This window comes from Francisella sp. AG1, from assembly GCF_057683165.1.
Genome location: NZ_CM173135.1, coordinates 288,358 through 519,043, shown reverse-complemented (window position 1 = coordinate 519,043; position 230,686 = coordinate 288,358). Strand labels below are relative to the sequence as shown.

Below are 230,686 nucleotides of genomic sequence, written 5' to 3'. Positions count from 1 at the left end.
TTGTATTAAAGATAAATTCATCTTCTTTTACATTAAAATCTGCTAAATATTTTAATATTTCTGGAATATGCTGATGTTTTCCAATCTTATATGGATAAAAATTATTAAGCATTTCTGTAAACATTAGTTCCGATTTAGGTGTCTTACCCGCTCCGGAAACTCCAGATTTTGCATCTATAATGATACTATCTGATTTAATTAAATTATTTTTTAATAATGGAATAATTGACAATAAGGCACACGTAGCGTAGCAACCCGGATTAGCTATTAGTTTATCTTTATCAGAAAAATTAACATATGGTGATAAGCCATATTTAGCACCATTATCTAAATCAGAAATAGAATGTGTTAAGCCATACCATTTAGTTAAACCTTCTTTTTTTAACCTAAAAGCTCCACTTAAATCCAAGATTTTAGTATTTATATTTTTCTCATTTATTTTATTTACTATTTCTATAGAAATATCTGCGGGTGTAGCTAATAATAAAAAATCTACATTAAACTCCTCATTACACAAATCTCCTAAAAAATATGTATATTCATCTTTTGTTTGAGATACTACACCTAAACTTCCAACCAATTCAAAATTAGGATGATTATTTATCAACGTTTTTAGGAGTTGGCCTGTATAACCATTCATTCCAGCTATGCAAATTCTTTTTTTCATACAGTTTTTTTATAATTATTTTTAAATACAATAACATAACTATTCATATTTGTGAATAATTATTCAATAATAATGCATATCTAGTATATAATAAATCATAAAATAGAATTAAGAGTCAAAAAAAATGGATGTTACAAAAGTTATAAATAAATTTAGTGCAAATATAATCAAACCTTATAATATTAATATAATTAGAGGAGATGGTAGCTATGTTTACGATAGTAATAATAAAAAATACATTGATATGGCAACAGGAATCTCCTCGACAAATTTTGGCCACAAAAATACAGAAATTATTAACACCTTAACTGAGCAGGCCCAAAAAATAGCTATTGTACCAAGACTTTTTTATAATGAACCTTTAGCTATGTTTTTAAAAAAAGCTTGTGAATTAACAAATATGGATAAAGCTATAGTGATGAATACTGGTGCTGAAGCTATTGAAACAGCTATAAAAGTTATTAGAAAATGGGCTTACCTAAAAAAACAGATACCTCAAGATAAAGCTCAAATAATAACTTTTGACAATAGTTTTCATGGCAGAACTATTACTGCGATTAGCTCCTCTTCAGAAGAAAAATACAAAGCTAATTTCGGACCTCTAACCCCAGGATTTAAATCTGTTCCTTTTAATAATATTAACGCTTTTAAAAATGCTATTACTGATAACACTGCGGCGATTATTATAGAACCGATCCAAGGTGAAGCAGGAGTAATCATTCCAGAATCTAATTATCTAATTCAATGCCAAAAAATATGTAAAGAAAAAAACATTTTATTTATATTAGACGAGATTCAGACTGGAATGGGAAGAACTGGGAAAAACTTTGCTAAAGAACATTATAACTTAGATCCTGATGGAATAACTCTAGGTAAATCTTTAGGTGGTGGCGTTTTACCAATATCATTATTTTTAGGTAAAGAAAAAGTTATGGATGTTTTGAGCCCTGGCGACCATGGTAGTACTTTTGGAGGAAATCCTTTAGCAAGTGCTGTTGGCTACAAGGCATTATGCCTCTTAGAACAACAAAACCTAGCATCTAAATCAGAGATTTTAAGCAACTTTTTTATAAGTGAGTTAAATAAAATAAATTCTAAATATATTAAAGAAATTAGAGCTAAAGGCTTATTTATAGCCTTACAAATTAAGACAAAATATTTTGAAGATTTTTATCATAACTTAATAGACTCAGGAATATTGGCTGTAAAAACCAGAAACAACTCTATCAGACTTCTTCCTCCATTGACTATAAATAAAGAGACTATTACTGAAGCTATTCAAATAATAGACAAAATAAAAATATGATAGACTACTATATACTATTTTAGTTACTGCTATCAATATTACTTATTTCAACCAAGTCTTTATTTACTAACAGGTTCTATCAGTTTGTGACAGAAGCATATTATAGTTAATCCGATAGTTATTTGACAATAATGTTATAATATTTAGAAAAAATGTCATCATATAGCCAAGATTTCAGAGATATCGTAATAACTAAATATAAAGACAGCTATTCTCAGTGAGCCCACAAAGCTATTAAACTCAATGCTTAGTTTTTAACTTTTTCGCACTAATTTTCACTAGAATATACTAAAATACTTAATATTATTAGATAATAACATACAAATATTAAAATATTTTTTATGTAATGGTCAAAACCAAAAAACATCTAAGTTTACAGCCACTTATAGATGGATTTAAGTCTAACATTAGTAATTTACCAGATAATAGACGAGCTAGTAGTGTAAATTATCAAATTAGTGATGCTGCATTATCTACCCTTGCCTGTATGTTTTACAAATCATCTAGCTTATTAAAATATCAAAGATTAATGCAGAAACGACAATATAAAAATAATCTGCAAACCCAATTTGGAGTTACAGAAATACCTAGTGATAATCAACTGAGGACTATCATATCAAATATTAAGTATGATAAGTTTCAACCAATATTCAATAACTACTTAAACCGTTTACAACGAGGTAAGCACTTATCTAATTTTAGGTTTGAAGATAAGTATCTTGTAGCATTAGATGCTACACAATACCATTCATCTGAAACTATAAAATGTGAAGAATGTTTACAAAAGAGAAAACGTAATGGTAAAGTAGAATATAGCCATCAGGCATTACAAGCAATAATATGCCATCCAAATCAAAAGCAAATATTCCCATTAATGCCTGAACCTATTAAAAACACTGATGGTGATAAGAAGCAAGACTGTGAAATTAATGCAGCTAAACGCTTATTACCAAAACTTAGATCACAACATCCAAGAATGAACTTTATATGGCTAGCAGATAGTATCTATGCTACTAAACCCTTTATAGAATCAGTAATACAAAATAGAGAAGATTATATATTTAGAATAAAACAGGGTAATCATAAACATCTATATGAGTGCTTAGATAGCTCTGAATATCAAAGTCATAAGAGTACTATGGGCAATACATCTATCGCATACAGATGGTATTATGACATACCTCTAAACAAAGACTCAAGCACGAAAGTTACTGTAGTTAAAGCTTTTACGATTAGCAAAGACAAAGATGGTAAGCAAAAATCAACGATAGCTGGTGTGTGGGCAACCAACTTGGAGGTTGATAAGAGCAATATAGCACAGATAACTAAGGCAGCAAGAGCTAGATGGCGTATAGAGAATCAGTGTTTTAATACTCTTAAAAACTTTGGATATAAACTAGCTCATAATTGGGGTCATCTGAAAGGGGAAAGCTTTAATTTTTATATTTTAATTATGCTAGCTTTTTATATTCATCAAATATTAGAATTCACAGACCAGTTATTTCAATGGTGCAGAAAAGTCTGTGTTACATATGATGATTTATGGGATGAACTATTAGGTATGTTCAAACTTTTATTATTTGAAAGTTGGGAGCATATGCTGATCCATTTATTAGATAATAATGGTATTGATCCTCCACAAATAGTGTAGGTTTATCATCCCTTCATTTAGTTGGTGGAGGATAGCTGTACTTGTTGCAAAATAAGCTATGAATTCGATTATAAAACTGATATTTTTTCATTAAAATTTCCCATTATTGTGAATTGACTATTATATTTTTCTCTAAAATTAAGTTGATGCATGCAAATATAAAAAAGTAGGTGAAATATTCAACTGACTGAGAATAACTGCCTAGAAGCACATTTTATGATTGTCTTACCAGACTTGGTTTTAGTTTTAAAAAAAGACACCTAAATATAAGCAAAGAAAAGAACAAGATAGGCAAAGTTTTATAGAGGTTGTTGAGACTATTGAACCTAACAAACTTGTATATTTAGATGAAATGGGTATGGATAATAAACAGTCTGTACTAAGAGGATGGTCTCTTGTTGGTAAACCTAGCTATGGTGAAGTTATTGCTTATCAAACTCAGAGAAAAAGTATAGTTGCTGGTTATAACTATTTAGAAAAGAAGATTATAGCACCGCTAGAGTATACTGGATATACAGATACTCAAATTCTTAATCAGTGGTTTGAAGAGCATTTATGTCCTGAGTTAATTCCAAAGACTACTGTTGTTATGGATAATGCTAGTTTTCATAAGTCTCCTAAATTGGCTAAAATAGCAGAGAAGTTTGATATACAGATACTATACCTTCCTGCTTATTCTCCTGATTTAAATCCTATAGAAAAAATTTGGGCCAATTTTAAAAGAATTTTAAGAAAAGTAAATAATTCTTTTGATAATTTATCTGATGCTATTACTCACGTCTTTAGCACAATATTATCAGATTAACTATACATATGGATGCACATTTTAGAAATATTTTAACTGATGGATCACGGTTATATTACAGTGATTTTGGTTTAGCTCTATCTTCTCAATTTCAGTTATCTATGGAGGAGAAAAAATTTTTTTACAAGAATATCACTTATGATAAATCGAGCGGAATTGTGAATTTATTAAATTGTATTATTACGTCTATCAGTAAAAATAATTTACCTCAAAGAACAAGTATTCTACAAAACATAATACTAGATGACGTTTCTTCTTTTACTAATAAACTTAATCAATATAAGCGAATGTTAAATCATGAAATTAAAGAAATTATTTCATCAGAACCAACTTCACTTGATATGATTTTAAAAGATTATATGCCTATTGCCATAAAAATGGATGAATTCTATTATTGTTTAATGAAAAAAGATAAGTCAACTCAATATCCAAATAACGTATTTGAGAAGCTCTTAAAGAATATTGGTTGGGATTAAGTAATGATAAAGTAAGCATATAATAACTATCAGTAGTTCAAAAAAGGTGTTTATTGATTAGATCAAATTGTATGAATTTAATTAAGGGTCTGAAAGCCTTAATTTATAAGGGATTATATAATCTTTGATTAGTAGTTCTAAAATCAATTTGTCAGCTGTAAGCCAGATATAACAATAGTTACAGCTATGCTCACGGAAATTCCGTACCTTCCTGAATAGAACCCCATTACATAAAAAATATTTTAATATTTGTATGTTATTATCTAATAATATTAAGTATTTTAGTATATTCTAGTGAAAATTAGTGCGAAAAAGTTAAAAACTAAGCATTGAGTTTAATAGCTTTGTGGGCTCACTGAGAATAGCTGGTGTAAATTCAATATAATTAACTGTCAATCTTTGCAACAGAACCAGTTATGCTGCTTAACTTACATAACCCTAGAACGGGAGAAGAGTCTTCTTGATGATTGGTGTACCTGACTTCTAGAAATATTCAGAGCGGTCTTGAAAGATCCTCTCTGATAAAAAGGTTTGTGATAACCATCGTATCCATGTTTTTTTATATTTTCTTGTATTATACAACGAATTGTTAATTCTGCCCACTCTGCATACTCATCTTCATTTTTATAAATTGAATATATATAGTTTATAGAATTAGCAAGGGATTGATTTATTGCTATAGTAAGAACGGGAAGCATATCTTCTAAAACATTTGTTAGATAAGCATTTATAATGGTATGCAAATTCTTTTTAACTGCTAAAATTAAAGCTTCATCTAATGGTAAAGGCTTAGATATTTTATAATTAAAATACTCTTCTATAGTCTCTAATTTCATTGAATAAGCCCCAATTTCCTTTAAAGCTTGGTCAGCATATCTTCTATGACCATAATCTCTAAGAAGCTGATAAGGGAATTGGTTATTCTTATTTCCCATATTTCCTCCTTCTACATCAGCATATTTATCTTTTAATTTAACAACTTCTTCAATTAAATTATTTAGATAAGATTTGATATCATCTATTTGGGAGTGAATGTTATAACAAATATAACATCTATTACTAAAGTCATATAATAAAATTTCCTCTGTTTCAATTGCACCAGACTCTATCAGGCATGCAGTTTTAAAATCAGCTCTACCAATTCCATTAAACACACTTGAGTCTAAGTTTTGTAAATTAATATCCAAAGGATCTGGATTATTCTTTATAACTTCTTCAATTTTTAATAAAGTGTTAAAAATAGGCATATCTAAAGAAGTGGCAATAAGATCTTCACGGTTATCGGCATCATATCCATAAATCTTATAATTTTCAAGATAATTATAGTAAGCTAGTAACGATGGATATAAGTAGTAGTATATCCCATGTAATATATAGTTTATATATTGATCAGATCCTTTGCCTATATTTAATCGAGAAAATGATATAGAAATATTACAAAATACATTATTAGTAAATGTTGAACACGGATCTACTATTTCTTCATTAAAATCTACTTCTTTTTCATCAAGATCTTCTTCTTCATAAAAGCTTGAGCCTCTAGAGGTAACAGAATAAGTAGGACTTTGTGTTCTAGATTGTTGATAAGCTGGTTTACCTCTATGATCACGAGAATATCTATCACTAACTTCTTCAGTGCTTGAAACTCCAACATCTAATTGATAATATTGAGAAAGAAGCCACCCTATATTACTAAAAAGCAGAGGGTTTTTCTCTAAAATTGCTTTAATAAAAATTTTAAAATCATTTTTTATTAAAATGTTCTTAAATTCATAAAATTCATAAAATGAATCTCTCTTTTCTTCATCATTGCCTATTTTACGTTTTCTTGAGATGGCATTTTTAAATCTTTTCATATTTGCTTATAAATAATTTTAATAAGAATATGGTATACCATATTTATTCATAATAAAGCATTTTTTACGGCACCGTCAAGTTAACTAATTAACAGCTATTCTCAGTGAGCCCACAAAGCTATTAAACTCAATGCTTAGTTTTTAACTTTTTCGCACTAATTTTCACTAGAATATACTAAAATACTTAATATTATTAGATAATAACATACAAATATTAAAATATTTTTTATGTAATGGTCAAAACCAAAAAACATCTAAGTTTACAGCCACTTATAGATGGATTTAAGTCTAACATTAGTAATTTACCAGATAATAGACGAGCTAGTAGTGTAAATTATCAAATTAGTGATGCTGCATTATCTACCCTTGCCTGTATGTTTTACAAATCATCTAGCTTATTAAAATATCAAAGATTAATGCAGAAACGACAATATAAAAATAATCTGCAAACCCAATTTGGAGTTACAGAAATACCTAGTGATAATCAACTGAGGACTATCATATCAAATATTAAGTATGATAAGTTTCAACCAATATTCAATAACTACTTAAACCGTTTACAACGAGGTAAGCACTTATCTAATTTTAGGTTTGAAGATAAGTATCTTGTAGCATTAGATGCTACACAATACCATTCATCTGAAACTATAAAATGTGAAGAATGTTTACAAAAGAGAAAACGTAATGGTAAAGTAGAATATAGCCATCAGGCATTACAAGCAATAATATGTCATCCAAATCAAAAGCAAATATTCCCATTAATGCCTGAACCTATTAAAAACACTGATGGTGATAAGAAGCAAGACTGTGAAATTAATGCAGCTAAACGCTTATTACCAAAACTTAGATCACAACATCCAAGAATGAACTTTATATGGCTAGCAGATAGTATCTATGCTACTAAACCCTTTATAGAATCAGTAATACAAAATGGAGAAGATTATATATTTAGAATAAAACAGGGTAATCATAAACATCTATATGAGTGCTTAGATAGCTCTGAATATCAAAGTCATAAGAGTACTATGGGCAATACATCTATCGCATACAGATGGTATTATGACATACCTCTAAACAAAGACTCAAGCACGAAAGTTACTGTAGTTAAAGCTTTTACGATTAGCAAAGACAAAGATGGTAAGCAAAAATCAACGATAGCTGGTGTGTGGGCAACCAACTTGGAGGTTGATAAGAGCAATATAGCACAGATAACTAAGGCAGCAAGAGCTAGATGGCGTATAGAGAATCAGTGTTTTAATACTCTTAAAAACTTTGGATATAAACTAGCTCATAATTGGGGTCATCTGAAAGGGGAAAGCTTTAATTTTTATATTTTAATTATGCTAGCTTTTTATATTCATCAAATATTAGAATTCACAGACCAGTTATTTCAATGGTGCAGAAAAGTCTGTGTTACATATGATGATTTATGGGATGAACTATTAGGTATGTTCAAACTTTTATTATTTGAAAGTTGGGAGCATATGCTGATCCATTTATTAGATAATAATGGTATTGATCCTCCACAAATAGTGTAGGTTTATCATCCCTTCATTTAGTTGGTGGAGGATAGCTGTACTTGTTGCAAAATAAGCTATGAATTCGATTATAAAACTGATATTTTTTCATTAAAATATTCCATTATTGTGAATTGACTATTATATTTTTCTCTAAAATTAAGTTGATGCATGCAAATATAAAAAAGTAGGTGAAATATTCAACTGACTGAGAATAACTGATATGTTACTAGCCTTTAAATATTGATTATTTTAATATACTTTATATTCGCACCTCCATAATTAATAAAAATGATTAAATCCCTAAAACAATTAGCAATACAGGCTGGCCTAGAATATTTTGGTGAAGATGTCTCGATTAAAACAGTTACTATTAACTCAAATGAGATAAAACAAGATGCTTTATTTATAGCAATTATAGCTAATCGCGATGGCCATGAGTATATTCCAAGTGCTATAAAAAATGGTGCTAAGGCACTTTTGGTTTCAAATAAACAAGCTATAGATACTCCACAAATTGTTTGTGATAATACAATTAAGGGGTTAAGAATTTTAGCTAAAGAATATCGTAAATTATTGAAGATGCCGATAATTTCTCTAACGGGAAGTTGTGGAAAAACTACAGTCAAAGAGATGATTGTTACTCTCCTTGATAAGAAAAAAATACATTTTACTCAAGGAAATTTAAATAACTATCTAGGTGTGCCAATCACAATATTAGAAACTCCTCAAGATGTTGATTTTGTAATAATTGAAGCAGGTACAAATGTTGGTGGTGAGATTAAAGCAGCAGCAGATATTATTCAGCCTGATATTGCAATGATTACAAATGTTGGAGCTTGTCATTTAGAAAATCTTAAAACAATAGAAGGTGTTATGCTTGAGAAAGGGGATTTGCTGCAAGCACTGCGTGATGATGGTTACTGTATTGTTAATTTAGATGATGAAAATATTTCTAAATATGTTAATAGGCTCAACTGTAATAAAATAACATGTTCAATGCTAGATGAAAATGCAGATATTTTTGTTTTAAATTATCAGACCACACCAGAAATTTATGATATTAAAATCAAGATTTTTGGGAGAGAGTACTGTTATAGGTTGCCAAATATTGGTAAGCATAACTTATTTAATAGTGTCTTAGCAATTGCTAGTGTAGTTGCTACAGGCTTAAAACCTAAAGATTTTCTTACAAATACAATATCTATAAAAAACTATAAAGGTAGATTTTTTAGTGAAAGTTTAAGTGATAAACTAATTTTAATTGATGATACATATAATGCTAGTACTAATGCTGTTCAAGCAGCCATAGAAGATTTAACTGAATTCGATGGTAAAAAGTTACTCGTCATTAGCTCGATGCGTGAATTAGGTGATGAGTCAGAGAAGTATCATAGGCAAATGGGACAGTGGCTTAAACAAGCCTATTTAGATAAGGTATTTTTATTTGGGGAAAATCATCTTATAAATTATGTATTAGAGGAGTGCAGTAGCTCGAATGTTAACTATTATGAAAGTAAGGATCAATTAAATAAAGATCTAAAGGATGTTATTGAGCAATATAAGGATGATAATGTTAAACTAATTGTCAAGGGTGCGCGAAGTTTTGAAATGGAAGAAGTGGTGGCTTTTGTAAAAGGAAAATATGTGTAACTTTTGCACTGTTTCAACTATCAAGCAATAGTCTTACATATTGTAGATTTTATCAGTAATTTATCAGTTATTCTCAGTCAGTTGAATATTTCACCTACTTTTTTATATTTGCATGCATCAACTTAATTTTAGAGAAAAATATAATAGTCAATTCACAATAATGGAATATTTTAATGAAAAAATATCAGTTTTATAATCGAATTCATAGCTTATTTTGCAACAAGTACAGCTATCCTCCACCAACTAAATGAAGGGATGATAAACCTACACTATTTGTGGAGGATCAATACCATTATTATCTAATAAATGGATCAGCATATGCTCCCAACTTTCAAATAATAAAAGTTTGAACATACCTAATAGTTCATCCCATAAATCATCATATGTAACACAGACTTTTCTGCACCATTGAAATAACTGGTCTGTGAATTCTAATATTTGATGAATATAAAAAGCTAGCATAATTAAAATATAAAAATTAAAGCTTTCCCCTTTCAGATGACCCCAATTATGAGCTAGTTTATATCCAAAGTTTTTAAGAGTATTAAAACACTGATTCTCTATACGCCATCTAGCTCTTGCTGCCTTAGTTATCTGTGCTATATTGCTCTTATCAACCTCCAAGTTGGTTGCCCACACACCAGCTATCGTTGATTTTTGCTTACCATCTTTGTCTTTGCTAATCGTAAAAGCTTTAACTACAGTAACTTTCGTGCTTGAGTCTTTGTTTAGAGGTATGTCATAATACCATCTGTATGCGATAGATGTATTGCCCATAGTACTCTTATGACTTTGATATTCAGAGCTATCTAAGCACTCATATAGATGTTTATGATTACCCTGTTTTATTCTAAATATATAATCTTCTCTATTTTGTATTACTGATTCTATAAAGGGTTTAGTAGCATAGATACTATCTGCTAGCCATATAAAGTTCATTCTTGGATGTTGTGATCTAAGTTTTGGTAATAAGCGTTTAGCTGCATTAATTTCACAGTCTTGCTTCTTATCACCATCAGTGTTTTTAATAGGTTCAGGCATTAATGGGAATATTTGCTTTTGATTTGGATGGCATATTATTGCTTGTAATGCCTGATGGCTATATTCTACTTTACCATTACGTTTTCTCTTTTGTAAACATTCTTCACATTTTATAGTTTCAGATGAATGGTATTGTGTAGCATCTAATGCTACAAGATACTTATCTTCAAACCTAAAATTAGATAAGTGCTTACCTCGTTGTAAACGGTTTAAGTAGTTATTGAATATTGGTTGAAACTTATCATACTTAATATTTGATATGATAGTCCTCAGTTGATTATCACTAGGTATTTCTGTAACTCCAAATTGGGTTTGCAGATTATTTTTATATTGTCGTTTCTGCATTAATCTTTGATATTTTAATAAGCTAGATGATTTGTAAAACATACAGGCAAGGGTAGATAATGCAGCATCACTAATTTGATAATTTACACTACTAGCTCGTCTATTATCTGGTAAATTACTAATGTTAGACTTAAATCCATCTATAAGTGGCTGTAAACTTAGATGTTTTTTGGTTTTGACCATTACATAAAAAATATTTTAATATTTGTATGTTATTATCTAATAATATTAAGTATTTTAGTATATTCTAGTGAAAATTAGTGCGAAAAAGTTAAAAACTAAGCATTGAGTTTAATAGCTTTGTGGGCTCACTGAGAATAGCTGATTGCATCTGGATATGTTCTTAAGTAGCTTTCTATCGCTTCCTTATCTGTAAAGGTTGCTACTCTACCGCAACCCAAGCCTTGCTTAGATTTATAATCACCAGTTGTCTCGTATAAGTTTATCCAAGATCTAGTAGTACGGATATCTATATTAAAAAAATTACTTAGCTCTTTGTCTGTTAGGCCTTCTTTATATTTAGTTATTACGATACCTCTGAAATCTTGGCTATATGATGACATTTTTTCTAAATATTATAACATTATTGTCAAATAACTATCGGATTAACTATAGAAGGTTGCGAGATCTCATAAAATCAGTTGTTTCTTGAATTTGATTTTCGACCAATTTAACTACATCAATAAAAGCATTATTTTTATTAAATAACTGTTTGCTTAACCATTCATAAAGATTCTCTGGTATAAATTCTATGAATAAATAAATATGTTGTGTTGCTACAATCTTTTCTTTTAATCTATTATGTATTTCTTTATTATTTTCCCAGTATATAGTGTCTTGATCTAAATCATCACGCTCTGATCTTGAAATAGTGTTATTTGTATTATCTTTTAATATCCGCCAATGATACATGATCGGGAAATTATAACACTCACCTGTAATAACCCAGTTAGTTGTTATTCTATGTGTAGCCAATTCACGCCAAGCTCCAAACCCAGCTGATCCAATGCCATACTGATAACACATTGGTAGATTGAATATATTAGCGGTAGACATATAATTTTCTGCCTGCAACTCTCTATCTGTTATTGGTATTTTTTTAACAAATATAGGGATATCGTTTATGTTTATTTTTAGAGATGTACCACCAATGCCGGTGTGCATCGCTTTACCAGTTGATATTATTTGCTCAATCTGATTATTGGACATACAGGTTAAGATATTGGAAATCTTATTATATTTACTATATCTTTCAATAGTTTTATTCATTTAAACATAATCTTTTTAGTTTACGGCTAGTTATATAATTGTTTAAACCAATATGATTTGATAACCCTAAATACGTGGCTATTTTTCTAACAGAGAGTCCTAACGATAGTAGTTCTTTAATTTTATCGATATCATCGTCAAATTTGCTCTTCTGAATAGTACCTTTAGGCTTGCCCAGTTTAATTCCTTGAGCTTTCTTACTAGCTAAAGCCTTTTGTTCTTGAACTAATTAGATCTCTTTCTAGCTCAGCAAATAAAGAAAACATAGTAACTATTATTTTCGAGGACATATCATGAGATTTTATATCAAGACCTTGTTTGATAGATATTAATCTTACTTTTTTAGTGATAATTTCATTAACTAGATCAATTACTTCAGATGTACTTCTTCCTAGCCTACTTAGTTCTGTAATAATTAATGTATCAGCTCCATCTAATTTATCTAGTAGTTCTTCAATCCTACGAGACTTAGTTGATTTCTTAGATGATATCTCTGTTTCAATAAAGTGATCAATTTTAAAATCATTTTTTCTTGCATACTCATAAATTTCTAATTTTTGATTTTGAGTATCTTGACTACCTGTTGACACTCTAATGTATGCAAAAATATGTGACATTTAGCTAGTGGTAAGTATTAATATAAAATATTAGCAATAATTATACATTTTGATGATTCAATTACAAATATATCTATATAACAAAAAGGTTTAGAATTAATGGACGTTTATACCAGTACAAAAACCATCAAATATGGCAAGACTTAAAATTTTATCTGCTGATGAATTCGATGATTTATACTCTCCCCCAAAATTAGAGAAGCAAGATCGTGATTTCTTATTTGAGTTAGATGAAGCTGATCATTCATATTTAAATTCTCTAGTCGACCTATCATCTAGGGTTGACTATATACTACAGGTTGAATACTTTCGGCTGTCTCAGTATTTTTTCAGCTTTACACTACGCGGAGCAAGGCAAGATGTATGGCATATAATTGAGACATACTATCCAGGGTCTAAGTTCCCCATGAAAAGCCCAAGTAAGCATTTTATATATCAAAATCGACAAGCCATCCTACAAAAATATGGAATGTTCTCATATGAAAATAATTTTAGAAAAAAACTAGAGCAACATGCGAAGAACCTAGCTAAACAACATGTAGTACCAAAATACATATAGTTAATCCGATAGTTATTTGACAATAATGTTATAATATTTAGAAAAAATGTCATCATATAGCCAAGATTTCAGAGATATCGTAATAACTAAATATAAAGAAGGCCTAACAGACAAAGAGCTAAGTAATTTTTTTAATATAGATATCCGTACTACTAGATCTTGGATAAACTTATACGAGACAACTGGTGATTATAAATCTAAGCAAGGCTTGGGTTGCGGTAGAGTAGCAACCTTTACAGATAAGGAAGCGATAGAAAGCTACTTAAGAACATATCCAGATGCAATGGCTTTAGATATAGTTAATCTGATAATATTGTGCTAAAGACGTGAGTAATAGCATCAGATAAATTATATGTTGACGCAACTAAACTACCTCTGTGTCATAATCTACGGGAGAAAAGACATAAAGTGTTTGATGGATTAGCAGAAAAATCTAAAACATCTACTGGATGGTTTTATGGGCTAAAACTACATTTTGTTATTAACCATTTATCTCAGATAATGAATTTGCGTGTTACCCAAGGTAACGTTGATGATAGAACACCTCTGATTAGTATGTGTGAAGGGCTTGAAGGTTATATATCCAAAGCTAAAGAAAGTACTCTTGCCAAGCAAGGTTTAAAATTAGTTACTACTCTTAAGAAAAATATGAAAAAAGCATTTAAAACTAAGTCTGAAAAATCATTATTACGTAATAGAGGTATGATTGAAACAATGATTGATTATTTGAAAAACAGTTTAATGCTTTGGCATACAAGACATAGATCTCCTATGAATGCTTTTACTCATCTTATGGCTTGTATGTCTGCTTGGATTATGGCTCCTACTGAAATTATTGGACAAAGAAGAATTTCTATGGACTAAAATAACTCCGAACTCAGGTTTTTTTAAATACTCTGGGACGAATTCTAAAAAATCTAATACCGTCTGTTTCTTTCTATTATCTAAAACAGCTAAGATGCTTAAGTTACCATATTTATCTTTAGAACTGATTATAGCAATAAAGTCTTTATGTCCTTTACGATTACTTATTTCATCTATACCGATAGTATGTAAATTTTCAATATTATTCCAATTAATATCAGCTATTCTCAGTGAGCCCACAAAGCTATTAAACTCAATGCTTAGTTTTTAACTTTTTCGCACTAATTTTCACTAGAATATACTAAAATACTTAATATTATTAGATAATAACATACAAATATTAAAATATTTTTTATGTAATGGTCAAAACCAAAAAACATCTAAGTTTACAGCCACTTATAGATGGATTTAAGTCTAACATTAGTAATTTACCAGATAATAGACGAGCTAGTAGTGTAAATTATCAAATTAGTGATGCTGCATTATCTACCCTTGCCTGTATGTTTTACAAATCATCTAGCTTATTAAAATATCAAAGATTAATGCAGAAACGACAATATAAAAATAATCTGCAAACCCAATTTGGAGTTACAGAAATACCTAGTGATAATCAACTGAGGACTATCATATCAAATATTAAGTATGATAAGTTTCAACCAATATTCAATAACTACTTAAACCGTTTACAACGAGGTAAGCACTTATCTAATTTTAGGTTTGAAGATAAGTATCTTGTAGCATTAGATGCTACACAATACCATTCATCTGAAACTATAAAATGTGAAGAATGTTTACAAAAGAGAAAACGTAATGGTAAAGTAGAATATAGCCATCAGGCATTACAAGCAATAATATGTCATCCAAATCAAAAGCAAATATTCCCATTAATGCCTGAACCTATTAAAAACACTGATGGTGATAAGAAGCAAGACTGTGAAATTAATGCAGCTAAACGCTTATTACCAAAACTTAGATCACAACATCCAAGAATGAACTTTATATGGCTAGCAGATAGTATCTATGCTACTAAACCCTTTATAGAATCAGTAATACAAAATGGAGAAGATTATATATTTAGAATAAAACAGGGTAATCATAAACATCTATATGAGTGCTTAGATAGCTCTGAATATCAAAGTCATAAGAGTACTATGGGCAATACATCTATCGCATACAGATGGTATTATGACATACCTCTAAACAAAGACTCAAGCACGAAAGTTACTGTAGTTAAAGCTTTTACGATTAGCAAAGACAAAGATGGTAAGCAAAAATCAACGATAGCTGGTGTGTGGGCAACCAACTTGGAGGTTGATAAGAGCAATATAGCACAGATAACTAAGGCAGCAAGAGCTAGATGGCGTATAGAGAATCAGTGTTTTAATACTCTTAAAAACTTTGGATATAAACTAGCTCATAATTGGGGTCATCTGAAAGGGGAAAGCTTTAATTTTTATATTTTAATTATGCTAGCTTTTTATATTCATCAAATATTAGAATTCACAGACCAGTTATTTCAATGGTGCAGAAAAGTCTGTGTTACATATGATGATTTATGGGATGAACTATTAGGTATGTTCAAACTTTTATTATTTGAAAGTTGGGAGCATATGCTGATCCATTTATTAGATAATAATGGTATTGATCCTCCACAAATAGTGTAGGTTTATCATCCCTTCATTTAGTTGGTGGAGGATAGCTGTACTTGTTGCAAAATAAGCTATGAATTCGATTATAAAACTGATATTTTTTCATTAAAATTTCCCATTATTGTGAATTGACTATTATATTTTTCTCTAAAATTAAGTTGATGCATGCAAATATAAAAAAGTAGGTGAAATATTCAACTGACTGAGAATAACTGGTATTTAGTGATAATCCCTCTCTCATCAAAATATTTTTTGATACCATTCTTATCAAGATAACACTCATGCCCCTTTCCAGCTAGTAAAATAACATCTCCAACCTTAGCATTCTCAATACAGTATCTTATAGCTTCCTCTCGAGAAGGTATATATATATGATTCTGATTATTTTTAAAGCCTTTTTTAATATCATTAAATATATTGTTTATATCTTCAAAACGGCTATTATCTTCTGTAACAACTATTTTATCTGCATATTTATCAACTATTGCTGCCATTTTTGATCTTTTAGTAGTATCTCTCCCCCCTCCACAGCCAAACATACACCATAATTTATTAGAAGGATAATCATTTAAAGTTTCTAATACTTTTTCCAAAGCATCCGGAGTGTGGGCATAATCAATTATAACTTTAATATTATTAACTAACTCCATAATTTCCATACGACCTTTTACAGGTTTAATTTGAGATATTTTTGATAAAAGTAAATTTCTATCAACTTTATTATTCAAGGCTGCTAAACTTAAACCTAGATTCATCAAATTAAACTTACCAATTAACAAGGTTTGATATGTACCTATAAATTCTTGATAAATATATAGGTCAAAACTTGTTTCTGTATTTTCGATACTTTTTATCTCTAAATAGAAATCTGCTCGTTTTGCTTTTAAACTTACAGTTGTAATTTTACAGTTACAAATATCACAAAGTTTCTTACCATAATCATCATCTATATTTATAACCGCACTACTAAGATTTTTAAACCTAAACAGCTTAGCTTTTGCTTCAAAATAATTCTCCATAGTTTTATGATAATCAAAATGATCTTGGCTAAGATTACTAAATACTGCAATATCAAAATCTATCCCCTTCACACGCTGCTGATCTAAAGAATGTGAAGATACTTCCATAACTAAATTTTGATAGCTCTCACAAGATTTAATTGTCTTATATAAAGATAAAATATCTAAAGTCGTATGAGTACTTTCTAATAATTTAGGATAAATACCATTACCATTAGTACCTAATAGCAACGATTTTTGTTCAGCTAAACTAAAAAATTGAGCTATATAGTTAGAGATTGATGTTTTACCATTAGTTCCTGTTATACCAATTATATTTTGAGGCTTACTATAATCATAAAACCATTTTGCTAGATCAGATAATTTATCCCTTAATTTTTCTACATAAAAAATATCTATATTATTTGCAAGAGTAGGATTATCTGTCAGCACTAATCTAACACCACCTAAAAGAATATGCTCTATATATTTATTACCATCTGTTGATTGCCCTTTTAGAGCTACAAAAGCAGATTTTATATGGCATTTTCTACTATCTAAAAATATAGAATCTATATAATGAATTTTGTTTGAAGTATTTCGAAGGTTTAAAAAATGTAATATTTCACTTATAGATTTCATAACATCTATTTTTTGAAAGCTGGAAAACCCAATTTTTCCCTAGCTGCATAATATTCTTTTGCTACTTCAATAGCTAACTTCCTAACTCTTAAAATATAGCCTTGACGCTCAGTCACTGATATTGCATGCCTGGCATCTAATAAATTAAATGTATGTGATGCTTTAAGTACAAATTCATACGCTGGAATTGATAAACCTTTTTCAACAATCCTGTATCCTTCTTTTTCTAATAGATCAAACTGCTTAAACAACTCTTCGACATTAGCTTCTTCAAAATTATAAGTAGACATTTCTATTTCATTTTGCATAAAGACATCACGATAATATAACGGTCCATTTTGAGTGTTTGCCCAGAGCAAATCATACATGCTATCAACACCTTGGATATACATTGCTAAACGCTCAAGCCCATATGTAATTTCACCCATAACAGGTTTACATTCTAATCCTCCAACTTGTTGGAAATATGTAAACTGAGTAATCTCCATACCATTTGACCACACTTCCCAACCTAATCCCCAAGCACCAAGTGTTGGAGATTCCCAATTATCCTCAACAAAACGAATATCATTCTCTAGAGTATCAATACCAAGCTCTTTTAATGAACCTAAATATAGTTCTTGGATATTATCAGGTGATGGCTTCATTACAACTTGATATTGATAATAATGTTGTGTACGATTTGGGTTTTCACCATAACGCCCATCTGTAGGTCTTCTTGATGGTTGCACATAAACAGCTGCCCATGGCTCTGGACCTATTGCTCTAAGCGTAGTCGCAGGATGAAATGTCCCAGCCCCGACTTCTATATCAAGAGGTTGGATAATAGCGCAGCCTTTAGAAGCCCAGTAATGATGTAACTTTAAAATAATTTCTTGGAATGTAAGCATTTTAAAATGTTTTTTTGGCTCAAATAATTAAAATGGATTTTAACACATTTAGAGTTAGAGTTGCAGTCATGCTTATAAAATATAATAATCATTTATTAAAATTTACATTTTTTAGTGTTCTTATACTTAAAGCAATTTTTTCCATATAATTAATTATAATCATGAGCTACTCTCTTCTGATTTTTAAGTAATTATAGTTGGTTTAGACAGTGAAGTTAATTTTTTAACCTCAGAAAGCTCTTCGGCAACATCGATCAAACCTACTAATACTTCTTGAGTAGATAATGCAAACTTTGTAATATCACCCTCATATTTTTCAAAATATATTCTAAGTGTAGCGCCCTGAGTTCCTGTACCTGATAACCTAAACACAATGCGTGAACCATCTTCAAATATTACACGTATTCCTTGTTTGGTAGTAACAGAGCCATCTATAGGATCAATATAACTAAAATCATCAGCTAACCTAACAGTTTGATTACCAATTTTTGAATTTGATAAATTAATTATTTTGTTACGTAAATTCTGCATAATTTGATTTGCAATATCCTTATCAATAGCTTCATAGTCATGTCGTGAATAGAAATTACGTCCAAATTTGTTCCAATGACACTTGACTAATTCATCAATATTTTTTCCAGTAGCTGCAACTAAATTTAACCAAAAAAGCATTGCCCATATACCATCTTTCTCACGAATATGATCTGAACCTGTGCCGTAACTTTCCTCTCCACAAAGATTTATAGCTCCAGCATCTAAAAGATTTCCAAAAAATTTCCAGCCTGTTGGCGTTTCAAAACATTCAATACCTAAATTTTTAGCTACTCTATCTACAGCTGTAGAAGTTGGCATCGATCTTGCAACGCCTTTTATACCTTTGACATACGCTGGTATTAAATAAGCATTTGCTGTCATAATTGCTAAGCTATCAGATGGAGCTACAGCCATTTCTTTACCTACAATCATATTCCTATCAGCATCGCCATCTGACGCAGCACCAAAGTCATAGCTGCCACCTTGCATATGCTTAACTAAATCATAAGCATTTACTGGATTTGGGTCAGGATGCATCCCACCAAAATCCTCTAGTGGTTTAGCATTAACAACGCTCCCCATACCAGCTCCTAATATTTTTTCAAAGATATATTTTGCATATGGTCCTGCTACTGCACACATAGTATCAATACGCACTTTTAATCCATCTTTAAATAGCTGTTTTATAAGTTTAAAATCAAAAATATTCTGCATATGGTCGGCATAAGCCAAAACAGAATCAATAACCTCCACCTGAGTTGCTTCTATTTGATATTTTCCTAATTTCTCAAGATCTATTATATTTCCTTCATATTCACTAATAAAATATTTATCAATCTTTTGGGTTTCAAAATAAATTTCATCAGTAATTTTCTCAGCAGCTGGTCCACCATTATTAGTGTTATATTTAACACCAAAATCTCCACTTCTACCACCTGGATTATGACTTGCTGATAACACAATCCCTCCAAAAGCTTTATACTTACGAATAATATAACTAGCAGCTGGTGTTGACAAGATACCATTTTTACCAACTATAATTTTACCAAAACCATTCGCCGCTGCCATTCTAATAATAATCTGGATAGCAACATCATTATAATACCTACCATCTCCACCTAAAACTAAAGTTTTACCCTTAAATTGTTTAAGAGAATTAAAAATTGATTGAACAAAATTTTCTAGATAATTAGGAGATTGAAAAACTTTAACTTTATTTCTAAGCCCAGAAGTCCCTGGTTTTTGATTTGCTATAGGATTAGTTGAAACTATTTGAATTGTCATTGTGTCCTCAAAAGCTTTAAGAAACTGCTTTATATGAAAAATCTAGCTACAATATTATCATCTATAGATTTATTTAACAGCCTCTACAAACAATATCTATAAAAACTAATTCTCATCCAAAACAGTCAAAAAACAGAGTCCTCTTCACTACATAGGCTCTTAATTGTCAGCGGTGATAATTAGCATCAACATGGATAATTATATACAATTTAACTGACATGTAGACCCTTGTATATTAAAAATAATTCTTATAGACTCAACTAAATGTACACATATATACATCACACTTATGTTTAAGTTACCCGTAGATACTCATACTAAATTTATCCTCTCAACTTCTGGGAGTAGCTCATCTATAGCTAGGCATAATGGCGCAATTCAAAAACTTGAGCTTAATCTATGCTATTTCACATTTGCAGGTGAAATAGCAGCCAAAACCTATACGGATGCGATCAAAGCTCCTTTTGTGAATGGTGGTACTGTCACAGCTCATAATGGTTTAAAATCCAAAGTTATAGCATATCTTGACTATGTTGAGCCACTTGCTAAGCAAACACAAGCGGTAAACACTATTATAAATAAAAATGGCAAACTCTATGGCTATAATACCGATTGTCATGGCCTATATACTGCTTTGACAAATGGCATCAGAAAATCTTCTCAAACTATAAAAACAGCTGTAATCTACGGTAATGGTGGAGTCTCTGGCGTAGCATTTAAAGTTCTCCAAGATTTAGGTATAAAAGTAACTATAGTCGGTAGAAACCCAACTAAAGTAGTGCAAAAAAGAAAAGATTTAAATATTGAAAATATCCCTCACTTTGAAGGTCCTTATGACCTTGTAGTTGATGCAACTCCAATCTCATCATCAGCAAACCTAGAACAAAACACCCAATTTATATATTTACTCAAAGATACAAAAGCAGTATTTTGCCATGCTATGCCAGAGAAAGATAATAATAAAAATTACCTGCTAGAATACTGTAATAAAAATAATATTTTTTATATTTCTGGCAAAGATATGTATACTGCTCAACTTATCAAACAATACAGGCTTTATTTTAATAATCTAAATCCTAAAATAAAAATTACTGAAGAAGATATTGTTAAAGCCTGGAAGTTATAGTAATTTTATCCCACATCAGAATATTCATCATCTGATAAATCATCGTCATGATATGGCATTCTTCTAGCTTTTATTTCATCATGTAAATATTGCTTTAATTGTAATTTCTTAAAAACTTCATTATCAAGATTTTCAATATCATTATTTCTAATTTTTGCAATAACCTTCGCTATACTCTTTAACGTTCTAGTTATCGAACGATTAAACTCAAGCTGATTAAACTGATCAGGATTTTGGGCACTAACTAATGCTCCCATATGTGTATTTGCCAAATTATTACTAAACTCTGTATATATATTTGGTTGAAGTTGCTGCGGAACATTACCTTGATATATTAGATTGAGATACTTATTTTTTATTGCTGCAGCATTAGTCCCTATATCTTGAATTTTATCATAACGTGATGAAAAATCTTTAGAGTAATTTACAGTAGCAGCTTGTGCTTCTCTAAAACTTCTAAGTTGTGGTTCAACAATATTAGAGCTTAAAACAAACGCTTGTTCATCATCTAACTTAGTTCTTAGATCTAAATATATTGACTCAATAAAAACCCCAACATAATTAACATCAAACAATCCAATATTATTTGATGTTTGTCGCGGCATTAAATTCTCTACATTTAAATCCACAAGATTTGTCTGTTGATCAAGTAAATTATTATAACTATTCAATAGTTGTATCCTTATTGATTCATTAATTTCATTTCCACCAACTGCTATTAATTTATTATAAATAATATTTTCTGGATCAAAATAATCTCCAATATATGGTAGTTTCAACAGCTGTTCTATCGTAATTTCAAATGTTTTCAAATCATGGGATTTTATATTATTACTACCAATAACTTCATAAGCTCTAGTTGTTGCCCACTGTGCTGTTGTTACAGCATCTATCAAAGCAAACATTACTCTACGATCAAGATATAGATTTATACCCAGAGTCGGTAAAGATGATAAAATATACGTGCCTAAATGAGCTTTGAGAATCTTATGAAAACAATACCAAGAATATATAACTCTACGTCTAAACTGGCTATGACTATGAATCGACTTTTTAGTAAAACCTCCTCCAGATGAAACACAATCATATACCGTTTTAAATCTATCGTGTCTACCACCATAAAATAACTCATTAAAAAACTTATCTCCTGGGCTTTGTGACTCATAATGCTCGATCATAGTTAAAAAATTAGTATCTGTAGTTGACTTAAGCGACTCACTATAACGTGAACGATATGCACATAGATGTAATTTCTCTAAATATATGGGAGTGATCATCCTATCTAAACTCTTAGTCTCTTCCTCACCAGAATTTTGATCAATTCCAAAAATATTTCTATAATTACCAATTCCATCAAATCTTTTTTTAGCTAAAGCTTTAAGTTTACTGCCTCTGGTTTTACTAAGTTCATTCATAATTTTACCACGGATTGATCGACCACTTAAAAGCTTCTTGGCTATGCCAACAGGCACCCAATCTTTATACTCAGAAGTAGTCTCTCTTAGATCTAAAGATTCTAAAAGTAAAGAACCCTGACCTGCGACCTCAAGGCTATCACTGATTTTCCAAAACAATAATGGTAAATATAAGTTCTTATTCGCCTCAGCATTCATCTTCTCAACTGTCTTTTTTACAGATATCTGAATAAATTCCTGATAATTTTTAACCAATAACTCTATATCAAACTTATTACTCATATCAATAGCTACTTTAAACTTACCAATCGCAAGTCCATCTGCCAGTCTCATACTCCTCTCTATCGCATTTCCATATAAAAAAACAAATCTCTCTGCAGATGCAGCTTGATAAGAGTTTAATGGCTTACCTTTATTGTTTTCTCCACCACCAATAATAGCCTGAATAGGAGCATCATTATATATACCGCTAGCATGATTAAGCCCAACCCTACTAATGTTTGTAATTATACTACCTAGACCCTCTTCATTAAAAAATCCTTTTTGTATGAAACTAGCTAAAGCAGCTACTCCTGCACCTGTTATTGGACCAACGACAGGTATAAAACACATAGGTGCAGCCGCTATTTTTAAAACAGTAGAAACATAAGTACGATTTTGAAGATTACGGTTTGCCCCAGAACTAATTGCCACCTTAAAATCTTGCTGAACTAGTTTCAACCTATCATCAAGCTTTTTGATTTCTGAGGCTATGTCTTTAATTGATTTTTCTAGAGTTTTTTTAAGTTTAGTTTGTCTATATATATCACTATACTCACCCATGTTTATTCCTCTTTTTCTAATTTAATTATTTTTTTTAACAAAAAACTAATGTTTATTATCTCAAGCTAGATTAGAAATAATAAAATCAGTATAGTAGTTAAACCATATATTTATTATTTGTTAACAAATAACTTAATGCCATGTACAATATTACTCCTATACATAGCAATAACAACAATTCTACAGCATAACTTTTTTCAAAAAAAATTATTTAAAATTTATATTATGCATATAATATACTTATATTTAATTAGCTAACAAATTTGTTATAGTTAATCTGATAATATTGTGCTAAAGACGTGAGTAATAGCATCAGATAAATTATCAAAAGAATTATTTACTTTTCTTAAAATTCTTTTAAAATTGGCCCAAATTTTTTCTATAGGATTTAAATCAGGAGAATAAGCAGGAAGGTATAGTATCTGTATATCCAGTATACTCTAGCGGTGCTATAATCTTCTTTTCTAAATAGTTATAACCAGCAACTATACTTTTTCTCTGAGTTTGATAAGCAATAACTTCACCATAGCTAGGTTTACCAACAAGAGACCATCCTCTTAGTACAGACTGTTTATTATCCATACCCATTTCATCTAAATATACAAGTTTGTTAGGTTCAATAGTCTCAACAACCTCTATAAAACTTTGCCTATCTTGTTCTTTTCTTTGCTTATATTTAGGTGTCTTTTTTTAAAACTAAAACCAAGTCTGGTAAGACAATCATAAAATGTGCTTCTAGGTATTTCAGGAGCTAATGCTTCTCTAATATCTAAAGCCATTGCATCTGGATATGTTCTTAAGTAGCTTTCTATCGCTTCCTTATCTGTAAAGGTTGCTACTCTACCGCAACCCAAGCCTTGCTTAGATTTATAATCACCAGTTGTCTCGTATAAGTTTATCCAAGATCTAGTAGTACGGATATCTATATTAAAAAAATTACTTAGCTCTTTGTCTGTTAGGCCTTCTTTATATTTAGTTATTACGATATCTCTGAAATCTTGGCTATATGATGACATTTTTTCTAAATATTATAACATTATTGTCAAATAACTATCGGATTAACTATATCAGTATTTTCTTTACTCCGAACAATAAACTATCAAATAAATTTATTTCCTTATGACATGCTGAAACAGTAAAACTTGGTATAATCAGATTTCCTTTTAACAAAGTCTCAACATTAACAGAATAATTAGTCCAATAATATTTATAATTATTATTATGTAATTTATGGTTTACTTCGATATTTCCAATAGCATCCTTAAACATTGCTCTATTAGCTCCCTTTTCACCAAAGTAAAAAAAAGCATTAGATAGTTCATATTTAACTGAACCTGATGAATTTTTAGATTTAAATTTTATATCATAATTTGATGTTGTTGAAAGCAAAAAATTATCATTCAATAATGCTTTAGTTGTGTAGTACTGATGAGGTCTTAATGCCTTTTTTAAAACAATCCCACCCTTTGAATTAGTAATAGTAAATATAGCATCTGCACTACAGTTATTCTCAAGCATTAAGTTTGTGTGCGCATAGCCAAAAATCTGTTTAATAGGTATCAAAATTAATACCGCTATACTTATTTTTTTTATAAGATCAACTATCATTTAATCCCTATTTTATAGATATATTTATATCATAAAAAAATAATATCATAATCAATAAACACGATGTTATTTAATTCTAATTTTATAAGTATAAAGGATTAAAAAAACAGACTATAGCAAAAATATATTTTTATAGAGAATCAATTAGGTGACCAAACGATATCAAGTTCTTTTGCCGCCTTTACATCATCTAAACGACGCGATGGCAGGCTATATGGAGCACCTTTTAAATATTCTGGATTTTCTTTCGCAATATTTCTAATTTCTACCATTGCTTGGATAAATTGTTCCATACTATCTACATTTTCGGTTTCCGTTGGCTCTATTAGTAAACATTCTGGCACTAAAAGTGGGAAGTACATAGTAGGAGCATGAACTCCCCTATCTATCAAACACTTAGCAAAATCTGTAGCTGTAACACCATAATTTTGCAACTCAGGTTTCAAAGTTACAATAAACTCATGTGATGCTCTTCTATCAGGGTATGCTATTGTAAAACCTTCTTCTTGTAGACGAGCCATCATATAGTTAGCATTTAAGGTAGCTATCTCTGATGCTTCTGTCAAACCATTACCACCCAACATCGCACCATAAATATATGCTCTAATTAATACACCAATATTGCCATTAAATGTAGATAACCTACCAATAGTATTTGGTACATCTTGCTCTTCTAACCATACAAATTTATCGTCTTTTTTACCAACCATTGGTACTGGCAAAAATTCTTTTAACTTATCATTTACAGCTACCGGTCCTGCACCAGGTCCACCTCCACCATGAGGGGTCGCAAAAGTTTTGTGAAGATTCATATGCAATACATCAAAACCCATATCGCCAGGACGAGCTTTACCCATAATAGCATTTAAGTTTGCACCATCATAATAAAGTAAGCCACCAGCCTCATGGACTTTCTTAGCAATAGTTGCAATGCTTCGCTCAAAAACACCTACTGTAGATGGATTTGTAAGCATAATACCAGCTGTCTTTGGACCTAATACTTTATCAAGTGCTTCGATATCAATATCTCCACATTTTTTAGTTGGGATCTCGATGACCTTTAAACCACAGACTTTTGCAGTAGCTGGATTTGTGCCATGAGCAGCATCTGGTACTATAATTTCATTACGCTCAAAGTCACCACGCTTATGATGATAGGCTTTAATCATTGCTACACCAGCAAACTCACCTTGTGCACCTGCCATAGGAGCTAATGAAACAGCCGTCATACCCGTAAGCTCTGTAATAACATCTTGCAAATCAGACAGACACTCAAGTGTACCTTGCGCACTTTGGCTACTAGCATACGGATGTCTCTCTAGAAAACCTGGTAACGAAGCATACTTATGTGCTGCACGAGGATTATACTTCATAGTACAAGAACCTAATGGGTAAAAATTTGTATCAATACAAAAGTTCTTACGTGAAAGCTGTGTATAATGTCTAACTACATCCAACTCTGCCTGCTCTGGTAATATCGGTTTTTTAGAACGTCGCATAGCTTCTGGAATGTTTGATATATTGCCTTTTTTGCTAGGCATCACAGCTGGTGAATTTACACCTCTAGTTTTTTCAAAAATAACCACTTCTTAACCTCCAATCTTAGCTAAAACTCGTTTTGCTGCAGCAACATAATCAGCAAGGTCTTCTTGTGTATGAATCTCAGTAGCACAAATCATAATAGATTTTGCTAAGTCACTATTATAGTCACCTAAAAAATATCCTGCATCAAAACCTTCTTTTTCCATCTCTGTTACAAAAAATTTAGCATCTACAGGTAGGTCAATAACCACTTCATTAAAAAATGCTTTATTAAATTTAATACTTACACCATCTAATTTAGATAACTCTCTTGCTAAGATTGTAGTATTTTCATGAGATATACTTGCCACACGCTCTAGGCCCTCTGCACCCAGCAAACTCATATAAATAGTTGCTGCTGTCACCATTAATCCCTGATTAGTACAAATATTTGATGTAGCTTTAGCACGACGAATATGTTGTTCTCTTGCTTGTAGCGTTAAACAAAAACCTTCTTTACCATCTAAGTCGACAGTTCTACCAACTATACGGCCTGGCATTTGGCGAACATGTGGCATTTTGCAAGTCATAAAGCCAAAATATGGGCCTCCAGAAGATAAAGGCACACCCATTGGTTGGCCTTCGCCACACACTATATCAGCACCTTTTTCACCCCATTCTGTAGGTGACTTTAGGATCGCTAAAGACATCGGGTTTGACACAGCCACAACCAAAGCACCATGCTCATGTGCCCAATTTGTAAGGCTATCAACATCAGCAAGTTGACCTAAGAAATTAGGGCTTTGGACTACTACAGCAGCATATTTAGTAGCTGAGAAATCATCAAGTTTTGCTATATTAGTCTTACCATGCTTAGATTCTAAAGTTACAACATCAATTTCAATTCCTTGATGCTTCGTAATAGTTTGTAACACATTTAAATATGTTGGATGTAATGCTTCTGCGATTAAAACTTTCTGCGATTTTGATTTTTTATTTGAGCGAATTGCCATAAGAACAGACTCTGCTAATGCAGTTGCTCCATCATACATAGATGCGTTTGATACATCCATGCCTGTTAGCTCCGCCATCATAGTTTGAAACTCATAGATAACCTGTAGGCCACCTTGAGATGCTTCTGCTTGATATGGTGTATATGCAGTATAAAACTCTCCACGAGCAACGATATCCCATATAGCAGCAGGGATATAATGGCTATATGCTCCAGCTCCAATAAAATTTACATTATGATGGTTTTTATTAGCTCTTTTTCTTGTAAGATTTGCTAATTGAATTTCATTAATTCCATTTGGTATATTTAGAGCATCTGCCCTTAATTTAGTAGGTATTTCATCAAATAACTGTTCTACAGAAGATGCCCCTATAGTATCAAGCATCTTTTTGATTTGTTCTGGTTTATGTGGAATAAAAGACATACTTCCTCCATGCCTTTGTATAGAGCTTTATAAAAAGATAAAACTTTGAGAATTAAACTTCGATATGACTAGTTTTAGTCTTCCATATTTTCTGCATATGCCTCAGCAGTCAACAAATTAGCTAACTGCGTCCCATCTGAAATTTTTAGTTTAAACAACCAACCATCCTTATAAGGAGCATGGTTTACCTGAGCAGGATCATCAGCTAAAGCTTCATTAATCTCAATCACTTCTCCATCTATTGGACAATACACATCAGAAGCTGCTTTTACTGACTCAACAACACAGCTATCATCGCCTACAGAAAGTTCTTCACCAACCTCTGGTAACTCAACATATACTAAATCGCCGAGTAACGACTGTGCGTGCTCTGTAATACCTATAGTAACTTCATCACCATTTACTTTGATCCATTCATGTGACTTTGTATACTTTAATTCATTAGGGATGTTAGACATTTTATACCTCCTTGACTAAACAAACTTAAACTTCTTTTTAATTCTATTATATTTTTCTAAATTAAAGATTCACCATTTTTTACAAATTTTGGCTTGATAATCTCAACATCAAGTTTTTTACCTCTAATATCTACAGTTGGGTTACCACCTTGCTTAGGTACATATGCTAAAGCTATAGCAATTTTTAATGTCGGAGAAAAACTACCACTTGTAATATAGCCTTTTTCTCCATTATCAAAATCTATCTCTTGTCCAGCTCTAAGCACACCTTTTGACTTTAGAACTACACCTGCCCATTTGGTGTTTACACCTTGTGATTTTTTAGCTAAAAAAGGCTTTTTACCTATAAACTCTCTACTCTGATCAGACAAATCAACACTCCAACTAAGCCCTCTTTCTAAAGGTGTCGTAGAGGTACTCATATCTGAACCATATAAATGCATCCCTGCCTCTAGACGGAGTGTATCTCTAGCCCCAAGTCCTGCCGGCTGAGCCCCATTTTCTAATAAATGATTCCAAAATTCTACTATTTGATCTGCTGGTAACATAATTTCAAAGCCATCTTCACCAGTATACCCAGTACGAGCAAACATCCATTGACTAAAAAACTTAAATGAAAATGGTTTTAATGCCACTACCTGTTCAGCGATTTCTTGAGTAACAACATGCTTTATAACTTGAATTGCTTTAGGTCCTTGAACCGCAACTATTGCAAGATCCTCTTGAGGAGTTATTTCTACTTGAAAATCTTTTGCATTTTTTCTAAACCATGCGACATCAGATTCTCTATTACCAGCATTCACAACTATCCTAAAATGATCTGAATTAATTTTATAAGTAATTAAATCATCAATAATCCCAGCCTCTTGATTTAACATACAACCATATTGAGCTTTATTGTTCACTAATTTAGCCACATCACTTGCTAAAATATAGCGTAAAAAATCTTCAGCTCCTTTGCCCTTAATATCTACAGCTAACATATGAGATACATCAAAGACACCACAATTCTGTCTAACATTATTATGTTCTTGAATCTGTGAACCATAATTAATAGGCATAGACCAACCTGAAAAATCTACCATCTTAGCATTAGCTGCAACATGAGCACTATACAAAGGAGTTTTAAGCATAAACTACCGACCTGAAAAATTAATTCGAATTAGCAACACTATACATTTTTTTTTGGCTTATTATAAGCATTTTTTCTCAAAAATATAATTATTCTTTGTCAAGAACTTTGACATACAATTTACCATCCTTTGCTCTCTCCGGCCCATGAATATCTGTATCAAATCCAGGTAGCATTGATCCTATTTTTTCTAACATCAATAAAAAATCTAATATAATTTTAGATTCTTTCGTTATTTTCTCCCCAGGAAAAATAACTGGTATTCCTGGTGGATATGGTAATATCATGACTGCGGAAGCATGCTCATACAAATCTACCAAAGGAACTTTTTTAACTTTTCCTTTAAGTAGTTTCTGAAATGCTCTATGTGGATTTAACTGTTGTTCAGGTAGTACATTAAAAGCATGGTACATTAAATTTGGCAAATCAGCATCTCGCATGTATTTATGTAACTGCTCACTAACTTCTTGCATCCTCTTACCATTATAAAATTTTGGATCTTCTGAATACAGGGCTGGTAACATTTTTTCCACCAAGGTATTTTCATCATACATTTGCTTAAATTTATTTAGAACCGAAATCAGCCTTACTGACTTTGCCTTAGTTGTACCTAGGCTGAATATAAATAATAAAGAGTATGGACCTGTTTTTTCTACAACAATATCATGTTCATCTAAGAATTTAGCTACTACATCAGCAGGTATGCCCCACTCTTCGACATTATTATCTTTTATACCAGGAGTCAATATCGTTATTTTAACTGGATCAAGCGATAAAAAATCTCCATCTACATGTTTAAACCCATGCCAACTATCTGCATTTCTTAATAACCAAGTCTCTTTATTAGAGATGTTATCAGGTTGCCATATATCAAAAAACCAACCATCAGCCTCTGATCTAAGCTTAATTAATTCTCGTCTAAAATCTATGGCTAAATTTATGGTTTTATCTATGAGATTATATCCTTGTTCTCCTTCCATCATTGCCGCAGCTGTCTCTGTACTAGCAACTAAAGGATAGAATGGAGAGGTTGATGTATGCATCATAAATGATTCATTTAACACCTCTTCATTATAGTCTCCTTTTATATGTAACATCGATGATTGACTAAATGCTGCCAAAAATTTATGTGTCGACTGTGTTTCAAAAATTATATGCTCTGGTTTTGCCTCAATTTGCATTGCAGACTTATGTTTATAAATAGGGTGAAAAATTGCATATGGAATCCATGCACTATCAAAATGTAATTTTTTAACTTCAAGCTCTCGGTGTATTGTATCGGTATTATATAAAATTCCATCATAAGTTGAATTTGTAACCACAGTATACTCAGGCCATTTATCTGCAAGACTACTATTATTTATTTTTTCCTGAATCGTTTTCCTTTGAAACTCTTTTTTGGGTATACCACCTATTATCCCGTAAGCATTTCTAGTTGGCTTAAGATATATAGGATTAACGTCAACCATCATCATAAGATGTGTTATAGATTTATGACAGTTTCTATCAACCAAGATAGTATCACCATCTGCAACACTATACATACCTACTATTTTATTAGCAGTTGATGTTCCATTAGTAATAATTAAAGATCTTTCTGATTTAAAGACTTTTGATATATATTCTTCAGCTTCTTTATGTGCTTCTGAATGATCTAATAAACTACCAAGCTCCTTCATAGATATAGATAAATCAGTCTTGAATATATTCTCACCATAGAAATCATAAAACAATGCTCCAACGGCAGAACGTTGGAAGCCATATCCACCCTGATGCCCAGGAGTGCAAAACGTTGAGTTAAATGACTTTGAATACTTAAATAGTTCATAAGTAAATGGCGGTAATATATCATTGAAATAATTAGTAATAGTATTATGAATAAAATCTGAATCTTCGCCCGCAAGAGCATCATATTGTAAAAAATTAATATTTAAATTAAAATCTCTCAGGTTTAGTTTAATACTATGACTATAGTCAGAAGCCACAAAAATAGGTAATTTTTTATTTAAATGAGCAATATTATGAAAAGCCTCAACATTAAAACTCAATCCATCTAAAACAATACAACAAATTCTTGAGTTTTCCTCAAGGATCTCAACAACTTCTGACATATTATCTATGACTAAAACGCCATATTTATATGTTTCAATATCTGATTTAATTTTTGCTAAAAATTTCTCTTTATACGACTTCAAAGAATTATTATGAACAAATACAACTGTTTTCATGGCTTACTAGCTTAAAAAAATAACTAAACATTAATTTCAGCATATACTAGAAATTCTCAGAATAAAATGTTTTTATATATATGATGAAAACACTACTGCATAAGAACTCATCCTTAACTACAAAGGGGTATACAATTACATAATCAAGCTACTAGCAACAACCTCATCACCTTCAGTTAGTTTTTCTATAAATATTCTAGAACTTGTGCTCCAAAGTTGACTTGCTTGTAATGGCTTTTTCTTTGGATAACCACTAATATTAGAAACTATAACATTATTTTCAAAAATCAAATCCTTATCATGCTGACTCCCTTCTATATTTCCACCATCAGATATAGCCAAATCAACTATCACAATATTTTTTAATTTTTTTAACATAGCTTTACTAATAAGAATTGGTGCACCATCCCTTGATCTAGCAGAAGCTATAACCACATTAGCATCCAAAATCTCAGATTGAATAACATCCTGGTTGTTTTTCATATTTTTTACATTTTTATCTAATAAGTGAGCTTTATGCTTAGGTCTTATTTGTACAGCATCTTTATCTTGAGTACAAAAAACTACTACATTATCATAACCAAGTTCACAAACCTTATTATAAGCTGACTTTCCCACACTACCAAAACCTAATATTACGACTTTCTTAACATCATCTATTTTGCTAATTGCATCCTCTACGGCTAACTCACCAGTTAAATTGCTCATTTTCTCCAGAAGGTTTAAAGCATCTCCTTTTTTAACGTCAAGATAATCTAGGCTGTACACTCTTAACCCAGCCAAATGAAACTGCTCAAGATGATTACTATTTTTTTCTTTTGGATCTAATGCTCCAATCATAGTAGTACCTGGGACTATATATTTAAGCTCCTCTAATTCGCGTGTTTTTTCTGCTCGTTTAGCTCTTACAATAATATCAATATCCTTGAAAAGGGATTGTAAGTTAGACTCTCTAATAAATCCACCAGCTTGTATAAATTCAGAATCATTTATTCCTGCACCATCTCCTGCACCTGACTCAATGTATATTTTAAATCCCTGAGTACTTAATTTTTTATATCTTCAGGTAATAAAGCTACTCTAGTTTCTTTTGACCTAGTTTCTTTGATAAGTAATATTTTTTTCATTATTTATAAATAATCAAAATGGAACGGATAAAATCCATAATAGCAAAATTAATTATATAACTCATAATTAATGTACAGCCTTTTTAGAAAGTTTTTTTAGCTAGTATTATATTGGTTTGACTAAACCTAATTCTCCATCAACTAATCTATAAATTTTATTCATCCGACTAGCAAGCTTCTCATCATGAGTTACAATCACAAAACTAGTTCCAAAATCATCACTTAATTCTTGCATCAGTTGAAATATACTCTCTGACCTCTCGCTGTCCAAATTACCTGTTGGCTCATCCGCTAAAATACAGCTAGGATTAGTAACCAATGCTCTAGCTATAGCTACCCTTTGGCGCTCTCCACCAGATAATTCCGCTGGTTTATGGTTTGCCCTATGTCCTAATCCAACTTTATCAAGAATTTTATTAGCAAGCCTTATAGAGTTTTTTTTGTTATGTTTTTTAGTTATTGCTAAAGGTATCATAACATTTTCAAGTGCTGTAAATTCTGGTAACAAATGGTGTAATTGATATATAAAGCCTAAATGTTTATTGCGCATCACCGCTCTTTTGTTGACTGATTGATTATCAAACCTTTGATCCATCAAATAAACCTCACCTGAGCTAGACTTGTCTAATCCTCCCAAGACATTTAACAAAGTTGTCTTACCCGAACCAGATAAGCCTAAAATTGCTACTTTTTCACCTTTTTTAATCTCAAGATTAACATCTTTTAGAATAATTATATCATTCTTAAATTCTGTATATTTCTTTGAGACATTTTTACAATTCAAAACTATATTACTCATATCTTAACGCCTCCACTGGTTGAACCCTAGATGCACTCCAAGCAGGATACAAAGTCGCCAAGAAACTTAAAAACATTGAAACCAAAGTAACTTTAAACACATCAGACCACATTAATTGTGATGGTATATAATCAATAAGATATACACTAGCATTTAAAAATTGTTTGCCTGTGACATGCTGAATAAAATTCACAATTTCCGTAGCATAAGTTGACAGCACTATACCTAATAAGACCCCAATAATCGTACCTATCAACCCAATAATAAAGCCTTGATATATAAATACTGTTATTATTTGACGCGAAGACATTCCCATAGTTCTAAGAATGGCTATATCACTACGTTTATCAGTCACAACCATAACTAGAGATGATAATAAATTAAATATCGCAACCGTTATTATTAACAGTAATATAAAAAACATCATTGTCTTTTCCATCTTTAAAGCATCAAAGAAAGATTTATTTTCATCAGTCCAGTCACGGGTAAAATAATATGGAGATATAGCTCCATCATTGAGCTTATTTTTAATAACTGGTGCATCATAAACATTTTTAATGCCTAACTGGAGTGATGAAACGGCACTGCCAGTCTCAAATACTTTTTGAGCATTTTTAATATTAATCATCGCATAATAAGCATCATACTGATAGCTAACTGAGAAAATAGCAGAGACTTTAAACTGCTTAATTCTTGGAATCATTCCCGCTGGAGTCAAACTAATTTTTGGAACTATTAATGTAACTTTATCACCAACTTTAACTCCCAAACTATCTGCTAAAGCACTTCCCAGAACTATATTATATCCCTCGCCATCATCTAAGGACGAAAGTTTACCTTGTATAATATGTTTAGCAATTGGTAGAACTTTTGTTTGATACTTTGGCTCTATACCTTGGATCTGTACAAAGGCTGTGGTACTACCCGAACTATTTGCACTAAGTAACCCTTGTGACTCAACAATTGGAGCTGTAGCTGTAACTTTTGGAGCAACTTTTTGCAACTCTTGCGACAAATTTTGCCAGTCTGTAAGCTTACCTCCAATTTGGTATATTTTTAGAGGTGGAACCATCATTAAAATACGGCTTTTAATCTGGCCATCAAATCCATTCATCACCGACATAACCGTAATTAGAACAGCAACTCCAAGTGAAATACCTAAAAAAGATATAGCTGAAATTATAGATATAAATCTATTACGTTTTTTGGCGCGTATATATCTAAGTCCAATAAATAAAGGAAGACTTCTAAACATTTTATACTCTTATGCGAATAAAAAAATTGTAGTATAGGATAACATATTAAAAGATGAAAAACATTTCAATAGCTAGTTGAAACAATCTCATCTACGATCATACTTTATGAATCCATAAATATGAGAGCTTATAGCAGCTAATAAATATCCAAAATAATTATCGATTAATTGTTTTTAAGAAAATAAAAAAGGTCTGACGACTACCTACTTTCACCTGGCAAGAGCCAAACTATCATCGGCGTGAGCCCATTTCACTTCTGAGTTCGGAAAGGGATCAGGTGGTTCTAGACTGCTATGATCGTCAGTGGATGTTATAATACCCTTATTAAAATAGAAGTCAAGCTTTTTAACTACCAAAGTCTAATAAAATTGTTTAATTATAATATACTTTCGCCAATAGTATAGTTTTCTAACATCAATGGAACTTTATTATCACACTCTTCATAAGGTTTAATTTCTCCACTAACAAATTTCTTTTGCAATTCTTCACCATCAATATATTCCGTATCAAAATCAACATATACCGACCCCAGTAAATGATTAAACTCATGCTGAAATATTACAGCAGCTATGGAGTCAAGCTTACCTACAATTTTTTCACCATATTGATTATATGCCTCATACTCAATTTCCTTATAAGTTGCTAATTTACCTCTCTTTTCTCCAAAGGCACTTAAGCAAGCATGCCAAAAACTTACTCTTTGCTTAGAAACTTTAGTAATTTTAGGGTTTATAAATATCTGATATGGTACGCTAGCAAAATCCAAGGGGTATCTTGAATTGGAACTATCAAACTCAATCATAAAAATCTGAAATCCATAGCCAATTTGATTTGCGGCTAGGCCAATACCATTACCTTGCATTTTTTGATGCATTTCCGTGATAATATTTTGTGTCTCATCACTTTTTATATCAATAACAGGATTACATCTACTATACAAAACTTTACTATTAAAGTCGTTATACTGTATAAATTGAGAATTTATTTTTTTATCTACCATCTTTCTTAAACTACTCCAAACTAATTGTACTTCCCTCTGCTACTAGCATACTAATATCATTAACAAACTCATATATTGAGAAAGGTTTTTGTAAACAATCAAACTTACCATCAACACTATCTAGAGAAACTCTTATCTCTAAAATATTATTTTTCTGTATCTTATTTGATGCTATATCTTGTTTTAGATTACCAAGTAGCTTTTTTAAATTAATTGAATTAATATTGTTACTTTTTAGAGCCAGATTAATCTTACAAAAAGTTTCATCAATATATTGTGATATTGGTAGTACTTTTTCAACACTGAGCCTATTGCGTTCACGCTGTATATCTCGAGAAACTTTACCCTCAACAACAATAACATCATCAACCTGAATATTATCCTTCACTAACGCAAATACATCTTCTCCAATCAAACAATCTACTCTATCAAACTCATCATCTATATTTATAATATATAAAACCCTACCTGTTTTCGTTTTTCTTCTAATAGCTGGAGTTATCATACTAGCAATAATTCTAACAGAATTACCATCCATACTAGGATGTTGAATTCTTTCAAGATCACTAAAACTAATATGATTACGCCAATGGCTCTCTTCATCTATAATATGTCCACTAAAATACATTCCTAGTGCTTTTTTCTCATTAATCAGTAATTTCTTTAGATTCCACTCTTCTATTTGGCATTCTCTTTCCAACTCAGTATCAGTATCACCTTCTTGCTCAGTAAAGCCAAACAAGTCTTCTTGACCTGCAGCATTCATCTCATTCACATATCCAGCATTTTTTATAGCTTTTTCTATTGAGTTAAAAGCTGTTGATCTATTTTCAGACATATCGGTTAGAGCTCCTGAAAAACATAGAGCTTCTAGTGCTTTTTTATTAACCTTACGTAAATCAACTCTACGGCACAGATCAAAAAGAGAGTTAAAACTCCCTTTAAGCTTACGCTCTGAAAGAATACTTTTAATTGCTTCACCACCAAGACCTTTTATTGCTCCTAAGCCAAGCAAAACAGTACCTGAAGCGATTGCTATACAGTCATATACACTTTCGTTCACATTGGGAGCTAAAACCTTAATTCCCATATTCTTACAATCCAAGATAAATTTAACAAGCTGATCTGTATTTGCCATATCTCCTGACATTAATGCTGCCATATATTCATCTGGATAATGTGCCTTTAACCATGCTGTTTGATAAGCAATCAACGCATATGCAGCAGCATGTGATTTATTAAAACCATAGCCTGCAAATGCTTCCATCTGATCAAATATTTCATCAGCAAGCGTTGCTTCTATATTATGATATTTAGCTGCTCCTGCTTTGAAAATTTTACGTTGCTCATCCATTTCTTCTGGCTTCTTTTTCCCCATTGCTCTACGCAATAAATCAGCACCGCCAAGAGTATATCCTGCAAGCTTTTGAGCCATTTGCATTACTTGTTCTTGGTATACTGGAATACCATAAGTCTCCCGCAAAACTTGTTCTAATAGTGGATGTAAATATGTCGTACGTTTTTTACCATGCTTACGATCAATAAAGGTAGGAATATTCTCCATTGGGCCAGGACGATATAGCGCAACTAGAGCAATAATTTCCTCAAAATTTGAAGTACGAAGATCTTTGACAATCTGGCGCATGCCTTGAGATTCAAGCTGAAAAATCCCTGTGGTATTACCTGCTTGTAAAAGTTTAAATGTTTTTTGATCATCTAAAGGTATATCCGATATATCCAAAACCTTTTCAGTAACTGATCTTTTTGCATTAATACTCTCTATGGCACTCTTAATTGTAGTTAAGTTTTTCAAACCTAAAAAATCAAACTTAACCAAACCAACATCCTCTACATCGCCTTTATCAAACTGAGTAACAATGTCGCTATTACGATCCTCACAATAAATAGGAGCAAAATCTGAAATCTTAGTTGGTGAAATAACAATACCAGCAGCATGTTTACCTAGACTTCTTGGTAGCCCTTCCAACTTTTGAGCTTTTTCGACAATTTCAGCAATATCTTCATCAGCTTGCATCTCATCATATAGTGGCTCACCGTCAAACAAAATTTTTTTAAAAGTTGTACCAGGGGTTTCAGGAATCATTTTAGCAATCCGATCCCCAAAACCAAAACTCTGTCCCATAACGCGTACTACATCTCGAACGACTCCCTTAGCAGCCATAGTTCCATAAGTTATAATTTGAGCAACACTTTCTCTACCATATTTTTGCTCAACATATTTAATAACTCTATCTCTACCCTGAATACAAAAATCAATATCAAAATCAGGCATAGATACTCTTTCTGGATTTAAAAATCTCTCAAAAAGCAGTCCATAAGGTAAAGGATCTATATCTGTAATAAGCAATGAATATGCAACTAATGATCCAGCTCCAGAACCACGCCCTGGCCCCACTGGAATATCATTTTTTTTTGACCACCGGATAAAATCTTCAACAATCAAAAAATACCCAGGAAAGCCCATATCACAGATAATATCAATTTCTATTTGGAGTCGATCCTTATAAACTTTAGTGATATGTTGATACTTATCTGGAGATTTTTTTTCTAATATTTTTTTAAGACGATTTTCTAACCCTTGATAACATAGTTCTGAAAAATATTCTTTTTCTGATAAACCACTAGGCACGTCAACGGTTGGTAGACATGGCTTACCTAAATCAAAAGACACATTGCAACGCTTTGCAAGTGCAAGCCCATTATCAACTAATATGGGTAGTTTTGAAAAAGATTCATACATTTCTTGAGATGATTTAAGATACTGCTCTCTAGTAAACTTTGACTGTCTCGATTCATCCAAAATTGTTGTTTTCTCAATTATACAAGTCCTAATCTCATGAATGTCATAATCTTCAGACTCCATAAATACAGTCAAATTTGTAGCTACTGCAAGTAAATTATGTTTACTTGCTAATTCAAGGGCTTCTTTATTATAGAACTCTTCATTTTCATATTTAAGCTCGTGAATCTCAATAATATAATTATCAATTCCAAATATATCTACATATTCAGAGATAATTGATTCTGAATTTATATAATCCTTAGCTAAGATAGACTTACCCAACTCTCCATGTTGCCCACCATTTAAACAGATTATATTTGCTAAATTTGCTTTTTTAAGCCAATCCTTAGGTATGAGTGGTATTGAACCATATCTTTGAGCCTCTTGATAAGCCTTTGATATCAAGTTAACTATGTTTTGGTAACCACTATTATTTTCAGCTAAAAGAATTAAGTCACAAACACCAAATTCAGTATCAATTTTTAATTCAACACCAAAAATAGGCTTAATACCATTACTTAAAGCTTGTTTATAAAACTTAACAGCAGCAAATAAATTACATACATCAGTAAGTGCAATTGCAACAATATTTTTATCCTTTGCTCTAGCAAACAAATCACCTAAACGTACAGTGCTATCAACAACAGAAAATCCAGTATGGACACGCAAATGAGAAATCATTATAAATATTTTAAAATAAGTATATTTAAATGTAAATATTACTATAAAAACAAGTCAAAATCTCGCTTTAACTCATAATCATTAAAATACATCCTTGAATAATTTTAATAGATTTTTTTTAACCAATGAACTTTGATAAATTTTTTTTAAAAATTTTAAGCTTGAGATTGATCTGTACAGCCATCAAGCTTATCTTTTAATAGCTTCATAAGCTTAACTTTCGCATCTGCTACTGAATCTGTATACCATGGCTGATCAAATCCTGAGATTGAGCCTGTCTTCTGTGTATAGTAACTATTCAAATTTTTGACATATATTGGGTTAGCTCCTAAAGAAATCTGATCATTCCAACCTTTATATACATGATAAGCCTCGCTAGCATTATCATCAAAATGAAATACACATTGATTTGAAATAGGTTTCGTTTTATTAAAAACTGGCTCCATCTTAAGTATACGACAATTCTTAGCACTATCTCCATGGGTATTATTATAAGTACAATTATATTCTGCTTTATTACCATAAGTTATATCTTGAGAATATACCATCCCAGCGCCCCCAAATAAATAGTTATGTAGATCACCTTGCTGGCCTGATAACTTTGGTCCTGGATTCCAAAGAGCATATTGATACTTAGATGGAATACCTTGATCAGAATTCATGATTAAAGCACAACCATAATCCACTGCTATTTGAGCTGATGCTTCAAACCCAGGTGTCATATTATTTTGATGATCTACAGTATCATCCATATCATATGAAAACATACATTTTGCATCAGTAATAATTGGACTAGGTCCACTATCTTGGATTTTTGTACTAGCAAATGCACCTAACGGTGCTAACAATAAAAAAGCAATATATTTTTTATGCATAAAAAATTCCTTAATCTAAGTTAAAACACTTAAATACAACTATTTTTATAGTCATACCCTAAGCAAGAATCAATATTCTACAATTCAAATTAAGTAAAATAAATAATTATTCCTAGCAATATAAGCAAAACCACTTCAATCACGTGTTTTTATACTCTAAAAGGCACCGTCAAGTTTATATATTGATAAATAAGGCAATTACATAATTTCAAATACTATCTTGACTAGCCCTGCTTTTATTAAAGAGCATATTAACTTTAGATCCAGAACATAATAAAAAATAAAATCACGCTCTAAGCTTAAAGAAAAATTAAATATCATATGGCTTAATATAGTAAGAGCTATGATACTTTGTTAAAGTCAGTGATGTTTGATGTGGGGTTTGATCATCGGCTCTACTCACTTCACATTTATTTTCAAAAATGATATCACCTTGTTCATTTACATTTCCATTATTACAACTCCAAAGAAATGTAGTAATAGGTGAAATAGCTGTTAATCTCATGTTTATGGAGTCAGCATTTATCATATCAAGGGAAAAAGAGGTTATTGGAAATTGAGGGTTTTTACTACTATCAGAGTCAGTAGCTTTCCATACTAATCTAGCATTATTCCCTCCATCATTATATATGGCAGCGCTTACAGGTAATTCATCAAAACCTTTATAAAAATACTCTAGGTTTTTAAATAATTGAGTCATTTCGTTATTTTGAATTTCATCTAAATTAGGAATTATTTGATTCCTAACATCAATACAACTATCTATATTCGTATAGCAAGCAATCGCATTGATTGAGCTATCACCCTTGATATATTCAATATTTTTTTGTGCTCTTTTTTTTATATTTTCTAATTCATATTTGAAATTATCATCTAAAGTAACAGGATAACCTTCACTAGTTAAAATAGTACTAATACTATCTTTATAGTATTCATTTTTCTTATATCTATCAACCAACTCTTTTCGTGCCGCTTTAATCTCTGCAATATTAGGATCTGGTATAATTTTATCTAAATCTATATCCTTATCTTGAGCTAGAATACTATCATACGAAATAGTATTGTTTTGATCTCCGATCATCATTTGAACTTGAGGATTATTTTTACGCTCTGCTGCAGACTGGTTTAATGCTTCAGAAATTGAATCCTGATAATCAGTATGAATATAATCTAAGATACCATTAACAGCCTTATCACACGCATCTAAGTCATTTGTGGAACACTTTATAGCGTAATAATTATTTTCGTCGTCCTTATTGAGTATTTTTGAAAGTTTTGAAGCATCACCTCCAACCTGCATAGCAGATATTGATATATTAGCATTAATTTTTTTATTCTCAATAGCTGTTTTTATCTCTTCTGTAATATTGGCAAATGAACCAAAGCCCGCGGTAACACTCTCAGAAAATTCTTGTTTTTGCGCTAAGCTAGCAAAATTCATTGTTAACCCTATTACAAGTTTCGAGCCTTGTTTATAATCGTTATATACTTTATTACCACATCTCTCAAGAAATTTTCCTGGGAAGTTTAAAGCTTCAGACTTACCTAAGCTTGATAGCATATAATTATTCACAGCCACAGGCCGATAAATATTTTCAACATACCCAAATGATAAAGAAGCAGCTTCGTTCTTTAATGATTGAGCATATTTAGCTGCGACTGAAGCAGAAAAAATATCATAACCACCTCCCAAAGATACATCAATCCCTAGCTCTTTAATTAACTCCTGATAAGAATAAGCTTTATCGAGCTTAAGAGAGGCTGTAGTCGCACCATAACTAATATCATCTTCACTTGATGGTACAAAACAGTGATAAGGAGCTATTTTGGCAGCCTCATCTGAATAAGAATCACCAAGCTGGGTCGATGAATAGTCACTTTTTAAGTATATTGGCGCTTTGACTTCAATATTATTTGCTTTTACAATTGATACACCTGTAAGCAGTGTTGATATTAACAGCTTATATTTCATATTTTTCCTTATATTTAATAATGTTATTTTACAAAAAACTGCTAAATACATTTAACAATCCAAGAAATATATTTTATTTAAATTAATATTTACATAAATTTATATTTCTATATTTAATTTATATATGAAAATAATAAAAAGCAATATAAAATTAAATTAAATAATAAGGTAATGAATAGATAAATAAATAAGAATTATTAATTGTTTGACTGCTACTGTTTTATGCTCTAATTGCAGAATATTCAGTAAATGTAGAGATTAAAATATTACTTTATAATTCCTACCTAAAACTAAATTTATCAGATATTTCACCTTTAAGAAAATCACTTAGCTTATCTTTTTTGTTATCAAAAATAAGATTGTTATATACAATCATATACACTAGAACTTTACGGATATAATGACGAGTCTCACCAAATGGAATATTTTCAATCCACTGCTTTGCTGGAACTTCTTTTTTTGCTAACCATTTATCAACATTTCCAGGCCCAGCATTATATGCTCCTATACCTAAAATTAGATTTTTATCAAAAAGTTTCTCGAGGAAATATAAATTTGCCGTACCTAGTTTAATATTATTTTGTGGAATAAATATTTGCTTTTTCATCCCTTTATTTCTATCACCTACTAACGATAGTTTATATTTTTTAGCTATAAATTTAGCTGTTGGTTCTGTAACTTGCATCAAACCTTTAGCTCCTGCATATGATCCGGCTTCAATATCAAATAATGATTCTTTACGCATTATCGATAATACAAGATTTCTATCAATGCTAAACTGCTGAGCATTCTTATCAATATCTACCAAAAAAGCTTTAGGAAACAATACCCTAAGATTAGAATAATCTCCCAGTATTGCCATACTAAAAATAGCTGCATAATACATATCATTATTTTCAGCAAGTTTAGACAATTCCTTTATTTCTGCCATCTTATGATCTCTAAATTTCTTCCTAACCTCCCACTTCCATAAACTAGTAGAGTCCTTATATTCACCAATTTCATATAAATCAATAGCCTGTGATATAGGTTGCTGTGAAACTAATTGTTTAGCTTGAACTTTTGATAAAGAACTCGATGTAATATCTCCAAAATTATAAGGCTGATCAAGCTTATCTGAGGCTAAAAACGAATAATAATCTAATGGCTCTTTTATAAGCTGTTTAAAAATATCATTAGCTTTAATTTTCTGACCCATTTGCTCATAACTATATGCTAACCAGTAACGCCAAGCAGCATCTTGCTGTGATTTTGTAGGCATTTGATAATAAGATTTTATATAATCCTTATAATTATTATTATAAAGATCTACACGCAATAGCCACTCCCATGCGGTAGTATCCAAATACTTCTCATCTACTTTTTGTAACCATTTCTTTGCTTGTGGAGATTGTGAACGTGCAAAACTAACAGCTATTGCAGAGATACATTGTTGTTTTGTTTGTAAACTTAAATATTTCTTATTTTTTAAATAATCCCAATTCTTTGCATATGCTTGAGCATCTTTTTTTATGAGGTTTTCAGATAGGTTAACGAAAATTTTATTAAAATTATGATAACTATGAAACTGGCTAATAAAAGTATCTAGCCTTGAAGGATCTTCAATAACTTCCTTCCATGCTGTTATGTATTTAACATAATCATCATTATTGCCCACATAAGTATTTAAAACCCATAAACTATCTTCAAACCTACTAGCAAAAGCCAAAGTATAAGCTTTATTTGTTAGATTACTCCTTAGCTTATTATCATTATTAGAGTCATCCCAGTATTTTTGCATTTCAGAGCAGCCTGGTGGCATATATACTCGGCTTTGCCATATCTTTCCGTATGCTTTGAGAGCTGCTTGCTTATCTTCTAATTCATATTGAGATTGCATAGCCCAGCATTTACCTGAAATACCCAAACCTCCTGTATAATATGTTTCAAAAAGCTTCCACTGATGTTTATCAGCATAATAACTAGCTAAGTTATTTTTCAATTCGGCTGACCAATATGTATCTCTGTTACTATTAAGATAATTATCTAGAGTGCTTTGTTCAAACCCACCTAAATTAGTATTTATTTCCTTATACTGTAAGTATGAATAAATATCCGTATTTTTTAGCTTAGATTTAAGATAATAATAAGTCTTGTAATCCTTACTCTCCAAAGCTTTAAGAGCTTTTTGAGAATATTGAACTTGCTTTGTGGTCAAACCATATCCCACTCCAGCAGCTAAAATAAATAAACAACTTATTACAATTTTTTTATTAATCACTGTGTATTAGAAATATATAAATATTGCTAAAGATACTAACATTATTAAAGCAGAAAAACTAACCAAAAAACATTTCTCAAAAGATAGCTATCGAAACATTTAATGTTTTAAAGATTACTCAAAGCTTTAAATTAATAAATAGCGAACTCACAAACTTTAGTTGTTGGATTAATCATAATATGCATCCTTTTAATATAATCAAAAGAACCCAAACACATGCCTGTAGGTCCTCCTGGATATGTAATCCATGAAACTTTCAAACTGCTTTTCCATAATACTAGAAGATGATGGAACCGTATTATTGTTATACACTTTAGCATCTCTTGGATTAATATAATCTGAATTAAAGGAAGATCCATCTTGCCCATTAATAGTCACACTTACACCTAGATTAGTATCAGTATCAGATATTTGTAAGTCGTAGTTACTAGCCGGAGTAGGTGGAATAGGAGAGCCAGAGGATACTAATCCTATCTTTTCAACAATTGCTGTATTATCAAGATTACCTTGCCAAAGCGCTAACTTATGATAGCCATCAGCATTATATAACCTAGCAACTTCAATAAAATCGTCATTAGTAGGATTAGATTCCCAAGAAAACACAGGGGTTATAATATCTTTGCCTCTAGTATTCTCAAGACCTAGGTATTCAACAGTTGTATCTAAGTAACTTCTATACCAACCAGGGACATGGCTAGTGCTAGCATCCATAACCATTATATTAATGTTATCAAAAACCTCTTGGTTTTGTAGAATCTTAGATGTTTGCATACTCCTATAGCCAGGTCGAAAAGTCCATGATGATGTAGGTACAGTTGCTCTAAATTCAATTTCAGGATGAGATTTTTTAACTTGGATGATTGCATCAGCCAACCTATTCCAATCTTCATCTCTCCATGAAAAAGCACTTGTCCACTCCAAATCCAAATCAATACCACTAAGTCGGTTTGCGCCTATAGTTAAAATTATATTATTACAAAGGGCTATAAAATCCTCCTCTCCCTCTGCTGTAGTTGTATTAAAAGGTTCTTTACCCCAAGCACCTGCATTACCACCCAAAACAACTTCTATAGTTAATCCGATAGTTATTTGACAATAATGTTATAATATTTAGAAAAAATGTCATCATATAGCCAAGATTTCAGAGATATCGTAATAACTAAATATAAAGAAGGCCTAACAGACAAAGAGCTAAGTAATTTTTTTAATATAGATATCCGTACTACTAGATCTTGGATAAACTTATACGAGACAACTGGTGATTATAAATCTAAGCAAGGCTTGGGTTGCGGTAGAGTAGCAACCTTTACAGATAAGGAAGCGATAGAAAGCTACTTAAGAACATATCCAGATGCAATGGCTTTAGATATTAGAGAAGCATTAGCTCCTGAAATACCTAGAAGCACATTTTATGATTGTCTTACCAGACTTGGTTTTAGTTTTTAAAAAAGACACCTAAATATAGTTAATCTGATAATATTGTGCTAAAGACGTGAGTAATAGCATCAGATAAATTATCAAAAGAATTATTTACTTTTCTTAAAATTCTTTTAAAATTGGCCCAAATTTTTTCTATAGGATTTAAATCAGGAGAATAAGCAGGAAGGTATAGTATCTGTATATCAAACTTCTCTGCTATTTTAGCCAATTTAGGAGACTTATGAAAACTAGCATTATCCATAACAACAGTAGTCTTTGGAATTAACTCAGGACATAAATGCTCTTCAAACCACTGATTAAAAATTTGAGTATCTGTATATCCAGTATACTCTAGCGGTGCTATAATCTTCTTTTCTAAATAGTTATAACCAGCAACTATACTTTTTCTCTGAGTTTGATAAGCAATAACTTCACCATAGCTAGGTTTACCAACAAGAGACCATCCTCTTAGTACAGACTGTTTATTATCCATACCCATTTCATCTAAATATACAAGTTTGTTAGGTTCAATAGTCTCAACAACCTCTATAAAACTTTGCCTATCTTGTTCTTTTCTTTGCTTATATTTAGGTGTCTTTTTTTAAAACTAAAACCAAGTCTGGTAAGACAATCATAAAATGTGCTTCTAGGTATTTCAGGAGCTAATGCTTCTCTAATATCTAAAGCCATTGCATCTGGATATGTTCTTAAGTAGCTTTCTATCGCTTCCTTATCTGTAAAGGTTGCTACTCTACCGCAACCCAAGCCTTGCTTAGATTTATAATCACCAGTTGTCTCGTATAAGTTTATCCAAGATCTAGTAGTACGGATATCTATATTAAAAAAATTACTTAGCTCTTTGTCTGTTAGGCCTTCTTTATATTTAGTTATTACGATATCTCTGAAATCTTGGCTATATGATGACATTTTTTCTAAATATTATAACATTATTGTCAAATAACTATCGGATTAACTATATAAGCAAAGAAAAGAACAAGATAGGCAAAGTTTTATAGAGGTTGTTGAGACTATTGAACCTAACAAACTTGTATATTTAGATGAAATGGGTATGGATAATAAACAGTCTGTACTAAGAGGATGGTCTCTTGTTGGTAAACCTAGCTATGGTGAAGTTATTGCTTATCAAACTCAGAGAAAAAGTATAGTTGCTGGTTATAACTATTTAGAAAAGAAGATTATAGCACCGCTAGAGTATACTGGATATACAGATACTCAAATTCTTAATCAGTGGTTTGAAGAGCATTTATGTCCTGAGTTAATTCCAAAGACTACTGTTGTTATGGATAATGCTAGTTTTCATAAGTCTCCTAAATTGGCTAAAATAGCAGAGAAGTTTGATATACAGATACTATACCTTCCTGCTTATTCTCCTGATTTAAATCCTATAGAAAAAATTTGGGCCAATTTTAAAAGAATTTTAAGAAAAATAAATAATTCTTTTGATAATTTATCTGATGCTATTACTCACGTCTTTAGCACAATATTATCAGATTAACTATATCTTGCCATTAGCTGTAGCAGAGTTAACATAGCTAGGTTGAGCTAACAAATTTCCATCACCTAACCATATATAAAGATCACTGACTAAAGTCGGATTTGATGCGATAGAATTATCGCCAAAAAACATGCCCCAAAGTACGCCATAACCGCTCTCCTGAATATCAGAGTAACCCGAATCAGCAACATTAGAACCTTGTGTATATACTGATATATCTGAAGGCTTATAGAAATCTCTGGCATAGCTAATGGTAAAAGACACCAACAGAGCTAAACCTGTAATTATTTTTTTACTCTTCATATTTCATCCTGGATTATTATGTAATCTCAATTTTTTAATTTGAAATCACATAGTAACATAACCAAAATAAGCTTTAATATAACTAAAATTACATAGCTATTATGCAAAAAACAAAATAAGATGCCTAATCCTATTTTCAAACCCTATACAGAAAATTTTATTAATTTAATAGAATAATAATAGTGTTGTTAATTAACACCAAACTTAAACCTATATTTGCTCCACCAATTTAATTACAAAGTCTGCTGATCTAATAGCCGCCATTTTTACAAATTCATCAAAATCATTGGGAGCATCTCCATCTGCAGTATCTGAAATACTTCTTAAAATTAAGCTTGGCACCTTCATTTCATTACATACAAGGTTCACGCTACCACCTTCCATCTCAATAGCTGATGCGTCAAACTCTTCTATAACAAATTCTTTTTTCGCAGTAGAACTTACAAATTGGTCTCCTGTTGCTATTACGCCAGTATGTAAATCAAGCTTTAGCTTTTGAGCCACATTTTGAGCTAGTTTTAAAAGCTTTGCGGATGTTTGGATTTCGATTTCAGATATTGGAATCTTCCCATATGGATATCCAAAAGCAGTCAAATCAATATCATGTTGAACAGTCTTAGTAGCTATCATTATATCACCGACTTTCAAATCTTGTAAACCTCCAGCCACTCCTGTAAATAAAAGTGCTTCAGCGCCAAAATGCTCAATCATAATAGTAGCCGTTAGACTTGAAAAAACCTTACCTATTTTACTATAAGCTATAATAAGCTCTTTATTTTTATAATTTGCTAAATAATAAGTATTATTTGCATATTCTACAGCCTTATAAGTATCCATTTTCTCTAGTATTGGCTGAATTTCTACTTCCATGGCACCTAATATAGCTATTTTTTTCATTTTTTACTCTCTTTTTTAATTTTTGTTATTTTCCTAAAACCTTGTGGCAATAATAATCCTCCACCCGAAGATTTATCAGTCTCATATGTATGAATATTTTTAGTATCTATACGAATAAACCTTTTACCTGCACACAATATCAACTCTTCAGCAGGTATAAATAACTCTATAAGCTTAAGTCTATCCTTACTATCTAACTTAATAATAGACTTACCTTTACCTTTTTTAAGTATGGCAAAACCAGCAAAGTCTCTCACAATAACTCTACCTTCGGCACTTATTGCTAAAGCTTTCATATTTTTATCAAAAGGTAAAAATTTAAATACATCTTCCGCATCAAAAATATTTTTTCCTGTAGTTTTATTTGTGATAAGGTCTTCTGCAGGTATAACAAAACCTTTACCGCTACCGCTTACCAACAAAAAATGCGAACTAGCATTAGCAAAAGCCATCCCCACAACCTCATCTCTTTTATCCAAAGAAATATACGTAGTTATATGTTCTCCATACCCTCTAGCAGATGGAAACTTATCAACATACATAGCATATGATTTACCCAGTTTTGTAAAAAAAACGACTCTAACATTACTATTACCAGAAATTGTAAGAAAAGGTTTATCTTCTGGCTTATAATTCAGTCCTTTTGGATCTATACCATCACCTTTTGCACACCTTATCCAACCAGCTTTTGATAAAATAACAGTCACCTTTTCACTTGGCATTAAGTCTTTTTCTTCTAAAGCATGTGTTTTTTCAACTTCAATAATTTCAGAACGTCTCTTATCACCAAATTCCACTAAAATTTGCTGGAATTCTTTTTTCATTAAGTTTTTAAATTTAACTTCGCTATTTAAATAGCCCTCAAGCAAATCTTTTTCTTTAGTTATCTCTTTTTGTTCCTTTCTAATTTCTATTTCTTCAATTTTTGCTAATTTACGTAGTCTAATATTCAAAATAGCTTCAGCTTGCGTTTCTGAAAGAGTAAATCTAGTTTGAAGCTCATTACTAGCATCATCATAGTTTCTAATAATATCTATAACTTCATCAATATTAAGAAATGCTATGAGCAATCCCTCCAAGATATGTAACCTCGCTAAAACCTTATCTAAGCTTGTTTGTAACCGTCTTCGCAAAGTTTGTCTACGATAATCAAGCCATTCGTTTAAAATTTGTAAAAGATTTTTTACTTTTGGTCTATTATCCAGACCAATCATATTCATATTGATACGAAAACTTTTTTCAAGATCTGTCGTAGCAAGTAAATGTCCCATTATCTTTTTAATGTTTTTTCTAGTGCTACCAGAATATAAGACTATCTTAATAGGTTCTTTATCATCAGACTCGTCTTGAATATTCTTAATCCATGAGATTTTTTGTTGTTTTAATTGGTTAGCTATCTGCTCCATCACAGATGAACTAGATACTTGGTGAGGCAGTTTTGTTATCACAATATTACCCTCATCATCATAGTTAAATATCGCCCGTTGCCTAATTGACCCAACCCCTAATTTATAAACTTCTGCTATCTCTTTTTTATTGCTTATAATATGCGCTCCACCTGGATAATCTGGGGCTTCAACAATAGTCAAAACATCATCAATTGATGACTTAGGTTTAGATAATAATAACAAACAAGCTTCGATAATCTCTGAAATATTATGCGGTGGGATATATGTCGACATTCCTACTGCAATTCCCATAGCTCCATTAAGCAAAATATTTGGAACTTGTGCTGGCAAGAGCTTAGGCTCATCCATTGTACCATCAAAGTTCTTTACCCAATCTACTGTACCTTTTTTTAACTCCTCTAACAGAAGTACAGCATATCTAGATAAACGTGACTCTGTATATCTCATTGCAGCAAATGATTTGGGATCATCAATTGAACCCCAATTACCCTGACCATCAATAAATGGATAACGATATGAAAAATTCTGAGCCATAAGAACCATTGCCTCATAACATGCACTATCTCCATGAGGGTGATATTTACCTAACACGTCACCGACTGTACGTGCAGATTTTTTATATTTTGAAAAATGACTCAGCCCTATTTCAGACATTGCATAGATAATTCTTCTCTGCACGGGTTTAAGTCCATCAGAGATATGTGGTAATGCTCTATCTAATATCACATACATAGAATAATTTAGATAAGCCTGTTCAGAAAACTCTCCTACAGACTGGGTATTTCCCAAGTTTGTTAATAAGTCCATTTACATAGAAGTATAGTAATAAATTAATAGGTAAATTATATATCAACAATTGATTCTATACTAGGTGCGGATTCGTAGTTACTTTGTATTTAAAATGATACGATTATTATTTAGCCATTTAACTATTATTTTCTCTATTTGACTATTATTAGTATCTTGCATCATAATATGTGAATTACCATAAGTTCTCAAATCTTCTGGCAAGCTAATAAATCTAGCTGGAGCATTTCCTTGCTTTTGAATAGCTTCAGCCATTTTTTTACAACTTAAATAACGTTGGGGATGGTTCCCGGCTTTACCTCTCTCCTCTATATGATCACCCCATATTCCTAAAAAAGGAATCTTGCCTAATGGACTCTTTCCGCTTGCACCATTCTCTGGGCACATTGTAGTTTCAATAGCCACAATACCTTTAACAAGTTCAGGATGATCTTCTGCTAACTTATATCCAGAAGCACCCGCAGCTGAATGAATAATTAATACAGATGGGCCTATTTTTTTAAGTAAAGCAATTAATGCATCTTCACTAGCCTGATTCATCTCTTCAGCTTCTGTTATATCTATATTACTTTTCCCTTGATAAACTACTAGCGACGCTCCAAATTGTCCAATATAGTTTTTATCAAGAGGAAAAGCTGGGAATTTAGAATCTTTGAAAGCAACTCCATACTTAGGACCAAACCCCCAGGTTTGCCATGGCGCTTGTAATGTTGTTTTACCAATACTAGCTATGTATGAATCACAGTCATATACTTTTTTTTGACCTATTAAACAAGCATTGATCGCATTTATATCCACATAACCAGATCTCTCTGGAGGGGTAATTAAATACACTGGGAAACCGTCTCTATAGAACATCTGAGCCCAACCTTGTCTTTGATCAGGGGTAGTTAAATACAAGTCTGAAGTTAGCCCAAAGCCAGGAACCAACACTAAATTAGGCTTACTAGTTTTTTTAGGCTTTAGGTATATAATTTTAGATTGCTGTTCAACGGTCGTCTGACCTTTTGTTGGAAAACTCTGTTCTCTATTATTAGAATACGGAGAATCTGTTTGTTCACCATTGACAAAGAAAACTCCTAACTGTAAGTCTTTATTAACAAGGTTTTTAGTCATTATATCTTTTGCTATAAAAGCCACGCTAATAATCACAATCAAGACGATAAGCAGGATTATTAATTTTAACCTTTTAGATATATACTGTCGCATATAAACCTCAATCTAAAATATTTAACAAACTCATCTATAATTTCGATAATAGCTTAGAAAGCTATGGATAACAATATAATTAAAATCAAAAAATCTAAGACCAAGCTTAATTCTAAATAATAAATTCAATCCTTTTGCTTCCTCATATAAGCAATTGTTTCTAGTTCCTTTGAAAACACAAATTTATTTCTTCGTAAAAAATCTAATGTTTTTAATATATCCTTAAAACCAGAAAGAACCCAGCCTTGTATATTGTAGTCAAAAGTTGTTTTCGCCTTTAAATATCTACTTACTCCAGCCCTACATTCTTGCGTTAAGAAATCTGTAGCTGGAAATTTTATAATAACCAAACCTCTTTTATCATATGCTGCGGCTTTAGAATAACCTCCTAAACTTGCTAACTGGTCTTTTATTCCTTTAAAATCATCCCATGCCAAAAGCATTTTTTCAGCTTTTTCTTTTTCTAAGTACTTTATGGATTTAGAATTATAATTTTGTTTTAAACTATATGATTCCTCTTTAAGTTCATTATATTTTTCTAGAAGTTCTTTGTGGCGTTTATTTAAAACCAAATTAGATATTTCTAAACTATCATTTTTGTTAGATAGTTCAACTTGCTGATTTTTCAACTTATTACAATTATTAGCAATTTCTTTATCAATATATTTTTTTATACTATTGCGAAGACGAAAAACTATATCAACTTCACCAATATAAATATCTTTAAGTGTATTTTGTATGATCTCAAACAATTCGTCTTGAGATTTTTTTTCTACTGGATTTTTCTCAATTTCTGCTTCAGCAAAAGCTTTCTTTTTATCTTGTTTATACAGCGTAACTTTTTCAACCAAATCAATTATAGAAATTCCACCACCAATAAGTTTCCTAATCTTATTAACTGTTACCTCTTCATTCTGTGATCTAAGTAAATCACATTTTTGGTTAACTAATTTTTGAGTTACCTGTTTTGACATTTTATTTTTTTTCTTCTGTTCGTAAAGTTAAAACTTCATAACCATCTTTTGTCACTAAAATAGTATGCTCCCACTGTGCAGAAAGAGACCTATCTTTAGTTACAGCTGTCCAACCATCTTTTAAAACTGAAACTGTTCTCTTACCTATATTAATCATTGGCTCTATTGTAAAAATCATACCTTCTTCAAACTTAGCTCCACTCCCTGCCTTACCATGATGCATCACATGAGGTGGCTCATGAAAATCAACACCTATACCGTGACCACAAAAAGTATCAACTATTGAATAACCAAATTTTTTAGCATGATTTTCAATAACTGCTCCGATATCACCAAAATGATTACCCGGTTTTACAACATCTATACCTTTCCACAAACATTCATATGTAACTTGCACCAATTTTTTAGCCATAACAGATGCTTCACCGATCACAAACATCTTACTTGTATCGCCATGATAATCATCTTTTTTAACAGTAACATCTATATTTAAAATATCACCTTTTTTTAGTTTCTTATTAGTAGGTATACCATGGCAGACGACATGATTTATTGATGTGCATATAGATTTAGGAAAACCATGATAATTAAGTGGTGCAGGATAAGCATCCTGCTCTTTAATAATATAATCATGGCATATTTTATCTAGTTCCTCTGTAGTTACGCCCTCTTTAACATAAGGTGTAATCATGTCTAAAACTTCAGATGCTAATTTACCAGCGACTCTCATTTTTTCTATTTCTTCAGGTGTTTTTATAATTATTTCGCTCATATAGTCATTAAATCTTTCTAAAAATCTAATCATCAATTATAAACCATCACTCAATGAATATATAGATGTTATAAAAGGATGTGATAATTATCATTATATAAAAAATATTTTTCCATTATTATATTTTTTTATATCTTACCAAGCTTGAGAAATACTATCTATTTACAGATAAAGTAAACATAATATGTTTTTTTAGCCTATGTTGCGCACTTAATTTACCCTATCCCTTAGAATAGAAAATATTTTTGAATCATAAAATCTCTACCATCATGTATCTTTAATTAAAAAATAAACCCAAGACTATCTTTTCTTATATTTTTATATTATCATTGAGTGCGTGAGGATTGGGATTTCAGTTATCTGACATCTTATAGTTGCTTAATTCACTTTTTCTTATGTCTTAGTGTTTTAATAAATTATGATTCTCCTACAACCGAGTAAGCATAGGCTTGCTAGTAAAATGAGTTAAATAAACAAAATAAGAGAATAAAAATGGATAATAAATCACAAGGTACAGTAAAATTCTTCAATGATCAAAAAGGCTTTGGCTTCATAACTCCTGAAAATGGTGGCAAAGATGTATTTGTACACATTTCAAAGCTAAATGGTGAAACTTTAGCAGAAGGTCAACAAGTAACTTTTGAAACTCAAGAAGGTAAAAAAGGTCCTGAAGCTATTAATATCGAGGTGCTATAATGCCAAGTATTAGAGTTGATGAACGTAAACCTTTTGATATAAGTCTAAGAAACTTCAAACGTGCTTGCGAAAAAGCTGGTATTAAGCAAGAGCTTAGAGATAGACAGCATTACGTTAAGCCTACAGAAAAAAGAAAGCTTGCTAAAAGAGCTGCTGTTAAAAGAGCTAGAATTGCTCAAAGAAGAGCTTTTAGTTAAGTAAAAATTTTATAAAACTTTCTATCTAGTAAAATATATCTATAGCAATATTGCAGGTAGGTATTAATTCATTATTTCTCTATCTGATATGTAAGCATGACAAAAATTTTTGTTCACAATCGTAAAATAACACATTCAGATTTTTAACCTAAAATAAAAGCTTTAAACATCTTCTTGACCGTTTCTAATATTTCTTGGAAAAGAAATTTTTAAAAGGTTTTACCCTACCATATAAACGTACTATAAAACAGTTTCTTGTATCCTATTTACAAACATTTAAATAATTTAACAAATGATGAATTATAGTTAATCCGATAGTTATTTGACAATAATGTTATAATATTTAGAAAAAATGTCATCATATAGCCAAGATTTCAGAGATATCGTAATAACTAAATATAAAGAAGGCCTAACAGACAAAGAGCTAAGTAATTTTTTTAATATAGATATCCGTACTACTAGATCTTGGATAAACTTATACGAGACAACTGGTGATTATAAATCTAAGCAAGGCTTGGGTTGCGGTAGAGTAGCAACCTTTACAGATAAGGAAGCGATAGAAAGCTACTTAAGAACATATCCAGATGCAATGGCTTTAGATATTAGAGAAGCATTAGCTCCTGAAATACCTAGAAGCACATTTTATGATTGTCTTACCAGACTTGGTTTTAGTTTTAAAAAAAGACACCTAAATATAAACAAAGAAAAGAACAAGATAGGCAAAGTTTTATAGAGGTTGTTGAGACTATTGAACCTAACAAACTTGTATATTTAGATGAAATGGGTATGGATAATAAACAGTCTGTACTAAGAGGATGGTCTCTTGTTGGTAAACCTAGCTATGGTGAAGTTATTGCTTATCAAACTCAGAGAAAAAGTATAGTTGCTGGTTATAACTATTTAGAAAAGAAGATTATAGCACCGCTAGAGTATACTGGATATACAGATACTCAAATTTTTAATCAGTGGTTTGAAGAGCATTTATGTCCTGAGTTAATTCCAAAGACTACTGTTGTTATGGATAATGCTAGTTTTCATAAGTCTCCTAAATTGGCTAAAATAGCAGAGAAGTTTGATATACAGATACTATACCTTCCTGCTTATTCTCCTGATTTAAATCCTATAGAAAAAATTTGGGCCAATTTTAAAAGAATTTTAAGAAAAGTAAATAATTCTTTTGATAATTTATCTGATGCTATTACTCACGTCTTTAGCACAATATTATCAGATTAACTATATCTAAACTGTTTTGCTTACTTTATCACTAATGACATAACAGATACTACAACTATTTAATTAATTATAGAAAAAATATTTTAATTTTTATGAAACACATTTAGTAACTCATAAATATAACCTCATGAACTTGAAATTAACATAGATTTTATTAAGTGTTCCTAATTTTATTCGGTAATATTTTATTTAGATAGTTAACTTTAAAATATTGAATATGGCTTACTAGGAAAACTATATTTATAACATAAAAACTAGAACAATTATAGCTCTGATGATTAGCTCTCTATAGCTCTAGATGGACTATATTCACCACTTACTAAAGATCACAATAGTAGTTATAATTTTGAATAAAGCCCAATAATTTATTTTTTTGGTTACTATCTAAACCAACTATATTATCCAATAAATCTAAATATAGTTTTTTATTACTATTCATATTTTTATAAATTAAGGATACAGATTCTATATTTGTATAATTAAACTCCTTACTATTATTCATAGAGTTAATAAAATCAAGAATAGTTTCTTTACTTATAAGCCTCTTATCAGTATTTTGTTTATTTAAAGAGCTATGACAATTAATACAATTTAATTTATTTTCAACCTTAATATTCTTATACTTACAATAATTACATATAATAAAATCTTCTGTCACTATAGATGAAAAATCTTTATAACCTATATTAGACTTATAACTTTGAATTTCCTTAAATGCCTGCCGTAAAAGTAAAGTACTTTCCTGTTTCATTATATTACTTGTATGTCCTATTACCTTATGGCCTGGAAATGTTTCATTAGTACTAACAAGGCTTGCCACTTGGATATTAGCCAGATGTTTAAACATCAAAGATTTATAATCAATAAAAGATAATTCACTGATATAGCGGTATTTTTGTGAATAATATTCATATGGGGGAACGATTCTATCGCAAGGTATAGTTAATCTGATAATATTGTGCTAAAGACGTGAGTAATAGCATCAGATAAATTATCAAAAGAATTATTTACTTTTCTTAAAATTCTTTTAAAATTGGCCCAAATTTTTTCTATAGGATTTAAATCAGGAGAATAAGCAGGAAGGTATAGTATCTGTATATCAAACTTCTCTGCTATTTTAGCCAATTTAGGAGACTTATGAAAACTAGCATTATCCATAACAACAGTAGTCTTTGGAATTAACTCAGGACATAAATGCTCTTCAAACCACTGATTAAAAATTTGAGTATCTGTATATCCAGTATACTCTAGCGGTGCTATAATCTTCTTTTCTAAATAGTTATAACCAGCAACTATACTTTTTCTCTGAGTTTGATAAGCAATAACTTCACCATAGCTAGGTTTACCAACAAGAGACCATCCTCTTAGTACAGACTGTTTATTATCCATACCCATTTCATCTAAATATACAAGTTTGTTAGGTTCAATAGTCTCAACAACCTCTATAAAACTTTGCCTATCTTGTTCTTTTCTTTGCTTATATTTAGGTGTCTTTTTTAAAAACTAAAACCAAGTCTGGTAAGACAATCATAAAATGTGCTTCTAGGTATTTCAGGAGCTAATGCTTCTCTAATATCTAAAGCCATTGCATCTGGATATGTTCTTAAGTAGCTTTCTATCGCTTCCTTATCTGTAAAGGTTGCTACTCTACCGCAACCCAAGCCTTGCTTAGATTTATAATCACCAGTTGTCTCATATAAGTTTATCCAAGATCTAGTAGTACGGATATCTATATTAAAAAAATTACTTAGCTCTTTGTCTGTTAGGCCTTCTTTATATTTAGTTATTACGATATCTCTGAAATCTTGGCTATATGATGACATTTTTTCTAAATATTATAACATTATTGTCAAATAACTATCGGATTAACTATATATATACTACAAAGTTAATAATTTATTAATACATGCAATTCAATGCTTTATAGTTGAAACACTTAAATAAACTGTTGAATTAATGTGCGTAAATTAAGATATTTTTTTAAAATGTGAATATTGAAGATATTTGTATTTTATGGTTATGGATTTTTTCTTTTTATGTATAGAGGAATCATTAGGTAGTTATAATGTTTAAATTATTACTGTTGGGTCAATGGTATAGTTTAAAGTATAAATATAAGCAATCCTATTTCTATTTATACCACTCAACTTTTTTAAGCCTAAAAACACACCTATCCCTTGTTTTATCGTGCTTAAAGAACTTAGCTCCCAGCTTTTCTACTGCTTTTTGTGAGCGTGCATTCTCATACCAAACATCAAAAAAAACACTTTCAACAAAGTTGAAAATATAATCTAACATTATTTTCTTAACTCTTCTATTTAAAGGTGTTCCCCAACATTTTTTAGCATAAAATGTATAGCCTATTTTTAGTGATGAATCTTTAGCGTTATACTCATAATACCTAGTTGAACCTACCAATTCATTTTTATAAAAAATTAAATAACAATTTTCAGGATTGCTTATTCCACCATAAAAATATTTTTTAAACCCATAAAGTGTACATCTAGTAGGATCATCATGCTGATCCCATATAGCAGGATCTTTAGCGATCTCAAACAATGCTTTAAAATCACTTTTTTGCATTATCCTAAGATCAATATCTCCATCAGAGAATTCAATATAAAAATCCATATAAACATTCATCCTCACAATTTAATTTTGTAAAAAAACCTTATTTTACCTAAGTCTATTAAACAAAATTTTTAACTTAAAAGCTAAAATAAAACAGTAGACAGCCCAACATGTAAATACAGTATTATTCAACTGTCACAGATTTAGCCAAATTCCTTGGCTGGTCAACATCAGTCCCCTTAATTATAGCGACATGATATGATAAAAGCTGAAGAGGAATCGTAAATACAATAGGTGCACTAAAATCATATCCCGTATCAATTTCCAAAACAATACTATTATCAAAATTAACTCGCTCTCTGATTGCCTTATCAACAAATAGAATTAACTTACCTCCTCGAGCATGGACTTCCTGAAGGTTTGATAATGTCTTATCTAAAAGATTATCATTAGACACTATCGCTACAATTGGCATATTTTTATCAACTAACGCTAGCGGACCATGTTTTAACTCTCCAGATGGATATGCTTCAGCATGAATATAAGAAATTTCTTTTAACTTCAATGCTCCCTCTATAGCTATTGGATAATATAGTCCTCTACCTAAAAATAAAGTATGCTCCTTATCAGAAAAATATTCACTAATTTCATCTATCTCAGCATCTAATTTTAAAGCTCCCATAACCAAAGCTCTTATATTTTGCAACTCTAACGTATATTTCAAAACTTCTTTACTTGATAGTGTCTTTCTAAGTTTTGCTATAACCAAAGTAAACATTGCTAATGCCACTAACTGCGTAGTAAAAGCCTTAGTAGAGGCAACACCTATCTCAACTCCAGCTTTTGTCATAAATGCGATATCTGACTCCCTGACTAACGAGCTATTAGGGACATTACATATACACATACTTCCAGCATAGCCTTGCTTTTTGCTTTTTCTCAATGACTCCAATGTATCAGCAGTCTCTCCAGATTGCGATATACTCAAAAATAAAGAACCTTCAACGACAACATTATCCCGATATCTAAGCTCACTTGCTATTTCAACACTACATGGAATATTTGTATATTTTTCTAACCAGTATTTAGCCGTCATACCTGCATTATAACTAGTTCCACAAGCAACTATAGAGATATGCTTAACATTTTCAAATATCTTAATCGCCTTTTTATCAAAAGAATGTAACGAAATTTCACCATCTTCTAATGAAGCTAAAACAGTATTTGAAATAGCTTCAGGCTGCTCATAAATCTCTTTAAGCATATAATGCTTATATCCATCTTTTGTAACACTTAACGATGAATAATTATACTCTTCAACTTCTAATCTTTTTGGCACGCATTGATGATCAAAAACTTCTATTTTTTCTTTCGATACTATAGCAATATCACCCTCTTCTAGATATGAGAATTTATTCGTTACTGGCAATAATGATAAGGCATCAGATGAAATAAAATTCTCATCAATTCCTAGACCTATAACCAATGGTGACCCAGATCTTACAGCAACAATTTTATCAGCAAATTTTGGTGATATAATGGCTAAAGCATAAGCTCCTTTCAATAAGCTTATAATATTTTTTATATTGCTAACTATAGTAGACTGATTATTCCATTTACTATCCAATAGGTGCGCAATAACTTCTGTATCAGTATCTGATTTGAATATATAACCATCCGCTATCAGAGCTTTTTTTAATTCAGCAAAATTTTCTATTACGCCATTATGAACAATACAGAAATTTGTTGAGGAGTGGGGGTGAGAATTTTCCTTAGATGGCTTGCCATGTGTAGCCCATCTTGTATGAGCAATACCAATATTGCCTTTAAAATCTGGCAAAGATTGAATCGATTTTTCAAGCTCAATAACTTTACCAACTTCTTTACATACCTCTATTTGGCATTGCTTATTAAGCAACGCCAATCCAGCTGAATCGTAACCACGATACTCAAGTTTTTTCAATCCTTCAATCAAAATATTTGTAACATTTCTTGATGAATTAGCACCAACTATTCCACACATATATTATTTTCCTTGAAATTTCATATTTGATATAAAAATTATTATTTCACTTTTTTGGCTGGTTTCTCCCAGCCATTTATATGACGCTGACGCGCTCTTGAAATTGCCAAATTATCAGCAGGAACATCTTTAGCAATAGTTGAACCAGCCCCTATCGTTGCTCCTTGGCCAATAGTCACAGGAGCAACTAGTTGAGAGTCCGATCCAATAAATGCATAATCTTCTATTATAGTTTTATGTTTATTAACACCATCATAATTACAAGTAATTACACCAGCGCCTATATTACATTTTTGACCAATCTCACTATCTCCTATATATGCAAGATGAGAAGCTTTAGACCCTTTACCAAGCACAGACTTTTTTATTTCAACAAAATTCCCAACAACTGCTTGCTCTTTAATATCGCTACCTGGCCTTATACGTGCAAAAGGACCAACCATAGCTCCCGTACGGACTACGGATCCATCAACTATACTATTAGCTTTAATCTTTACATTATTTTCTATAATACAATTTTTTAAGATACAATTAGCTCCGATTACAACATCATCTCCAATTTTAACATTACCCTCAACTATTACATTAATATCTATCCAACAGTCTTTACCTACGTTCAAATTACCACGAACATCAAATCTACTGGGATCAGCAATACTCACACCACTTTCCATAATCTTATCAGCTATAGTTCTCTGCCAAACTCTCTCAAGACTAGCCAATTGCGCCCTATCGTTAACTCCTAAAATCTCAAATTCATTAATAGGGTGTGTTACATTTATTGATATTACATCAGCTTTAGCAAATTTAACAATATCTGTTAAATAATACTCTTTTTGAACATTATCATCAGTTAAATCAGGTAGCCATTTATCCAATAAAGACTTATGTGCACAATATATTCCCGTATTTATTTCTTTTATTTGCCGCTGAATATCATTAGCATCCTTTTCTTCAACAATACCTATCACAGCGCCAAATCTATCTCTTATAATACGCCCTAATCCTATTGGATTATCTATAAATGCAGTTAATACCCCTAAATCATCAATATTTGTGGTATTCACCAGATTTTCTAACACCTCTGCTGAGATTAAAGGAACATCTCCATATAATATAAGTACTTTTTGATCTTTTAAAACAGGTAATGCCTTTAGAACAGCATGGCCTGTACCTAGTTGCTTCTGCTGATGTACAAATGTAATATTTCTACCCTCAAGAAATTCTTCAACCTGCTCTCTAAGATGCCCTGTAACAACTACAATATTATCAGGCTTTAGTTTTTCAACTGAATTAACAACATGTTCTATAAGCGGCTTTGCCGCTAAAGTTTGCAAAACTTTAGGCTTATTCGAATTCATTCTCGAACCTTTTCCAGCAGCTAAAATCACAACCGATAAACTCATAGTAAAAATCTCCCTACACTTTCTTATATCTCTCTTCTAAAAGGACTGTAATGATTTGATAATGGTCTTCTAGCATTCTATCATACATGTTATTAATAATTGAGCTTATAGAAAACCATTTAGCATCATTTGCATCATCTGCTGCCTTAATTTGTGGTAATTTAGGCCATTTATCAAATATAAACAAACCTGTATGACTAATTGTTCTCCCTCTAACAGAGCGTTCTGGATAATCAAAAACAACCTCGGCCTGTCTTGCTACAGCCAACTGTTTAGTTGTTAAACAAATATTCGTCTCCTCGAACAGCTCTCTCATTATAGCTTGAGAGATAACCTCATCACACTCTAAAAAACCTCCTGGCAAAGCCCAAAGATTCCTTCCAGGAAAATTCTTCCTACGCATTAGAAGTATATGGTCATTAACTACGACCATAGCATCAACTGTAACTAAATTTGGCTTATATGGTGCTTTTTGCCACGACTTTTTATAGTCAGTCACATAACTATTCTCTGCAACTAAATTTTCATATTTTTTAGTTTTCATAAAACTATTTAAAAATTTATAGCTTCCCTCATGTATACTTTTACTACACATATAGTGTGATAAAATATCACCCAGATAGAAAGCTTCTCTAAACTCTGTAGCATTATAATTTTTATAATTATCAACGGCTATATAATCCCATTCAGGAAAACTATTTATATAGTAACTTGAAGCATCTTTTATATATCCTACAATAGCAACTGTTTTATTTCCATCAACATGCTTTCTTACATTCTCACGCAATGATGCTTCCCACTTAGATTCTTGATAAAAAAAATCTGCTAGAGGCTCTATTTCAACTCTTGACAGATCAATACCAGCAATTTTTAAATCAGACTCAATCATTTGTTTTCTTTGTTTAAATGAAAAAGGATTTTTAATACTTGGAGCATTAAAAGAGCTACCTATATTTATAATAATTTTTTCACTATGCTTAAGAGCTGTTAATATATTATGTAAATGTCCTCTATGAAAAGGCTGGAATCTACCTACAAAAATTGAAAAATCATACATAATTACTTTTACCTATGTATTTACCATCTGAGCTTGGGCATCACTATCATATACACTATCATCAGATGGGGCAGTCATTTTAGTATAATCTTGCTGAGGATATTTAGTTTGTGTAGCTTCTTGCTGCTTAACATTATCAATAGTTCTATCATATGAGCCAAATCCAAAACTACTTTTCTTAGATCCAAGCAGACCGCTCATAGATTGTTTTTTCTGACTTGAGCTTCCTCCTACATCTAACATCTGGTTTGCTTGTGCTTGCTTAATTAATTTAAGATTTTCATCACTTTTAAGTTTAGTACCGTTTAATTCCTTACGAATCTCACTAAGCAATTTAACTGACTCGGCAGTATGATTTGGAGCCTGAGTTTCTCCATCCTTTGTGAATACCGCATTTATTTTAACCAAACTTGAAAGCTCATCTACTTTACGAGCCTTAATTACAAAAATCAATCCTTTTTTAGTATCTTTAACTGTTATTAAGTGCCCCGACAAAACCTCATCTTTTTCAGAGGTTATTGTATAATTTTTTGGGTGATTCTTAAAATAAGCTTCCAATAGATTAATTGTAATTGCTACAGGCTCTCTAAACACAAGCTTTAATGCTCCTGAATCATCATACACAACACTTATTGAAACCTTAGAAATTTGATCACTCACTATTTTAGCCATATCAAACTTATTATTATAGTTTGGTGGCAACATTTCTTTTTTAGCTGTCCTAACCTGTGACTTAGCATATTTATCACTACCTTCAGGAAGCTTTAAAGCTGGCTTTATTTCTTGACCATTAAGCCCTGTAGGAATTTTTAATGGAGGCTTTTCTGTAACCTTTACTCTAGCGTAATCATATTTCCTATTTCTAAATGGAGTACCACTTATTGTGTCTGTTAAACTTTCATATGAAAAATCATTATCTACACTGTTTGTAGAACAATCTTGCAATAAAGAACCAAGACTCAAAATAATGAACAATTTAGATATATTTTTCATAATTAATAATGTAACTAACCAATTAAATTAACTAAATATTATATCACAGTGCTATACTTATATAATACGGGCTTTCACAGTAAAATATAAAGATCATAATGAAAAATAGCTTATTCATATTATTACAGTATTTATTACCTCATAATACAGCTTCACGTTTGGTAAGTAGGCTTGCTGAATCAAAAAATAAAACTCTTAAAAATTACCTGATTAAATTAGCTATTAAAAAATTTAATATTAACGTCGATGAGGCTAAAGAAAAAAATATTGAAAACTACCCCTCTTTCAATGCTTTTTTTACTAGGGAATTAAAAAAAGGAATTAGGCCTTTAAATAATAGTAATAATATAATTTCATCACCAGCTGAAGGCATTCTCAGTAAATTTGGAAACATCGAAAATAATACTCTTATCCAAGCTAAAGATAAAGCCTTCTCACTTGATGCTCTAATTGCAAAAAGTTCGCTAACAAAGTTTGCAAAATTTGCAACCATATATTTATCTCCAAAGGATTACCACCGAGTACACATGCCAATAGATGGTAAGCTAACAAAGATGGTTTATATTCCAGGTAAACTTTATTCTGTTAATAAACTTACCACTACAAAAATTGATAATATTTTTGCTAAAAATGAAAGATTAATATGTTATTTCGACACTAAAATTGGTGAGGTAGCAGTGATTTTTGTAGGTGCACTTTTAGTTGCTGGCATAGAAACAACATGGCATGGTAAAGTTGCGCCCAATTATTATAAAGATATTCAAACTTGGGATTATAACAATAAAAATTTTGATATTAATTTCAAAAAAGGCGATACCATAGGTTGGTTCAATTTTGGCTCAACTATTATTGTACTAACACCTGAGAAAGATATAGATTTTAAATTTAAAAATGAATACTCTAAAATACAAGTCAATCAAGATTTAGCTTTAATTGTTGAATAAAGATTCATATTAACCCAACAACGACTAAATATATTTTTTTTATTCACATTACTTGATTTACACTCGTTAACATAGGCCACACCTTTATTATTTTCCACTCCCCCTTCAGTAACTCTAAATCTAGCAGGTAGCTTAATATCAAACCTCTTAGCCCATTTCCTAATAGTAACATGCTTAAAGCCTAAAACTTTTTCAGCATCCTGATAGCTTAAGCCTTCTTTTTGACATTTTAATAAAATTTCTTTAGCAGAACACTTAAATTTGTTCATAACAATCTGCTCAAAATTTCCCGAATATTGATTTGCCATAATAAGTCTCCTTTAAATTGAATTGACCCTTGAAATATTCATACTACATCTTTTAAAATCCTATTTATATATAAATTCTTACGTTTAACTTTTAAAGAAAACATATCTAATATTTTATATATAAGTAATTAAATAATAATTAATAGAAAAACAGTAAGGAAAATCTTAATTACCTAAAAAAAGACCTAATAAAATAGTCATAAAGCATGATATAAAGATCTTATTTACCTGTAAAGAAAATATTTAAAATCACAAATTATGATAAGATTAATATAATAATTGATATATAAATACCAAAAAAGTTAGAAAATTTAGCCTAAAGGTATGATACCTGCTAAATAAGTTGTTTGAGAACAAGCATTTTTGTCTAAATATTCATTTCCATTAGCATCTTTTTTCGTTGGACAAACATGCTTAACTGTACATGCCATCAAAGTCATCGAAAACAATATCACCACCATTACTTTAAAAATATTTCTTTTCATCGTAACTCTCCTATTATGATTCTTGTTGTGTTTTTTTATCAGGATCTGGCTGAAATGATGATACACATGAAGCCAGTACACATGATACCAAAATAACCGCAATAATTTTCTTCATAACATCTCTCCTTATATTTTTACATTAAAATCTAGTAAGATTAATTTTATACTAGATTACATTTTATTTATACCACATAGAATAATAAGAAACAATACCTCGTTACTTTGATTTAATTTTTTTTATTTATAAAACTATTTACACTATTTAACTTCATATCAGATGTCTTAATGATTATAATCATCCACATCAAACTAATTAATCTAGAAAAATAAATGGATATAAACCACATTATAATAACTATTTTGATGATAGGAATCCCATTAATATTTGCAATCACAATACATGAAGCCGCTCATGGATATATCGCAAAAATACGTGGAGATAAAACAGCATACAATCTTGGTAGAGTAACTCTAAATCCAGTTTCTCACATAGATCTTATAGGGACTATAATTTTCCCCGCAATCATGTTACTTTCATCGTTAGCAGCTGGCTTCCCTTTTATTTTTGGTTGGGCCAAACCTGTCCCTATTGATTATAGTAAGCTTAAAAAACCTCGTTTAGATATTGCTTTAGTTGCTCTGGCTGGACCTCTGGCAAACTTTATTATGGCAATCATATGGGCATTAGTCGCAAAATACATCGATTTACACCCATACATACAAGCTATGGCTATTTACGGTATTATGATCAATGTAGTACTTATGGTTCTTAATTTACTGCCTATCCCTCCATTAGATGGAAGCAAAATTATAACGGCATTTTTATCAAACTCCCTAGCATATAAATATAATAGTATTCAAAAATATGGTTTTTTTATATTGCTAGCATTGATAATTATTCCTTTCAACGGTTCAAACCTTCTTTTTTATACAATGCAACCTTTCATAACAACGATAATAAAGCTTATCCAATTTATTATTTTTTAAATAATAAAACATTTAAACAAGACTTTTATTAGTCTTTAATTCAGATTTAAACGCAGAGATCAGTGCTTCAAATTGAACTTGATACCTTGTATGTAATTTATCACAAGTTTTTACATTTTTATTAAACAATTTATGAAGCTGGTCTTTTGTTAATTTTTGTATTTCTTTAACTGGTTTAACTAAGCTTTTTTTTGTAGCAGCCAATGCCTTAAGTAATGAATCAACATAATTTTCTAAATATATATATTTAATAAATGTTTCCTCTATTGTTTTTCCTGAAACAACAACACCATGATTTTGTAGGATAATTATATCTGATTCTTTTAATGCTTCAGCAAGTGGCAATACATGCTCTTTAGCTAAAAAAGCTCCAGTGTATGGATGATATGCTACATTATCCATAAACTGCGTAGACATTTGATCAAACACATCAAATTTCTCTTCAATCATTGATAATGCAACTAAATTCTTAGAATGCGTATGAATAATACAGCCTGCAGTATGAACTTCTTCATGCAATGTTTTATGCGTCATAGCTGTAGCTACATCAACATCACTACAATCACTAACAGATTTATGTAGTTTGATTTTAACTAATGATTCTGGGGTAGATTGTGAATATAATCTACCGTATGAATTTGTTAATATTTCATCATTATTGATTTTTAGTGAAGTATGCCCATCTGTAAGAGAATCCCAACCATAATGAGCTATTAAGCGTAACACATATGATAGCTTCTCTCTTTGAACTGTTTCATTAATATTTTTATCCATTAATTTACTTTATTATTATTTAATTTAACTACAAGGCTATCACCTGATCGGCATCAAATATATAAGTAGATTTATAATTATTTATTTCAAAAATAGAAAGAGTAAAACACATCATTTTCTTATATTGATAAACAAATTCATTAAGAGGACTACAGAATAAAATTAGTTCAAAAGTAATCTAAACAACTTAACTAAGTTGACTCTAATAGATAGAAAATTATGTTTTTATAATTGAATTATTTAGCAGGAATAGTACCCTTAAAACATGAGTAAGATATTACTTATCAACATTGAAAACCTGTTTCTTTTTATGTTTTAACATAAAAAAATCTTTCATTATTGGCTTAAATTCTTCAAGAGTCATATTTTTATAAGATTTACTAAATGCTCTATCATCATATTTGGCTATAAACTCTACAGCATCATCATAATATGGACTGTCCTTAAACTCATCTCTAAGATTTTTATTTAAACCAATTTTATCCCAAAAGTTATATCCTTGGAAAATAGAATGGTACTTTAGCATAAAATAACATTTATCAGAAATATAGTTTCTAAGAAGCTCTGCTATAATGTGATCATGATTAAATGGATCAAATATCTCGCCAACATCATGTAACAATGCAGAAATAACATAATCCAACTCTCTACCATCTTTATGTGCTAGCGTAGCAGACTGTAAAGAATGCTCAAATCTATTGATAGGAAATCCTTCTTTAGAATCTTGTAATTTTAATAATAAAGTTGAATACAGCTCAACGAGATAGTTTGAATCACAGTACTTATTCAAACCATCAATAATATTTTTAATATCACTAGCCGTTGATTCATCCATGCTTTCATAATCACTCATAACTATACACTCCATATTTGTATGAACCCTATTCAAATATATCTGATAAATTAAAACACTTCAACAAGCAAATAGTATCTAAACATAAGTAAAAAGCTATGTGATTATAAGTATAAATCCCTTTAAACGCAAAAAGCCCCGGTAGAGGATATCTACTGGGGCTTTAATATGTTGCTCTTGTTGTTGAGACTTTAATATTCGAAAAAGATGGCGACTACCTACTTTCACCTGGGCAATGCCAGACTATCATCGGCGTGTTATAGTTTCACTTCTGAGTTCGGAAAGGGATCAGGTGGTTCCTACAAGCTATCATCGCCAAAACTATGTTTTGGGCATAAAGATATTTAACAATTCAGCATAGAAATAGACTTAAGTCTCTCGGATCATTAGTACTGGTAAGCTTCATACATTGCTGTACTTCCACACCCAGCCTATCAACGTCGTAGTCTCCAACGTTCCTTACTAGCTTATAGCTAGAGAGATCTAATCTTGAAGGAGGCTTCACGCTTAGATGCTTTCAGCGTTTATCCCGTCCGAACGTAGCTACCCGGCAATGCTTCTGGCGAAACAACCGGAACACCAGTGGTTCGTTCACTCCGGTCCTCTCGTACTAGGAGCAACTCTTCTCAAATCTCTAACGCCCACGGCAGATAGGGACCGAACTGTCTCACGACGTTCTGAACCCAGCTCGCGTACCACTTTAAATGGCGAACAGCCATACCCTTGGGACCTGCTTCAGCCCCAGGATGTGATGAGCCGACATCGAGGTGCCAAACTCCTCCGTCGATATGAACTCTTGGGAGGAATCAGCCTGTTATCCCCGGAGTACCTTTTATCCGTTGAGCGATGGCCTTTCCATACAGGACCACCGGATCACTAAGACCTACTTTCGTACCTGCTCGAGCCGTCACTCTCGCAGTCAAGCGCACTTTTGCCTTTATACTCTTAGCATGATTTCCGACCATGCCGAGTGCACCTTCGTACTCCTCCGTTACTCTTTAGGAGGAGACCGCCCCAGTCAAACTACCCACCATACACTGTCCTCGAATTTCTCCTGAGTTAGAACTTCAAATATTCAAGGGTGGTATTTCAAGGACGACTCCACTTAATCTAGCGACCAAGTATCATAGTCTCCCACCTATCCTACACATAAATATTCAAAGTCCAGTGCAAAGCTGTAGTAAAGGTTCACGGGGTCTTTCCGTCTAACCGCGGGTACACAGCATCTTCACTGCGATTTCAATTTCACTGAGTCTCTGGTGGAGACAGTGTGGCCGTCGTTACGCCATTCGTGCAGGTCGGAACTTACCCGACAAGGAATTTCGCTACCTTAGGACCGTTATAGTTACGGCCGCCGTTTACTGGGGCTTCGATCCAGAGCTTCGCTTGCGCTAACCCCTTCAATTAACCTTCCAGCACCGGGCAGGCGTCACACCCTATACTTCATCTTACGATTTAGCAGAGTGCTGTGTTTTTGATAAACAGTCGCAGCCACCTGGTATCTGCAACCCCCAACAGCTCAGAGAGCAAGTCTCATCACCATCAAGGGCACACCTTCTTCCAAAGTTACGGTGTCATTTTGCCTAGTTCCTTCACCAGAGTTATCTCATAGCCTTAGTATTCTCTACTTACCCACCAGTGTCGGTTTAGAGTACGGTCGCTTATACAATATACTTAGAAGCTTTTCCTGGAAGCTTGGTATCAATAGCTTCGTCAAACAAGTTTGACTTCGTCTCGTACCTCAGATCAACAAGATGCCGGATTTGCCTAGCATCTCTACCTACATACTTTTACCTGGACAACCATTCGCCAGGCCTACCTAACCTTCTCCGTCCCTCCTTCGTTCATATAAGCGGCACAGGAATATTAACCTGTTTCCCATCGACTTCACTCTTCAGCTACGCCTTAGGGGCCGGCTTACCCTACGTTGATTAACATTGCGTAGGAATCCTTAGGTTTTCGGCCAATAAGAATCTCACTTATTTTACGTTACTCATGTCAGCATTCGCACTTCTGATACCTCCAGCAAACTTCTCAATTCACCTTCATCGGCTTACAGAACGCTCCCCTACCATATATATTATCTACATATCCGCAACTTCGGTGCATAGCTTAGCCCCGTTAAATCTTACGTGCAGGCCGACTCGACCAGTGAGCTATTACGCTTTCTTTAAAGGATGGCTGCTTCTAAGCCAACCTCCTGGCTGTCTGGGCCTTCCCACTTCGTTTCCCACTTAGCTATGACTTGGGGACCTTAGTTGGCGGTCTGGGCTGTTTCCCTTTCCACTACGGACCTTAGCACCCGCAGTGTGTCTCCCGTGATTGAACTTGATCGTATTCTGAGTTTGCATCGAGTCAGTAAGGTCGTAAAACCCCCATCGTCGAAACAGTGCTTTACCCCAATCAGTTATACACGAGGCACTACCTAAATAGTTTTCGGGGAGAACCAGCTATCTCCGTGCTTGATTAGCCTTTCACTCCGATCCACAGCTCATCCCATAATTTTGCAACATTATTGGGTTCGGTCCTCCAGTTAGTATTACCTAACCTTCAACCTGGCCATGGATAGATCGCGCCGGTTTCGGGTCTACTCCTAGCGACTATACGCCCTATTAAGACTCGCTTTCGCTACGGATCCCTTATTCAGTTATCCTCGCCACTAAAAGTAACTCGCTGACCCATTATACAAAAGGTACGCAGTCACATGTCTACACATGCTCCTACTGCTTGTATGCAAGCGGTTTCAGATTCTATTTCACTCCCTTTATAAGGGTTCTTTTCACCTTTCCCTCACGGTACTAGTTCACTATCGGTCATTCAGTAGTATTTAGCCTTGGAGGATGGTCCCCCCATATTCAGACAAGGTTTCTCGTGCCCCGTCCTACTTGTTCGTATGCTTAGTTCCACATGGTATATTTCGTATACGGGACTATCACCCTCTATCGTCAAGCTTCCCAACTTGTTCTACTATATATCATGCTAAATCATACCAGGCTCTTCCCACTTCGCTCGCCGCTACTATGGGAATCTCAATTGATTTCTCTTCCTAAGGGTACTTAGATGTTTCAGTTCCCCTCGTTCGCTCTACACTCTATGACGAGTGAGTAACTAGGTTGTCCTAGTTGGGTTCCCCCATTCGGAAATCTCCGGATCATAGGTCATTTACCACCTAACCGAAGCTTATCGCAGATTAACACGTCCTTCATCGCCTCTGAATGCCAAGGCATTCACCGCTTGCACTTATTCTCTTAAGTCTATTTCTATACTAAATTGTTAAATATCTCTATTATCATGCAAATAAAATAATGGTGGAGCCAAGCGGGATCGAACCGCTGACCCCCTGCGTGCAAAGCAGGTGCTCTCCCAGCTGAGCTATGGCCCCAAAATTCTGGTGGGTCTGAGTAGACTCGAACTACCGACCTCACCCTTATCAGGGGTGCGCTCTAACCAACTGAGCTACAGACCCGTTATCTTATTTACACTAAAATATATTATCTACAAACACTAAGTCAAATCCTCTGAATCAATAGCTAAAGCTTATTTCTATTTTTTCGTATTTCCTTTAAGGAGGTGATCCAGCCGCAGGTTCCCCTACGGCTACCTTGTTACGACTTCACCCCAGTCATGAATCACTCCGTGGTAAACGCCCATTCGTTAAGCTATCTACTTCTGGAGCAACCCACTCCCATGGTGTGACGGGCGGTGTGTACAAGACCCGGGAACGTATTCACCGCAGTATTCTGACCTGCGATTACTAGCGATTCCGACTTCATGCAGTCGAGTTGCAGACTGCAATCCGGACTAAGAGTACCTTTCTGAGTTTCGCTCCATATCGCTATTTCGCAGCCCTCTGTAATACCCATTGTAGCACGTGTGTAGCCCTGGTCGTAAGGGCCATGATGACTTGACGTCGTCCCCACCTTCCTCCGCCTTGTCAGCGGCAGTCTCAATAGAGTACCCAACTTAATGATGGTAACTATCAATAGGGGTTGCGCTCGTTGCGGGACTTAACCCAACATTTCACAACACGAGCTGACGACAGCCGTGCAGCACCTGTCACTGCGTTCCCGAAGGCACCAATCTATCTCTAGAAAGTTCGCAGGATGTCAAGACCAGGTAAGGTTCTTCGCGTTGCATCGAATTAAACCACATGCTCCACCGCTTGTGCGGGTCCCCGTCAATTCCTTTGAGTTTTAGCCTTGCGGCCGTAGTCCCCAGGCGGAGTACTTAACGCGTTAGCTACGCCACTAGATCCTTTACACCGAATCCAACAGCTAGTACTCATCGTTTACAGCGTGGACTACCAGGGTATCTAATCCTGTTTGATCCCCACGCTTTCGTCCCTCAGTGTCAGTATTAGTCCAGAATGTTGCCTTCGCCATTGGTGTTCCTTCTGATCTCTACGCATTTCACCGCTACACCAGAAATTCCCCATTCCTCTACTATACTCTAGTTTGCCAGTATCAAATGCAGTTCCAAGGTTGAGCCCTGGGCTTTCACATCTGACTTAACAAACCACCTACAGACCCTTTACGCCCAGTAATTCCGATTAACGCTCGGACCCCCCGTATTACCGCGGCTGCTGGCACGGAGTTAGCCGGTCCTTATTCTTTGGGTAACGTCCTTCCCATGAGCTATTAACTCACAAGCTTTCCTCCCCAACTAAAGTGCTTTACAACCCTAGAGCCTTCTTCACACACATGGTATTGCTGGATCAGGCTTTCGCCCATTGTCCAATATTCCCCACTGCTGCCTCCCGTAGGAGTTTGGACCGTGTCTCAGTTCCAATGTGGCTGATCATCCTCTCAAATCAGCTATAGATCGCGGCCTTGGTAGGCTCTTACCCCACCAACAAGCTAATCTAACGCAGGCTCATCCATCTGCGGCAGCACAAAGGCCACCTTTAATCCACAGATATTATGCGGTATTAACAGTCGTTTCCAACTGGTATCCCCCTCAAATGGGTAGATTCCTACGCGTTACTCACCCGTCCGCCACTCGTCAGCAAAGAGCAAGCTCTTCCTGTTACCGTTCGACTTGCATGTGTTAAGCATACCACCAGCGTTCAATCTGAGCCAGGATCAAACTCTTCAGTTTAATCTAATTTCTGACTCTAACTACTGATACTCAAATTCATTAACAAAGTGTTTGTATATAACATATCTATTAAATATCTTCCGAAACCTTGGCTTCTCAACCGTTTGGATCACTCCCAACCGGTGAAGACATATAATACGCATCACCCTTCCAAATTGCAAGCACTTTATTGAACTTTTTTGGGTTTTTTAGCTTTTTTTTGTAAAACACCTCTTTTACATTTTGAATTACTATTCAGGAAACTAAAAATTAATTTAAACTAGCAAAATCATAACACAATAACCTCAACATAAAATAAAACTCCTGAAACCTCATCTAAAACATACAATCACGTAAATCCTTGATTCATTCATCAATATTATATATAACCTCTATTAAATAGATTATAACTATGTGCATAATGAAAATTACTCTGAAACAACTTCGTGTTTTTGTTGAGGTTGCAAAAACACAATCGATAAGCCAAGGTGCAAATAAAAGTTTCATCTCCCAGTCAGCTGCTAGCATTAGTATTTCGCAACTAGAAAAGAACCTTGGCGTAACTCTTTTTGATAGACGAAAGAAAAAACTAAGCCTCAATGGAGATGGACAACTACTTTTTATAAAAGCTCTAGATATATTAGAAAGAGCAGAAGAGTTTGAGTTATTTAACATCCCCAGTCATTCACTACATGGAAACTTAACTATAGCTGCTAATGCAATTATGGCAAACTACATCCTTCCCGAACTTATTGCTAAGTTTAATAAGGAATATCCAAAAATAAATATCAGTCTAATTAGCAGCAATTTGGAAAATGCTTTTGAAAACATAGAAAAAGAAACTTGCGATATTGGTTTTGTCGAAGGTAGAATTGCTTTTCACAAATTAAATACAATAGAAATAATTATCAAAAAAGCTAACTTAAAAGTTATTTGTTCGATAAAACATAAACTTGCAACTAAAAATAATATAACTGTTGATGATATTTTTGATTATCCATGGGCTCAATATGATGATTCACTCTCATCGAGAGATATTACAATCAAAAAATTTAATGAAAACTCAAAGGTGATGCAAAACTGGATAGGTGAGTTCAACAAAGATGGCGACATCTCTTTAAATGATGTTGTTTTTAATACCTATGGCGAAGTTATAAAAGAAAACACCAACATTATGAAAAAGCTTTTCATACTCCCAAGCATAGAATCTGTCAAAAATTACATAGCCAATAGCGATCATTTAGCCATCATGTCTGAAAACTGTATCAATAATTTTGAAGTTAATAGGCTATATAGTATTCTTGAAGTAGAAGATTTATTAATGACAAGGAATCATCGCATTATATTAAAGAAGAATAAGAATCATACCAAAATAGTAAAACTTTTCAGTGATTGGCTGCAACAGCAATCATATTAACCTTAATCACAATAACTATCTACCATGGTAAACACTTTATCTAATGCATTGATCGCAATATCCAACTCCTGTTTAGAAATTGTAAGTGGAGGACCTACAAATATATGATTCCATCGCACAAACGAATGCAAACCCAATTCCTTAAATTTAGCAGCAATCCTAATCGTAATATTTACATCTTTTGCATTATAAGGAATCAATAACTCTTTTGTTTCTTTATTTTTAACAAGCTCAAAACAACCTAGCAAGCCTTTTGATCTATAGTCACCAATACACTTATGCTTAGCTTTTAAGCTCTCAACTCTTTCATTAAAATATGCAGCCATATTATTAACATTATCAAGTATGTTTAATCTTTCATACTCACTAATTGTAGCTAACCCTGCAGCACATGACACAGGATGTCCACTATATGTAGCTCCCAACACAAATGGAGTATCCTCAAACTTTGCCATAATTTTATCTGAAAACATCGCACAACCTAATGGAAGATATGAAGATGTGATACCCTTTGCCATCGTCACTATGTCAGGCTGAATATCATAATTCATAAAACCAAACCATTTTCCCGTACGGCAAAAACCACTCATAACTTCATCTATAATAAGTAACAAGTCATATTTATCACAAAGAGCTTTTACACCTTCCATATAGCCCTCTGGATATAAATAGCAACCAGAAGTACCACTAACTCCCTCTAACATTATTGCAGCAATATTTTCTGCTGCTTCATAATTGATAACTCTTTCTAGATGCTTCAAAGCTTCTTTAGTTTGTTTTTCAGGGTTGTCATTATAGATCCCATCATAAGTAGAAGGTATTTCAAAATGCACAACACCTGGTATACCATCAGAATCATGAGGTATTTTCCTAGGATCTCCTCCTAAAGTCATAGTTGCATAACTACCACCGTGAAATGATCTATATCTTGTGAGTATTTTTTGTTTACCCGTATATGCTCTAGCCGCTTTTATAGCAGCCTCATTTGCACTAGCACCACACAATGTAAAATACGCTTTATTTAAATCTCCTGGCAATAATTCAGCTAATTTTTTGGCTAAATCCCCTTTTATAGTTAATCTGATAATATTGTGCTAAAGACGTGAGTAATAGCATCAGATAAATTATCAAAAGAATTATTTACTTTTCTTAAAATTCTTTTAAAATTGGCCCAAATTTTTTCTATAGGATTTAAATCAGGAGAATAAGCAGGAAGGTATAGTATCTGTATATCAAACTTCTCTGCTATTTTAGCCAATTTAGGAGACTTATGAAAACTAGCATTATCCATAACAACAGTAGTCTTTGGAATTAACTCAGGACATAAATGCTCTTCAAACCACTGATTAAGAATTTGAGTATCTGTATATCCAGTATACTCTAGCGGTGCTATAATCTTCTTTTCTAAATAGTTATAACCAGCAACTATACTTTTTCTCTGAGTTTGATAAGCAATAACTTCACCATAGCTAGGTTTACCAACAAGAGACCATCCTCTTAGTACAGACTGTTTATTATCCATACCCATTTCATCTAAATATACAAGTTTGTTAGGTTCAATAGTCTCAACAACCTCTATAAAACTTTGCCTATCTTGTTCTTTTCTTTGCTTATATTTAGGTGTCTTTTTTTAAAACTAAAACCAAGTCTGGTAAGACAATCATAAAATGTGCTTCTAGGTATTTCAGGAGCTAATGCTTCTCTAATATCTAAAGCCATTGCATCTGGATATGTTCTTAAGTAGCTTTCTATCGCTTCCTTATCTGTAAAGGTTGCTACTCTACCGCAACCCAAGCCTTGCTTAGATTTATAATCACCAGTTGTCTCGTATAAGTTTATCCAAGATCTAGTAGTACGGATATCTATATTAAAAAAATTACTTAGCTCTTTGTCTGTTAGGCCTTCTTTATATTTAGTTATTACGATATCTCTGAAATCTTGGCTATATGATGACATTTTTTCTAAATATTATAACATTATTGTCAAATAACTATCGGATTAACTATACTTTAGTTGCATGTACTGGTGCAGGAAAAGCGATTCTTTTCATTTGCTCATTCACAGCCTCAATAACAACTTCATTTCCATGGCCAAGATTCACACTAATTAATCCCGCAGTAAAATCAAGAATTTTTTTACCATCATAATCATAAATAAAAGATCCTTCTCCTTTTTCTATGCAAATTGGATCTAAGCCACCTTGTTTAATCCAAGTGAAAACATTGTGGTCCACATTACTTTGTCTTACCTCTTCTCTAATACTCATTTTTACTCCAAAACTATCGTATAAATTTTATAAACAAGAATTCAATTATTAAACATATTAACTCATCCAATCTTTTTTATGTTTAGCATTCCACTTAGTTGTAATCTTTTTAGTCTGCGTCCAAAAATCTATTGGCTGTGAACCTGTAATATCTGATACGCCAAACTTAGAATCCTTCCACCCTCCAAAACCAAAAGGCTCTCTTGGAACTGGGACACCAATATTTACACCGCACATACCCGCAGTCAAACTATCAACAACATATAGTTAATTATTCTTAGCACCTCCAAGAGCAATACATCTCTTACCCGACTTAGCTGATCGTTCATATACCAATTTAGCTACTGGTGTTGAGCCAACAAAAGATACTGCCTTAATATCTTCATGATCACAAATACCTTCAACAATATCTTTATCTCCATGAACAATATTAAACACACCATCAGGAAGCCCTGCTTCTTTTAGAAATTCAGCTATCTTAATACAAGATAATGGTACACGCTCAGAAGGTTTAACAATCATAGAGTTACCCAAAACCAAAGCCATAGGAATAGTCCAGTGAGGAACCATTACAGGGAAATTTAAAGGCACAATACTTGCAACCACGCCAAGAGGAGTCTTTTGCTCTTTACATTCAATACCATTACTTATAATTTGCCTTCTATCATTAAGAGTTTGTGGTATTGATATTGCCAGCTCACAAAGCTCTATTGCTTTTGCTATTTCAGCAGCTCCTTCTGGGATTGTCTTACCATTTTCTTCTGAACATAACCTGGCTAATTCCTCAAAATTATCCTGTAACAACTGTCTATATTTAAAAAATATTTGAGCTCTTGTCTTATACGTATTATTAGCCCATTTTTTTTGAGCTTCTGTCGCTATTGCAACAGCCTCATTTAGATCTTCTTTTGAGGAGCATCTCATATTAGCAATAATCTCACCCGTTTGTGGATTATCAACTTCAATCTGCCTACTACCAGTTGCAGAAACTCTTACTCCATTTATAAAATTATCTAGCGAATATTTCATACCTAACTTCCTTCTTTAGAACAAAAAAATAAACATCACGCAAATACTAGTACTGAAGTCTCTATTAAGCAAATTTAAATAATTAATATCAGATATTCAAAAGATTAATTATCTTTGTAAAAATAAAAAAACTATTATTGTAACTTACTGAATCTTTTAAAGGATTACACTTGAGACATAGAAACATTAGCTTACCTGGATTAATTGGTCTTGGAATAACATCTTTAATAGGTTCAAGTTGGCTTTTCACAGCTGAATATAGCACTAAAATTGCTGGCTATGCATCAATATTATCTTGGGTAATTGCGGCAATAATGACTCTAATAATAGCTCTTTCATTTATGGAACTCAGCACGCTGTTTTCCACCAACGGTACTTCTTCAAAAATACCAATTTTAATCTATGGCCCTTCAACAGGTTTTATTTTTGCTGTCTTCACATGGCTCTCATACATGATATTTGTTCCTGTAGAAAGCCATGCTATAATTCAGTATTTAGCGGTATTTTTTCCTAACTTATTAATTAATACTTATCACTACGTAATAATAGGCTTTTCAACTGTTGCTCTAATTTGTATTTTAAACCTACTTTCTATAAAAACCATTTCAAAAATAAACAATTATTTTACATTAGCTAAAATCTTAATCCCTATATTTGTTGCACTTTTTATTATATGTTTTTTCCTATCAACTCCAGAATCAGGTGAAATAAAGCAGATATATCAAACCGAACTACAGTGGAAATGGTCTAATATTTTTAATGCTATAACCATGGGAGGTATCGCATTTTCTTTTATTGGTTTTAAAACTATCATTGAAATTGCTGGTCATGCTAAAAATCCAAAAAAGACAATTCCTTTGTCTATTATATTAGTAATAATAATATCTCTGGTTATTTTTATGCTTGTACAAATTGCATACTTCATATCAGCAAGACATTTTCCAACAGTATTAAGCAATAATAGTGCTTTTGGTGCTTTCGGTATAGTAGCATCTGAAATAGGTTCAAAACTCCTAATTACAATACTATACTTTTCAGCAATAACTTTTCCATTTATTTGCGGAGTAGTTTACTTGAGAGTTTCAATAGAATCACTAAATGTTCTTATTACTGATAATTTTTTACAAAAAAATAAAAAGCTAAGCATAAATTTGAAAGCCTTTACTTTAATTAGTTTTATATGCTCAATAACGATATTTTTTATTTTTAAAAGTTGGGAATAAGTTTCAACATTTATTGCTGCTTTGATGGCTATAACATACTTAATTGGCCCTATCGCAACTATTATCTTTAGAAAATCAATCCCCAAGGTTGAAAGAACTTATAAACTAAAATTTATTAACTTAATTTGTTTTACTGCTTTTTATTTTTCTACTCTGATTTTTTTTATAGCGGTTGGAACATAGTTATAAGTATTATAGTTTTTACATTTATTTGCCTAATAACGTTTATTATAATAGAAAAATTAAAAGCTAGGGGAAATAGACTTTTAATCTCTAAATCTTTATGGCTTATATTTCACCTACTATCTATAGGGATCATATCATATTTAGGCTCCTACCATACAAACATAGGTTTAACTACTCAATTATGCTTACTATTAACGATATGTTTTATTTCTTATTTTTTAGCTATATTTAATAGCTTAGATCATAAGATTATTGAGACTAACTACTTCGAATTTACTACTTCTGTATAAAGATCATCCACAAAACCATCTGTAGCCTTAACTAAAGCATCAATAATGCCAGATTCACTGATAGAGTGACCCGCATCTGCCACTATCTTCAACTTAGCTGGCCACACTTTATGTAAATCCCAAGCACTTGCTGCTGGACAAACCATATCATAGCGCCCTTGCACTATTGCACCTGGTATATCTTTTATTTTATAAGCATTTTTTAGAAGCTGATTTTCTTCTAAAAACAATTTGTTTTTAAAAAAATGACTCTCAATTCTTGCAAAAGCCAAGCTAAATCTATCTTCCCCATACTTATCTATCGATTTCTCATCAACCAATAGCTTGCTTGTTGAAGCTTCCCAAACACTCCATGCCTTAGCTGCTTTCTGTTTTAGCTCCTCATCATTCTCTGTCAAAATATCGTAATAAGCAGATATAAAATCATTTCTTTTCTCATTAGCTATAGGTTTAATATAGTGCTCCCACATATCAGGAAATACCTCACTAGCACCATGTTGATACAACCATGAAAGCTCTTTCTCTCTACCTAAAAAAACACCTCGCAAAATAAGCTCCGAAACTGCTTCTGGATATGATTGAGCATATGCCAAACCTAAAGTACTTCCCCATGACCCACCAAAAACCATCCACTTATTGATATTTAACTTTTCACGAATTAGCTCAAAATCTTCAATCAAATGCCAAGTTGTATTCTCTTGTAGCTCTGCAAAAGGTGTGCTCTTACCACAACCACGCTGATCAACCAATATTATTCTATATTTATTAGGATTAAAATACTGCCTATAACTTGGTTGAATCCCTCCACCAGGACCTCCATGAATGAATATCACAGGCTTACCAACAGGGTTGCCACATTCCTCAAAATATATTGTATGAATATCAGAAACTTTTAAGAACTCTTCATTATAAGCATTAATTTCAGGATATAATGGCATATCTCCACCTTGATAGTATTTAAATAATAAAACTAAGTTAATATTACTCTAAAAACCAAATTGATTAAAATTTTAACTAGCAGAATAAAGAAATTAATTAGAACCACTTGCCCAATGTAAGTGGTGGGTGCAGAGGGGTTCGAACCCCCGACCCTCGCCTTGTAAGGGCGATGCTCTCCCAGCTGAGCTATGCACCCGATTTTTAAAAGAATCGAAACTTAATGGCGGAGAGGAAGAGATTCGAACTCTCGATAGGGTTTAACGCCTATACTCCCTTAGCAGGGGAGCGCCTTCAGCCACTCGGCCACCTCTCCTAAACCATGTGAAGAATTATTATATATACATAAAACATTGTGTCAAGAGATCATCGCATAATATGCTAATTTTATTGCTCTATTGATTAAATTCACTAAACAAAACCTATAAAAATCTTTATAATGAATCAATCGTTATAAATAATTCTATATTAAATTGAGTAATAAAATGCGCAAAATACTAGTTACTAATGCTCTTCCATATGCGAATGGGGACCTTCATTTAGGCCATATGCTTGGCTATATCCAATCAGATATTTGGGTAAGATTCCAAAAACTACAACAAAATAAATGCATATTTGTATGTGGTAGTGATACCCACGGCACTCCAATAATGCTAAAAGCTAAAAACATTGGAGTAACGCCAGAAGAACTAGTAGAAAAATATTCCCAAAACCACCAAAAAGATTTTGCGGATTTTGAAGTTGATTTTGATAATTATTATTCTACTAATAATAGTTTAAATAGAACTATTGTTGAAGATATATATGAAAAATTAAATAAGCAAAAATTAATAACTAAAAAAGAAATAGCTCAAGCGTACGATCCAGAAGCTAAAATGTTTTTACCTGACAGGTTTGTAAAAGGCATATGTCCTAAATGCAAAGCTGAAGATCAATATGGTGATAGTTGCGAAGTTTGTGGTGCGACTTACGACCCTACAGAATTAATTAACCCTAAATCTGTAGTTTCAGGTAAACCCCCTATTCAAAAAAATTCGGAACATTATTTTTTTGACCTACCAGCATTGGAAAAAGATATAAAAAACTGGATAGATTCTAATCAAAACTTACAACCTGAAGTCGCCAATAAATTAGCAGAATGGTTTGAACAAGGTCTTCAAAGCTGGGATATATCGCGAGATGCTCCTTATTTTGGCTTTGCTATACCAGGTACAAATGAGAAAAAGTTTTTCTATGTATGGCTTGATGCTCCTATGGGATATATAGCTAGCTTCAGAGATTATTGTAATAAAAATGATATTGACTTTGACCAATACTGGGGAGATAGTTCTAATGAAAGCGAACTTTATCACTTTATTGGTAAAGATATCATCTATTTCCATGCCCTATTTTGGCCTGCGATCTTAGCTTCTACAGGACATAAAACTCCAACTAGTGTATTTGCTAATGGTTTTTTAACAGTAAATGGTAAAAAAATGTCTAAATCTCGAGGTACTTTCATTCAAGCAAGAACTTATTTAAATAGTTTAGAACCTAGCTATCTAAGATATTACTTTGCTTCGAGATTAACTTCTAAAATAGATGATATAGATTTAAATTTAGAAGAATTTATTACCAAATCAAATTCTGACATAGTTGGAAAAGTCGTTAATATCGCTAGCAGATGCGCTGGGTTTGTTTATAAAAAATTTGATGCTACATTAGCTGATGAAACTTTTGATATAACCCTAGAAAAAGAGTTTTATAATAATCATAAAGCAATTACCCAAGCTTTTGAAAAAAGAGAATTTGCCAACGCGGTAAGATTAATAATGTCTCTAGCTGATAAAGCAAATCAGTTCATCGATCATCATAAACCTTGGCAGCTTGCTAAAGAAGAAGGTCAAGAACAGAAAGTTCATCAAGTATGCTCTCAGGGAATAAACATGTTTAAAGCTCTAGTTTCTTACCTTAAGCCAATTATCCCAAGCATAGTCGAAAAAGCAGAATTCTTCTTAAATATTGAAATCAGTAACTGGGATGATGCTCCAGTATTTTTAAAGAACCACAAAATCAATAAATTTAAACCTCTTGCCTCTCGTATTGAAAAAGAGAAAATTGATAAAATCCTAGAAGACACTAAAATAATGTTAGAAAAAGATCAGCCTCAAGAACCTAAAAAAGAAGAACTTAAGTTAGATATATCCTCAGAGTGCAACTTTGATGATTTTATGAAAGTTGACTTACGTGTTGTTAAAATAATCGATGCTTCACATGTTGAAGGTGCTGACAAACTACTCAAACTTATACTGGATTTAGGTGGCACTACAAAACAAGTTTTTGCAGGCATCAAATCAGCTTACAAACCTGAAGACTTAGTTGGAAAACATACTGTAATGGTTGCAAATCTTGCACCTAGAAAAATGAAATTCGGAGTCTCTGAAGGTATGGTTTTAGCTGCTGGTGATGGTAAAGAGATATATATATTGGAGCCTCATGATGGCGCTCTACCTGGCATGCGTGTCAAATAATATAAAAACGTAATATGCGAAGATTTAATTATAATTTCTTGATAATTACTTTATTATTTTTTTTAGCATTACTAAACTATCTTGACCGCTCAACTTTAAGTATTGCCAATACAGAAATAACTAGGTTTTTTAACATTTCCACTACAGAAATGGGGATTTTACTTTCTGCTTTTATGTGGACTTATGCATTAGCAAGCCTACCAGCTGGCTACCTTGTTGACCGTTTTGGAGCAAACAAGGTTATGCTTTCAAGCATGATCGTATGGTCTAGCATATGCATTCTAGGTGGTTTAGTAGTAGGATTTTATTCAATACTCTTAACGAGGCTTTTACTTGGTATTGCTGAAGCTCCTTTTTTTATAGTCGCAACGAAAACAATCCAACAACACTTTCCAAGCTCAAAAAGAGGAATAATATCATCTATAGTAGCTCTAGGACCAAGGATTGCAAACATATTAGCCCCCTTAATCTTAGTAGCCCTAATACTATTAATAGGTTGGCGCGGGATGTTTATACTATTAGGTATGATAGGCCTAATAACTGCTATACTATGGCAGCAGTTACATAAAAAAGAAGGTTTAAAAAATCATCGTACATATAAGAGAACTCAGCAGACATCTTTAATCCAAATACTTAAGAACAAAAATATAATTTTTCTCTGTTTAGGGAATCTTTGTTCATCTTATGCTTACTGGTTATTCTTAACTTGGCTTCCTTTTTATTTTATAGAAATAAAGCACCTAAGCCTATCGGGAATGAGTATTGCAACCTCTGCTTCCTTCATTTCTGGAGCTATCTCAGTAATGCTTGGTGGAATAATTTCAGACTTTATGATTAAACAAAACTGTTCCATAGTATTTTCACGCTTAACTCCAATAATAGGAGGCTGTTTTATTGCTTCAATATCAATATTAACACTACCATACCTTGATAATATTTATGTGATCATATGTGTGATTGATATCACTATTTTTTGTTTAGGTCTTAGAGTCTCTCCCACATGGGCTCTTGTTGCAGATATTTCCCCCACCCACCTCTTAGGTACAATAGGTGGTACTCAAAACTTTGCTAATTTTATTGGTGCTGGTCTAGCACCATTAATTACCGGAATAATTCTGCATGTTACAAATAATAATTTTTTTATTGTATTTATTTTTAGCGGAATAATTTGCTTATTTGGATCAATTATCTATATGTTTATTCGTACAAAAAGAGTTTTAGCTTAAATTATTAAAATTACTTATACTCCTCAACCTTAACATTTCCTTTTGTTGCATTTGTTAATTCATCGATAAATCCAATCTTATCAGATACATTAATCCTAATATCCAATACAACACAATCACTATAATATTCACTCAATATCTTAACACTATAACGCTTCATAACAAGCTCAACGTTTGTTGTTTCTGAATAGTCATATAGTTAATCTGATAATATTGTGCTAAAGACGTGAGTAATAGCATCAGATAAATTATCAAAAGAATTATTTACTTTTCTTAAAATTCTTTTAAAATTGGCCCAAATTTTTTCTATAGGATTTAAATCAGGAGAATAAGCAGGAAGGTATAGTATCTGTATATCAAACTTCTCTGCTATTTTAGCCAATTTAGGAGATTTATGAAAACTAGCATTATCCATAACAACAGTAGTCTTTGGAATTAACTCAGGACATAAATGCTCTTCAAACCACTGATTAAAAATTTGAGTATCTGTATATCCAGTATACTCTAGCGGTGCTATAATCTTCTTTTCTAAATAGTTATAACCAGCAACTATACTTTTTCTCTGAGTTTGATAAGCAATAACTTCACCATAGCTAGGTTTACCAACAAGAGACCATCCTCTTAGTACAGACTGTTTATTATCCATACCCATTTCATCTAAATATACAAGTTTGTTAGGTTCAATAGTCTCAACAACCTCTATAAAACTTTGCCTATCTTGTTCTTTTCTTTGCTTATATAGTTAATCCGATAGTTATTTGACAATAATGTTATAATATTTAGAAAAAATGTCATCATATAGCCAAGATTTCAGAGATATCGTAATAACTAAATATAAAGAAGGCCTAACAGACAAAGAGCTAAGTAATTTTTTTAATATAGATATCCGTACTACTAGATCTTGGATAAACTTATACGAGACAACTGGTGATTATAAATCTAAGCAAGGCTTGGGTTGCGGTAGAGTAGCAACCTTTACAGATAAGGAAGCGATAGAAAGCTACTTAAGAACATATCCAGATGCAATGGCTTTAGATATTAGAGAAGCATTAGCTCCTGAAATACCTAGAAGCACATTTTATGATTGTCTTACCAGACTTGGTTTTAGTTTTAAAAAAAGACACCTAAATATAAGCAAAGAAAAGAACAAGATAGGCAAAGTTTTATAGAGGTTGTTGAGACTATTGAACCTAACAAACTTGTATATTTAGATGAAATGGGTATGGATAATAAACAGTCTGTACTAAGAGGATGGTCTCTTGTTGGTAAACCTAGCTATGGTGAAGTTATTGCTTATCAAACTCAGAGAAAAAGTATAGTTGCTGGTTATAACTATTTAGAAAAGAAGATTATAGCACCGCTAGAGTATACTGGATATACAGATACTCAAATTCTTAATCAGTGGTTTGAAGAGCATTTATGTCCTGAGTTAATTCCAAAGACTACTGTTGTTATGGATAATGCTAGTTTTCATAAGTCTCCTAAATTGGCTAAAATAGCAGAGAAGTTTGATATACAGATACTATACCTTCCTGCTTATTCTCCTGATTTAAATCCTATAGAAAAAATTTGGGCCAATTTTAAAAGAATTTTAAGAAAAGTAAATAATTCTTTTGATAATTTATCTGATGCTATTACTCACGTCTTTAGCACAATATTATCAGATTAACTATATTTAGGTGTCTTTTTTAAAAACTAAAACCAAGTCTGGTAAGACAATCATAAAATGTGCTTCTAGGTATTTCAGGAGCTAATGCTTCTCTAATATCTAAAGCCATTGCATCTGGATATGTTCTTAAGTAGCTTTCTATCGCTTCCTTATCTGTAAAGGTTGCTACTCTACCGCAACCCAAGCCTTGCTTAGATTTATAATCACCAGTTGTCTCGTATAAGTTTATCCAAGATCTAGTAGTACGGATATCTATATTAAAAAAATTACTTAGCTCTTTGTCTGTTAGGCCTTCTTTATATTTAGTTATTACGATATCTCTGAAATCTTGGCTATATGATGACATTTTTTCTAAATATTATAACATTATTGTCAAATAACTATCGGATTAACTATAATAAGTTTTGAGATATCGTTTTATAAGAATTCATTATTTAATAACCATGACCACTTTAATTACTGAAATAGCTTAAGCATACAATTCTATAATTTTCTTTTATAATACCAAACTACATAACTGAGTTTAGCTTTCTAATTTTTTTACAAAATTAGAGCTTGTAATATTTGATCCTCATTAAACACCTGTATACCATTTTACATCATACCTAATATTACACCCAAATAGACAACTACTTAATTAGTGTTTTTTGCATAACTAAAGATCTATCTCTCCTGCACCTTGTCTTAGGATTTGATATGGTAACTCAAGCATTTCAACTACAGTAGTAGATTCATAGCCACAATAATCAGATTCTATTACAATATCAATATGATTCATGACGGAATCTTCTACCCTAGAGCAATCTGTCACAGCGATCTCTTCACCAGGCAATATAAAGGTACCAATAACTAAAGGTTCTCCTATTTGTGCTGATATTGTCTGAGGTACATAATGTTCACTAACCCTAATACCAACCGTATTTTTGGTTTTAGTAACAAGTAATGACGATACCTTCTTTGTTGCATTTAGGATGAAAGTAAATGATCCTGGAGTATATCTCTTTAACAATCTATAGGCAGAGTTATTAACTTTTGCATATTCTGATATTTGAGAAAGATCTTTACAAGAAAGAGTGAAATTGTGGCTACTGTCTAAATCTCTTATCTTAATAATTTTATCTATCCCTTTTTTAGATTTCATTTTACATGCAAGTGCATACCCTGAATCAGTTGGTATCGCTAAAACACCATCTTTATCTAAAATATTACTAATCTCTTTTAGCTGAGCTATATTATTACCATAACTATATAATTCTATTAATTTCTTCATAATTCTTATAACAAACGTTATACTTCTATGACATTATACAACACTTATTAATTATACATATGAATAAAATGATTAATGATTTACTTCCTGCCATCATATTTTTTACTGTCTATAAAATTTATGACATTTTTTTTGCTACAGCTGCGTTGATCATAATAACTATAGCACAAGTAATATGGGAATATATAGTTCATCGCAAAGTTGCTAAAACTCAAATTTTTATAGCTCTAATCGTTGCTATTTTTGGTGGAGCAACTCTTTATTTCCACAATGAAGAGTTTATAAAATGGAAAGTAAGTATTATAAATTGGTTAATGGGAGTAGGCTTAATAATAACAACTTATACAATGAAAGAAACTCCAATGGAAAAGCTTCTTAAAGAGACTGTAGATCTCAAGCCCCATAAATGGAAAAAAATAAATAACATGTGGGGAGCATACTTCACTATTCTCGGCACAATCAATCTGTTTATAGCATATTTTTTCTCTACTAATGTTTGGATGGACTTTAAACTCTTTGGTCTTTTAGGCATAACTTTTATATTTTTAATAATACAATCTATATATCTATCAAAACACATCAAAAAATAATCCTGTATATATTTAATCTTTGCAAAATAATGTTTTATAAATGTATAATTACTTTATAGCAATAAATTTTTAAAAGAATGAATAAAGACGATACTAATCAACTAGTTGTAATTAAGCAGTCAACGTGTTCATTCAAAAGCATAGTTGCCCGCACCCTCCTAATATAGTTAATCCGATAGTTATTTGACAATAATGTTATAATATTTAGAAAAAATGTCATCATATAGCCAAGATTTCAGAGATATCGTAATAACTAAATATAAAGAAGGCCTAACAGACAAAGAGCTAAGTAATTTTTTTAATATAGATATCCGTACTACTAGATCTTGGATAAACTTATACGAGACAACTGGTGATTATAAATCTAAGCAAGGCTTGGGTTGCGGTAGAGTAGCAACCTTTACAGATAAGGAAGCGATAGAAAGCTACTTAAGAACATATCCAGATGCAATGGCTTTAGATATTAGAGAAGCATTAGCTCCTGAAATACCTAGAAGCACATTTTATGATTGTCTTAACAGACTTGGTTTTAGTTTTAAAAAAAGACACCTAAATATAAGCAAAGAAAAGAACAAGATAGGCAAAGTTTTATAGAGGTTGTTGAGACTATTGAACCTAACAAACTTGTATATTTAGATGAAATGGGTATGGATAATAAACAGTCTGTACTAAGAGGATGGTCTCTTGTTGGTAAACCTAGCTATGGTGAAGTTATTGCTTATCAAACTCAGAGAAAAAGTATAGTTGCTGGTTATAACTATTTAGAAAAGAAGATTATAGCACCGCTAGAGTATACTGGATATACAGATACTCAAATTCTTAATCAGTGGTTTGAAGAGCATTTATGTCCTGAGTTAATTCCAAAGACTACTGTTGTTATGGATAATGCTAGTTTTCATAAGTCTCCTAAATTGGCTAAAATAGCAGAGAAGTTTGATATACAGATACTATACCTTCCTGCTTATTCTCCTGATTTAAATCCTATAGAAAAAATTTGGGCCAATTTTAAAAGAATTTTAAGAAAAGTAAATAATTCTTTTGATAATTTATCTGATGCTATTACTCACGTCTTTAGCACAATATTATCAGATTAACTATAACTATACTGATAATGTTTTGTACAGCTGAATTAGCTATTTTGGCAGCTATTTTTATTATTTTTGCTAGTTTTTACGCAGTCATTGCTATATTTGGAGGTCTCTATATCTTAGGCCTCAGCATAATTAAAATCTCAAAAAATAATAGAGAAAATAAAAACAATAATAATTACTAATTAACTAATCCTGCCGCATATGTACGTGCACCAATTAAGCCAACATCTGTATTCATAATGATATGAACCGGAAAATTTCTCATCATATTTGACATTCTCCCTTTATCTCTAAACTTTTCTAAAAATTTACTTTCTTTTATTTGCTTAATAAGCCTAGGTGCAATTCCACCTGCAATATAAAGCCCCCTAAAAGGTAAACTTGAAAGAGCTAAATTACCAGCAACAGAACCATATATACTTAAAAATATATCTATTGTTCTTAATGCAGACGGCTCTCTATGTTCAACGGCATATCTTACAATCACTGCTGCTTTATCGGAATCAGATACACTAAATAATGCTCGTCTTAACTCTAAGCACTCTGGTTGGTTATATAGTGGATTTCTTACTACATATTTATATATATTATATATTCCATAGCCACTACAGAACCTCTCAGGTGAAATACGATGGAATGTTTTGCGCATAAACTTAAAAAGCTCTACTTGCTCGTCATCCACAGGTGAAAAATCAATATGCCCGCCTTCTGTTTTGTAAACCCTAGGATTATGATCCTTATCGTAACTTACTAAACACATTCCAAGCCCTGTGCCTGCACCTATCACCGCACATAGGTTTTCATCATCTTGACTACCTACTTGTATTGTTAAAATATCGCGATCTCTATCTAAAGACTCTATTCCATAACCTATAGCTTCAAAATCATTTATAACTCTGACTTTGCTCTTATCAATACCCAACCCTTCCGCAATGTACTGTTCAGACACCATCCAAGGAAGATTAGTAACTTCTACTTCACCATTTGAAACAAAGCCCGCAACTGCTAAGCACACTGAATCAATTTGATTTACTAAATTAACTTCAGATAAAAACTGCTCAAGAATATCAGATAGACAGTTGTAGTTAGCTCCTTTATATTTTCTAACAGCTATACTTTGAGTTTCATCCCCACCCAAAAGAGACACCTCAAGTCTTGTGTTAGTCCCTCCTATATCACCAGATAATATATACATCTTACACTTCCTTTATTTAGTAGTATCTTGCCAATACAAATACGCTATATTCTGCTATAATGAAACCAGCTTTAATATTATAAGTTTTAGTTTAAATGTCTAAAGAAAAGAAAACAACTGATTTTGGTTTCTCGGAAGTGCCATGGGAAGATAAACAAAAAAAAGTGGCTGGTGTTTTTCATTCAGTCGCAGCTAAATATGACCTAATGAATGACTTAATGTCTTTTGGTGTACATCGTATCTGGAAAAAACAAACTATTGCTAAAAGTAATGTTCGTAAAGGAGATAAGGTACTTGACCTAGCTGGTGGTACGGGTGATCTAGCTCATAAATTTTGTCAAATGGTTGGCCCAGAAGGCAAGGTGGTTTTGAGTGATATCAACTCTTCAATGCTTGAAGTTGGCAAAGAAAAACTAACCAACAAGGGCTGCGTGGGCAATATTGAATATGTCCAAGCTAATGCAGAATGCTTACCTTTCCCCGACAACTATTTTGATTGCATAACAATATCTTTTGGTTTAAGAAATGTAACTGATAAATTAAAAGCTCTAACTTCAATGTGCCGAGTATTAAAACCTGGTGGGCGTTTATTAGTCTTAGAATTTTCTAAACCAATTGCCCCCTTACTCTCAAAAGCTTATGATCAATATTCTTTTAAAGCATTACCTTTTTTAGGCAAAATCATAACTCAAGATGCCGAGAGCTATAAATATTTAGCCGAATCAATTCGCAAACACCCTGACCAAGAAACTCTTAAGCAGATGATGTATGAAGCAGGGTTTGATAATGTCGAATATCGTAATATGACAGGTGGAATTGTAGCTTTACATATCGGATATAAGTATTAAAATGATTGCAACTATAAATACAGCTTTAAAATTTTTAACTAAATTTGATCCTCAATTAAATCCTTTATTAATACCTTTAAACGGTAAATTTCTTAGTATATATATTACTGATATTAACTATACAATTTCTATACAAATAGAGAATAATAATATATATGCCACAGAGCAAATATCTAAGAACATTCTAAAAGGTAAACTTGCACATATTCTGGAGCTTGTTTTTAATAAAAATCTCCAAGAACTTATCATTGCTGAAAAACTTGACTATCAAGGAAGTTTAAAGGAGCTTAATGAATTTAATAAATTTTTAAACGCTATTGATATAGACCTAGCTTATAAAGTATCAAAACTAACAAGTCCAGAATTTGCTGGTGTTATTACTAAGCCCTTTCAGAGAGCAAAGCAATATCTAAAAACATCTAGACAAGAAACTATTATTGATATTAAAGACTACTTAACAGAAGAAAGAAAAATATTAATATCACAAAATGAAATAAATATATTCTACAACCAGGTCCAAGACTTAAAGCAAGCTGCCGATAGGATAGAAGCAAAGCTAAAATTATTACAAGGCTTATAAAATGATTAAAAAATCTTTAAGACTTATATACATATTCTACATAATAAATAGATATTGTCTCCTTAATGAACCTTTTCGTGCTACCAAAATTAGAACCCTTAAAGTTCTTCTCCTACTAAATCCATTTTACTATTCTCCTCGGATGCGTAAGCTTGAACATGGTAAGCGTATAAGAGAAGCTTTAGAAAAGCTTGGCCCTATTTTTATCAAGTTTGGCCAAGCCTTATCTGTTAGAGCAGATTTACTTTCTCCAGAGGTTGTAATCGAAGTTGCAAAGCTTCAAGATAACGTGCCTCCTTTTGATAATATGCTAGCAGCTGCACAAATTGAAAAAGCTGCTAAAAAACCTATTAGTGAAATCTTTAAAAGCTTTGAAAGCACCCCCCTAGCATCAGCATCTGTAGCACAAGTGCATGGAGCTGTATTACATACAGATGAAGAAGTTGTCGTTAAGGTTCTTCGCCCAGGTATTGAAAAGGTTTTGAAACTTGATACCTCTTTAATGCTAATATTTGCAAAGATACTTAATAAGCTAAAAGAAATCAGAAGATTTAAGCCAATTGAAATTGTTAAAGAAATTAATCAAAGCTTCTTTGATGAACTAGACCTAGTTCGCGAAGCTTCTAATGCTTCGCAAATACGTAGAAATTTTGAAAACTCACCTATTCATTATATCCCTAAAATTTACTGGGAATATACCAGTCCAACCGTAATGGTCATGGAAAGAGTAAGTGGTGTAAGAGTATCAGATATTAAGACACTTGATAACTTAGGAGTTAATCGAAAATTACTAGCTCAACGTGGAGTTGAAATTTTTTACTCTCAAGTATTCGATGACTGTTTTTTCCATGCAGACATGCATCCAGGCAATATGTTTATTGATGTTACAAACCCTGCTGATCCTAAATATATATCTATAGATTTTGGGATCGTAGGTACATTAAATAGAGATGATCAACGCTACTTAGCTGGAAATTTTTTAGCTTTTTTCCAACGTGACTATAAAAAAGTGGCTGAACTACATATTGAATCAGGTTGGGTCCCTAACAATACAAGAGTTGATGCACTTGAATCAGCTATTAGAACAGTATGCGAACCTATATTTGAAAAGCCCATGAGTGAAATATCATTAGGCTATACTCTAATGCAACTATTTACTGTGGCTCGCCGCTTTAATATGAATATACAACCTCAATTGACCCTATTGCAAAAAACCCTCTTTCATGTCGAAGGATTAGGGCAAAAACTCTGTCCAGAACTTAATATATGGGATACTTCTCGCCCAATTTTAGAAAAATGGATGAAAGAACAAATGGGATTACGAGGTTTTTATCATCGTACGCTAGAAAATATGCCTAGAGTCAGCGAAAAACTCCCTGATGTACCTAGAATGGTATTTGACATATTACAACACACTCAAATGAATTTAAAAAATCCCATCCAGATAAAAGAAGCAAATAGCCATCCCTCATCAAGAAAAAAATATAAATTTGCCTTAGGTGCTGGTATAACCTTAACTAGTTTAGGTATCATTTTTAACCTAGATAAAGACCTAACTCCTATAATCAAATTGCAAAGTTTTATTGAAACTCATAGTGTTGGGTTTATAATTACTGGTGTGGCTTGCTTAATTTATTATGGATTAAAAAAGGAAAAATAAAATGTCTGAATGTATATTTTGCAAAATCATAACCAGTGAGATACCTTGTAAAAAAGTCTATGAAGATAAGAATTTTATAGCTTTTCACGATATCAACCCGAGCGCTGAAATACATACCCTAATTATCCCTAAAAAACATATTTCTAGTTTAAATGACTTAGAAGAGCAAGATCAAGAGCTGATGGGAAAACTACTGCTAACCATCCCTAAAGTTGCTAAAGGTTTAGGTCTGAAAGGTTTCAAAACTTTAATTAATACAGGTAAAGAAGGAGGACAAGTAATCTTTCATATTCATGCCCATATCCTTGGTGGTAAGATCAAATCAAAACTACCTGAATAGCTTTTGATTAATCTGCTAAATTCAAAACAGGTGGTGGAAAAGAAGAGTTTGAAAAACTATTAACCCCGTATGCACCATAGCCAAAACTTACTGTTGCCAAACTGAATATCATTGTTGCTGCTAAAATTATTTTTCTCATTGTAATCACCTTTTTATTTAATCTTTGTAATCTTTATGACTATTATGACAAATCATTTACTTAAAGTTAAATATATAGATTTTATAAGGATTATAAGATTATCTTATAACATAGGGTGCTAAAATATTTTAATTAGGCCTAACTAAGGTAACTATTGATATCTTCTCAATTTGACTATTTTCCGTAATCACTTTGATAAACTCATTAAGCGTAGAGCCAGTTGTCATAACGTCATCAAATATTAATAGATGCTTAGCTACTATTGGCTTATCTAACTTAAATACTCCCTTTATTTGTTCACTACGTTTTTGCTTTGATGATTTAGCTTGAGATTTAGTATATTTGATTCTTGAATAATTTTTGAAGGTCGTAGTAATACCTGTATATTCAGATAAATCTTTTGCTATAACTTCAGCCTGATTAAAGCCTCGATATAAATATCTAAACCTATGAATAGGTATAACAGCTATAGCATCAACATTATTTAAAAAATTATCCTTACGATTACTCCACCAGTACCTCATTAATTTAGAAAACACTGAACCTGCAAGTAAATTTTTTTGAAATTTAAACTGCTGTAAGAGATACTTCACTTCTGGTGTATATTTAAGCAGATAGTAATAATCATAATCTAAATCTATTTTTTGGTTTTGGAAGTTTAGATGCTTTTGTAACTTTTCAAAACAATAGTTACAAATAAGATAATTCGCAGCCTGCTTACACAAAAGACAATTTTGCCTAAATAAAAAATTACGTATAGTTACAAAAAAATTTCCAATCAAATAGCTACTCTTTATATTCTATCGACATCTATTTCTACCGGCACACTATTGATATTATATTCTTCTGGAATTTTATCAATTGGCTTAACAATAATAACCACCTCTGCTTGTTTATCATCAAACATACTTCTATCATTATTCAATTCAGCAAATACAGGCCTTGACTCTATTGCTCCTTTAAATGTAGCGCCATCATCAAAACGAATAGTTACGGGAGTTCCTTTAGCAACATACGAAATAAACTTCGACTTCAAGTAAGCTCTTATAAAAGGCTCTTCAAATAAAGAAAGAATAGCTAATTCTTGACCTTTTTGAACAAACTCTCCTTTATACACATATATCCGACTTACTATAGCATCAACATCAATTTTAATATCAAGGCTCTTTATTTTCTCCTCAAGAAGTTTTTGTTGTAAATAAAAACTCCTAAGTATCTCTGCATAATTATTATCTTTATCTAAAGTATAGCGCTGTTTTTCTACGAGTACATTTTCCAGATCCATCTCAGCTGTATGTAAAACCTGGGATGATTGTTGAAGCTCGATTACATTGATAATATTTTTTTCACGTAGCTCAATCATAGCATCAAAAAACTTCTTATTAATATCTACATATTTTTTAGCGATATCATACTTATGCTCTAATGCTTTTAAATCGCTTTTATAAAGCTGTGTTTGAAGTTTTTTTAAATCCTTAATTTGATTTTTTACTTCTGAAAGTTCTGCCACTAAAAGAGGTGATGTCATCTTAAAAACATTATCACCATTTTTTACAAGCTTACCTGCATGAACATTACTTTCCTCTATAAATCCATCTTCATGAGCTCTTATTAAATACTTCTCAGTTACTACAGTACCTTTAGCTACTATAAAAAAATTGCTACTAAAAATTAAACATATAATATAAATTAAAGGTGTAATCACTACTATTATTACAGCATACCACTACCATCTAGCAATATTTTTACGTATAGGTGACCTTTTTACTTGATAGTCAGAAACATTATGTGGCGCTTTAAATTTCATCTTATTTTTATTTAACCTTTTTATTAACCCATACAGGAGCCATTGTACTATCCCTATGAGTTTTAATAAAGAACTCACTTAAAAGAGCTACAGTTGCTACAAACTTTAAAAAAACCGAATAAAATGGCATAAATAATATTACATACCACAATTTTAAATCTTGCTTCCTGCGTTCTGAAATTAAAAGTATGAAGGTTAGATATAGTGCAAAATTCAAAATCACATAATATATATAAACAGCTACATATATAGGTAAAATTATCCTCAATGGAAATTCAAAAACTGTATATATCAGACTCAAAACGATAACAATCGGCTGAACCGCATGCAAAAACAAACCAGAAAAAGTCGTAAAAAAGAAAGCTTTCCACCCCATATATTTAGGCAAAAGTTTTTTTCTATGTCTACGAATATAGATAAAATAAGTATCTCCATCCCATCTCATTCGTTGTTTAATCAAGCTCCACAAACTCTCCGGCACATCTGTATGAGCAATAGTATTTGGTGAATGTAATATAGTTAATCTGATAATATTGTGCTAAAGACGTGAGTAATAGCATCAGATAAATTATCAAAAGAATTATTTACTTTTCTTAAAATTCTTTTAAAATTGGCCCAAATTTTTTCTATAGGATTTAAATCAGGAGAATAAGCAGGAAGGTATAGTATCTGTATATCAAACTTCTCTGCTATTTTAGCCAATTTAGGAGACTTATGAAAACTAGCATTATCCATAACAACAGTAGTCTTTGGAATTAACTCAGGACATAAATGCTCTTCAAACCACTGATTAAGAATTTGAGTATCTGTATATCCAGTATACTCTAGCGGTGCTATAATCTTCTTTTCTAAATAGTTATAACCAGCAACTATACTTTTTCTCTGAGTTTGATAAGCAATAACTTCACCATAGCTAGGTTTACCAACAAGAGACCATCCTCTTAGTACAGACTGTTTATTATCCATACCCATTTCATCTAAATATACAAGTTTGTTAGGTTCAATAGTCTCAACAACCTCTATAAAACTTTGCCTATCTTGTTCTTTTCTTTGCTTATATTTAGGTGTCTTTTTTTAAAACTAAAACCAAGTCTGGTAAGACAATCATAAAATGTGCTTCTAGGTATTTCAGGAGCTAATGCTTCTCTAATATCTAAAGCCATTGCATCTGGATATGTTCTTAAGTAGCTTTCTATCGCTTCCTTATCTGTAAAGGTTGCTACTCTACCGCAACCCAAGCCTTGCTTAGATTTATAATCACCAGTTGTCTCGTATAAGTTTATCCAAGATCTAGTAGTACGGATATCTATATTAAAAAAATTACTTAGCTCTTTGTCTGTTAGGCCTTCTTTATATTTAGTTATTACGATATCTCTGAAATCTTGGCTATATGATGACATTTTTTCTAAATATTATAACATTATTGTCAAATAACTATCGGATTAACTATATCTTTAAGTTTTTATGGCGCCTAAATAAAGATTGCAATCTTAATGTCAAATCCAAATCCTCAGCTGAACCATTGCGCCATCGAGTTGTTTTTTCCATAAAGCTTTTTCTAAATCCTCCAAAAGCTCCTGAAACATTATTTACACTATTAACTGCTGATAGTGCAACTCTAGACATATGAATACCAAGCATATACTCCATACCTTGGCAGCGTGTTATAATATTTTTTCTAACATTTCTTGCTCGTAAGGTTCCTGAACATGCGACAACATTTGGATCAGAAAACTGCTGAACCATATTACTAACCATATCATTATCAACTGAAGTATCTCCATCAAGTTGAATAATCAAATCTCCACTACTAAGCTTAAATCCTAGGTTAGTTGATGATGCATGCCCACCACGCTCCCATTTGGGAATTACTTTTAGAGTACGCTGTCGAGTTTGACGAAACTGCTTTTGATGCTCTAACAATATCTCTAAAGTTTGATTGAATTTATGTTTATAATTCATCGCCACATCAAGAGTTTCTTTATTTATATTCGCACCATCAATCAAAATCAAAATTTCAATTGCTCCCTTATAAAACTGTTCTTCCAGAGATTCTAAAGTTGCCAAGATGCCTTTACCTTCATTATAGGCTGTAATTATGCAACTTACTTTTGGATAATATAATTGGCGTTGATTCGGTCTTAATAACTGGTCGAAATAATTTCCCATCACAGCTAAAAGAATAAAAAAAGTATATGGGGCCTCGACAAGTAGTACAATAACAAAAACTGATATAAAAAAACCTCTAGGGTTATGTAAGATTAAAATTAAATGATGGTAAGCAAAATATATCAAGTCCAAGTTATTACTCCCTATTTGCTAGCTCAGCTAACAATGATCGTATTGATCTATGACCCTCAACTCCTTGGGAATCAAATATCTTAATTGTCATTGAATCTTTTATATGCATTCCTTCAGATGCTTGTATTTTCTTAAGTTTTTGCACGACTATTTCTGCTCCTTTCAGGAAAGTATTTGGTAACCAAATCCATATCAACTGACTTGATGGCCTAGTCAACATATCTGTTTTCCTTAAAATATCTTTAAGACTCTTTGCCAATATCCCAACATCTTCGACCCTTATACTATCTAAAATTTTTATTCTCAACAATGTAAAATCATAAGCCTTTTCACGCTGCTTCATCGCTACAGCCCACTCCAAAATACCGTAAAAAAACTCTGGAGCAACATAATTAATATTATCAAATATCGACATAATATAATCTATATTTTGACTAATAAAATGCTCAGCCTTCTCAGTTAACTCATAATTATATACTGTGGACCTTCTCATTCGCTCAGTCTTCGTAGTTGTATCACAGTCTATACAACTTGTAATAACCTCAGAGTCAATAAAATGACTATCACAATCATTACAGGTATAACTTTCTAAAGGACGATCATAATCATGACCAATATGACGTAGAACTGTTTTACATTGTGAACAAAGATATTGTTCATTACGTAAAAACTCACCTTCAGGTGCGATATTACCACAAGTATAACAATGTAAAAAATCAGCTAAAGTTATATTTTCACTTTTACAATCAGGACAACGTTCTGAAAATAAAACATGGGCAGACATACAATTATTACAACAAAAATATGACTTTACAAAATCTTTAACTCTTAAAACTCCACTCAGTTTAAGATCTTGCAACCACTCATCTAAATTATGAAATTTTTCACAAAAAACCTCAATAATTGGATAATTATAGTTAATCCGATAGTTATTTGACAATAATGTTATAATATTTAGAAAAAATGTCATCATATAGCCAAGATTTCAGAGATATCGTAATAACTAAATATAAAGAAGGCCTAACAGACAAAGAGCTAAGTAATTTTTTTAATATAGATATCCGTACTACTAGATCTTGGATAAACTTATACGAGACAACTGGTGATTATAAATCTAAGCAAGGCTTGGGTTGCGGTAGAGTAGCAACCTTTACAGATAAGGAAGCGATAGAAAGCTACTTAAGAACATATCCAGATGCAATGGCTTTAGATATTAGAGAAGCATTAGCTCCTGAAATACCTAGAAGCACATTTTATGATTGTCTTACCAGACTTGGTTTTAGTTTTAAAAAAAGACACCTAAATATAAGCAAAGAAAAGAACAAGATAGGCAAAGTTTTATAGAGGTTGTTGAGACTATTGAACCTAACAAACTTGTATATTTAGATGAAATGGGTATGGATAATAAACAGTCTGTACTAAGAGGATGGTCTCTTGTTGGTAAACCTAGCTATGGTGAAGTTATTGCTTATCAAACTCAGAGAAAAAGTATAGTTGCTGGTTATAACTATTTAGAAAAGAAGATTATAGCACCGCTAGAGTATACTGGATATACAGATACTCAAATTCTTAATCAGTGGTTTGAAGAGCATTTATGTCCTGAGTTAATTCCAAAGACTACTGTTGTTATGGATAATGCTAGTTTTCATAAGTCTCCTAAATTGGCTAAAATAGCAGAGAAGTTTGATATACAGATACTATACCTTCCTGCTTATTCTCCTGATTTAAATCCTATAGAAAAAATTTGGGCCAATTTTAAAAGAATTTTAAGAAAAGTAAATAATTCTTTTGATAATTTATCTGATGCTATTACTCACGTCTTTAGCACAATATTATCAGATTAACTATATAAAAATTTTTACTACTTTTGTTTTTACTAACATCTAAAGATTTAAAAAAATCTCCGTGTATACAAATAAGTCAGCATTCTAAGCTGCCAATCACGAGTAATTCTCTTATCAGTCTGTATAATTGAAGTCAAAACATCACATTGCTCACCTATATCGATGACCAACTTTTTGACTAATTCAAGACTGACAAAAGATTCATCAACATACAATGATCTTTTATTTTCAATACAGAAGATAGGCAATAAATAGGTATGCAAATTTGCCCTGACTTTTCTGACGATCTCAAGAAAAGCATCTTGGTCAGGGATATCTAAAATTAGAGCATCAACTTTATTATCAACAATTTCATTAACAATATTTTCTTTTGAGACTATCTCATAAAAAATCGATCCTTCTAAACTACTTTTAATACTTTTTATGGTTGAATCTAATATAGCTAACTTTATAGTCTGCTTCATCTAACACCTAAATCTCATATATCTTAAATTAAGTTAACAGCTTTTATATTTAAAAGTATACTGTTTTTAAAACTTAAACTCTAAGAGCAACTAATATGAATTAATACATAAAAATAATACTACTATGTACATCGATAAAAAAACTATTACAATTACACCATAATTACAAAAAATATATTTATATGTTTAATTACCAGCTTTTTCTAAAAAAACTCTCTAATAGAAAAATACACCCTCAATCTTTTATTAAAAATGAAATTGCAAACAGGCTACTTAAAAGATTAGATTTTATAAAGCTAAACCCAATTGATATATTAATAGATGGTTATTATGATGATGACTATCTAAAAAGCTTAAATTTACGTTTCCCAAAAACAAATATTCATCATATAAATAAAACTAGCATATGCCAGTTTGATATTATAATTTCCAATTCAACCATTCACCTAACTGATAATCTAACTCAAGAACTAGACGAGTATTATCAACTCTTAAATGATGATGGAATTTTATTATTTTCAACTTTTGGTGATAAGTCTTTTTATTCTTTTAAAAAAGCCATCTCAACAGTTAGTGCTAAAAAACATACAAATGATATGATAGATTTACTCACATGGGGTAATACACTACAGTCAAGTGAATATAAAACACCTGCTATAGAATCAGACCTGATCACACTTACTTATGAAACTCCGAGCACTCTCTTTGAAGATATTCGGGCATTAAATGAACCTCTTGCAGATACAAATATGCATACTCGATTTACAGGCAAAAATTCTTGGAAAATGTTTATAAACAACTTTAAGAAAAATTTACAATTAGAGATTGAAGCTCTCTATGGTTATGCTGTACGTAAAAACAGTATTAACTCTTCTAAACCAAACCCAAATAGAATTAGCCTAGATGAGCTTAAAAAACAAATATCTGATTTTAAAAAAAATTATTAGCTGAGAGAAATAGCCTAAGCACTTACTTAACAGTACATAATAGCCATAGTTGAAAGCTGCTGCCAATCATAATCAGAACACTGTGTTGGCTTCTTGATCGGCTGGCAATATGTCCGCCACGTGCCACCACCATATACTTTCAATATCAAACATTCTTTAAGACGCTTTTCTTGACCTGTTAAAAGTCCAACTGTAGTGATTTGCTCAATAGAATAACCGTCATTTAACTTATACTTACCACTATCATTACTATCTATTTCTTGAAATGATTTCGAAATTTGCTCTGGTGTTTTTATGCTTTCCAAAAGACTTTGATAATTTTCAACTTTATAATTATCATCATAATGCTTCACTTCTTGATTTATATAATCTCTTGCTGATGCTCCTTTGTAATAATCATGAGGTTTCTTGAATTTTTGATCAATTTCATAGTCGGTTTCCACATCATCGATTTGCTTAGCAACTTTAGATGGCGATGGATTACTCTGTTTTATATTGCTGCTATCTTTAGCTAACTTATCTATATTTTTTATAGCTTCTGAATGTTCGCCATCATTTAGAATCCTATCAGCCTCTGCTAATAACATCTCATAGCTATGATCATCATCTGATTGCGTAGCTATAGTTAGATTATTCTGCTGTTTATCTAATGCTACTGAAGTATGATTTTCGACTATTTTTTTAGTATGAGCTCTCAATGAATTAGCATTATTATCCAACTGATTAAATCCGGATTTTTTATTTGATTCTGCTAGCTTCGCATTTGCTACAACCTTTTGAGTATACTCATCTAAAGCTGCCTCATCAATAGTCGAACCTGAAGAACTTATCCCCCAGGCATATTTATCAGTTGAATTTTTGTCTAGCTTATTAGTGTTAACTTTCTTTTGAGCTTCACCCTGTGAACTCGCCAACTGAGAGTCCTGTACAGTAGCTTGTTGTAATGCTTCATTCGAAGTTTCAGCAGAGGCTGTACAAAAAAGTAACGATACACAGATTAAAGAAAATGTGATTTGCTTTGTCATGATTTAATAAAAAATTTTTACCTATGCAAAGTATATTAGATATTATACTAAGAAAGAAGAGCTTTTAGATAAACTCCCTTAAATAACAATTTGCTCCTCATTCAACTCAACATTATAATGCTCAGCAACCTTTTCTTTTATAAAAGAAATTAATTTTAATATATCCTGCCCTGTGGCATTACCCTTATTAACAATAATTCCTCCATGTTTAATAGATATTTGTGCATCACCAACTTGAGCACCCTTTAAACCGAGCTCTTCGACCATAACTCCAACAGGCATATTTGCCTGAGGACGCTTAAAAACACTTCCAGCTGTAGGTTTTTGAGGAAGATTGCTTAATCTACGTGAGTATATGTCATCAAGCTTTATTTTAATCTCTGATCTTTGCTTCTTTTCAAACTCAAACTCAGCACTCAATATACAAATATTCCGATCATACTTAAACATAGAATATCTATAACCATATTCTATATCTTTTTTTTGATATTCTTTGATTTGATTATTTATTAAATCTAAAACTTTAATATTTTTAACACAATCATATATCTCATCACCATAGGCACCGGCATTCATGATCAATGCTCCACCAACACTAGCAGGCACATCATAAAAAGTCTCAAGACCGCTTAAGCCGGCTTCATATGTAGCTAATGCAAGATCTTGCAATAAGACACCTGCTTGAACTTTTACACAATTACCTTCAATCTCAAAAGAATTAAGTTTCTTACAAAAAATAACAAAGGCAACCTCATCGCCATAATATTCTTTAGAAAATATAACATTACTTCCATTACCAAGAAAAAACAATTTCTTATGCTTATTAACAATATCTTGTAATTCAACCTCAGTGCATGGAAAATATACATGCTTAGCAAAAGACTTAATTCGATATGTATTATATTTTTCTAAAGATGTATATTGTGACATTAGCTACCTAAACATTACTATCTAAAATCTCTATCTGCATAAAGTGAGACATATTCTCTATAAGATTATTATAACCTCTAAAAATTTGATGAGCATTATTAATAGTTGAAAACTCATCTAATAATGATCCTGCCATCAGGCAAGCCATACCTGCACGCAAATCTTTAACACTCATGACAGCAGGTCGAACTGCATCTAAAGCTTTATGGGGCTTAATTTTTATAAGATTATTATCTATAGAAATATTAAAACCCATTTTACGAAGCTGATAAACATAGTTAATTCTTTCTGGATACACTGTATCTTGTATAGTGCTTGAACTCTTAGCCATAAGCAGCATCACTGCATATATTGGTTGCAAATCTGTAGGGAAATGCGGAAAAGGCGCTGCTATGATATCCACACCTTTTATAAAACTATCTTTACCAAAAAATTTTATACTATGGTTATTCTGATCATACTCCCAACTAGCTCCAGCATTAGCTAGCTTCTCAAGCGGCTTCTTAATGTTATAAGTATCTTTAGTATTTATATTTGTGATAGTTATATTTGTCTTATATAGATACGCCATAGCAGCATAAGTCATAGCCTGAATGCGGTCAAAAATTATCTCAAATTCACACCCAGATAACCTTGTAACTCCAGAAATCTTAATATTTCTACTTTCAAAATCAAATTCAATACACGCCCCACACTGATTTAAATAGTCTATTAATGTAACGACTTCTGGCTCAAGTGCAACGTTTTCTAACAAAACTTCTGAATTGCCTATCACTGCATACATAATTAGATTCATGGTTGCTCCCACTGATGGGAAAGGCATTCTAAATTCAGCATTTTTTTCTTCTTTATAAGTAACTTCAATATGATCTTCTGCTAATATAACTTCTGCTCCTAGTGCCTCTAACCCCTCTAAATGAATATCAAAAGGTCTCTTTTCACTAAAGCTACAACCACCTGGAAAACCTATTTTTACGCGTCCTTTTTTCTTAAGAGTTGAGCCCAAAAGCATTAATGAACAACGGGTTTTAGAAGTCATCTCTCCACATAATTCTAAAGTTTCTGTCGTAATATTAGAGGTATCTATAGTTACTGTTTCATCCTTTTCTACTACACTTGCCCCTACGCTCTCGAGTATATCTATAGCACCTTTATAATCTAAAAGAGTGGTTGGAACATTAGTAAATTTGGTTTGAGTATCTGGAATCAAACTTGCAAATATCAAATGTAATAAAGCATTTTTTGCCCCACTGATATTTATGACTATATCATCGGCTATCTTATTTAGCTTTTTTACTCTTACTGCTTTCATCCGTCATTCTCTTATTCTTTCTATTTGCAAATGGGTTATCTGATTGTTTAAATTCAAATACAATAGGAGTACCACGAAACTCTAGTGCCTCTCTAAAGAAATTTTCCAAATATCTTTTATATGAATGAGGTAGTTTACTTACTTGATTACCATGGATCACTATAACAGGTGGATTATGACCACCAACATGCGCATATTTAAGCTTAATTCTAAACTTACCGACAACTGGTGGTGAATGAGCTTCTACAGCCAATTGCATTAATCTAGTGGCATCTGCTGTTGTAACTTTTTTGTTTGCACATCCATAGGCAGTTTCTATTGACTCAAAGAGATGGCCGACATTAGTACCATGAAGAGCTGAAATGAAATGTATATCAACATAATCCTGTAAAAAGAAAAGCTTTCTTTTAAGATCTTGCTTAACTTGATTACGATCCTCTTCTGTCATACCATCCCATTTATTAACAGCTAACACTAGCGCCCTACCATTTTTAATTGCAAAATGTATCAAACTTAAGTCTTGGTCTGACACTCCTTGCCTAGCATCAACAACAGCCACTACAACATTAGAATCTTGTATAGCTTGTAATGTTTTAACCACAGAAAACTTCTCTAAAGTTTGTTTTACTTTACCTCTTCTACGTACACCTGCAGTATCTACTATGGTGTATTTCTGACCGTGTCGTTCAAATGGTATACTCACACTATCAATAGTCGTACCAGGCATATCAAACACAACAACTCTATCTTCACCTAACATTCTATTTGTAAGGGTTGACTTACCTACATTAGGGCGGCCAATTAATGAGTAATGAATACCGTGACGTAATTGCTCTTTATGTTCTGCAGACTGAGTATAATCTTGGTAATATTCATTTAAGGGTTTTTTTAAAAATTTATCAATTAATTTTTGAGTATTCCTACGATGAGCTGCAGATATAGCAAAAACCTTGTCAAAGCCAAAAGCATAAAAATCTGCCATTGCAGATTCTTCATCAACACCATCGACCTTGTTAACTACTACTACAACCTTCTTATTTCTCTGACGTAGAAGATTAGCCACATAATCATCCCCAGCTGTTAATCCAGACCTACCATCTACTATAAAAAATACTAGGTTAGCCTCATCTATAGCCATTTCAGATTGTTTTGCCATAAACTCATCAAAGCCTGCATCTTGATCAGATATACCACCGGTATCTACTACTAGGTAATCAAGACCATCATATTTTGCTTGACCATATTGACGATCGCGCGTTACTCCCTCAAAATCAAACACCAACGCATCACGTGAGTTTGTCAGGACATTAAATAGCGTCGATTTGCCAACATTTGCTCTACCGACTATAGCAATTAGAAAAGACATTTTTATTCTTAAATTTTATTATTAATACAGTTATGCTAATGTTACTCTATTTAAAGTTTTTTATAAAGCTATATCTTTTTAGTCAAAAAAATTAACACCTCTATAGTTTCATAATCTTCAATCTGAATTAAACAGTTAGCAAAAATTTATATATAAACAGAAAGATCTAAAGTAACCGTATTCATATGCTGGCCATTATATAAGCTTTGCCATGAGTACTCTGGACCTACCAAAACATTATCATCAAACAAAGATCTCTGTGTAGAAATCAACACTTGATCTTTTATACCTGATGCTGCCTTAAAGAAACTCCCCTCAGCTGATAGCGGCATGGGAATATTATCAGCATTATAAGAATGTCCGTAGCTGGCGTTAATGTTTTGACCTTTACCATATAATGTAAATGTATACGCTGCCTGTACCGTAAAGGCCCCAGCAAAAGCATCACTCCTACCAGTAAATTGAGAACTTTGAGTTGTTGTAGTAGCCCAGCCACCACCAATATTTAAACTTCCAGGTAAAAATGGAATACTCTCAAAATTCACCGCCGTATCAAGATTAAACTCACCCACTCTTTTATCTACAAAATTAAACCTACTACTTGCACCTCTGATATCATTCATATAGCCTACATTAAAACCAACCTGGGCTACATCCTCAAAAGTCATTGCATCAAAATATGCTAATGAAAATGTCGCATGATTTTCCGAATCTAATAAAGTGAAATTTGCGTTAGCTGTATCTCCCCTATAATTAATAGCCGCATTTGTTACTCTCAATGGGCGAAACATATTTGCTGTTATACTATTTGTCCATGGACCACCACCACCATATGAACCAACAGATGGTCGATATTTACCAACTGAAACAAATACTGGAGTAGTGTCAAGATTACCAAATATTACAAAAGCATCTTGTAAATCATAATTGTTATACTGATCTGCAACAAAGTCTAGGTTAGCTGTAACATAGTGCCCAAGATTTGATATAAAATATAAAGTTGCACTAGTTAGATATACATTTTCACCACTACCATCAAAAGTTGAACCACTATTTGTTGTAATATCTGTGCCGCGCCAAACTTGAGCATCTGCCTGAATAAAACCACCAAAAAATATAGAATAATCATTAAAAAATGATCTTTGCTTAAGTATACTTGAGGCAAAAAGGTTGCTTGGTAGCTGACCGATTGGAATCGTGTTATTACTTGAGAATGAACCTACATAAGAGACCTCACCTTGAGTTGTTATCTTGACTTGGCTTCCTATATCGACTCCTTTATCAGCACCTAGAGAGCCTATAGCTAATTGCTCTTGCATATACTGCTCTTCGATCCTAATATTGCTATCAAAATCACTAAACTCATCATTAGATGCTTTTTGGTGTGATCCCAATCCCACAATTGAATCATTACTATTTCCTTGTTGATCTAAACTCTTAATTTGTAGCTGCAAAAGTCTTATTTGTTTAGCTAACTTACTAATTTCTTCATGACTTGGCTCTGTAGAATTGGAAGATTGATTATTTACTGCTAAAGCAGTATTAGAAAGAAAAAGCAATGTTAAAAAAGTAAGGATTATTTTTTTAATCATTTAGCTATATGTTTATATATATACAGACATATCAAGAGTAATTGTATTCATATGCTCACCACTATATAGTTTCTGATAAGCATATTCCGGACCAAATAAAACATTATCATCAAAATAAGCACGCTGACCTGAGAAAATAAGTTGATTCCTAATCCCTGATGCTGTTTGTCCAAAACTAGGTGATGCATTTGCCAAGCCCATAGGAACTGCTGCTGCATTATATGACTGTCCATATGAAACACCAAAGTTAGTATTTCTACCACCTAGAACTAATGAATAGTTGGCTGCACCATACCAAGCACCTGTTAGGACACTTGATGTACCATCACCATTAAAATCTTCTTTGTTTGTCGTAGTCGCCCATCCAGCTCCTACGTTTAAGAACCCTCCCAGCAATGCATATGTTAAGTTTCCATCAACGTTAAATGCACCAACCGTATCTTTCTCACGGCCTGGAAGATTATCTAATGCTGCTGCTAACGAAGAGTTACCAGCACCTGCCATATTATATACATAACCAACGTTAAAACCTGCTGCTAAATTTGGAGTCCAACTATCAGCATAGAACAAACCCGTAGAAAAGTTAGCACGCTTATCATCTGAGCCAAATACAGCAACACTATAGTTCCAGACTTCACTCTTATAATTTACAGAAAGATTCGTAACTTTACCTGGTGATAAATAATCAGTAATACCATTTGCCCACGCACCACCACCACCATATGAACCAACCGTAAGCTTATTTCTACCAGCCGTTACAAAAAATGGTGAGGTATCTAAATTACCAAAGATTACAAAAGCGTTACCTAGACCAAAAGAACCTGTCTCATCAGTATCAAAATCAAACTGAGCAGTTACATAGTGACCTAAATTTGATAAGAAATATAGATTTGCACTTGTTAAATATATATTTTGACCATTACCTTGGAACGGATCTGCACCACCATTTCTTTGTATAGTATTACCAAACCAAACCTGAGCGTCGGCTTCAATTTTTCCACCAAAAAACACTGTATAATCATCAAATTTTTCTCTTTGGCCCAACAATGTTGAGGCAAAAAGGCTGGAAGAAATCTGTCCAATAGGAATACTGTTGTTACCAGAATATGCACCTAGGTATGTTATCTCACCCTGAGTTGTAATAGCTGGTGCACCACCAACGTCAATACCACCTCGCTGGTTAAATATACCACCTAATGCCTGACCATCCAAGTTAATAATCGAATCGCTAGAGTTCACATTCGCCATAATATCAGAAGAACTTGCACCGCTTATAAGCGCCTCACTCATATCACCACTAGGTGTCGACGCACCAAGTGACCTAGCATTAGTATTACCATCAACCTTTGAACTATAAGTTGTAAATTGTGAATCTCCATTTGAGGTATTCTTAAAGTTACTTCCCTGACTTTTTAACTGTTGAAGCTGGCCTTGTAGCTGTTGAACCTGCTCTTGCAACTTCAGCAAGAGTTGCCTCTCATTTATAGCTGAATTTTGGCTATTAGTAGCGTTCGCATTAGCAGAACTACCTCCTGCTTTAACACTCCCAAGGTTTTGATCACCTATACTGGTCGCACCAAGTGGCCCGCCCTGAGACACCACATTAGGAGAATCTTCAGAATATGCTAAACCATAACAAGCCAATAAACTACCAACTAGCAAACATGTTTTTTTTAATTTTTGAACCACAATACAACTTCCCTACTATAATATAACATAATAATCTAATCTGTCTGAGTGTAGCATATATAAATGTTTGTTTTCAACAAGTTTACAGCCTCAAAAAAAGATTATTAAAAAGTATTGAAATAGTTCTACCTATTAGGTTTAATAAACTTTTTGCCAAAAATTAAATTGGCATATAAGGCGCGTATATGGGAGCCCATGTAGATAAATTAATTAATCTATCTATTTCTTCATCTAGCTCATCTTCATTAAGATCTTCTAAATCAATGTCAACACCGTGAACTGATTCCAAAATAGCCTGTTTAGCAACTGCTTTTGTAATTTCTTTACTAACAGCTACCAAATCAGTTATTTTCGCTAATAATGGTTGTGTTATATCTTCATTAATTACCATTGGTGATAGTTCGCTCAGCCTATAGCAAGCTGCTCTAATCATACCATCAGTTAATAATTTTGCATGTACCGCTACTGAACCCAAACCTAAACCTGGAAATATAAATGCATTATTACCTTGAGAAATACGATACTCACGACCATTATATACAACATCAGGAAATGGGCTACCTGCAGCAATCAATGCACGACCTTCCGTCCATTTAATAATATCCTCAGGCAATGCCTCACATAAGGAGGTTGGATTAGATAACGGCATAATGATAGGGTAATTATTATTATCAGCCATAGTTTTCACTATTTCTTCAGTAAACGATCCTGGTTGTCCTGAAGTACCTATCAATATATCTGCTTTAGTATTCTTAACAGCTTCGGCTAATGTTATATAATTAAAATCTTCAACATCCCAAGCATCTATTTCTTTACTAGTTTTGACAAAAGGTCTTTGTTCTGGAGTAACTCTCTTAGTTTTTTGCTTATCACAAACCAAGCCATATCTATCTACAAGATATATACTATTTCTAGCTCTCTTGATAGAGACCTCTGCTCTATCAGCAATCACATCAGCAAGTTGTCTTGCAATACCACAACCGGCACTTCCTGCACCATAAATAACTACTTTAATATCACAAATAGTGCTAAGTGCTTCTTCAGTCGTTAATTCACCAGCATTTATCCTAATTGTATTTGCAGTTTTAACAGCTGCAATACAGTTGGCTGCTGCAACGATACCAGTACCCTCAATATCATCATTAAAAGTACATAGCTTTTGTTTATATTTTTCTAAAAGCCTTGTTGCATTATCCCGCCCCAAATCTTCCCAATGTAAAAATACATTAGGGAATCTCGCTTTCACTTGCACTACAAACTCTTCAATAAACTCATCATAAGTTTCACCAGAAACTCTAGGTAAACGTACACCTAAATATCCAGGGGCATTTAGTAAAGCATCATTATTTGTACCCATATCAAGCTGAACAGGTAAAACTCTCGCAGGGTCTATACCACTAGCTGCAACATAGACCATGATTTTACCAATACTGATATTCATACCACCAATACCTTGATCTCCAATACCAAGAACTGCTTCACCATCAGTCACAAGAACTAAATCAATACTATTGTATTCATATCTCTCTAGAATCTTAGCAATATGCTTTTTATGATTAATCGATATAAACAAACCATTTTGCTTTCTAAATTGACTACTATACTTTTGAACTGCTTCACCAACTGTTGGTGTATATATAACAGGCATTACTTCTTCTAAATTCTCACGTATAAAGTGATAAAAAAGAGTTGTATTTAAATCATGAAGCCTATTTAAAAAGACATATTTTTCAAGAGAACCAGGTTTTAAATCTAATTGTCTGCGCACCCTAATAGCTTGTTCTTCTAAGCTTTCAACTTTTTCCGGTAAATAACCTATCAGATTGAAGGCTATTCTTTCTTCTTGACTAAAAGCTACATCCTTATTTAAAACTCTATTGTTTAGTAATTGCCTTCCAGTTAGATTAGTTTCAATTGCAAAAACTCTACCATTTTTATTTCTTAATTTTCTTATTCTTTTTCCACGTCTTTCCATGACAAAACCACTTAAAATATGTATATTTAAAATATAACAAAAAACATCTAACTGGTAAGTATCTAACAGCAGTTGCTTTTTTTCAACAAAAAATGAATACTATACGCAATTATATTCTTAAAAACCAATTTTAAGCCTTTTATTTATAATGGAAATAACAATAAACTTAAATAATGTCATAGATAGCTCTCCAAAAGCTGTTGCAATAGGATCATTTGATGGGGTACATCTAGGCCACCAAGCCATCATTAAAAAGCTCATTTCAATTGCAAAGGAAAATGATTTAGTTCCTTATATACTATTTTTTGAGCCCTTACCTAAAGAATTCTTTTTAAAAGAAAAAGCTCCCTCTAGAATTTATGATTTTAGAAACAAAATTATAAATCTACGTCAATTTGGTATAGAAAATATAATTTGCCAAAAATTTAATCAAAAATTTGCAGATATTAATGCTGAAAATTTCATTACCGATTTTTTAATTAAAAAACTAAATATAAAGCATATAATAATTGGTGACGATTTCAAATTTGGCAAAAAACGTCTTGGTAATTATGAGCTTTTAAAGAAATTCTCAACAACTTATAAATTCAAAGTTGATAAAGTCTCAACTCTAAACTTAGATAACCATCGTGTTAGCAGCAGCCAAATTCGCCAAGCCATTTCAGAACATAATATACTACAAGCTAGCAAACTCTTAGGAGCAACTCTAAAAATCAACTCTAGGGTTATACATGGTCAAAAAAATGGCAGGAAAATAGGTTTTCATACCGCTAATCAAAGACTACCAAAAAATTCCTCTTTGAAAGGAGTATACCTAACAAGAGTTCAAATAGATGATGAAACTTTTTATGGTGTAACCAATGCCGGCACAAGACCAACTATCGATGGGAAAAATAATCTTTTAGAAACCCATATATTCAATTTTGATAAGAATATCTATGGTAAACACATAACCGTAGAAATTATAAACTTCATTAGATCTGAGAAAAAATTTGGCTCTTTTGAAGAGTTAAAATACCAAATAACAAAAGATACAGAAACTGCAAAAAAATTAATAAGTAGATTATAGACTATTAACATAATCAGTTTTGTGCTTTATAATTTAAGTTTAAGTAATTTTAAATTTTTCAATACAACTTTATTTTAATACCTAAGGAACTTACATGAGTGACTACAAAGACACGTTAAACCTGCCAAAAACTTCCTTCTCAATGAAAGGAAACCTAGCAAATAAAGAGCCAATGATTCTTAATAAATGGGAAAAGCAAAACATTTATAAGAAAATCAGAGAACATTTTGCTGGCAGGGATAAGTTCATCCTTCATGATGGCCCTCCATATGCTAATGGAAACATTCATGTTGGACATGCAGTAAACAAAATTCTTAAAGATATAATTGTCAAATCAAAAACACTCAGCGGCTACGATGCTCCTTTTATTCCAACGTGGGATTGCCATGGACTACCAATAGAATTACAAGTAGAAAAAAAACATGGTAAAGCCGGTCAAAAAATATCTGAAGATGCTTTTAGAAAGGAATGCCGCAAATATGCCAAAAAACAAGTAGAAATTCAAAAAAAAGATTTTAAAAGATTAGCTGTATTAGGCGAATGGGAACAACCATATCTAACTATGGATTTTAGCTATGAAGCTAATATGATTAGGACACTAGCAAAAATAGTTGATAATGGCCACCTAAACAAGGGATTTAAACCTGTACATTGGTGTACTGCCTGCGGATCAGCATTAGCAGAAGCTGAAGTTGAGTATGCAGATAAAGTCTCTCCGGCTATCGATGTAAAATTTAAGATAAAAGATCAAAACAAACTTGCTAAAGCGTTTGAACTTAATGTTTTAAACCATGATGCTTACGCAATTATCTGGACAACAACACCATGGACACTTCCTGCAAACCAAGCTATCGCAGTACATAATCAACTAAGCTACAGTTTGGTTAAAATTGATGATTTCTACATAATATTAGCTACAAACCTAGTTGAACAAACATTAAAGAGATATGCAATCGAAGGCGCTGTTGTCGTAGCTACTGCTAGTGGCGACAAGCTAGTTGGCATCTTTGCAGAACATCCTTTTTATAGTAGCCGCCATGTCCCTATTTTACATGGAGACCATGTAACAGATGACTCTGGTACAGGTATGGTTCATACAGCTCCTACCCATGGTGTTGAGGATTTCTCTTTAGGAAAACAACACCAACTCTCTATGGAGATTTTTGTAAAAGGAAATGGTTGTTACAGTGAGAACACAAAACTTTTTGCTGGTGAATTTATATTTAAAGCAAATGATAGAATTATAGAACTTTTAGGTGAAAAAAAACGCCTGATGAACTCTGATAAAATCAAACATAGTTACCCTCACTGTTGGCGTCACAAAACTCCTCTAATGTTTAGAGCAACTCCGCAATGGTTTATCAGCATGGAAAAAGAAGGGCTACGTGATAAGGCAATACAAGCTATTAAAGATACTAGCTGGGCTCCTAGCTGGGGACAAGCTCGTATAGAAGGTATGATCAAAGACAGACCTGACTGGTGTATTTCCCGCCAGCGAACTTGGGGCGTGCCTTTACCTTTATTTATCCACAAAGATACAGAAGAACTTCATTCAAATACAATAGAAATATTACATAAAGTAGCTGAAAAAATAGAAAAAGGTGGTATTGAAAGTTGGTTTAATTCCGATGATAGTGAATTTATATCCGAAACTGATCAATATAAGTCTGTTACAGACACCTTGGATGTATGGTTTGATTCTGGATCATCTAGTATGTGTATTTTAGATATAGATAAACGCTTAAGCTACCCAGCTGATTTATACTTGGAAGGCTCTGACCAACATCGGGGCTGGTTCCAAACATCCCTATTAGTTGGCATCTCTGCTAAAGGAAGCCAACCTTACAAAGAGGTTTTCACACATGGATTTGTAGTTGATGAACATGGTCACAAGATGTCAAAATCTCTAGGAAATGTAACTTCACCTCAAGATATCTATAACACTCTTGGTGCTGATATATTGCGCCTATGGACAGCATCAACTGACTACAAAAGTGAGATGGCCGTCTCTGACCAGATTCTAAAGAGAACTGCTGATACATATCGTAGACTACGAAATACTGCTAGATTTTTATTATCTAACTTAAATGGATTTAATCCAGAAACTGACATTATTGAATTTGATAAATTAGTTAAACTTGATCAATGGGCTGTAGCCAAAACCAAAGAATTCCAAGACAAAATTATAGATGCTTATGAAAATTACCAAACTCATACTGTAGCACAATTAATACATCATTTTTGTTCTGTAGAAATGGGAAGTTTTTATTTAGATATTATTAAGGATAGGCAGTATACTGCTATGACAAATGGTCATCCACGTAAATCCGCACAAACAGCTATTTATCATATAGTGCATGCTTTGGTTAGATGGGTAGCCCCAATCCTTTCATATACAGCAGATGAAATCTGGGAAGCCACTCCTAAGACAACTGACCTGCCAATTCAACTTTGTGAATGGTATACAGAGCTTAAAGCGTTTGATGAAAAAGATGAATTAAATTTAGATTTTTGGACAAAAATTCAAGAAATCCGTTCTGAGGTAAATAAAACTCTTGAGATGAAAAGAAATGAAAATCTTATCAAAGCATCTCTAGAAGCTGAAATTACACTATATGCTGATAAAGATAACTATAACCTTCTAAGTAAACTAAAAAATGAACTACGATTTTTACTTATTTCCTCAAAGGTAAATTTAAAGCTAATAGAAGAAAAATCTAGTAGTTCATCTAAAACAAATATCGCTGGTTTATTTATAAAAATAACTAAAATTGACGAACCAAAATGTGAAAGATGCTGGCATCGTAGTTCTACAGTTGGTCAAAATAGTCAATATATAGATATATGTGGTCGCTGTATTGAGAACATAACTACAGAATCTGGGGAATCTCGTGAATTCGCTTAAACCCAAATTAAAGTATTTTATTGTTGCAATTATTATTGTAGCTATAGACCTATACACAAAACAACTTGCTAACACTAGCTTAGAGTTAGCTCAACCAGTTAAAATAACTAATTTTTTTAACCTAACTCTACTCTATAATCATGGAGCTGCATTTAGCCTACTTAGTAATGACCAAACATCTTGGCAAATGATAATGTTCGCAACGATATCTTTACTTGCAGCTATTATTCTTATATACCTGATTCTTAAGCAACCCATCAAGGAAAAACTTAGTTTATTTTCATTCGCTCTTATCTTAGGTGGTGCTCTTGGAAATTTTTATGATCGTGCTTTTCAAGGCTATGTAATTGACTTTTTAGACTTTCATCTTAATAACTATCACTGGCCAGCTTTTAACATTGCTGACTCTGCAATCTCTTGTGGAGTGACATTGCTAATAATAGCATCGTTATTTAGCAGAAAAAAATCATAGAGTTTTCTTATAATTATTATACAGCTCACGAGCTTTAAATAAATTTCCACCGTAAGAAATATTATACAAAGTTTGTTGCATCTCTGTGTTTTGCTCCATAGATATACCAATATATTTAAGATCAGGCAGTGGCTTATTAACTTCAGCAATTATAGTAGCTGTTAATGGTAATTTCTCATTTACAATAACTGTATAATCATTATTTTTCAAATACTCAACAAGTTTCTGATACCTCGCATCAAAATCAGTTCCTTTAAGCTTTATAACCTGATCTGGGTAATTTGCAACCAAGAATCTCACTCCTTCGATATTATCAGTATGCTTACTATAATCTATTTCTCTTATAGCTTGATTTCTAGACAATAGCTTATAATGATCAATATTATCTTGAATATCATCTCTAACAGTGCACGAACTAACAGATAATATAACCATACACATAACAAATATTTTTTTAAACATCTTCAAACTAAGTTCATAAAAGCATTAATATAATTATAACCATAAAGCTTAGATTTTTATAAACTTTTATAACAACATCAAAATGATTACACCTAATAGCATTGTAGACTTTATTTATTACTAAAATACTCTTACAATATTAAAAAACATCTCTTATATATTACTCACTAAATGTCAAAATCTTCCAATACTAAGAAATGGATGCAAGATCATACCTCAGATTATTATGTTATTCAGGCTAATAAACTTGGCTATCGCAGTCGAGCAAGTTTCAAAATAATTGAAATACATGAAAAATATAAAATTTTTAAACCAAATATGTTTGTAGTCGACCTTGGTGCAGCTCCTGGAGGATGGTCTGAACAAATAGTAAAACACATCGGTCAAAATGGTAAACTTATCGCTTTAGATTTATTAGAAATTAATCCTATAGCTGGTGTTGATTTTATACAAGGTGATTTCTCAAGCGATACAACATATGAAAAACTAAACATACTTGTAAATAATCAAAAGATCAATTGTGTAGTATCTGATATGGCCCCAAATCTCAGTGGCAACAAAACTTCCGATCAAGCACGATCAATATATTTATTAGAATTAGCATTAGAATTTGCTAAAGACAATCTAATTAAAAATGGTAGCTTCATAGCTAAGATATTTCAAGGATCTGGTAGCGATGAATACCTAAGGCAAGTACGTGATAATTTCACAAAAGTAACTCAATTTAAACCCAAATCGTCACGCCCACATTCAAGAGAGTTTTTTATTATTGCACAAGGATTCAAAAACCAGCCATAATCACTTACTCAGGAGTGTTTTCTTAAACCATAATCACCAACCATTAATTTAACTTTTTTGATAATAATTAATGTAGGTATAGCCGCTAAAATCACAATAACAAAAAAATTAGTATACCCTACACTCTCTTGGATAGGACCACTAATCATTACAGGAATCATCCTTCCCAAGAAAAGTACTCCTGTGAAAAATGCGTAATGAGCTGTCTTATAAGGACTATCCTTAACCATAAAGTAACCAAAAAGTAGTGTTGCCGTAAGCCCAATACTAAAAGAAAATTGCTCAATCAATATACACAAAACCACTACTATATGATTAGTAATATGAAAATATGCTAGAAGAAAATATAAAATATGGGGAGCATTAATCAAAAAGAATAATAGATAAATGCTTTTTGAGAAGCCTGTCCGGTAAAGATAATAACCACCAACAATGCCTCCCAATATAATAGCTAATGGTGATATAGTCCCATACGCAAATCCGGTAAAAGTATTGGTAAGTGCTAAGCCACCATTAGTTTTTGAGTCTATTAAAAATAATGGTAATATTGCAATAACCATACTCTCAGAAAATTTAAATAAAAAGATAAACACTAAGCCTAACCATAACTTCTTTATCTTTATAAAACTTTTATAAACATCAATAAAGTTAGTCCATGCCTCATTTAATGATATTTTTTTAGTATTATCATATGGCAATACAAGCCTATGATAAATCCCTAAAAACAAGCTTAATCCTCCAGCTATTGTTAAGCAAACTGCCCAACTTATCTTATAACTACCAGTTTTACTGTATATAAAACCACTCAACATAAGTAAAAAACCTGTGGCAAAAATTTTACCAAGATTATAGGTTACAGATTGTAAACCAATAAAAAAAGATTGTTGTGAAGGGCAAAGACTCTTAATATAAAAACCGTCTGCTGCAATATCATGACTAGAAGATAAGAAGGCTATAGACCAACTAATGACAATGGTTAATACAAAAAAATTTTCTGAGCCTAAAGCTAAGGCCATAATTATCAACAGTATTCCAACAAAAGTTTGCATTGTATATATCCACCACCGAGAAGTGAAAATCATATCTACTAAAGATGCCCATAGAGGTTTAATAACCCAAGGCAATACAAATGCTCCTGTGTAAAGTGTTATCTGAGAATTATCAACACCAAAATTTTTATACATAATAGCCATAACAAGCATTATTATGCTAGCTGGTAAACCTTCCATAAAATATACTGTCGGCACCCAAGACCATGGGCTCTTCTTATTTATTTTTTTCTTCATTATTATGAAAGTAGTAAACTAATAACTAAATATAAGCATAAAACCGCTATATTAAAAACCTTCTCTTTTATTATTTTCTCTAATATCTATGACCAACCAAACAACTTACAAACTGTATTTAGTTGTATTTCCGTAACAATTTGCTTTACATAATATCCAAAATTTACAATATACGTACGGCTTTTAATTTTTCAAAATCTCAGGTAAACATTTACTGAATCATAACCTTGGTCTATCCTGAATTACTATTATCTTGAGTGTAAATGCCTTTAAGAACTTTTCTAAATTTTTCAAAGTTAATTAACTTATTTAATTTTACAAACCTATTATCACTACCTAGCGATTCTTCTATACCTAAAAAGAAAAAAACCATAACCATAAAATACAAATATCTTAATTTGTGTACATTAATTCAACAGTCTATAATATACCTAAAAATGGAATAATATTTTAAATAGAATGAATTTTATAAATAAATTTTTAAATTATAAAAACCAAATTATGAATTTTGAATTGGTAGATAAAAGAGTAGTTCTTTATTTATCCTTAACTTCATTAATTTTCTTCTACCCAATTATTTATGGTCATGGAATATATATAGATGATCTATATAGGCTTAAGACAGGAGAGTTCTCTTGGTTTATTCAAGGAAGGCCATTAACTGAGCTTATAGTTAGGCTATATGCATCACATGTAGCCATAGACCCATCACCATTTAATTGGATATTTTGTATATTTGTAATTGGCTTATCAGCAAAAATTATTTATTTAAGACTTATAGAAAATCATCAAAAATATGCCTTCACATTAGCCTTCTTATTTATAATAAACCCATATTTTATACAAAATGAGTTATATCGTTTTGATAGTATGGGAATGGTATTAGCATTATTTTTTGGTGTTTTGGCGTATTGTATAAATAATAAATATTATATGACAAAAATATTTTTATTAGTTGGATGCCTAAATTTTTACCAACCAACAGTAAATATATTTTTAGGATTAATGGCTGTGGAAATCCTTCTTATGTTTCAAAAAGAAGTTTTAAATAAAACAATCATAAGGTTTTTTGTTTCATGCTTTTTGATATTTATTGTCGCAACTATAATCTACTATATTGAAACAAAACTCTTTTTAAGAGCAACACAAGGTAGAGGAACTATGTTAACTTTTTCTTTATCTTTGCCTAAAGAATTAATTTTAAATATAGGTCATGCAATAAAACCATACATAATGTTTTGGAAGCATTATCTTGTTTTTATAATGCCATCTGTAGTTGTAGCAATATTTATCATATTGAAAACTCTTATCTATGATAAAAATATGAAGCTTTTTTATGGTTATTTAGTATGCATTGGGGTGACGCTATTTTCTACACTTGGTTTTATGATACTCTTAAAGTATCAGATGTATGTTACAGAGGTTAGGGCTTATACATATTTTCCTATTAGTCTAATGATTTTAGCTGTTGTTCTTATATATTATAAACCTGTTTTAAAGTGGTTATTACTGCCTACAGTACTAATATGTTTTATATTTAGCGCAAGAGTTGGAAATATGCAGCAAATACAAGCAGAATACGAAAAACCTATATTATACGGACTGGTGGAAGATATGTATAGCATTGAAAATAAGGATAATGTACGTAAGTTTTACTCATTAGGAAATGTTCCTTATTCAGTTTTTGTTAAAAATAGCATGAATAATACACCATTTAATGGATATCTATCTAGATATGGATGGAGGACAACAGGTGCTATCATGGAGTATGGTAATAAAACTCTTCAAATGCAATTTGATAGTGATTATGTAAAAGAAGAAGCAAGGTTTAATAAACTTAGAAAGGATTTAATCTTAGTTTTGGATAGGCCATACTATGCTATTTATATAAATAATGATAAAGAAGGTTGGATTATTTGGAAAAATTAACTGCATATTGGCTCTATTATTAACTAGTTGACAAATATTGGAAATACTATTCCATTTAAACAAGCTATATTTTGTAAAACTCTTAATCCCGTGTACGAAAATATTTAATAAATACATATCAACTACATGAGAAATAACTTCAAGTGGCGATGGCACAATATCTCTCAATAATTCAATAGCTGTTTCACATAATATTATAAAGAATTCACATTCACTTTTCGTAAATAGAGCTTCAGGGTAAGCTTCAACACCATTTTTAAAAAGCATATTAAAAGGTTTTTTCATTACTTCTATCTCCCATTTTATGTATTTGACTTGGAGAAAATGTAAATTTTATTGCAAATATTGGTAAAGACAGTTTTGGGGATAGACTTTTAGATTTTTATAGAGAGGTTGGTTTTGATATTTCAAGTATTAATCAGGATATAGAAACAAACACTGATCTAGCTTTTATTACAGTTGATAAAATAGGTCAAAATATGATTAATGTTGTGATGGGAGCTAATGCTAAGTTGGATAGAAAACTAATAGATAGAAATATTCAGAAAATTCGATCTTCTAATATTATTTTAACTCAGTTAGAGATTCCTTTAGAGAGTATTAAATATCTAGCAAGTCAGTTACAACAACATCAAACCTTTATACTAAACCCTGCTCCTGCTAAAAAAGTAGATGTGGTTGACACAACGGCTGCTAGAGATACATTTAATGAAGTCTTGGCTTTTTGTTTGGATAAAAAACTATCTATAGAAAAGTCGATTGAGATAGCGAATATAGCTTCAGCACCAACTTTAGCAAAATTGAACTCAAACTTAGTTGAGAAAATTTAAAATAAGGAAACATTTAAATGGTTTTATTACATTCATATAGTGTTGCGGTATTTTTTTGCATAATAACGATGTTATGCTAACTGGTAAACCTTCCATAAAATATACTATCGCTACCCAAGACCATGGGCTCTTCTTCTTATTTATTTTTTTCTTTATTATTGCAAATAATAGTAAACTAATAACCAAATATAAGCATAGAAATACTATATTAAAAATCATCTCCCTTATTATTTCCTCTAATACCTATTGACTAACTAAGCAACTTACAAACTGTGAACACCCAAGCTTTACGATATACATACGCTCTTTACTTTTTTAAATTCTCAGGTAAACATTTACTAAAATAAGCCTCAACTCATACGTTATGTTTCCATAATTCAAAAATCCTATTAGCAACTACTTTATGGGCTTTCTCAGTCGGATGACAATAATCCCAGCACAAATATTTATCTGGATCACCTGTAATCTCAATATCATATTGGATATTACCTAAAGAATCAGCCCCACCATAGCTATCAATACAAGCATCTGTAACATTCTCAAAACCATGTTTTACAGGATTCTCCACACAATCATTTAATAAACTATAAAAATCAAAAAGTTTAAGGTTTACTTTAGGGAAAACTGTCTGCAAGTCTGCTATTTTATTTCTTAATAAACCATTCTGCAAATTAATATTAATCTGTAAATACGATCTAAAAAATTTACCAACCCAATTAGAAAGATAGTCCCTATAAGCAGGTGCATTTGTCACATCTGGAATATTCCATACAATTATATTTTTAGCCCCCATCTTAATAGCTTTTCTAACTATTTTATTTAAATCCCTAGCCACTCTAAACTTCGCCATTAAATTTATATATGGAATTTCGTTATAAACCATAAACATAAAATTATTAGCGCCACCATTAATAATGACTAAATCATCATCAGCAAACCTTCCTTCTTCATTTTCAAAACGTACAATTTGTTCTGAAACAGCAAAAGAGTGATACTTTAGTAGAGATGACGGATTTGGACCATGAGTCAAAGCTCCACCTATCGCATAATTTTTATGCTTTATTTCACCTACTTGTTGCTCTTTTGCAATCATTTGAGCCAATTGTTCACTTGAAACAAGACCATTAGAAAATCTACCCTCAAAATATGGTTTACCAGGTATATCTAATGTTTTATTAATATTTCCAGTATCTAAAAGGCTGTCTCCAAAAACCACTAGCCTGCTGATTTGTTGCATATTTAATCCTTATACTCAAAAAAATTAGCCATCCAATGGGCTATTATTAAACTATTATCCCTAATCCTCAAACTTTCTAGAGCATGCTGAAATTCATTTTTTATATTATCCTGATACTCTTTTATAAGGGCATGATTATGAACCTTTAACATCTCTGGATGAGCTTGAATTCCCAATACATGATTATTAATACAAAACATTTGTATTTTACAATACTCACTTGTACTTATAAGCTCTGCATTTTCAGGCAATTCAATCACTATATCTTGATGATAAAACAATAAGCTTAAGTAATGATGAAAAGGCCTCATCCAATGCTTTTTGCACAAAACCTCGACATTACGAACCCCTACAGCAAAACCTTTTGGACCACGTTGAACTTTACCACCTAAAGCTTGTGCTAAAATTTGATGCCCAAAGCAAATACCTACTATTTTTTTATTGCTATTGTATATCTTTACTATTTCAGATTTTAATCTAGATATCCATGCTAAATTATCAAAAGCAGTAGCCTTACTCCCTGTTATTATAAAACCATCGTAAATATCATAGCTTTTGGGATATTCCTGTTCTGTTACATCAAAAATATCAAAATCAACCACGACTGAAAGCTTAAAGAATAAATTTGCAAACATATCAGGATAGTTCCCACCAGCAACTCTTCTACGATGCTCAGGAATATGATCTGTTTGTAAAATTGCTATTTTCATTTTAATTATCTATTTTATTAAAGCATTAAACAATATTTTCTTAAATTCTTCGGTAATCTCAAATGTATATGTGTGAGCCTTAGAACCAGAACGAAAACCTTTGATTTTCAAAAGATTATCTTCTTTAATTACGTTCTTAATAGTTATTACATCCAGCCTTGTACTATCTAAAACTTCAGATTTACGCTTCCAACTATCTCTATAACGATTAATCGCTGTACGATATGAGCCAGATATTTTATTTTCTAAAGCTTTTTTTACAAACTCATCCGCACCTAACGGCATTTCCTCGGCAAATTTCTTTAGCTCATAAAGTGTGCGCACATCCTCTATAATGCCCTTTTGTGATAATTCACGAATACTCCTACTTGCATCAGAAATTTTAAGTCGCATTGAAATCCAACTATTATTTCTACCTAAAATTCTAGCAATTTCCATTTTTTTAATATTTTTGTTTTCTATTAAATCTTTTAGAGCGTCAGCCTCTTCAAAAGGTGAAACATTTTCACGCTGATCATTTTCTAATAACTGTAAAAGGATTATACTTGCATCTGATTCCTCTTGCCTAACTATACATGGTATAGTTGTAAGGCCCGCCTTTAAACTTGCTAGATATCTTCTTTCACCAGCAATTATATGGTGAATACTATCCTTTTTTTTTGCTGTAACTATGATCGGTTGGATTATACCATTCTCTTCAATACTTTTAGCTAATGCATCTATATTTTTAAATGTTTTACGTGGCTGATTAATATCTGGCTTGATTATGCTTAAAGGTAGCTCAAACAATTGACCCACCTTACTTGCTTGCTTATTTAATTCCTGTAACTGCATAGCTCTAAGAATGTCTTTTTTCTCTTGACCTACAGTGTCATGAATTTTTTGATTAACCTTTCTATTCATTAGAGATACTTTTTTAGTCATTATTTCTCCCTGAAAAATTCTATTATTTCTTTAGCTAATTTTTTTACTTGAACATGAATCTTACTCTGTTTTGCATATTCACCTATGTACAAACCTTCTGCTTCTGCTTCTATAAATTTAACACTCTGAGAAACATATGCTTCAAAAAAATTACCATCATCTTCAAAAAAGTCTAACAAGCTTTTTGACATATTTGACTGCATCTGCACTCTGTTTGCAAAAAACTTATAAGGCTTATCTGCTGTTAAAGCTAAATCTTTAGCCTCTATCAATCCAGATAAATCCATACCACTTGGAGAACATGGTATAACAATTAGATCTGATAAAAGTGCAGATTTTAAGGCTGCGGTTTGAAAATTTGGCGGTGTATCTATAACTATATAGTCCAAGCTAGATCTTAGTTCAATAATTTTTTCACGGACATTTTTTTCATCTAGATTATATATAAAGTCACTTTCTTGCGTATTTTTAGTCATCCACATATAGGCATCTGGCTTATCTTTATCCATATCTACCATAGCTACTTCATATCCGAGCTCTTTTAAACCACAAGCAATATTAATTGCTGTTGTTGTTTTACCAGAACCACCTTTTTGCTGCAACAAAGAGATTACTTTTGCATTTTTTTGACTCATATTTTAAAACCTTAAAACCTTAAAACCTGTAACTTATTTTATTTATATAAAATATTTAAGAAATTATAGTCTATATTTAACAGCTATAAAACCAACTTTTATACATTAACTATTGATTAGCGTGATGTTTTCTTATATTTTATTAAATCACTTAACGAGTATTTCACAACTACTCCTTTTATAAAAATTATAAAAAAATTATTCAAAGGTTAAAAATGGCAAAAAATATAGTAATAGTAGAGTCTCCAGCCAAAACAAAGACTATAAAAAAATATCTTGGTAATGATTTTGAAATCTTGGCATCATTTGGGCATGTGCGTGAAATACCATCTAAAGACACATCTATTGATGTAGAAGATAATTTCAAAATAAAATTTATAACTAGTGATAGCAGCAAAAAACACCTCGATGCTATAAAAAAAGCAGCAAAGAGCGCTGAAAATATTTATCTTGCTACTGATCCAGATAGAGAGGGTGAAGCTATCTCATGGCATGTCCAAGAAGTTCTAAAAAATGCAAGGCTCCTTAAAGATAAAAATGTCTATCGTGTTACTTTTAACGAAATCACAAAATCTGCGGTTACTCACGCTATAGAAAATCCTAAAGAATTAGCCATGGATTTGGTTAATGCTCAAAAAGCTCGTCAAGCTTTAGACTTCCTAGTTGGATTTAATTTATCTCCATTATTATGGCGTAAGATTACAAGTGGATTATCTGCAGGTAGAGTACAAAGCCCAGCGCTTAGAATGATTGTTGAACGTGAAATAGAGCGTGAAAATTTTACTAAAAAAGACTACTGGAGCTTAACAGCAGATACGTTTAAACAAAAACAAATATTTGCGAATCTAACTGAGTTTAATAACACGAAAATTGAACAATTCTCATTCACTTCAGAAGTAGATGCTAATAATGCAAAAGCAACTATTATAAAAGATGCTAATGGCTTTCTAATCGTAGACGGTATTGTTGAGAAAAAAACCAGAAGGAATCCATACCCCCCATTTATAACCTCAACATTGCAACAAGAGGCATCAAAAAAATTAGGTTTCACTGCTAGAAGAACAATGTCCACAGCACAAAAGCTATACGAAGGTATAGATTTAGGAAATGGAGAATCTGTTGGTCTTATCTCATATATGAGAACTGACTCAACAAATCTCTCAAATGATGCTCTTAATGACATTAGAAGTTTTATTGAAAGCAAATTTGATAAAGATATGTTGCCTAGCAAACCAAGAGTTTTTGGTAAAAAATCTCAAAATGCTCAAGAAGCACATGAGGCTGTACGGGTAACAGCAGCTAGTAGATCTCCTGAATCAATAAAACAATATTTAACTAATGATGAGTTTAGGTTATATAGCTTAATCTATAATAGAACTATTGCTTGCCAAATGAAGCATGCCACTTTAAACAGTACATCTATTGATTTAATCACTGAAAATGCTAAGCATAAATTTAGAGTAACTGGAACAGTTATTGTAGATGCTGGATTTTTAAAAATCTATAATGTTGAAAAAGATGAAGATGATAAAAATACAGATGATGAAGTAACTTTACCTAAATTTGAAAAAGGTGAAAAAATAAAATTAAATGATGTTATAACTAAAGCTCATTCTACAGAACCTCCTCCTCGCTTTACAGAAGCATCGTTGATCAAAGCCTTAGAAAAATATGGTATTGGTAGACCCTCTACTTATGCAACTATTATTTCAACCCTTCAGCAAAGAGATTATGCTGAAGTTGATAAACGTCGTTTTATACCTACAGATAAAGGAAGAGTTGTAAACAAATTCTTAACTGAATATTTTAAAAAGTATATTGAATACTCATATACAGCAAGCTTAGAGAAAGAGCTTGATGAAATTGCACATCATAAAAATGACTATCTAAACGTATTAAATAACTTTTGGCATCCATTTATCGAAAGAATAAATAAAATATCTGAAGATGTCTCACGCAAGGATGTTGTACAAGAAGAGCTTGATGAAGACTGTCCAGAATGTGGTAGTAAACTATCATCACGCTTAGGCAAAAATGGTCGCTTCGTAGGTTGCACCAACTATCCAACATGTAAATACACCCGACGTGTAGACAGCGATGGTAAAGAAATTAAAAAAGAAGAACCTACGATTGTTGAGGATAGAAAATGCCCACAATGTGAAGCTGATTTGCATATTAAACAAGGTCGTTATGGTAAGTTCATTGGTTGCTCTAATTATCCTAATTGTAAACATATGGAACCATTAGAAAAACCAAAAGATACTGGCGTCACATGCCCTAAATGTAATAAAAATACTATTGTTGAGAAAAAATCTCGTAAAGGGAAGATTTTCTATGCATGCTCTGGCTTTCCAAAATGTAAAAATGCATATTGGTACCCTCCAATAAAAGAAGCTTGCCCTAAGTGTAACTCTCCTATACTACTACACAAAACAACTAAAAAAGATGGCGAGCAAAAAGCATGTCCTAATACAGAGTGTGACTACGCTATTTCTATAGAGGTAAATAAGTAAATTTTTGATTTTTATAGGCCCTTATATCCATATAGGTGGATATATCAGAGGCAAAATAACTATACAAAACAGACTTGTAACAACCTCTAAGCTAATAATTATATAACTAAGCATCGATATTTTTATTTCTTGTTGCTGCAGTGGTTTTTTAACAAAAATCGATAAGCAGAATCCAAATACAAAGACACAACCAAATAAACCTAATGATGTTTTAAACATTGCATTTATCATTCCATCTATCATCCCTCCTACTAGCATCATTATAAAAATGCAATAATATGGACTTGCATATATCAACTGCCTATTTCTAAATAAACTCTTAACAATATTAGTGATAATAATAGATGCCGCTGCAAATGCAGGTATTCCCCATTGCGACCATATTTCAAGCAATAAATTATGTGGATAACCTGCTTTTAGTTTAGTAACTGCTATATAGTTCCATTGACCAACCCCCGTTAAAGGGTGTTCAATTCCAACCCAAAAAGCTTCTTGCCAAAGCTTGATTCTGCCACTAGAACCGAATCTTAAAAGATCCACAGATGAGCCAATTTTAGAATTGTCTACGGCAGATATCACATAAGTATTAAATAAATTTAAAAATTCTCCACTAATTAATGTAATAACAATTAGAATAAAAACTAGCTTAAAATACTTACGTGCATATATAAAAAGTAAAGGCAGCATAATTAAATACTCAACAAAAATGGTCCTAAAAGCATGGTTAATCAATACAAACCAAACAACACTTAATGCTATAAATGAGCCAATCTTATATATAGGCCTTAAATTAACAAACCAAGGTAAAAGTAATAGTGGTATAAACCAGCTAAAATAATTATCTAAAAAACGAGGATTTAAGCAGTTATACATATAGAGTAAAACCTTCTGTATATTTCCAGCGATAAATGTCCCATAAACAGAATAATTAGCTAATGACAATTGTAAAAATAAAGCGCCTGCAAAAAATATCAAAGATATTAGAATTATTATATAAAAAAACTGTATATTCTTAGGGTTATCTTTAATATATCTAGCTATAAACAATACACATAAAAACTGTAAAAAAGTTATACTAACGCCTTTAAAGGCGATTGATGGAGATATTGCAAAAACAGCTGAAATAATACCAAATATAAAAAAGCAATATATGGCATATTGAGTTAATTTGCTAAAGCTCTTAAACAATTCTACTATTTCTAACACCAATTTTTTATTTAAGAGAATAGCAATACTTGCAATACAAAGTGAATCATAAAAAATAGAATACCTATCAACAAATAAATAAATATTTACAGATAGAATATCGTTAAAATATTTTTCCTTGCCACCAGAGGAAACATCAACTAAATTTAATGGTGTAAAATGCATAAATGGCATTAAGAAAACAAAAAAAATTGATATTGCTAAAAAATAAAAAACACAATCACAATATGAGATTTTTTTAAAAAAATTGTGCACAACTACTATCTTAAATTATACCTCTTATTGAATAAGTTTAGCAAAAATACGATTCTAATTCTTTTAAAATATAAATACCAAGAAGAAAAAAGTTAAGATAAATTATTTTATAGTTACAGAACCGTTAGCAAGCTCAGAATTATCAGATTTATTGACTATCGTCGCCGTCCATATTCCACTACATACTTTATTATTACTAAGGACACTTTGACTATCAGTTGTATAATCTTCCGTTTCTTTAAATTTAGTGATAGGGAAAGAAGTGCTATAACAATTAGTATCTTTAGGGGCTCTCCAGGTTAAATAAATAGTTCCCTGTGGTGCACCATTCCAATTAGTTATTATTTTCGCGTCAATCTCATGAGTTGTAGCTTTATACCTCAAAGTCAAAGATGCAGTTGGTTTGTCTAATGATATTTCTTCACCATCCTGATCCGGATTATCTAGATTATCATCAGGATTTACTTTTATTGAACTATCTGAGTTATAAAGCTTATCAACAAAAGCATTATATCTACTACAGCCAACCAAATTAGCCAATATTATCAAAAGTAGGATGGTTTTTTTCATTATTTTACCTGTTATCTTTGTTTTCTTTAGACTATTTTTTATAACAAACAATTGCCCCTCTGCATTAGAATTATATTTTAACACTTAGTCTCACCAAGTAAAGAATATTGCTACTATAAAGTAAAATATCTACTTATTAAGCTGAGATTCTAGTGTGGCAATATTTTTAGAGACTTCTACTGCTTGATTAGCTTGGGTTTGAGAAGTCGATTTCAAATTGTTAATTTGAGCTTGATAATTATTAGCCTGTGATCTAAATTTATTTATCTTCTGATCAAGTCTTACTTTTTCAAGAGTTTTTTGAGTTAATTCATCACTAATAGCAATAGCACTATCATTATTAGGGTCTTTAAAGTTAGTATGAGCTTTCTTTAAAACTTGAATATCATGATCTAGCCTATCTGACTGTTTTTGCAGATCATCAGCCTGAAGTCTATATTTAGCTATTTTTGTGCGTAAACTATCAATATTAGCAAGATTTTCAGATGCTTGTTTATTAAGCATCTTTTGAGTTTGCTGTAATTCTTGAATTTGCTGAGCTTTACTTGATGTACATGAGCTAAGGCCTACAATTGACATTAGTGAAATTATCGCCAATATGCTTTTCTTCTTCATAAAATTTCCATTTAAAAAATTATGTGAATTATAACAAAACTTTGTTATAAAAAAATCATAAACAGCACATCAAGCCTAATGAGAATAGTAATCTTAAATTTATAACTCTACACAGTTATTGAGTCTGTTGCAAGAACATCTTTTTTGTATACAACATTTGCTGTCCATTCACCTCTGCAATATTTACCACCTTGTTTGACCTCAACAGAAGCCCAAGTTTTGTCATTTTTCTCACCATACTTAGTGATTGGGAAACTAGTATCATAGCATTTTGATCCTTCTGGAGCTTTCCATTGTAATTTAACACTACCTTGAGGATTATTATTATAATTAGTACGTATAGTAGCTACAACCTGATCTTGACCACTTTTCTTTAGGCTTATTTTAGCTGTTGGCTCAGACACCGCCGAAGAGCTAGAGCTTACAATTGTTGGAGATGTAGCTTCCTCACCTGATTTTTGATCTTGCGAACCTGTTGAATCTTCATTACCGCCTAGCCCTAAAGTCGAACAACTAGCTAAACCAGCAATTGATAAACACATAACCATTAATTTAACAGTTTTTTTCATAACTACTCTCCTTTAATTATATAATTTTTTACATTTAGTATTTAGCATTCAATTTTCAATTATAGCATTAATAACATTAAAATAAACTTTGTCTACTAAATAATTATACAACTAACATTGCGGTTCTCATTTACAAGTAAATTATAAGTTTTACATGCAACATTACTTGCCATAAAATCAACACTTTTGCCAGCTTTTGCTATTTCATTTATAATTTCAAGTTGTGGTAGAACTTGCTTTTTTCCAGTTCCAATAATTATAATCTCCGGGTTTGTGGAAAGTAGCAACTCTAAATGACTTCTATTGATATCTTTTAAATCACTTATTTTATCCTGATAATCAAGTATCTCCTTCGAAGATAGTATCAAAGGATAATCGTATTCGCCAATATTAAGCACAATTTTTCCATCAATATATTCTCTAAAAAAAATTGGTGCTGTAAATTTTTCTTCCTGTAAACTCATCATAAATAAAAAAACCTTGATTAATATAATATAGCTATCATATATATTATTATAACTTATTAGGAATATATAATCTAAGCAACATTTCGAGGCAACAATGAACTCAATACTTGAAAAATCTAACTTACCAAAACTTGCCAACTTCAAATCTGATGAAGTAAAACCAGCAGTAGATCAATTACTCGAACAAGCTACCAAAAACTTAAAAACTGCTCTAAAGGTTCACAATCCAGATTGGCAAACATTACTAAAATTAGAAGAAGATGATGAAATGATCACTCAAGCCTTTTCATCTATTTCTCATATGAATGCAGTTTGTAATACTAAAGAACTTCGTGAAAGTTACGAATATGCCATAGCTAAATTAACTGAATTTTATACCAAAATAGGTCAAAATAAAGAACTCTACAATCTCTATAAACAAGTACAACAAAAAAATTTAAACAGTGATCAAAACCAAGCAGTACGTAAAGCTATAACTGGATTTGAACAATCTGGTGTAAATCTTGATCAAGCTAAAAGACAAAGATTACAAGAAATCTCTCTAGAGCTGGCTCAATTAAACTCCAAGTTTGAAAATAATGTTTTAGATTCAACTATGCAGTGGATCTATACTACCAATGATTTAGAGGAGCTCAGTGGTTTATCTGAAAGCACTATAGAGTCTATTAAAAACAAAGCTAAACAAAAAAAAACACCTGAAACGTACGCTCTTGGAATTGATATTCCTACTTATTTAGCGGTAATGCAACAAGCAGATAATAGAACTCTAAGAGAAAAATTCTATAAGGCATATTGTACAAAAGCATCTGAAGAAGCAGAAAATAAAGTCCATAATAATGATGAAATCATTGAAAAAACTTTAAAATTGCGAATCGAAAAATCTGAGATTTTAGGCTTTAATAATTATGCAGAAAGCTCTCTATTTACTAAAATGGCTGAAACACCTAAGCAAGTTCTAGAACTCTTAGATAGACTCTTGATAAAATCTCTACCTCAAGCCCATAAAGACATTAATGAATTACGTAGATTTGCCGAAGATGCTGGACTTGGGGATGCATTACAACCATGGGATACTGCATACTATTCCGAAAAATTTAAAAAAATTCAGTTCGATTTTACCGAAGAAGAACTAAGAAAATATTTTCCATTAGAAAAAGTACAAAAAGGCCTATTTAAAATACTTAGTCAGATATATAATTTAGAAATAAGAGAAAATGCCAACTATAGCAAATATATAAAAGAGCAACAAACTTTCGATTTTTATAAAGATGGTGCATATATAGGAAGCATAATCTGTGATTTTTTCGCACGTGACAATAAGCGTGGTGGCGCTTGGATGGATGGCTCACGTACAGCTTTTATCAATTCAAATAATGAAGTACAAAAACCAGTAGCTTATGTTAATTGTAATTTTCTTGCTCCATTAGAGCAAGAAGGAGCTCTCCTAACTCATAACGATGTTGTTACACTCTTTCATGAATTCGGACATGCTTTACATCACATACTATCCAAGGTTAGCATACCATCTATCTCTGGCACAAATGGAGTTGAGTGGGATGCTATTGAATTACCTAGCCAATTCATGGAAAATTTTTGTTGGTGTGAAGAGGGTCTAAAATTAATATCAGGTACTCGTGATGATGAACCTTTATCAAAAAAACAAATTGATAAACTCATTGATGCAAGACATTTCCATTCTGCTCTAATGATGGTTAGACAAATTGAATTTGGTACATTTGATATGAATATACATTATAAAAAATTAACCAGTGTCGATGAAGTTCAAAAAGAATTAAATCAAATTAGAGAAAAAATAAACTTAATAGCCCCACCTACCTACAATAAGTTTCAAAATAGCTTTTCACATATTTTTGCTGGTGGTTATGCTGCTGGTTATTACAGTTATAAATGGGCTGAGATTTTATCTTCTGATGTATTTTCTCGTTTTGAGAAAGAAGGAATACTAAGCAGCAGCGTGGGACATGACTTACTTAATAACATAATATCAAAAGGCTCATCGCGTGATGCTATGGATAATTTTATTGCATTTATGGGTAGAAAACCTAGTGAAGAAGCTCTTCTTCGTCATAGTGGTATAGATGCCTAACTCCCAACAGTTAGGTAACTTTGCTGAAGAGCAAGCCGCTAAGTTCTTGCTCTCCCAAGGACTTATAGTTTTAGTACAGAACTTCAAAGCTCTACCATATGGTGAAATTGATATTATTGCTTTAGATAAGAGCACCCTAGTCTTTGTTGAAGTAAAATATCGTAAAAAAACTCAATTTGCTAAAGCTGAAGAAATGCTTACATATACTAAACAACAGAAGCTAATAAATACAGCTAATATTTTCTTACAAGAAAACTCTCAGTATGAAAACACTGAATGTCGTTTTGATTTAATTGCTATCAATGATAATGAGATAAATTGGGTAAAAAATGCTTTTGGAATATAATAAAACTGCTTAATTTACACGCCGCCACAAAGATCAGTAAAACTACCAGTAACAAAAGATGCCTTTTCACTTAATAACCATAGAATTGCTTCAGCAACCTCTTTCGGATTACCGCCTCTTTGCATAGGAAAATTTTTTGAAATTCGATCGACCCTATCAGGCTCTCCGCCATCTGAGTGTATTTCTGTATATATACCTCCAGGTCTAACACAATTAACTCGAATGCCTTCACTAGCGACCTCTTTTGCAAGCCCAATAGTGAAAGTATCCACAGCACCTTTTGAAGCAGCATAATCAACATATTCAAATGGCGACCCACTTCTAGAAGCTCCTGAAGAAATATTGACAATAGCTCCTCCATTAGATTTAGACATCCTGTAAATAGCCTCTTTAGAACAATAAATTTGACTCATAATATTTGTATTAATAACTTTCTTAATGCGCTCATTATCCATTTCCATCAATGACATTTTAGTTTTCAAAATCCCAACATTATTTACTAAATGTGTTACTGGACCTAATTCACGATCAATTTTATCAAACAAATCAGATATAGTTAATCCGATAGTTATTTGACAATAATGTTATAATATTTAGAAAAAATGTCATCATATAGCCAAGATTTCAGAGATATCGTAATAACTAAATATAAAGAAGGCCTAACAGACAAAGAGCTAAGTAATTTTTTTAATATAGATATCCGTACTACTAGATCTTGGATAAACTTATACGAGACAACTGGTGATTATAAATCTAAGCAAGGCTTGGGTTGCGGTAGAGTAGCAACCTTTACAGATAAGGAAGCGATAGAAAGCTACTTAAGAACATATCCAGATGCAATGGCTTTAGATATTAGAGAAGCATTAGCTCCTGAAATACCTAGAAGCACATTTTATGATTGTCTTAACAGACTTGGTTTTAGTTTTAAAAAAAGACACCTAAATATAAGCAAAGAAAAGAACAAGATAGGCAAAGTTTTATAGAGGTTGTTGAGACTATTGAACCTAACAAACTTGTATATTTAGATGAAATGGGTATGGATAATAAACAGTCTGTACTAAGAGGATGGTCTCTTGTTGGTAAACCTAGCTATGGTGAAGTTATTGCTTATCAAACTCAGAGAAAAAGTATAGTTGCTGGTTATAACTATTTAGAAAAGAAGATTATAGCACCGCTAGAGTATACTGGATATACAGATACTCAAATTCTTAATCAGTGGTTTGAAGAGCATTTATGTCCTGAGTTAATTCCAAAGACTACTGTTGTTATGGATAATGCTAGTTTTCATAAGTCTCCTAAATTGGCTAAAATAGCAGAGAAGTTTGATATACAGATACTATACCTTCCTGCTTATTCTCCTGATTTAAATCCTATAGAAAAAATTTGGGCCAATTTTAAAAGAATTTTAAGAAAAGTAAATAATTCTTTTGATAATTTATCTGATGCTATTACTCACGTCTTTAGCACAATATTATCAGATTAACTATACTTGCTTTTCATCAGAGACATCAGCTTTGACTGCTATAGCCTTAACACCTAAGGCTAAAACCTGATCCCTAACACTATAAGCCGACTTTTCATCATTTATATAGTTAATACAAATAGAATAACCATAATCTGCTGCCAAAATAGCTGTAGCTGCTCCAATACCCCTACTAGAACCTGTAATTAATAAAACTTTCTTATTGTCCATATTTTATAATCCTTTAAAAAATAAATTCATTAAATTAAATTTCCTCAGCAAGGGCTATTAACTTCTTAGCTTGTAACAATTGATACTCATCAGTCTCATCATTTAAATTTAGATTTAAATGGCCTACTTTACGGCCTTTACGTGGCACCTTATTATAACTATGAATTTTAACCCTATCTAAAGTAGCCAAATCTTTAACTGAAGGCATATTTCCAATACAATTTAACATAATAGTTTTTTGACTACTTACATCGCCAAGGATTAAACCTGCTATTGCCCGAACATGATTTTCAAATTGTGAAGTTAATGCTCCATCAATACTCCAATGACCGCTATTATGCACTCTGGGAGCTATCTCATTAAGAATCAATTCTCCACCATTGACAAAAAACTCTATTGCAAGTGTGCCAACATAATTAAATTCTTTAATTAAAATTTTTGCTATTTGTTGTGCTTTTACTGTTAATGCTGGATTATCAAATGGAGCCTCAGACTCAACAATCACACCTTGCTTATGGATATTTTTAGCTAATGGATAAAAAACAATATTTCCCTTAATATCAGCTGTACAAATTTGTGACACCTCACACTCAAAATCAACAAAAGATTCATAAATAACACCATCAGGAGCATCTTTCAAAACACTCCAAGCTTTAGAGACATCTTGTTGTGATTTGATCACAAACTGACCTTTACCATCGTAACCAAACCTACGCGTTTTTACAATAGCTGATAAACCATGATTTTCAACTGCCTTTTCAAGGCTTTTTAAGCTATCAATCTTCACAAATTTTGTAGTAGCGATACCATGGTCTTGCATAAACGATTTTTCAAGAAGTCTATCTTGTGATATAGCTATAGCTTTTGCAGATGGATAAACATTTACCTCATGATTTATTGACTCAATAAGCTCATTCGATACATTTTCATTCTCAAATGTTACAACATCAAATTGCTTTGCCCAGCCTACAACTTCATTAACTTTTTCTAAATCAATATCTGTAACAGTCTTTACAACCTCTGTGGCACACTCTCCAGGCTTTCCCAAACAGTGAAATTCAAAACCCAAGGATATACCTGCTATACTTAACATCCTTGCAAGTTGGCCAGCTCCTATAATACCTATTTTCATCATTACTTCTCGCTAGGATTTGGATTATCTAAAACAGATTGTGTTTGATCCGCTCTATATTTAACTAATGCTTGAGCAACCTTCTCATTAGTATGTTGCAAAATACTTGCGGCAAAGAGTGCGGCATTTTTGCTACCTGCAACGCCTATTGCAAAAGTAGCAACAGGAATACCTGCTGGCATCTGCACTATAGACAATAAACTATCCTTACCATTTAAAGTGCTTGATTTAACAGGCACCCCCAGTACAGGAAGCTCTGTTTTTGCAGCAACCATTCCAGGCAAATGTGCAGCCCCACCAGCACCAGCTATTATAACTTTTATGCCTCTTTCTTTTGCTGTTTCAGCATAACTAAACATTTTATCTGGAGTTCTATGAGCAGAAACTACTTCGCATTCATATTTAATACCTAACATTCCCAAGATATCACAACATTCTTTCATAGTGCTCCAGTCAGACTTAGAGCCCATTATCACACCAACTTCTATATCCATAACCTACTCCTAGAATATACTTTACCGGTTTTTCCAATTTTTAATAACACTAATCCACGCTTTACTTTCCAAGGCTTGTACTTTTTGTTTTAGAATTTCTGCTGTATCATCTTTATCAATTTTGCATTGTAATTGTAAAACAATACTACCAGCATCAACTTTTTCAGTGACTTGATGAATTGTACAGCCAGAAATCTCATCACCAGCAGCTATAGCTGATTGATGTACGTCTAAATCCATCAATCCCGCATGCTTTGGTAATAGTGATGGATGAATATTCAAGACTTTACCATCAAATGCTCTGATAAAAACCGGACTTAAAATACGCATAAAACCAATTAGTAAAATTAGGTCAGGACTATATTGCTGTAACTCATCTATAAGTAATTGATCGTATTCTTCTCTAATTAAGTCTTTTGAAGCTATATACTTATTAACTATAGAATGTTTTTGAGCCCTTTGTAAAATATATGCATTTTTCCTATTTGAAAGAACTATATCTATATTTGCATTAATTTCTTTTGTAGATATAGCATCTATTATAGCTTGCATATTGGTTCCGCGTGTTGAACCCAATATAGCAAGTTTTAATTTAGACATAGTCTATTTTAACTCCTGATATTTATTGCCTCGCAACATATTCATATGCCTTATACGCTCATTAATAAGCTCTTTTGTACCTATATCAGGTCTATGATACAACTTGCCATAGATACTTTTTACTGCTTTTTCAGCTTTTTGCTCTGCTTCTGATATAGTATCACCTAACCCAAGCACCGCTATTGCTCGTGAGCCTGTACCTATAAGCTTGCCATCTCTATAATCAACAGCCCCAAGAAACAATTCAACATCATTTGGACACTGAGAAATATCTATCTCAAAATTTTTAACAGAATGGTTTGGATATCCTAAGGGTACCAAATATTTACATACGCTAGCCTGCTGTTTAAACTTAGCTTTAACTTTATCAAGCGTACTAGTTGTTATACCCTTAACTATTTCAACAAAATCTGTCTCAAGTAATGTTAGTAAGTTCATAGCTTCTGGGTCACCAAAGCGAGCATTATATTCTATAACTTTAGTATCATCCTTAGTAGCCATAAACCCTCCATAAAGGATTCCTTGATATGGCTCATCAAATTTATCTGCCAAAGCAAATGCAACTTTTTCATTAATTTTCTTTGCCCTTTTAACATCCTTATCAGACAAAAAAGGTAAGCTATGATTAGCGTCAGAGTATGTACCCATACCACCAGTATTAGGCCCCTGATCTCTTTCATGGGCACGTTTATGATCTTGGACAGCAGGCATATGAATAAAATTCTTACCATCTGTAAAAGATATTAATGAAAATTCTTGACCAACTAATTTTTCTTCTATAACAAATTCACTACCACTATCAACTAAGGATTGACAGTGATTAAGAGCTTCACTCATACTATGTATATGGTCTCCCCATACAAGCACTCCTTTACCTCCGCATAATCCATCTGCTTTGATTACAAATTTCTTCTCATATTTTCTTAAAGTTTCTTCAACGCCAGCCATTGAATCAAACTTCCTAAAAAAAGGATTTGCTCGAATATCATAATCCTGGATCAAATCTCTAGTAAAACCTTTTGATGTTTCTAATTGAGCTAGAGCCTTAGTTGGTCCTACAACACCTATACCTTCTAATTTTAACTTATCTGCTAAGCCTACTTCCAAAGGAGCTTCTGGACCAATTATAGCAATATCAATATCTTTAGATTTCGCATATTCTGAGATATTGTCACAATCACAAATATTAGCAATATGATAACCCTCGGCTATCTTGTCAATACCTGGATTAACAGCATTACTTATGCAAAAAAGCTTATTTTCTATAGAGCTTCTTTTTATAGCTTCAGCAAGAGCATGTTCTCTACTACCTGAACCAATAAGAAGGATATTCATCTGTTTCTCCATATTTAGATAATTCATAACATTTTTAGTAATTCGTTGATTTAAAGCTTCTATATCATTTGGTAACTTAAATACCTGCCCTGTTATCATTTCGAAAAGGGTTATGTATTTTTTAGATAACTCTACAACCAGCTCTTGAGGTGCTTCAGGTAAAATTTTATCTTTATACGGATCACATTTTTTTGCAAACCAAAGTCTAAAAAACTCCTTATCAATATTTTCTGGCTCTAGGCCTTCTTTTATTCGCTTAGAGTAACTACTTTCTAGCCAGAATCTTGAACTATCAGGAGTGTGAATCTCATCGATAAGGATGATTTCACCCGTAGATTCATCAACCCCAAACTCATACTTAGTATCAGCTAAGATTAAACCATGCTCTAAGGCTTTTTTTTGACCAAATTCAAAAAGTTCTAGAGCTTTTTGAGATGCAAAATCCCATTGTTCTTGAGTTAACCATTGTTCTTTGACAATATCTTTAGCTGATATTGGGCGATCATGGTCTTGCTCCTTAGTTGTAGGAGTTAAAATATTTTGTGACAACTTATGATTTTTCTTTAAGCCTTCAGGTATGATATTACCACAATAGTCTCTCCCTCCTCTTTCATAATGAGTCCACAAAGATGTTGATGTTGATCCAGTAATATATCCTCTAACAACAAATTCTATAGGTAGTACTTTTGCTTTTTTAGCAATTACAACATTAGGATCTGGGGAAGCTATGAAATGATTTTTAACAATATGGGCTGTTTCCTTAAACCACCAAACTGATGATTGAGCTAATATTTGACCTTTAAACGGTATAAAACCTAATGGCCTATCAAAAGCAGATTGCCTATCTGTTGAGATTAAAATACTTTTATTTGCAGTAAAGTACATATCTCTGACTTTGCCTACATATTTATCTTTAATCTTAAGGTTCGTTGACTTTAAAACATTTTTTAAATTATTGATGATAGCTTGTTTACCAACCATTAGATAACTTCCACCTTACCTGTATTTGTAACCTTACCTATTTTATATAACTCTGTATTAGTGTGATTTTTAGCTAAGTTTTGCATTTTCTCGAACTGATCATGGCTAGCTATAACCACCATACCAACACCCATATTAAACGAACGATACATTTCAAACTCACTTATATTACCAATTTGCTGCATAAGCTTAAATACCGCTGGAATTTCAAAACTATTCTTAATAATATCTGCACCTAAACCATCTGGCAATACCCGAGGAATATTTTCAATAAAACCACCTCCTGTAATATGTGCCATACCTTTAATTTCCACACCATTATCTAAAAAATCATGAATAATATTTGTATAGTTAATATGTGGTTCAAGTAAAACATCACCTATTGACTTACCATCTAATTCTGGATATGTATCTGTATGTTTATTACCTACAACCTCAAAAAATAATTTACGAGCAAAAGAATAACCATTAGTATGCAAGCCTGATGAACTTAAGCCAAACACAATATCTCCATCTTTTATATTTTCACCATTGATAACTTTATTCCTATCAACAATACCAGTGATAATACCAACCATATCAATTTCACCTGTTTGATATACACCTGGCATTTCAGCTGTTTCGCCTCCTACTAAAGATACGCCTGACTCAGCACATGCTTTTGACATTCCCCTAATAAGTTCTTCCATAATTTTAGGATCTAGCTTATCGTGAGCAACATAATCTAAGAAAGTAATCGGTTTAGCCCCCATTACAACAATATCATTGGTCGCAGCTGAAAAGAGATCATAACCAAGGTTTTCAAATTTACCACACATCACAGCAACTTTTGTCTTTGTCCCCACACCATCTATAGATTGCACTAATACAGGATCATCATAAGCGTTGATGACAGTCTTTAATGAATAAAGAGATCCAAAACTTCCTAAACCTGTTAAAACATCTTTTGTAAAAGTTTTTTTAACATGTTCTTTCATTTGCTCAACAGCTTGGTTACCAGCTTCTATATTTACTCCGGCATCCTCATATTTTAGGCTAGACATTAATTTATTTCCTCATTCTGTTCTTTACAACATTGAAAAGTATTATATAAAAGCTCTGTAATCGTCATTGGTCCAACACCGCCAGGTACAGGAGTGATAGCAGTTACTTTACTTTTCACTGCATCAAAATCAACATCTCCTCTAATTTTGCCATCAACATGATTGATACCAACATCAATAACTACTGCTCCAGGTTTAATCATATCAGCAGTTATAAAGTTATACTTACCTACAGCCACTACTAATATATCTGCTTTAGTAGTATGAGATTTTAGATCTTTTGTAAATCTATGGCATGTCGTAACTGTAGCTTTAGCGTTTAATAATAGTTGAGATACAGGTTTACCAACTATATTGCTTGCTCCCACGACTACTGCATAAGCACCTTCTGTTTTTATATCATACTCTCTTAACATAGTCATAATACCTTTAGGGGTGCATGATTCTAGACATTTCTTATCTCTCAACTGAAGTCTACCAACATTTGCTGGATGAAATCCATCTACATCTTTCTCTGGTTTTATACTGTATATAACATTCTGCTTGTCAATATGAAAAGGTAAAGGAAGCTGTACTAATATAGCATTAACAGAAGAATCACTATTTAACTTTTCAATCAGTATTAGCAACTCTTTTTCTGAAGTTGTCTCAGGAAGAACAATCACCTCAGAATCTATACCAACTTTAGCACAGGCTTTCTCTTTTGATGCTACATAGGTTTTGCTCGCAGGATCATCTCCAACAATTATGGCTACAAGCTTTGGGGTTATATTTAATTTGTTTTTGTAATCTTGAACCTGGTTTGCAAGCCTTTCCTTAAGATCTTGAGAAAGGGCTTTACCATCAATTAATATCATTGTTTTGATGCTTATTAAAAGTAAAAAAGATGTGTATATGATAGCAAATTTTATACTGGCTTTGGGAGTTTTTTAAAAAACTCTTTATCTAAAATAGCAATAACCTTTCATATAAATATAAGAAGTCTAGCCTCCTTATATATGACTCTTTTATATAAAAGATCTATTTTTCATCCAATAATATATATATGCTGAACAATAACACCCTATAGCAACACCAAATATCACATCACTAGGATAATGAGAACCTATAACAATCCTGCTGCCAGCAAATATTATAATCAAAACATACCACATATATTTCAAACGTGGAAAAATATATAAAAAAGCTATAAACATAGCTGCAACTGTTATCGAATGTCCCGAAGGCATACTTGCAAAATCATAGCCTGGAGCATGGAAATGCTGAAAATAATGTGATCCTTCTTCTAAGAAAAATTTAGGACGAGCTCTACCTATTATCATTTTTAAAACTTGGCCAAATATACCACTAATAGCAACTGTTGCAACCATAAATACGGAGTAAACAGTTAATCTCGTAACTAAATATCTAACATTCTCAGAAAACTTGGAAATATCTACAAACAAACGAGCAATAATAACAATCCCACAAATAATCAGGATATACTCTGCTTTCCCTAAATTAGTAATATTCCTAAATACAGTATCAACAATATGAGGTAAAGAGTGCTTTATATAGCTCTCAACCAAAGTATCAAGATTATAATAAGTAAATAAAACTATTAAAAGTATAGGTATAAATGTATATTTCAATTGTAAATATTTAGGCAGCTTATTGTTTGCGATTTTTGGTCTCTTAAACACTTCTCTAAAAGCTAATATATTAAACTGTAACCTCTGAATTAACATAAAAAACTTATTAATTATTGAATCTAGGTTTTTTAGTATATCAAAAAAATCTAGATTGCCATATTATTAAACAAACCAAATAAATTGCTAAAATATATAAACAACTATAAATTATGTTAACAAATTAGCTTATTTTCTCCTAAGATAGGGATAGGTATCTTGAGATATTAGTAATTTATTTTTTAAAAAATATTGAATGAATTATTTTTAGGCATATAATGGTTGGTATACTATATGGCATTTTTTTATAGTATTGTTAAAAGTTAAACAAAAACGAAAAGGAAAATGAATCATGAAAAAGCAAGTACAAAAAGGTTTCTCACTAGTCGAGTTAATGGTGGTGATCGCTATTATTGCTATTCTAGCGGCAGTAGCTATCCCGATGTATTCTAACTACACTACTCGTGCTAAGCTTGGATCTGATCTATCTGCTCTAGGTGGCGTAAAAGCCGAAGTTGCTGAGGAGATTTCTAATAATAATGGTACGCTAACTGGTGTTGATATGGACAATACTACCAATGATAATCTTCCAAGTGGCGCTACTGTTACAACTGGCGTTATCAGTTATCCTTCACCACAAGTATCTGGAGCCACTATCAGCTTGTCTCCAACAGTAGGATCTGGTGCTGTTACATGGGCATGTAATATTAATGGTGTTTCTTCATCTCAAGCACCATCTAACTGTACAACAAATTAAATTAATTAAACTAATAACTATCTTATAAACCACTTCTTAGTGGTTTTTTATATTTAAGATACAAATTTCTCTTCAAATTGCTTTAATAAAAAGTATTTTTTCAGATATAATCAAAGTATAGTAGCTTTTATAAAGTATGGATATGAAGAAAAAAAATAAAGGTTTTTCACTCATAGAGCTAATGGTTGTAATTGCAATAATTGCAATTTTAGCTGCTGTAGCTTTTCCAATGTACTCCAATTATAAAGAAAGAGCTTCAATGATTGATGCTATTAGTAGTATTGGTGGTATTAAAGCTGAAATAGAAGACGACATCAACAATAGTATCAACATATCAACCCAAAGCTATGCTACTCCAACTGGTATAAGCATTATCGATAGTAGTTCTTCAGGTGCAACCATTGAAATAGATATGTCTCAAAGAAATTCTAATGTTTTTTCTAATGCTAACGATCAGCTTAGGCTAACCGGCATATCTAATGGTAAGGTTTTTAACTGGAGCTGCTCTCATAATGCTAGTGCAACCACTCTTACATTAAGTAATGTACCAACATCTTGTCAAACTACGTACTAATATAATAAAGAACCACTAAGTTTTCTATAACCCTAGCAACTCCCTTGCATGAGATAATGTATTTTCAGAGATATCAACTCCACCAACTATCTTAGCAATTTCTTTTATTCGTTGCTCTTGATTCAATTCTATAATCTTTGATACTGTAGTATCCTTGAGATATTTTTTAGTTACATGCAAGTGTATTTGCCCTTGAGCTGCAACTTGCGGCTGATGTGTAATACATAATACTTGTAACTTCTTAGAAAGTTTATTCAGTAACTTACCAACAATTTCTGCTGTAGCTCCAGATATTCCGACATCCACCTCATCAAAAACAAGTGTGGGATATGACCTTTTTTCAGCTGACACAGCCTGTATTGATAGCCCTATCCTACTAAGCTCCCCTCCAGAAGCCACTTTTTTCACAGGCGATAATTGCTCACCCAAATTAAAGTTAATCATAAAATGGCACTCATCAATACCTTTTGATGTCCTGATACCAGAATTTATAATGCTCGCCTCGAAGCTACCTTTAGGAATATTTAGTGAACGAATATTTTTTTCTACTTGTTTTGAAAACTCTTTAGCTAGTTTTTTACGCACCTTACTAAGTTGATTCGCATAACTATCATAATTATTTTCTAGTTCTTGCTTATTTTGATTCAATTCCTCTAACTTAGAACTATCCTGAGTGAATTCATCTAACTGCTGCTGTAGCTCCTGAATATGTTGATATAAATAGCTAGGCTCAATTTTATGCTTACGTGCAAGATCATATATTTCAGACATTCTATGTTCCACTTTTGCTAATTCCTCAGGATCTTGCTCAAGTGATTCAAGTCTATTTTGCGCTTCATCATAGCTCTCTTGTGCATAAACTTTTGCTTGAGATATTAATTCTTGTAAATTCTTATAAGTCAAATCATCAAATTTTGATACTTCTTTTTCTAACTCAGTAAGCATAGATATGACATTAGACTCATTATCATATATCAAACTTGAAATATAATTTAAACTATAGCTTATATCATCAACACTTGATAGATTGTGCTGTTTTTGTGACAATTTTTCGAACTCATTCTCGGCTAACCCTATAGCCACCAATTCCTCAAACTTATACTTCAAAAGCTCTTTCTGACTATTCTGACTACTAATAGATTCTTTTAAGTCGGCTATTTCAGAATTTATTTGCTGTAACAAATAATAATAGTCTGCAACGTTTCTCAAGAGCTCATCATTATTAGCAAAACTATCTAATAATGCTAGTTGTGACTTAGAATCCAACAAATCTTGATGTGAATTTTGACTGTATATATTAATTAATTTATCTGATAGTTTCTTAACATCCGCAGCTTTTACTACGCTGCCATTTATAAATAAACGACTTTGTTTTGTCTTATTTACAACACGTCTAAAAATGCACTCATAATTTTCATATTCTATGAAAAAACCATCCAGTATTTTTTGAGCTTTTTGATTATCTTTAATACAAAAAGTAGCAGAAACTTCTGTAATACTCCCGTCTTGCAAAAATGCTTTTTCAAGCCTAGCACCTAATACAAAACTAAGTGCATCAAGCAATATTGATTTACCAGCCCCAGTTTCACCTGTTAACACGGTCATACCTTCTTTAAAATCAATCTCCGTTGACCTAATAATCGCAAAATTTTTAATTGATAAATGTAGTAGCATAGAATCTTATATGATTGATATTACACCTAAACTAATATATCTGCTCTTATATAGTTATACAAGTAGAAGGACAACCATTTTATATTCAAATAACAATATATACTTTTAATTTATTCTGATGGAAATGATTTTTAAGTTCTTGTCTCAGCTGTGATTTGATGGTTAATATTTTTTGAGTTTCAATTATTTCAGGTAAAATCAAATAAACATCTATAAATATAAAACGTCCCGATTGAGTTATTTTAACTTTACTAATTGACACATCTAAATTTTCAATCACTTTATTAGCTAAACTTAAAACCTGATTTTTAAATTTAAAATCTGGTGCTGCATCCAATATATGCTTATATGCTTCTTTTGCTAGCTTTATAGGATTTATCATAATATAAAACCCTATAAAAATAGCAATAATAGGGTCAACATATAAGGCGAGTAAGTTGTAACCTATAATCTCTAATCCATAGCCCACAGATATACTCAAAACCACGCCTAACCCGAGAAATGCATCAGCTTTCCACATTAAAGCATCAGAGTAGAGAATTTTAGATCCTGTTTTTTTTGCTCTATCGTTTACAAAAAAATACATAAAGCAACAAACAATAGTCCCTATAATCTCTGAAAATAATGCTATACCATAATTTGGTTTAACAATATGAGTAAAGATATTGAATATTGATATCAATATCACACTAAAAGCAATCAGCAATACAAACCATGACTCTAAAATAATAAAAATAGGTTCTAGACGATGATAGCCATAATGGTAATACTTATTAGCTGGCTGATTTATTTTTCTTAAAACATATATTGAAATAGCATACAATAATATAGAGATCACCGAATTTCCAGTATCTAACAATACTGTCAATGATTGGGAAAAATAAACTATTATAATACTAAAAATAGCAAATACAGTTGCGACTATAAGATTTATTTTTAAAGTTTTGTTTTCTAATTGTTTGTCAAAAGACATAGTAAAATACGATAGTTATAACGCTGCAGCAATATTATTATACCACTCCTCTTAAATTTATAATTACAATAAACTCATAAATATAAATAAATTAAATATTTTTTACACAGATAAAATATATTATAATCGTTCAAAGTTTCTTAAATTAATTTAAACTAAAAAAGGATTTATTTAAATGCAGCTATCAAAAAGAGTTCGAGCAATGCAAGCTTCACCAGTACGCAAACTAGTACCATACTCAATTAAAGCAGAAGAGCAAGGCAAAAAAGTTTATCATCTAAATATTGGCCAACCTGATATTAAAACTCCTAGTGAGTTTATGGATGCTATTAGAGCTTATGATAAAGAAACTATAGCTTACTCTGTGGCTAATGGTGAGCCTAGCCTTATCAAAGCAATATCAAAATACTATAAAAGATTCGGTATGAATTTTACTGAAGATGAAATTTTAATTACAAATGGTGGTTCTGAAGCTCTTATATTCGCTGCAATTACAACATGTAATGCAGGTGATGAAATACTTGTGCCAGAACCTTTTTATACAAACTACAATGGCTTTACAACAGCTGTTGATGTTGCCATCAAACCAATCACAACAAAAGCAGAGGAAGGCTTTCATCTTCCATCTAAAGAAGAAATACTAGCATGCGTAACTGACAAAACTCGTGCAATAATGATCTCTAACCCAGGCAATCCTACTGGTGTAGTCTATACAAAAGATGAGCTAGAAGTTCTAGCAGAAGTAGCTAAAGAAAAAGACTTATTTATAATAAGTGACGAGGTATATCGTGAATTTACTTATGATGGTCTTACTTGCACATCTTTTGGAAATATCAAATCAGTTGAGGATAGAGTTATAATTGTTGATTCTGTATCTAAGCGTTATAGTGCTTGTGGAGCTAGGATTGGCTCAATCTGTTCAAAAAACAAAGAATTAATTACAGAAGTAACTAAGCTTTGTCAAGCTAGACTATGTGTTCCAACTCTTGAACAAATTGGTTCAGCAGCTTTATATGGAGTATCTGAAGAATACTTAAAAGAAGTAAACAAAGAATATGAAAAAAGAAGGGATGTAACCTTTGAAGCACTTTCTAAAATGAATGGTGTAATCTGTGAAAAGCCTACAGGTGCTTTTTATGTAGTTGCTAAACTTCCAATAGATGATGCTGAAAAATTTGCATTATGGTTACTTACAGACTTTGATGATAATAAAGAAACTGTGATGGTTTCTCCTGCAGCTGACTTCTATGCAACAAAAGGACTTGGTAAAGATGAAATTCGTATTGCCTACATACTCGAAACAGATTCTTTAAAAAGAGCTCTTGAGCTACTTGATAAAGCTATCAAAGTATATAACAATAAATAGTCTTTATCATACAGTTAGATAAAACAACAATGTAAATTCTTCTAAAATTAGAAAAGTTCTATATATTTTAAAAGCTTACTACAGTTCTGATATTGTTATGCATATTTTCAAAACCTTTGTTAATATCTTCAATCTTAATATTTGATGTGATAAGGTTATCAATATCAATACGACCATCCATATACCAATCAACTATCATTGGCACATCTGTTCTACCTCGCATACCTCCAAAAGCAGAGCCCTTCCAAGTACGACCCGTCACTAATTGAAATGGTCTGGTACTGATTTCTTCCCCAGATCCAGCCACACCAATAATAACACTCTGACCCCACCCTTTATGAGTACATTCAAGTGCTTGACGCATAATATCTGTTTTACCTATACATTCAAAACTATAATCTGCTCCACCACCTGTCAAACGTATAAGATATTGCACCAAATCATCATCTATTTCATTAGGGTTAACAAAATCAGTCATACCATATTGTTGTGCAAGATCTTTTCTATCATTATTAATATCAACACCAATTATCTGTCCTGCCCCGACTAATTTGGCACCTTGAATTACATTTAAACCTATTCCTCCGAGACCAAATACAACAACGCTTGCTCCGGCCTCAACATTAGCTGTTTTAACAACAGCCCCAACCCCTGTTGTTATACCACAACCTATATAGCAAATTTTATCTAAAGGAGCATCTTTTCTAATTTTAGCAACCGCTATTTCTGGCAGCACTGTATAGTTTGAAAAAGTTGAACACCCCATATAGTGAAATATTTCTCTGCCATCAGCAGTAGTAAATCTCGAACTACCATCTGGCATTAATCCTTTACCTTGAGTTTCTCTAATAGCTTGACACAAATTTGTTTTAGGGTTTAAACAATACTTACACTCTCTGCATTCTGGTGTATACAAAGCTATCACATGATCACCTGGCTTTACAGAAGTGACATTCTTGCCAACCTCTACTACCACTCCCGCACCTTCATGCCCTAGTATCGCTGGAAATAATCCTTCTGGATCATTCCCTGAAAGAGTAAAAGCATCTGTATGACATATACCTGTAGCTTTTATTTCAACTAAAACTTCATTATCCCTAGGCAGAGCTACATTAACTATTTCGATAGAAAGAGGGCTACCGGCCTTATAGGCAACAGCTGCTTTTGATTTTACAGTCATATAATTTCTCCAATAATTTTAAAAAATTCCTACTATAAATAATTCATACAAATACTAATCAAGAGGATTTTTAAATTAATTGCGTTTATAAATATCTTCTAAACGAACAATATCGTCCTCTCCTAGATATTCTCCCACTTGCACTTCAATTATTTGAACATCATTGTCTGTAAAATTTTCTAATCTATGTACTGATTCTTTAGGAATAAAAACATGCTCACCAACTTCATATTCGCGTACACTAGCACCCACTGTAATAGTCGGATTACCAGTTACAACAACCCAATGCTCAGCTCGTTTAAAATGCTTCTGTAAAGAAAGCTGACCTTTAGGTGTTACTGTAATTATTTTTGTTTGACTTTTAGCTGTAAAATTAATAGTTTGGTAAGTCCCCCAAGGACGTTCATAAATCTCACCAACCTGATTCATTTCCGACATTATTTTACCTTTTTTTATTTAAAAATTTTATTTTAGTATTATTATCAACAAAATCCCTAAACAATTCAATCGTGTAGTAAGTGATATTCAATATTTAACCATTCTTAAAAGGCAGCTTAAGCATGCTTTTAAAACTTTGGGTTATCTTAGGATTTCTGTATTTCTCAAGGCCAATTTCCATATTAACATGACCATTTTTAGGCTGCTTCCTATATGTCCTTCCTAACTTATCCCACACTATTAGATTAAAACCAAAATTAGAGTTAGTCTCAATTGGAATAATTGAATGATGTATCCTATGCACATCTGGAGTGACTATAATAATCCGTAGAACCTTATCCAACTTATATGGCAATCGTATATTGCCATGGTTAAATAAAGAAGTTCCATTTAAAATTATTTCAAAAATTACTACCACTATTGCTGGGGCTCCAATAAAAATAATAATAATAATTTTTATCAACATAGATAAAATTATCTCAACCGGGTGAAAGCGTAAACCTGTAGTAACATCAAAATCTAAATCCAAATGATGAACCTTATGAAATCTCCATAACACAGGTACATAATGAAACAAAACATGTTGAATATAAATAGTAAAATCAAGAACTAGAAAAGCTATTAAAAAACTCAACCATTTAGGCACTGACAGAATATTTAATAATCCCAAATTATACTCACTACAGAATATAGCGACTCCAACAGCTGTTATCGGAAAAATAATCCTTAATAAGAAAGTATTTACAAACACTAAAGCTAAATTATTAAACCAACGAGTTTTTTTAGAAATTTTCAACTCTCTGATAGGAGCTATTAATTCCCATAAAGATATAAAAAGCAATATTATTAAGAAGGAACTAAGTCTAGCTATTAATTCATAACTCATGCAATCAATCTGAAATAAGTCCACACCACATTCTATCACCTCCTCCACCTAAGGGCATAGGTTTATCAGAATAATTATCAGAACCACTATGAACCATCAAACTATGGCCAACAAGCTCCTCTAAGGAGTCTAATTTTGGAGCTACTACTGGCTTAGTTGCCGTACCGTCAGCATCGACAATTAAAACTGGTAAATCTCCCTTATGACCAGAATCATTATATGGGCCTAAGTGTTTACCAGTCTTCTGTGGGTCCCAATGACCCCCAGCAGCTTGCCCCATATCATCACAACTAGGATTAATATGGATGTGCATACCATGTACACTTTGGCCAGGTAAATTGTAGAGATGAGGAGTAATTAACATACCATCTTGCTTACCGTTATGTATATATGGAGATATAGTTATTGTTCCAACAGCTTTTTGGTCATGGACATCCTTCATATGTACAATTAACTCATTATCATTATTGCGATTATATGGCTTTGTGTCCAAAGAAGTACAATTTGTTAATAAAAGTACAGTCATACTTAAGCCTAAAATTTTATATGTTTTTTTCATATCCATACCTCTTAATAATTTAAATAAACGTTTAAATCATCATACAAATATTTTCAAATATAATCTATAATTAAAAAGCAAATTATAAATATAACATCTAATAGCTTAGTATTAGTTATGCTAATATTTATGTTATTAATTATAACTATCTGTAACTTTATGAAAAAAATAATACTTATATTGGTGATGCTTCCTTTACTTGGTCTATCTAATACCCCAACATGGCAAAATTTCGACAAGCCTAAGGCCGTACTTAAACTAACTAAACTTGAATACTATGTTACTCAAAAAGGCGGTACTGAGAAACCTTTTGAAAACAAATATTGGAATAACCATAAACAAGGTATATATGTAGATATAGTATCTGGAGAACCTCTATTTAGCTCAACAGATAAGTATAAATCAGGAACTGGCTGGCCGAGCTTTAGCAAACCAATTAATAAATCCTTTATTGAAGCTAAAAAAGATAATAGTTGGTTTATGAGTAGAGTTGAAATACTCTCTAAACATGGTAAATCACACTTGGGGCATGTGTTTGATGATGGACCTAAACCTACAGGCAAAAGATATTGCATGAACTCAGCTGCTCTTAAATTCATACCAAAAGAAGATATGAAAAAAGATGGCTATGGAGAGTACTTATACCTTTTTGAAAAAAAATAAATATAAATGCATTTTAAAAGTGCAAATGGACATATTAGTAAACTACTCAAATCACCACCTATTTCATCATACTTTTTCAGTTAACCAAAATACAATCCAAAGATAATGAATATATAGTAGAAATATACTGTAATTAATAACTTAAAAAATGATAAGCTTAAGTAAAGATATAAGCATTTTATAATAATGTATACTAGAATATTATATTAAGACTATACAGGTTATTAAAAAAGCATTGCTGTAACAACTGTGTGTGATAATTGTAAATTTTCAAATAGGAGTCATTGTCATTAATACTCAAACTATAGGTATTTTAACTTTAAACATCTCTTTTATGATGTACTTAATACAGTTTATACCCCAAATAATACATAATTTCAAAAATAAAATTGCTCTAAAAAATATTAGTTTATTAACCCAATTTGGTATGTTCATTACTGTGCTATGTAATATAGTTCAAGCTATTGGAACCAATCTAGATTGGCAATATTTAACTATAGCTATAGCATATCTTATAGGCATTATAATCCAACAGTTACAATTATCATTTAATAAAAAAATACCAGAAGTTATTAATCTTATCTTTGTGATGCTTTTATAATAGCCATACTGGCTATAAGATCTAAAGCGACTTTAGCCTATCAAGTTGCTGGGGCTATTAGTTTAATCCTTCATTTCTTATACTGGTTTCCTCAAATATATAAGAACTATAAGCAGCAAGTTTTTATTGGGTATAGCAACTTATTTATAGCTTTTGCATTTCTTGGTATCTTATCTGAGCTATTTAATAGTTTTCTATTATCATCACCATTGATTATAAAAACTAACCTCCTAGGTATCTCTATAGTTATTTCAGTATTAGTGATACAAAAGTTTTACTATAGAAAGAATACATAAAGTTAAATCATTTCAGGAAACTCAACTTTGATAAAATCACTCTGTATTTTATGCTATTATAACTAGATAAATTATTTACTATTATCAACTATGTCAGGAAACACTTTTGGTAAAATTTTCACAGTAACTACCTGTGGTGAAAGTCACGGTGACTCTCTTGCAGCAATTATTGATGGCTGCCCTAGCAACATTGCTCTATGTGAAGCAGATATTCAACTAGATTTAGATAGACGTAAGCCTGGTCAATCTAAATTTACCACCCAACGTAAAGAACCAGACCAAGTAAAAATAATATCTGGAGTTTTTGAAGGTAAAACTACTGGTACGCCAATTGGTTTGATCATAAAAAATCAAGACCAAAAATCAAAAGATTATGGTGACATAAAAGACAAATTTAGACCCGGACATGCTGACTATACTTATTTCAAAAAATATGGCAATCGTGATTATCGTGGTGGTGGCAGATCTTCTGCTAGAGAAACAGCTATGCGTGTTGCAGCAGGTGCGATTGCTAAAAAAATACTCAAACATCATAGTATTGAAATATATGGGTTTTGCTCACAAATTGGTGAACTAAAAATAAAATTTGAAAATAAACATTACATAAATGAAAATCCTTTTTTTATTGCAAACCAAACATCAATCAATGACTGTGAAAACTTAATTCATAAAATCCGTAAAGAAGGTGATTCTATAGGAGCTGAAGTTACTGTTATTGCATCAGGGTTAGATGCAGGTCTAGGTAGCCCTGTATTTGATAGGTTAGATGCCAATATTGCTCATGCATTAATGAGTATTAATGCTGTAAAAGCAGTTAGCATTGGAGATGGATTTGATTGTGTCGTACAAAAAGGTAGTCAGCATCGTGATGAGATAAGTAAAGACCAAGGATTTTTATCTAATCATGCTGGTGGAATATTGGGAGGGATATCTACAGGTCAAAATCTAATAGCAAAATTAGCATTCAAACCAACATCAAGTATCCTACAACCAGGAAAAAGTATAGATATTAAAGGTGATGATACTACTGTAATAACTAAAGGTAGGCATGATCCTTGCGTTGGTATACGTGGAGTTCCAATAGCAGAAGCTATGCTTGCTTTAGTATTAGTAGATGAATTACTTCTTACAAATTCTTATAAAAATTGAACATGGGCGCTCAAGAATTTTGGAATTTACTCGCCAACTGGGGATATCTTGCTGTAACCTTAGCTGTTTTTGTTGAAGGTGAAATTTTCTTAATTATGGTTGGTATAGCCACAGCTGCTACTCTTTTTAACCTTCCACAAGTAATCATTGCTGCAACTATTGGAGCTATTCTTCATGATAATGCTGTTTTTATAGCCTCTAAATTTATAGGCAAAAAAATTATACAAAAGAAAGCATCATGGAACTATAAGGCTCAAAAATCTTTAGCCTTTTTAGAAAAACATGAATCTTTAGCAATTCTTAGTATTCGATTTTTATATGGTTTAAGAACGATAACTATAGTGATGGTCGGGCTTAGTAACATTAGTAAGATCAAGTTTATTAGTCTTGATAGTATTAGCAGTTTTGTTTGGGCTTCTATATATATTTCTTTAGGTTACCTCTGCGGACATGCTATTTTAGACTTTGTTAATCATATAGATATTAAACTATGGATATCTCACAATAAATATCTATCGATATGTATACTTCTACTACTTTCAAGTATAATTTATATTAGCTACCGATTATTCCGATCAAGATCAAAGAGGTGTGTAAAATGAGTAGATTAGATCTTTTAAAAAAGAATTCTGCAAATGATAAAAAAAAAAGCTCTGCAAAAAAAAAACCTCGTGAAGGCATGCTTAATGAAAAGTCTCAAAGCACAAAACAACGTGAAGATAATTTAACTGATGATATTCTATCAGCTGATGATTTTGAGAATGAATTAGAAGATACTGCAACTAAAAATTTTGATATAGATAGAGATGAGGAAGATACAGAGGAAAATGTCAATGTTATAGAAATTGATATTGATACAAATAAAGAGCTAGAAATTGACCCATCGTTAATAGATGATGAGATTACCGATTCAGATGATCACTCAGATAATAATGAAACACTTAAGCCAGTAAATAAAAATTCTGAAACTCATCGCCATAACGATATTGTAGAAGGAAACATAAGTATCGACTATAGCGAAGAAGATATAAAATTTGAGATAGATTATACTTATGATCATCGTGAGGATGTACATAACTCCCATGTCAAAGTAATAAAAGATGGTGGAATGGAAATTAATACCCCTAAAATATTACAGCTTCATGATATTGTAAGAATTTCTGTAACCCTTACAGAACTTAAAGAACAAGTCGGATGTGAGGCTAGAGTTGTATCTGTGTTTCCCCAAACCATGCGCGCCTCTAGTTCAGAAAATGATAATAGATATCGTTATATTGTACAGTTCATAGGCCCTAATGCCTCTGAGACTGAAAGAGTTCTCTCAAAATACCTACTAGGATATAAAGCGAAGTAATTTTAGATGGCAAAACAAAAAACTATTTTCATATGTCAAGAGTGTGGAGCTAATTCTCCACGCTGGCAAGGACAGTGTCATAGCTGTAATCAATGGAACACTTTTGTTGAAGAACTAAAACCTGATCCCAAAAAACCCCCTAAAGCTAGAACAGGATTTGCTGGAAGTGTATCAAAAGCAACCGCTCTAGCAAATATAGAAGGAAAAGAATACTCTCGCATATCAACAAGTATATCCGAATTTGATCGAGTATTAGGTGGAGGTATTGTAAAAGGCTCAGTGACTTTAGTTGGTGGTGATCCAGGAATAGGTAAATCATCAATTCTTTTACAAATAATGTCTTTTTTATCTCTAAAAAGGAAAGTACTTTATATTAGTGGAGAAGAATCTCTAGAGCAAATAGCACTTCGTGCAGAAAGGTTAGATTTACCTAAAGATAATCTTTTAGTGATGTGTGAAACTAATATTGAACAAATTTCTAGCTACATAATAGAAAATAAACCTGAAATTATTGTTATTGACTCTATCCAAACCATGTATAGTCCTGAAATTCAATCCATGGTAGGAGGAGTATCACAAGTAAGAGAATCAACCGCTTATATTACCCAAGTAGCAAAGCAAAATGAGACATCTGTATTTCTAGTTGGTCATGTCACAAAATCTGGTGAGGTTGCTGGCCCTAGAGTTTTAGAGCATATCGTTGATGCTGTGATTTTTATAGAATCACAAGATAATGGTAGATATCGTATGATGCGGGCACTCAAAAACAGATTTGGGGCTGTTAATGAAATAGGTGTATTTGCTATGACTGATACAGGAATGAAACAGGTAAAAAATCCTTCTGCAATCTTTCTAAATAATGGTCGCACCAATCTAATAGGTAGCGTCATAGTCTCGGTATGGGAAGGTACTAGACCATTATTGGTAGAGCTACAATCACTTGTAGTTGACAAAAATATTAATCAACCGCCAAGAAGACTATGTGTTGGAATAGATAGCAACCGTCTTGCAATGATTTTAGCCATCATACAAAGGTATATGCATATTGATCTATACGACAAAGATGTTTTTTTAAATGTAGTTAGTGGCATCAAGATAACTGAAACTGGTATAGATTTAGCTCTTATTTTAATTATCTACTCAAGTATTAAAGAAATTGAGATACCACATAATATGCTAATCATGGGAGAGGTGGGGTTATCAGGCGAAATACGGCCTGTTCCATACGGTATAGAGAGAATAAATGAGGCTAAGAAACATGGTTTCAAGAAAATAATAGTTCCTCAAGCTAACATTTCAAAAACTGCAAATTTTACAGATATTGAAATAATTGGCATTACAAACTTAAACCAAATAAAAGATATAATAGCAGGGTAGAATATATGAATTTTCTAGAGAGTATTAATTTTTTAGATATTTTAATAATAATTATAATTCTAATTCTAAGCTTATTTGCCGCTGTTAAAGGGCTTTTCAAAAATATCGTTTTGCTTATACTTATGATCTTTGCTGTAGTCTTGGCAGGAGTTTTAGCACAACAAATTCAAGGAGCATATATAAGTTCCTTAATAGAAGATCCAGGGACTGCTTATATTATATCTTTCATTTTGGTACTAGTTTGTGCATACCTTATTATCTTTGGTGTTATGAAAGTTTTTATGCGAAATAATAAGGAAAAAGAAAGCCTCTCAAATACCTTATTTGCTTTTTTCATAGCATTAATCCGTTTTAGTTTTATATTTAGTATAGTTTGTTCAACTCTAAACTCTTTCGATTCAGTTAAAAATAATTCACTCTGGGAAAGCTCCTATTTAGCTAAGCCACTTGTGAAGATTGGCGATTATGCTTTTAATACAAAAGTTAAAATGCAAAAAACTAACCTCAAAAACTACGTTCCAAAAAAAATCGCTGGTGGTTAGTATTAACTTTCACTTTTCAATTGTCGATTCATTAATTTCTTAACCATATCACTTGGTTGAACAGACTCATATAAAACTTTGTAAGTAGCAAATACTAATGGCATATCAATAGAATGCTTTTCAGCTAATTTATATACAGCCTTAGCAGTAGAGTACCCTTCTACGACGTTATTTACTTTATTTAATGACTCTTCTATCGTCATACCTTGACCAAGATAAAGTCCGAACCTACGATTACGTGACTGATTATCTGAACATGTTAACAATAAGTCTCCCAAGCAACTGAGTCCTATAAATGTCTCTGGACTTGCTCCTAGTTTCAAACCTAATTTTTTCATCTCTGCCAGACCCCTAGTAATCAAAGCAGCTTGGGCATTTACACCAAAATCCATACCGTCAGCTATACCAGTCGCAATAGCTAAAACATTCTTGACAGCTCCCCCAACCTGAGCTCCAACAATATCAGTCGTCGTATAACATCTAAAATTTTCATTACTAAAAAGTTCTTGGACATAATTAGCATAGTGTATATTCTTTGACGCTACAACAACCGCTGTTGGTAACTTATTTGCGACTTCTTTGGCAAAACTTGGCCCAGTTAATAATGCAAAATCTGGATATGGCAAGGTATTTTCAACAATTTCACTAAGTAAAGCATAACTCTCATGACAAAACCCTTTAGTCGCACTAATTATATTTTGTTGAGGTTGTATATATTGCCTTAATTCTAAAACAATTTCTCTAAAGCCTGAACTTGGCGTAGCTATTAAGATATCATCAAAATCTTTAATATACTGTTGCCAATTATCTATAACTATTAAATTAGCTGGGAATTTCACAATACTCGGTAAGTACTTAATATTATTATTTTCCTGAATCATCTGTTGATTATGCTTAGCTCTCCAAGAGCTAATTTTGACACAATGTCCCTTATACGCTAATTGTAATGCTAATGCAGTGCCCCAAGCACCTGCTCCTAATACAAGTATATTTTTTTGCATAGTTTTTTAATTTGAATAAGATATTTTACATCTAATATATTCTATAGTTGCTTAAGTGTAAACACCCTCTTACTATAATTTTTACTTATCAAAAGTATATATTTAATATATTTAACTTTAGATAAAAAGAATGGAATAATACCAAACATACAACAACATTTAATATTTTAGTGAGACAAAAATGAAAAAAATATCAATAATCACAATCTTAGCTTTAAGCATTTTTTCAACTTCTTTTAGTTATGGTCTATACCAAGTTAATAGTTTTTCTAATCAATCATTTCCAGGGCCAGAATTAAGCCTAGCAGCATAAAATTATCATATAGTTAATCTGATAATATTGTGCTAAAGACGTGAGTAATAGCATCAGATAAATTATCAAAAGAATTATTTACTTTTCTTAAAATTCTTTTAAAATTGGCCCAAATTTTTTCTATAGGATTTAAATCAGGAGAATAAGCAGGAAGGTATAGTATCTGTATATCAAACTTCTCTGCTATTTTAGCCAATTTAGGAGACTTATGAAAACTAGCATTATCCATAACAACAGTAGTCTTTGGAATTAACTCAGGACATAAATGCTCTTCAAACCACTGATTAAGAATTTGAGTATCTGTATATCCAGTATACTCTAGCGGTGCTATAATCTTCTTTTCTAAATAGTTATAACCAGCAACTATACTTTTTCTCTGAGTTTGATAAGCAATAACTTCACCATAGCTAGGTTTACCAACAAGAGACCATCCTCTTAGTACAGACTGTTTATTATCCATACCCATTTCATCTAAATATACAAGTTTGTTAGGTTCAATAGTCTCAACAACCTCTATAAAACTTTGCCTATCTTGTTCTTTTCTTTGCTTATATTTAGGTGTCTTTTTTTAAAACTAAAACCAAGTCTGGTAAGACAATCATAAAATGTGCTTCTAGGTATTTCAGGAGCTAATGCTTCTCTAATATCTAAAGCCATTGCATCTGGATATGTTCTTAAGTAGCTTTCTATCGCTTCCTTATCTGTAAAGGTTGCTACTCTACCGCAACCCAAGCCTTGCTTAGATTTATAATCACCAGTTGTCTCGTATAAGTTTATCCAAGATCTAGTAGTACGGATATCTATATTAAAAAAATTACTTAGCTCTTTGTCTGTTAGGCCTTCTTTATATTTAGTTATTACGATATCTCTGAAATCTTGGCTATATGATGACATTTTTTCTAAATATTATAACATTATTGTCAAATAACTATCGGATTAACTATACTAAGCGCTATTAATTACATTTTTTTAATAAAAAAATTAATATATTGACTATAACAATATTTACCTATAATATTTCGATATTTAGCGAAACATAGTATTAACAATGAAACTTGCAGACATGGTTGATTTCCAAAAAGCTCTAAGTGATGAAACTAGAATTAGAATACTAATGGTAATATATCAACATGAATTATGTTTATGTCATCTAGCCTATATATTCAAACTAGCTAACTCCACACTATCTAAACATTTAGATATACTTAGGCGCAATGGCTTTATTCATAAACGTAAACAAGGACGATATCATTATTTTTGTTTTAATTTAGCTTATAAAGAACAACTAAACTGGCTTTTAAAAATACTTGCTGATGATGAAACTATCCAAATCGATCATAATTTAATTAAAGTTATGATAAAAGAAAAACTTGAGCACTTGCCTGAAATACATGCAAAGGAGAATCTACTGTGAATAACTCAAAAATATATTCAAGATTTAAAATCTATGGCTTAGACTGCATTGAGGAAGTCAATATTATAAAAAAAGCTTTAGGAAAAAAAGTATTGGCAGAAGATATGGAGTTTGATTTATTAAACGGTAAGCTCTCTATAAAAAATCTGGAACTTCCAGAAAAAGATATAATTACACTAATAAAAAAATCTGGACTAAATGCGGTATTATGGAATGAATACATTACCAAACCTCAAAACACTAGTTTTCTAAATAAATATTTAAAAATAATTACAACCACTACTAGTGGACTACTTATTATTTTTGCTTACCTTTATCATGCTATTGATCATGGATTTATACATGCTTTTATAGAAAATGAAAACACTTCATTCGAAACCATACCCTTTGTAACCCAAGTTAGCTACTTATTAGCTGTTTTACTTGGGAGTTGGTTTGTATTTCCAAAAGCGATATCATCTATTAAAAGATTTGATGCTGATATGAATCTCCTTATGGCTATAGCTATAATAGGTGCTGTTGCTATCGGTCAGCTCTTTGAAGCTGCGATTGTAAGCTTTCTATTTGCTTTTTCACTTTTACTTGAATCATGGAGTGTTGGCAATGCTCGTTCTGCAATAACCAAACTTATGGACTTCACTCCCGATACTGCTTTAGTTTACTGTTGCCATGATAAGCAATTTGAAGAGAAAGCTATAGCTGAGATAGCTGTAGGTAAGAAAATACTGATAAAACCTGGACAAAAAATTGCTCTTGATGGCGTTATCATAAAAGGTAACAGCTTTATAAATCAAGCACCTATTACAGGTGAATCAATTCCAGTAGAGAAAAGCATAAAAGATGAAGTGTTTGCTGGAAGCATAAATGGTAACTCTACTATTGAAATAAAAACCACAAAAACTGCTGATAACTCATCTGTTGCAAAAATAATTCAAGCAATTGAACACGCGCAATCAAAACGTTCCAAATCTGAAAAATGGGTTGATAAATTCGCTCGGATATATACCCCGTCAATGATATTGTTAGCTTTAGCGATAGCTATATTACCACCATTATCCATTGGTTCAGATTGGCTTAAATGGATCTATCAAGCATTAGTTATCCTTGTTATAGCCTGCCCTTGCGCATTAGTTATATCAACCCCCATATCAATAGTTTCAAGTTTAGCAAAAGCAGCTAGAAATGGTGTATTAATTAAAGGTGGTAATTTCATAGAGATCCCAGCAAAAATTAAGGCAATAGCCTTTGATAAAACAGGAACTTTAACCCAAGGTTTGCCTTCAATAGTGAAAATAATTCTTGCTGATAATTCTACTGAAGAATTTTTAATAAATATAGCTGCAAGCTTAGAGAAATCTATTGAGCACCCAATTGCTAGAACAATTACAGATTATGCTAAGCATAAAAATATAGCCCTTACAGAAGCTACAAATACTAAAGTTATCAGTGGCAAAGGTATTTCTGGAGAGTTAAACAATTCACAATTCTGGCTTGGAAGCCATACTTTCTCTCATGATAAAAACCTATGCCAAAACGAGCCCCTACATCAAGAAGCTTCTCTATTAGAAGGTAATGGTCACACCTTGATATTTGTAGGTAATGATAAACAACTATTAGGAGTTATTGCAGTACAAGATGCTCTAAAACCTAATATTAATGTAACTCTGACCAAACTTAAAAAACTTGGTATTGAGCAAAATATAATGCTTACAGGCGATAATATCGGAACTGCAAAAAACATATCTCAACAAGCAGGTATAGATAGATATTATGCAGAGTTATTACCAGAGTCTAAAGTCTCTAAAGTTGAAGAATTAGTCAATCAATATAGTAGTGTTGCTATGATTGGTGACGGTATTAATGATGCTCCTGCACTTGCTAGATCAAATTTAGGTATTGCTATGGGCGCTATTGGTAATGATATTGCAATAGAAACTGCTGATATTGCCCTTATGTCAGATGATATTGCAAAACTACCTTGGCTTATAAAACATTCAAAGAAAACCCTAAGTATAATAAAACAGAATATAACCTTTGCTATAACCATTAAAGCAATATTTATATCTCTAGCTGTAGCTGATTTAGCTACATTGTGGATGGCTATCGCAGCAGATATGGGAGCTACATTAATAGTTATTATAAACTCTCTTAGATTATTAAAATAATCTATATATCATACTTCATCCATAATGGTAACAAATATCTAATATCATTCATAAACTTAAATAAGCCAACATTCAACTCAACATTACCATTTGGATCAGTTACCTCACGAGGAAATGCTATACCAGTTCCAAAAAGGCCTGGCGCAATAATCCCAGAAGTAGAATCATAATTTTTAGCATCAAAGCCCTCAGCACTAGGAGCCCTACATTCAAAACCAGTAGCATAAATAACTTTATTATATTTATGCAAATGCTTATTTATTTCTTCATTTGTCGATAAATACCTCTTAATTCTTTTATCTAAATTCTGAGAAATATTTTTTCTGGCCCATTTAGCTGTTTCGCCTTTTAGACCTGTATTATCATACAAAATCCAATCACCCATATTTACCGCATACTTTAAGGGCTGGCGATAGAAGTTTGCAACATTTTTAATTCCAAGCTCAAGTAAACTTCTAATGATTATCATTGCTGAGTGAGATGACCCAAAAACTGCAACATTGTCTCCCGCTGCAAGTTCATTTTGTAATTTAGTTGGGGCTAATGCTTTAACTAAAGGTATTTCTTCTGTAATTTCAAAGTTATGAATATTTAGAGATTTAGGTATTGAGCCTGTTGCTAATATAACCTTATCTGCTAGATATTGTTTTTTTGTACCAAATAAACCCCAAGTATTTTGGGATATCTTTAAGTCACTAATTGTATCTATATAAGAATCAACTTTTCGCTGTAAATTTGCACTAATCCATTTCAAAGCTTTAGTTGCTTCATTTAGTTGAGTAAAATTTTGCTTATCTAAAGCATCAATATTAAATTCTTCAGGTCTTTTATCATATTCAAATGCCTTTATATCATTAAAAAACCTAAGGAATAATTCCACCCTAGTATTGCTACTAACTTCACCCCATTTCTCACCAAAATCACCAACTTTAAAATAAGAATCTATCCAAAGTATATCGCTAGGATTAATATTATTATCTAATAACATACCTATTGCTGCCATACCAGCTGGACCTGCTCCAACTACAGCCCATTTATATTTTTTATCCTCCATTAATACTCCTATATCTAGCCAAAACATTTAGGAAAGTATACACAATTATTCGCTATCAAATAAATTTGATTTTATTAATATTGAACATCAGAAAAACTTATATTAAAATAGTATAGTATAAGATTCTCTAAAGTAGGAATATGCGAATCACCTTAAAGCAACTTCAAGTCTTTGTTAATACTGCTAAAGCGGAATCAATTAGTATTGGCGCAAAAAAATGCTTTATTTCGCAAGCTGCTGCAAGCATGTCATTATCTCAACTTGAAAATATGCTCGATACAACGCTCTTTGATCGTGTAGGTAAACGTATGAAGCTAAATGCTAATGGGAAAAAACTTTTAGCAAAGGCTATTCAAATTTTAGATGAAATTGAAGAATTTGAAATGTTTAGTAAAAATGATATATCATTATCTGGCAAAATAATTATTGGTGCAAGCACAACTATCTCCAATTATATACTTCCCAAATATATAGCCAAGTTTAGAAAAACTAATCCTGACACAAATTTTGAAATCATAACTGGTAATACTAAAGAAATTATTGAAAATGTTGAATCTTTAGCTTGTGATGTTGGTTTTGTAGAAGGTGAATGCAACAGCCAAACTATACATACCAGTCTATGGGCCAAAGATAACTTAAAAATTATCTGTCGCGCAAATCACCCAATAACTACAAATAAAAATATACAAATAAAAAACCTTTTAGAATTCGAATGGGTCACTAGGGAGCAAGGTTCTGGTACTTTTGAAATATTTTTCAATTCGCTAGAAGATAAAATTTCAGAAGTTAAAAAAGCCATAGTCCTTAATAGTAGTGAAGCTATAAAACAATATATTCGTCACAGTGATTGTCTTGCGTGCTTATCAGAAATAATCACAAAACAAGCTTGGGATGCAAAAGAATATGACATCATTGAAACTAAAGAATTAGATCTAACAAGAAATTTTTACAAATTACTCCATAAGAAAAAATATCATACAACTCTAACTAAAGAGTTTTGTAACTTTATGGAGAGTGATGTGAACAATATTGATAAACACATCAGTTAGAGCTATCTTATACTTAAGCAATAAATTTAAAGGAGAAAAATATGTCATTTGCAATTATAATACTAGCCATTATCGCACTCATTGCAATATATACAGTTATTACCTACAACAAACTAATAGCTGAAATTGAAACAGTCAAAAACTCTGAAAAACAAATTGATGTCCAATTAGACCGTAGGGCAAAAGTTTTTGATTCATTAGTAAATGTAGTTAGAAAATATATGGACTACGAACAAACTACGCTAAAACAAGTCGTAGAACTAAGAAGCAAGGCAAATATAGCCAAAAAGCAAGGAGATACAAAAGCAAGAATTACAGCAGAAAACCAAATATCAGATTTGGCTAAAGGTATAAATGTACAATTTGAAAACTATCCTGAATTAAAAGCTAACCAAAATGTTATCCAGCTGCAAGAAGAGATTACATCTACTGAAAATAAATTAGCTTTTGCTAAACAAGCTCTTAATGATTCAATAGAAAGATATAATGCCCATAAAAAATCTTTTTTTACAGGGATAGTTGTAGGGTTATTTAAAAAATTAAATGAAGACTTCATTTACTGGAACATTTCAGAAGAGAAAAAGCAGCAACTTGAAGAAACTAGAGTGGAGCTATAAATGTCTGCTACTGGTGATTTAGAGTATGGTTCTGTAAATTGGCGTGAGGTAATTCGTAGAAATACTCACCGTACATATTTTGTAATAGCAACTTTTTTAATAATATTTTTACTATTAGGGATTTTTGTCGATACTTTTTGGCGCTATGGAGAATTTGCTAATGCCTATTATATTAAAACTGGAGAAACCCTTCCAATTAGTCAAGTCTTTATATGGTTAGCAACATTTCAAATCCCTCCTATTGCTACTATGATTATTTCTAGTATTGCTATAATATGGATTTTTATAACTTTTATCATGTATGATAAGATCATGCTTTCTGGGACTCAATATATAGAAATCACCCCTAACGAACAAGGTACTCTAGCTCGCAAAGTATATAATGTTGTAGAAGAGATGAAAGTAGCGGCTGGAATGAGGTATATGCCTAAAGTCTTTCTAATTGAGGCAGGTTATATGAATGCTTTTGCCTCTGGATACTCTGAAAAATCAGCAATGGTAGCAATTACTACTAAACTTGCTAATGCTCTAAATCGTGATGAATTACAAGCTGTTATGGCACATGAACTAACCCACATCAGAAATCAAGATATTAAGCTAAATCTATTTACTATGGTCTTATCTAACATGATGCTAATTATAATGGATTTTTTATTTTATTCAGCACTATTCTCAGGCAACAATAGTAATAATAACAATAATCGTAATAATAATGCTGCAGTTTTTTTTATAATAATTATAGTTCTAAGATATGTTCTACAAATCTTTACAATATTTATGATGCTCTTTTTAAGCCGTACGAGAGAATATATGGCAGATGCTGGAGCTGTTGAACTAATGCGTACAAATATACCTATGGCAAACGCCTTAATAAAAATAGCTAATGACAGTAGTTCACCAGAGGCGCAAAATAGCTATAAACATAATAAAAATGAAAATCTACGTCGCGCATCATATATTTTTGATCCTTTAAGTGCTGGCATAAATGGTGGCGACATGTCAGATTTATTTTCCACACACCCATCCATCAAGAAAAGGCTCGCGTCTATTGGTGTAAAATCACGCTAAAATAGCGTACATATATCTAATATTATTAACTATATATCTATTTTAAAGTGATTAACCTTCATATTCATTTTACAAATAAGCTATAATTTATAGTGTAAACTGAAGGTTTTAATATGGATGTAATAGAACACCTAAGTCTAAAAATTAAAAATAGAGGGATTACCATTATAGAGTTAGTTATAGCTATGACTATACTTGGTATTTTAGGAGCATTTGCTACATCAACTTATTCAAATTATAGGACTAGGGCAAAAATAGCTAGCCAAGTATCTATCGTAACAGCCCACGCCCAGCAAATACATGATTTAAAGAAAAATGGAAAAGACTTCTATTTAGAATTTCCTTACTCTACTATTAATGAATATGGCACAATAATAAAGGATATTGGTGAAACTGGTGCAAATGTTATCCAAGGTGGTGCAGAAATTATGATACGATCAGAAACTGTACCTCCAGATTCTATAAAATGGCGATGTATCGTCTCTGGTGATGAGCTCTCTGAATCAAGAGTCCCAAACCAATGTCTCTTAGGATCTGATACATTTTTTAAAATATTAAAAGATATAGTTAATCTGATAATATTGTGCTAAAGACGTGAGTAATAGCATCAGATAAATTATCAAAAGAATTATTTACTTTTCTTAAAATTCTTTTAAAATTGGCCCAAATTTTTTCTATAGGATTTAAATCAGGAGAATAAGCAGGAAGGTATAGTATCTGTATATCCAGTATACTCTAGCGGTGCTATAATCTTCTTTTCTAAATAGTTATAACCAGCAACTATACTTTTTCTCTGAGTTTGATAAGCAATAACTTCACCATAGCTAGGTTTACCAACAAGAGACCATCCTCTTAGTACAGACTGTTTATTATCCATACCCATTTCATCTAAATATACAAGTTTGTTAGGTTCAATAGTCTCAACAACCTCTATAAAACTTTGCCTATCTTGTTCTTTTCTTTGCTTATATTTAGGTGTCTTTTTTTAAAACTAAAACCAAGTCTGGTAAGACAATCATAAAATGTGCTTCTAGGTATTTCAGGAGCTAATGCTTCTCTAATATCTAAAGCCATTGCATCTGGATATGTTCTTAAGTAGCTTTCTATCGCTTCCTTATCTGTAAAGGTTGCTACTCTACCGCAACCCAAGCCTTGCTTAGATTTATAATCACCAGTTGTCTCGTATAAGTTTATCCAAGATCTAGTAGTACGGATATCTATATTAAAAAAATTACTTAGCTCTTTGTCTGTTAGGCCTTCTTTATATTTAGTTATTACGATATCTCTGAAATCTTGGCTATATGATGACATTTTTTCTAAATATTATAACATTATTGTCAAATAACTATCGGATTAACTATAACAACATGATTAGCTCAGAAGCAAATTTTGATTTAGAAAATAACCCTTTACCAAATAATGACTGGGGTAAAATAACAAATGGAGATTCTTTTTTAGGTGATTGGACAATATCTGGAGGAGATGAGGAAATAGAATTATGGAATAACTTTGATATAATATCGGACCGTCGTGATAATGTAACAGAGCTTGATGGTGATAGTAATGAAATAGTTGAATTATCACATGACTTAGCCACTCAAAATTTTGAAAATATGAATTTAACCTTTGATTATTATCCTAGAACTGGAGATGACTCAAGTAATTTCGAAGTATACTTGGGTGATGAACTAGTTTACACACATAGCGATTTCTCAAAGGAATGGCAATCAATTAACATAAGCCTAGATAATCTTAGTAATGCTGATTCTAAAAAGCTTTCAATAAGAGAATCTGGTGAAGATGAAAGCTATGGAGCTCTTATTGACTTAGACTCTCTAAAAGTTACTCCTGGAGAAATTGTTTAAGCTGTGATTTTTGCCTCAAATGTACTATAATGACAGAGAGTTTTTATTCAAAGCTTTATAAATTCCATAAAAATAAACAAAACCAAAGTAAAGAAGTATATAGATGTCAGATCAACAACCACGTAAGAAACTTTCATTAGGTAGAAAAAAAATATCTACCGATAGATCAGCTAATATTAGTAATAATCTAAAAACTAAATTAAAAGCTAAAAAAGATAATAATATCCAAAACTTTTTTAAAAATAGCGATAAAGAGTTAAATCAACTATACCAAGAAAGACAAACTGTAGATAAACAGATACAACAAATAGAGCAACGGCTTCTTTTTGCAAAGAGCAAACCTCTTCAAGAGTTTTTATTTGAGCTTAAATCAAGAGACTTCGACCTACTAGTCAAAATAAATTCATATATCAGTAATATGTAAGTTTAAAAAGATAAAAATAACTTTTTTAGAATATTGTTTTAAAGATCTCATTTATGCCTTTTTTAGCAAGCACTAACATTTGAGCAAACTCTTCTTCAGAGAAGTCCTTGCCTTCTGCTGTACCTTGAATCTCAATCATACCACCCTTTGAGTTCATTACAACATTCATATCTGTCTCTGCATTTGAATCCTCATCATAATCAAGATCAAGTACAGCTTGATTATTATAAATACCTACAGAAATAGCCGCTACTTGAGATGTTAAAGGTTCAGCATCAGAAGCAATCATATTTTTTTCTTTCATATAGTTAATAGCATCTCTAATAGCCAAAGAAGCTCCTGTGATAGCAGCAGTACGTGTACCACCATCAGCCTGAATAACATCACAATCAACTTTAATAGTATTTTCGCCAATTGCTACCAGATTAACACTCGCACGCAATGCTCTACCAATTAAACGTTGGATTTCTTGAGTTCTTCCCGACTGTTTACCTCGAGCAGCTTCTCTATCCATTCTCGTATGAGTAGAGCGTGGAAGCATACCATACTCAGCAGTTAACCAACCTTCTCCTGAATCTTTTTTAAACCTCGGTACACCAGACATAACTGAAGCTGTGCAAAGTACTTTTGTATCACCAAACTCAACAAGAACTGAACCTTCAGCATGTTTTGTAAAATTACGTGTAACTTTTACATTACGTAATTGATCATTATTTCTGCCACTTGGACGCATTTTGGAAATCCTTTTAATTAAATTTATAATCTTTAAGTGTATAATTATACAAATCGAAAATAAAATAAGAAACCTTAAGTTTAAGGTATTTCTGAGATATGAATATAATAGATAAAAATAGCCTAACTAAATATCAAAGATACTGGCTTAATGATGCCAAAAATTTAGTTACCAGCTTAACAGATTTTTTTGGAGAAATAACTTTAGATAAAATCTCTCAACAATTTTATAAAACTAATCAATTTGAAAACAAGCTATTAAATATAGAAAATGCTTTAATTAGACAAATCACATTATCAAGTGATAGCAAAACATTAATTTTTGCTAGAACCATAATCCCTAAAAATACTTACGAAATATTTACCCAAGAACTCAATGATCTTGGTAACAAACCTATTGGGGATAATCTTTTATTTGATAAATCCAAGTTTAATAGAAATGAATTTATCATACGAAAATTATCTAGTAAAGATTTCTTTGATGAAACAAACAGAGAATTTATAAAAGAAGTTTATTCACGTAGCTCAATATTTGAATATAAAAAATTTAAAAACTTAAAATTTTTAATTACAGAATATTTTTTAGTACTACCGGATAAATACCATGCTTAATACAAAAAAAATAAATGCTTATATAATGTTAATGCGCCTCCACCGCCCTATCCCAATTTTATTAATATTATGGCCAACCCTTACAGCATTAATCATAGCTAGCCATGGTTTACCCAGTTTAAAACTTCTTGTGATTTTCACTATAGGAGTTGTAATTATGCGTACAATTGGTTGTATCATTAACGATATTGCTGATATTGATTTTGATAAACACGTAGCTCGTACAAATACTAGGCCATTAACAAGTGGTAAGTTAGATATAAAAAATGCAATATGGTTGTGTGTTAGCCTTATATTAGTAGCTTTTATTTGTGTGCTTTTTTTGAATATCTATACGATTTTGCTATCTTTTATAGCTTTATTTCTAGCTTTGCTATATCCATTTTGTAAAAGATTTTTTGTAATACCTCAGCTAGTACTAGGGTTAACATTTAACTTTGGAATATTTATGGCATTCTCAGCTACTCAAAATAATATCCCTACAGAAGCTTGGATATTTTACTTATCAACTATTTGTTGGACTATCGCTTATGATACCGTATACGCTCTAGCTGATAGAGAATACGACTTAGAGATTGGCATCAACTCATCTGCTGTATTTTTTGGGGAAAATGTATTTAGGTATATTTTTTTATTTAATTTTTTGTCTTTAATATTTCTTTGTATTATGGGAATTTACTGTAACTTTAATATAATCTTCTACATTGGAATAATCATTTGTGCGACCTTTTTTATTCGAAACTTTCTTCTTTATAGAAAATTAGGTATAGCCAACTGCATAAAAGCTTTTTCAGATAACCACTGGATTGGTTTAATTATACTTATTGTGACATTATTACAATATATCTGAATATGCTATAAAATATTTATAACTCCATAAAATAGATTAGACATATGTCAAAAGTATTACAATCATATGCAAGAATCTCCAGCTGGTTCAATGAGAACCGTAGCCGAGAGTTATTTGAAAAAAATTGGCTAGATAAAGCTAACTGCCATCTAAGCCCTCGAGCAAGTATTTTAGATTTAGGATGTGGCATGGGAGAACCAATAACAGAATACCTGTTTAATAATAACTTTAAAATCACTGGTGTTGATAATTGTGATAAACTTATAGAGCTAGCGAAAAATAATCTACCTAGTGTGAATTTTTTAGTTAAAGATATGCGGCATATATCTTTTAACCATAAATTTGATTTTATAATAGCTTGGAATAGCTTCTTTCATCTATCTCAAAACGATCAAAGAAAAATGTTTAACGTCTTCAAAAAGCACTTAAACCATAATGGCGTATTAATGTTTACTTCTGGACCTAAAGCTGGAGAGGTTTGGAGCAATAATGGTAGTGAAAACCTTTATCATGCTTCATTATCTCCTGATGAGTATAAAAGTCTTTTAACAAAAAACTATTTCAGGCTAATTGATTATAAGCTAAATGATAAAAACTGTAATGATCATTCAGTATGGTTAGCAAAATACAAGAACGTATGAAAATTAACAAAAATTAGTATTCTAACTTTAATAAAAATATTGATTTTAATATCTCTAAACTTTATTCTAGATAATTACTTATATAATAAAACTAACAAATTATGAACTTATTCATTGGAGCAATATTAGGCTTTATATCAGTAGTTTTTGGTGCTTATGCTGAACATGGTCTAAAAACTCAACTATCAACACAATATTTTGATTTTTTAATGACTGCTGTACGCTATAACCAACTTTACGCTATTATTATCAGTGGACTCGGCATTGCATTTTTAACCAATCAAAAGCTTGCTAATAATATTATATTAAAAATTACCAATCTGCTATTTATATTAGGCTTACTGCTTTTTAGTTTTAGCATATATTTTTTTATATTATTTAATATTCCAGTGGTACTAAGGCTAACGCCATTAGGAGGGAGCATCCTTATGCTAGGATGGATTAGCCTTGCTATTAGTGGACTTTTATTGGCTAAGAATGGTCCTACTAAAGCTTAAATACTGCAAACTAGTGGAGATGAAAATTTTAACTATGTATATTGAGATATTGCGCATTAATAGAACTCATTGAATTGCAAATAACTTATCAAATAATGTACTTTTACTACAAAACAAAACTGTATATCTCAATTTAATACAATATTACTTGCGCTAAAGATTAAAACCATTAAATACCTATACTATATGACTATGTAATACATAAGAATATTTTCTACATTTTTGAAATAGGAAAGATAAAAATGCTTTTATGATTCATCAAAAGAGTGCTCATTTAAAACAATTTCAAGAGCAGAGGACTACTTTAGTTAAAAATATTAAAAAAATCTATTCTTATCAAACTAGAATACATTGATACCTAAAAAAGTTAGAATACACTGTCAATTAAAAAATATAGACTAAAAAGTAATAGAAAAAAATTAAATAAATCATCAAGGCTGCAGTACTACTAATTATTTTTTTATATATGTAAATCAGTTGACTTATATAATACTTATTAAAAATATATATAATTTAAAAGAAAATCGCTTTTCTCCAAAAATTATGAAAGTTATAATATTTCACTCAATTAAAAATCTCTAGCCTCGATATTAACTTTCAAATTCAAATTAATATATAATCTAATATAATCATGACTTGTATAAAACACTATAATAAAATTTAGGATATTTTATGGAACTAGATATTAAATACCATGCAGCAGAAAATCTTTTCAGATCATTCTGGATAAATCTATTAGAAACGGAACTTACCAGCAAAAAATCAGATAGTCATCAAGTAATTGAAATAGATAATGATCAAATACTCTATTTTGATGATTTTGACATAGAAATAGAACTACTTCCCAATACAAAAAACAAATCTATGAAACTAAGGCTTGGCGATAGTGTATACAATAACTTAAAAGAAAAATATCTTATCGTAAATGATATAGAGACAATCTCTCCAGATGATGAATTCCCTTTCATTACAGAAACTACATTTACAATAAGAGATTTAAAAAAAGGGACTAGATTTTTCTCCATAGTTAAGAAATATCGTGGTATATAAATAAACACCTTACTTAAAATCTATATAATTAAAATATATTTTTAAAACCAACTTGCTTTATATCTTTAGCAAAAACTAACAACTGCTTTAAATTAACCAATCTGAGGAAAAACAAAATACTTTGCTGAACGAATATTTTGACAATAATCTGGAACTAAATGATGATTATTCAACATTTGTTGATACTCACCACTTTGTTCTAAAACCTTCATAACCCCCTCAATCATAAATTTATGTAATGATTGAGGGGGTGCTCGATTAACTGAATATGCAAAATAAGCACCTAAACATGGTGCATAAAATATCATAGATGTATATCCAGGTGTCAACCCAGGTGTAAACCAAATTAATCCAGTAGGTGTATTCATACGAAAGGTACCTAAAGCATAAGCCATTTGAGTTTGCTTTTCAGGAATTACCCCCTCCTCAGTTGTACGCCAATTTGTATTATCTCGAAGTAGTAGGTTTTCTTCTGAAATATGCTTCATCCAGCGCACCATATTTGAAGGATTTGAAACTAAAGCACCGGTACTTTGTAGCCAAGAACCATTAATACTGGTCACATTATCTTTATTCTCAAAATAACCTTGAACCATTTGGCCCATAACCTCCTTAGAATAAGGGGTTGGTAAAAAATAAGTTTGCTCTAAGTTTAGTTGACTTGTTAATGAATTAAATAGTGATTTTAGTTTTTGACCTGTAACTTTTTCTAAAATCAACCCAAGTAATACATAGTTAGAATTTGAATAAGACCAACCTTTTCCTGGAGCAAAATTATTAGGGTACCCTTGAGCTATTTCAAGCAACTCTCTCAATGACCATACCTTAGTTGGATTTTTTGCCAGTTTACTCCACCATTCCTTTGATTTATCATAGTCAAAAATTCCTGCTGTTTGATCTAAAAGCTGAATAATACTTATGTTTTTCCAACTTTTATATTGCGGCAATATTTGACCTACAGTACTATTAAGTGAGATTTGTTTTCTTGCTATAGCATTTATAACTAACTGAGCTGTAAAAGTTTTTGTAATACTACCTACTTGAAAAAGATTTAATGATGTAATTTGTTTTTTGTCTTTAAGATTAGTATTACCAACGACAAAGTTCATAGGACTCTTATGATTTGGTAAAATTACAGACATAGATATAGCGCCTATATGGAAACGTTTTTTTGCATCCTCTAAAACAGTTTGTAGCCTAATTGTTTTAATTAGATCTCTATTTTTTATGGCATTACTATCTTTATCATTTTGTAAAGACACTCTTTTAGCTTCATTAAAATCACCTTTACAGCCCAATAAAACAATCACTATACTTATCAACAAAAAGTTTTTAAGTATCCCCATACCTTATACCATCTACTCAAAAATAATTCTAATTATATACAACTAGAAACCGCATTTAAATAAGTTAAGCACCTAGCTTTGATATTGACATATTTATGATATATGAATCAAAATAAACAATTACTTAAATATCTTTTGCTGCTGATAGTGCACTTAGCATCTCTGAAGTTAGATTATTAAATCCTTTTGGAGAATTAGGTGTAAATATAACACTAGACTTCCCAGATTTTGTCATATTTTCAAGTGTATCAAGATATTGATACATCATAACCAATGAAGATACATACTCATTTGACATACCATCTGCAGTGCCTTCTTTGACATCCTCTATAGATCTGCGCAATCCTCTAGCTATAGCCTTACGCTGCTCAGCAATACCCTCACCTAAAAGCTTCATTGACTCCTTCTGCCCTTCTGCCTCTTTGATTTTGATAATCTTATCAGCTTCTGCCTTAGCCTTAGTCGCTTCTAGTTGACGCTGAGCCGCATTAATCTCATTCATAGAACGTTTAACATTCTCTTCAGGATTGATATCAACCACAAGAGATTTGATAATCGTATAGCCATAAGTACTCATTTCTTCAGATAGTTCCTTTTTAATATCTAGAGCTATCGCATCTTTGTTTTCAAAAGATTCATCTAAGCTCATACGAGGCAATGATGATCTAATCACATCAAAAACATAAGATTCCATTTGTGCTCTAGCATTCGTAAGTTTATAAAAAGCATCTACAGCTCTAACCTCCTCGACAAGAAATTGTACCGAAACTTTCATATGTACAAAAACATTATCACGAGTTTTGGTCTCAGCTATTATATCCAGCTGCTGTACCCTCAAGCTCACTCTACCAGCTACTCTATCAATAAATGGTATCCTAAAATTAAGACCAGCTCTTTGTATTCTTACAAACTTACCAAATCTTTCAATTATATTTACAGACTGAGTCTCTACCAAGCTTATCGAAAAAGCCAGTAAAACAACAACCGCAGCAACTAAAAAAAACAACCAAATCATAAACATTATCATCTCCTCTTATAGAGCTTTGACCATAGAAAACTCATAATTATTCTATAGTTATTATTTCACTCTCTAATTAAATATATTTAACTAGAATAAAAATATTTCACACCCCTCTTAATCTAGTATAGACAAAATTACTATGTCTTTTTTTAAAATTTGTGGATTTTTTTCGAATGGACGAAAACATTCAAAATGTAACACTATTTTATGCGGAATTTTTCTAAATTTTTTTGTAAGCTTAAGTTTAAAATTATCCATCCCTCCCCATTTAGAATGCTCAATATCAACACTATCGTGCTCATAACCACTATCATCTATATAATCATAATCTGGAGGTACCAAAAACCATCTATACCCATCAGTAGAATCTACAGGTAATCCTATATCAAAAGTATAATGTTTATTGTCTAAGATAATCGGTTTTTTATATAGCTCATCAATATCTATTTGTGCCATATCTGCCATGCTTAAAGCTGGGTTTAATATCAAAAGTATTATTAAAATTCTAAATATATGCTGCATATCACAAATACAATCTTATCATCTAGATAAAATTATTATACAATTACAGCTGTTACAAATATACATATTAGTTTTAATAAAATGGCACTCGAAAAATTTGAACTTGAATTGGTATCTTTTAAAGATATTACTGATAATGTTAGACACTTTGTTTTTAAAAGGACTGATGGAAAGCCTCTTAACTTTGTTGCTGGGCAATTTATTACGTTTTTATTAGAAGGTGAAGAAGAAAAACTAAAACGCAGAAGCTATAGCTTAGGCTCTCTGCCATCAGATAACATGCTTTTAGAAGTTGGTATAACTTACGTAAAAGGTGGTATAGCCTCAGAAACTTTCTTTAATATGAAAATAGGTGAAACTGCTGCTGCTATGGGACCTGCAGGTAGGCTTATACTTAAAGATGAAGAAATTAGAAAACTTATTTTAGTAGGTACAGGTACTGGAATAGTTCCTTACAAGTCAATGTTTCCGAAACTTTTAGAAAAAGCTAATAATACTGAGATTCACATTCTGTTGGGTGTACAGTATCGCAAAGATGCTCTTTACCAAGAAGATTTCATAGAGTTTGCAAAAAAACATCCTAACATTGATTTTAAACTTTGCTTAAGTAGAGAAACAGAAAATCTTAAATATTATGAAATTTCAGGATATGTGCAACACCAATTTGAAAAAATTGACCTTAACCCTGAGAAAGATATTATTTATGTTTGTGGTAATCCAAATATGATTGATCAATCATATGAAATGCTTACAAATGCGGGCTTTGGTCCTAAAAGTGTACGTAGAGAAAAATATATTTCTTCGAATTAAACTTGATACTGTAAGTAAATTAAGATACAATATTTGAGCTATTATATTTACGGGATATGGTGCTTAGATGAGATAGTCTGGGTGGCGATATCATATTATAAAAATAAGGAAACTAACAAAATGAGACAAGAAATTCACCCAAAATATGCTGAAATAAAAGTAACTTGTAGCTGTGGCAATGCTTTTACTACAAAATCAACTTCAGGTAAAGAAACTATGAACATCGATATTTGTTCTCAATGCCATCCATTCTATACTGGTAAGCAAAGAATTGTAGATACAGCTGGACGTGTTGATAAATTCAACAAAAGGTTTGGTGGAATTAAGAAAGTATAATTATTTTCTTATTTATATCAAAATATTGAAGCCAGCCTCGTGCTGGTTTTTTCATATCTAAATAATTCTATAATTTGTTTATTGAATTAAATTATAGAATCTATCACCTACATCACTACTCACATAAGCCCATACTGCTGCAACTACAGCATAAACACCTACCCAACCTATTTAGAAAAAAAGATATTTAATGCTTTCCTATATAAAAGAAAGAAACGTTGCTTAATCTTGTAATCAAATTCTTTTTGACTATCTGTCTGCATTTTTTTTAATTTATTAATTAAATCTAGTGGCTGACAATATCTCAACGTATCTGGATCTATATATTTGGGATATAAAATATATACCCCAGCAATTAACTGCTCAAGAGTTAATTTACGCGATCTTCTCGCTTGTATTTGCTTATCATAAGTTAAGCCCCAACCAGCATAAAATGGCACTCCATAGGTAATTATTTTTTTATTATACAACAATCCTTCAAAGCCAACTAATGAAGTTATTGTATGAACCTCATTGATTGATTTTAACAATGACGGAACTGAAGTGTCACAAATTATAGCATCACAATACAAATAAGCTTTTTGACTACTCACACATCCTTTACGATTCCCACTTAGAACATCTGGGTGGGGCTTATAAATAATATATGCTGTTGGATTTTCAGCTCTAACCTTCTTAAGCAAATCAATATTTGTAACTATATCAATACCACCATATTTAATCGAAGCGTCACTTTCAACTTGACCTGGTACTAATATTTTAACCTTATTAGGCAATACGCCTATATCCTTATGCGGAGTACTATAGTTAATCTGATAATATTGTGCTAAAGACGTGAGTAATAGCATCAGATAAATTATCAAAAGAATTATTTACTTTTCTTAAAATTCTTTTAAAATTGGCCCAAATTTTTTCTATAGGATTTAAATCAGGAGAATAAGCAGGAAGGTATAGTATCTGTATATCAAACTTCTCTGCTATTTTAGCCAATTTAGGAGACTTATGAAAACTAGCATTATCCATAACAACAGTAGTCTTTGGAATTAACTCAGGACATAAATGCTCTTCAAACCACTGATTAAGAATTTGAGTATCTGTATATCCAGTATACTCTAGCGGTGCTATAATCTTCTTTTCTAAATAGTTATAACCAGCAACTATACTTTTTCTCTGAGTTTGATAAGCAATAACTTCACCATAGCTAGGTTTACCAACAAGAGACCATCCTCTTAGTACAGACTGTTTATTATCCATACCCATTTCATCTAAATATACAAGTTTGTTAGGTTCAATAGTCTCAACAACCTCTATAAAACTTTGCCTATCTTGTTCTTTTCTTTGCTTATATTTAGGTGTCTTTTTTTAAAACTAAAACCAAGTCTGGTAAGACAATCATAAAATGTGCTTCTAGGTATTTCAGGAGCTAATGCTTCTCTAATATCTAAAGCCATTGCATCTGGATATGTTCTTAAGTAGCTTTCTATCGCTTCCTTATCTGTAAAGGTTGCTACTCTACCGCAACCCAAGCCTTGCTTAGATTTATAATCACCAGTTGTCTCGTATAAGTTTATCCAAGATCTAGTAGTACGGATATCTATATTAAAAAAATTACTTAGCTCTTTGTCTGTTAGGCCTTCTTTATATTTAGTTATTACGATATCTCTGAAATCTTGGCTATATGATGACATTTTTTCTAAATATTATAACATTATTGTCAAATAACTATCGGATTAACTATAGCACTGTTTAGGTGGTATATAATACCTAGCTATATACCCATCCAATGAAATTTTATCATTTGCTAAAAGTTCTTTTTCTGCATCAACAGACTTAACTACTTGCTCTTTTAATTTAGATTCTACTTCTTCAGAAATCTTAAAATTTCTAAATTCTTTTGATACATTTTTAGAAATCTCTAAAGCAAAGTTTTTATACCCTTTCTGCTTTGCAATATCAACTATTCTCGCTGATGGTGTTTTAGATACATCTAGTACTTTTTGCTTTTCAGCTTTAACTGCTTCTAAATACTCTTGTGGCATTTTTTCAGCTATACTTTCTATTTTTTCAAATAGTTCTAGTGCATAATCCTTCAATAGCACTTTATCACCACTCTCAAGTTTATGGAGTTTAAGCTCTGGATTACGCCCATCTATAGCAACTGCTGTTAAATTTTCTTTAGCGAACTTAATAGAAGCTCTATCATATTTTTTTGATTTTTCTTCTAAACAAGCCATCAACATTGCTTCTATAAAAAGAGCTGTGTTTTTACTTATTCCATTAACAGAAAAAGGATCAACATCCAATACTCTTACTTCTATATATTCAACCCCTCTATTATACAAAGCGCAAGCAGGCCTTTCACATCGTTCAGCAATTTGCTTAGGTCTAATTGCACTATAATACTCATTTTCGATCTGTAAAATACTTTCATTAAGTTGAATCCTTTCACCTTGATTATCATACAAACCAATAGACTCATATTCATCAAAAACCTCTCCTGTAGCATGTATTAAGTCTTTCACATAGGAGTTAACATCATTATATGAGATTGATAAATCTTTTTGAGCTGGACTTGTATAGCCAAGATCACTCATCCTAAGGCTTGTAGCATATTTTCCTAGATAAAACTCATCATCTAAATCTACCAAATATTTAGGCTTGTTTTCAACTGATGTTTTCGCACATATTGGGCTAGATCCAAATAAATATGGTAATAACCACATAAATTCAAAATAGTTATTTATAACACCAAAATATATATCCGATACTGAAACATTTTTTTCAACTGCTTTAGTATTAAGTAACTTCTTATCAAAAGAAAAATTATAATGAATACCTGCAATAATCTGCATAATCTTACCATATCTAGCTGATAAGCCTTTACGATAAACTTGTTTCATTCTACCTGAGTTCGATTTACCAAAATCTGCCTCTTTTATTTCACTTTCGCTAACTACTAATGGCATACTTATATTGAGAATAATTTCATCCGCTGGCATATTTTGCAAAGTAAAAGCGCTTAAAGAATCCAAATCCTCAAAAACACTGTTAATACTAGTATGAGGGGTAGTTATTAGTTCAAGCAAACTCTCGGAGAAATCAACCGTAATGCTATCATTTGTTAATTTATGTCCTAATCTACTCGGATGATGTGATTGAACTAAATTCCCATCCTTGCTAACACGCAACGTTTCTCTCTCTATACCACGAAGGTTATTTAACTGTTTTAAGTTATACATATTTACCTTAAATAATTATTCCACGAACAATTATAGATTAGTTGCATCTAGAGCTCTACATTTTTTAAAGACTTTAATCCGCCTAATATCAGCATTACTATCAAATATGTAATAACCCCAACAGCAACCATAATAGATATACTCTTAAGCCTATCAAACATTGATAATGCAATCCAATAACTATCACTTAAGTTAAATAATTTTAATACTAAAACCATACAGATACATGCTATGAAAGCTTTAACCAAAGTACTAAGGTGTAAATATATCCCTACAAACATTTTGAAACTAAACTCTACAACAAATAAAAGCTGAACAAATAAGTTTATAACTGCAACTCCTGAGCTGACTATTGCTAAATATATAAAAGCATATTTATCAGTAGCAAAAAAATATACTACAAAACCGTCTAATACAAGAGTCACAGCCAAACATACCAAACCCACATAAAAAACAACCATGGTTTTATTCTGAGCATATAAAGCAGATACTATAACTCGTACTACCACATAACAAAACAACGATAATAAATACCCCAACATAGCTAAAGCTGTACAATTAACATCATTCAAACTAAACTTACCATAAAAAAATAATGTTATTACAATAGGCTTAATCAATACATACAGCCCTATGATAGCAGGTATAGTTACAACTAGCACAAACCTTACAATCCAAGCTAAAGTTTTAAAAAATTGAGCTTTATCTTTTTTACAATTTATTAGATACGGGATCACTACAGTTGCTATAGCTGTACCAAAAACCCCATACAAAAACTGATTTACTCTATCTGCATAATACAACCAAGCTAAGCTTCCAGATATTAAAAAAGAAGCAAAAAATGTCTCAACTAATCCATTAATTTGTAATATTGCCGTACCAAAAAAGGCCGATGGAAATTTTTTTAAAAAAAACTTAGATCTTTTATCTCTAAATAATATAATATCCCTATCAATATTTAATTTGCCTAAAAGCTTTAAAAGAGAATAGCCACCTACACAGATCTGTATTAATCCTGCTATTAAAACACCATACGCAACGCTATAAATAGGAACAACAAACCTCGAGGAAATAATAATACCTATTATCATCACTATATTTAAAACAATAGGTAATAAAGATGATATCAAATAACGACTATAACTATTTAATATAGCGGCTATAAGTCCCATAATACAATTAAACAATACATAAGGTATCATAATAACAAACATTGTTTTTACAAGCTTCAAAATAGCCTTATTATCTACTAAGCCATAAGCATATATATTAACTAGAGCATTACTAAAAATAATAGCTACTAATGTAACTAATAGCATAAACAATGCCATGAAATAAAGTATTGTTATTATAAATTTCTTTTCCTGATCCGATTTGTTTCCTTTTAAATATGGATTTATAATTTGCGTCAATACCCCAGAAGATGTAACTTTACGCATAAATTCAGGAAATCTAAAAGCAATAAGAAAAGCTTGTAATGATGAAGTACTACCAAAAAAACTTGCTAATAATAAGTCCCTAAAAAAACCTAGAGATTTAGATAAAAATAGACAGATTGAAACTATTAAACTATTTGAAAAAAATTTTTTCATTTTATAAAGAATTAATTGCTATTGAGGTGCTACTATACTCTGCCAATGGCTTCTAAGGCTATTTTCCTCTTTAGTAGCTAACTTAAGTTCAGCTTCAGATAATTTAATCTTTGCTAGTTTTTCTTGAGCTTCTTTAATATTTCTATCTGAAATATCTGGTCGACAATATTCACTAAATTGACTCCAAAACTTAAGCTCTGGGTTTTTAAACAAAGAAATAGCCTCATCAAGATAAGCATACTTAGCCACAGGGTTATCAGTTAAATCTGACATAACTACAAAAGCTGGAGCATAAGGCTGCATTACTGCTTCACGAGCATATTTATAAGCTAATTTCTTATCTCCTTTAATAATATATGCTTTTGCTAAACCAACTTCCACAGGAGATATATGGTCTATCTGATATGCTCTTTGATACCAATCAAGAGCCCTATTTATATCTTTTGGCAAACCTGCTTGTCCTTTCAAATAGGTATCACCTATTAATGTCCTACCTTGAGATATACAATATGGATATTGTTTAATAAAATTCTGCTCATTTCTTACTAAAAAGGCTGTGCGAGCATCTAAACTTCCATTAGCTACAGCTAGCTTATACCATTTAAAAGCTTTAGCAAAATTTGCTCCAGGAATTTTACCAGATCTAACATAAAAGTTACCCAGCTGATTTTGTGCTACCGCATAGCCTAAATTAGCTGATTTTATTATATATTTTAGACCTTCGTACTGCCCGACCTTAATATCATCAGAACCAAAGAAATATAATTCGCCAATTAAATAAACTAGATAAGAATATGACTTATGCCCTTCAGGATCTGTTGGTACACCATTTTTCTCATAAAAATCAACAGCCCATAATGCCTCAGTAAGAGCCGTCTTATCGCTCTTATCAAGTTGTATATTCGCCTCAGCAAGCAAACCTGTTGCTCTAGCATCAGTCTTCATATAAGGCTTACATGACTCTAATACTTTTTCATAATCCTTTTCAACCCCATCATTATAACATTCCTCTAAAGTTGCATACGATAAGTTAAAAAAAAGCGCTAATACAAAAGCAACTATAAATCTAGCTTTCATCCATTTCTCCCATACTATATATAGATCTAACAATTAAAAATACTTATTTAAAGAGTATGATATACTTTTATGCTAGATTCTTAAATATTATTCAGTAAAAAATAACAACTCTACCTTCAACTGAGTATTTTATATGAATCGTGGTTGCTTTAGCTGGCAAAATACCTTTACCTTTCTCTGGCCATTCAACAAAACAAATACCTCTACCATTAAAATAGTCACGTACACCTATCCATTCTAACTCTTCTGGATCAGCCAACCTATATAGATCAAAATGGTAAATATCAAACTCTTCAAACTTATAACTCTCAACAAGGGTGTATGTAGGGCTTTTAACATTACCTTTATAACCCAAAGCCATAAGAATTCCTTTAACAAAGGTAGTCTTACCAGCACCTAGATCTCCATATAAAAATATAGTTTTCCCTGGTTGTAACTCACTAACATACTGTTTAGCAAGTTCAAGCATTTGTGATTCACTATTAACTATTAATTTTTTCATATTCTTTTATAAATTCTCCAGCCAAAACAAAGGATCCAAAAACCACTGTTACAATATTTTTTTTAGATAAATAAACACTACTTAGATCTTTATTATAATCAACTCTTATAATCTGCTGAGATTTAAAACTTTGTTTTATTAGGCTTATATCAAGCGCTCTTGAGTCGATACATTTAAGATCAATCACATCCCACTTATATATATATGGTTTAGCCACCGATATTACATCATCGATATCCTTACTGGCTAATATACCAAATATTGCTTCATACCTTATATTTCTGCCACCAAACTCCTCTTCTAAACGTTCAAACAAATGTTTAACCGATGCGGAGTTATGAGCAACATCTACGACAACATAGCTATTATTAATTTTATCATTTTTTCGAATTAGAAACCTCGCATTTGCTCTTATATGTTCTAGATTTGGCACATATGATATTTGCATTTTATTAAATAGATAATCAGCTATAGCCATGGCTATATTATAACTATGAGCAAAACAATGTTTATAGCTATAATTATATTTATTCTCACTAATTTCAGCACCAGCAACTTTTGCATAATAATACACACTTCGCGGCATTTCTGAACCTAGAAATAAAGGGACTCCCTTTCTTGATATACCTGCTTTTTCAACTCCTATTTTATCAAGAGTATCACCAAGCAGCTCACAATGATCAAAATCTATATTAGTAATTGCTGTGATATCAGCATCTATAATATTCGCAGTATCAAGACGACCGCCGATGCCAACCTCAAGCAATAAATAGTCCACTTCTACTTTCTGAGAATACATACAAGCACACAAAAATGCAATCTGATAGTATGTAAGTCTATACTCTACAGTTAGCTCGTCCAGTCTCTCAAGCAATTCAAGCAATACACTATCACTTATAGGTTTCTTATTTAGAGCTATTCTCTCATTAAATCTAAAAACATGTGGGGAAGTATGGCTTAGAACATTTTTACTATTTGCAACAAGCAATTCTTCAAGCATAGTTACCGTAGTACCTTTGCCATTAGTGCCTGCTATAGTTACTACTTTAAATTTTTTTGCAAAATTAAATTTTCCAAGAATAAATAATAAATCTTGAAAATTACAACAAAGAGCATCAACTTTAGCCATCATTTTAGAAATTTTAGCTTCGACACTCATATTAAAATACAAATCTAAACTTGCTCTTCTTCAGACTTATATTCCAAAGCTTGAGAATAATTAAGTTTAACAATATTAGGCATCAGCTTATCTATAATCTTAGCAACCTCGCCTCTAAGATTTCTACGATCAACAATCATATCAACCATACCTTTTTCTACCAAAAACTCACTTCTCTGAAAACCTTCTGGTAGTTTTTCTCTTACTGTTTGCTCAATTATTCTAGGACCAGCAAAACCTATTAAAGCTTTTGGTTCAGCGATATGAACATCTCCAAGCATTGCTAAAGATGCGGAAACACCTCCTGTTGTAGGGTCAGTCAATATAACTAAATATGGAAGTTTAGCTTCTGCAAGTTTTTTTAGTGCTGCACTTGTTTTTGACATCTGCATTAGTGAGAATAGAGATTCTTGCATCCTAGCTCCACCACTTGCAGTAAAGCATATAAATGGTACTTTTTTCTCCATAGCTAGCTTAACACCACGCACAAATTTCTCACCAACTACTGACCCCATTGAACCACCAAGAAACATAAAATTAAATGCCGCAGCAATTACAGGAAACCCTTTAACTGTTCCTTCCATCACAACCAAAGCATCTTGTTCCTCAGTTTTCTTCTGAGCTTGAGATAATCTATCCTTATATGCTTTTGTATCTTTAAATTTAAGCATATCAACAGGGGTAATATTTGCAAAATGCTCACTTGAACTATTTCTATCCAAAAATATATTCAATCGATGCCTTGCAGATATTCTATAGTGGTAGTTACAATTTGGACATACAGACTTATTATTATGTAATTCTTCTGAATACAATGTTATCTGGCAACTTGGACATTGACTCCAAATACCTGAAGGCATATCTTTTTTTTGTGCACTTAAGCCTAGACTTCTGCCTATTACTCTAGTTAACCAACTCATTTCCCTATCTCCTTCTAAAAAATTAAGATTAATTGCTAGTTTTAGCCAAAAATCTCTATATCGCTAAAGAAATATCTGATTTCTTGTGCTGCAGTAGCTTCTGCATCTGAACCATGGACAGCATTAGCATCAATACTATCAGCAAAATCAGCTCGAATAGTCCCTACAGCTGCCTCTTTAGGGTTTGTAGCTCCCATTAGTTCACGATTTTTACTAATAGCATTATCACCTTCAAGCACTTGAATCATAACAGGACCAGAAATCATAAATTCTACTAATGCACTAAAGAAAGGTCTTTCCTTATGCACAGCATAAAAACCTTCAGCTTCAGCTTTTGATAAATGTTTCATTTTAGAAGCCACTATTTTTAAACCAGATTTTTCAAAGCGGCTATAAATTTCACCTATTACATTTTTTTGTACTGCATCTGGCTTTATTATTGACAAAGTTTTTTGATTACTCATTTTATTTATATACTCCAATAGTTAATTAACTCAGATTATAGCATTTTTATTAATAAAATATCAAAAATTCCCATATCTAAATTAAGATTTTTTAACTATAGTGATATCAAGAATGGATATAGAAATTTGATATTTAAATCATTTTAAGATCTTAATTAGATAGGATTAAAAAATATAAATTATAAAATCAAAATTAATTACTTTCATTATTATCACGCCTTCGAATTCTCTATTGCCGCTTCTATAAATGACTCAAATAATTTATGGCCATAGCGTGGTGTTGATGTAAATTCAGGATGGGCTTGACAAGCAATAAACCATTTATGTGTTGGAATTTCAACAATTTCCATAAGGCTTCCATCTTCAGATTTCCCAGAAAAAATAAGACCTTTTTCTTCAAAATCTTTAACAAACCTATTATTGACTTCATATCTATGGCGATGTCTTTCAATAACTTCTGAACTCTGATAAATATCCCTAACCCTAGAACCTTCACTAAGAATAGCCTTATAACCTCCCAGCCTCATCGTACCACCAAGATCTGAATCAACAGTACGCTGATGTATATTGCCAAATTCATCCTGCCATTCAGTTATTAAGCCAATTACAGGGTTTTTAGTATTTGAATCAAGCTCACTTGAATGAGCATCCTTTACTCCAAGCACGTTACGAGCATACTCAACAACAGCTAGTTGCATACCCAAGCAAATACCCATAAATGGTATATTATTTTCACGTGCATATTGAATAGAGATTATTTTCCCTTCTACACCTCTATGTCCAAACCCTCCAGGCACTAATATAGCATCAACATTTACAAAATTTTTGACTATATTGTCAGAAGTTATTTTTTCAGAATCAACAAACTTGATCTTAACTTTAACATTTTTCTTATATCCTGCATTATAAAGAGCTTCATTAAGTGATTTATAAGCTTCTGTAAGAGAAACATATTTGCCAACCATAGCGATTGTAATCTCATTCTTAACATTCTTAATAGATTTAACCACTGCCTGCCATTCTGATAAATCAGCACTATTAGTTTCTAAAGCTAAAAGCTCCACAAGCTTTTGATCAAATTTTTGTTGATGGTATCTAAGTGGTACTTCATAAATAGTTTTAACATCCTCTGCTGTGAAGATACAATCATGCTCAACATTAGTAAACAATGCTATTTTTGACTTTTCACTTTCATCTATTGGCTTCTCACTACGACAAACTAAGACATCAGCCTGAATACCAATACCTCTAAGCTCTTTAACTGAATGTTGAGTTGGTTTAGTTTTTACTTCTCCTGCAACACGAATATAAGGCAAAAGCGTAAGATGAACAAATAAAGTTCTATTCCTGCCTAGTTCGATACGTAATTGTCTAATTGCTTCCAAAAATGGTTGCGACTCAATATCACCAACAGTACCACCAATCTCAACAATCGCCACATCAACATCATCAGCGATTCCCATACAAACTCGTTTTTTAATTTCATCCGTGATATGTGGGATAACTTGAATCGTCGCACCAAGATAATCACCTTTACGTTCACGAGCTAATACTGATTGATAGACTTTACCAGTAGTGAAATTATTTGCTTGAGTCATCTTATTACGGATAAAACGCTCATAATGTCCTAAATCAAGATCAGTCTCAGCACCATCTTCCGTTACAAAAACTTCACCATGCTGAAGTGGACTCATAGTACCTGGATCAACGTTAATATACGGATCAAGTTTCATCATCGTGACATTTAAGCCACGGCTTTCTAATAAGGTTGCCAAAGAAGCAGCTGTAACACCTTTACCAAGAGATGATACAACCCCACCAGTTACAAAAATAATTTTAGTTTTTGAGTTCATTGAAACACATGAAAATATAAAAAATCATGGAAGTTAATTATAACACCTCAAAAGAAATGTTGCTATTTGAATGCTAAGATTTATGAAATAAAATTATTTTAAGGCTATTAATTAGTGCTAAATATCATTATTAAAAATTAATTCTATAAATATTGAGAATGTAATTTTTTCTTTAAATACTCCGTGAATAAATCTTTATCAAAATTGTTTATCTTATCTAACCTCTTTAATACCTGTTTGAATGCACCAATATCTAACACAACTCCTATAAAATAAAACATATATCCATATAAAGTTATTCCTAAAGTAAAAGTAATAGCTACCATAGTTGTAAGATTAAAAAATAAACCTATAGTTTTATATGTGTATAAAGAAAAAGTTATGATAACTATAAAACCTATAAGTTTAACAAAAGTAATTAAGTGTGATTTAAAATGTTTTGAAATTGTCTCTTTAGATAATTTATCTTCCAAACGAATGTAATTCTTAAACTCATTTTTATTTACGATATCTAGAAGAATATAAGTATCTTTCATACTTAAGTTTTGCAAAAACTTAAGTACAGTTAGATACTCAGGTGTCCAAGCATTACCATATGCTTTTAAAATAAGTTCTTTTTCCAAAGAGTCAGGCAAACCAAACATAACCTGTCTATGAACAAACATAGGAGTCTTATATATAAACAAATAAATATATATACAAAATAAAGTAGAAGAAATTATAGAATTTATTTCAAAATAAATAGATAGTAAAACAGTTGAAATAAATAATAACCAACAAATACCAAGCCACTTATAATCAATAAAAATTATTTTTATAATCTTTTTAAAAAGCGATTCATTAATTACATCACTATTAAAATAAAAGTTTGTAACTAATTGGTAAACTTTTTTAAATGATATCAAAAGACATTCTTATCTAATATATTTATTCACAAGCTTAACAAAAGACATAGGGTCTTCTATTTTTGCACCTTCTACAAACATTGCCTGCATAAGTAAAAGTTCAGATATATCCCCAAATATTTCAGTGTCAGCCTCTTCTTTTAGCTTTTGTACTAAATGATGCTCTGCATTAAGCTCTAGAACCGGCTTCATTCCCATACCTGGCATAAATCCTTGACCAGCTTCCTCCATCATTTTCTGCATATGCAAACTCATACCATAATCATTTACAACCACACAGCTTGGAGAATCTGTCAAACGCTTAGACAAACGTACATCTTCAACTTTATCTTTAAGCACTTCTTTCGCTTCTTTTAAGATTTTTTCAAAATCTTTAGATTCTTTTTCAAACTTTTCTTTATTCTCTTTAGTTTCAAATTTATCAAGATCGATATCTCCCTTAATAATTGATTTCATATGCTTGCCATCAAACTCTGTCAAAGTAGACATCATCCACTCATCTATCCTATCTGACATAAGGACAACTTCGATACCTTTCTTCTTGAATGCTTCAAGTTGAGGATTATTAGCAGCTGCTTTATAGCTATCTGAAGTAATATAATAAATCGTTTCTTGACCTTCTTTCATACGAGAAATATAATCAGCTAAAGAAACTGTTTGCTTAGAATCCCCACTTTCAGTAGTAGTAAATCTTAATAGCCCTGCAATCTTTTCTTTATTTGAATGATCATCAGATACACCCTCTTTAAGCACTTGACCAAAGTTATCCCAGAACTTTTGATATTTTTCTGCATCTTTATTAGCAAGTTTTTTAAGTTCGCCTAAAATTTTAGAAGCAGTAGCTTTTCTAATCTTATCTATAACTTTATTATGCTGCAATATTTCACGTGAAACATTTAATGGTAAATCAGCAGAATCAATTACACCTTTTATAAATCTTAGATATGAAGGTAATAATTCTTTATTTTCCATAATAAACACTCTACGCACATATAAAGATAGACCATAATCCTTGTCTTTATTCCAAAAATCAAAAGGCTTATTTTCTGGAATATATAATAGGCTATTATACTCAAGATTACCTTCAACCTTATTATGTGACCACATCAAAGCATTAGCAAAATCATGAGAAATGTATTTATAAAACTCTTGATACTCATCATCTGTAATATCTTCTTTTGATCTTAGCCAAATAGCTTTAGTATTATTTACTGTTTCATACTCATCTTTAATAGTTTCTTTACCATCTTTAGAATGCTCAACTTTTTTCATCTCAATAGGAGTATTGATACAGTCAGAATATTTATTTACTAAACCTTTCAAAGTAGCATGATCAAGCAAGTCTAAATGCTCTTCCTTAATATGTAAGGTTATTTCTGTACCACGTTTTTCTTTTGTAATAGTCTCTATAATAAAACCACTTTGCGCATCAGAAATCCATTTAGTCGCTTGAGCTTTATCTTGAGCAGCTTTTCTAGTTCTTACTGTAACTTTATCAGCAACTATAAATGAAGAGTAAAATCCCACACCAAACTGACCGATAAGATCACTATCTTTACTCTTATCACCAGTTAAATTCTCTAAGAATTTTTTAGTTCCTGACTTTGCAATTGTACCAAGATTTTCTATAACTTCTTCTTCAGTCATACCAATACCATTATCACTAACTGTTATAGTCTTAGCATCCTTATCAAAACCAATTCTTATCGCATAATCAGCATCACCCTCATTAAGATTAGCATTAGCAATGCTTTCATATCTTAGTTTCTCAATAGCATCTGATGAGTTTGAAACAAGCTCTCGCAAGAATATCTCACGATTTGAATATAGTGAATGGATTACAAGATGAAGTAATTTATCAACTTCTGTTTCAAAAGTATATTTTTTTTCTGACATTTTATATAACCCTCTTTTGTTATATTTTAATTAACAAACTTAATAACAAATTTATATATGAGAGTTATCTGAAATTTTTCAAGCAAAATTTTTACAATCAACATTATAATATAGATATTTATAAAAATTTATAATTTGACTCTATAACTGAGTCAATAATATAAGTACAGTTTATAAAAATAACGTAAGATTTAGTCTAGATATAATATAGAGAATATTTTTTGAAATAAATGAAAGAGATTGAATTACTCTTCGTCAGCAGCTTCTTCGACTTCTGGTCTATCAACCAGCTCAATAAATGCCATAGGAGCTTTATCACCGAATCTAAAACCACACTTAAGGATTCTAGTATAACCACCTGATCTTTCTCCATAACGGCTGCCAAACTCTTCAAAAAGTTTAGTAACTGCTGCTTTGTTTCTTAAGAAATCAAAAGCCTGTCTTCTTAATGCTACAGATTGAGCTTTAAACTCATTAGAGCTAACATCTAATTCATTTCTTAATTTAAATTCTCTTTTTGCCAAAGTAATTAAAGGTTCAACAATTGTTCTTAATTCTTTAGCCTTTGGTAATGTAGTTTTAATAGCTTCATGATTAATCAAAGATGCTGACATGTTTTTAAACATAGCTTTTCTATGACTACTAGTTCTACCAAATTTTCTACCTTTCATGTGATGTCTCATAGTAATTACTCCTTTATAGTTAATATTATTTGATTACTATACTTTAATTATTTTCCTTCAACTAGCTCTCTAAAGTTCTCAATTTGAACACCTAAAGATAAGCTGTTATCTATTAGTATTTGTTTAATCTCATTAAGAGATTTTTTACCAAGATTAGGTATCTTCATTAGCTGAGGCTCAGAATACTGGACCAAATCACCAAGATACTTAATATTTTCTGCTCTCAAACAGTTAGAAGACCTTACTGTAAGCTCTAAATCATCTATTGGCTTTAAAAGAAGTGGATCGATATTAGAGTCTAATAACGCATCCCCTGTTTTGCCACTGCTTGGAACTTTAAGCGAAACAAACACAGATACTTGCTCACAGAAATATTCTAAAGCTTTAGTAACAGCTTCTAGTGGTTCTACAGTGCCGTTCGTTTTCAAAAAAACATCCAACAAATCACTATCGCCATCATTAATAACTTCAAAAGCAACTCTTTTTATAGGGTTAAAATCTGCATCTACAGCTATATCACCAACTTTTTCAAGCTCAATCGGCATCGCAGAAAGTATACCTACATTTCTACCGAAGCTAACTGTAGCTACTAGAGAAAACTCTCTTTTATTAGTTAATGTTGCTATTGGCTGATCTTTGTTTATAATCTCAACACCATGTGTTGCTTTAAAGTCTCCAGCTGTAACAATACCTGATTTATTAACTGATAGTTCTAATTCTAGACCATCAATTCCAGCATCAAGTTTAATTGCTATTTTTTTCAAATTAGAGACAATTTCAACAACATCCTCTTTAACATCTTCTAAAGCTGAATATTCATGCAAAACATCTTTAATATTCACCTTAATTATAGAAGCGCCAGGTAGAGACGATAAAAGAACCCTTCTTATAGAGTTACCAAGGATATGAGCCATACCTTTTTCTACAGGAGAAAGTTGTACTTTATATCCAAAAGTTCCTAACTCTTCTTTAAGCTGTATATTAGGTATAAATTCTTGATTTGAATTATTGTTACTCACTAAAAAAATCTCCTTGAAATAAGACTACATACGAGTCCCTAAAGAAATAATAAAATTATTACTTAGAGTAAAGCTCGATAATTAATTGTTCATTTATATCTGAAGATAGTTCAGATCTATCTGGAGAAGATTTCATAGTACCTTCTAGAGAATCTGTATTCACATCAATCCAAGAAAGCTCTTTTCTACCTTTAGCAAGCTCAACAGCGTTTTGAATTCTCAGTTGCTTTTTAGCTTTTTCTCTAACGCCAACAATATCTCCAGCTTTAACTTGCGCTGAAGGTACGTTACATGTATGGCCATTAACCACTATACCTTTATGAACAACAAGCTGTCTAGCTTCTGCACGAGTAGCTGCAAAACCCATTCTATAAACAACATTATCCAATCTTGCTTCTAATAGTTCTAATAAAGTAGCACCTGTGTTACCTTTTCTTCTATTAGCTTCAACATAATATTTCTTGAACTGACCTTCTAAAACGCCATACGTACGACGAACTTTTTGCTTTTCTCTCAACTGTAAACCATAATCAGAAAGGCGCGCTCTTCTTGCTCCATGTTGACCTGGTGTAGTATTCATTTTGCATTTTTCGTCGTTAGCTTTTACGCCACTTTTCAAAAATAAGTCAGTACCTTCTCTTCTAGAAAGCTTACACTTTGGTCCTAGATATCTAGCCATTATTAATTTCCCTTTAAAATATTAAACACGACGTTTCTTAGGAGGACGACAACCATTATGAGGTAATGGTGTCACATCTGTTATGCTTGTAACTTTTAAGTTTTTAGCATTTAAAGCTCTAACAGCAGAATCTCTACCTGAACCTGGTCCTTTTACTAAAACATCTACATTCTTAACACCATATTCTAGAGCCATTTCAGCTGCTCTTTCTGCTGCAACCTGAGCTGCAAAAGGTGTACTTTTTCTTGAACCTCTAAAGCCACTACCGCCAGAAGTCGCCCAAGATAATGCATTACCTTGTCTATCTGAGATAGTTACTATAGTGTTATTAAAAGATGAGTAAATATGAGCAACTGCATCAGTAACTACTCTTTTTACTTTTTTCTTTGATGATCTAACAGACTTAGCCATATAATCTACCCTTTAATCTTTATAGTTATAATTGTATTCATTATGCCTTAATTGGCTTTCTTGGACCTTTACGAGTACGAGCATTAGTTTTCGTTCTCTGTCCTCTTACAGGTAGGCTACGACGGTGTCTTCTACCCCTAACGCAACCCAAGTCCATAAGTCTTTTTATATCCATAGATACTTCACGGCGCAAGTCACCCTCTACCGTAAATTTAGCAACCTCAATTCTTAAGGTTTCAATTTGCTCACCTGTTAGTTCTTTAATCTTAACAGTTGGGTCTACTTTACAAGTCTCACAAATTTGTTGTGCTCTTGTTTTACCTATGCCATAAATTGAAGTTAATCCTATTACCGTATGTTTATGGACAGGAATATTAACACCAGCTATACGAGCCATCTAATTCACTCCTAATAATTATTCTTAATTTTATTTGCTATCACATGCAATTTGTAACATGCTAGGATAGCTTTTTAAAAACAAATAATCAAGCTTTATTTAATTCTGCTTGACTGACTACTAACCTTGTCTTTGCTTATGTCTAGGGTCTGTGCATATTACACGAACCACTCTGTTACGCTTAATAACCTTACAGTTTCTACACATTTTTTTAACTGAAGCTCTAACTTTCATTATATTTCTCCAAAAATTTCTCTATTTTCTCTTACCACTAAGATTTGCTTTCTTTAGTAAAGAATCATATTGTGTTGACATCATATGCGATCTAACCTGAGCCATAAAATCCATCATCACTACTACAACAATTAATAATGATGTACCACCAAATGTAAATGATAATCCTTGTGCAAAGAATTTCACTACAAATATAGGCAATAAACATATCGCTGTAATATATAGCGAACCAACTAAAGTTAGTCTAGTCATAACCGCATCTATATATTTTGCAGTTTGCTCACCAGGTCTTACACCAGAGATATAAGCTCCTGATTTCTTCAAATTATCTGCTGTTTCTTTTGGATTAAATACTAAAGAAGTATAGAAGAAACAGAAAAATATAATAGTCGCAGCAAACACCACCGTATAAACAATACTACCAGGCTGTAGCATTTCTGCAATATCAGCCAACCAGCTCAGTGAATTATAGTTAGATAACCAACCGAATAAAACACCTGGAACCATTAGGATAGATGATGCAAAAATTGCTGGTATAACACCTGCCATATTTAACTTTAATGGTAAATGACTAGTTTGAGCAGCGTACATTTTTCTACCCTGCTGTCTCTTAGCATAATTCACAGTAATTTTTCTCTGCGCACTCTCCATAAAAACCACAAATGCTATAACTAGTAAAAGCAGTATTACAAGTACCCAAACAGATAAATACGATATTACATGCTGATTCGCCTGAGATAGAGTATTTGATATTTCAAAAGGTAGGTTAGCAACAATACCAGAAAAGATTAGTAGTGAAATACCATTACCCACACCTCTTTCTGTTATCTGCTCACCTAACCACATCAAAAACATACTACCTGTAGTAACTGAAACAATAGTCGTTAAGTAAAATAACGACATATTATTAGCTGTTACTAAGCCATCTTGATGTAATGCAAATGCAACAATACCAAATGATTGTACTATAGCTAAAGCAAGAGTTAAATATCTTGTATATTGAGTGATCTTCTTTTGACCTGATTCACCTTCTTTTTTCAACTCTATAAATTTTGGATATACAGCTGAAAGCATCTGAAAGATAATAGATGCTGAGATGTAAGGCATCACACCCAATGCAAAAATACTCATTTGAGTAAGAGCGCCACCAGAGAACATATTAAACATACTCATCAGACCACCTGTCGATGAGTGTTGATTTGAAATTATCTCTACTAATTTTGTTGGATTAATATTCGGTATAGGAATATATACACCCAATCTAAATACTAATATAGCAATAACTACAAAAATTAGCCTAGACTTTAATTCACCTGTTGTACCAGAAGCACTATTAAACTTTGACATATCTTTAATCTTACTCTACTTTACCACCAGCTTTTTCGATAACTTCTTTAGCACCTTTGGTGCAAGCTATACCCTTTAGGCTAACAGCTTTTTGAATTTCTCCACTAGCTATTACTTTAACTGTTTTTATATCTTTTCTGATAAGACCAAGATCTTTTAAGACATCTAATGTTATTTCATCAGCAGCAACATGATTTAGCTCATGAAGTCTAATTTCCGCAACATATCTTTTAGATGCAGAAGTAAAACCAAATTTTGGCAATCTTCTTTGCAAAGGCATTTGTCCGCCTTCAAAACCTACTTTATGATAGCCACCTGAACGCGCCTTTTGACCTTTATGTCCTTTACCAGAAGTTTTACCAAAACCACTTCCGATTCCACGACCCAATCTTTTTGGTGCGCTTTTTGAGCCAGCAGCAGGAGCAATTGTATTTAATTTCATTTTATACTACCCCTCTATCTTAACCATATAATATATTTTATTAGCCATACCACGATTCTCAGGAGTATCTACTACTTCCACAGTATGATTAATCTTTCTTAGACCTAAACCTCTAGCAGAAGCTATATGGTTTTTTTTACGGCCAATCAAGCTTTTTACTAAAGTAACTTTAAATGTTTTAGCTTCACTCATTTTAATTACCCCTGAATCTCTTCAACAGAAAGGCCTCTTTTATCAGCGATCTGTTCTGGTGAGTTAATTTTAGCCAAACCTGAAATAGTTGCTCTAACAACGTTAACAGGATTAGTTGAGCCATATGTTTTTGCTAAAACGTTATGTACACCCACAGCCTCAAAAACAGAACGCATAGCACCACCAGCAATAATACCAGTACCAGCAGACGCGGGCTGCATAAACACTTTTGAAGCACCATGGTTAGACATAGTAGCATACCATAACGTATCGTTATTTAGGTTTACTGATACCATATTTTTCTTAGCGTTTTCCATAGCTTTTTGAATAGCAACAGGCACTTCTCTCGACTTACCTCTTCCTACACCAATCTTACCTTTACCGTCACCTACCACAGTCAAAGCGGCAAAGCTCATGATTCTACCACCTTTCACTGTTTTTGAGTGTCTTTTAACACTAACTAACTTTTCAATCAGTTCTTCGTTCTTTTTCACTTCATTAGACATAATGAATAATCATCCATATTTTATTTATTAAAACTGTAGACCATGCTCTCTAGCAGCTTCTGCTAAAGCTTTAACACGTCCATGATATCTATATCCAGATCTATCAAAAGCAACTTGCTCGATACCCTTGTCTTTACATCTATTTGCAATAATTTCACCAACAATCACAGCAGACTCGACATTACCAGTATACTTACATTTAGCTTTAACATCTTTTTCTACAGTAGACGCAGCAGCAATTACAGTAGAACCATCACCAGAGATTACTTGAGCATACACATGCTTAGGTGTTCTATAAACACAAAGTCTAGTATGACCAAGTTCTTTTAGCTTAATTCTAGTACGCTTACTACGATTTAAACGAGCAGTTTTTTTATCCATAATAATACTATCCTTTATTAACTACTTCTTCTTAGCTTCTTTTTTAACTACATGCTCATCTTCATAACGAACACCTTTACCTTTATAAGGCTCAGGCTTTCTATAGTCTCTAATTTCTGAAGCTACTTTACCTAGAAGCTCTTTATCAGCACCTTTAAGAACAATCTCTGTAGGAACTGGAGTTTCCGCTGTTATACCTTGTGGTAGCTTGTAAACTACTGGATGAGAAAAACCTAAAGTAAGATTTAAATCACTGCCTTGCGCTTTAGCACGATAACCGACACCAATAATCTTTAGCTTTCTTTCAAAACCTTTACTAACACCTTCAACCATATTATTTAAAATTGCTCTAGCTGTACCAGATTGAGCAATTGCATTTTTACTTTTGTTATTAGGTGTAACAGTTGCTTCACTATCTGCAACATTAAAGGTCACATCAGTAGAAAAAGTTTTATTCAAAGTTGCTTTCGCCCCTTTTACTTCTACCGCATTACCAGCAGCAACATTAATCGTAACACCGCTTGGGATAGCAACAGGTTTTTTACCTATTCTTGACATATCAATCTCCTTCCAAACTTAAGCTACGTAGCCAATTATTTCGCCACCAACACCAAGAGCTCTCGCTTTTCTATCACTAACCAAACCTTTAGAAGTAGAAATAATAGCAACGCCAAAACCACCAAATACTTTTGGTAAATCTTCATGCGATCTATATATTCTCAAACTCGGTCTAGAAACTCTTTTAATCATCTCGATTACAGGAGCTCCAGAGTGATACTTAAGCTCAACCTCTATAGAAGGATGACCTGCCGTAGTTGTACCTTTAGCACATCCTTGAACATAACCTTCATTAACTAAAAAGTTTGCGATTTCCATTTTCATCTTTGAAAATGGCACAGAAACAACTTCCTTATCTGAAGAAAGACCATTTCTGATTCTTGTAAACATATCCGCGATTGGATCTTGCATACTCATAACTTAAAATTCCTTATTACCAACTAGCTTTTTTCAAACCAGGAACATCACCTGCCATTGCATATTCTCTTAGTTTATTACGACATAAACCAAACTTTCTATATACAGCATGTGGCCTACCTGTAACTTTACATCTTCTTTGCACACGAGATGCTGAAGAATTTACTGGTAGTTTTTGCAGTTTAATTTGAGCTTCCCATACTTGTTCTTCAGTAGAATTTACATCAAGAATAGTAGCTTTAAGCTCAGCTCTTTTTTGAGCATATTTAGCTACTGATTTTTCTCTCTTCAATTCTTTCTGAATCATTGCTTTCTTTGCCATTTAAATCCCCAATATAGATTAAGACTTAAAAGGAAAACCGAATGCTTTAAGCAAAGCTCTTCCTTGGTCATCATTTTTAGCTGTAGTAGTTATCGAAATATCTAAACCCCTGATAGAGTCAATTTTATCGTAATCAATCTCTGGGAAAGAGATCTGCTCTCTCATACCCAAACTATAATTACCTCTACCATCAAAAGATTTAGCGCTTAATCCCCTAAAATCTCTAATTCTAGGAATAGCAATTGTTATCAATCTATCTAAAAACTCATACATACGCTCACCACGCAATGTAACTTTAGCGCCTATTGGCCAGCCATCACGGATTTTAAAACCTGCGATTGATTTTTTAGATTTAGTAACAATTGGCTTTTGACCAGCAACTGCAGTCAAATCTTTTAGTGCAAAAGTCATAACTTTCTTATCTTTTGCAGCATCACCAACACCCATATTAAGAGTTATTTTCTCAATAGAAGGTACTTCCATAATATTATCTAATTCAAGCTCATTCTTTAATTTAGAAACAAGCTCTTTTTGATAATGATCTTTTAATCTTGCCATAAAACTTAGTCCTATAAGTCTACAAGCTCGCCATTTGATTTAAAGTAGCGAACCTTTTTCTCATCAACAAACTTATAACCCACTCTATCAGCTTTTTCTGTAGCTGGGTTAAAGATAGCAACGTTAGAAGCATCTACTGGAAGTTCTTTTTCAACAACTCCACCTTCAACACCTCTATTTGGGTTAGGCTTAACATGTTTTTTAACAACATTAATACCTTCCACTAAAACTAAAGAACCGCCTTTAGCGAATGACTTAACAACGCCTCTACGACCCTTATCTTTACCAGCAATAACTACTATGTCATCGCCTTTTTTTAATCTATTCATTACTTACCACCTCAATAAATAACTATAATACTTCTGGTGCCAAAGATACAATCTTCATAAACTTCTCTGTACGAAGCTCCCTTGTTACAGGGCCAAAGATACGAGTTCCAATTGGTTGCCCGTTAGCATTTAGAAGCACGGCAGCATTGCCATCAAAACGAACCTTAGAACCATCTCTTCTGCGCACGCCTTTAGCCGTTCTCACAACCACAGCATTATATACAGATCCCTTTTTAGCTTTACCTCTTGGCGCAGCCTCTTTCACAGTCACTTTTATAACATCACCAATAGATGCATATCTGCGATGAGAGCCACCCAATACTTTTATACATTCAACTCTCTTAGCGCCACTATTATCAGCAACTTGGAGTTCTGTTTGCATTTGAATCATACAAATAACCCTTATTTATTATTATATAAGACTGCTGTACAGTTTTCGCAGTCCGATAAATATACCAATAAACAAAAATAAAATCAAATTTATTATTTTTCTCTATGGGTAATATCTACTAAACACCATTTCTTAGTTTTTGAATACGGCTTAGTTTCTTTGAACTTAATAACATCACCTGGCTTACATTCATTTTTTTCATCATGAACATAATATTTAGTAGTTTTCTTTACAAACTTACCATATAAAGGGTGCTTAACATATCTTTCAGCTCTCACTACTACAGTTTTATCCATAGCAACGCTAGAAACTTTACCTTCTAACAATCTAATTTTATCGCTCATTTTTCAGGTACCTACTTATTCTTTTCTGATATTATTGTATTGATACGAGCAATATCTCTTTTCGCACTTTTAAATAAGTGGTTCTTTTTTAACTGCCCTGTACCTTTTTGCATACGAAGAGAAAATAATTGTTGCAATAATTCAATTTTCGCTTCTTGCAATTGATCAATACTTTTTTCTCTAAAATCTTTTAAAGTATCATTTCTTTTCATTACATCACCTGCTTTTCAACAAAAGTTGTTGATACTGGCATCTTAGCTGCTGCTCTTGCAAAAGCCTCACGAGCCAATTCTTCTTTAACACCTGTAATCTCATATAGAACACGTCCTGGTTGAATTTGAGCAACCCAATATTCAACTGAACCTTTACCTTTACCCATACGAACTTCAAGTGGCTTCTCTGTGATCGGCTTGTCTGGGAAGATTCTAATCCAAACTTGACCGCCACGCTTAATGTGACGAGTAATAGCTCTTCTTCCTGCCTCTATTTGTCTAGCAGTGATTCTACCTCTAGACGTCGCCTGAAGACCAAACTCACCAAAGCTTACTTTATTACCTCTGTGAGCTAAGCCTCTATTACGCATCTTCTGCTGCTTACGAAACTTTGTACGCTTAGGCTGTAGCATTATCTAGCTCCTTTTTTATTATTTTTCTTCTGCTGCTCTAATTGACCAGGAAGAATTTCACCTTTATAGATCCAAACTTTAACACCAATAATACCGTAAGTAGTTAAAGCTTCCGCCGTAGAATAATCCACATCAGCTCTAAAAGTCTGTAGAGGCACTCTACCATCTCTCGCCCACTCAGAACGAGCAATTTCTGCACCGCCCAAACGACCGCTAACCATGACTTTAATACCTTTAGCGCCTGACTTCATAGCACCTTGCATCGCTTTTTTCATAGCTCTTCTAAACATTACTCTTTTTTCTAACTGTTGAGCAATATTATCAGCGACTAATTTAGCATCTATTTCAGGCTTACGAACTTCTTCAATATTAATCTGAACTGGAATCCCCATCATCTTATTGACTTCAGCACGTAATTTTTCTACATCCTCACCCTTTTTACCAATCACAATACCAGGTCTTGCTGTATGAATTGTGATTTTAGCGTTTTGAGCAGGTCTCTCAATCTGAATCTTACTAACTGCTGCTTGAGCAAGTTTTTTATGCAAAAACTCTCTCACCTTAATATCTTCATTAAGCTTAGTAGCGTAGCTAGAAGAGTCAGCATACCACGTTGAACGCCAGTCTTTTACAATACCTAAGCGAATACCATTAGGATTTACTTTTTGACCCATTTTTACTACACCTCTTAATTTTTTTCAGCAACTTTCACAGTAATATGTGAAGTTCTCTTTAAAATACGATTACCACGACCTTTAGCTCTTGCTTCAAAACGTTTCATAGTAGGACCTTCGTCAACGAAGATAGTTGATACAAACAAAGTATCAACATCCATACCATCATTATGTTCAGCATTTGCAACCGCAGAATTCAAAACATCTTTAAATAAAACTGCTGCTTTCTTATTGCTAAAAGTCAAAAGATTAATAGCTTGCTCAACAGGTAGACCCCTAATTTGATCAGCAACCAATCTGCACTTTTGAGCTGAGATTCTAGCATTTTTTAATTTAGCTTGTACTTCCATGTAATATAACCCCAACTACTTCTTCTTAGCTTTTTTATCAGCTGCATGACCACGATAATTACGAGTTACCGCAAATTCACCCAATTTATGACCAACCATTTCTTCAGTCATAAGAACAGGTACATGCTGCTGACCATTATGTACAGCTATAGTTAAACCTATCATATCCGGCACAATCAATGATCTTCTAGACCATGTTTTGATTGGCTTTTTAGAATTACTTTCTTGCGCTTCAAAAACCTTCTTTAAAAGATGATGATCTACAAAAGGTCCTTTTTTTAATGAACGAGGCACAACCTTCTCCCTATAAATTACTTACGTTTTTGAACAATCAACTTATTAGAACGCTTATTTTTACGCGTCTTATAACCTTTAGTTGGCATACCCCAAGGAGACACAGGATGTCTACCCCCAGAAGTACGACCTTCACCACCACCATGTGGGTGATCTACCGGGTTCATAGCAACACCACGAACCGTAGGTCTCACACCTCTCCAGCGCTTAGCTCCGGCCTTACCTAAAGATTTTAAGTTATGCTCAGAGTTAGATACCACGCCAATAACTGCTCTACAATCCAAAAGCACTCTTCTCATCTCACCCGATCTTAAACGAATAATTGCATACGCATTATCCTTACCGACCAACTGAGCAAAAGTTCCAGCACTTCTAATCATTTGCGCACCTTTTTTTGGCTTCATTTCAATGTTATGAATAACTGTACCTAGAGGTATGTTTCTAAGCGGCATACAGTTACCAACAGCAACATCAACTTTTTCACCAGAAACAATAGACATATCCTTACTTAGACCCTTAGGCGCGATGATATATTTTCTTTCACCATCAGCATAAAGAACTAGAGCAATGTTTGCACTACGGTTAGGATCGTACTCGATTCTCTCAACCTTAGCAGTAATATCATCCTTATTTCTTTTAAAGTCAACCACACGATAGTGTTGCTTATGACCACCACCATGATGACGAACTGTAATTCTACCAGTATTATTCCTACCAGCTTTACTTTTCTTAACTTCTACTAAACCCTTAAATGGCTTACCTGTATGTAATTCAGTATTCTTTACGCTCACCACATGGCGACGTCCAGGTGAAGTAGGTTTAGCTTTTTTTATTTCAATCATGATTATAAACCTTCTTTAAATTACTCTGCACCGACAAAATTAATGTCATGCCCTTCAGCAAGTTTCACATAAGCTTTTTTCCAAGCTTTAGTTCTACCTTCAATACGGCCAAACTTGCGTGCTTTACCCTTAACATTCAGGATATTCACTGACTCAACCTTCACTTCAAACAACTGTTCAACTGCGCTTTTTACATCTTGTTTATTAGCAGATCTAGCAACTTCGAACACTATAGTTGAGTTTACATCTGAAAGACCATAAGTTTTATCAGAAACATGAGGTCTAATAACAGTTTTTAACAATTTCTCTTGAGAACTCATACTAACTTCTCCTCTATCTCTTTTATAGCTTTCTTAGTGAAAATAACATTTTCAAAGCATACTAAAGAAACTGGATTAATTTCTACAGAATCACACACCGCTACATTTTTCAGGTTTCTAGAAGAAAGATATAAATTCTCATTAAACTCTTCTACACCAACAACAAAAAGTACGTCATTAATTTTTAAAGAATCAACAATTGATTTAAACTCTTTTGTTTTAGGAGTTTCTAGCTTTAGTTCTTCTATCACAGTCATTCTTTCTGATCTAACTAATTCAGATAAAATTGATTTAACTGCGCCTGAGTACATTTGACGGTTAACCTTTTGCTTATAACTCTTAGGTTTAGCAGCAAACGTAACACCACCCTTTCTAAATATAGGCGAACGAATAGTTCCCGCTCTCGCTCTACCTGTACCTTTCTGTCTCCAAGGCTTAGCACCACCACCAGACACTTCTGATCTAGTCTTTTGTGCTTTAGTACCTTGACGAGCACCTGCCATATAGGCAACAACTACCTGGTGAATCAGGGCTTCATTGTAGTCTGCTGCAAAAACACCTTCTGCAACATCTACTGAACCAGCCTCATTACCAGCCAAAGATTTCATATTTAAGTCCACAATAACTCTCCGGTATATTAATACTTATCTACTAACTTTTTACAGCTGGAGTAACAACAATATCTCCACCAACTGAACCAGGAATACCGCCTTTCAAAAGCAATAAACCATTTTCCACGTCCACTCTTACAACTTCAAGAGACTGAATAGTAACGTTTTCATTACCCATATGTCCAGCCATCTTTTTGTTTTTAAAAACCCTACCAGGAGACTGGTTTTGACCAGTTGAACCATGAGCCCTATGAGAAAGTGAGTTACCATGAGTAGCATCTTGTGTAGCAAAGTTATGACGTTTCACGCCACCTTGAAAACCTTTACCTTTAGATATACCTCTCACATCTACTTTTTGACCTGCTTCAAAAATTGTAGCTTCTATAGATGAACCTACCTCATATTCAGCAGCATTATCAACAACAAACTCCCATAAGCCTCTACCTGGTTCAACACCAGCTTTCGCATAGTGACCAGCAGCAGGTTTATTTACATTTGAACGCTTCTTGAAACCAGTAGATACTTGAATAGCATTATAACCATCTGCTTCCGTAGTTTTGACTTGAGTAACTTTATTTGACTCAACTTGAACTACAGTTACAGGAATAGAAACGCCATCTTCAGTAAAAATACGAGTCATACCACATTTGCGACCAACTAATCCTAAAGACATTATTTAATCCTCTATTATTATTATATTAACTTCGTGATTTCGATTGACCACAAAGACCTAATTCATTACTTTTTTAATTAAATTTTCAAAAAAGTAACGTATATATTAGCTTAAACTGATCTGAACATCAACACCAGATGCCAAATCAAGTTTCATAAGAGCATCTACAGTTTTATCCGTAGGTTCAACAATATCAATCAATCTCTTATGAGTTCTAATTTCATATTGATCTCTAGCTTTTTTATTTACGTGCGGAGAAATAAGAATTGTAAACTTCTCTTTACGTACCGGTAAAGGGATTGGACCCTTAACTTGTGCGCCTGTTTTTTTAGCAGTATCAACAATTTCTTGAGTAGAAACATCAATAAGCTTATGATCAAAGGCTTTTAATCTAATTCTAATACGTTGATTATTTATAGCCATGTTTATTATTTCCTTTTAAATTATGAGTTACGTGACTTGATGATTTCATCAGCAATGTTATTTGGCACTTCTGAGTACTTACTAAATTCCATAGAGAATGATGCTCTACCTTGACTCATCGAGCGAACATTAGTAGCATAACCAAACATTTCCGATAAAGGAACTAGTGCATTAATAACTCTACCACTTGGATTTTCATCCATACCTTCAATTATACCTCTTCTTCTGTTAAGGTCGCCCATAACATCACCAAGATAATCTTCAGGAGTCACAACTTCAACCTTCATGATTGGTTCAAGTATGCAAGCATTTGCCTTTTTAGCACCCTCTTTAATAGCCATTGATCCTGCAATTTTAAACGCCATCTCAGATGAATCCACATCATGATAAGAGCCATCATATAGAGTAGCCTTAACACCAATCATAGGATAACCAGCCAATACGCCGTTAGTCATTTGCTCTTCAATACCTTTAGATACTGAACCGATATATTCCTTAGGAATTACACCACCAACAATTTCATCAACAAATTCAAATACTTTATCAGTACCATCTTCATTTTTAGCAGATAACGGCTCAAACTTCACATACACATGTCCATACTGACCACGACCACCTGATTGACGTACAAATTTTGATTCTTGATCAACCGAAGCACGAATAGTCTCTCTGTATGCTACTTGTGGATTACCAACATTAGCCTCCACCTTGAACTCACGCTTCATGCGGTCAACAAGTATATCCAAATGAAGTTCGCCCATACCTGAAATAATAGTTTGACCACTTTCTTCATCAGTTTTAACTCTAAAAGATGGATCTTCAGCAGCAAGCTTACCTAAAGCTATACCCATCTTCTCTTGATCGGCCTTAGTTTTAGGCTCAACAGCAACAGAAATCACAGGCTCTGGAAATTCCATTCTCTCAAGAATAACTACTTTATCAGGGTCACATAAAGTATCACCCGTAGTCACTGACTTAAGACCAATACACGCAGCGATATCACCAGCGCGAATTTCTTTAATCTCTTCACGCTTATTAGAATGCATCTGTACGATACGACCAATACGCTCTTTCTTACCCTTAACAGAATTGTAAACAGCATCCCCAGACTTAATAACACCTGAATAAACTCTTACAAAAGTAAGGTTGCCCACAAATGGGTCTGTAGCCAACTTAAATGCCAATGCTGAGAATGGCTCATCATCAGATGATTTTCTAGAAGCCGGCTCACCATCCTCAGTCTCACAGTTGATAGCTGGGACTTGGTTAGGAGCTGGCAAATAACGAACAACACCATCAAGTACAGCCTGAACACCTTTGTTCTTAAACGCGGAACCACAAAAAGCGAGTACTATCTCATTATCAATCACACGTTGACGCAGACCTTCATGAATCTCTTCTTCTGTAAGTTCCTCACCCTCAAGATACTTTTCCATCATCTCTTCTGATGCTTCAGCAGCAGCTTCGATCATTTCCATACGTAACTCTTCAGCTCTTTCTTGAAGCTCTGCAGGAATCTCAACAAGATCATAAGTAAGACCCTTGTCTTCCTCATTCCACATGATTGCTTTCATCTTAACAAGATCAACCACTCCCTTGAAATCTTCTTCAGCACCTATATTTAGCTGCACAGGAACTACAGTTGCTTTTAAACGATTTTTGATCTGACCGACAACTCTTTCAAAGTCAGCACCAGCCCTATCCATCTTATTTACAAACACTATTCTTGGCACACCATAACGGTTAGCTTGACGCCACACAGTCTCTGATTGAGGCTCAACACCAGATGAACCACAGAACACAACTACAGCACCATCAAGCACACGTAACGAACGCTCCACTTCAATAGTAAAGTCAACGTGACCAGGAGTGTCAATAATGTTTATACGATGTTCAGGAAATTGCTGATCCATACCAGCCCAGAATGTAGTAGTAGCAGCTGAAGTAATTGTAATACCTCTCTCCTGCTCTTGCTCCATCCAATCCATAGTAGCAGCGCCATCATGAACTTCACCAATCTTATGAGAAAGACCTGTGTAGAACAAAATACGCTCTGTAGTAGTAGTCTTACCTGCATCAACATGAGCGCAGATACCAATATTCCTATACTTCTCTAAAACTGTTTTACGAGACACTATATCTTCCCCTTATTACCATCTAAAGTGAGCAAATGCTTTATTAGCCTCTGCCATTTTATGAGTATCTTCTCTTTTTTTGACAGCAGCGCCTCTACCTTCTACAGCTTCGGTAAGTTCAGCAGCGATTCTATCACCCATAGTATTTTCTTTTCTCTTACGAGCTGCTTCAATAATCCATCTCATACCCAAAGTTTGACGACGCTCAGGACGTACTTCTACAGGAACTTGATATGTAGCACCACCAACACGACGAGACTTAACCTCAACCATAGGGCTTACACTTTCCAAAGCATTTTCAAAAACTTCAACTTCGTTAGCAGAAGCATCTTTTGCTTTAATTTTATCGAATGCACCATACACTATTTTTTCTGCTACTGACTTCTTGCCATCTAGCATAATATGGTTCACAAACTTAGCAACTACCTGACTCTTATATTTAGGATCAGGTAAAATATCTCTTTTAGGAGCTCTATTTCTTCTAGACATTTTTATACCTTTTTCAAATGTTAAATTTTAAACACAAACTAAGACTTAGGACGCTTTGTACCATACTTAGAACGACCGTGCTTACGATTATTAACACCTGAAGTATCTAAAGCACCCCTAACGATGTGGTAACGCACACCTGGCAAATCCTTAACCCTACCACCTCTGATAAGAACAACACTATGTTCTTGTAGGTTATGGCCTTCACCACCAATATAACTTGTTACTTCAAAGCCACTCGTCAATCTTACACGAGCTACTTTTCTAAGAGCTGAGTTAGGCTTTTTCGGAGTAGTCGTATAAACTCTCGTACAAACACCTCTTCTTTGAGGACACGCCTTTAACGCAGGAACCTTAGACTTAACAACCGATCTCTTGCGAGGATTGTTCACCAACTGATTTATAGTTGCCATTCGTTATTATTCTCCATTTTTTTATCAGTTTTATCTTAAATAAATTTAAATGCCTAGCAATGACATTCCCTATGCAAAAATAGCATTAGGCAACAATAATAACAAAAAAGCAAAAGAAAGAAAAGAAAATTTTTATTTACTTACACGACCAAACACAGACCTGAACGCTACATACAAATAATTACACATAGAATAAACTGTTAAAATAACTGCAATATATAACATTAAGAACCCCAAACAAATAAACCAAGTATTAAAACTTGCATAATCTACAGTCTGATCAAAGTTTATCGCTGGCTTAATAAGAAATATAAACAATGCGGCCATCTGAGCCACAGTTTTAACCTTACCCCAAATACCCACCTTAACAACATTGCGCTGACCAAGTTCAGCCATCCACTCACGCAATGCCGACACCAATATTTCTCGACAAATCATAGCAATTGCAGGTATCGTCGCCCACCAATAAGGGTACATCTCTATAAATAAACACAAAGCCGTCGCCACAATAAGCTTATCTGCAACCGGATCCAAAAAGGCCCCTAACTTACTCGTTTGCTTCCATTTACGTGCCAAATAACCATCCAACCAATCAGTTGCAGCACCCAATAGAAACAGTGTAGCTGTAATACCATGATGATGAGGGAACTGGTAATAAAAGCAACCCACTATAAACGGAATTAACAACAAACGTCCGAAAGTCAAAATATTTGGTATACTAAAAAACATATCACACCCCCGTATGCCCAAAACCGCCTTCACCACGATTTGAATCATCAGAAAAATCTTGAACCAACTCAAACTGTGCCTGCACAACAGGAACCACAACAAGCTGTGCGAATCTCATCAATGGCTCAATCTCTAGCACCTCATCCGACCGATTAAAACAAGAAACTTTTAACTCTCCTTGATAATCAGAATCTATAAGCCCCGTACCATTACCCAGCACCAGACCTTTTTTGTGACCTAAACCAGAGCGTGGCAAGATCAGTGCAGCATAGCCCGGATCAGAAACATGGATAGCTATACCAGCCCCAACAAGCTTACAATCTCCTGGGTTCAAGTACACACTCTCCGCAAGACATGCAGTCAGGTCAACCGCTGCCGACCCCGAGGTACCATATTGAGGCATTTGCCTAATCTTTTTATCAAGAATTTTCATCTGGATTTTCATAACAACTCCTAAATTACAAATATACCGGCAAGATAACCAAACATCACAAATAAAGGCAATGCTGGCATATAACCATCCAACCTATCTAAAACCCCTCCATGTCCTGGCAAAATATTACCACTATCCTTAACCCCCGCAATACGCTTCATCATACTCTCAAATACATCGCCAATCACAGATATAACCGCCACCAACACAGATACAATCACCATCACTATATAACCACTAAAGCTTAAATTCATATAAAGCAAGAATACCGCAGCAACAACCAAAGCACAAACCATACCTCCCAATAAGCCTTCTACAGTTTTATTAGGACTAAGCCGAGGAAGCATTTTTTTCTTACCAATAGTCTTACCTGTAAAATAAGCCCCACTATCAGCAGCAGCAACAACTAGAATGAACATAAATATCCAGGCAACGTTATTACTATGCAAAACATAAAGAGATGCGCAAAAAGGAGAAATAGCAAACAACCCCATTATCAAAGTTTGTGAACGACTGAGAGTATCTATTTTTTTACGCTCATATTGACTCAATTTAAACACTGCATATAACCAAAAAACTGGATATACATATATAAAATACTCAAAAAAACTTGATACAACAAATGTAACCACACCAAAAATTATAAGATTATACCCAACTCTTTCTTCTGGAGTTTTCGCAAACCTCAACCACTCAATAGCAGCCAAAATAGCCACCAAAAACACCCCGACACCAAAAAGATAATCAGTAGCGTAAATTAAAAAAACAAACACCACCGCCACCAGCAGCAGACCTGTAATTACTCTCTGTCCCATACATTCCTCTTATTTAAGTTGATCACCACTTTTGCCAAACCTTCTTTGACGAGAATAAAACCACTCTACAGCCTTATGTAGTTCTTTTTTAGAAAAATCCGGCCACATTATATCTACAAAATACATTTCAGCATATGCCATTTGCCACAACATAAAATCACTCAAACGAGCCTCTCCACTCGTTCTAATAAGCAAATCAACAGGAACTTCTCCTGCAGTCATATATTTACCAAAACTCATTTCATCTATTTTATCAACATCCACCTTATCCAGCATAACATCTCTAGCAATCCCCTTAACTGCCTCAAGAATATCCCAACGTCCAGCATAATCAACTGCCAACCTAAGCTCCAAACCAGAGTTTTCTTTAGTAAGGAGTTCACTCTCATCGATCACATCCATCAACCTTTCCGATAAACGTGACTTATCACCAACAACCTTCAAAGAAACATTATTTTTATGGAGCTTAGGAGTTTTGTCCTTAAGCGTTCTATAAAATAAATCCATAAGATCTAAAACCTCTTGTTCAGGCCTTAACCAATTATCTCGCCCAAACGCAAAAAGCGTCAAAATTTCAATATCATTTTTAGCACAATACTCAATCGCAGCATCCACACTTGATATTGAATTTCTATGACCGAAGATCCTAGGCTTAAACTTACTTTTTGCCCAACGACCATTACCATCCATAATTATAGCAATATGTCTAAGAGCTTTTTTCTCAGCCAAGATCATAAAATTAGAAATAAAAATCAAACTAGGTAAATAATAGAAAAGAATAGTAAAAATTACAAGAATTAAAGTGTCAATATCCCTCCAGAACTATAAATTAGCACCTACATAGCCCTCAATTACTTTCACGATTCGTGACATTCCCTTAGCATACTGACTAGTATCAACTTTTTCAGATGATGTACGCTTAGCCGCAACCATACAAATACAACTCGCCTCCAAACCAAATACAGAACATACCGTCAAGACTGCTGAAGATTCCATTTCCAAATTAAGAACATTTAGCTTTCTCCATTCAGTAACTGAATTTTTAAAACCATTCCTAACATATCCACTATAACTATCATACCTCTCCTGACCAGGATAAAAAGTATCTGACGAAGCTGTAATTCCAGTATAAAGCTTTATTCCCAACCCCTTAGCTGCATTAGCCAATGCCATATTAAGTTCAAAACTTGCTACCGCAGGGTATTCAACAGGCGCATAATGCCCAGACGTACCATCAAGACGAACTGACGCTGTAGTCAATATTAAATCGCCAACATTTATATGCTCTTGAATCGTACCACAAGTCCCCACCCTAATAAACTTCTTAATACCAATCATAGCCAACTCTTCGATACCTATAGCTGCAGATGGCCCTCCCATTCCCGTCGATATAATCAAAACTTTCTTACCAGCGACTGTACATAAATGCGAAGTATACTCTCTATTACATGCAAGAAATCTATTATCTTTATCCAACATATTAGCAAGGTATTCAACTCGGCCAGGGTCTCCAGGAATTATAGCAATATCTGCACTTTGTATCACACTCTCACTTAGCTTTATATGATACAAAATCTCATCCTTAGCCACACGCTTATTCGTGATATTACAATTTGACATTTCTCTTACCCAATAATTTTAGACATAAAGAAATATAGTATTTGAATCTGGTAAGAAAAACAATGATGAGCAAGCAATACTAAGGTAATATTTAACCAAAAGCATTACTGCATATAAATTTACAACCTAAACAGCCATTAAATCCTGTTCTTTTTTAGCTGAAAGCGCATCTGCTTGAGCTATCATTTTATCAGTGATTTTTTGAATATTAGCCTCAGCTTTTTTAGCTTCATCCTCATTAATTTCCTTTTCCTTAAGAAGCTCTTTGATATCACCATTTGCATCACGGCGAATATTTCTAATTGAAACCCTACCACCTTCTGCTTCTGATTTAACCAACTTAACAAGCTCCCTTCTACGCTCTTCATTTAAAGCTGGCATTGGAACTCTCAAACTATCGCCTAAATTAGTAGGGTTTAAGCCTAAATCAGAGGTAATAATAGCTTTCTCAATCTGACCAGAAAGCCCCTTTTCCCAAGGAGTTATACCCAGAGTTCTAGCATCTAAAACATTGACATTTGCAATCTGTGTAATAGAAGTTGGCGTACCATAATAATCTATAGTAACATGCGCCAAAATATCAGGATGCGCTCTACCTGTCCTAATCTTAGCCAAATCATCAGACAGAACATCCAAAGTTTTATTCATACGGACTTCAGCATCTTGAAGAATCTCGTTAATCATACTAAATAATTCCTTTAAAATTTAATTTAAACCCACCCAAGTACCATACTTTGAATCACCTACAGCATCAATCAAAGCATTTTTCTCATTCATATTAAAGATATATATGGGCATATTAAAATCACGGCATTGTGTAAATGCACCTAAATCCATCACACTCAACTCTCTTGCAACAACCTCATCAAAGCTAACCCTATCAAAACGTCTTGCATCAGCATGCTGATTAGGATCTTTATCATAAACACCATCAACTGTTGTAGCTTTTAACAATGCATCAGCGCCGATTTCAATGGCTCTAAGGCTAGCCGTAGTATCTGTGGTTACATAGGGGTTTCCAGTTCCACCAGCAAACACTATAGTTTTGCCCTGAGCCATAGCCTGGTTAAATTCATATGCCGAACCAGCCATAATCAGACCATCAACACCTTTAGCAGAAAAGACTGTCGTATCAACACCTTCACTGATCAACATATCACGCAAAGCCAAAGCATTAATCATCGTAGCAATCATACCCATAGAATCAGCTGTAGAACGTTTAATTTTATCGCCAAAATTAACCTTACCACCACGCAGAATATTACCGCCGCCAATAACTATAGCAACCTCATAGCTTAGGTCAATAAGAGTTTTGATTTGTTTAAGTATAGATCTTGCAGAATCAACATTTATTCCAAAACTTTGATCTGCAGAGAGTGATTCCCCACTAAGCTTAATGAGCAATCTCTTAAGCTTAGGAGTATTATTAGATAAATCTCGCGTATCGCTAGACATATATTAACCTTTGATTTGATTCATTACCTCAGCAGCAAAGTCTTCTTCTTTCTTCTCAATGCCTTCACCAACATCCAAACGAATAAAGCTTTCAACTTTAGCATTATTTTGCTTAACAAGCTGCTCAACCTTAACATTTGGATCCTTAACAAAAGCTTGACCCAAAAGTGCAACCTCATCCAAAAACTTACGAATTCTACCACCAATCATCTTTTCAATAATTTCAGCTGGCTTACCGCTCTCTTTAGCTTGAGCCGTAAAGATCTCTTTTTCTTTTGCTACAACATCCACCGGAACATCACTACCAGATACAACCATAGGGTTTACCGCAGCAACATGCATAGCGATATCTTTAGCAAGATCTTCATCACCGCCCTCTAGAGCAGCAACAACACCAATTCTACCACCATGAACATAAGCCCCTAGAGTTTCAGCTTCTACAGCCCTCATTCTACGAACCTGAATATTTTCACCGATTTTAGCAACTAAGTTTTTTCTAGCTTGATCAACTGTTTCACCACCCATATCAGCTTCTAAAACAGCCTCTACAGTTTTAGCGTTAGCAGCGTGAGCAGCTTTTACAGCGGCAGTAGCAAATGCTTTAAAGCTATCATCACGAGCCACAAAATCAGTCTCTGAATTAATTTCAATCAAAACAGCTCTGCCATCAGCAGCATAAGCTTCTATTACACCTTCAGCAGCAATTCTAGAAGCTTTTTTGTCAGCCTTAGCTTGACCAGAAATTCTCATCTCCTCAGCAGCTTTTTCAATATCACCTTCAGTAGCAACTAGAGCCTTCTTACACTCCATCATACCAGCACCAGTTCTTTCTCTAAGCTCTTTTACTAATTTAGCAGAAATATTTGACATTACCCTAGCTCCTATTTAGCTTCTTGTACTTCATCAGCCTTTGCTTCAACCGCTCTATCTAAACCTTGAGCATCGATAATCGCATCAGCAAATTTTTGCATATAAAAAGATATAGATTTAACAGCATCATCATTCCCAGGAATAATATAATCGATACCCTCTGGATTAGAGTTTGTATCTACGATTGACACAACCTTAATTCCTAACTTTTGAGCCTCTTGAATAGCTATGTGCTCTTTATTGCTATCAATAACAACGATAGCATCAGGAATACCACCCATTTCTTTAATACCACCAAGAACCTTCTCCAACTTCTCAATTGTTCTCAAGTTCTGAAGCATTTCTTTTTTTGTCAAAGATTGTAAAGTACCATCTTCTTTCATTTTTTCTAGCTGAGCCAATCTTTTAATAGACTGTCTAACTGTTTTATAATTAGTAAGCATACCACCCAACCATCTATGGCTTACAAATGGCATACCACATTTTTTAGCCTCAGTTTCGATGATATCTTGAGCCTGTCTTTTAGTACCGACAAAAAGAACTTTACCACCGTTAGCAACAGTTTTACCTACGAAATTAACCGCATCCTGGAAAAGAGGAACCGTTTTCTCTAGATTAATAATATGCACACCATGATTTATACCAAAGATATACTCACTCATCTGAGGGTTCCAAAAAGCTTTTTTGTGGCCAAAATGGACACCAGCAGACAACATTTCTTTCATTAAAGACATTTTATTTTTCCTTGCTCGGGTTATATCTAGCATCTCAGTTACAACAAATATCCATCATAGACACCCTTTGCTATAACTCTACTTATATTCAAGATACATGATTTATTAATTAAACACTTCACCTGCACACCTAGTACAAGCCGAACAATTTTATCACAATTAAATTATAAATTACAAAAGGTTTTTTATCTTTCTTTTAAGTGCTAAAATAGCACAAAATCATTCAACATCAAATACAGCAACATGATTTCACTGATAGTAGCTTATGATAAAGATCTCGGAATAGGGAAAGAAAACACGCTAGCCTGGAAACTACCTGAAGACCTTAAAAATTTTAAAAAAATAACTGAAAATAATTATATAGTAATGGGCAGAAAAACTTTTGAGTCAATTGGACGCCCCCTTCCAAACCGGAAAAACATAATATTAACAAAAAATAAAAAGTACGCGCAAGACAAATGCTTAATAATAAACACTGTCCAAGATATTCTAAATTTTGCCAAATCAAAACCACATTATGAAATTTTTATAATCGGTGGAGCTCAAATATATAAAGAATTCATAAAATATGCCAACAGATTATATATAACTGAAGTCAACACACAAATAAAAGATTTAGATGCTTTCTTCCCCGAGTGGGATAAAACAAAATACAAAAGAATTGGTCATAAAAAATACAACAAAGACCAAAAGAATGAATTTGATTTTGAATTCAGTGTTTTTGAGGAACTGACACCGAACAGCAACTAAGTCATTTTTAATAGAACTTATGTATACATTAATATATACTAAATAATATCAAGAGACTTAACTTGAGCACAACCAAATGTCCACACAAGTTTCAGATACAGTTTTAATGATTGAGCCTGAACACTTTACCGGTAATACTCAAAAAACTGATAGCAATGACTACTCTTTCAAAAAAGAAGTGAAATTCAAAGAACAAATTATCAATACCCTAGCCAAAGAAGAGTTTTATGAAATGGTCAACTACATCAGAACCAAAAACATAAAAGTTATAATAATGAAAGCCCCTAAAAATTCTTCTAGTGCAGTTTTTGCAAATGACTGGCTATCTACACATGTAATAAATGGTGAACCATATGTATTCACATACCCGATGTACTCTGAAAGCCGTAGATGTGAAGTACAGACCCAAGGACTCCTTAAAACCCTTGAATCAAACCTTCACATAAAATATAAAGTAAAGGATTTTCGTGGAGACTTCTCAAAAGCTTTAGAAGGAAATGCGGCTCTAGTCTTTGATAACTCCACCAAAAAGGTATTTTTATCAAAATCGACAAGAGCTGATGAAAGCTTAGCACAAAGAGTAGCTGATGAATTAGACTATGAACTAATCTCATTTACAAGCTATGATCACAAAGACAGGCCTATATACCAAACAACACAAATGCTAAGCATAGGTGAGAAACTAATATTTGTATGCTTAGAATCAATTAACTGTGAAAAAGATCGCGATATAGTAGCTAAAGCCCTATACGACTCAAAAAAAACCATCATTGATGTCTCTCGAAAACAAGTCTTCTTACGCTGCTGCAACAATCTTGAACTAAAAAACAAACAAGGTAAAAGCTACTTAATACTATCCGCTATGGCAGACATGGGCTTTACCTTACAACAAAAAGAGTTAATCGATCAATTCTGCACCAGACTACCTTGCAATGTCAAAACCATAGAAGATGTTGGTGGTGGAACTGCAAGGTGCATGGTTGCTGAGATACTAAAACCTTAACAAGTCACACAGCACCAAAAATGATGGAATCATTTTTGCTTAAATTATTTTGATTTATAAAAATAATTATGGCATCCCGTAGGGGATTCGAACCCCTGTTGCCGCCGTGAAAGGGCGGTGTCCTAGGCCTCTAGACGAACGGGACATAAGACTTTAAAACCACTGTTTCCAGCGATATGATGAGTATTATAATGAATTTTATGACTTAGTCAAGACTTTTGTACATTATTTTTATAATTTCCCTATCACCAACTAAGCTAAACATAATTTATTTAGATTTCCCCCACAAAATTTCTCTATTTTTCTACAAATCCGTACAGCCATACGATCATATTCATCATAAATAATACAATCAATAGCATCATCACCAAATGGGTAATAAACTTGATCATTATCATGAACTTCAATTGAATATACCAACCTCCATGCCTCTAATATTTTTTCTCTAAATTAAGCATTTTAGAATGATTTTTTTCTATATTTGACAAAACTTGTTCCTCTTCTTTGGAGTTTATTGCTCTGGCAAGTACATTTATTTAGTCAAGATAAATTTTGCTCATGGAACCTATTTAATCTTATATGGAACCTTTATATATGGTAAATAAACAGGTTCCCATACATAATCATCAATAAGTTCAATAATTTCTTTTTCTGAAAAGTGTTTTTTGGTTAAATTACTCGCAACAGCTTCTTTAGCAACAGCAATTGCAATATGACGAGAGATACTCCTTATTTCACCAAGAGGAGGCAGTAAATTAGCATTACTATCATTTTTAGCAGGCGAAAGCTCAGCCAGAGCTTTAGCTGCAACCAAAAACATTCTATCTGTAACTCTAGTTGAATTAACCGCTCTTACACCCAAGCCAATACCAGGAAATATATAAGCATTATTTACTTGATCTATTCTTCTTAATTTACCATTAATACTATATTCCGGAAATGGACTCCCTGTTCCTACAATCGCTTTACTATGAGTCCAATTGAGTACATCATGTGGATTAGCTTCTGCTTTAGTAATAGGGTTTGATAATGGAAATATAATTGGTCTCTCACAGTTCTCTGCCAATTGCTCTATTACTTCTTGTGTAAATATGTTTAATTGTCCACATACTCCTATCATCATTGTTGCTTTTACAGCTTTTACAGTTTCTAATAAAGTCACATTCTCTGGGTCTTTAGGTATCAAGCTCAAACCATTATATGCTTTAACAAACGGTTTCTGAAAGTCTAGGCTATCTTGTTTATCTGTTATTAAGCCATACCTATCTACCAAACTAATATTAGCTCTAGCCTGTTCCTGTGTTAAACCTTCTTCTATCATCGCCTCTACAATAAGGTTACTAATACCAACTCCTGCAGATCCACCACCGACTACCACAATCTTTTGCTTAATCAAAGGAATACCTGACATATTTACAGCTGACAATAATGCTCCAACAACAATTGAGGCAGTACCCTGAATATCATCATTAAAAGTACAAAGTTGATCTTGATATTTTTCTAATAAGCGTAAAGCGTTAGACTGTGCAAAATCTTCCCATTGAAGCAGTACTGTAGGAAAATGCCTTTTGATCGTTTGAACAAATTTGTCGATAAAATCGTCATATACTTCACCACGAATTCTTTTTCTTTTTAGGCCTAAATAGTTAGGGTCATTTAAAAGCTCTTCGCTATCAGTACCAACATCCAAAAGTATTGGTAATGTTTCAAATGGGGCAATACCAGCACAAACTATATATAAAGATAATTTACCAATTGGTATGCCCATACCACCAGTCCCTTGATCACCTAAACCAAGTATTCTTTCACCATCAGATACAACAATAACCTTGGTGTTTTCAAAATAAGAATGATCAAATAATTCATCTAACCGATCTTTATCTTCATAACTTACGAAAAGACCTCGAGGTTTGCGATATATTTTAGCAAAATTTTGACATGCACTTCCAACTACAGGAGTATAAATCAATGGCATCAACTCCTCAATATAGGCATTAATTAGAGCATAAAATAATGTTTCATTTCTATCTTGAACATTCCTTAAATAAATATGTTTTTTAAGTGGATCTTCTATCTCACACAGGGCATCGTAGATCTTATGTATAGTTTGATCTAAAGGAATATTGGTAACTGGGAGAAGCCCATGTAGCCTAAATCTACTTCTTTCTTCTTCACTAAATGCTCTACCCTTATTTAAAAATGGTACCTCAATTAAATGCGCACCATCTAATTCAACTTCAATATACTTTTGGTTATTTTTATCTTTCTTTAAATTAAACATGGTGTTTGCATCTCCAATTTATTTAATTTAACTTGCAAAATTTCATTTGACATAATCAACCCTAGCACATAGGTTTGTAAGTATCAAACTATATTGCTGATAGAAATGGGAATCGATTTATGAGAATGGAAACAGATAGTATTGGACAGATTGAGGTTAATGATAATTGCTATTGAAGTGCTCAAACACAGCGATCATTACAATATTTTTCAATAGGTAATGATTTAATTCCTAAAGAAGTCATAAAGGCAATGGCTATTATAAAAAAAGCTGCTGCAATCACAAATAATGAACTGGGTATATTAAGTAATGATAAGAAAGAAATCATTATAAAAGTTGCTGAAGAAATAATAGCTGGTGATCTAGATTCAAACTTTCCTTTACATGTTTGGATGACAGGAAGTGGTACACAATCTAACATGAATGTTAATGAGGTCATCTCTAATAGAGCTATAGAACTTCTTGGAGGAGTAAAAGGAAGTAAAACACCTATTCATCCCAATGATCACGTTAATATGTCACAATCATCCAATGATTCTTTCCCTACTGCTATGTATGTAGCAACAGCTTGTGAAATTACAAACAAGCTATTGCCAGCTGTTGAATATATGTTAACTGACCTGGATAAAAAATCCAAAGAATGGAGTGATATTGTAAAAATAGGTAGAACACATATGCAAGATGCAGTCCCCTTAACTTTAGGACAAGAGTTTTCTGGTTATGCAGCATTATTACGAAAAAATATAAAAAGAATAAATGAATCTTTAAAGGATGTGTATGAACTTGCTTTAGGTGGTACAGCAGTAGGTACTGGAATAAATGCTCCAGCTGGTTTTGCTGAAAAAGTAGCTGAAAATATTGCTGATATCACAGACATCCCATTTATAACTGCTAAAAATAAGTTTGAAGTACAAGGCTCCCATGATGCGTTAGTTGCAATGATGGGCCAATTTAAAACCCTTGCAAATTCTTTATTTAAAATTGCAAATGATATTAGACTTCTAAGCTGCGGTCCTAGGGCTGGCTTACATGAACTGATATTACCAGAAAATGAACCTGGCTCATCAATAATGCCAGGTAAAGTAAATCCAACTCAATGTGAAGCAATGGCAATGGTTGCAGCTCAGGTAATGGGTTACGATGTGGCTGTTGGCATTGGTGGTTCTGCAGGGTATCTGGAGATGAATGTTTATAAACCATTGATAATATTCAATGTAATTCAATCAATTAATATTTTATCTGATAGTTGTTTGAATTTCACTAACTACCTACTTGATGGAGTAAAACCAAATAAAACTAAAATAGATTATTTTCTAAAAAACTCATTAATGCTTGTTACAGCCTTAAGCCCTGTTATTGGCTATGATAAATCATCACAAATAGCTCATCATGCTAATGAAAAGGATATCTCTCTAGCAGCTGCAAACAAAGACCTTGGTTTTTTATCAGAAGAAGAATTTAATAATATTGTTGATCCGTACAAAATGACAAAAGGAGGATTACTATAGTTAAAGAATACTATGCTTTTGTAACCATTTGATGGATTAGAAAAATATTATTTAAGAAATGGCACCTTTTAAAATACCATACTAATCATAATTTAATCTGGATCTACATAACCTCTAGATCGATCAAAATCTTTTAGTTTTGCCATCCTATAGCAATTTCCTACACCTGCCATTGATATTATCTTAAGTTTAGATTGATCAAGCATATTTTCTATTGCTTTTGCTATTGCCATTTCAAAAGAACAATTCTTAATTCTTTGCTGAGCATTTTCATTATAGGGATACATCTTCAAGCCATTATTTATAACCGAAGATGTAGCTCCTTCCAACATAGTTGCTGTTCTAGCGAACTTTATTATTGGCTCAGGCACACTGATATTCAAAGAAAGTGCTTTATTTAATATTTGTTGGATTGCTTCTATTTGAGATGTCCTTCCATGCTTACTCTCAGAACATGACTTATATACCCTATTAAGAAGCTCTGAAGATAACTCAATTCTTAGTGGTAAAAGGTTATTTTTTTCTTTAAACAAACCTAAAGATTGATTAACTAAATTATAGTATGCTCCTGTTGCACTCACGTTCTTAACATCTTTTGCAAATAATGAAATCCAATAACCTCACTTTATACTTGGCTACCCCTCTATCAACCTAACCCCTAGCTTAACTTAAACTAATATTAATTTCTATATTACAAAAAAACAATGATTATAAATATATTTCATAAATAGTTAGAATAAATTATAAAACAAAAAAAGATAAAAACTTATTGTGACTCAGAAATAATAATAGAAACTATATCTATATAGCTATAAATTACATAACTCTTTTATAGCTTTGTGAACCCTAGAAAGCACTTTATGCTTACCTAAAAACTTCAAAGTAATGCCAATATCAGGTGATTGACCAGACCCTGTAACAGCTATACGTAAAGGCATACCAACTTTACCCATACCACACTCACACTGTTGAGCAGTAGTACTCACAACCTGATGTAAAGCTTCTGGATTTGTCCATTGCTCAGCACTTAGATTCTCAAAGTTTTCTAAAAGTTTAATAAAAATACTACCTGATGCTGCTTTAATATGCTTCTTAACTGCTTTCTCATCATACTCAATATCCGTAGTACTATAGAAGTATTTGGATTTCTCAGCAAGCTCAACTAAAGTATCAACTTTTTCTGCCATTACAGTGACTAGTTCTTGTAAACTAGGTCCATTACTAATATCTAAGCCAGCCTTTGTAAAGTGATACTCTATTTCTAAGTGAATATCTTCAAATTTAGATTCCTTGATATAATGTTTGTTTAACCATTTAAGTTTTTCAAAATCAAAGCGTGATGGTGAGGCATTAATATGTTCTAAATCAAAAGCGCCAACCATCTCTTCAATAGAAAAAATCTCTTGATCACCATGCGACCACCCTAATCTTACGAGATAATTAAGCATCGCTTGAGGCAAATAACCGTCCTCACGATAAGCCATCACATTAACAGCTCCATGTCGCTTGGAGAGTTTCGCCCCGTCAGGACCAAGTATCATTGGTACATGAGCAAATACTGGTATAGTCACACCCAATGCTTCATATATATTAATTTGCTTAGGAGTATTATTAACATGATCATCTCCGCGCAAAACATGACTAATATTCATATCAATATCATCAACAACAACACAAAAATTATAAGTTGGTGAACCATCTGCTCTTTGAATAATCATGTCATCTAATTCTTGATTAGCTATAGATATCTTACCTTTTACAGCATCATCCCAACTTACGACACCACCCTCAGGATTTTTAAAACGCACAACAAAACTATCCCCATCTTTTGGTACATATTTTTTGTCGCGACATTTACTATCATAACCAGTTTTTAGATTATTAGCCTGTTGATACTCTCTTAACTCATCAAGTCTTTCTTTAGAACAACTACAGTAATATGCTTTTTCATCTGCTATAAGCTGATCGATAACTTCTCTATACCTATCAAACCTCTTGGTTTGATAATAAGTTTCTCCATCACTTTTTAATCCTAACCAATTCATTCCATCTAAGATTGCATCTACAGCCTCTTGTGTAGACCTTTCTAAGTCAGTATCTTCAATTCTTAAAATAAATTCACCATCATTTCTTTTTGCATATAGCCAGCTGAATAATGCTGTACGCACCCCACCAACATGTAAGAAACCTGTTGGACTTGGCGCAAATCTTGTTGTAACCATAGTTAAACACTTTAGAAATAAAATTGCTTAAAGATTAAACTAGAAGTTAAACTGTTTCAAGATTTTAAAAAAAATTAAACTGTAAAAACCGATTTTATCATTTTTTAAATTATTAAAACCTATAGTTATACTCCAAAAGATATGCTTTAATAGAAGAAAACTCTAAAATAAAAATGTCACCAATAGATCAATTACAACTTGATGAAAGTAATATAGTATTTCATCCATTTATGGGGAATAACTATCAAGTTAATGATATATCTAAAGAAATTATATCTCTTTTACAAAAGAAACTCTCGAAACAACAAATATTAGAAATACTAAGCCTAGAATACGATATATCAGAAGAAGAGTTGTATATAGATGTAGATGATTTTATTTCTAAACTAAAAATCTACAGCTTAATATAGATGAAAATAGCAATAAGCGGATTAAATAATACTGATAACCCAGCCCCTGGAATACCAGTTGCAAAAAGCTTAATAGACAAGTTTACTCTCATAGGATTAAGTTATGATGCTAATGAACCAGGCAACTACCAAAAACTACTAACCAAAACTTATATAATGCCATACCCTTCATCTGGATTTGACGAATTAAAAACACGTCTTAAATATATAAAGAAAAAAGAAAAAATTGAAGCTGTCATACCAAATTTGGATGCCGAGTTACCTTTATATATTAAATATCAAAATCAAATAATGGAAGAAATAGGGTTAAAACTTTACCTACCTTCTCAAGAGAACTTCGAACTTAGAAATAAAAATAGACTAGGCAAACTCTGTAACAACTTAAATATAAAATATCCCAGAACCTTTCAAATAAATACCATATCAGAACTTCACAAATCAATAGAACAACTTAGTTTTCCTATGATGATAAAAGGTAATTACTATAAAGCCCACAAAGTTTTTAACACTGCAAGCGCCATAACTGCGTTTTATGATATATATAATGAATGGGGTCTACCTATCTTAATACAAGAATACATAATAGGTGAAGAACTAAATCTAGCTGGAATAGCTAATGGCCAAGGAGAGCTAAAAGGAGCTATTGCTATAAAAAAACTAACCACTACAGATCTAGGGAAAGTCTGGCTAGGTCTAACGATAAAAAACGATTTACTAATGCAAGTAGCCGAGGACTTTGCAAGCCAAACAAAATGGAGAGGTGCTTTTGAACTTGAATGTATCATCAACAATAACACTATATATATGATAGAAATTAATCCTCGTTTTCCTTCATGGGTATATCTAGCTACAGAAGTTGGTATAAATCTCCCAGAGATGTTAATAAAGCTAATGCAGAAAAAAAATTTCAAAACTATAACTGATTATCCTATTAATAAAATATATGTAAGATTTGTCGATGAAATAATTACTGACTTTAGCAAATATAAAAACTTATTTATAAATAAAGAAACATAGTTAAATGAAAAAAAAATACTCAAAACCGATAATAACAAAAATAGATTTCACAATGGCTTCAAAGCATGGTGGCTTCTCAAACAAACAAAAAATAAGAAAACATATAGATAATGTTAGTGTGAATCAATTAGTCGAAAAATTTGGAAGCCCATTGTTTGTATTTTCACAGCAACAAATTGAGAAAAAATATACAACCCTATATGAAGCATTTAACGCTAGGTACCCAAAAATAAAGCTCAGCTGGAGTTATAAGACTAATTATTTAAATCAAATCTGTAGAGTCTTTCATAATCTAGGATCTTTGGCAGAAGTAGTCAGTGAATTTGAATATCAAAAAGCGAGAAACTTAGGAATTAATGGCTGTGATATTATCTTTAATGGCCCATATAAACCTAAGAAAGATTTAAAGCTTGCGGTCCAAGAAGGTGCCAAAATACATATTGATAATCTATTTGAATTAAATGACTTAGAACAAATAGCAGACGAGCTTCAGATAAAAATACCCGTTGCCATTAGGGTCAATATGGATACAGGATTATATCCTCAATGGAGTAAATTTGGTTTTAATTATGAAAATGAAGATGCTTTTAATGCTATTGAAAGAATGTATAAGAAAGGAAAGCTATACTTAACGGGTCTTCATACTCATATAGGAACTTTTATACTAGACACAAATGCATATAAACTTGCGACAAAAAAAATAATGATTCTAAAAGCCCGTGCTGAGAAAGAATTTTCATGTAAAATACAATACATAGATTTAGGTGGTGGTTTTGCTAGTAAAAGTAGTTTAAAGGGCATTTACCAATCTTCTGATGTTATCGTACCTACTGCTGATGATTATGCTTCAGCTATAATAAATACTATTTATGAGCAAAATAGATCAGAAGATTTACCTGAACTATATTTAGAAAGTGGGCGCTACCTAATTGATGAGGCAGGATATCTCTTAAGCTCTGTATGTGGTTGGAAAAGACTGCCTGATGGTAGGAAAGGATATATACTAGATGCTGGCATAAACAACCTCTACACCTCAACCTGGTATAATTTTAATATTGAAACAGATAAGGATTATGGAAAAATAATCGAACCATCTGTACTTAATGGTCCTTTATGCATGAATATTGATGTTATTGAAGAAAATATCATGCTACCAGCTCTAGATCGAGGTACGGTTCTATCAATATCACCTGTAGGTGCATATAACTATACTCAAGCAATGCAATTTATAAGATACAAACCCGCTGTAATATTGATTAATAAAGATAATAAACCTATATTAATAAAGCAGGTTGATAACCTTGATACAGTTAACCTTAGAGAAACACCCTAAATAATGAGTTTTAAAAAATTTTTAGAAACATACAGTTCCATACTCTTTTTAAACAGTAAATTGATTTTCATTATCATCATACTATCACTATTTATCAATCCATTTATGTCAATATGTGGGGTTATTGCAATATTTACTAGCATCTCTTTTATACAAACAATAAACGCCTCTGGCAATGATTTTTTAAAATATAGTTTTTACAACTATAATGCTTTACTGACTGGTTTGTCTATAGGTTATATTTTCCCTACTTCTGTTGAGAGTATTTGCCTTGTAGTAGTTTCAGCCATCTTAACTTTTATTATTTGCTATACTATTGGGAAAATCTTTAGTTCTTATCATTTGCCTGTTTTATCTTTACCTTTTTCAATCGTATCAATAACCATTTATATTGCTTCAATAAAGTTTTTGGGATTTAGTAATCATTTATTAAATGATCTTACAAACTATGATATTTATTTACCAACAACTATTAGTAGCTTTCTAAAAACCTTAGGAGCTATATTTTTCCTTCCAAGTAATATCGTTGGTCTAGCTATACTTTTTATAATTCTCATATCATCAAGGATCATGTTTTTTATAACTATATTTAGCTATTTTGTCGGTGTTTCATTTGAATCATTCTTTACTGGATCATTTAAACTATCTCTTAATAACCTATATGCCTTTAACTATATCCTTACAGGCATGGCTCTTTATGGGGTATTTTTACTACCTACCTTCCGAAGCTTGCTAATAACTATGCTTGCTATTGCCTCTACCGTTATCGTAACTAACATGTTTGAAATTATTTTAGACTATTATGCTACCCCAGTGTTTACTTTACCTTTTAGCATAATAACTATAGCTTTTGTTTTTACACTTAGAAACCTAGGATACAAAGATTTTAATTACAGTATACAATCCACACCAGAAAAATCTTTTCTTAACTACTTAAATATAATATCTAGATTTGCGCAAATTCCTAAGATTTGCTTACCATTTAGTGGTAAGTGGTATATTTATCAGGGCTTCAATGACAAGTGGACTCATAAAGGAAAATATAGATTTGCCTATGATTTTGTAAAAAAAGAAAATGGTAAAACCTATCGTGACAACCCAAATTTTTTAGAAAATTATTTATGTTTTGGTGAAAGTATTCTATCTCCAGATGAAGGGTATATTGTAGATTGTAGGCATAACTTAATGGATAATCCTATCGGAACTATTGATAAAACCAATAACTGGGGAAACTATATAATAATAAAAAATCACCAAGGCTTATTTATTAAAATATGTCATATAATGAAATTTTCTATAACTGTGAAAATTGGAGACTATGTTCGTGTAAATGATATTTTAGCAAAATGTGGAAATAGCGGCTATTCTCCTCAACCTCACATACATATTCAAATGCAGGATTCTATTAGTGTTGAGGCAAAGACTATCAATTTTTGTTTTGATAAATTTTATAATGGCAATAGCCTACTCTCTAATACTGTTCCCAAGAAAGATGATTTTATTGATTCAGTTATTATTGACAACTCTCTAAAAAATAGATTTTTATTTATTTTAGATGATAAATTTACATATAGCGTTATTGATAATAATTTATTAAAGCACAAAATAAATTTTACTGTAAGAATGAATGAATTAAGTGAGTTTTATTTTGAAGATGAAAATAAAAATAAGCTTTATTTCTATAATGATATTACAGAGTTTTATTTTTATAACTACTCTGGTAAACAACACACCTATTTACAAAAGTTATTTATTTTAGCGCCTAAAATTCCTTATATAAATAAGGAAAATATCACCTATACAGATTATATTCCAATAGCAGTAATCAAAAATAAATTTATGCTAAAATGGCTAACTTTTATTTGTATTTTTAATAAAAAATACTCAAAAATGCCAAAATATTATACTATGAAAAATAACTCTATCTTATCAAAAAATGGTGAAGTTAAGATTAATCTAATCGGCAAAGGATTTGAAGAAATAAGATATAAGCATTGTCTTTTAAGGCTAACGAATCTATGAATATTCACTTAACTTAAAAATTGAAAAATTGAATCTATATTTTTTGTATAGGTATCAATAGCAATTTTATTTAAGATACTCAAAGAGTCCTTATCATATCTATCTAAATGAATTTCTTCATCCAATACGGGGTTAATTCTTAAAAAATTATTATTTAAAATAAGATTTAAATTATAATCATTTACTGAAGATGAGCCTGAAAATAAATCATCTATTAAACCATTTTTTAACCACGATAATGAACTATACTTTCGTGGATCACCATCTAACTGATTAATATATTTACCTGTTCCTAAAGATAATATCTTAATATTTTCTAATTTGTAGCCAAGAGAAAGAGCATATGACAAAGAAGCAACTGCTGGATTATTAGCACAAATACCACCATCAACATACAGCTCCCTCTCAATAGTTACTGGCGGAAAATAAGTAGGTGCAGCTGTAGAAGCACCTGTGATAGTTGCTACTTTATTATTTATATTTGTCATTGAGCCAGCATTAGACTTGAATATAGCTGCCGTGGATCTAGTTAAATTAAATGAAGTTACAAGTGTAGGCTTAGATAGATCACTAAAGCAAGTATCACCAAAATATTGATCCAATATTTTATTCTTTGATAGGCCTGAGTATTTTGAGCCAAGGATAACTGATAAAAAATTAAACCAGCCAAAATTTTTTTTAAATAAGCCTCCAGCAAAATCTTTATTATAAAAATCGTTAAGTATCTGAGTAGGAGTTTTTTTCAATCCTGTCAATGCACAAACAATGATTGACCCAGTACTAGTTCCGGCATACATATCAAAAATATCTATAGTGTTTTTTTGAAGGTCTGATTCTAGTAATTGGAGTATTTTTATAGGGATTACCCCTCTTATACCACCACCATCTATCGACAATATTAATATTTTGGTATCGATCTCCATTTATAATAGTCCATTAGTTCAAACAAACGCCTCAATAATTTTTCACTAAAACATAGCTAAAGTCTAGCAATACCAGCAGATTAAAAAGAAATCGCTCTTAAACTTAATTTAAATAATATTTGCTTTATATCTAAAAATTCTTAAATAATAAAATTTGAAAAATATTTTAAAGAAAGATTTGCTAAAATATATCTCATAAGTTTTTTAAAAAACTTTATTATTAACTAGATCCATTAAAAGTAATAAAAGATTATCCTAACTCAAGGAGGTTTTGATGTCATTCTACTCTATCCAAAATAAGCTTTTAGAGAACTATAAATCCGAAGTTGAGCTTAAATATAAAATGCTAAATGGGCTTTTTTTAAGTACTCCTTTAGATAAAGAGCATAATGCAACCTCAAGATTAGCAACATTTTCTAATATTTGTGAGAATGAATTGGCAAAAGGTAAAGATCCAATAGAAATTATAAGAAGTCTATACCCTGATATGCCCGAAGAAGAAAAGCTTCAAATATTTATAAAATTCATACGTTATATAGAAAGACAAATAGTTCTAATAGATGCTATTGAAGAAGCTGCTTATGCAAAAACTCATGATTTAAACGGTGAATATAGCATTACCAGACTGACAAGAAGAGTCGAAAGAAACTGTAAAGAAAGTGCTTTAAATGAATATAAAACGAGACTCGTCCTTACTGCTCATCCGACTCAATTCTATGCAAAACTTGTACTACCTATCATTCATGACCTTAAAAAAGCTATCATCGATAACGATATAAATAAAATTAGAGATATTTTTCTACAAATGGGAAAAACTAGATTTAGTAATAAAACCAAACCAACTCCTGAAGGTGAAGCTATATCTATTATATGGTACTTAAACAATATTTTTTATAATATCATCCCTAAAGTTCAGCATAAATTAACAAACAACAATACCAATATTGAAATAGGGTTTTGGCCTGGTGGAGATAGAGATGGAAACCCATTTGTTACAGCAAATGTAACTAAAAAAGTTTCTAAACATTTAAGAAGCAATATTTTTAACTGCTACAATAAAGATCTAAAAAGACTTATTAAAAAACTTACTTTTGAGGGTGTACACGAAGAACTCACAAAAATTAGAAAAAAACTAAAAGAAAATAAATATATTAGCGCCAATGATTTCATAAATTCCCTTAAAAAAGTAAAAAGTGTAGTTGATAATAAATATGATTCTTTGTTCGTTGATAAACTAGATAGTCTTATTTTAAAAGTTAAAATCTTTGGATTTCATTTTACAAAATTAGATATTCGTCAAAATGCTAAAATACACAATTTATTCTTTAATGAAATTTTTAAAGAAAACTATAACCTTGATTATCAAACACTCAATAATGCTGATAAAATTAAACTTTTAACAAAATTAAGTAAAGAAAAAAGTCTAGTTGAGCTAGATTTTAGTAGTGATCTTGCTAAAGAACTACTAGAAACTATTAATACAATACAATATGTCCAACAACGAAATGGCTATAATGCTATTGAAAGATATATTATTAGTAATGCAGACTCTGCTGCAAGCATATTAGAAGTTCTAACAATATAGTTAATCCGATAGTTATTTGACAATAATGTTATAATATTTAGAAAAAATGTCATCATATAGCCAAGATTTCAGAGATATCGTAATAACTAAATATAAAGAAGGCCTAACAGACAAAGAGCTAAGTAATTTTTTTAATATAGATATCCGTACTACTAGATCTTGGATAAACTTATACGAGACAACTGGTGATTATAAATCTAAGCAAGGCTTGGGTTGCGGTAGAGTAGCAACCTTTACAGATAAGGAAGCGATAGAAAGCTACTTAAGAACATATCCAGATGCAATGGCTTTAGATATTAGAGAAGCATTAGCTCCTGAAATACCTAGAAGCACATTTTATGATTGTCTTAACAGACTTGGTTTTAGTTTTAAAAAAAGACACCTAAATATAAGCAAAGAAAAGAACAAGATAGGCAAAGTTTTATAGAGGTTGTTGAGACTATTGAACCTAACAAACTTGTATATTTAGATGAAATGGGTATGGATAATAAACAGTCTGTACTAAGAGGATGGTCTCTTGTTGGTAAACCTAGCTATGGTGAAGTTATTGCTTATCAAACTCAGAGAAAAAGTATAGTTGCTGGTTATAACTATTTAGAAAAGAAGATTATAGCACCGCTAGAGTATACTGGATATACAGATACTCAAATTCTTAATCAGTGGTTTGAAGAGCATTTATGTCCTGAGTTAATTCCAAAGACTACTGTTGTTATGGATAATGCTAGTTTTCATAAGTCTCCTAAATTGGCTAAAATAGCAGAGAAGTTTGATATACAGATACTATACCTTCCTGCTTATTCTCCTGATTTAAATCCTATAGAAAAAATTTGGGCCAATTTTAAAAGAATTTTAAGAAAAGTAAATAATTCTTTTGATAATTTATCTGATGCTATTACTCACGTCTTTAGCACAATATTATCAGATTAACTATATCACTAAACATATAAGTAAAGATGTTAAATATAAAGACTTTTGGCAACAGATATATAATGAACATACTCTAGCTAAGAAATTTTTACTTGCAATAACCGGTAAAAATGAGAAGTTTTTACATGCTAATCCAGTAAAAGAAAGATCAATTAGGATGAGAGACAATATAACTTTACCACTGGTTATATTACAACAATATGCTCTTGATTGTCTAAGGCATAATCCTGAACATAAGCATAAAGAACTTCTAAAAACTATTATTAAAAAATCTTTAGCCGCGAATATAAATGCTAATCAGAATTCTATATGATTATTTCTTAAACCATTTTTTTATACTCTCTATCACAGCTGGAGCCATAAATTTAGTATAATCTAAATCAAACCACTTTAATTCAGAAATTTCAGCACATGGTAATATTTGTTGCCTAATATCTCCAGCATAGCAATGCACCGATACAGTATCTGTTTTATCATGATTATCTGTAACTACCTCACCTAGATAATTCAGATCAGACGATATCATTCTTATATTTAACTCTTCTTCTAATTCACGAACAATAGTTTGTAGAGAGGTTTCACCATTATCAATCTTGCCTCCTGGAAAATACCAGATAGTATTATCTCGAACTCGTACAAGGAGAATTTTATTATTTTTGATAGAGATTAAAGCTGATGTCTGAATCATATAAAATATACTATGAGACTATATTTTTATTACACATGATAAATGATTTGACCCATCGGTTGCAACCCTAACTGGTATTATTAAAGGTGAAAATTGACAACCATGAACCTTACCTTCAAAGTTAAAAAAGTGATACTAGTGAAAAAACTGACTTCTATCTCAATACCACTAATCACAACTTTATTCACTACTAATACTTTTTGCTTACTGATTTTCTCTTCAGCTTTTTCTAGATCTATTTGATTAGTAATGTTTAGTTTGTTTTTTAGCATAATTCACAAGTTCTTCAATGTATCCAAAG

226 protein-coding genes, 5 tRNA genes, 4 rRNA genes and 15 pseudogenes (2 of these 250 running past the window's edge) are annotated in these 230,686 nt (G+C 32.2%); 77 read left to right on the top strand and 173 right to left on the bottom strand.

Annotated features, from left to right (window positions below):
- Positions 1 to 667 carry the 5' portion of an N-acetyl-gamma-glutamyl-phosphate reductase gene (argC, locus tag ACR0PV_RS02585; RefSeq protein WP_488173452.1) on the bottom strand. Its footprint begins 359 nt before the window's first position, so the window shows 667 of its 1,026 coding nt (coding positions 1–667); it begins with the start codon at positions 665 to 667; its stop codon lies beyond the left edge, outside the window.
- 124 nt (positions 668 to 791) lie between these two features.
- Between argC and rocD the strand changes: the two genes are divergently transcribed.
- The 4 genes and pseudogenes from rocD to ACR0PV_RS02565 all read left to right on the top strand — a co-directional run bounded on the left by rocD (position 792) and on the right by ACR0PV_RS02565 (position 4,905).
- Complete coding sequence (rocD, locus tag ACR0PV_RS02580; RefSeq protein ID WP_488173451.1) at positions 792 to 1,973, top strand: ornithine--oxo-acid transaminase; 1,182 nt, start codon at positions 792 to 794, stop codon at positions 1,971 to 1,973.
- Positions 1,974 to 2,319: 346 nt separating this feature from the next.
- Positions 2,320 to 3,624: a transposase family protein gene (locus ACR0PV_RS02575; protein ID WP_488173447.1), complete on the top strand. Its 1,305-nt coding sequence runs from the start codon at positions 2,320 to 2,322 to the stop codon at positions 3,622 to 3,624.
- Between the two features lie 197 nt (positions 3,625 to 3,821).
- Positions 3,822 to 4,429, top strand: a pseudogene (locus tag ACR0PV_RS02570) (IS630 family transposase); the annotation flags it as partial.
- A gap of 8 nt (positions 4,430 to 4,437) precedes the next feature.
- Positions 4,438 to 4,905 (top strand): hypothetical protein, encoded by a 468-nt coding sequence (locus ACR0PV_RS02565; protein WP_488173450.1) that lies wholly within the window; start codon positions 4,438 to 4,440, stop codon positions 4,903 to 4,905.
- A gap of 428 nt (positions 4,906 to 5,333) precedes the next feature.
- Here ACR0PV_RS02565 and ACR0PV_RS02560 read toward each other — a convergent pair whose 3' ends face one another.
- Positions 5,334 to 6,761: a hypothetical protein gene (locus ACR0PV_RS02560; protein WP_488173449.1), complete on the bottom strand. Its 1,428-nt coding sequence runs from the start codon at positions 6,759 to 6,761 to the stop codon at positions 5,334 to 5,336.
- Positions 6,762 to 6,994: 233 nt separating this feature from the next.
- On the opposite strand from ACR0PV_RS02560, the gene ACR0PV_RS02555 reads away from it, so the two are divergent.
- Together ACR0PV_RS02555 and ACR0PV_RS02550 are read left to right on the top strand one after the other, a co-directional pair.
- On the top strand, positions 6,995 to 8,299 hold the full coding sequence (locus ACR0PV_RS02555) for a transposase (RefSeq protein ID WP_488173095.1): 1,305 nt from the start codon (positions 6,995 to 6,997) through the stop codon (positions 8,297 to 8,299).
- A 270-nt stretch (positions 8,300 to 8,569) separates the two neighbouring features.
- Entirely contained in the window at positions 8,570 to 9,931 is a 1,362-nt protein-coding gene (locus ACR0PV_RS02550; protein ID WP_488173448.1) for a UDP-N-acetylmuramoyl-tripeptide--D-alanyl-D-alanine ligase, read from the top strand.
- 264 nt (positions 9,932 to 10,195) lie between these two features.
- Here ACR0PV_RS02550 and ACR0PV_RS02545 read toward each other — a convergent pair whose 3' ends face one another.
- The 4 genes and pseudogenes from ACR0PV_RS02545 to ACR0PV_RS02530 all read right to left on the bottom strand — a co-directional run bounded on the left by ACR0PV_RS02545 (position 10,196) and on the right by ACR0PV_RS02530 (position 13,203).
- Positions 10,196 to 11,500 carry a transposase family protein gene (locus ACR0PV_RS02545; RefSeq protein ID WP_488173447.1) on the bottom strand — a complete coding sequence of 435 codons (1,305 nt, stop codon included), beginning with the start codon at positions 11,498 to 11,500 and terminating at the stop codon, positions 10,196 to 10,198.
- A 143-nt stretch (positions 11,501 to 11,643) separates the two neighbouring features.
- Positions 11,644 to 11,880, bottom strand: a pseudogene (locus ACR0PV_RS02540) (helix-turn-helix domain-containing protein); the annotation flags it as partial.
- Between the two features lie 46 nt (positions 11,881 to 11,926).
- On the bottom strand, positions 11,927 to 12,586 hold the full coding sequence (locus ACR0PV_RS02535) for a hypothetical protein (RefSeq protein WP_488173446.1): 660 nt from the start codon (positions 12,584 to 12,586) through the stop codon (positions 11,927 to 11,929).
- A 200-nt stretch (positions 12,587 to 12,786) separates the two neighbouring features.
- Positions 12,787 to 13,203, bottom strand: coding sequence for a recombinase family protein (locus ACR0PV_RS02530; RefSeq protein ID WP_488173445.1), 417 nt, complete (start codon positions 13,201 to 13,203; stop codon positions 12,787 to 12,789).
- Between the two features lie 133 nt (positions 13,204 to 13,336).
- Between ACR0PV_RS02530 and ACR0PV_RS02525 the strand changes: the two genes are divergently transcribed.
- The 4 genes and pseudogenes from ACR0PV_RS02525 to ACR0PV_RS02510 all read left to right on the top strand — a co-directional run bounded on the left by ACR0PV_RS02525 (position 13,337) and on the right by ACR0PV_RS02510 (position 16,290).
- Complete coding sequence (locus ACR0PV_RS02525) at positions 13,337 to 13,762, top strand: DUF4158 domain-containing protein (protein WP_488173444.1); 426 nt, start codon at positions 13,337 to 13,339, stop codon at positions 13,760 to 13,762.
- A gap of 46 nt (positions 13,763 to 13,808) precedes the next feature.
- Positions 13,809 to 14,060: pseudogene (locus ACR0PV_RS02520) on the top strand (helix-turn-helix domain-containing protein); the annotation flags it as partial.
- Between the two features lie 35 nt (positions 14,061 to 14,095).
- Positions 14,096 to 14,626 carry an IS982 family transposase gene (locus tag ACR0PV_RS02515; RefSeq protein ID WP_488173941.1) on the top strand — a complete coding sequence of 177 codons (531 nt, stop codon included), beginning with the start codon at positions 14,096 to 14,098 and terminating at the stop codon, positions 14,624 to 14,626.
- 359 nt (positions 14,627 to 14,985) lie between these two features.
- Positions 14,986 to 16,290 (top strand): transposase, encoded by a 1,305-nt coding sequence (locus tag ACR0PV_RS02510; protein WP_488173095.1) that lies wholly within the window; start codon positions 14,986 to 14,988, stop codon positions 16,288 to 16,290.
- Between the two features lie 179 nt (positions 16,291 to 16,469).
- Here the strand turns inward: ACR0PV_RS02510 and ACR0PV_RS02505 are convergent, their stop codons facing one another.
- The 3 genes from ACR0PV_RS02505 to ACR0PV_RS02495 all read right to left on the bottom strand — a co-directional run bounded on the left by ACR0PV_RS02505 (position 16,470) and on the right by ACR0PV_RS02495 (position 20,623).
- Positions 16,470 to 17,915 carry a UDP-N-acetylmuramoyl-L-alanyl-D-glutamate--2,6-diaminopimelate ligase gene (locus tag ACR0PV_RS02505; RefSeq protein ID WP_488173443.1) on the bottom strand — a complete coding sequence of 482 codons (1,446 nt, stop codon included), beginning with the start codon at positions 17,913 to 17,915 and terminating at the stop codon, positions 16,470 to 16,472.
- A 5-nt stretch (positions 17,916 to 17,920) separates the two neighbouring features.
- Positions 17,921 to 18,805 carry a glycine--tRNA ligase subunit alpha gene (gene glyQ, locus ACR0PV_RS02500; protein WP_488173442.1) on the bottom strand — a complete coding sequence of 295 codons (885 nt, stop codon included), beginning with the start codon at positions 18,803 to 18,805 and terminating at the stop codon, positions 17,921 to 17,923.
- 183 nt (positions 18,806 to 18,988) lie between these two features.
- The gene (locus tag ACR0PV_RS02495; protein ID WP_488173441.1) at positions 18,989 to 20,623 is read right to left on the bottom strand and encodes an alpha-D-glucose phosphate-specific phosphoglucomutase; all 1,635 of its coding nucleotides are present in this window, start codon (positions 20,621 to 20,623) and stop codon (positions 18,989 to 18,991) included.
- Between the two features lie 289 nt (positions 20,624 to 20,912).
- On the opposite strand from ACR0PV_RS02495, the gene ACR0PV_RS02490 reads away from it, so the two are divergent.
- Positions 20,913 to 21,749 carry a shikimate dehydrogenase family protein gene (locus tag ACR0PV_RS02490; protein WP_488173440.1) on the top strand — a complete coding sequence of 279 codons (837 nt, stop codon included), beginning with the start codon at positions 20,913 to 20,915 and terminating at the stop codon, positions 21,747 to 21,749.
- A 5-nt stretch (positions 21,750 to 21,754) separates the two neighbouring features.
- Here the strand turns inward: ACR0PV_RS02490 and ACR0PV_RS02485 are convergent, their stop codons facing one another.
- The 18 genes and pseudogenes from ACR0PV_RS02485 to ACR0PV_RS02400 form a co-directional block, all read right to left on the bottom strand.
- The gene (locus ACR0PV_RS02485) at positions 21,755 to 23,986 is read right to left on the bottom strand and encodes a hypothetical protein (RefSeq protein ID WP_488173439.1); all 2,232 of its coding nucleotides are present in this window, start codon (positions 23,984 to 23,986) and stop codon (positions 21,755 to 21,757) included.
- A 272-nt stretch (positions 23,987 to 24,258) separates the two neighbouring features.
- A pseudogene (locus ACR0PV_RS02480) lies at positions 24,259 to 25,002 on the bottom strand (transposase).
- 46 nt (positions 25,003 to 25,048) lie between these two features.
- Complete coding sequence (locus ACR0PV_RS02475; protein WP_488173438.1) at positions 25,049 to 25,594, bottom strand: hypothetical protein; 546 nt, start codon at positions 25,592 to 25,594, stop codon at positions 25,049 to 25,051.
- A 140-nt stretch (positions 25,595 to 25,734) separates the two neighbouring features.
- Positions 25,735 to 27,180 (bottom strand): aminomethyl-transferring glycine dehydrogenase subunit GcvPB, encoded by a 1,446-nt coding sequence (gene gcvPB, locus ACR0PV_RS02470; protein ID WP_488173437.1) that lies wholly within the window; start codon positions 27,178 to 27,180, stop codon positions 25,735 to 25,737.
- Positions 27,181 to 27,183: 3 nt separating this feature from the next.
- The gene (gene gcvPA, locus ACR0PV_RS02465) at positions 27,184 to 28,551 is read right to left on the bottom strand and encodes an aminomethyl-transferring glycine dehydrogenase subunit GcvPA (protein WP_488173436.1); all 1,368 of its coding nucleotides are present in this window, start codon (positions 28,549 to 28,551) and stop codon (positions 27,184 to 27,186) included.
- A gap of 74 nt (positions 28,552 to 28,625) precedes the next feature.
- A complete protein-coding gene (gcvH, locus tag ACR0PV_RS02460) occupies positions 28,626 to 29,009 on the bottom strand; it encodes a glycine cleavage system protein GcvH (RefSeq protein ID WP_488173435.1) in 384 nt (127 codons plus the stop codon).
- Between the two features lie 56 nt (positions 29,010 to 29,065).
- A complete protein-coding gene (gcvT, locus tag ACR0PV_RS02455; protein WP_488173434.1) occupies positions 29,066 to 30,142 on the bottom strand; it encodes a glycine cleavage system aminomethyltransferase GcvT in 1,077 nt (358 codons plus the stop codon).
- An 88-nt stretch (positions 30,143 to 30,230) separates the two neighbouring features.
- A complete protein-coding gene (ldcC, locus tag ACR0PV_RS02450) occupies positions 30,231 to 32,369 on the bottom strand; it encodes a lysine decarboxylase LdcC (RefSeq protein ID WP_488173433.1) in 2,139 nt (712 codons plus the stop codon).
- Between the two features lie 135 nt (positions 32,370 to 32,504).
- Positions 32,505 to 33,413: pseudogene (locus ACR0PV_RS02445) on the bottom strand (Rossmann-fold NAD(P)-binding domain-containing protein); the annotation flags it as partial.
- Between the two features lie 189 nt (positions 33,414 to 33,602).
- The gene (gene lolD / locus ACR0PV_RS02440; RefSeq protein WP_488173432.1) at positions 33,603 to 34,295 is read right to left on the bottom strand and encodes a lipoprotein-releasing ABC transporter ATP-binding protein LolD; all 693 of its coding nucleotides are present in this window, start codon (positions 34,293 to 34,295) and stop codon (positions 33,603 to 33,605) included.
- Positions 34,288 to 35,550, bottom strand: a complete 1,263-nt coding sequence (locus tag ACR0PV_RS02435) for a lipoprotein-releasing ABC transporter permease subunit (RefSeq protein WP_488173431.1) — start codon at positions 35,548 to 35,550, stop codon at positions 34,288 to 34,290. The genes lolD and ACR0PV_RS02435 overlap by 8 nt, the downstream gene beginning before the upstream one ends.
- Positions 35,551 to 35,741: 191 nt before the next feature.
- A 5S ribosomal RNA gene (gene rrf, locus ACR0PV_RS02430) occupies positions 35,742 to 35,856 on the bottom strand.
- A gap of 71 nt (positions 35,857 to 35,927) precedes the next feature.
- Positions 35,928 to 36,551 carry a peptide deformylase gene (locus tag ACR0PV_RS02425; RefSeq protein ID WP_488173430.1) on the bottom strand — a complete coding sequence of 208 codons (624 nt, stop codon included), beginning with the start codon at positions 36,549 to 36,551 and terminating at the stop codon, positions 35,928 to 35,930.
- A 10-nt stretch (positions 36,552 to 36,561) separates the two neighbouring features.
- Positions 36,562 to 40,035 (bottom strand): DNA polymerase III subunit alpha, encoded by a 3,474-nt coding sequence (gene dnaE / locus ACR0PV_RS02420; RefSeq protein WP_488173429.1) that lies wholly within the window; start codon positions 40,033 to 40,035, stop codon positions 36,562 to 36,564.
- 155 nt (positions 40,036 to 40,190) lie between these two features.
- Positions 40,191 to 40,910 carry a hypothetical protein gene (locus ACR0PV_RS02415; RefSeq protein ID WP_488173428.1) on the bottom strand — a complete coding sequence of 240 codons (720 nt, stop codon included), beginning with the start codon at positions 40,908 to 40,910 and terminating at the stop codon, positions 40,191 to 40,193.
- Between the two features lie 310 nt (positions 40,911 to 41,220).
- Positions 41,221 to 42,882, bottom strand: coding sequence for a hypothetical protein (locus ACR0PV_RS02410; RefSeq protein ID WP_488173427.1), 1,662 nt, complete (start codon positions 42,880 to 42,882; stop codon positions 41,221 to 41,223).
- 280 nt (positions 42,883 to 43,162) lie between these two features.
- Positions 43,163 to 45,142, bottom strand: coding sequence for a lytic transglycosylase domain-containing protein (locus tag ACR0PV_RS02405; RefSeq protein ID WP_488173426.1), 1,980 nt, complete (start codon positions 45,140 to 45,142; stop codon positions 43,163 to 43,165).
- Positions 45,143 to 45,340: 198 nt separating this feature from the next.
- The gene (locus ACR0PV_RS02400) at positions 45,341 to 46,201 is read right to left on the bottom strand and encodes a hypothetical protein (RefSeq protein WP_488173425.1); all 861 of its coding nucleotides are present in this window, start codon (positions 46,199 to 46,201) and stop codon (positions 45,341 to 45,343) included.
- A 60-nt stretch (positions 46,202 to 46,261) separates the two neighbouring features.
- On the opposite strand from ACR0PV_RS02400, the pseudogene ACR0PV_RS02395 reads away from it, so the two are divergent.
- Positions 46,262 to 46,605, top strand: a pseudogene (locus ACR0PV_RS02395) (IS630 family transposase); the annotation flags it as partial.
- A 2-nt stretch (positions 46,606 to 46,607) separates the two neighbouring features.
- On the opposite strand, the gene ACR0PV_RS02390 reads toward ACR0PV_RS02395, so the two are convergent.
- Positions 46,608 to 47,488 (bottom strand): IS630 family transposase gene (locus tag ACR0PV_RS02390; protein ID WP_488172194.1). Its coding sequence is split into 2 segments (ribosomal slippage): positions 46,608 to 47,164 and positions 47,164 to 47,488, totalling 882 coding nucleotides; the frame shifts between segments, so codons are not numbered across the junction.
- 49 nt (positions 47,489 to 47,537) lie between these two features.
- On the opposite strand from ACR0PV_RS02390, the pseudogene ACR0PV_RS02385 reads away from it, so the two are divergent.
- Positions 47,538 to 48,077: pseudogene (locus ACR0PV_RS02385) on the top strand (IS630 family transposase); the annotation flags it as partial.
- On the opposite strand, the gene ACR0PV_RS02380 reads toward ACR0PV_RS02385, so the two are convergent.
- From ACR0PV_RS02380 to map, 6 genes are all read right to left on the bottom strand, one after another.
- Positions 48,078 to 48,380 carry a hypothetical protein gene (locus ACR0PV_RS02380; RefSeq protein ID WP_488173424.1) on the bottom strand — a complete coding sequence of 101 codons (303 nt, stop codon included), beginning with the start codon at positions 48,378 to 48,380 and terminating at the stop codon, positions 48,078 to 48,080.
- Between the two features lie 210 nt (positions 48,381 to 48,590).
- Entirely contained in the window at positions 48,591 to 49,277 is a 687-nt protein-coding gene (locus tag ACR0PV_RS02375; protein ID WP_488173423.1) for a 5'-methylthioadenosine/adenosylhomocysteine nucleosidase, read from the bottom strand.
- On the bottom strand, positions 49,274 to 51,493 hold the full coding sequence (parC, locus tag ACR0PV_RS02370) for a DNA topoisomerase IV subunit A (protein ID WP_488173422.1): 2,220 nt from the start codon (positions 51,491 to 51,493) through the stop codon (positions 49,274 to 49,276). Before parC ends, ACR0PV_RS02375 begins: the two co-directional genes overlap by 4 nt.
- A 78-nt stretch (positions 51,494 to 51,571) precedes the next feature.
- The gene (locus ACR0PV_RS02365) at positions 51,572 to 52,702 is read right to left on the bottom strand and encodes an alpha/beta hydrolase family protein (protein ID WP_488173421.1); all 1,131 of its coding nucleotides are present in this window, start codon (positions 52,700 to 52,702) and stop codon (positions 51,572 to 51,574) included.
- 125 nt (positions 52,703 to 52,827) lie between these two features.
- The gene (locus ACR0PV_RS02360) at positions 52,828 to 53,676 is read right to left on the bottom strand and encodes a hypothetical protein (protein WP_488173420.1); all 849 of its coding nucleotides are present in this window, start codon (positions 53,674 to 53,676) and stop codon (positions 52,828 to 52,830) included.
- 1 nt (position 53,677) lies between these two features.
- A complete protein-coding gene (map, locus tag ACR0PV_RS02355; RefSeq protein ID WP_488173419.1) occupies positions 53,678 to 54,448 on the bottom strand; it encodes a type I methionyl aminopeptidase in 771 nt (256 codons plus the stop codon).
- Between the two features lie 492 nt (positions 54,449 to 54,940).
- Here map and ACR0PV_RS02350 point away from each other — a divergent pair, with 492 nt between their 5' ends.
- The 3 genes from ACR0PV_RS02350 to ACR0PV_RS02340 all read left to right on the top strand — a co-directional run bounded on the left by ACR0PV_RS02350 (position 54,941) and on the right by ACR0PV_RS02340 (position 56,574).
- Positions 54,941 to 55,144 carry a cold-shock protein gene (locus ACR0PV_RS02350; protein WP_488173418.1) on the top strand — a complete coding sequence of 68 codons (204 nt, stop codon included), beginning with the start codon at positions 54,941 to 54,943 and terminating at the stop codon, positions 55,142 to 55,144.
- Positions 55,144 to 55,341 (top strand): 30S ribosomal protein S21, encoded by a 198-nt coding sequence (gene rpsU / locus ACR0PV_RS02345; protein WP_488173417.1) that lies wholly within the window; start codon positions 55,144 to 55,146, stop codon positions 55,339 to 55,341. The genes ACR0PV_RS02350 and rpsU overlap by 1 nt, the downstream gene beginning before the upstream one ends.
- A 352-nt stretch (positions 55,342 to 55,693) precedes the next feature.
- A protein-coding gene (locus ACR0PV_RS02340; RefSeq protein ID WP_488172194.1) for an IS630 family transposase occupies positions 55,694 to 56,574 on the top strand; the annotation gives its coding sequence in 2 pieces (ribosomal slippage) (positions 55,694 to 56,018 and positions 56,018 to 56,574; 882 coding nt in all).
- 319 nt (positions 56,575 to 56,893) lie between these two features.
- Here the strand turns inward: ACR0PV_RS02340 and ACR0PV_RS02335 are convergent.
- From ACR0PV_RS02335 to ACR0PV_RS02305, 7 genes are all read right to left on the bottom strand, one after another.
- Positions 56,894 to 57,421 carry a hypothetical protein gene (locus ACR0PV_RS02335; protein WP_488173416.1) on the bottom strand — a complete coding sequence of 176 codons (528 nt, stop codon included), beginning with the start codon at positions 57,419 to 57,421 and terminating at the stop codon, positions 56,894 to 56,896.
- Positions 57,422 to 57,516: 95 nt separating this feature from the next.
- A protein-coding gene (locus tag ACR0PV_RS02330; RefSeq protein WP_488172153.1) for an IS630 family transposase occupies positions 57,517 to 58,397 on the bottom strand; the annotation gives its coding sequence in 2 pieces (ribosomal slippage) (positions 57,517 to 58,073 and positions 58,073 to 58,397; 882 coding nt in all).
- A gap of 307 nt (positions 58,398 to 58,704) precedes the next feature.
- Positions 58,705 to 59,205 carry a GNAT family N-acetyltransferase gene (locus ACR0PV_RS02325; RefSeq protein ID WP_488173415.1) on the bottom strand — a complete coding sequence of 167 codons (501 nt, stop codon included), beginning with the start codon at positions 59,203 to 59,205 and terminating at the stop codon, positions 58,705 to 58,707.
- Between the two features lie 124 nt (positions 59,206 to 59,329).
- Positions 59,330 to 61,168: a glutamine--fructose-6-phosphate transaminase (isomerizing) gene (glmS, locus tag ACR0PV_RS02320; protein ID WP_488173414.1), complete on the bottom strand. Its 1,839-nt coding sequence runs from the start codon at positions 61,166 to 61,168 to the stop codon at positions 59,330 to 59,332.
- A gap of 41 nt (positions 61,169 to 61,209) precedes the next feature.
- A complete protein-coding gene (glmU, locus tag ACR0PV_RS02315; protein WP_488173413.1) occupies positions 61,210 to 62,574 on the bottom strand; it encodes a bifunctional UDP-N-acetylglucosamine diphosphorylase/glucosamine-1-phosphate N-acetyltransferase GlmU in 1,365 nt (454 codons plus the stop codon).
- 13 nt (positions 62,575 to 62,587) lie between these two features.
- Complete coding sequence (locus tag ACR0PV_RS02310; protein WP_488173412.1) at positions 62,588 to 63,631, bottom strand: bifunctional nicotinamide-nucleotide adenylyltransferase/Nudix hydroxylase; 1,044 nt, start codon at positions 63,629 to 63,631, stop codon at positions 62,588 to 62,590.
- Positions 63,632 to 63,643: 12 nt separating this feature from the next.
- Positions 63,644 to 64,624 (bottom strand): hypothetical protein, encoded by a 981-nt coding sequence (locus ACR0PV_RS02305; protein WP_488173411.1) that lies wholly within the window; start codon positions 64,622 to 64,624, stop codon positions 63,644 to 63,646.
- 98 nt (positions 64,625 to 64,722) lie between these two features.
- Between ACR0PV_RS02305 and asd the strand changes: the two genes are divergently transcribed.
- Positions 64,723 to 65,568 carry an archaetidylserine decarboxylase gene (gene asd, locus ACR0PV_RS02300; protein ID WP_488173410.1) on the top strand — a complete coding sequence of 282 codons (846 nt, stop codon included), beginning with the start codon at positions 64,723 to 64,725 and terminating at the stop codon, positions 65,566 to 65,568.
- Here the strand turns inward: asd and fevR are convergent.
- Together fevR and ACR0PV_RS02290 are read right to left on the bottom strand one after the other, a co-directional pair.
- The gene (gene fevR, locus ACR0PV_RS02295) at positions 65,541 to 65,876 is read right to left on the bottom strand and encodes a transcriptional regulator FevR (protein WP_488173409.1); all 336 of its coding nucleotides are present in this window, start codon (positions 65,874 to 65,876) and stop codon (positions 65,541 to 65,543) included. The genes asd and fevR overlap by 28 nt on opposite strands.
- A 311-nt stretch (positions 65,877 to 66,187) precedes the next feature.
- Complete coding sequence (locus ACR0PV_RS02290) at positions 66,188 to 66,361, bottom strand: hypothetical protein (protein ID WP_488173408.1); 174 nt, start codon at positions 66,359 to 66,361, stop codon at positions 66,188 to 66,190.
- A 330-nt stretch (positions 66,362 to 66,691) separates the two neighbouring features.
- Between ACR0PV_RS02290 and ACR0PV_RS02285 the strand changes: the two genes are divergently transcribed.
- A complete protein-coding gene (locus ACR0PV_RS02285) occupies positions 66,692 to 67,348 on the top strand; it encodes a site-2 protease family protein (protein ID WP_488173407.1) in 657 nt (218 codons plus the stop codon).
- Positions 67,349 to 67,360: 12 nt separating this feature from the next.
- Here the strand turns inward: ACR0PV_RS02285 and ACR0PV_RS02280 are convergent, their stop codons facing one another.
- The 7 genes from ACR0PV_RS02280 to ACR0PV_RS02250 all read right to left on the bottom strand — a co-directional run bounded on the left by ACR0PV_RS02280 (position 67,361) and on the right by ACR0PV_RS02250 (position 74,072).
- The gene (locus ACR0PV_RS02280) at positions 67,361 to 68,122 is read right to left on the bottom strand and encodes a class II aldolase/adducin family protein (RefSeq protein WP_488173406.1); all 762 of its coding nucleotides are present in this window, start codon (positions 68,120 to 68,122) and stop codon (positions 67,361 to 67,363) included.
- Between the two features lie 277 nt (positions 68,123 to 68,399).
- Entirely contained in the window at positions 68,400 to 68,975 is a 576-nt protein-coding gene (locus tag ACR0PV_RS02275) for an HD domain-containing protein (protein WP_488173405.1), read from the bottom strand.
- Positions 68,976 to 69,180: 205 nt separating this feature from the next.
- Positions 69,181 to 69,295: ribosomal RNA gene (rrf, locus tag ACR0PV_RS02270) — 5S ribosomal RNA — on the bottom strand.
- Positions 69,296 to 69,340: 45 nt separating this feature from the next.
- A 23S ribosomal RNA gene (locus ACR0PV_RS02265) occupies positions 69,341 to 72,229 on the bottom strand.
- 52 nt (positions 72,230 to 72,281) lie between these two features.
- Positions 72,282 to 72,357, bottom strand: a tRNA-Ala gene (locus tag ACR0PV_RS02260).
- 7 nt (positions 72,358 to 72,364) lie between these two features.
- Positions 72,365 to 72,441: transfer RNA gene (locus ACR0PV_RS02255), tRNA-Ile, on the bottom strand.
- 97 nt (positions 72,442 to 72,538) lie between these two features.
- Positions 72,539 to 74,072: ribosomal RNA gene (locus ACR0PV_RS02250) — 16S ribosomal RNA — on the bottom strand.
- Together the 16S, 23S and 5S rRNA genes with 2 tRNA genes alongside form the textbook arrangement of a ribosomal RNA operon.
- A gap of 400 nt (positions 74,073 to 74,472) precedes the next feature.
- On the opposite strand from ACR0PV_RS02250, the gene ACR0PV_RS02245 reads away from it, so the two are divergent.
- Complete coding sequence (locus ACR0PV_RS02245; RefSeq protein WP_488173404.1) at positions 74,473 to 75,468, top strand: LysR substrate-binding domain-containing protein; 996 nt, start codon at positions 74,473 to 74,475, stop codon at positions 75,466 to 75,468.
- Positions 75,469 to 75,470: 2 nt separating this feature from the next.
- Here the strand turns inward: ACR0PV_RS02245 and ACR0PV_RS02240 are convergent, their stop codons facing one another.
- The 5 genes and pseudogenes from ACR0PV_RS02240 to ACR0PV_RS02220 form a co-directional block, all read right to left on the bottom strand.
- Entirely contained in the window at positions 75,471 to 76,541 is a 1,071-nt protein-coding gene (locus ACR0PV_RS02240; protein ID WP_488173940.1) for an aminotransferase class III-fold pyridoxal phosphate-dependent enzyme, read from the bottom strand.
- 2 nt (positions 76,542 to 76,543) lie between these two features.
- A protein-coding gene (locus ACR0PV_RS02235; protein ID WP_488172178.1) for an IS630 family transposase occupies positions 76,544 to 77,424 on the bottom strand; the annotation gives its coding sequence in 2 pieces (ribosomal slippage) (positions 76,544 to 77,100 and positions 77,100 to 77,424; 882 coding nt in all).
- A gap of 46 nt (positions 77,425 to 77,470) precedes the next feature.
- Entirely contained in the window at positions 77,471 to 77,734 is a 264-nt protein-coding gene (locus tag ACR0PV_RS02230) for an aminotransferase class III-fold pyridoxal phosphate-dependent enzyme (protein WP_488173403.1), read from the bottom strand.
- 57 nt (positions 77,735 to 77,791) lie between these two features.
- Positions 77,792 to 77,986 (bottom strand): annotated as a pseudogene (locus ACR0PV_RS02225) (methylmalonate-semialdehyde dehydrogenase (CoA acylating)); the annotation flags it as partial.
- 15 nt (positions 77,987 to 78,001) lie between these two features.
- Positions 78,002 to 78,763 carry an aldehyde dehydrogenase family protein gene (locus ACR0PV_RS02220; RefSeq protein WP_488173402.1) on the bottom strand — a complete coding sequence of 254 codons (762 nt, stop codon included), beginning with the start codon at positions 78,761 to 78,763 and terminating at the stop codon, positions 78,002 to 78,004.
- A 170-nt stretch (positions 78,764 to 78,933) separates the two neighbouring features.
- Between ACR0PV_RS02220 and ACR0PV_RS02215 the strand changes: the two genes are divergently transcribed.
- The gene (locus ACR0PV_RS02215; RefSeq protein WP_488173401.1) at positions 78,934 to 79,986 is read left to right on the top strand and encodes an APC family permease; all 1,053 of its coding nucleotides are present in this window, start codon (positions 78,934 to 78,936) and stop codon (positions 79,984 to 79,986) included.
- A gap of 448 nt (positions 79,987 to 80,434) precedes the next feature.
- Here the strand turns inward: ACR0PV_RS02215 and pip are convergent, their stop codons facing one another.
- The 3 genes from pip to ACR0PV_RS02200 all read right to left on the bottom strand — a co-directional run bounded on the left by pip (position 80,435) and on the right by ACR0PV_RS02200 (position 81,714).
- Entirely contained in the window at positions 80,435 to 81,400 is a 966-nt protein-coding gene (gene pip / locus ACR0PV_RS02210; RefSeq protein WP_488173400.1) for a prolyl aminopeptidase, read from the bottom strand.
- A 121-nt stretch (positions 81,401 to 81,521) separates the two neighbouring features.
- Positions 81,522 to 81,597, bottom strand: a tRNA-Val gene (locus ACR0PV_RS02205).
- Positions 81,598 to 81,622: 25 nt separating this feature from the next.
- A tRNA-Ser gene (locus tag ACR0PV_RS02200) sits at positions 81,623 to 81,714 on the bottom strand.
- Positions 81,715 to 81,883: 169 nt separating this feature from the next.
- Here ACR0PV_RS02200 and metG point away from each other — a divergent pair.
- Positions 81,884 to 83,908 carry a methionine--tRNA ligase gene (gene metG / locus ACR0PV_RS02195; RefSeq protein WP_488173399.1) on the top strand — a complete coding sequence of 675 codons (2,025 nt, stop codon included), beginning with the start codon at positions 81,884 to 81,886 and terminating at the stop codon, positions 83,906 to 83,908.
- A gap of 14 nt (positions 83,909 to 83,922) precedes the next feature.
- Positions 83,923 to 85,134, top strand: a complete 1,212-nt coding sequence (locus ACR0PV_RS02190; protein ID WP_488173398.1) for an MFS transporter — start codon at positions 83,923 to 83,925, stop codon at positions 85,132 to 85,134.
- 10 nt (positions 85,135 to 85,144) lie between these two features.
- Here ACR0PV_RS02190 and ACR0PV_RS02185 read toward each other — a convergent pair.
- Both ACR0PV_RS02185 and ACR0PV_RS02180 read right to left on the bottom strand, forming a co-directional pair.
- Positions 85,145 to 85,315, bottom strand: a pseudogene (locus ACR0PV_RS02185) (hypothetical protein); the annotation flags it as partial.
- Positions 85,316 to 85,333: 18 nt separating this feature from the next.
- Positions 85,334 to 85,873, bottom strand: a pseudogene (locus ACR0PV_RS02180) (IS630 family transposase); the annotation flags it as partial.
- A 49-nt stretch (positions 85,874 to 85,922) separates the two neighbouring features.
- Here ACR0PV_RS02180 and ACR0PV_RS02175 point away from each other — a divergent pair.
- Positions 85,923 to 86,803 (top strand): IS630 family transposase gene (locus ACR0PV_RS02175; RefSeq protein WP_488172178.1). Its coding sequence is split into 2 segments (ribosomal slippage): positions 85,923 to 86,247 and positions 86,247 to 86,803, totalling 882 coding nucleotides; the frame shifts between segments, so codons are not numbered across the junction.
- A 2-nt stretch (positions 86,804 to 86,805) separates the two neighbouring features.
- Here the strand turns inward: ACR0PV_RS02175 and ACR0PV_RS02170 are convergent.
- Together ACR0PV_RS02170 and ACR0PV_RS02165 are read right to left on the bottom strand one after the other, a co-directional pair.
- Positions 86,806 to 87,149 (bottom strand): annotated as a pseudogene (locus ACR0PV_RS02170) (IS630 family transposase); the annotation flags it as partial.
- Between the two features lie 309 nt (positions 87,150 to 87,458).
- The gene (locus ACR0PV_RS02165) at positions 87,459 to 88,073 is read right to left on the bottom strand and encodes an L-threonylcarbamoyladenylate synthase (RefSeq protein ID WP_488173397.1); all 615 of its coding nucleotides are present in this window, start codon (positions 88,071 to 88,073) and stop codon (positions 87,459 to 87,461) included.
- A gap of 59 nt (positions 88,074 to 88,132) precedes the next feature.
- Here ACR0PV_RS02165 and ACR0PV_RS02160 point away from each other — a divergent pair, with 59 nt between their 5' ends.
- Positions 88,133 to 88,663: a septation protein A gene (locus tag ACR0PV_RS02160; protein ID WP_488173396.1), complete on the top strand. Its 531-nt coding sequence runs from the start codon at positions 88,133 to 88,135 to the stop codon at positions 88,661 to 88,663.
- Positions 88,664 to 88,876: 213 nt separating this feature from the next.
- Positions 88,877 to 89,757, top strand: a protein-coding gene (locus ACR0PV_RS02155) for an IS630 family transposase (protein ID WP_488172940.1) whose coding sequence is annotated in 2 segments (ribosomal slippage) — positions 88,877 to 89,201 and positions 89,201 to 89,757 — 882 coding nt in all. Because the reading frame shifts where the segments join, the coding sequence is not laid out codon by codon here.
- Positions 89,758 to 89,932: 175 nt separating this feature from the next.
- Here the strand turns inward: ACR0PV_RS02155 and glk are convergent.
- Positions 89,933 to 90,949 (bottom strand): glucokinase, encoded by a 1,017-nt coding sequence (glk, locus tag ACR0PV_RS02150; protein ID WP_488173395.1) that lies wholly within the window; start codon positions 90,947 to 90,949, stop codon positions 89,933 to 89,935.
- A gap of 95 nt (positions 90,950 to 91,044) precedes the next feature.
- Here glk and ubiE point away from each other — a divergent pair, with 95 nt between their 5' ends.
- Genes ubiE through ACR0PV_RS02130 form a run of 4 tightly spaced genes read left to right on the top strand, consistent with a single transcriptional unit; the run spans position 91,045 to position 94,377 of the window.
- The gene (ubiE, locus tag ACR0PV_RS02145) at positions 91,045 to 91,797 is read left to right on the top strand and encodes a bifunctional demethylmenaquinone methyltransferase/2-methoxy-6-polyprenyl-1,4-benzoquinol methylase UbiE (RefSeq protein WP_488173394.1); all 753 of its coding nucleotides are present in this window, start codon (positions 91,045 to 91,047) and stop codon (positions 91,795 to 91,797) included.
- 1 nt (position 91,798) lies between these two features.
- Positions 91,799 to 92,377, top strand: a complete 579-nt coding sequence (locus ACR0PV_RS02140; RefSeq protein WP_488173393.1) for a ubiquinone biosynthesis accessory factor UbiJ — start codon at positions 91,799 to 91,801, stop codon at positions 92,375 to 92,377.
- 1 nt (position 92,378) lies between these two features.
- The gene (ubiB, locus tag ACR0PV_RS02135) at positions 92,379 to 94,037 is read left to right on the top strand and encodes a ubiquinone biosynthesis regulatory protein kinase UbiB (protein WP_488173392.1); all 1,659 of its coding nucleotides are present in this window, start codon (positions 92,379 to 92,381) and stop codon (positions 94,035 to 94,037) included.
- 1 nt (position 94,038) lies between these two features.
- Entirely contained in the window at positions 94,039 to 94,377 is a 339-nt protein-coding gene (locus ACR0PV_RS02130; RefSeq protein ID WP_488173391.1) for a histidine triad nucleotide-binding protein, read from the top strand.
- Between the two features lie 7 nt (positions 94,378 to 94,384).
- Here ACR0PV_RS02130 and ACR0PV_RS02125 read toward each other — a convergent pair whose 3' ends face one another.
- From ACR0PV_RS02125 to ACR0PV_RS02095, 7 genes are all read right to left on the bottom strand, one after another.
- Positions 94,385 to 94,516: a hypothetical protein gene (locus ACR0PV_RS02125; protein ID WP_488173390.1), complete on the bottom strand. Its 132-nt coding sequence runs from the start codon at positions 94,514 to 94,516 to the stop codon at positions 94,385 to 94,387.
- 128 nt (positions 94,517 to 94,644) lie between these two features.
- Positions 94,645 to 95,295, bottom strand: a complete 651-nt coding sequence (locus ACR0PV_RS02120) for a ComF family protein (RefSeq protein WP_488173939.1) — start codon at positions 95,293 to 95,295, stop codon at positions 94,645 to 94,647.
- 14 nt (positions 95,296 to 95,309) lie between these two features.
- Positions 95,310 to 96,221, bottom strand: coding sequence for an HlyD family secretion protein (locus tag ACR0PV_RS02115; RefSeq protein WP_488173389.1), 912 nt, complete (start codon positions 96,219 to 96,221; stop codon positions 95,310 to 95,312).
- Positions 96,222 to 96,330: 109 nt separating this feature from the next.
- Positions 96,331 to 96,768: a hypothetical protein gene (locus ACR0PV_RS02110; protein WP_488173388.1), complete on the bottom strand. Its 438-nt coding sequence runs from the start codon at positions 96,766 to 96,768 to the stop codon at positions 96,331 to 96,333.
- Positions 96,769 to 96,842: 74 nt separating this feature from the next.
- Positions 96,843 to 97,723, bottom strand: a protein-coding gene (locus tag ACR0PV_RS02105) for an IS630 family transposase (RefSeq protein ID WP_488172178.1) whose coding sequence is annotated in 2 segments (ribosomal slippage) — positions 96,843 to 97,399 and positions 97,399 to 97,723 — 882 coding nt in all. Because the reading frame shifts where the segments join, the coding sequence is not laid out codon by codon here.
- Positions 97,724 to 97,769: 46 nt separating this feature from the next.
- The gene (locus ACR0PV_RS02100) at positions 97,770 to 98,492 is read right to left on the bottom strand and encodes a glycosyltransferase family 2 protein (protein ID WP_488173387.1); all 723 of its coding nucleotides are present in this window, start codon (positions 98,490 to 98,492) and stop codon (positions 97,770 to 97,772) included.
- 136 nt (positions 98,493 to 98,628) lie between these two features.
- Entirely contained in the window at positions 98,629 to 99,597 is a 969-nt protein-coding gene (locus ACR0PV_RS02095) for a TackOD1 domain-containing metal-binding protein (RefSeq protein WP_488173386.1), read from the bottom strand.
- Between ACR0PV_RS02095 and ACR0PV_RS02090 the strand changes: the two genes are divergently transcribed.
- Positions 99,588 to 100,468, top strand: a protein-coding gene (locus ACR0PV_RS02090) for an IS630 family transposase (RefSeq protein WP_488172178.1) whose coding sequence is annotated in 2 segments (ribosomal slippage) — positions 99,588 to 99,912 and positions 99,912 to 100,468 — 882 coding nt in all. Because the reading frame shifts where the segments join, the coding sequence is not laid out codon by codon here. The genes ACR0PV_RS02095 and ACR0PV_RS02090 overlap by 10 nt on opposite strands.
- A gap of 47 nt (positions 100,469 to 100,515) precedes the next feature.
- On the opposite strand, the gene ACR0PV_RS02085 is transcribed toward ACR0PV_RS02090, so the two are convergent.
- Positions 100,516 to 100,932 carry a hypothetical protein gene (locus ACR0PV_RS02085; protein ID WP_488173385.1) on the bottom strand — a complete coding sequence of 139 codons (417 nt, stop codon included), beginning with the start codon at positions 100,930 to 100,932 and terminating at the stop codon, positions 100,516 to 100,518.
- 182 nt (positions 100,933 to 101,114) lie between these two features.
- Between ACR0PV_RS02085 and ACR0PV_RS02080 the strand changes: the two genes are divergently transcribed.
- The gene (locus ACR0PV_RS02080; protein ID WP_488173384.1) at positions 101,115 to 101,879 is read left to right on the top strand and encodes a methyltransferase domain-containing protein; all 765 of its coding nucleotides are present in this window, start codon (positions 101,115 to 101,117) and stop codon (positions 101,877 to 101,879) included.
- A gap of 26 nt (positions 101,880 to 101,905) precedes the next feature.
- Here the strand turns inward: ACR0PV_RS02080 and ACR0PV_RS02075 are convergent, their stop codons facing one another.
- From ACR0PV_RS02075 to ACR0PV_RS02045, 7 genes are all read right to left on the bottom strand, one after another.
- Complete coding sequence (locus ACR0PV_RS02075) at positions 101,906 to 102,904, bottom strand: hypothetical protein (RefSeq protein ID WP_488173383.1); 999 nt, start codon at positions 102,902 to 102,904, stop codon at positions 101,906 to 101,908.
- Between the two features lie 78 nt (positions 102,905 to 102,982).
- Positions 102,983 to 103,834 carry a UDP-N-acetylmuramate dehydrogenase gene (gene murB, locus ACR0PV_RS02070; RefSeq protein WP_488173382.1) on the bottom strand — a complete coding sequence of 284 codons (852 nt, stop codon included), beginning with the start codon at positions 103,832 to 103,834 and terminating at the stop codon, positions 102,983 to 102,985.
- 7 nt (positions 103,835 to 103,841) lie between these two features.
- Complete coding sequence (locus ACR0PV_RS02065; RefSeq protein ID WP_488173381.1) at positions 103,842 to 105,146, bottom strand: UDP-N-acetylglucosamine 1-carboxyvinyltransferase; 1,305 nt, start codon at positions 105,144 to 105,146, stop codon at positions 103,842 to 103,844.
- Entirely contained in the window at positions 105,115 to 106,512 is a 1,398-nt protein-coding gene (gene der, locus ACR0PV_RS02060) for a ribosome biogenesis GTPase Der (RefSeq protein WP_488173380.1), read from the bottom strand. The genes ACR0PV_RS02065 and der overlap by 32 nt, the downstream gene beginning before the upstream one ends.
- 146 nt (positions 106,513 to 106,658) lie before the next feature.
- A complete protein-coding gene (locus ACR0PV_RS02055; RefSeq protein ID WP_488173379.1) occupies positions 106,659 to 108,104 on the bottom strand; it encodes a DUF3573 domain-containing protein in 1,446 nt (481 codons plus the stop codon).
- Positions 108,105 to 108,116: 12 nt separating this feature from the next.
- Positions 108,117 to 109,793, bottom strand: a complete 1,677-nt coding sequence (locus ACR0PV_RS02050; protein ID WP_488173378.1) for a DUF3573 domain-containing protein — start codon at positions 109,791 to 109,793, stop codon at positions 108,117 to 108,119.
- A 160-nt stretch (positions 109,794 to 109,953) separates the two neighbouring features.
- The gene (locus ACR0PV_RS02045) at positions 109,954 to 111,768 is read right to left on the bottom strand and encodes an NAD-dependent malic enzyme (RefSeq protein WP_488173377.1); all 1,815 of its coding nucleotides are present in this window, start codon (positions 111,766 to 111,768) and stop codon (positions 109,954 to 109,956) included.
- 148 nt (positions 111,769 to 111,916) lie between these two features.
- On the opposite strand from ACR0PV_RS02045, the gene ribF reads away from it, so the two are divergent.
- From ribF to lspA, 3 genes are all read left to right on the top strand, one after another.
- Positions 111,917 to 112,837, top strand: a complete 921-nt coding sequence (gene ribF / locus ACR0PV_RS02040) for a bifunctional riboflavin kinase/FAD synthetase (protein ID WP_488173376.1) — start codon at positions 111,917 to 111,919, stop codon at positions 112,835 to 112,837.
- Positions 112,838 to 112,931: 94 nt separating this feature from the next.
- Complete coding sequence (gene ileS, locus ACR0PV_RS02035; RefSeq protein ID WP_488173375.1) at positions 112,932 to 115,742, top strand: isoleucine--tRNA ligase; 2,811 nt, start codon at positions 112,932 to 112,934, stop codon at positions 115,740 to 115,742.
- Positions 115,729 to 116,214 carry a signal peptidase II gene (gene lspA, locus ACR0PV_RS02030; RefSeq protein WP_488173374.1) on the top strand — a complete coding sequence of 162 codons (486 nt, stop codon included), beginning with the start codon at positions 115,729 to 115,731 and terminating at the stop codon, positions 116,212 to 116,214. The genes ileS and lspA overlap by 14 nt, the downstream gene beginning before the upstream one ends.
- On the opposite strand, the gene ACR0PV_RS02025 is transcribed toward lspA, so the two are convergent.
- On the bottom strand, positions 116,209 to 116,676 hold the full coding sequence (locus ACR0PV_RS02025; protein WP_488173373.1) for a hypothetical protein: 468 nt from the start codon (positions 116,674 to 116,676) through the stop codon (positions 116,209 to 116,211). The genes lspA and ACR0PV_RS02025 overlap by 6 nt on opposite strands.
- 171 nt (positions 116,677 to 116,847) lie before the next feature.
- Between ACR0PV_RS02025 and ACR0PV_RS02020 the strand changes: the two genes are divergently transcribed.
- Entirely contained in the window at positions 116,848 to 117,474 is a 627-nt protein-coding gene (locus tag ACR0PV_RS02020; RefSeq protein WP_488173372.1) for an RlmE family RNA methyltransferase, read from the top strand.
- Positions 117,475 to 117,482: 8 nt separating this feature from the next.
- Here ACR0PV_RS02020 and ACR0PV_RS02015 read toward each other — a convergent pair whose 3' ends face one another.
- Positions 117,483 to 118,760, bottom strand: coding sequence for an MFS transporter (locus ACR0PV_RS02015; protein ID WP_488173371.1), 1,278 nt, complete (start codon positions 118,758 to 118,760; stop codon positions 117,483 to 117,485).
- A 232-nt stretch (positions 118,761 to 118,992) separates the two neighbouring features.
- Positions 118,993 to 119,139, bottom strand: coding sequence for a hypothetical protein (locus ACR0PV_RS02010; RefSeq protein ID WP_488173370.1), 147 nt, complete (start codon positions 119,137 to 119,139; stop codon positions 118,993 to 118,995).
- Between the two features lie 122 nt (positions 119,140 to 119,261).
- On the opposite strand from ACR0PV_RS02010, the gene ACR0PV_RS02005 reads away from it, so the two are divergent.
- Both ACR0PV_RS02005 and ACR0PV_RS02000 read left to right on the top strand, forming a co-directional pair.
- Positions 119,262 to 120,689: a glucosyltransferase domain-containing protein gene (locus ACR0PV_RS02005; RefSeq protein ID WP_488173369.1), complete on the top strand. Its 1,428-nt coding sequence runs from the start codon at positions 119,262 to 119,264 to the stop codon at positions 120,687 to 120,689.
- A gap of 326 nt (positions 120,690 to 121,015) precedes the next feature.
- Positions 121,016 to 121,519 (top strand): annotated as a pseudogene (locus ACR0PV_RS02000) (PfkB family carbohydrate kinase); the annotation flags it as partial.
- Between the two features lie 355 nt (positions 121,520 to 121,874).
- Here the strand turns inward: ACR0PV_RS02000 and ACR0PV_RS01995 are convergent.
- From ACR0PV_RS01995 to ACR0PV_RS01980, 4 genes are read right to left on the bottom strand one after another with little or no spacing between them, the layout of a single operon-like run.
- Entirely contained in the window at positions 121,875 to 122,756 is an 882-nt protein-coding gene (locus ACR0PV_RS01995) for an SGNH/GDSL hydrolase family protein (RefSeq protein WP_488173368.1), read from the bottom strand.
- A 2-nt stretch (positions 122,757 to 122,758) separates the two neighbouring features.
- On the bottom strand, positions 122,759 to 123,466 hold the full coding sequence (locus ACR0PV_RS01990) for a glutamine amidotransferase-related protein (protein WP_488173367.1): 708 nt from the start codon (positions 123,464 to 123,466) through the stop codon (positions 122,759 to 122,761).
- 9 nt (positions 123,467 to 123,475) lie between these two features.
- On the bottom strand, positions 123,476 to 124,390 hold the full coding sequence (locus ACR0PV_RS01985; protein WP_488173366.1) for a ParB/RepB/Spo0J family partition protein: 915 nt from the start codon (positions 124,388 to 124,390) through the stop codon (positions 123,476 to 123,478).
- The gene (locus ACR0PV_RS01980; RefSeq protein WP_488173365.1) at positions 124,390 to 125,025 is read right to left on the bottom strand and encodes a ParA family protein; all 636 of its coding nucleotides are present in this window, start codon (positions 125,023 to 125,025) and stop codon (positions 124,390 to 124,392) included. The genes ACR0PV_RS01985 and ACR0PV_RS01980 overlap by 1 nt, the downstream gene beginning before the upstream one ends.
- Before the next feature lie 215 nt (positions 125,026 to 125,240).
- Here ACR0PV_RS01980 and topA point away from each other — a divergent pair, with 215 nt between their 5' ends.
- Positions 125,241 to 127,538: a type I DNA topoisomerase gene (gene topA, locus ACR0PV_RS01975; protein WP_488173364.1), complete on the top strand. Its 2,298-nt coding sequence runs from the start codon at positions 125,241 to 125,243 to the stop codon at positions 127,536 to 127,538.
- Between the two features lie 21 nt (positions 127,539 to 127,559).
- Here topA and ACR0PV_RS01970 read toward each other — a convergent pair whose 3' ends face one another.
- From ACR0PV_RS01970 to ACR0PV_RS01950, 5 genes are all read right to left on the bottom strand, one after another.
- The gene (locus ACR0PV_RS01970) at positions 127,560 to 128,918 is read right to left on the bottom strand and encodes an O-antigen ligase family protein (protein WP_488173938.1); all 1,359 of its coding nucleotides are present in this window, start codon (positions 128,916 to 128,918) and stop codon (positions 127,560 to 127,562) included.
- Positions 128,919 to 129,101: 183 nt separating this feature from the next.
- Positions 129,102 to 129,569 carry a TUL4 family lipoprotein gene (locus tag ACR0PV_RS01965; protein WP_488173363.1) on the bottom strand — a complete coding sequence of 156 codons (468 nt, stop codon included), beginning with the start codon at positions 129,567 to 129,569 and terminating at the stop codon, positions 129,102 to 129,104.
- A gap of 129 nt (positions 129,570 to 129,698) precedes the next feature.
- Positions 129,699 to 130,184 (bottom strand): hypothetical protein, encoded by a 486-nt coding sequence (locus tag ACR0PV_RS01960; protein WP_488173362.1) that lies wholly within the window; start codon positions 130,182 to 130,184, stop codon positions 129,699 to 129,701.
- Positions 130,185 to 130,291: 107 nt separating this feature from the next.
- The gene (locus ACR0PV_RS01955; RefSeq protein WP_488173361.1) at positions 130,292 to 130,753 is read right to left on the bottom strand and encodes a TUL4 family lipoprotein; all 462 of its coding nucleotides are present in this window, start codon (positions 130,751 to 130,753) and stop codon (positions 130,292 to 130,294) included.
- A 95-nt stretch (positions 130,754 to 130,848) separates the two neighbouring features.
- A complete protein-coding gene (locus ACR0PV_RS01950) occupies positions 130,849 to 131,220 on the bottom strand; it encodes an Mth938-like domain-containing protein (RefSeq protein WP_488173360.1) in 372 nt (123 codons plus the stop codon).
- A gap of 94 nt (positions 131,221 to 131,314) precedes the next feature.
- Between ACR0PV_RS01950 and ACR0PV_RS01945 the strand changes: the two genes are divergently transcribed.
- Entirely contained in the window at positions 131,315 to 133,327 is a 2,013-nt protein-coding gene (locus tag ACR0PV_RS01945) for a M3 family metallopeptidase (protein ID WP_488173359.1), read from the top strand.
- The gene (locus tag ACR0PV_RS01940) at positions 133,320 to 133,673 is read left to right on the top strand and encodes a YraN family protein (RefSeq protein WP_488173358.1); all 354 of its coding nucleotides are present in this window, start codon (positions 133,320 to 133,322) and stop codon (positions 133,671 to 133,673) included. The genes ACR0PV_RS01945 and ACR0PV_RS01940 overlap by 8 nt, the downstream gene beginning before the upstream one ends.
- 14 nt (positions 133,674 to 133,687) lie before the next feature.
- Here the strand turns inward: ACR0PV_RS01940 and ACR0PV_RS01935 are convergent, their stop codons facing one another.
- Positions 133,688 to 134,239 carry an SDR family oxidoreductase gene (locus ACR0PV_RS01935; protein WP_488173937.1) on the bottom strand — a complete coding sequence of 184 codons (552 nt, stop codon included), beginning with the start codon at positions 134,237 to 134,239 and terminating at the stop codon, positions 133,688 to 133,690.
- Positions 134,240 to 134,275: 36 nt separating this feature from the next.
- Here ACR0PV_RS01935 and ACR0PV_RS01930 point away from each other — a divergent pair.
- Positions 134,276 to 135,156 (top strand): IS630 family transposase gene (locus tag ACR0PV_RS01930; protein ID WP_488172940.1). Its coding sequence is split into 2 segments (ribosomal slippage): positions 134,276 to 134,600 and positions 134,600 to 135,156, totalling 882 coding nucleotides; the frame shifts between segments, so codons are not numbered across the junction.
- Here ACR0PV_RS01930 and ACR0PV_RS01925 read toward each other — a convergent pair.
- The 8 genes from ACR0PV_RS01925 to lpxE form a co-directional block, all read right to left on the bottom strand.
- Positions 135,157 to 135,366 carry an SDR family NAD(P)-dependent oxidoreductase gene (locus ACR0PV_RS01925; protein ID WP_488173357.1) on the bottom strand — a complete coding sequence of 70 codons (210 nt, stop codon included), beginning with the start codon at positions 135,364 to 135,366 and terminating at the stop codon, positions 135,157 to 135,159.
- A 34-nt stretch (positions 135,367 to 135,400) separates the two neighbouring features.
- Positions 135,401 to 136,498: a 5-(carboxyamino)imidazole ribonucleotide synthase gene (locus ACR0PV_RS01920; RefSeq protein ID WP_488173936.1), complete on the bottom strand. Its 1,098-nt coding sequence runs from the start codon at positions 136,496 to 136,498 to the stop codon at positions 135,401 to 135,403.
- 2 nt (positions 136,499 to 136,500) lie between these two features.
- On the bottom strand, positions 136,501 to 136,992 hold the full coding sequence (gene purE, locus ACR0PV_RS01915; protein ID WP_488173356.1) for a 5-(carboxyamino)imidazole ribonucleotide mutase: 492 nt from the start codon (positions 136,990 to 136,992) through the stop codon (positions 136,501 to 136,503).
- A 21-nt stretch (positions 136,993 to 137,013) separates the two neighbouring features.
- Positions 137,014 to 137,592 (bottom strand): phosphoribosylglycinamide formyltransferase, encoded by a 579-nt coding sequence (gene purN, locus ACR0PV_RS01910; RefSeq protein WP_488173355.1) that lies wholly within the window; start codon positions 137,590 to 137,592, stop codon positions 137,014 to 137,016.
- A gap of 3 nt (positions 137,593 to 137,595) precedes the next feature.
- Positions 137,596 to 139,908 carry a phosphoribosylamine--glycine ligase gene (gene purD / locus ACR0PV_RS01905; RefSeq protein WP_488173354.1) on the bottom strand — a complete coding sequence of 771 codons (2,313 nt, stop codon included), beginning with the start codon at positions 139,906 to 139,908 and terminating at the stop codon, positions 137,596 to 137,598.
- A complete protein-coding gene (gene purM / locus ACR0PV_RS01900; RefSeq protein WP_488173353.1) occupies positions 139,908 to 140,951 on the bottom strand; it encodes a phosphoribosylformylglycinamidine cyclo-ligase in 1,044 nt (347 codons plus the stop codon). The genes purD and purM overlap by 1 nt, the downstream gene beginning before the upstream one ends.
- Positions 140,951 to 141,808, bottom strand: a complete 858-nt coding sequence (folD, locus tag ACR0PV_RS01895; protein WP_488173352.1) for a bifunctional methylenetetrahydrofolate dehydrogenase/methenyltetrahydrofolate cyclohydrolase FolD — start codon at positions 141,806 to 141,808, stop codon at positions 140,951 to 140,953. Before folD ends, purM begins: the two co-directional genes overlap by 1 nt.
- 150 nt (positions 141,809 to 141,958) lie before the next feature.
- Positions 141,959 to 142,678: a lipid A 1-phosphatase LpxE gene (lpxE, locus tag ACR0PV_RS01890; protein ID WP_488173351.1), complete on the bottom strand. Its 720-nt coding sequence runs from the start codon at positions 142,676 to 142,678 to the stop codon at positions 141,959 to 141,961.
- A gap of 292 nt (positions 142,679 to 142,970) precedes the next feature.
- Here lpxE and ACR0PV_RS01885 point away from each other — a divergent pair, with 292 nt between their 5' ends.
- Positions 142,971 to 143,375 carry a pilin gene (locus tag ACR0PV_RS01885; RefSeq protein ID WP_488173350.1) on the top strand — a complete coding sequence of 135 codons (405 nt, stop codon included), beginning with the start codon at positions 142,971 to 142,973 and terminating at the stop codon, positions 143,373 to 143,375.
- Between the two features lie 142 nt (positions 143,376 to 143,517).
- Positions 143,518 to 143,949, top strand: coding sequence for a prepilin-type N-terminal cleavage/methylation domain-containing protein (locus ACR0PV_RS01880; protein WP_488173349.1), 432 nt, complete (start codon positions 143,518 to 143,520; stop codon positions 143,947 to 143,949).
- A gap of 24 nt (positions 143,950 to 143,973) precedes the next feature.
- On the opposite strand, the gene recN is transcribed toward ACR0PV_RS01880, so the two are convergent.
- Positions 143,974 to 145,623, bottom strand: a complete 1,650-nt coding sequence (recN, locus tag ACR0PV_RS01875; protein ID WP_488173348.1) for a DNA repair protein RecN — start codon at positions 145,621 to 145,623, stop codon at positions 143,974 to 143,976.
- 85 nt (positions 145,624 to 145,708) lie between these two features.
- On the bottom strand, positions 145,709 to 146,596 hold the full coding sequence (locus tag ACR0PV_RS01870) for a cation diffusion facilitator family transporter (protein ID WP_488173347.1): 888 nt from the start codon (positions 146,594 to 146,596) through the stop codon (positions 145,709 to 145,711).
- A 175-nt stretch (positions 146,597 to 146,771) separates the two neighbouring features.
- Between ACR0PV_RS01870 and ACR0PV_RS01865 the strand changes: the two genes are divergently transcribed.
- Positions 146,772 to 147,962 (top strand): pyridoxal phosphate-dependent aminotransferase, encoded by a 1,191-nt coding sequence (locus ACR0PV_RS01865; RefSeq protein ID WP_488173346.1) that lies wholly within the window; start codon positions 146,772 to 146,774, stop codon positions 147,960 to 147,962.
- A 67-nt stretch (positions 147,963 to 148,029) separates the two neighbouring features.
- Here ACR0PV_RS01865 and ACR0PV_RS01860 read toward each other — a convergent pair whose 3' ends face one another.
- From ACR0PV_RS01860 to ACR0PV_RS01845, 4 genes are all read right to left on the bottom strand, one after another.
- Entirely contained in the window at positions 148,030 to 149,142 is a 1,113-nt protein-coding gene (locus tag ACR0PV_RS01860) for an S-(hydroxymethyl)glutathione dehydrogenase/class III alcohol dehydrogenase (RefSeq protein WP_488173345.1), read from the bottom strand.
- 75 nt (positions 149,143 to 149,217) lie between these two features.
- Positions 149,218 to 149,580, bottom strand: a complete 363-nt coding sequence (locus ACR0PV_RS01855; RefSeq protein WP_488173344.1) for a phosphomannose isomerase type II C-terminal cupin domain — start codon at positions 149,578 to 149,580, stop codon at positions 149,218 to 149,220.
- 94 nt (positions 149,581 to 149,674) lie between these two features.
- Positions 149,675 to 150,466 carry a sterol desaturase family protein gene (locus ACR0PV_RS01850; protein WP_488173935.1) on the bottom strand — a complete coding sequence of 264 codons (792 nt, stop codon included), beginning with the start codon at positions 150,464 to 150,466 and terminating at the stop codon, positions 149,675 to 149,677.
- 4 nt (positions 150,467 to 150,470) lie between these two features.
- Positions 150,471 to 151,025 carry a superoxide dismutase family protein gene (locus ACR0PV_RS01845; protein ID WP_488173934.1) on the bottom strand — a complete coding sequence of 185 codons (555 nt, stop codon included), beginning with the start codon at positions 151,023 to 151,025 and terminating at the stop codon, positions 150,471 to 150,473.
- Between the two features lie 159 nt (positions 151,026 to 151,184).
- On the opposite strand from ACR0PV_RS01845, the gene msrB reads away from it, so the two are divergent.
- The 7 genes and pseudogenes from msrB to ACR0PV_RS01810 all read left to right on the top strand — a co-directional run bounded on the left by msrB (position 151,185) and on the right by ACR0PV_RS01810 (position 157,007).
- Positions 151,185 to 151,688 (top strand): peptide-methionine (R)-S-oxide reductase MsrB, encoded by a 504-nt coding sequence (msrB, locus tag ACR0PV_RS01840; RefSeq protein WP_488173343.1) that lies wholly within the window; start codon positions 151,185 to 151,187, stop codon positions 151,686 to 151,688.
- 334 nt (positions 151,689 to 152,022) lie between these two features.
- Positions 152,023 to 152,585, top strand: a pseudogene (locus tag ACR0PV_RS01835) (PQ-loop domain-containing transporter).
- A 90-nt stretch (positions 152,586 to 152,675) separates the two neighbouring features.
- Positions 152,676 to 153,734, top strand: coding sequence for a chorismate synthase (aroC, locus tag ACR0PV_RS01830; protein ID WP_488173342.1), 1,059 nt, complete (start codon positions 152,676 to 152,678; stop codon positions 153,732 to 153,734).
- A 2-nt stretch (positions 153,735 to 153,736) separates the two neighbouring features.
- Positions 153,737 to 154,336 carry a DedA family protein gene (locus ACR0PV_RS01825; RefSeq protein ID WP_488173341.1) on the top strand — a complete coding sequence of 200 codons (600 nt, stop codon included), beginning with the start codon at positions 153,737 to 153,739 and terminating at the stop codon, positions 154,334 to 154,336.
- Positions 154,333 to 155,088 (top strand): PilZ domain-containing protein, encoded by a 756-nt coding sequence (locus ACR0PV_RS01820; RefSeq protein WP_488173340.1) that lies wholly within the window; start codon positions 154,333 to 154,335, stop codon positions 155,086 to 155,088. The genes ACR0PV_RS01825 and ACR0PV_RS01820 overlap by 4 nt, the downstream gene beginning before the upstream one ends.
- A 6-nt stretch (positions 155,089 to 155,094) precedes the next feature.
- Positions 155,095 to 156,465: a DNA repair protein RadA gene (gene radA, locus ACR0PV_RS01815; RefSeq protein ID WP_488173339.1), complete on the top strand. Its 1,371-nt coding sequence runs from the start codon at positions 155,095 to 155,097 to the stop codon at positions 156,463 to 156,465.
- Between the two features lie 5 nt (positions 156,466 to 156,470).
- Positions 156,471 to 157,007, top strand: a complete 537-nt coding sequence (locus ACR0PV_RS01810) for a CvpA family protein (protein ID WP_488173338.1) — start codon at positions 156,471 to 156,473, stop codon at positions 157,005 to 157,007.
- A 2-nt stretch (positions 157,008 to 157,009) separates the two neighbouring features.
- On the opposite strand, the gene ACR0PV_RS01805 is transcribed toward ACR0PV_RS01810, so the two are convergent.
- Positions 157,010 to 158,008: an NAD(P)H-dependent glycerol-3-phosphate dehydrogenase gene (locus tag ACR0PV_RS01805; protein WP_488173337.1), complete on the bottom strand. Its 999-nt coding sequence runs from the start codon at positions 158,006 to 158,008 to the stop codon at positions 157,010 to 157,012.
- 181 nt (positions 158,009 to 158,189) lie between these two features.
- On the opposite strand from ACR0PV_RS01805, the gene ACR0PV_RS01800 reads away from it, so the two are divergent.
- A complete protein-coding gene (locus ACR0PV_RS01800; RefSeq protein ID WP_488173336.1) occupies positions 158,190 to 158,321 on the top strand; it encodes a hypothetical protein in 132 nt (43 codons plus the stop codon).
- A 13-nt stretch (positions 158,322 to 158,334) separates the two neighbouring features.
- Here ACR0PV_RS01800 and ACR0PV_RS01795 read toward each other — a convergent pair.
- Positions 158,335 to 159,215, bottom strand: a protein-coding gene (locus ACR0PV_RS01795; RefSeq protein ID WP_488172178.1) for an IS630 family transposase whose coding sequence is annotated in 2 segments (ribosomal slippage) — positions 158,335 to 158,891 and positions 158,891 to 159,215 — 882 coding nt in all. Because the reading frame shifts where the segments join, the coding sequence is not laid out codon by codon here.
- A 154-nt stretch (positions 159,216 to 159,369) separates the two neighbouring features.
- On the opposite strand from ACR0PV_RS01795, the gene ACR0PV_RS01790 reads away from it, so the two are divergent.
- Together ACR0PV_RS01790 and ACR0PV_RS01785 are read left to right on the top strand one after the other, a co-directional pair.
- Positions 159,370 to 159,735, top strand: a complete 366-nt coding sequence (locus tag ACR0PV_RS01790) for an ArsR/SmtB family transcription factor (RefSeq protein ID WP_488173335.1) — start codon at positions 159,370 to 159,372, stop codon at positions 159,733 to 159,735.
- A complete protein-coding gene (locus ACR0PV_RS01785) occupies positions 159,732 to 161,900 on the top strand; it encodes a heavy metal translocating P-type ATPase (protein WP_488173334.1) in 2,169 nt (722 codons plus the stop codon). The genes ACR0PV_RS01790 and ACR0PV_RS01785 overlap by 4 nt, the downstream gene beginning before the upstream one ends.
- Before the next feature lies 1 nt (position 161,901).
- Here ACR0PV_RS01785 and ACR0PV_RS01780 read toward each other — a convergent pair whose 3' ends face one another.
- Positions 161,902 to 162,954, bottom strand: a complete 1,053-nt coding sequence (locus tag ACR0PV_RS01780) for an FAD-dependent oxidoreductase (RefSeq protein WP_488173333.1) — start codon at positions 162,952 to 162,954, stop codon at positions 161,902 to 161,904.
- Between the two features lie 140 nt (positions 162,955 to 163,094).
- Here ACR0PV_RS01780 and ACR0PV_RS01775 point away from each other — a divergent pair, with 140 nt between their 5' ends.
- From ACR0PV_RS01775 to ACR0PV_RS01760, 4 genes are all read left to right on the top strand, one after another.
- On the top strand, positions 163,095 to 164,003 hold the full coding sequence (locus ACR0PV_RS01775; protein ID WP_488173332.1) for a LysR substrate-binding domain-containing protein: 909 nt from the start codon (positions 163,095 to 163,097) through the stop codon (positions 164,001 to 164,003).
- Positions 164,004 to 164,044: 41 nt separating this feature from the next.
- On the top strand, positions 164,045 to 164,620 hold the full coding sequence (locus ACR0PV_RS01770) for a LemA family protein (protein WP_488173331.1): 576 nt from the start codon (positions 164,045 to 164,047) through the stop codon (positions 164,618 to 164,620).
- On the top strand, positions 164,621 to 165,688 hold the full coding sequence (gene htpX, locus ACR0PV_RS01765) for a zinc metalloprotease HtpX (RefSeq protein ID WP_488173330.1): 1,068 nt from the start codon (positions 164,621 to 164,623) through the stop codon (positions 165,686 to 165,688).
- 113 nt (positions 165,689 to 165,801) lie between these two features.
- Positions 165,802 to 166,278, top strand: coding sequence for a prepilin-type N-terminal cleavage/methylation domain-containing protein (locus ACR0PV_RS01760; protein ID WP_488173329.1), 477 nt, complete (start codon positions 165,802 to 165,804; stop codon positions 166,276 to 166,278).
- Here the strand turns inward: ACR0PV_RS01760 and ACR0PV_RS01755 are convergent.
- Positions 166,256 to 166,999, bottom strand: a pseudogene (locus ACR0PV_RS01755) (transposase). The gene ACR0PV_RS01760 and the pseudogene ACR0PV_RS01755 overlap by 23 nt on opposite strands.
- Between ACR0PV_RS01755 and ACR0PV_RS01750 the strand changes: the two are divergent.
- The gene (locus ACR0PV_RS01750) at positions 166,990 to 167,553 is read left to right on the top strand and encodes a hypothetical protein (RefSeq protein WP_488173328.1); all 564 of its coding nucleotides are present in this window, start codon (positions 166,990 to 166,992) and stop codon (positions 167,551 to 167,553) included. The pseudogene ACR0PV_RS01755 and the gene ACR0PV_RS01750 overlap by 10 nt on opposite strands.
- A 103-nt stretch (positions 167,554 to 167,656) precedes the next feature.
- Positions 167,657 to 167,977 carry a hypothetical protein gene (locus tag ACR0PV_RS01745; RefSeq protein WP_488173327.1) on the top strand — a complete coding sequence of 107 codons (321 nt, stop codon included), beginning with the start codon at positions 167,657 to 167,659 and terminating at the stop codon, positions 167,975 to 167,977.
- 25 nt (positions 167,978 to 168,002) lie between these two features.
- Here ACR0PV_RS01745 and rph read toward each other — a convergent pair whose 3' ends face one another.
- The gene (gene rph, locus ACR0PV_RS01740) at positions 168,003 to 168,710 is read right to left on the bottom strand and encodes a ribonuclease PH (RefSeq protein ID WP_488173326.1); all 708 of its coding nucleotides are present in this window, start codon (positions 168,708 to 168,710) and stop codon (positions 168,003 to 168,005) included.
- A gap of 98 nt (positions 168,711 to 168,808) precedes the next feature.
- On the opposite strand from rph, the gene ACR0PV_RS01735 reads away from it, so the two are divergent.
- From ACR0PV_RS01735 to ACR0PV_RS01715, 5 genes are all read left to right on the top strand, one after another.
- A complete protein-coding gene (locus ACR0PV_RS01735; protein ID WP_488173325.1) occupies positions 168,809 to 169,321 on the top strand; it encodes a chorismate--pyruvate lyase family protein in 513 nt (170 codons plus the stop codon).
- On the top strand, positions 169,314 to 170,171 hold the full coding sequence (ubiA, locus tag ACR0PV_RS01730; protein WP_488173324.1) for a 4-hydroxybenzoate octaprenyltransferase: 858 nt from the start codon (positions 169,314 to 169,316) through the stop codon (positions 170,169 to 170,171). Before ACR0PV_RS01735 ends, ubiA begins: the two co-directional genes overlap by 8 nt.
- 44 nt (positions 170,172 to 170,215) lie before the next feature.
- On the top strand, positions 170,216 to 170,812 hold the full coding sequence (locus ACR0PV_RS01725) for a class I SAM-dependent methyltransferase (RefSeq protein WP_488173323.1): 597 nt from the start codon (positions 170,216 to 170,218) through the stop codon (positions 170,810 to 170,812).
- A 101-nt stretch (positions 170,813 to 170,913) separates the two neighbouring features.
- A complete protein-coding gene (locus ACR0PV_RS01720) occupies positions 170,914 to 171,309 on the top strand; it encodes a DUF423 domain-containing protein (RefSeq protein WP_488173322.1) in 396 nt (131 codons plus the stop codon).
- Between the two features lie 672 nt (positions 171,310 to 171,981).
- Entirely contained in the window at positions 171,982 to 172,359 is a 378-nt protein-coding gene (locus ACR0PV_RS01715) for a hypothetical protein (RefSeq protein WP_488173321.1), read from the top strand.
- A gap of 92 nt (positions 172,360 to 172,451) precedes the next feature.
- Here the strand turns inward: ACR0PV_RS01715 and ACR0PV_RS01710 are convergent, their stop codons facing one another.
- From ACR0PV_RS01710 to ACR0PV_RS01700, 3 genes are all read right to left on the bottom strand, one after another.
- A complete protein-coding gene (locus tag ACR0PV_RS01710; RefSeq protein WP_488173320.1) occupies positions 172,452 to 173,705 on the bottom strand; it encodes a serine hydrolase domain-containing protein in 1,254 nt (417 codons plus the stop codon).
- Positions 173,706 to 173,829: 124 nt separating this feature from the next.
- Positions 173,830 to 174,726 carry an SPFH domain-containing protein gene (locus ACR0PV_RS01705; protein ID WP_488173319.1) on the bottom strand — a complete coding sequence of 299 codons (897 nt, stop codon included), beginning with the start codon at positions 174,724 to 174,726 and terminating at the stop codon, positions 173,830 to 173,832.
- A 114-nt stretch (positions 174,727 to 174,840) separates the two neighbouring features.
- Positions 174,841 to 175,182, bottom strand: a complete 342-nt coding sequence (locus tag ACR0PV_RS01700; RefSeq protein ID WP_488173933.1) for a hypothetical protein — start codon at positions 175,180 to 175,182, stop codon at positions 174,841 to 174,843.
- A 147-nt stretch (positions 175,183 to 175,329) separates the two neighbouring features.
- On the opposite strand from ACR0PV_RS01700, the gene ACR0PV_RS01695 reads away from it, so the two are divergent.
- Together ACR0PV_RS01695 and rpmE are read left to right on the top strand one after the other, a co-directional pair.
- Positions 175,330 to 176,058, top strand: coding sequence for a ferredoxin--NADP reductase (locus ACR0PV_RS01695; RefSeq protein WP_488173318.1), 729 nt, complete (start codon positions 175,330 to 175,332; stop codon positions 176,056 to 176,058).
- Between the two features lie 120 nt (positions 176,059 to 176,178).
- Positions 176,179 to 176,394, top strand: coding sequence for a 50S ribosomal protein L31 (gene rpmE / locus ACR0PV_RS01690; protein WP_488173317.1), 216 nt, complete (start codon positions 176,179 to 176,181; stop codon positions 176,392 to 176,394).
- 167 nt (positions 176,395 to 176,561) lie between these two features.
- On the opposite strand, the gene ACR0PV_RS01685 is transcribed toward rpmE, so the two are convergent.
- The 52 genes from ACR0PV_RS01685 to rpsB all read right to left on the bottom strand — a co-directional run bounded on the left by ACR0PV_RS01685 (position 176,562) and on the right by rpsB (position 213,716).
- Positions 176,562 to 177,242: a capsular polysaccharide export protein, LipB/KpsS family gene (locus tag ACR0PV_RS01685; RefSeq protein ID WP_488173316.1), complete on the bottom strand. Its 681-nt coding sequence runs from the start codon at positions 177,240 to 177,242 to the stop codon at positions 176,562 to 176,564.
- Positions 177,202 to 178,082, bottom strand: a protein-coding gene (locus tag ACR0PV_RS01680) for an IS630 family transposase (protein ID WP_488172178.1) whose coding sequence is annotated in 2 segments (ribosomal slippage) — positions 177,202 to 177,758 and positions 177,758 to 178,082 — 882 coding nt in all. Because the reading frame shifts where the segments join, the coding sequence is not laid out codon by codon here. The genes ACR0PV_RS01685 and ACR0PV_RS01680 overlap by 41 nt, the downstream gene beginning before the upstream one ends.
- Before the next feature lie 42 nt (positions 178,083 to 178,124).
- Positions 178,125 to 179,633, bottom strand: a complete 1,509-nt coding sequence (gshA, locus tag ACR0PV_RS01675) for a glutamate--cysteine ligase (RefSeq protein WP_488173315.1) — start codon at positions 179,631 to 179,633, stop codon at positions 178,125 to 178,127.
- Between the two features lie 47 nt (positions 179,634 to 179,680).
- On the bottom strand, positions 179,681 to 181,225 hold the full coding sequence (murJ, locus tag ACR0PV_RS01670; RefSeq protein ID WP_488173314.1) for a murein biosynthesis integral membrane protein MurJ: 1,545 nt from the start codon (positions 181,223 to 181,225) through the stop codon (positions 179,681 to 179,683).
- Positions 181,226 to 181,243: 18 nt separating this feature from the next.
- A complete protein-coding gene (locus ACR0PV_RS01665) occupies positions 181,244 to 182,302 on the bottom strand; it encodes a tetratricopeptide repeat protein (protein ID WP_488173313.1) in 1,059 nt (352 codons plus the stop codon).
- Positions 182,303 to 182,393: 91 nt separating this feature from the next.
- On the bottom strand, positions 182,394 to 182,804 hold the full coding sequence (gene tsaE, locus ACR0PV_RS01660) for a tRNA (adenosine(37)-N6)-threonylcarbamoyltransferase complex ATPase subunit type 1 TsaE (RefSeq protein WP_488173312.1): 411 nt from the start codon (positions 182,802 to 182,804) through the stop codon (positions 182,394 to 182,396).
- A complete protein-coding gene (locus ACR0PV_RS01655) occupies positions 182,785 to 183,963 on the bottom strand; it encodes a bifunctional folylpolyglutamate synthase/dihydrofolate synthase (RefSeq protein WP_488173311.1) in 1,179 nt (392 codons plus the stop codon). The genes tsaE and ACR0PV_RS01655 overlap by 20 nt, the downstream gene beginning before the upstream one ends.
- A 14-nt stretch (positions 183,964 to 183,977) precedes the next feature.
- On the bottom strand, positions 183,978 to 184,883 hold the full coding sequence (gene accD, locus ACR0PV_RS01650) for an acetyl-CoA carboxylase, carboxyltransferase subunit beta (RefSeq protein ID WP_488173310.1): 906 nt from the start codon (positions 184,881 to 184,883) through the stop codon (positions 183,978 to 183,980).
- Between the two features lie 41 nt (positions 184,884 to 184,924).
- Complete coding sequence (ndk, locus tag ACR0PV_RS01645) at positions 184,925 to 185,347, bottom strand: nucleoside-diphosphate kinase (protein WP_488173309.1); 423 nt, start codon at positions 185,345 to 185,347, stop codon at positions 184,925 to 184,927.
- Between the two features lie 212 nt (positions 185,348 to 185,559).
- On the bottom strand, positions 185,560 to 187,200 hold the full coding sequence (pyrG, locus tag ACR0PV_RS01640; protein WP_488173308.1) for a CTP synthase: 1,641 nt from the start codon (positions 187,198 to 187,200) through the stop codon (positions 185,560 to 185,562).
- A 143-nt stretch (positions 187,201 to 187,343) separates the two neighbouring features.
- On the bottom strand, positions 187,344 to 187,865 hold the full coding sequence (locus ACR0PV_RS01635; protein ID WP_488173307.1) for a hypothetical protein: 522 nt from the start codon (positions 187,863 to 187,865) through the stop codon (positions 187,344 to 187,346).
- Positions 187,866 to 188,114: 249 nt separating this feature from the next.
- Positions 188,115 to 190,001 (bottom strand): molecular chaperone HtpG, encoded by a 1,887-nt coding sequence (gene htpG, locus ACR0PV_RS01630; RefSeq protein ID WP_488173306.1) that lies wholly within the window; start codon positions 189,999 to 190,001, stop codon positions 188,115 to 188,117.
- Positions 190,002 to 190,246: 245 nt separating this feature from the next.
- On the bottom strand, positions 190,247 to 190,684 hold the full coding sequence (gene rplQ / locus ACR0PV_RS01625; RefSeq protein ID WP_488173305.1) for a 50S ribosomal protein L17: 438 nt from the start codon (positions 190,682 to 190,684) through the stop codon (positions 190,247 to 190,249).
- A gap of 47 nt (positions 190,685 to 190,731) precedes the next feature.
- Positions 190,732 to 191,703: a DNA-directed RNA polymerase subunit alpha gene (locus ACR0PV_RS01620; protein ID WP_488173304.1), complete on the bottom strand. Its 972-nt coding sequence runs from the start codon at positions 191,701 to 191,703 to the stop codon at positions 190,732 to 190,734.
- Between the two features lie 58 nt (positions 191,704 to 191,761).
- Positions 191,762 to 192,382, bottom strand: a complete 621-nt coding sequence (rpsD, locus tag ACR0PV_RS01615; RefSeq protein WP_488173303.1) for a 30S ribosomal protein S4 — start codon at positions 192,380 to 192,382, stop codon at positions 191,762 to 191,764.
- A 21-nt stretch (positions 192,383 to 192,403) separates the two neighbouring features.
- A complete protein-coding gene (gene rpsK / locus ACR0PV_RS01610) occupies positions 192,404 to 192,793 on the bottom strand; it encodes a 30S ribosomal protein S11 (RefSeq protein WP_488173302.1) in 390 nt (129 codons plus the stop codon).
- Between the two features lie 40 nt (positions 192,794 to 192,833).
- A complete protein-coding gene (gene rpsM / locus ACR0PV_RS01605) occupies positions 192,834 to 193,190 on the bottom strand; it encodes a 30S ribosomal protein S13 (RefSeq protein ID WP_488173301.1) in 357 nt (118 codons plus the stop codon).
- A gap of 120 nt (positions 193,191 to 193,310) precedes the next feature.
- Positions 193,311 to 193,424, bottom strand: a complete 114-nt coding sequence (gene rpmJ, locus ACR0PV_RS01600; protein ID WP_003017816.1) for a 50S ribosomal protein L36 — start codon at positions 193,422 to 193,424, stop codon at positions 193,311 to 193,313.
- A 21-nt stretch (positions 193,425 to 193,445) separates the two neighbouring features.
- A complete protein-coding gene (gene secY, locus ACR0PV_RS01595) occupies positions 193,446 to 194,771 on the bottom strand; it encodes a preprotein translocase subunit SecY (protein ID WP_488173300.1) in 1,326 nt (441 codons plus the stop codon).
- Positions 194,772 to 194,781: 10 nt separating this feature from the next.
- On the bottom strand, positions 194,782 to 195,213 hold the full coding sequence (rplO, locus tag ACR0PV_RS01590) for a 50S ribosomal protein L15 (RefSeq protein WP_488173299.1): 432 nt from the start codon (positions 195,211 to 195,213) through the stop codon (positions 194,782 to 194,784).
- A gap of 6 nt (positions 195,214 to 195,219) precedes the next feature.
- Positions 195,220 to 195,405, bottom strand: a complete 186-nt coding sequence (gene rpmD, locus ACR0PV_RS01585) for a 50S ribosomal protein L30 (protein ID WP_488173298.1) — start codon at positions 195,403 to 195,405, stop codon at positions 195,220 to 195,222.
- A 5-nt stretch (positions 195,406 to 195,410) separates the two neighbouring features.
- The gene (gene rpsE / locus ACR0PV_RS01580) at positions 195,411 to 195,911 is read right to left on the bottom strand and encodes a 30S ribosomal protein S5 (RefSeq protein WP_488173297.1); all 501 of its coding nucleotides are present in this window, start codon (positions 195,909 to 195,911) and stop codon (positions 195,411 to 195,413) included.
- 27 nt (positions 195,912 to 195,938) lie between these two features.
- Entirely contained in the window at positions 195,939 to 196,292 is a 354-nt protein-coding gene (gene rplR, locus ACR0PV_RS01575; RefSeq protein ID WP_488173296.1) for a 50S ribosomal protein L18, read from the bottom strand.
- 21 nt (positions 196,293 to 196,313) lie between these two features.
- A complete protein-coding gene (rplF, locus tag ACR0PV_RS01570) occupies positions 196,314 to 196,850 on the bottom strand; it encodes a 50S ribosomal protein L6 (protein WP_488173295.1) in 537 nt (178 codons plus the stop codon).
- An 18-nt stretch (positions 196,851 to 196,868) separates the two neighbouring features.
- Complete coding sequence (gene rpsH, locus ACR0PV_RS01565) at positions 196,869 to 197,267, bottom strand: 30S ribosomal protein S8 (protein ID WP_488173294.1); 399 nt, start codon at positions 197,265 to 197,267, stop codon at positions 196,869 to 196,871.
- A 16-nt stretch (positions 197,268 to 197,283) separates the two neighbouring features.
- A complete protein-coding gene (gene rpsN / locus ACR0PV_RS01560; RefSeq protein WP_488173293.1) occupies positions 197,284 to 197,589 on the bottom strand; it encodes a 30S ribosomal protein S14 in 306 nt (101 codons plus the stop codon).
- Between the two features lie 18 nt (positions 197,590 to 197,607).
- Positions 197,608 to 198,147: a 50S ribosomal protein L5 gene (rplE, locus tag ACR0PV_RS01555; protein WP_488173292.1), complete on the bottom strand. Its 540-nt coding sequence runs from the start codon at positions 198,145 to 198,147 to the stop codon at positions 197,608 to 197,610.
- An 11-nt stretch (positions 198,148 to 198,158) separates the two neighbouring features.
- Entirely contained in the window at positions 198,159 to 198,476 is a 318-nt protein-coding gene (gene rplX / locus ACR0PV_RS01550) for a 50S ribosomal protein L24 (protein ID WP_488173291.1), read from the bottom strand.
- A gap of 22 nt (positions 198,477 to 198,498) precedes the next feature.
- On the bottom strand, positions 198,499 to 198,867 hold the full coding sequence (gene rplN / locus ACR0PV_RS01545; RefSeq protein WP_488173290.1) for a 50S ribosomal protein L14: 369 nt from the start codon (positions 198,865 to 198,867) through the stop codon (positions 198,499 to 198,501).
- A 92-nt stretch (positions 198,868 to 198,959) separates the two neighbouring features.
- Positions 198,960 to 199,211, bottom strand: coding sequence for a 30S ribosomal protein S17 (gene rpsQ, locus ACR0PV_RS01540; protein WP_488173289.1), 252 nt, complete (start codon positions 199,209 to 199,211; stop codon positions 198,960 to 198,962).
- An 11-nt stretch (positions 199,212 to 199,222) separates the two neighbouring features.
- Positions 199,223 to 199,423 (bottom strand): 50S ribosomal protein L29, encoded by a 201-nt coding sequence (gene rpmC / locus ACR0PV_RS01535; RefSeq protein WP_488173288.1) that lies wholly within the window; start codon positions 199,421 to 199,423, stop codon positions 199,223 to 199,225.
- A complete protein-coding gene (gene rplP / locus ACR0PV_RS01530; RefSeq protein ID WP_488173287.1) occupies positions 199,423 to 199,836 on the bottom strand; it encodes a 50S ribosomal protein L16 in 414 nt (137 codons plus the stop codon). Before rplP ends, rpmC begins: the two co-directional genes overlap by 1 nt.
- The gene (gene rpsC, locus ACR0PV_RS01525) at positions 199,836 to 200,510 is read right to left on the bottom strand and encodes a 30S ribosomal protein S3 (RefSeq protein WP_488173286.1); all 675 of its coding nucleotides are present in this window, start codon (positions 200,508 to 200,510) and stop codon (positions 199,836 to 199,838) included. Before rpsC ends, rplP begins: the two co-directional genes overlap by 1 nt.
- A gap of 14 nt (positions 200,511 to 200,524) precedes the next feature.
- Positions 200,525 to 200,860, bottom strand: a complete 336-nt coding sequence (gene rplV, locus ACR0PV_RS01520; RefSeq protein ID WP_488173285.1) for a 50S ribosomal protein L22 — start codon at positions 200,858 to 200,860, stop codon at positions 200,525 to 200,527.
- A 15-nt stretch (positions 200,861 to 200,875) separates the two neighbouring features.
- On the bottom strand, positions 200,876 to 201,154 hold the full coding sequence (gene rpsS / locus ACR0PV_RS01515) for a 30S ribosomal protein S19 (RefSeq protein WP_004286613.1): 279 nt from the start codon (positions 201,152 to 201,154) through the stop codon (positions 200,876 to 200,878).
- 17 nt (positions 201,155 to 201,171) lie between these two features.
- Entirely contained in the window at positions 201,172 to 201,996 is an 825-nt protein-coding gene (gene rplB, locus ACR0PV_RS01510; RefSeq protein ID WP_488173284.1) for a 50S ribosomal protein L2, read from the bottom strand.
- 20 nt (positions 201,997 to 202,016) lie between these two features.
- Positions 202,017 to 202,316 carry a 50S ribosomal protein L23 gene (gene rplW / locus ACR0PV_RS01505; protein ID WP_488173283.1) on the bottom strand — a complete coding sequence of 100 codons (300 nt, stop codon included), beginning with the start codon at positions 202,314 to 202,316 and terminating at the stop codon, positions 202,017 to 202,019.
- Positions 202,313 to 202,936: a 50S ribosomal protein L4 gene (rplD, locus tag ACR0PV_RS01500; protein WP_488173282.1), complete on the bottom strand. Its 624-nt coding sequence runs from the start codon at positions 202,934 to 202,936 to the stop codon at positions 202,313 to 202,315. Before rplD ends, rplW begins: the two co-directional genes overlap by 4 nt.
- A 31-nt stretch (positions 202,937 to 202,967) precedes the next feature.
- The gene (gene rplC / locus ACR0PV_RS01495; RefSeq protein ID WP_488173281.1) at positions 202,968 to 203,600 is read right to left on the bottom strand and encodes a 50S ribosomal protein L3; all 633 of its coding nucleotides are present in this window, start codon (positions 203,598 to 203,600) and stop codon (positions 202,968 to 202,970) included.
- A 105-nt stretch (positions 203,601 to 203,705) separates the two neighbouring features.
- Positions 203,706 to 204,023 carry a 30S ribosomal protein S10 gene (gene rpsJ, locus ACR0PV_RS01490; protein ID WP_088771920.1) on the bottom strand — a complete coding sequence of 106 codons (318 nt, stop codon included), beginning with the start codon at positions 204,021 to 204,023 and terminating at the stop codon, positions 203,706 to 203,708.
- A gap of 20 nt (positions 204,024 to 204,043) precedes the next feature.
- A complete protein-coding gene (gene fusA / locus ACR0PV_RS01485; protein ID WP_488173280.1) occupies positions 204,044 to 206,158 on the bottom strand; it encodes an elongation factor G in 2,115 nt (704 codons plus the stop codon).
- Positions 206,159 to 206,173: 15 nt separating this feature from the next.
- Positions 206,174 to 206,647, bottom strand: a complete 474-nt coding sequence (gene rpsG, locus ACR0PV_RS01480; protein ID WP_488173279.1) for a 30S ribosomal protein S7 — start codon at positions 206,645 to 206,647, stop codon at positions 206,174 to 206,176.
- A gap of 38 nt (positions 206,648 to 206,685) precedes the next feature.
- Positions 206,686 to 207,060, bottom strand: coding sequence for a 30S ribosomal protein S12 (gene rpsL, locus ACR0PV_RS01475; protein WP_003035357.1), 375 nt, complete (start codon positions 207,058 to 207,060; stop codon positions 206,686 to 206,688).
- A 132-nt stretch (positions 207,061 to 207,192) separates the two neighbouring features.
- Positions 207,193 to 207,789: a CDP-diacylglycerol--glycerol-3-phosphate 3-phosphatidyltransferase gene (gene pgsA / locus ACR0PV_RS01470; protein WP_488173932.1), complete on the bottom strand. Its 597-nt coding sequence runs from the start codon at positions 207,787 to 207,789 to the stop codon at positions 207,193 to 207,195.
- A gap of 1 nt (position 207,790) precedes the next feature.
- Positions 207,791 to 208,234: a dUTP diphosphatase gene (gene dut, locus ACR0PV_RS01465; protein ID WP_488173278.1), complete on the bottom strand. Its 444-nt coding sequence runs from the start codon at positions 208,232 to 208,234 to the stop codon at positions 207,791 to 207,793.
- 8 nt (positions 208,235 to 208,242) lie between these two features.
- Positions 208,243 to 209,037 carry a phosphatidate cytidylyltransferase gene (locus tag ACR0PV_RS01460; RefSeq protein WP_488173277.1) on the bottom strand — a complete coding sequence of 265 codons (795 nt, stop codon included), beginning with the start codon at positions 209,035 to 209,037 and terminating at the stop codon, positions 208,243 to 208,245.
- Between the two features lie 9 nt (positions 209,038 to 209,046).
- Complete coding sequence (gene uppS / locus ACR0PV_RS01455; protein ID WP_488173931.1) at positions 209,047 to 209,772, bottom strand: polyprenyl diphosphate synthase; 726 nt, start codon at positions 209,770 to 209,772, stop codon at positions 209,047 to 209,049.
- Between the two features lie 87 nt (positions 209,773 to 209,859).
- Complete coding sequence (gene udp, locus ACR0PV_RS01450; protein ID WP_488173276.1) at positions 209,860 to 210,657, bottom strand: uridine phosphorylase; 798 nt, start codon at positions 210,655 to 210,657, stop codon at positions 209,860 to 209,862.
- A gap of 126 nt (positions 210,658 to 210,783) precedes the next feature.
- On the bottom strand, positions 210,784 to 211,341 hold the full coding sequence (gene frr, locus ACR0PV_RS01445; RefSeq protein WP_488173275.1) for a ribosome recycling factor: 558 nt from the start codon (positions 211,339 to 211,341) through the stop codon (positions 210,784 to 210,786).
- A 21-nt stretch (positions 211,342 to 211,362) separates the two neighbouring features.
- Complete coding sequence (gene pyrH, locus ACR0PV_RS01440; protein WP_488173274.1) at positions 211,363 to 212,112, bottom strand: UMP kinase; 750 nt, start codon at positions 212,110 to 212,112, stop codon at positions 211,363 to 211,365.
- A gap of 3 nt (positions 212,113 to 212,115) precedes the next feature.
- Positions 212,116 to 212,982, bottom strand: coding sequence for a translation elongation factor Ts (gene tsf, locus ACR0PV_RS01435; protein ID WP_488173273.1), 867 nt, complete (start codon positions 212,980 to 212,982; stop codon positions 212,116 to 212,118).
- 11 nt (positions 212,983 to 212,993) lie between these two features.
- Positions 212,994 to 213,716 (bottom strand): 30S ribosomal protein S2, encoded by a 723-nt coding sequence (rpsB, locus tag ACR0PV_RS01430; protein WP_488173272.1) that lies wholly within the window; start codon positions 213,714 to 213,716, stop codon positions 212,994 to 212,996.
- Between the two features lie 243 nt (positions 213,717 to 213,959).
- Between rpsB and ACR0PV_RS01425 the strand changes: the two genes are divergently transcribed.
- Positions 213,960 to 214,466 carry a dihydrofolate reductase gene (locus ACR0PV_RS01425; protein WP_488173271.1) on the top strand — a complete coding sequence of 169 codons (507 nt, stop codon included), beginning with the start codon at positions 213,960 to 213,962 and terminating at the stop codon, positions 214,464 to 214,466.
- A gap of 76 nt (positions 214,467 to 214,542) precedes the next feature.
- Positions 214,543 to 215,469, top strand: coding sequence for an arginine deiminase-related protein (locus ACR0PV_RS01420; protein WP_488173270.1), 927 nt, complete (start codon positions 214,543 to 214,545; stop codon positions 215,467 to 215,469).
- A 69-nt stretch (positions 215,470 to 215,538) separates the two neighbouring features.
- On the opposite strand, the gene ACR0PV_RS01415 is transcribed toward ACR0PV_RS01420, so the two are convergent.
- From ACR0PV_RS01415 to ACR0PV_RS01405, 3 genes are all read right to left on the bottom strand, one after another.
- Positions 215,539 to 215,614 (bottom strand) — tRNA-Glu (locus tag ACR0PV_RS01415).
- A gap of 107 nt (positions 215,615 to 215,721) precedes the next feature.
- The gene (locus ACR0PV_RS01410; RefSeq protein WP_488173269.1) at positions 215,722 to 215,889 is read right to left on the bottom strand and encodes a hypothetical protein; all 168 of its coding nucleotides are present in this window, start codon (positions 215,887 to 215,889) and stop codon (positions 215,722 to 215,724) included.
- Between the two features lie 145 nt (positions 215,890 to 216,034).
- On the bottom strand, positions 216,035 to 217,750 hold the full coding sequence (locus ACR0PV_RS01405; RefSeq protein ID WP_488173268.1) for an NAD-dependent malic enzyme: 1,716 nt from the start codon (positions 217,748 to 217,750) through the stop codon (positions 216,035 to 216,037).
- Positions 217,751 to 217,869: 119 nt separating this feature from the next.
- Here ACR0PV_RS01405 and fumC point away from each other — a divergent pair.
- Positions 217,870 to 219,258: pseudogene (fumC, locus tag ACR0PV_RS01400) on the top strand (class II fumarate hydratase).
- A gap of 92 nt (positions 219,259 to 219,350) precedes the next feature.
- Here fumC and ACR0PV_RS01395 read toward each other — a convergent pair.
- Positions 219,351 to 219,839: a hypothetical protein gene (locus tag ACR0PV_RS01395; RefSeq protein ID WP_488173267.1), complete on the bottom strand. Its 489-nt coding sequence runs from the start codon at positions 219,837 to 219,839 to the stop codon at positions 219,351 to 219,353.
- 228 nt (positions 219,840 to 220,067) lie between these two features.
- Positions 220,068 to 221,480: a glutamate--tRNA ligase gene (gltX, locus tag ACR0PV_RS01390; protein ID WP_488173266.1), complete on the bottom strand. Its 1,413-nt coding sequence runs from the start codon at positions 221,478 to 221,480 to the stop codon at positions 220,068 to 220,070.
- Positions 221,481 to 221,653: 173 nt separating this feature from the next.
- Here gltX and ACR0PV_RS01385 point away from each other — a divergent pair, with 173 nt between their 5' ends.
- From ACR0PV_RS01385 to ACR0PV_RS01370, 4 genes are read left to right on the top strand one after another with little or no spacing between them, the layout of a single operon-like run.
- Complete coding sequence (locus tag ACR0PV_RS01385; RefSeq protein WP_488173265.1) at positions 221,654 to 221,890, top strand: PqqD family protein; 237 nt, start codon at positions 221,654 to 221,656, stop codon at positions 221,888 to 221,890.
- A complete protein-coding gene (locus ACR0PV_RS01380) occupies positions 221,891 to 222,907 on the top strand; it encodes an ATP-grasp domain-containing protein (RefSeq protein ID WP_488173264.1) in 1,017 nt (338 codons plus the stop codon). It abuts the gene before it with no gap.
- Positions 222,908 to 222,911: 4 nt separating this feature from the next.
- Positions 222,912 to 224,240, top strand: coding sequence for an alanine racemase (locus ACR0PV_RS01375; protein ID WP_488173263.1), 1,329 nt, complete (start codon positions 222,912 to 222,914; stop codon positions 224,238 to 224,240).
- 3 nt (positions 224,241 to 224,243) lie between these two features.
- A complete protein-coding gene (locus ACR0PV_RS01370; RefSeq protein WP_488173262.1) occupies positions 224,244 to 226,262 on the top strand; it encodes an urea transporter in 2,019 nt (672 codons plus the stop codon).
- Between the two features lie 8 nt (positions 226,263 to 226,270).
- Here ACR0PV_RS01370 and ACR0PV_RS01365 read toward each other — a convergent pair whose 3' ends face one another.
- Positions 226,271 to 227,185: a patatin-like phospholipase family protein gene (locus ACR0PV_RS01365; protein WP_488173261.1), complete on the bottom strand. Its 915-nt coding sequence runs from the start codon at positions 227,183 to 227,185 to the stop codon at positions 226,271 to 226,273.
- A 274-nt stretch (positions 227,186 to 227,459) separates the two neighbouring features.
- On the opposite strand from ACR0PV_RS01365, the gene ACR0PV_RS01360 reads away from it, so the two are divergent.
- The 3 genes from ACR0PV_RS01360 (at position 227,460) to ACR0PV_RS01350 (ending at position 230,010) form a co-directional block, all read left to right on the top strand.
- Positions 227,460 to 228,770, top strand: a complete 1,311-nt coding sequence (locus ACR0PV_RS01360) for a phosphoenolpyruvate carboxylase (RefSeq protein WP_488173260.1) — start codon at positions 227,460 to 227,462, stop codon at positions 228,768 to 228,770.
- Positions 228,771 to 228,816: 46 nt separating this feature from the next.
- Positions 228,817 to 229,697 (top strand): IS630 family transposase gene (locus ACR0PV_RS01355; protein ID WP_488172940.1). Its coding sequence is split into 2 segments (ribosomal slippage): positions 228,817 to 229,141 and positions 229,141 to 229,697, totalling 882 coding nucleotides; the frame shifts between segments, so codons are not numbered across the junction.
- Positions 229,657 to 230,010, top strand: a complete 354-nt coding sequence (locus ACR0PV_RS01350) for a phosphoenolpyruvate carboxylase (RefSeq protein WP_488173259.1) — start codon at positions 229,657 to 229,659, stop codon at positions 230,008 to 230,010. The genes ACR0PV_RS01355 and ACR0PV_RS01350 overlap by 41 nt, the downstream gene beginning before the upstream one ends.
- Here the strand turns inward: ACR0PV_RS01350 and ACR0PV_RS01345 are convergent, their stop codons facing one another.
- Together ACR0PV_RS01345 and ACR0PV_RS01340 are read right to left on the bottom strand one after the other, a co-directional pair.
- Entirely contained in the window at positions 230,011 to 230,394 is a 384-nt protein-coding gene (locus tag ACR0PV_RS01345) for an NUDIX hydrolase (protein WP_488173930.1), read from the bottom strand.
- A 266-nt stretch (positions 230,395 to 230,660) separates the two neighbouring features.
- On the bottom strand, positions 230,661 to 230,686 hold the final stretch of the coding sequence (locus ACR0PV_RS01340) for a hypothetical protein (RefSeq protein WP_488173258.1). 151 nt of this gene lie beyond the right edge of the window; the window shows 26 of its 177 coding nt (coding positions 152–177); its start codon lies off the right edge, out of view; its stop codon occupies positions 230,661 to 230,663.

Coding starts and splice junctions, on each gene's coding strand:
- ACR0PV_RS01380 (WP_488173264.1), top strand. CDS start 221,891: ATGAAAATAGCAATAAGCGGATTAAATAATACTGATAACCCAGCCCCT.
- ACR0PV_RS01725 (WP_488173323.1), top strand. CDS start 170,216: ATGTCAAAAGTATTACAATCATATGCAAGAATCTCCAGCTGGTTCAAT.
- rplP (WP_488173287.1), bottom strand. CDS start 199,836: ATGCTACAGCCTAAGCGTACAAAGTTTCGTAAGCAGCAGAAGATGCGT.
- ACR0PV_RS01800 (WP_488173336.1), top strand. CDS start 158,190: ATGAAAAAAATATCAATAATCACAATCTTAGCTTTAAGCATTTTTTCA.
- ubiE (WP_488173394.1), top strand. CDS start 91,045: ATGTCTAAAGAAAAGAAAACAACTGATTTTGGTTTCTCGGAAGTGCCA.
- ACR0PV_RS02245 (WP_488173404.1), top strand. CDS start 74,473: ATGAAAATTACTCTGAAACAACTTCGTGTTTTTGTTGAGGTTGCAAAA.
- rplC (WP_488173281.1), bottom strand. CDS start 203,600: ATGTCTTTAGGATTAGTTGGTCGCAAATGTGGTATGACTCGTATTTTT.
- ACR0PV_RS02380 (WP_488173424.1), bottom strand. CDS start 48,380: ATGAAGAGTAAAAAAATAATTACAGGTTTAGCTCTGTTGGTGTCTTTT.
- ldcC (WP_488173433.1), bottom strand. CDS start 32,369: ATGAAAACAGTTGTATTTGTTCATAATAATTCTTTGAAGTCGTATAAA.
- ACR0PV_RS01750 (WP_488173328.1), top strand. CDS start 166,990: ATGATGACATTTTTTCTAAATATTATAACATTATTGTCAAATAACTAT.
- ACR0PV_RS02490 (WP_488173440.1), top strand. CDS start 20,913: ATGTTTAAGTTACCCGTAGATACTCATACTAAATTTATCCTCTCAACT.
- ACR0PV_RS01920 (WP_488173936.1), bottom strand. CDS start 136,498: ATGAAAATAGGTATTATAGGAGCTGGCCAACTTGCAAGGATGTTAAGT.
- ACR0PV_RS01705 (WP_488173319.1), bottom strand. CDS start 174,726: ATGTTTATGATTTGGTTGTTTTTTTTAGTTGCTGCGGTTGTTGTTTTA.
- rpsU (WP_488173417.1), top strand. CDS start 55,144: ATGCCAAGTATTAGAGTTGATGAACGTAAACCTTTTGATATAAGTCTA.
- frr (WP_488173275.1), bottom strand. CDS start 211,341: ATGATTAACGAGATTCTTCAAGATGCTGAAGTCCGTATGAATAAAACT.
- ACR0PV_RS01860 (WP_488173345.1), bottom strand. CDS start 149,142: ATGACTGTAAAATCAAAAGCAGCTGTTGCCTATAAGGCCGGTAGCCCT.
- ACR0PV_RS02360 (WP_488173420.1), bottom strand. CDS start 53,676: ATGTCAAAACAGGTAACTCAAAAATTAGTTAACCAAAAATGTGATTTA.
- ACR0PV_RS01685 (WP_488173316.1), bottom strand. CDS start 177,242: ATGCTATTACTCACGTCTTTAGCACAATATTATCAGATTAACTATAGT.
- purM (WP_488173353.1), bottom strand. CDS start 140,951: ATGTCTAGCCTAAAATATGAGGATGCCGGAGTAAATATAGAAGCTGGT.
- ACR0PV_RS01710 (WP_488173320.1), bottom strand. CDS start 173,705: ATGGGGATACTTAAAAACTTTTTGTTGATAAGTATAGTGATTGTTTTA.
- htpX (WP_488173330.1), top strand. CDS start 164,621: ATGTCTGCTACTGGTGATTTAGAGTATGGTTCTGTAAATTGGCGTGAG.
- udp (WP_488173276.1), bottom strand. CDS start 210,657: ATGTCAAATTGTAATATCACGAATAAGCGTGTGGCTAAGGATGAGATT.
- ACR0PV_RS01770 (WP_488173331.1), top strand. CDS start 164,045: ATGTCATTTGCAATTATAATACTAGCCATTATCGCACTCATTGCAATA.
- ACR0PV_RS02310 (WP_488173412.1), bottom strand. CDS start 63,631: ATGTATGATTTTTCAATTTTTGTAGGTAGATTCCAGCCTTTTCATAGA.
- ACR0PV_RS02305 (WP_488173411.1), bottom strand. CDS start 64,624: ATGAAAAATATATCTAAATTGTTCATTATTTTGAGTCTTGGTTCTTTA.
- pgsA (WP_488173932.1), bottom strand. CDS start 207,789: ATGTTTTTTAGTATACCAAATATTTTGACTTTCGGACGTTTGTTGTTA.
- ACR0PV_RS02130 (WP_488173391.1), top strand. CDS start 94,039: ATGTCTGAATGTATATTTTGCAAAATCATAACCAGTGAGATACCTTGT.
- ACR0PV_RS01980 (WP_488173365.1), bottom strand. CDS start 125,025: ATGAGTCAAAAAAATGCAAAAGTAATCTCTTTGTTGCAGCAAAAAGGT.
- ACR0PV_RS02505 (WP_488173443.1), bottom strand. CDS start 17,915: ATGAAATCTATAAGTGAAATATTACATTTTTTAAACCTTCGAAATACT.
- ACR0PV_RS02410 (WP_488173427.1), bottom strand. CDS start 42,882: ATGAAATATAAGCTGTTAATATCAACACTGCTTACAGGTGTATCAATT.
- ACR0PV_RS02495 (WP_488173441.1), bottom strand. CDS start 20,623: ATGACAATTCAAATAGTTTCAACTAATCCTATAGCAAATCAAAAACCA.
- rpmJ (WP_003017816.1), bottom strand. CDS start 193,424: ATGAAAGTTAGAGCTTCAGTTAAAAAAATGTGTAGAAACTGTAAGGTT.
- rpsE (WP_488173297.1), bottom strand. CDS start 195,911: ATGTCTAATGAAGTGAAAAAGAACGAAGAACTGATTGAAAAGTTAGTT.
- rpsB (WP_488173272.1), bottom strand. CDS start 213,716: ATGTCTTTAATGAAAGAAATGTTGTCTGCTGGTGTCCATTTTGGCCAC.
- rplW (WP_488173283.1), bottom strand. CDS start 202,316: ATGAGTTCTCAAGAGAAATTGTTAAAAACTGTTATTAGACCTCATGTT.
- rpsN (WP_488173293.1), bottom strand. CDS start 197,589: ATGGCAAAGAAAGCAATGATTCAGAAAGAATTGAAGAGAGAAAAATCA.
- gcvPA (WP_488173436.1), bottom strand. CDS start 28,551: ATGTCTTTTATTCCACATAAACCAGAACAAATCAAAAAGATGCTTGAT.
- rpsH (WP_488173294.1), bottom strand. CDS start 197,267: ATGAGTATGCAAGATCCAATCGCGGATATGTTTACAAGAATCAGAAAT.
- rpsJ (WP_088771920.1), bottom strand. CDS start 204,023: ATGGCTATAAATAATCAACGTATTAGAATTAGATTAAAAGCCTTTGAT.
- ACR0PV_RS01405 (WP_488173268.1), bottom strand. CDS start 217,750: ATGTTTAATTTAAAGAAAGATAAAAATAACCAAAAGTATATTGAAGTT.
- rplX (WP_488173291.1), bottom strand. CDS start 198,476: ATGAATAGATTAAAAAAAGGCGATGACATAGTAGTTATTGCTGGTAAA.
- ACR0PV_RS02220 (WP_488173402.1), bottom strand. CDS start 78,763: ATGAAATATTCGCTAGATAATTTTATAAATGGAGTAAGAGTTTCTGCA.
- ACR0PV_RS01790 (WP_488173335.1), top strand. CDS start 159,370: ATGAAACTTGCAGACATGGTTGATTTCCAAAAAGCTCTAAGTGATGAA.
- ACR0PV_RS01360 (WP_488173260.1), top strand. CDS start 227,460: ATGTCATTCTACTCTATCCAAAATAAGCTTTTAGAGAACTATAAATCC.
- ACR0PV_RS01995 (WP_488173368.1), bottom strand. CDS start 122,756: ATGCAACAAATCAGCAGGCTAGTGGTTTTTGGAGACAGCCTTTTAGAT.
- ACR0PV_RS01460 (WP_488173277.1), bottom strand. CDS start 209,037: ATGGGACAGAGAGTAATTACAGGTCTGCTGCTGGTGGCGGTGGTGTTT.
- ACR0PV_RS02100 (WP_488173387.1), bottom strand. CDS start 98,492: ATGGGAAATTATTTCGACCAGTTATTAAGACCGAATCAACGCCAATTA.
- ACR0PV_RS02545 (WP_488173447.1), bottom strand. CDS start 11,500: ATGGTCAAAACCAAAAAACATCTAAGTTTACAGCCACTTATAGATGGA.
- glmU (WP_488173413.1), bottom strand. CDS start 62,574: ATGAGTTTATCGGTTGTGATTTTAGCTGCTGGAAAAGGTTCGAGAATG.
- ACR0PV_RS02365 (WP_488173421.1), bottom strand. CDS start 52,702: ATGCGACAGTATATATCTAAAAGGTTAAAATTAATAATCCTGCTTATC.
- rpsD (WP_488173303.1), bottom strand. CDS start 192,382: ATGGCTAGATATCTAGGACCAAAGTGTAAGCTTTCTAGAAGAGAAGGT.
- ACR0PV_RS01760 (WP_488173329.1), top strand. CDS start 165,802: ATGGATGTAATAGAACACCTAAGTCTAAAAATTAAAAATAGAGGGATT.
- ACR0PV_RS02110 (WP_488173388.1), bottom strand. CDS start 96,768: ATGAGATGGGATGGAGATACTTATTTTATCTATATTCGTAGACATAGA.
- ACR0PV_RS01420 (WP_488173270.1), top strand. CDS start 214,543: ATGTCCACACAAGTTTCAGATACAGTTTTAATGATTGAGCCTGAACAC.
- rpsM (WP_488173301.1), bottom strand. CDS start 193,190: ATGGCTCGTATAGCTGGTGTTAATATTCCTGTCCATAAACATACGGTA.
- aroC (WP_488173342.1), top strand. CDS start 152,676: ATGTCAGGAAACACTTTTGGTAAAATTTTCACAGTAACTACCTGTGGT.
- folD (WP_488173352.1), bottom strand. CDS start 141,808: ATGATATTAATTGATGGTAAAGCCCTTTCTCAAGATCTTAAGGAAAGG.
- glyQ (WP_488173442.1), bottom strand. CDS start 18,805: ATGCTTACATTCCAAGAAATTATTTTAAAGTTACATCATTACTGGGCT.
- recN (WP_488173348.1), bottom strand. CDS start 145,623: ATGCTACTACATTTATCAATTAAAAATTTTGCGATTATTAGGTCAACG.
- ACR0PV_RS02095 (WP_488173386.1), bottom strand. CDS start 99,597: ATGATGACATTTTTTCTAAATATTATAACATTATTGTCAAATAACTAT.
- ACR0PV_RS01805 (WP_488173337.1), bottom strand. CDS start 158,008: ATGCAAAAAAATATACTTGTATTAGGAGCAGGTGCTTGGGGCACTGCA.
- dut (WP_488173278.1), bottom strand. CDS start 208,234: ATGAAAATCCAGATGAAAATTCTTGATAAAAAGATTAGGCAAATGCCT.
- ACR0PV_RS02550 (WP_488173448.1), top strand. CDS start 8,570: ATGATTAAATCCCTAAAACAATTAGCAATACAGGCTGGCCTAGAATAT.
- ACR0PV_RS01700 (WP_488173933.1), bottom strand. CDS start 175,182: ATGGCACAAATAGATATTGATGAGCTATATAAAAAACCGATTATCTTA.
- ACR0PV_RS01950 (WP_488173360.1), bottom strand. CDS start 131,220: ATGATGAGTTTACAGGAAGAAAAATTTACAGCACCAATTTTTTTTAGA.
- ACR0PV_RS01665 (WP_488173313.1), bottom strand. CDS start 182,302: ATGAAAGCTAGATTTATAGTTGCTTTTGTATTAGCGCTTTTTTTTAAC.
- ACR0PV_RS01885 (WP_488173350.1), top strand. CDS start 142,971: ATGAAAAAGCAAGTACAAAAAGGTTTCTCACTAGTCGAGTTAATGGTG.
- ACR0PV_RS02350 (WP_488173418.1), top strand. CDS start 54,941: ATGGATAATAAATCACAAGGTACAGTAAAATTCTTCAATGATCAAAAA.
- ACR0PV_RS01825 (WP_488173341.1), top strand. CDS start 153,737: ATGGGCGCTCAAGAATTTTGGAATTTACTCGCCAACTGGGGATATCTT.
- ACR0PV_RS01775 (WP_488173332.1), top strand. CDS start 163,095: ATGCGAATCACCTTAAAGCAACTTCAAGTCTTTGTTAATACTGCTAAA.
- ACR0PV_RS02280 (WP_488173406.1), bottom strand. CDS start 68,122: ATGGATAAAAATATTAATGAAACAGTTCAAAGAGAGAAGCTATCATAT.
- ACR0PV_RS02290 (WP_488173408.1), bottom strand. CDS start 66,361: ATGAAAAGAAATATTTTTAAAGTAATGGTGGTGATATTGTTTTCGATG.
- ACR0PV_RS02510 (WP_488173095.1), top strand. CDS start 14,986: ATGGTCAAAACCAAAAAACATCTAAGTTTACAGCCACTTATAGATGGA.
- gshA (WP_488173315.1), bottom strand. CDS start 179,633: ATGTATAACTTAAAACAGTTAAATAACCTTCGTGGTATAGAGAGAGAA.
- glmS (WP_488173414.1), bottom strand. CDS start 61,168: ATGTGTGGAATAGTTGGTGCTAATTCATCAAGAAATGTTACAAATATT.
- ACR0PV_RS01385 (WP_488173265.1), top strand. CDS start 221,654: ATGTCACCAATAGATCAATTACAACTTGATGAAAGTAATATAGTATTT.
- ACR0PV_RS01375 (WP_488173263.1), top strand. CDS start 222,912: ATGAAAAAAAAATACTCAAAACCGATAATAACAAAAATAGATTTCACA.
- ACR0PV_RS02325 (WP_488173415.1), bottom strand. CDS start 59,205: ATGGATTTTTATATTGAATTCTCTGATGGAGATATTGATCTTAGGATA.
- rplF (WP_488173295.1), bottom strand. CDS start 196,850: ATGTCAAGAATAGGTAAAAAACCTGTTGCTATCCCAAGCGGTGTTACG.
- asd (WP_488173410.1), top strand. CDS start 64,723: ATGAAAAATAGCTTATTCATATTATTACAGTATTTATTACCTCATAAT.
- ACR0PV_RS02085 (WP_488173385.1), bottom strand. CDS start 100,932: ATGAAGCAGACTATAAAGTTAGCTATATTAGATTCAACCATAAAAAGT.
- ACR0PV_RS01940 (WP_488173358.1), top strand. CDS start 133,320: ATGCCTAACTCCCAACAGTTAGGTAACTTTGCTGAAGAGCAAGCCGCT.
- ACR0PV_RS02020 (WP_488173372.1), top strand. CDS start 116,848: ATGTCAAAATCTTCCAATACTAAGAAATGGATGCAAGATCATACCTCA.
- dnaE (WP_488173429.1), bottom strand. CDS start 40,035: ATGATTTCTCATTTGCGTGTCCATACTGGATTTTCTGTTGTTGATAGC.
- radA (WP_488173339.1), top strand. CDS start 155,095: ATGGCAAAACAAAAAACTATTTTCATATGTCAAGAGTGTGGAGCTAAT.
- ACR0PV_RS02160 (WP_488173396.1), top strand. CDS start 88,133: ATGAATAAAATGATTAATGATTTACTTCCTGCCATCATATTTTTTACT.
- secY (WP_488173300.1), bottom strand. CDS start 194,771: ATGTCAAAGTTTAATAGTGCTTCTGGTACAACAGGTGAATTAAAGTCT.
- ACR0PV_RS02075 (WP_488173383.1), bottom strand. CDS start 102,904: ATGACAAAGCAAATCACATTTTCTTTAATCTGTGTATCGTTACTTTTT.
- ACR0PV_RS02335 (WP_488173416.1), bottom strand. CDS start 57,421: ATGTTTAAACATCTGGCTAATATCCAAGTGGCAAGCCTTGTTAGTACT.
- lpxE (WP_488173351.1), bottom strand. CDS start 142,678: ATGTTAATTCAGAGGTTACAGTTTAATATATTAGCTTTTAGAGAAGTG.
- pip (WP_488173400.1), bottom strand. CDS start 81,400: ATGCCATTATATCCTGAAATTAATGCTTATAATGAAGAGTTCTTAAAA.
- ACR0PV_RS01925 (WP_488173357.1), bottom strand. CDS start 135,366: ATGGACAATAAGAAAGTTTTATTAATTACAGGTTCTAGTAGGGGTATT.
- ACR0PV_RS02275 (WP_488173405.1), bottom strand. CDS start 68,975: ATGAGTGATTATGAAAGCATGGATGAATCAACGGCTAGTGATATTAAA.
- ACR0PV_RS01720 (WP_488173322.1), top strand. CDS start 170,914: ATGAACTTATTCATTGGAGCAATATTAGGCTTTATATCAGTAGTTTTT.
- ACR0PV_RS01945 (WP_488173359.1), top strand. CDS start 131,315: ATGAACTCAATACTTGAAAAATCTAACTTACCAAAACTTGCCAACTTC.
- topA (WP_488173364.1), top strand. CDS start 125,241: ATGGCAAAAAATATAGTAATAGTAGAGTCTCCAGCCAAAACAAAGACT.
- ACR0PV_RS02080 (WP_488173384.1), top strand. CDS start 101,115: ATGTTTAATTACCAGCTTTTTCTAAAAAAACTCTCTAATAGAAAAATA.
- rplB (WP_488173284.1), bottom strand. CDS start 201,996: ATGATTGAAATAAAAAAAGCTAAACCTACTTCACCTGGACGTCGCCAT.
- rplE (WP_488173292.1), bottom strand. CDS start 198,147: ATGGCAAGATTAAAAGATCATTATCAAAAAGAGCTTGTTTCTAAATTA.
- ACR0PV_RS01655 (WP_488173311.1), bottom strand. CDS start 183,963: ATGAGTGTCGAAGCTAAAATTTCTAAAATGATGGCTAAAGTTGATGCT.
- rpmC (WP_488173288.1), bottom strand. CDS start 199,423: ATGAAAAGAAATGATACTTTAAAAGATTTTAGAGAAAAAAGTATTGAT.
- ACR0PV_RS02475 (WP_488173438.1), bottom strand. CDS start 25,594: ATGATAGTTGATCTTATAAAAAAAATAAGTATAGCGGTATTAATTTTG.
- accD (WP_488173310.1), bottom strand. CDS start 184,883: ATGAGTTGGTTAACTAGAGTAATAGGCAGAAGTCTAGGCTTAAGTGCA.
- rpsL (WP_003035357.1), bottom strand. CDS start 207,060: ATGGCAACTATAAATCAGTTGGTGAACAATCCTCGCAAGAGATCGGTT.
- ACR0PV_RS02165 (WP_488173397.1), bottom strand. CDS start 88,073: ATGAAGAAATTAATAGAATTATATAGTTATGGTAATAATATAGCTCAG.
- murJ (WP_488173314.1), bottom strand. CDS start 181,225: ATGAAAAAATTTTTTTCAAATAGTTTAATAGTTTCAATCTGTCTATTT.
- uppS (WP_488173931.1), bottom strand. CDS start 209,772: ATGATCTTGGCTGAGAAAAAAGCTCTTAGACATATTGCTATAATTATG.
- ACR0PV_RS01850 (WP_488173935.1), bottom strand. CDS start 150,466: ATGAGTTATGAATTAATAGCTAGACTTAGTTCCTTCTTAATAATATTG.
- ACR0PV_RS02015 (WP_488173371.1), bottom strand. CDS start 118,760: ATGAAGAAAAAAATAAATAAGAAGAGCCCATGGTCTTGGGTGCCGACA.
- murB (WP_488173382.1), bottom strand. CDS start 103,834: ATGTCACAATATACATCTTTAGAAAAATATAATACATATCGAATTAAG.
- ACR0PV_RS02005 (WP_488173369.1), top strand. CDS start 119,262: ATGAATTTTGAATTGGTAGATAAAAGAGTAGTTCTTTATTTATCCTTA.
- ACR0PV_RS01880 (WP_488173349.1), top strand. CDS start 143,518: ATGAAGAAAAAAAATAAAGGTTTTTCACTCATAGAGCTAATGGTTGTA.
- ubiA (WP_488173324.1), top strand. CDS start 169,314: ATGCTTAATACAAAAAAAATAAATGCTTATATAATGTTAATGCGCCTC.
- ACR0PV_RS01745 (WP_488173327.1), top strand. CDS start 167,657: ATGTCAGATCAACAACCACGTAAGAAACTTTCATTAGGTAGAAAAAAA.
- ACR0PV_RS01735 (WP_488173325.1), top strand. CDS start 168,809: ATGAATATAATAGATAAAAATAGCCTAACTAAATATCAAAGATACTGG.
- tsf (WP_488173273.1), bottom strand. CDS start 212,982: ATGTCAAATATTTCTGCTAAATTAGTAAAAGAGCTTAGAGAAAGAACT.
- rph (WP_488173326.1), bottom strand. CDS start 168,710: ATGCGTCCAAGTGGCAGAAATAATGATCAATTACGTAATGTAAAAGTT.
- ubiB (WP_488173392.1), top strand. CDS start 92,379: ATGATTAAAAAATCTTTAAGACTTATATACATATTCTACATAATAAAT.
- purN (WP_488173355.1), bottom strand. CDS start 137,592: ATGTCTAAATTAAAACTTGCTATATTGGGTTCAACACGCGGAACCAAT.
- rpsQ (WP_488173289.1), bottom strand. CDS start 199,211: ATGAGCGATAAAATTAGATTGTTAGAAGGTAAAGTTTCTAGCGTTGCT.
- metG (WP_488173399.1), top strand. CDS start 81,884: ATGCGCAAAATACTAGTTACTAATGCTCTTCCATATGCGAATGGGGAC.
- ndk (WP_488173309.1), bottom strand. CDS start 185,347: ATGAGTAATCAAAAAACTTTGTCAATAATAAAGCCAGATGCAGTACAA.
- lolD (WP_488173432.1), bottom strand. CDS start 34,295: ATGAGTAATATAGTTTTGAATTGTAAAAATGTCTCAAAGAAATATACA.
- ACR0PV_RS02535 (WP_488173446.1), bottom strand. CDS start 12,586: ATGAATAAAACTATTGAAAGATATAGTAAATATAATAAGATTTCCAAT.
- map (WP_488173419.1), bottom strand. CDS start 54,448: ATGAGCGAAATAATTATAAAAACACCTGAAGAAATAGAAAAAATGAGA.
- rpsG (WP_488173279.1), bottom strand. CDS start 206,647: ATGTCTAGAAGAAATAGAGCTCCTAAAAGAGATATTTTACCTGATCCT.
- ACR0PV_RS02575 (WP_488173447.1), top strand. CDS start 2,320: ATGGTCAAAACCAAAAAACATCTAAGTTTACAGCCACTTATAGATGGA.
- gcvT (WP_488173434.1), bottom strand. CDS start 30,142: ATGCTTAAAACTCCTTTGTATAGTGCTCATGTTGCAGCTAATGCTAAG.
- ACR0PV_RS01370 (WP_488173262.1), top strand. CDS start 224,244: ATGAGTTTTAAAAAATTTTTAGAAACATACAGTTCCATACTCTTTTTA.
- parC (WP_488173422.1), bottom strand. CDS start 51,493: ATGGACTTATTAACAAACTTGGGAAATACCCAGTCTGTAGGAGAGTTT.
- ACR0PV_RS02565 (WP_488173450.1), top strand. CDS start 4,438: ATGGATGCACATTTTAGAAATATTTTAACTGATGGATCACGGTTATAT.
- ACR0PV_RS02010 (WP_488173370.1), bottom strand. CDS start 119,139: ATGGTTATGGTTTTTTTCTTTTTAGGTATAGAAGAATCGCTAGGTAGT.
- ACR0PV_RS02285 (WP_488173407.1), top strand. CDS start 66,692: ATGGATATAAACCACATTATAATAACTATTTTGATGATAGGAATCCCA.
- gltX (WP_488173266.1), bottom strand. CDS start 221,480: ATGGTTACAACAAGATTTGCGCCAAGTCCAACAGGTTTCTTACATGTT.
- ACR0PV_RS01855 (WP_488173344.1), bottom strand. CDS start 149,580: ATGTCGGAAATGAATCAGGTTGGTGAGATTTATGAACGTCCTTGGGGG.
- ACR0PV_RS01810 (WP_488173338.1), top strand. CDS start 156,471: ATGAATTTTCTAGAGAGTATTAATTTTTTAGATATTTTAATAATAATT.
- rocD (WP_488173451.1), top strand. CDS start 792: ATGGATGTTACAAAAGTTATAAATAAATTTAGTGCAAATATAATCAAA.
- purD (WP_488173354.1), bottom strand. CDS start 139,908: ATGGTTGGTAAACAAGCTATCATCAATAATTTAAAAAATGTTTTAAAG.
- ACR0PV_RS02415 (WP_488173428.1), bottom strand. CDS start 40,910: ATGCATAAAAAATATATTGCTTTTTTATTGTTAGCACCGTTAGGTGCA.
- ACR0PV_RS01365 (WP_488173261.1), bottom strand. CDS start 227,185: ATGGAGATCGATACCAAAATATTAATATTGTCGATAGATGGTGGTGGT.
- ACR0PV_RS01350 (WP_488173259.1), top strand. CDS start 229,657: ATGCTATTACTCACGTCTTTAGCACAATATTATCAGATTAACTATATC.
- ACR0PV_RS01965 (WP_488173363.1), bottom strand. CDS start 129,569: ATGAAAAAAACCATCCTACTTTTGATAATATTGGCTAATTTGGTTGGC.
- rplO (WP_488173299.1), bottom strand. CDS start 195,213: ATGAAATTAAATACAATTGCTCCTGCTGCTGGCTCAAAAAGCGCACCA.
- rpmD (WP_488173298.1), bottom strand. CDS start 195,405: ATGAGTGAAGCTAAAACATTTAAAGTTACTTTAGTAAAAAGCTTGATT.
- rpsC (WP_488173286.1), bottom strand. CDS start 200,510: ATGGGTCAAAAAGTAAATCCTAATGGTATTCGCTTAGGTATTGTAAAA.
- ACR0PV_RS01960 (WP_488173362.1), bottom strand. CDS start 130,184: ATGAAGAAGAAAAGCATATTGGCGATAATTTCACTAATGTCAATTGTA.
- rplR (WP_488173296.1), bottom strand. CDS start 196,292: ATGGATAAAAAAACTGCTCGTTTAAATCGTAGTAAGCGTACTAGAATT.
- ACR0PV_RS02560 (WP_488173449.1), bottom strand. CDS start 6,761: ATGAAAAGATTTAAAAATGCCATCTCAAGAAAACGTAAAATAGGCAAT.
- ACR0PV_RS02525 (WP_488173444.1), top strand. CDS start 13,337: ATGGCAAGACTTAAAATTTTATCTGCTGATGAATTCGATGATTTATAC.
- tsaE (WP_488173312.1), bottom strand. CDS start 182,804: ATGAAAAAATTAATAGTTAATAGTGAATCACAAATGCTTGAACTTGCT.
- ACR0PV_RS02045 (WP_488173377.1), bottom strand. CDS start 111,768: ATGGAAAGACGTGGAAAAAGAATAAGAAAATTAAGAAATAAAAATGGT.
- ACR0PV_RS02555 (WP_488173095.1), top strand. CDS start 6,995: ATGGTCAAAACCAAAAAACATCTAAGTTTACAGCCACTTATAGATGGA.
- ACR0PV_RS02485 (WP_488173439.1), bottom strand. CDS start 23,986: ATGGGTGAGTATAGTGATATATATAGACAAACTAAACTTAAAAAAACT.
- ACR0PV_RS01635 (WP_488173307.1), bottom strand. CDS start 187,865: ATGTTTGTTCATAGACAGGTTATGTTTGGTTTGCCTGACTCTTTGGAA.
- ACR0PV_RS02025 (WP_488173373.1), bottom strand. CDS start 116,676: ATGTTTAAAAAAATATTTGTTATGTGTATGGTTATATTATCTGTTAGT.
- pyrH (WP_488173274.1), bottom strand. CDS start 212,112: ATGTCTAGCGATACGCGAGATTTATCTAATAATACTCCTAAGCTTAAG.
- ACR0PV_RS01870 (WP_488173347.1), bottom strand. CDS start 146,596: ATGTCTTTTGACAAACAATTAGAAAACAAAACTTTAAAAATAAATCTT.
- pyrG (WP_488173308.1), bottom strand. CDS start 187,200: ATGAACTCAAAAACTAAAATTATTTTTGTAACTGGTGGGGTTGTATCA.
- ACR0PV_RS01845 (WP_488173934.1), bottom strand. CDS start 151,025: ATGAAAAAAACATATAAAATTTTAGGCTTAAGTATGACTGTACTTTTA.
- ACR0PV_RS01695 (WP_488173318.1), top strand. CDS start 175,330: ATGGCACTCGAAAAATTTGAACTTGAATTGGTATCTTTTAAAGATATT.
- ACR0PV_RS02125 (WP_488173390.1), bottom strand. CDS start 94,516: ATGAGAAAAATAATTTTAGCAGCAACAATGATATTCAGTTTGGCAACA.
- ribF (WP_488173376.1), top strand. CDS start 111,917: ATGGAAATAACAATAAACTTAAATAATGTCATAGATAGCTCTCCAAAA.
- ACR0PV_RS01865 (WP_488173346.1), top strand. CDS start 146,772: ATGCAGCTATCAAAAAGAGTTCGAGCAATGCAAGCTTCACCAGTACGC.
- htpG (WP_488173306.1), bottom strand. CDS start 190,001: ATGTCAGAAAAAAAATATACTTTTGAAACAGAAGTTGATAAATTACTT.
- rpmE (WP_488173317.1), top strand. CDS start 176,179: ATGAGACAAGAAATTCACCCAAAATATGCTGAAATAAAAGTAACTTGT.
- rplV (WP_488173285.1), bottom strand. CDS start 200,860: ATGGAAGTACAAGCTAAATTAAAAAATGCTAGAATCTCAGCTCAAAAG.
- ACR0PV_RS02065 (WP_488173381.1), bottom strand. CDS start 105,146: ATGAAAGCAGTAAGAGTAAAAAAGCTAAATAAGATAGCCGATGATATA.
- ACR0PV_RS01820 (WP_488173340.1), top strand. CDS start 154,333: ATGAGTAGATTAGATCTTTTAAAAAAGAATTCTGCAAATGATAAAAAA.
- ACR0PV_RS01715 (WP_488173321.1), top strand. CDS start 171,982: ATGGAACTAGATATTAAATACCATGCAGCAGAAAATCTTTTCAGATCA.
- ACR0PV_RS02530 (WP_488173445.1), bottom strand. CDS start 13,203: ATGTCACATATTTTTGCATACATTAGAGTGTCAACAGGTAGTCAAGAT.
- ACR0PV_RS01990 (WP_488173367.1), bottom strand. CDS start 123,466: ATGAAAATAGCAATTTTACAAACAGATCATATTCCTGAGCATCGTAGA.
- ACR0PV_RS01985 (WP_488173366.1), bottom strand. CDS start 124,390: ATGACTAAAAAAGTATCTCTAATGAATAGAAAGGTTAATCAAAAAATT.
- ACR0PV_RS02055 (WP_488173379.1), bottom strand. CDS start 108,104: ATGATTAAAAAAATAATCCTTACTTTTTTAACATTGCTTTTTCTTTCT.
- ACR0PV_RS01970 (WP_488173938.1), bottom strand. CDS start 128,918: ATGCCATTTATGCATTTTACACCATTAAATTTAGTTGATGTTTCCTCT.
- rpsK (WP_488173302.1), bottom strand. CDS start 192,793: ATGGCTAAGTCTGTTAGATCATCAAAGAAAAAAGTAAAAAGAGTAGTT.
- ACR0PV_RS02190 (WP_488173398.1), top strand. CDS start 83,923: ATGCGAAGATTTAATTATAATTTCTTGATAATTACTTTATTATTTTTT.
- gcvH (WP_488173435.1), bottom strand. CDS start 29,009: ATGTCTAACATCCCTAATGAATTAAAGTATACAAAGTCACATGAATGG.
- ACR0PV_RS02140 (WP_488173393.1), top strand. CDS start 91,799: ATGATTGCAACTATAAATACAGCTTTAAAATTTTTAACTAAATTTGAT.
- der (WP_488173380.1), bottom strand. CDS start 106,512: ATGTCTTTTCTAATTGCTATAGTCGGTAGAGCAAATGTTGGCAAATCG.
- msrB (WP_488173343.1), top strand. CDS start 151,185: ATGAAAAAAATAATACTTATATTGGTGATGCTTCCTTTACTTGGTCTA.
- rplQ (WP_488173305.1), bottom strand. CDS start 190,684: ATGAGACATCACATGAAAGGTAGAAAATTTGGTAGAACTAGTAGTCAT.
- ACR0PV_RS02230 (WP_488173403.1), bottom strand. CDS start 77,734: ATGAGTATTAGAGAAGAGGTAAGACAAAGTAATGTGGACCACAATGTT.
- fevR (WP_488173409.1), bottom strand. CDS start 65,876: ATGGCAAATCAATATTCGGGAAATTTTGAGCAGATTGTTATGAACAAA.
- ACR0PV_RS01425 (WP_488173271.1), top strand. CDS start 213,960: ATGATTTCACTGATAGTAGCTTATGATAAAGATCTCGGAATAGGGAAA.
- ACR0PV_RS01955 (WP_488173361.1), bottom strand. CDS start 130,753: ATGAAAAAAACTGTTAAATTAATGGTTATGTGTTTATCAATTGCTGGT.
- ACR0PV_RS01780 (WP_488173333.1), bottom strand. CDS start 162,954: ATGGAGGATAAAAAATATAAATGGGCTGTAGTTGGAGCAGGTCCAGCT.
- glk (WP_488173395.1), bottom strand. CDS start 90,949: ATGTATATATTATCTGGTGATATAGGAGGGACTAACACAAGACTTGAG.
- ileS (WP_488173375.1), top strand. CDS start 112,932: ATGAGTGACTACAAAGACACGTTAAACCTGCCAAAAACTTCCTTCTCA.
- ACR0PV_RS02425 (WP_488173430.1), bottom strand. CDS start 36,551: ATGGTAGATAAAAAAATAAATTCTCAATTTATACAGTATAACGACTTT.
- ACR0PV_RS02375 (WP_488173423.1), bottom strand. CDS start 49,277: ATGAAAAAAATAGCTATATTAGGTGCCATGGAAGTAGAAATTCAGCCA.
- ACR0PV_RS02435 (WP_488173431.1), bottom strand. CDS start 35,550: ATGTTTAGAAGTCTTCCTTTATTTATTGGACTTAGATATATACGCGCC.
- rplN (WP_488173290.1), bottom strand. CDS start 198,867: ATGATTCAAATGCAAACAGAACTCCAAGTTGCTGATAATAGTGGCGCT.
- purE (WP_488173356.1), bottom strand. CDS start 136,992: ATGGATATAGAAGTTGGTGTGATAATGGGCTCTAAGTCTGACTGGAGC.